Annotated in this window: 201 protein-coding genes and 2 pseudogenes (2 of these 203 running past the window's edge); 68 read left to right on the top strand and 135 right to left on the bottom strand. The window is 69.2% G+C overall.

Translation table 11 applies throughout. The features are described from left to right. Together BCR55_RS28260 and BCR55_RS28255 are read right to left on the bottom strand one after the other, a co-directional pair. A protein-coding gene (locus tag BCR55_RS28260; RefSeq protein ID WP_244104632.1) for a lytic transglycosylase domain-containing protein crosses the window boundary here: on the bottom strand, positions 1-2,307 show its 5' portion. Its footprint begins 747 nt before the window's first position; 2,307 of the gene's 3,054 nt are visible here — the first part of the coding sequence; the start codon lies at positions 2,305-2,307; the stop codon falls past the left edge of the window. A 62-nt stretch (positions 2,308-2,369) separates the two neighbouring features. After that, a complete protein-coding gene (locus BCR55_RS28255; RefSeq protein ID WP_006399031.1) occupies positions 2,370-4,877 on the bottom strand; it encodes a type VI secretion system Vgr family protein in 2,508 nt (835 codons plus the stop codon). 420 nt (positions 4,878-5,297) lie between these two features. Between BCR55_RS28255 and BCR55_RS28250 the strand changes: the two genes are divergently transcribed. Next, on the top strand, positions 5,298-6,557 hold the full coding sequence (locus BCR55_RS28250) for an IS256-like element IS1356 family transposase (protein WP_065495545.1): 1,260 nt from the start codon (positions 5,298-5,300) through the stop codon (positions 6,555-6,557). A gap of 285 nt (positions 6,558-6,842) precedes the next feature. Here BCR55_RS28250 and BCR55_RS28245 read toward each other — a convergent pair whose 3' ends face one another. The 9 genes from BCR55_RS28245 to BCR55_RS33635 form a co-directional block, all read right to left on the bottom strand. Continuing rightward, on the bottom strand, positions 6,843-7,859 hold the full coding sequence (locus BCR55_RS28245) for a hypothetical protein (RefSeq protein WP_065497034.1): 1,017 nt from the start codon (positions 7,857-7,859) through the stop codon (positions 6,843-6,845). Positions 7,860-7,961: 102 nt separating this feature from the next. Continuing rightward, entirely contained in the window at positions 7,962-8,789 is an 828-nt protein-coding gene (locus BCR55_RS28240) for a hypothetical protein (RefSeq protein WP_035947127.1), read from the bottom strand. Between the two features lie 120 nt (positions 8,790-8,909). Then, positions 8,910-9,500, bottom strand: coding sequence for a tetratricopeptide repeat protein (locus tag BCR55_RS28235; protein WP_006399024.1), 591 nt, complete (start codon positions 9,498-9,500; stop codon positions 8,910-8,912). A 354-nt stretch (positions 9,501-9,854) separates the two neighbouring features. Next, entirely contained in the window at positions 9,855-12,878 is a 3,024-nt protein-coding gene (locus tag BCR55_RS28230; RefSeq protein WP_065497032.1) for an ATP-binding protein, read from the bottom strand. 11 nt (positions 12,879-12,889) lie between these two features. Beyond that, entirely contained in the window at positions 12,890-13,552 is a 663-nt protein-coding gene (locus tag BCR55_RS28225; RefSeq protein WP_006399022.1) for a response regulator transcription factor, read from the bottom strand. Between the two features lie 691 nt (positions 13,553-14,243). Beyond that, positions 14,244-14,993: an isochorismatase family protein gene (locus BCR55_RS28220; RefSeq protein ID WP_053299020.1), complete on the bottom strand. Its 750-nt coding sequence runs from the start codon at positions 14,991-14,993 to the stop codon at positions 14,244-14,246. A 55-nt stretch (positions 14,994-15,048) separates the two neighbouring features. Further along, positions 15,049-16,446 carry a GntP family permease gene (locus BCR55_RS28215; RefSeq protein WP_065497030.1) on the bottom strand — a complete coding sequence of 466 codons (1,398 nt, stop codon included), beginning with the start codon at positions 16,444-16,446 and terminating at the stop codon, positions 15,049-15,051. 60 nt (positions 16,447-16,506) lie between these two features. Then, on the bottom strand, positions 16,507-17,397 hold the full coding sequence (locus BCR55_RS28210) for an NAD(P)-dependent oxidoreductase (RefSeq protein WP_065497028.1): 891 nt from the start codon (positions 17,395-17,397) through the stop codon (positions 16,507-16,509). Positions 17,398-17,448: 51 nt separating this feature from the next. Beyond that, a complete protein-coding gene (locus BCR55_RS33635; RefSeq protein WP_244104664.1) occupies positions 17,449-18,174 on the bottom strand; it encodes a carboxymuconolactone decarboxylase family protein in 726 nt (241 codons plus the stop codon). Between BCR55_RS33635 and BCR55_RS33285 the strand changes: the two genes are divergently transcribed. The 3 genes from BCR55_RS33285 (at position 18,165) to BCR55_RS28190 (ending at position 21,188) form a co-directional block, all read left to right on the top strand. Beyond that, positions 18,165-18,404, top strand: a complete 240-nt coding sequence (locus BCR55_RS33285) for a hypothetical protein (protein ID WP_139094099.1) — start codon at positions 18,165-18,167, stop codon at positions 18,402-18,404. The two genes, BCR55_RS33635 and BCR55_RS33285, sit on opposite strands and share 10 nt — an antisense overlap. 65 nt (positions 18,405-18,469) lie before the next feature. Next, complete coding sequence (locus BCR55_RS28195) at positions 18,470-20,353, top strand: MFS transporter (protein ID WP_175403858.1); 1,884 nt, start codon at positions 18,470-18,472, stop codon at positions 20,351-20,353. A gap of 49 nt (positions 20,354-20,402) precedes the next feature. Further along, entirely contained in the window at positions 20,403-21,188 is a 786-nt protein-coding gene (locus tag BCR55_RS28190; RefSeq protein ID WP_065497022.1) for an SDR family oxidoreductase, read from the top strand. 148 nt (positions 21,189-21,336) lie between these two features. On the opposite strand, the gene uvrA is transcribed toward BCR55_RS28190, so the two are convergent. The 3 genes from uvrA to BCR55_RS28175 all read right to left on the bottom strand — a co-directional run bounded on the left by uvrA (position 21,337) and on the right by BCR55_RS28175 (position 28,843). Further along, on the bottom strand, positions 21,337-27,261 hold the full coding sequence (uvrA, locus tag BCR55_RS28185; protein ID WP_065497210.1) for an excinuclease ABC subunit UvrA: 5,925 nt from the start codon (positions 27,259-27,261) through the stop codon (positions 21,337-21,339). 169 nt (positions 27,262-27,430) lie between these two features. After that, positions 27,431-28,432 (bottom strand): SDR family oxidoreductase, encoded by a 1,002-nt coding sequence (locus tag BCR55_RS28180; protein WP_065497018.1) that lies wholly within the window; start codon positions 28,430-28,432, stop codon positions 27,431-27,433. Positions 28,433-28,552: 120 nt separating this feature from the next. Next, a complete protein-coding gene (locus BCR55_RS28175; RefSeq protein WP_006399018.1) occupies positions 28,553-28,843 on the bottom strand; it encodes a hypothetical protein in 291 nt (96 codons plus the stop codon). Between the two features lie 525 nt (positions 28,844-29,368). Between BCR55_RS28175 and BCR55_RS28170 the strand changes: the two genes are divergently transcribed. Next, positions 29,369-31,648 carry an ATP-binding protein gene (locus tag BCR55_RS28170; protein ID WP_006405171.1) on the top strand — a complete coding sequence of 760 codons (2,280 nt, stop codon included), beginning with the start codon at positions 29,369-29,371 and terminating at the stop codon, positions 31,646-31,648. A 112-nt stretch (positions 31,649-31,760) separates the two neighbouring features. Continuing rightward, a complete protein-coding gene (locus BCR55_RS33830) occupies positions 31,761-31,889 on the top strand; it encodes a hypothetical protein (protein ID WP_006405170.1) in 129 nt (42 codons plus the stop codon). A 79-nt stretch (positions 31,890-31,968) separates the two neighbouring features. On the opposite strand, the gene BCR55_RS28165 is transcribed toward BCR55_RS33830, so the two are convergent. From BCR55_RS28165 to BCR55_RS28150, 4 genes are all read right to left on the bottom strand, one after another. After that, positions 31,969-32,133: an alpha helical protein gene (locus tag BCR55_RS28165; protein ID WP_006399013.1), complete on the bottom strand. Its 165-nt coding sequence runs from the start codon at positions 32,131-32,133 to the stop codon at positions 31,969-31,971. Between the two features lie 67 nt (positions 32,134-32,200). Beyond that, positions 32,201-32,536: a DUF2934 domain-containing protein gene (locus BCR55_RS28160; protein ID WP_006405168.1), complete on the bottom strand. Its 336-nt coding sequence runs from the start codon at positions 32,534-32,536 to the stop codon at positions 32,201-32,203. Beyond that, positions 32,536-32,961: a CBS domain-containing protein gene (locus BCR55_RS28155; protein ID WP_006399011.1), complete on the bottom strand. Its 426-nt coding sequence runs from the start codon at positions 32,959-32,961 to the stop codon at positions 32,536-32,538. Before BCR55_RS28155 ends, BCR55_RS28160 begins: the two co-directional genes overlap by 1 nt. 91 nt (positions 32,962-33,052) lie before the next feature. Then, on the bottom strand, positions 33,053-33,763 hold the full coding sequence (locus BCR55_RS28150) for an MgtC/SapB family protein (RefSeq protein WP_006399010.1): 711 nt from the start codon (positions 33,761-33,763) through the stop codon (positions 33,053-33,055). Positions 33,764-34,212: 449 nt separating this feature from the next. Here BCR55_RS28150 and BCR55_RS28140 point away from each other — a divergent pair, with 449 nt between their 5' ends. The 5 genes from BCR55_RS28140 to BCR55_RS28120 all read left to right on the top strand — a co-directional run bounded on the left by BCR55_RS28140 (position 34,213) and on the right by BCR55_RS28120 (position 40,594). Further along, entirely contained in the window at positions 34,213-35,322 is a 1,110-nt protein-coding gene (locus BCR55_RS28140) for a glycosyltransferase family 9 protein (RefSeq protein WP_065497017.1), read from the top strand. Between the two features lie 33 nt (positions 35,323-35,355). Further along, positions 35,356-37,116 carry a DUF4254 domain-containing protein gene (locus tag BCR55_RS28135; RefSeq protein ID WP_065497016.1) on the top strand — a complete coding sequence of 587 codons (1,761 nt, stop codon included), beginning with the start codon at positions 35,356-35,358 and terminating at the stop codon, positions 37,114-37,116. After that, positions 37,103-38,182 carry a glycosyltransferase family 9 protein gene (locus tag BCR55_RS28130; RefSeq protein WP_065497015.1) on the top strand — a complete coding sequence of 360 codons (1,080 nt, stop codon included), beginning with the start codon at positions 37,103-37,105 and terminating at the stop codon, positions 38,180-38,182. Before BCR55_RS28135 ends, BCR55_RS28130 begins: the two co-directional genes overlap by 14 nt. 48 nt (positions 38,183-38,230) lie before the next feature. Then, positions 38,231-39,442 (top strand): NO-inducible flavohemoprotein, encoded by a 1,212-nt coding sequence (gene hmpA, locus BCR55_RS28125; RefSeq protein ID WP_065497014.1) that lies wholly within the window; start codon positions 38,231-38,233, stop codon positions 39,440-39,442. Positions 39,443-39,910: 468 nt separating this feature from the next. After that, positions 39,911-40,594: a type 1 glutamine amidotransferase domain-containing protein gene (locus BCR55_RS28120; RefSeq protein ID WP_065497010.1), complete on the top strand. Its 684-nt coding sequence runs from the start codon at positions 39,911-39,913 to the stop codon at positions 40,592-40,594. A gap of 138 nt (positions 40,595-40,732) precedes the next feature. Here the strand turns inward: BCR55_RS28120 and BCR55_RS28115 are convergent, their stop codons facing one another. From BCR55_RS28115 to BCR55_RS28095, 5 genes and pseudogenes are all read right to left on the bottom strand, one after another. After that, positions 40,733-41,974 carry a trans-acting enoyl reductase family protein gene (locus BCR55_RS28115; RefSeq protein ID WP_065497008.1) on the bottom strand — a complete coding sequence of 414 codons (1,242 nt, stop codon included), beginning with the start codon at positions 41,972-41,974 and terminating at the stop codon, positions 40,733-40,735. A 20-nt stretch (positions 41,975-41,994) separates the two neighbouring features. Then, positions 41,995-42,267: pseudogene (locus BCR55_RS28110) on the bottom strand (hypothetical protein); the annotation flags it as partial. A 265-nt stretch (positions 42,268-42,532) separates the two neighbouring features. Continuing rightward, on the bottom strand, positions 42,533-44,245 hold the full coding sequence (locus tag BCR55_RS28105; protein WP_065497002.1) for an efflux transporter outer membrane subunit: 1,713 nt from the start codon (positions 44,243-44,245) through the stop codon (positions 42,533-42,535). Position 44,246: 1 nt separating this feature from the next. Next, positions 44,247-45,839 carry a DHA2 family efflux MFS transporter permease subunit gene (locus BCR55_RS28100; RefSeq protein ID WP_006410205.1) on the bottom strand — a complete coding sequence of 531 codons (1,593 nt, stop codon included), beginning with the start codon at positions 45,837-45,839 and terminating at the stop codon, positions 44,247-44,249. Positions 45,840-45,926: 87 nt separating this feature from the next. Further along, positions 45,927-47,330 carry an HlyD family secretion protein gene (locus BCR55_RS28095; RefSeq protein WP_065497209.1) on the bottom strand — a complete coding sequence of 468 codons (1,404 nt, stop codon included), beginning with the start codon at positions 47,328-47,330 and terminating at the stop codon, positions 45,927-45,929. 231 nt (positions 47,331-47,561) lie between these two features. Between BCR55_RS28095 and BCR55_RS28090 the strand changes: the two genes are divergently transcribed. The 4 genes from BCR55_RS28090 to BCR55_RS28075 all read left to right on the top strand — a co-directional run bounded on the left by BCR55_RS28090 (position 47,562) and on the right by BCR55_RS28075 (position 50,049). Next, positions 47,562-47,768 carry a hypothetical protein gene (locus tag BCR55_RS28090; protein ID WP_065497000.1) on the top strand — a complete coding sequence of 69 codons (207 nt, stop codon included), beginning with the start codon at positions 47,562-47,564 and terminating at the stop codon, positions 47,766-47,768. Between the two features lie 162 nt (positions 47,769-47,930). Beyond that, entirely contained in the window at positions 47,931-48,848 is a 918-nt protein-coding gene (locus BCR55_RS28085; RefSeq protein ID WP_006405154.1) for a manganese catalase family protein, read from the top strand. 62 nt (positions 48,849-48,910) lie between these two features. Beyond that, positions 48,911-49,432, top strand: a complete 522-nt coding sequence (locus tag BCR55_RS28080) for a ferritin-like domain-containing protein (protein ID WP_006405153.1) — start codon at positions 48,911-48,913, stop codon at positions 49,430-49,432. A 134-nt stretch (positions 49,433-49,566) separates the two neighbouring features. Beyond that, complete coding sequence (locus BCR55_RS28075; RefSeq protein WP_006405152.1) at positions 49,567-50,049, top strand: NUDIX hydrolase; 483 nt, start codon at positions 49,567-49,569, stop codon at positions 50,047-50,049. On the opposite strand, the gene BCR55_RS28070 is transcribed toward BCR55_RS28075, so the two are convergent. The 12 genes and pseudogenes from BCR55_RS28070 to BCR55_RS28015 all read right to left on the bottom strand — a co-directional run bounded on the left by BCR55_RS28070 (position 50,015) and on the right by BCR55_RS28015 (position 60,859). Beyond that, positions 50,015-50,497, bottom strand: coding sequence for a DUF1641 domain-containing protein (locus BCR55_RS28070; RefSeq protein ID WP_006405151.1), 483 nt, complete (start codon positions 50,495-50,497; stop codon positions 50,015-50,017). The genes BCR55_RS28075 and BCR55_RS28070 overlap by 35 nt on opposite strands. 153 nt (positions 50,498-50,650) lie before the next feature. Continuing rightward, the gene (locus tag BCR55_RS28065; protein ID WP_065496998.1) at positions 50,651-51,130 is read right to left on the bottom strand and encodes a BON domain-containing protein; all 480 of its coding nucleotides are present in this window, start codon (positions 51,128-51,130) and stop codon (positions 50,651-50,653) included. A gap of 159 nt (positions 51,131-51,289) precedes the next feature. Further along, positions 51,290-51,841 carry a hypothetical protein gene (locus BCR55_RS28060; protein ID WP_006410068.1) on the bottom strand — a complete coding sequence of 184 codons (552 nt, stop codon included), beginning with the start codon at positions 51,839-51,841 and terminating at the stop codon, positions 51,290-51,292. 100 nt (positions 51,842-51,941) lie between these two features. Then, positions 51,942-52,454 carry a low affinity iron permease family protein gene (locus BCR55_RS28055; RefSeq protein ID WP_006405147.1) on the bottom strand — a complete coding sequence of 171 codons (513 nt, stop codon included), beginning with the start codon at positions 52,452-52,454 and terminating at the stop codon, positions 51,942-51,944. A 350-nt stretch (positions 52,455-52,804) separates the two neighbouring features. Further along, complete coding sequence (locus tag BCR55_RS28050; protein WP_065496996.1) at positions 52,805-53,548, bottom strand: FRG domain-containing protein; 744 nt, start codon at positions 53,546-53,548, stop codon at positions 52,805-52,807. Positions 53,549-53,589: 41 nt separating this feature from the next. Further along, the gene (locus tag BCR55_RS28045; RefSeq protein ID WP_006405145.1) at positions 53,590-54,603 is read right to left on the bottom strand and encodes a cytochrome d ubiquinol oxidase subunit II; all 1,014 of its coding nucleotides are present in this window, start codon (positions 54,601-54,603) and stop codon (positions 53,590-53,592) included. Then, a complete protein-coding gene (locus tag BCR55_RS28040; RefSeq protein WP_065496994.1) occupies positions 54,590-56,017 on the bottom strand; it encodes a cytochrome ubiquinol oxidase subunit I in 1,428 nt (475 codons plus the stop codon). The genes BCR55_RS28045 and BCR55_RS28040 overlap by 14 nt, the downstream gene beginning before the upstream one ends. Positions 56,018-56,059: 42 nt before the next feature. Then, positions 56,060-56,452, bottom strand: a complete 393-nt coding sequence (locus tag BCR55_RS28035) for a DUF305 domain-containing protein (protein WP_035956381.1) — start codon at positions 56,450-56,452, stop codon at positions 56,060-56,062. A gap of 109 nt (positions 56,453-56,561) precedes the next feature. Then, positions 56,562-58,233: pseudogene (locus BCR55_RS28030) on the bottom strand (GMC family oxidoreductase). After that, a complete protein-coding gene (locus tag BCR55_RS28025) occupies positions 58,223-58,873 on the bottom strand; it encodes a gluconate 2-dehydrogenase subunit 3 family protein (protein WP_065496992.1) in 651 nt (216 codons plus the stop codon). Before BCR55_RS28025 ends, BCR55_RS28030 begins: the two are co-directional and overlap by 11 nt. Continuing rightward, positions 58,870-59,724: a hypothetical protein gene (locus BCR55_RS28020; protein ID WP_053298989.1), complete on the bottom strand. Its 855-nt coding sequence runs from the start codon at positions 59,722-59,724 to the stop codon at positions 58,870-58,872. Before BCR55_RS28020 ends, BCR55_RS28025 begins: the two co-directional genes overlap by 4 nt. A 34-nt stretch (positions 59,725-59,758) precedes the next feature. Next, positions 59,759-60,859, bottom strand: coding sequence for an enolase C-terminal domain-like protein (locus BCR55_RS28015; protein ID WP_006405139.1), 1,101 nt, complete (start codon positions 60,857-60,859; stop codon positions 59,759-59,761). Between the two features lie 146 nt (positions 60,860-61,005). Here BCR55_RS28015 and BCR55_RS28010 point away from each other — a divergent pair, with 146 nt between their 5' ends. Then, positions 61,006-62,826 (top strand): thiamine pyrophosphate-requiring protein, encoded by a 1,821-nt coding sequence (locus BCR55_RS28010; protein WP_006409499.1) that lies wholly within the window; start codon positions 61,006-61,008, stop codon positions 62,824-62,826. A gap of 44 nt (positions 62,827-62,870) precedes the next feature. Here BCR55_RS28010 and BCR55_RS28005 read toward each other — a convergent pair whose 3' ends face one another. Together BCR55_RS28005 and BCR55_RS28000 are read right to left on the bottom strand one after the other, a co-directional pair. Beyond that, positions 62,871-64,661 carry a glycoside hydrolase family 15 protein gene (locus BCR55_RS28005; RefSeq protein WP_053298988.1) on the bottom strand — a complete coding sequence of 597 codons (1,791 nt, stop codon included), beginning with the start codon at positions 64,659-64,661 and terminating at the stop codon, positions 62,871-62,873. Continuing rightward, positions 64,658-65,641, bottom strand: a complete 984-nt coding sequence (locus BCR55_RS28000) for an SDR family oxidoreductase (protein WP_053298999.1) — start codon at positions 65,639-65,641, stop codon at positions 64,658-64,660. The genes BCR55_RS28005 and BCR55_RS28000 overlap by 4 nt, the downstream gene beginning before the upstream one ends. Positions 65,642-65,920: 279 nt before the next feature. Here BCR55_RS28000 and coxB point away from each other — a divergent pair, with 279 nt between their 5' ends. The 4 genes from coxB to BCR55_RS27980 are packed head-to-tail and all read left to right on the top strand — an operon-like array spanning position 65,921 to position 71,601. Further along, positions 65,921-66,940, top strand: coding sequence for a cytochrome c oxidase subunit II (gene coxB, locus BCR55_RS27995; RefSeq protein ID WP_065497206.1), 1,020 nt, complete (start codon positions 65,921-65,923; stop codon positions 66,938-66,940). Between the two features lie 13 nt (positions 66,941-66,953). After that, positions 66,954-69,584, top strand: a complete 2,631-nt coding sequence (gene ctaD, locus BCR55_RS27990; protein WP_065497203.1) for a cytochrome c oxidase subunit I — start codon at positions 66,954-66,956, stop codon at positions 69,582-69,584. Further along, positions 69,581-69,982: a hypothetical protein gene (locus BCR55_RS27985; RefSeq protein ID WP_053298985.1), complete on the top strand. Its 402-nt coding sequence runs from the start codon at positions 69,581-69,583 to the stop codon at positions 69,980-69,982. The genes ctaD and BCR55_RS27985 overlap by 4 nt, the downstream gene beginning before the upstream one ends. Further along, positions 69,973-71,601, top strand: coding sequence for a cytochrome c (locus BCR55_RS27980; protein WP_053298984.1), 1,629 nt, complete (start codon positions 69,973-69,975; stop codon positions 71,599-71,601). The genes BCR55_RS27985 and BCR55_RS27980 overlap by 10 nt, the downstream gene beginning before the upstream one ends. Before the next feature lie 434 nt (positions 71,602-72,035). Here the strand turns inward: BCR55_RS27980 and BCR55_RS27975 are convergent, their stop codons facing one another. After that, positions 72,036-72,746: a succinate dehydrogenase/fumarate reductase iron-sulfur subunit gene (locus BCR55_RS27975; RefSeq protein ID WP_053298986.1), complete on the bottom strand. Its 711-nt coding sequence runs from the start codon at positions 72,744-72,746 to the stop codon at positions 72,036-72,038. Positions 72,747-72,812: 66 nt separating this feature from the next. Then, positions 72,813-73,055: a DUF6566 family protein gene (locus tag BCR55_RS27970; protein ID WP_006398965.1), complete on the bottom strand. Its 243-nt coding sequence runs from the start codon at positions 73,053-73,055 to the stop codon at positions 72,813-72,815. Positions 73,056-73,236: 181 nt separating this feature from the next. Between BCR55_RS27970 and BCR55_RS27965 the strand changes: the two genes are divergently transcribed. The 12 genes from BCR55_RS27965 (at position 73,237) to treY (ending at position 95,988) form a co-directional block, all read left to right on the top strand. Further along, entirely contained in the window at positions 73,237-73,932 is a 696-nt protein-coding gene (locus BCR55_RS27965; protein WP_006405126.1) for an MgtC/SapB family protein, read from the top strand. Further along, positions 73,929-74,267, top strand: coding sequence for a hypothetical protein (locus BCR55_RS27960; RefSeq protein WP_006405125.1), 339 nt, complete (start codon positions 73,929-73,931; stop codon positions 74,265-74,267). Before BCR55_RS27965 ends, BCR55_RS27960 begins: the two co-directional genes overlap by 4 nt. Further along, complete coding sequence (locus BCR55_RS27955; RefSeq protein WP_053298983.1) at positions 74,264-76,504, top strand: VTT domain-containing protein; 2,241 nt, start codon at positions 74,264-74,266, stop codon at positions 76,502-76,504. The genes BCR55_RS27960 and BCR55_RS27955 overlap by 4 nt, the downstream gene beginning before the upstream one ends. Beyond that, positions 76,495-77,337: an endonuclease/exonuclease/phosphatase family protein gene (locus tag BCR55_RS27950; RefSeq protein ID WP_006405123.1), complete on the top strand. Its 843-nt coding sequence runs from the start codon at positions 76,495-76,497 to the stop codon at positions 77,335-77,337. Before BCR55_RS27955 ends, BCR55_RS27950 begins: the two co-directional genes overlap by 10 nt. A gap of 14 nt (positions 77,338-77,351) precedes the next feature. Further along, positions 77,352-77,840: a phage protein NinX family protein gene (locus tag BCR55_RS27945; RefSeq protein WP_053298982.1), complete on the top strand. Its 489-nt coding sequence runs from the start codon at positions 77,352-77,354 to the stop codon at positions 77,838-77,840. Between the two features lie 169 nt (positions 77,841-78,009). Further along, positions 78,010-81,405 carry a maltotransferase domain-containing protein gene (locus BCR55_RS27940; protein ID WP_065496989.1) on the top strand — a complete coding sequence of 1,132 codons (3,396 nt, stop codon included), beginning with the start codon at positions 78,010-78,012 and terminating at the stop codon, positions 81,403-81,405. After that, positions 81,402-84,812 (top strand): maltose alpha-D-glucosyltransferase, encoded by a 3,411-nt coding sequence (gene treS / locus BCR55_RS27935; RefSeq protein ID WP_039224214.1) that lies wholly within the window; start codon positions 81,402-81,404, stop codon positions 84,810-84,812. The genes BCR55_RS27940 and treS overlap by 4 nt, the downstream gene beginning before the upstream one ends. Beyond that, a complete protein-coding gene (gene glgB, locus BCR55_RS27930) occupies positions 84,809-87,007 on the top strand; it encodes a 1,4-alpha-glucan branching protein GlgB (RefSeq protein ID WP_065496987.1) in 2,199 nt (732 codons plus the stop codon). Before treS ends, glgB begins: the two co-directional genes overlap by 4 nt. 32 nt (positions 87,008-87,039) lie before the next feature. Next, positions 87,040-89,166, top strand: a complete 2,127-nt coding sequence (gene glgX, locus BCR55_RS27925) for a glycogen debranching protein GlgX (protein ID WP_006398956.1) — start codon at positions 87,040-87,042, stop codon at positions 89,164-89,166. Next, positions 89,163-91,022 (top strand): malto-oligosyltrehalose trehalohydrolase, encoded by a 1,860-nt coding sequence (gene treZ, locus BCR55_RS27920; RefSeq protein ID WP_065496984.1) that lies wholly within the window; start codon positions 89,163-89,165, stop codon positions 91,020-91,022. The genes glgX and treZ overlap by 4 nt, the downstream gene beginning before the upstream one ends. Further along, complete coding sequence (gene malQ / locus BCR55_RS27915) at positions 91,019-93,229, top strand: 4-alpha-glucanotransferase (RefSeq protein WP_065496983.1); 2,211 nt, start codon at positions 91,019-91,021, stop codon at positions 93,227-93,229. The genes treZ and malQ overlap by 4 nt, the downstream gene beginning before the upstream one ends. Continuing rightward, positions 93,226-95,988: a malto-oligosyltrehalose synthase gene (gene treY, locus BCR55_RS27910; protein ID WP_053298976.1), complete on the top strand. Its 2,763-nt coding sequence runs from the start codon at positions 93,226-93,228 to the stop codon at positions 95,986-95,988. The genes malQ and treY overlap by 4 nt, the downstream gene beginning before the upstream one ends. Before the next feature lie 113 nt (positions 95,989-96,101). On the opposite strand, the gene BCR55_RS27905 is transcribed toward treY, so the two are convergent. Further along, entirely contained in the window at positions 96,102-96,335 is a 234-nt protein-coding gene (locus tag BCR55_RS27905; protein ID WP_227747517.1) for a hypothetical protein, read from the bottom strand. 121 nt (positions 96,336-96,456) lie between these two features. Between BCR55_RS27905 and BCR55_RS27900 the strand changes: the two genes are divergently transcribed. Next, complete coding sequence (locus BCR55_RS27900) at positions 96,457-97,701, top strand: phosphatidylserine decarboxylase family protein (protein WP_053298974.1); 1,245 nt, start codon at positions 96,457-96,459, stop codon at positions 97,699-97,701. A 55-nt stretch (positions 97,702-97,756) separates the two neighbouring features. Here the strand turns inward: BCR55_RS27900 and BCR55_RS27895 are convergent, their stop codons facing one another. From BCR55_RS27895 to BCR55_RS27875, 5 genes are all read right to left on the bottom strand, one after another. Beyond that, on the bottom strand, positions 97,757-97,981 hold the full coding sequence (locus BCR55_RS27895; RefSeq protein ID WP_012217893.1) for a hypothetical protein: 225 nt from the start codon (positions 97,979-97,981) through the stop codon (positions 97,757-97,759). A gap of 254 nt (positions 97,982-98,235) precedes the next feature. Further along, positions 98,236-98,568, bottom strand: a complete 333-nt coding sequence (locus tag BCR55_RS27890) for a DUF1488 domain-containing protein (protein ID WP_006405111.1) — start codon at positions 98,566-98,568, stop codon at positions 98,236-98,238. Further along, on the bottom strand, positions 98,565-99,134 hold the full coding sequence (locus BCR55_RS27885; protein ID WP_006398946.1) for a type 1 glutamine amidotransferase domain-containing protein: 570 nt from the start codon (positions 99,132-99,134) through the stop codon (positions 98,565-98,567). Before BCR55_RS27885 ends, BCR55_RS27890 begins: the two co-directional genes overlap by 4 nt. A 320-nt stretch (positions 99,135-99,454) precedes the next feature. Continuing rightward, positions 99,455-99,817: a hypothetical protein gene (locus BCR55_RS27880; protein WP_035488535.1), complete on the bottom strand. Its 363-nt coding sequence runs from the start codon at positions 99,815-99,817 to the stop codon at positions 99,455-99,457. Between the two features lie 83 nt (positions 99,818-99,900). Beyond that, the gene (locus BCR55_RS27875; protein ID WP_006405109.1) at positions 99,901-100,284 is read right to left on the bottom strand and encodes a hypothetical protein; all 384 of its coding nucleotides are present in this window, start codon (positions 100,282-100,284) and stop codon (positions 99,901-99,903) included. 154 nt (positions 100,285-100,438) lie between these two features. On the opposite strand from BCR55_RS27875, the gene BCR55_RS27870 reads away from it, so the two are divergent. Both BCR55_RS27870 and BCR55_RS27865 read left to right on the top strand, forming a co-directional pair. Then, positions 100,439-100,795, top strand: a complete 357-nt coding sequence (locus BCR55_RS27870; protein WP_065497199.1) for a DUF3175 domain-containing protein — start codon at positions 100,439-100,441, stop codon at positions 100,793-100,795. Positions 100,796-100,834: 39 nt separating this feature from the next. Further along, the gene (locus BCR55_RS27865; RefSeq protein ID WP_065496982.1) at positions 100,835-102,154 is read left to right on the top strand and encodes a cation:proton antiporter; all 1,320 of its coding nucleotides are present in this window, start codon (positions 100,835-100,837) and stop codon (positions 102,152-102,154) included. Between the two features lie 6 nt (positions 102,155-102,160). Here the strand turns inward: BCR55_RS27865 and ligD are convergent, their stop codons facing one another. The 11 genes from ligD to BCR55_RS27810 all read right to left on the bottom strand — a co-directional run bounded on the left by ligD (position 102,161) and on the right by BCR55_RS27810 (position 110,751). After that, positions 102,161-104,914 carry a DNA ligase D gene (gene ligD / locus BCR55_RS27860; RefSeq protein ID WP_065496980.1) on the bottom strand — a complete coding sequence of 918 codons (2,754 nt, stop codon included), beginning with the start codon at positions 104,912-104,914 and terminating at the stop codon, positions 102,161-102,163. 24 nt (positions 104,915-104,938) lie between these two features. After that, positions 104,939-105,979 (bottom strand): Ku protein, encoded by a 1,041-nt coding sequence (locus tag BCR55_RS27855; protein ID WP_006408555.1) that lies wholly within the window; start codon positions 105,977-105,979, stop codon positions 104,939-104,941. Positions 105,980-106,163: 184 nt separating this feature from the next. Continuing rightward, positions 106,164-106,550 (bottom strand): DUF3022 domain-containing protein, encoded by a 387-nt coding sequence (locus BCR55_RS27850; RefSeq protein WP_006398938.1) that lies wholly within the window; start codon positions 106,548-106,550, stop codon positions 106,164-106,166. Further along, on the bottom strand, positions 106,547-106,708 hold the full coding sequence (locus BCR55_RS27845) for a DUF1328 domain-containing protein (RefSeq protein WP_006398937.1): 162 nt from the start codon (positions 106,706-106,708) through the stop codon (positions 106,547-106,549). The genes BCR55_RS27850 and BCR55_RS27845 overlap by 4 nt, the downstream gene beginning before the upstream one ends. A gap of 46 nt (positions 106,709-106,754) precedes the next feature. Continuing rightward, entirely contained in the window at positions 106,755-106,943 is a 189-nt protein-coding gene (locus BCR55_RS27840) for a DUF3008 family protein (protein WP_012464947.1), read from the bottom strand. Between the two features lie 64 nt (positions 106,944-107,007). Then, entirely contained in the window at positions 107,008-108,435 is a 1,428-nt protein-coding gene (locus BCR55_RS27835; RefSeq protein ID WP_006407441.1) for an RNA polymerase factor sigma-54, read from the bottom strand. Between the two features lie 188 nt (positions 108,436-108,623). Continuing rightward, positions 108,624-109,133 (bottom strand): DUF892 family protein, encoded by a 510-nt coding sequence (locus tag BCR55_RS27830; RefSeq protein ID WP_006407440.1) that lies wholly within the window; start codon positions 109,131-109,133, stop codon positions 108,624-108,626. A 20-nt stretch (positions 109,134-109,153) separates the two neighbouring features. Beyond that, positions 109,154-109,465 (bottom strand): hypothetical protein, encoded by a 312-nt coding sequence (locus BCR55_RS27825; RefSeq protein WP_006411764.1) that lies wholly within the window; start codon positions 109,463-109,465, stop codon positions 109,154-109,156. Between the two features lie 44 nt (positions 109,466-109,509). Further along, positions 109,510-109,821 carry a hypothetical protein gene (locus tag BCR55_RS27820; protein ID WP_006398931.1) on the bottom strand — a complete coding sequence of 104 codons (312 nt, stop codon included), beginning with the start codon at positions 109,819-109,821 and terminating at the stop codon, positions 109,510-109,512. Next, positions 109,818-110,048 (bottom strand): hypothetical protein, encoded by a 231-nt coding sequence (locus BCR55_RS27815; protein WP_006407438.1) that lies wholly within the window; start codon positions 110,046-110,048, stop codon positions 109,818-109,820. The genes BCR55_RS27820 and BCR55_RS27815 overlap by 4 nt, the downstream gene beginning before the upstream one ends. A gap of 397 nt (positions 110,049-110,445) precedes the next feature. Then, complete coding sequence (locus tag BCR55_RS27810) at positions 110,446-110,751, bottom strand: hypothetical protein (RefSeq protein WP_065496978.1); 306 nt, start codon at positions 110,749-110,751, stop codon at positions 110,446-110,448. A gap of 145 nt (positions 110,752-110,896) precedes the next feature. Here BCR55_RS27810 and BCR55_RS27805 point away from each other — a divergent pair, with 145 nt between their 5' ends. The 3 genes from BCR55_RS27805 (at position 110,897) to BCR55_RS27795 (ending at position 112,216) form a co-directional block, all read left to right on the top strand. Next, positions 110,897-111,157 (top strand): hypothetical protein, encoded by a 261-nt coding sequence (locus BCR55_RS27805; protein ID WP_006398927.1) that lies wholly within the window; start codon positions 110,897-110,899, stop codon positions 111,155-111,157. 53 nt (positions 111,158-111,210) lie between these two features. Continuing rightward, the gene (locus BCR55_RS27800; protein WP_006398926.1) at positions 111,211-111,642 is read left to right on the top strand and encodes a CBS domain-containing protein; all 432 of its coding nucleotides are present in this window, start codon (positions 111,211-111,213) and stop codon (positions 111,640-111,642) included. 88 nt (positions 111,643-111,730) lie between these two features. After that, positions 111,731-112,216: a PRC-barrel domain-containing protein gene (locus BCR55_RS27795; protein WP_006398925.1), complete on the top strand. Its 486-nt coding sequence runs from the start codon at positions 111,731-111,733 to the stop codon at positions 112,214-112,216. 102 nt (positions 112,217-112,318) lie between these two features. On the opposite strand, the gene BCR55_RS27790 is transcribed toward BCR55_RS27795, so the two are convergent. Further along, positions 112,319-112,876: a response regulator gene (locus BCR55_RS27790; protein ID WP_006411763.1), complete on the bottom strand. Its 558-nt coding sequence runs from the start codon at positions 112,874-112,876 to the stop codon at positions 112,319-112,321. Positions 112,877-113,081: 205 nt separating this feature from the next. Here BCR55_RS27790 and BCR55_RS27785 point away from each other — a divergent pair, with 205 nt between their 5' ends. Together BCR55_RS27785 and BCR55_RS27780 are read left to right on the top strand one after the other, a co-directional pair. Beyond that, the gene (locus tag BCR55_RS27785; RefSeq protein ID WP_065497198.1) at positions 113,082-113,741 is read left to right on the top strand and encodes a UdgX family uracil-DNA binding protein; all 660 of its coding nucleotides are present in this window, start codon (positions 113,082-113,084) and stop codon (positions 113,739-113,741) included. Beyond that, positions 113,738-115,042 (top strand): Nramp family divalent metal transporter, encoded by a 1,305-nt coding sequence (locus BCR55_RS27780; protein ID WP_065496974.1) that lies wholly within the window; start codon positions 113,738-113,740, stop codon positions 115,040-115,042. Before BCR55_RS27785 ends, BCR55_RS27780 begins: the two co-directional genes overlap by 4 nt. Positions 115,043-115,096: 54 nt before the next feature. Here the strand turns inward: BCR55_RS27780 and BCR55_RS27775 are convergent, their stop codons facing one another. The 8 genes from BCR55_RS27775 to BCR55_RS27740 all read right to left on the bottom strand — a co-directional run bounded on the left by BCR55_RS27775 (position 115,097) and on the right by BCR55_RS27740 (position 121,033). Continuing rightward, positions 115,097-116,272 carry an alcohol dehydrogenase catalytic domain-containing protein gene (locus tag BCR55_RS27775; RefSeq protein ID WP_006411758.1) on the bottom strand — a complete coding sequence of 392 codons (1,176 nt, stop codon included), beginning with the start codon at positions 116,270-116,272 and terminating at the stop codon, positions 115,097-115,099. A 28-nt stretch (positions 116,273-116,300) separates the two neighbouring features. Then, the gene (locus BCR55_RS27770) at positions 116,301-116,912 is read right to left on the bottom strand and encodes a DUF892 family protein (protein ID WP_006407431.1); all 612 of its coding nucleotides are present in this window, start codon (positions 116,910-116,912) and stop codon (positions 116,301-116,303) included. Between the two features lie 57 nt (positions 116,913-116,969). Then, positions 116,970-117,584, bottom strand: a complete 615-nt coding sequence (locus BCR55_RS27765; RefSeq protein ID WP_006407430.1) for a DUF4142 domain-containing protein — start codon at positions 117,582-117,584, stop codon at positions 116,970-116,972. A gap of 26 nt (positions 117,585-117,610) precedes the next feature. Next, entirely contained in the window at positions 117,611-118,468 is an 858-nt protein-coding gene (locus tag BCR55_RS27760; RefSeq protein ID WP_006411765.1) for an SDR family oxidoreductase, read from the bottom strand. A 131-nt stretch (positions 118,469-118,599) separates the two neighbouring features. Then, a complete protein-coding gene (locus BCR55_RS27755; RefSeq protein WP_006407428.1) occupies positions 118,600-119,166 on the bottom strand; it encodes a hypothetical protein in 567 nt (188 codons plus the stop codon). Between the two features lie 74 nt (positions 119,167-119,240). Next, positions 119,241-119,540, bottom strand: a complete 300-nt coding sequence (locus tag BCR55_RS27750; protein WP_006398916.1) for a DUF2795 domain-containing protein — start codon at positions 119,538-119,540, stop codon at positions 119,241-119,243. A 31-nt stretch (positions 119,541-119,571) separates the two neighbouring features. Then, entirely contained in the window at positions 119,572-120,600 is a 1,029-nt protein-coding gene (locus BCR55_RS27745) for an SDR family oxidoreductase (RefSeq protein ID WP_006407427.1), read from the bottom strand. 28 nt (positions 120,601-120,628) lie between these two features. Further along, positions 120,629-121,033: a BON domain-containing protein gene (locus tag BCR55_RS27740; RefSeq protein ID WP_006407426.1), complete on the bottom strand. Its 405-nt coding sequence runs from the start codon at positions 121,031-121,033 to the stop codon at positions 120,629-120,631. A 266-nt stretch (positions 121,034-121,299) separates the two neighbouring features. On the opposite strand from BCR55_RS27740, the gene BCR55_RS27735 reads away from it, so the two are divergent. Both BCR55_RS27735 and BCR55_RS27730 read left to right on the top strand, forming a co-directional pair. Continuing rightward, the gene (locus BCR55_RS27735) at positions 121,300-122,616 is read left to right on the top strand and encodes a glycosyltransferase family 1 protein (RefSeq protein ID WP_006407424.1); all 1,317 of its coding nucleotides are present in this window, start codon (positions 121,300-121,302) and stop codon (positions 122,614-122,616) included. Continuing rightward, positions 122,616-123,662: a UDP-glucuronic acid decarboxylase family protein gene (locus BCR55_RS27730; RefSeq protein WP_006398911.1), complete on the top strand. Its 1,047-nt coding sequence runs from the start codon at positions 122,616-122,618 to the stop codon at positions 123,660-123,662. Before BCR55_RS27735 ends, BCR55_RS27730 begins: the two co-directional genes overlap by 1 nt. A 19-nt stretch (positions 123,663-123,681) precedes the next feature. Here BCR55_RS27730 and BCR55_RS27725 read toward each other — a convergent pair whose 3' ends face one another. Next, positions 123,682-125,985: an ATP-binding protein gene (locus BCR55_RS27725; protein WP_065497196.1), complete on the bottom strand. Its 2,304-nt coding sequence runs from the start codon at positions 125,983-125,985 to the stop codon at positions 123,682-123,684. A gap of 116 nt (positions 125,986-126,101) precedes the next feature. Between BCR55_RS27725 and BCR55_RS27720 the strand changes: the two genes are divergently transcribed. Next, positions 126,102-126,797, top strand: coding sequence for a PIG-L family deacetylase (locus BCR55_RS27720; RefSeq protein WP_006407421.1), 696 nt, complete (start codon positions 126,102-126,104; stop codon positions 126,795-126,797). Beyond that, positions 126,776-127,702 carry a glycosyltransferase family 2 protein gene (locus BCR55_RS27715; RefSeq protein WP_006407420.1) on the top strand — a complete coding sequence of 309 codons (927 nt, stop codon included), beginning with the start codon at positions 126,776-126,778 and terminating at the stop codon, positions 127,700-127,702. Before BCR55_RS27720 ends, BCR55_RS27715 begins: the two co-directional genes overlap by 22 nt. A gap of 17 nt (positions 127,703-127,719) precedes the next feature. Here the strand turns inward: BCR55_RS27715 and BCR55_RS27710 are convergent, their stop codons facing one another. Beyond that, positions 127,720-129,087, bottom strand: coding sequence for a sigma-54 dependent transcriptional regulator (locus BCR55_RS27710; protein WP_006398906.1), 1,368 nt, complete (start codon positions 129,085-129,087; stop codon positions 127,720-127,722). Between the two features lie 348 nt (positions 129,088-129,435). On the opposite strand from BCR55_RS27710, the gene BCR55_RS27705 reads away from it, so the two are divergent. Beyond that, a complete protein-coding gene (locus tag BCR55_RS27705; protein WP_065496969.1) occupies positions 129,436-130,479 on the top strand; it encodes a sigma-54-dependent Fis family transcriptional regulator in 1,044 nt (347 codons plus the stop codon). Positions 130,480-130,521: 42 nt separating this feature from the next. Here BCR55_RS27705 and BCR55_RS27700 read toward each other — a convergent pair whose 3' ends face one another. The 11 genes from BCR55_RS27700 to BCR55_RS27650 all read right to left on the bottom strand — a co-directional run bounded on the left by BCR55_RS27700 (position 130,522) and on the right by BCR55_RS27650 (position 142,811). Continuing rightward, the gene (locus BCR55_RS27700) at positions 130,522-131,472 is read right to left on the bottom strand and encodes a glycosyltransferase family 4 protein (RefSeq protein ID WP_006408806.1); all 951 of its coding nucleotides are present in this window, start codon (positions 131,470-131,472) and stop codon (positions 130,522-130,524) included. Beyond that, the gene (locus BCR55_RS27695; RefSeq protein ID WP_053298962.1) at positions 131,462-132,538 is read right to left on the bottom strand and encodes a glycosyltransferase family 9 protein; all 1,077 of its coding nucleotides are present in this window, start codon (positions 132,536-132,538) and stop codon (positions 131,462-131,464) included. The genes BCR55_RS27700 and BCR55_RS27695 overlap by 11 nt, the downstream gene beginning before the upstream one ends. Further along, on the bottom strand, positions 132,535-133,536 hold the full coding sequence (locus BCR55_RS27690; RefSeq protein ID WP_053298961.1) for a glycosyltransferase family 2 protein: 1,002 nt from the start codon (positions 133,534-133,536) through the stop codon (positions 132,535-132,537). The genes BCR55_RS27695 and BCR55_RS27690 overlap by 4 nt, the downstream gene beginning before the upstream one ends. Then, positions 133,533-135,278, bottom strand: a complete 1,746-nt coding sequence (locus BCR55_RS27685; protein WP_006407414.1) for a carbamoyltransferase C-terminal domain-containing protein — start codon at positions 135,276-135,278, stop codon at positions 133,533-133,535. Before BCR55_RS27685 ends, BCR55_RS27690 begins: the two co-directional genes overlap by 4 nt. Before the next feature lie 3 nt (positions 135,279-135,281). After that, a complete protein-coding gene (locus BCR55_RS27680) occupies positions 135,282-136,499 on the bottom strand; it encodes a glycosyltransferase family 9 protein (protein ID WP_006407413.1) in 1,218 nt (405 codons plus the stop codon). Further along, entirely contained in the window at positions 136,496-137,107 is a 612-nt protein-coding gene (locus tag BCR55_RS27675) for an HAD-IIIA family hydrolase (protein WP_065496968.1), read from the bottom strand. Before BCR55_RS27675 ends, BCR55_RS27680 begins: the two co-directional genes overlap by 4 nt. Beyond that, positions 137,098-137,847, bottom strand: coding sequence for an SDR family oxidoreductase (locus BCR55_RS27670; RefSeq protein WP_006398898.1), 750 nt, complete (start codon positions 137,845-137,847; stop codon positions 137,098-137,100). Before BCR55_RS27670 ends, BCR55_RS27675 begins: the two co-directional genes overlap by 10 nt. Before the next feature lie 187 nt (positions 137,848-138,034). Beyond that, positions 138,035-138,559 (bottom strand): hypothetical protein, encoded by a 525-nt coding sequence (locus tag BCR55_RS27665; RefSeq protein ID WP_065496966.1) that lies wholly within the window; start codon positions 138,557-138,559, stop codon positions 138,035-138,037. After that, the gene (locus BCR55_RS27660; RefSeq protein ID WP_053298957.1) at positions 138,504-141,248 is read right to left on the bottom strand and encodes an ABC transporter transmembrane domain-containing protein; all 2,745 of its coding nucleotides are present in this window, start codon (positions 141,246-141,248) and stop codon (positions 138,504-138,506) included. The genes BCR55_RS27665 and BCR55_RS27660 overlap by 56 nt, the downstream gene beginning before the upstream one ends. Positions 141,249-141,295: 47 nt before the next feature. Beyond that, positions 141,296-142,264, bottom strand: a complete 969-nt coding sequence (locus BCR55_RS27655; protein WP_065497194.1) for a BON domain-containing protein — start codon at positions 142,262-142,264, stop codon at positions 141,296-141,298. Positions 142,265-142,427: 163 nt separating this feature from the next. Then, positions 142,428-142,811 (bottom strand): hypothetical protein, encoded by a 384-nt coding sequence (locus tag BCR55_RS27650; RefSeq protein ID WP_035488524.1) that lies wholly within the window; start codon positions 142,809-142,811, stop codon positions 142,428-142,430. A 365-nt stretch (positions 142,812-143,176) separates the two neighbouring features. On the opposite strand from BCR55_RS27650, the gene BCR55_RS27645 reads away from it, so the two are divergent. Continuing rightward, positions 143,177-144,763, top strand: a complete 1,587-nt coding sequence (locus BCR55_RS27645; RefSeq protein ID WP_006407407.1) for an ATP-binding protein — start codon at positions 143,177-143,179, stop codon at positions 144,761-144,763. 10 nt (positions 144,764-144,773) lie between these two features. On the opposite strand, the gene BCR55_RS27640 is transcribed toward BCR55_RS27645, so the two are convergent. Next, positions 144,774-145,124 (bottom strand): four-helix bundle copper-binding protein, encoded by a 351-nt coding sequence (locus BCR55_RS27640; RefSeq protein WP_006407406.1) that lies wholly within the window; start codon positions 145,122-145,124, stop codon positions 144,774-144,776. Between the two features lie 2 nt (positions 145,125-145,126). Then, positions 145,127-146,332 carry a zinc-dependent alcohol dehydrogenase gene (locus BCR55_RS27635; protein ID WP_006407405.1) on the bottom strand — a complete coding sequence of 402 codons (1,206 nt, stop codon included), beginning with the start codon at positions 146,330-146,332 and terminating at the stop codon, positions 145,127-145,129. Here BCR55_RS27635 and BCR55_RS27630 point away from each other — a divergent pair. Continuing rightward, positions 146,331-146,669 (top strand): hypothetical protein, encoded by a 339-nt coding sequence (locus tag BCR55_RS27630; protein ID WP_065496964.1) that lies wholly within the window; start codon positions 146,331-146,333, stop codon positions 146,667-146,669. The two genes, BCR55_RS27635 and BCR55_RS27630, sit on opposite strands and share 2 nt — an antisense overlap. Here BCR55_RS27630 and BCR55_RS27625 read toward each other — a convergent pair. The 4 genes from BCR55_RS27625 to BCR55_RS27610 form a co-directional block, all read right to left on the bottom strand. Next, entirely contained in the window at positions 146,645-147,481 is an 837-nt protein-coding gene (locus BCR55_RS27625; RefSeq protein ID WP_065496962.1) for an ABC transporter permease, read from the bottom strand. The two genes, BCR55_RS27630 and BCR55_RS27625, sit on opposite strands and share 25 nt — an antisense overlap. A gap of 30 nt (positions 147,482-147,511) precedes the next feature. Further along, a complete protein-coding gene (locus BCR55_RS27620) occupies positions 147,512-148,777 on the bottom strand; it encodes an ABC transporter permease (RefSeq protein ID WP_065496960.1) in 1,266 nt (421 codons plus the stop codon). Between the two features lie 130 nt (positions 148,778-148,907). After that, positions 148,908-149,954, bottom strand: a complete 1,047-nt coding sequence (locus tag BCR55_RS27615) for an ABC transporter substrate-binding protein (protein ID WP_006398886.1) — start codon at positions 149,952-149,954, stop codon at positions 148,908-148,910. Between the two features lie 91 nt (positions 149,955-150,045). Next, entirely contained in the window at positions 150,046-151,152 is a 1,107-nt protein-coding gene (locus tag BCR55_RS27610) for an ABC transporter ATP-binding protein (protein WP_065496958.1), read from the bottom strand. A gap of 167 nt (positions 151,153-151,319) precedes the next feature. Between BCR55_RS27610 and BCR55_RS27605 the strand changes: the two genes are divergently transcribed. Further along, positions 151,320-152,792 carry a PLP-dependent aminotransferase family protein gene (locus BCR55_RS27605; RefSeq protein ID WP_006407401.1) on the top strand — a complete coding sequence of 491 codons (1,473 nt, stop codon included), beginning with the start codon at positions 151,320-151,322 and terminating at the stop codon, positions 152,790-152,792. 20 nt (positions 152,793-152,812) lie between these two features. Here the strand turns inward: BCR55_RS27605 and BCR55_RS27600 are convergent, their stop codons facing one another. From BCR55_RS27600 to BCR55_RS27590, 3 genes are all read right to left on the bottom strand, one after another. After that, on the bottom strand, positions 152,813-154,141 hold the full coding sequence (locus tag BCR55_RS27600) for an aspartate aminotransferase family protein (RefSeq protein ID WP_065496954.1): 1,329 nt from the start codon (positions 154,139-154,141) through the stop codon (positions 152,813-152,815). After that, positions 154,131-155,219 carry a phosphotransferase gene (locus tag BCR55_RS27595; protein WP_065496950.1) on the bottom strand — a complete coding sequence of 363 codons (1,089 nt, stop codon included), beginning with the start codon at positions 155,217-155,219 and terminating at the stop codon, positions 154,131-154,133. The genes BCR55_RS27600 and BCR55_RS27595 overlap by 11 nt, the downstream gene beginning before the upstream one ends. Before the next feature lie 230 nt (positions 155,220-155,449). Continuing rightward, complete coding sequence (locus tag BCR55_RS27590) at positions 155,450-155,914, bottom strand: DUF1269 domain-containing protein (protein WP_012217858.1); 465 nt, start codon at positions 155,912-155,914, stop codon at positions 155,450-155,452. 196 nt (positions 155,915-156,110) lie between these two features. Here BCR55_RS27590 and BCR55_RS27585 point away from each other — a divergent pair, with 196 nt between their 5' ends. Then, positions 156,111-156,329, top strand: coding sequence for a DUF6566 family protein (locus BCR55_RS27585; protein ID WP_006398879.1), 219 nt, complete (start codon positions 156,111-156,113; stop codon positions 156,327-156,329). A gap of 11 nt (positions 156,330-156,340) precedes the next feature. Here the strand turns inward: BCR55_RS27585 and BCR55_RS27580 are convergent, their stop codons facing one another. Together BCR55_RS27580 and BCR55_RS27575 are read right to left on the bottom strand one after the other, a co-directional pair. Then, positions 156,341-156,535: a hypothetical protein gene (locus BCR55_RS27580; RefSeq protein WP_006398878.1), complete on the bottom strand. Its 195-nt coding sequence runs from the start codon at positions 156,533-156,535 to the stop codon at positions 156,341-156,343. Positions 156,536-156,654: 119 nt separating this feature from the next. Next, positions 156,655-158,181, bottom strand: coding sequence for an FAD-dependent oxidoreductase (locus BCR55_RS27575; protein WP_006407395.1), 1,527 nt, complete (start codon positions 158,179-158,181; stop codon positions 156,655-156,657). 212 nt (positions 158,182-158,393) lie between these two features. Here BCR55_RS27575 and BCR55_RS27570 point away from each other — a divergent pair, with 212 nt between their 5' ends. After that, complete coding sequence (locus tag BCR55_RS27570) at positions 158,394-159,554, top strand: NAD-dependent formate dehydrogenase (RefSeq protein WP_006407393.1); 1,161 nt, start codon at positions 158,394-158,396, stop codon at positions 159,552-159,554. A 12-nt stretch (positions 159,555-159,566) separates the two neighbouring features. Here the strand turns inward: BCR55_RS27570 and BCR55_RS27565 are convergent, their stop codons facing one another. The 6 genes from BCR55_RS27565 to BCR55_RS27540 all read right to left on the bottom strand — a co-directional run bounded on the left by BCR55_RS27565 (position 159,567) and on the right by BCR55_RS27540 (position 163,215). Further along, positions 159,567-160,991 carry a PLP-dependent aminotransferase family protein gene (locus BCR55_RS27565; protein WP_006407392.1) on the bottom strand — a complete coding sequence of 475 codons (1,425 nt, stop codon included), beginning with the start codon at positions 160,989-160,991 and terminating at the stop codon, positions 159,567-159,569. Positions 160,992-161,296: 305 nt separating this feature from the next. Continuing rightward, positions 161,297-161,569, bottom strand: coding sequence for a hypothetical protein (locus tag BCR55_RS27560; RefSeq protein WP_006407390.1), 273 nt, complete (start codon positions 161,567-161,569; stop codon positions 161,297-161,299). Positions 161,570-161,580: 11 nt separating this feature from the next. Continuing rightward, positions 161,581-162,036, bottom strand: coding sequence for a DUF1269 domain-containing protein (locus tag BCR55_RS27555; RefSeq protein WP_045592817.1), 456 nt, complete (start codon positions 162,034-162,036; stop codon positions 161,581-161,583). Between the two features lie 99 nt (positions 162,037-162,135). Next, on the bottom strand, positions 162,136-162,327 hold the full coding sequence (locus BCR55_RS27550; protein WP_053298954.1) for a hypothetical protein: 192 nt from the start codon (positions 162,325-162,327) through the stop codon (positions 162,136-162,138). A gap of 74 nt (positions 162,328-162,401) precedes the next feature. Continuing rightward, positions 162,402-162,854, bottom strand: coding sequence for a phosphate-starvation-inducible protein PsiE (locus BCR55_RS27545; RefSeq protein WP_035957035.1), 453 nt, complete (start codon positions 162,852-162,854; stop codon positions 162,402-162,404). Positions 162,855-162,885: 31 nt separating this feature from the next. Further along, a complete protein-coding gene (locus tag BCR55_RS27540) occupies positions 162,886-163,215 on the bottom strand; it encodes a LysR family transcriptional regulator (RefSeq protein WP_006407386.1) in 330 nt (109 codons plus the stop codon). 408 nt (positions 163,216-163,623) lie between these two features. On the opposite strand from BCR55_RS27540, the gene BCR55_RS27535 reads away from it, so the two are divergent. The 5 genes from BCR55_RS27535 (at position 163,624) to BCR55_RS27515 (ending at position 171,790) form a co-directional block, all read left to right on the top strand. After that, positions 163,624-164,685: a Dyp-type peroxidase gene (locus tag BCR55_RS27535; RefSeq protein WP_065496948.1), complete on the top strand. Its 1,062-nt coding sequence runs from the start codon at positions 163,624-163,626 to the stop codon at positions 164,683-164,685. After that, the gene (locus BCR55_RS27530; protein WP_006407383.1) at positions 164,682-165,497 is read left to right on the top strand and encodes a family 1 encapsulin nanocompartment shell protein; all 816 of its coding nucleotides are present in this window, start codon (positions 164,682-164,684) and stop codon (positions 165,495-165,497) included. The genes BCR55_RS27535 and BCR55_RS27530 overlap by 4 nt, the downstream gene beginning before the upstream one ends. Positions 165,498-165,599: 102 nt before the next feature. Beyond that, complete coding sequence (locus tag BCR55_RS27525; protein WP_065496946.1) at positions 165,600-165,869, top strand: hypothetical protein; 270 nt, start codon at positions 165,600-165,602, stop codon at positions 165,867-165,869. A gap of 626 nt (positions 165,870-166,495) precedes the next feature. Beyond that, positions 166,496-169,336 carry an ATP-dependent Clp protease ATP-binding subunit gene (locus BCR55_RS27520; RefSeq protein ID WP_065496943.1) on the top strand — a complete coding sequence of 947 codons (2,841 nt, stop codon included), beginning with the start codon at positions 166,496-166,498 and terminating at the stop codon, positions 169,334-169,336. Between the two features lie 174 nt (positions 169,337-169,510). Further along, the gene (locus tag BCR55_RS27515; protein WP_065497193.1) at positions 169,511-171,790 is read left to right on the top strand and encodes an FdhF/YdeP family oxidoreductase; all 2,280 of its coding nucleotides are present in this window, start codon (positions 169,511-169,513) and stop codon (positions 171,788-171,790) included. Between the two features lie 70 nt (positions 171,791-171,860). Here BCR55_RS27515 and BCR55_RS27510 read toward each other — a convergent pair whose 3' ends face one another. Next, a complete protein-coding gene (locus BCR55_RS27510) occupies positions 171,861-173,282 on the bottom strand; it encodes a cytosine permease (protein ID WP_065496941.1) in 1,422 nt (473 codons plus the stop codon). A 224-nt stretch (positions 173,283-173,506) separates the two neighbouring features. Between BCR55_RS27510 and BCR55_RS27505 the strand changes: the two genes are divergently transcribed. Next, positions 173,507-174,430: a LysR substrate-binding domain-containing protein gene (locus BCR55_RS27505; RefSeq protein ID WP_006407376.1), complete on the top strand. Its 924-nt coding sequence runs from the start codon at positions 173,507-173,509 to the stop codon at positions 174,428-174,430. Positions 174,431-174,483: 53 nt separating this feature from the next. On the opposite strand, the gene argE is transcribed toward BCR55_RS27505, so the two are convergent. The 4 genes from argE to BCR55_RS27485 form a co-directional block, all read right to left on the bottom strand. Beyond that, positions 174,484-175,647 carry an acetylornithine deacetylase gene (gene argE / locus BCR55_RS27500; protein ID WP_053298950.1) on the bottom strand — a complete coding sequence of 388 codons (1,164 nt, stop codon included), beginning with the start codon at positions 175,645-175,647 and terminating at the stop codon, positions 174,484-174,486. Continuing rightward, positions 175,640-176,317, bottom strand: coding sequence for a DUF1028 domain-containing protein (locus BCR55_RS27495; protein WP_006407374.1), 678 nt, complete (start codon positions 176,315-176,317; stop codon positions 175,640-175,642). The genes argE and BCR55_RS27495 overlap by 8 nt, the downstream gene beginning before the upstream one ends. Further along, positions 176,314-176,763 carry a RidA family protein gene (locus tag BCR55_RS27490; RefSeq protein WP_006407373.1) on the bottom strand — a complete coding sequence of 150 codons (450 nt, stop codon included), beginning with the start codon at positions 176,761-176,763 and terminating at the stop codon, positions 176,314-176,316. The genes BCR55_RS27495 and BCR55_RS27490 overlap by 4 nt, the downstream gene beginning before the upstream one ends. A 103-nt stretch (positions 176,764-176,866) precedes the next feature. Further along, complete coding sequence (locus BCR55_RS27485) at positions 176,867-178,192, bottom strand: NAD(P)/FAD-dependent oxidoreductase (protein ID WP_065496939.1); 1,326 nt, start codon at positions 178,190-178,192, stop codon at positions 176,867-176,869. 413 nt (positions 178,193-178,605) lie between these two features. Between BCR55_RS27485 and BCR55_RS33215 the strand changes: the two genes are divergently transcribed. Then, complete coding sequence (locus tag BCR55_RS33215) at positions 178,606-178,761, top strand: hypothetical protein (RefSeq protein WP_006408543.1); 156 nt, start codon at positions 178,606-178,608, stop codon at positions 178,759-178,761. A gap of 53 nt (positions 178,762-178,814) precedes the next feature. On the opposite strand, the gene BCR55_RS27475 is transcribed toward BCR55_RS33215, so the two are convergent. From BCR55_RS27475 to BCR55_RS27465, 3 genes are all read right to left on the bottom strand, one after another. Further along, positions 178,815-179,735: a bestrophin family protein gene (locus BCR55_RS27475; RefSeq protein WP_006408542.1), complete on the bottom strand. Its 921-nt coding sequence runs from the start codon at positions 179,733-179,735 to the stop codon at positions 178,815-178,817. Between the two features lie 102 nt (positions 179,736-179,837). Beyond that, a complete protein-coding gene (gene cydB, locus BCR55_RS27470; RefSeq protein ID WP_006407368.1) occupies positions 179,838-180,845 on the bottom strand; it encodes a cytochrome d ubiquinol oxidase subunit II in 1,008 nt (335 codons plus the stop codon). Positions 180,846-180,848: 3 nt separating this feature from the next. Beyond that, complete coding sequence (locus BCR55_RS27465; RefSeq protein WP_006407367.1) at positions 180,849-182,249, bottom strand: cytochrome ubiquinol oxidase subunit I; 1,401 nt, start codon at positions 182,247-182,249, stop codon at positions 180,849-180,851. Between the two features lie 421 nt (positions 182,250-182,670). Here BCR55_RS27465 and fdhD point away from each other — a divergent pair, with 421 nt between their 5' ends. The 6 genes from fdhD to BCR55_RS33210 all read left to right on the top strand — a co-directional run bounded on the left by fdhD (position 182,671) and on the right by BCR55_RS33210 (position 187,330). Beyond that, on the top strand, positions 182,671-183,513 hold the full coding sequence (gene fdhD / locus BCR55_RS27460) for a formate dehydrogenase accessory sulfurtransferase FdhD (RefSeq protein ID WP_065496937.1): 843 nt from the start codon (positions 182,671-182,673) through the stop codon (positions 183,511-183,513). After that, positions 183,510-184,724: a gephyrin-like molybdotransferase Glp gene (gene glp, locus BCR55_RS27455; RefSeq protein ID WP_065496933.1), complete on the top strand. Its 1,215-nt coding sequence runs from the start codon at positions 183,510-183,512 to the stop codon at positions 184,722-184,724. The genes fdhD and glp overlap by 4 nt, the downstream gene beginning before the upstream one ends. A 160-nt stretch (positions 184,725-184,884) precedes the next feature. Then, positions 184,885-186,009 carry a GTP 3',8-cyclase MoaA gene (gene moaA / locus BCR55_RS27450; protein WP_065496931.1) on the top strand — a complete coding sequence of 375 codons (1,125 nt, stop codon included), beginning with the start codon at positions 184,885-184,887 and terminating at the stop codon, positions 186,007-186,009. A 45-nt stretch (positions 186,010-186,054) separates the two neighbouring features. Beyond that, a complete protein-coding gene (locus BCR55_RS27445; RefSeq protein ID WP_065496929.1) occupies positions 186,055-186,618 on the top strand; it encodes a molybdenum cofactor biosynthesis protein MoaE in 564 nt (187 codons plus the stop codon). 5 nt (positions 186,619-186,623) lie between these two features. Beyond that, positions 186,624-186,881, top strand: coding sequence for a molybdopterin converting factor subunit 1 (gene moaD / locus BCR55_RS27440; protein ID WP_006398844.1), 258 nt, complete (start codon positions 186,624-186,626; stop codon positions 186,879-186,881). Positions 186,882-187,171: 290 nt separating this feature from the next. Beyond that, positions 187,172-187,330 (top strand): hypothetical protein, encoded by a 159-nt coding sequence (locus BCR55_RS33210; protein ID WP_006407359.1) that lies wholly within the window; start codon positions 187,172-187,174, stop codon positions 187,328-187,330. A gap of 21 nt (positions 187,331-187,351) precedes the next feature. Here BCR55_RS33210 and BCR55_RS27435 read toward each other — a convergent pair whose 3' ends face one another. Then, on the bottom strand, positions 187,352-188,776 hold the full coding sequence (locus BCR55_RS27435) for a PLP-dependent aminotransferase family protein (RefSeq protein WP_065496927.1): 1,425 nt from the start codon (positions 188,774-188,776) through the stop codon (positions 187,352-187,354). A gap of 474 nt (positions 188,777-189,250) precedes the next feature. Here BCR55_RS27435 and BCR55_RS27430 point away from each other — a divergent pair, with 474 nt between their 5' ends. Next, positions 189,251-189,802, top strand: coding sequence for a helix-turn-helix domain-containing protein (locus tag BCR55_RS27430; protein WP_065496925.1), 552 nt, complete (start codon positions 189,251-189,253; stop codon positions 189,800-189,802). After that, positions 189,795-191,117: a HipA domain-containing protein gene (locus tag BCR55_RS27425; RefSeq protein WP_065496924.1), complete on the top strand. Its 1,323-nt coding sequence runs from the start codon at positions 189,795-189,797 to the stop codon at positions 191,115-191,117. Before BCR55_RS27430 ends, BCR55_RS27425 begins: the two co-directional genes overlap by 8 nt. An 89-nt stretch (positions 191,118-191,206) precedes the next feature. On the opposite strand, the gene BCR55_RS27420 is transcribed toward BCR55_RS27425, so the two are convergent. From BCR55_RS27420 to BCR55_RS27375, 10 genes are all read right to left on the bottom strand, one after another. Then, the gene (locus BCR55_RS27420) at positions 191,207-192,118 is read right to left on the bottom strand and encodes a hypothetical protein (RefSeq protein WP_065496921.1); all 912 of its coding nucleotides are present in this window, start codon (positions 192,116-192,118) and stop codon (positions 191,207-191,209) included. A gap of 363 nt (positions 192,119-192,481) precedes the next feature. Further along, positions 192,482-194,209, bottom strand: coding sequence for a site-specific integrase (locus BCR55_RS27415; protein WP_053298942.1), 1,728 nt, complete (start codon positions 194,207-194,209; stop codon positions 192,482-192,484). 118 nt (positions 194,210-194,327) lie between these two features. Further along, on the bottom strand, positions 194,328-195,596 hold the full coding sequence (locus tag BCR55_RS27410; RefSeq protein WP_059940580.1) for a nitrate/nitrite transporter: 1,269 nt from the start codon (positions 195,594-195,596) through the stop codon (positions 194,328-194,330). A 17-nt stretch (positions 195,597-195,613) separates the two neighbouring features. Then, a complete protein-coding gene (locus tag BCR55_RS27405; RefSeq protein WP_065496919.1) occupies positions 195,614-196,402 on the bottom strand; it encodes a peptidylprolyl isomerase in 789 nt (262 codons plus the stop codon). A 9-nt stretch (positions 196,403-196,411) separates the two neighbouring features. Beyond that, positions 196,412-197,095 carry a respiratory nitrate reductase subunit gamma gene (gene narI, locus BCR55_RS27400; RefSeq protein ID WP_006407349.1) on the bottom strand — a complete coding sequence of 228 codons (684 nt, stop codon included), beginning with the start codon at positions 197,093-197,095 and terminating at the stop codon, positions 196,412-196,414. A gap of 25 nt (positions 197,096-197,120) precedes the next feature. After that, positions 197,121-197,813, bottom strand: a complete 693-nt coding sequence (gene narJ / locus BCR55_RS27395; RefSeq protein ID WP_065496917.1) for a nitrate reductase molybdenum cofactor assembly chaperone — start codon at positions 197,811-197,813, stop codon at positions 197,121-197,123. After that, positions 197,810-199,345 carry a nitrate reductase subunit beta gene (gene narH / locus BCR55_RS27390; protein ID WP_065496916.1) on the bottom strand — a complete coding sequence of 512 codons (1,536 nt, stop codon included), beginning with the start codon at positions 199,343-199,345 and terminating at the stop codon, positions 197,810-197,812. Before narH ends, narJ begins: the two co-directional genes overlap by 4 nt. Next, the gene (locus BCR55_RS27385; RefSeq protein WP_065496914.1) at positions 199,342-203,118 is read right to left on the bottom strand and encodes a nitrate reductase subunit alpha; all 3,777 of its coding nucleotides are present in this window, start codon (positions 203,116-203,118) and stop codon (positions 199,342-199,344) included. The genes narH and BCR55_RS27385 overlap by 4 nt, the downstream gene beginning before the upstream one ends. A 257-nt stretch (positions 203,119-203,375) precedes the next feature. Then, complete coding sequence (locus tag BCR55_RS27380) at positions 203,376-203,567, bottom strand: DUF2964 family protein (RefSeq protein WP_065497191.1); 192 nt, start codon at positions 203,565-203,567, stop codon at positions 203,376-203,378. Next, a complete protein-coding gene (locus BCR55_RS27375; protein WP_065496911.1) occupies positions 203,567-204,055 on the bottom strand; it encodes a universal stress protein in 489 nt (162 codons plus the stop codon). The genes BCR55_RS27380 and BCR55_RS27375 overlap by 1 nt, the downstream gene beginning before the upstream one ends. A 234-nt stretch (positions 204,056-204,289) precedes the next feature. Here BCR55_RS27375 and BCR55_RS27370 point away from each other — a divergent pair, with 234 nt between their 5' ends. Together BCR55_RS27370 and BCR55_RS27365 are read left to right on the top strand one after the other, a co-directional pair. Next, positions 204,290-205,054 (top strand): 2-keto-4-pentenoate hydratase, encoded by a 765-nt coding sequence (locus BCR55_RS27370; protein WP_035488418.1) that lies wholly within the window; start codon positions 204,290-204,292, stop codon positions 205,052-205,054. A gap of 77 nt (positions 205,055-205,131) precedes the next feature. Then, a complete protein-coding gene (locus BCR55_RS27365) occupies positions 205,132-206,517 on the top strand; it encodes a 3-deoxy-D-arabino-heptulosonate 7-phosphate synthase (protein ID WP_065496909.1) in 1,386 nt (461 codons plus the stop codon). A 25-nt stretch (positions 206,518-206,542) separates the two neighbouring features. Here BCR55_RS27365 and arsB read toward each other — a convergent pair whose 3' ends face one another. The 19 genes from arsB to BCR55_RS27270 form a co-directional block, all read right to left on the bottom strand. Then, positions 206,543-207,628, bottom strand: a complete 1,086-nt coding sequence (arsB, locus tag BCR55_RS27360; protein ID WP_065496907.1) for an ACR3 family arsenite efflux transporter — start codon at positions 207,626-207,628, stop codon at positions 206,543-206,545. Continuing rightward, a complete protein-coding gene (locus tag BCR55_RS27355; RefSeq protein WP_065496905.1) occupies positions 207,615-208,136 on the bottom strand; it encodes an arsenate reductase ArsC in 522 nt (173 codons plus the stop codon). The genes arsB and BCR55_RS27355 overlap by 14 nt, the downstream gene beginning before the upstream one ends. Positions 208,137-208,154: 18 nt before the next feature. Continuing rightward, a complete protein-coding gene (locus BCR55_RS27350; protein ID WP_065496903.1) occupies positions 208,155-208,496 on the bottom strand; it encodes a helix-turn-helix transcriptional regulator in 342 nt (113 codons plus the stop codon). A gap of 121 nt (positions 208,497-208,617) precedes the next feature. After that, on the bottom strand, positions 208,618-208,830 hold the full coding sequence (rpsU, locus tag BCR55_RS27345) for a 30S ribosomal protein S21 (RefSeq protein WP_006402910.1): 213 nt from the start codon (positions 208,828-208,830) through the stop codon (positions 208,618-208,620). Between the two features lie 37 nt (positions 208,831-208,867). Then, complete coding sequence (locus BCR55_RS27340) at positions 208,868-209,077, bottom strand: hypothetical protein (protein WP_006402909.1); 210 nt, start codon at positions 209,075-209,077, stop codon at positions 208,868-208,870. A 37-nt stretch (positions 209,078-209,114) separates the two neighbouring features. Further along, positions 209,115-209,399, bottom strand: a complete 285-nt coding sequence (locus tag BCR55_RS27335) for a hypothetical protein (RefSeq protein ID WP_006407336.1) — start codon at positions 209,397-209,399, stop codon at positions 209,115-209,117. A gap of 317 nt (positions 209,400-209,716) precedes the next feature. Next, positions 209,717-209,941: a hypothetical protein gene (locus BCR55_RS27330; protein WP_006402907.1), complete on the bottom strand. Its 225-nt coding sequence runs from the start codon at positions 209,939-209,941 to the stop codon at positions 209,717-209,719. Positions 209,942-210,480: 539 nt separating this feature from the next. Beyond that, a complete protein-coding gene (locus tag BCR55_RS27325; RefSeq protein ID WP_065496901.1) occupies positions 210,481-210,966 on the bottom strand; it encodes an SRPBCC family protein in 486 nt (161 codons plus the stop codon). Continuing rightward, complete coding sequence (locus BCR55_RS27320) at positions 210,944-211,306, bottom strand: helix-turn-helix transcriptional regulator (RefSeq protein WP_006413246.1); 363 nt, start codon at positions 211,304-211,306, stop codon at positions 210,944-210,946. Before BCR55_RS27320 ends, BCR55_RS27325 begins: the two co-directional genes overlap by 23 nt. A 94-nt stretch (positions 211,307-211,400) precedes the next feature. Continuing rightward, complete coding sequence (locus BCR55_RS27315; RefSeq protein WP_065496898.1) at positions 211,401-212,564, bottom strand: aldose epimerase family protein; 1,164 nt, start codon at positions 212,562-212,564, stop codon at positions 211,401-211,403. A 541-nt stretch (positions 212,565-213,105) separates the two neighbouring features. Then, entirely contained in the window at positions 213,106-214,404 is a 1,299-nt protein-coding gene (locus tag BCR55_RS27310; protein ID WP_006410639.1) for an MFS transporter, read from the bottom strand. A 120-nt stretch (positions 214,405-214,524) separates the two neighbouring features. Further along, positions 214,525-215,667, bottom strand: a complete 1,143-nt coding sequence (locus BCR55_RS27305; protein WP_065496895.1) for a mandelate racemase/muconate lactonizing enzyme family protein — start codon at positions 215,665-215,667, stop codon at positions 214,525-214,527. A 403-nt stretch (positions 215,668-216,070) separates the two neighbouring features. Then, positions 216,071-216,925 (bottom strand): 3-hydroxybutyryl-CoA dehydrogenase, encoded by an 855-nt coding sequence (locus tag BCR55_RS27300; protein ID WP_006402899.1) that lies wholly within the window; start codon positions 216,923-216,925, stop codon positions 216,071-216,073. A 49-nt stretch (positions 216,926-216,974) separates the two neighbouring features. After that, entirely contained in the window at positions 216,975-218,168 is a 1,194-nt protein-coding gene (bktB, locus tag BCR55_RS27295; protein WP_006407328.1) for a beta-ketothiolase BktB, read from the bottom strand. Between the two features lie 48 nt (positions 218,169-218,216). Further along, the gene (locus BCR55_RS27290; RefSeq protein WP_006413264.1) at positions 218,217-219,890 is read right to left on the bottom strand and encodes an electron transfer flavoprotein-ubiquinone oxidoreductase; all 1,674 of its coding nucleotides are present in this window, start codon (positions 219,888-219,890) and stop codon (positions 218,217-218,219) included. A gap of 39 nt (positions 219,891-219,929) precedes the next feature. Next, positions 219,930-221,720 carry an acyl-CoA dehydrogenase gene (locus BCR55_RS27285; RefSeq protein WP_065496885.1) on the bottom strand — a complete coding sequence of 597 codons (1,791 nt, stop codon included), beginning with the start codon at positions 221,718-221,720 and terminating at the stop codon, positions 219,930-219,932. Between the two features lie 204 nt (positions 221,721-221,924). Further along, complete coding sequence (locus BCR55_RS27280; RefSeq protein ID WP_244104635.1) at positions 221,925-224,306, bottom strand: DUF2167 domain-containing protein; 2,382 nt, start codon at positions 224,304-224,306, stop codon at positions 221,925-221,927. Between the two features lie 243 nt (positions 224,307-224,549). After that, the gene (locus tag BCR55_RS27275) at positions 224,550-225,713 is read right to left on the bottom strand and encodes an AraC family transcriptional regulator (RefSeq protein ID WP_006407324.1); all 1,164 of its coding nucleotides are present in this window, start codon (positions 225,711-225,713) and stop codon (positions 224,550-224,552) included. Continuing rightward, entirely contained in the window at positions 225,713-227,347 is a 1,635-nt protein-coding gene (locus BCR55_RS27270; protein WP_065496880.1) for an AMP-binding protein, read from the bottom strand. The genes BCR55_RS27275 and BCR55_RS27270 overlap by 1 nt, the downstream gene beginning before the upstream one ends. Before the next feature lie 323 nt (positions 227,348-227,670). On the opposite strand from BCR55_RS27270, the gene BCR55_RS27265 reads away from it, so the two are divergent. Beyond that, the gene (locus BCR55_RS27265; RefSeq protein ID WP_053298926.1) at positions 227,671-228,771 is read left to right on the top strand and encodes an AraC family transcriptional regulator; all 1,101 of its coding nucleotides are present in this window, start codon (positions 227,671-227,673) and stop codon (positions 228,769-228,771) included. A gap of 93 nt (positions 228,772-228,864) precedes the next feature. On the opposite strand, the gene BCR55_RS27260 is transcribed toward BCR55_RS27265, so the two are convergent. Continuing rightward, a complete protein-coding gene (locus tag BCR55_RS27260) occupies positions 228,865-230,382 on the bottom strand; it encodes a HAMP domain-containing sensor histidine kinase (protein ID WP_065496879.1) in 1,518 nt (505 codons plus the stop codon). Then, positions 230,379-230,686, bottom strand: partial view of a response regulator transcription factor gene (locus BCR55_RS27255; protein ID WP_006402891.1) — the end only. 412 nt of this gene lie beyond the right edge of the window; the window shows 308 of its 720 coding nt (coding positions 413-720); the start codon falls outside the window, past its right edge; the stop codon is at positions 230,379-230,381. The genes BCR55_RS27260 and BCR55_RS27255 overlap by 4 nt, the downstream gene beginning before the upstream one ends.

Genomic DNA, 230,686 nt, shown 5'->3' with positions numbered 1-230,686 from the left:
TTCGTCAGCACATACCGTCGCAATTTTCCTCATGCTCGAAAACTCAAGCCGCGAACCGGTACACCCGCAACCTCCATTTATCAAAAAATTCCCGATCAACCCAATCGGATGAACATGCCACGGCGACAGGTCCGCTGGAAATCCATCGACTCCCTTGATTTGCTCCCACCATTGAAGCTTCGCGAGTCGATCAAGCTCGGTCTTCCACAGCTCGGTCTGCTTCTTCATCAGCGGGGTAAGCTCTTCCCACTTGCCAAGGCCGCCGCCCCATTCGGTTTCATTGCGCACCACAAGATGCGAAATCGCCTCGGCCATCCATCGCGTTTCCAGCGCGTGCTTCAATTCCTGAGCCGTCACCTTGCCGTCATCGTTCGTATCGATTGCCTTTTCGAGCGTCGTGATGAGTTCACCGGCGTTCACCTTTGCCGCCGTCCCCATGAACTCCGTACCCTCTTCGTCAGCGAGATACTGCTCGGTCGCATGCAGAAACCGTTTATACATATCGGCGGGGCTGACGCTACCGTTGTCGACCAAAACGAACCCCGGCCATTCCCACGGGCTTCGAAATTGCACAAGGGGGTTTCCAGTCTCGCATACCCACCCTTGCCGCGCAGAACCGTCCTTCGAACCAATCGTGATATTCCACCAGTGTCGGCCCTTGTCGTCGATCGCGACGTTCTCAGCGCCGAGCTTGTCAAGGTCGGCACGACGATAGACGTCCCGGAAGTCCGCTCCCGGACCAGTCGCTTTCGCACCGTCCAACGGGAAGTTCTGCCACCCCGAAACGTTCCCGGTACTGACGGTGTTCGCCAGACGGCTTTCCACCCACAGCGGTTTGCCAACGTCCGTGAGCGTTTGAGTGCCCTTCTTATGCCCCTTCGCGGGCTGCGTCGTCACGCTCTTGGGCTGCACTTTCACCCACCGCGAAGCCTTTGCGTCGCCTGTCGGCACGAGCTTCAAACCGGCTTGGGTCAGCTGCTGATCCGGCGCGGGTATTTCGCTCACCAGTTTGGCCCCAGGCATGATCTCCAGGAGCGGTTTGTTTTTGTCGTTCAGTTCCTTCGCCCGATTACGGCTTTGGTCAATGAAGTCTTTCAGGTCCGGCCCCGCGAACACTTCGAGGTGCAGCATCGGATAGTTCGCTTGCGGCGGTAGCGGACCTGCTTTCGTGGCCCATTGATACTGTCCGACGTGGGCGATGACTTCACCTGCTTTGACGGGGTGCGGCTCCTTGAGGATCACGACTGAATCGAGCGGGTTCGGATCGACCACCGCGTCCAGTTCCGCTTTGAACAGGTAGCCCCACGGCGCTTGAGGCGATACGGGCTGACCGACAACAGCCGGCAGAATGGTGCCCGACTTCACGGCCTTGATCTTGATCCAATCCGGATGGGCGGGGTCGCCTTCGCCGGCAATCACCTCGGCTCCTTTTGGCAACACTCCGATTACCTTCCCCTTCGGCAAGTCGCGAATGTTCAAACCTGTCTCGGGTGGTGGTGGGGGAAGGCCCGGTGCAGGATCGACGGATGGCAGGTCGTCCAAATGATAATCGGGCAACGCCGGATTCCCGAATGGATCGTTGGACGTGCCCGCCGGGCGCGCGGGTGCCTTAGGCTTGGGTAACGATTGCTTATCCTTCGCCTTGTCGCCCACGCGATAGTATCGCTCCCCCTCCCAATATGACATCGGCACCGGAAGCAACGGGTCCGGGCGCGAATTGGATTTCGCCTGTTCGATGGCCTTCCGATAGGTCTCCCAATCCATCGTGTGCATGTACAGGCTGAAAAAGACGAGCGGCTTGCCGTCCGCCGGTTTGCTGTCAGCGGGCGGGCTATCGGCTGGCGCAGGCGTAGTACTCGGGGCAGCCGAAGCAGGTTTCGCTGGTTGATCCGGTACCGGTTTCGGCGGCAGCTTCAGTTCGTGCCGTACCAGCACAAACCCGGTCGAATAGTGCGCCAGCGTGTTGTCCGGGTACGTCGTTTCCTCGTATTTCGTGTTCAGCCGGTACGCGACAATCTTGCCGTCTGCGATCGCGCGCACGCCACTGTCCTGATTCAGCATCTCGGCGCTACCGTGGGAGAAGTGCACGCCGCCGTGCCACATGCCGCTGGCGCCGAGCGGATAAAAGCCGTTCTCACTCTTCGCCAGCGCCTTGAAATACGTCATGGGATCCGTCGCGTCGGCCTGCCCGACGGGCGTAAAAGGATAGGCCCAGTTCAATGGTGTATCGGCGGGCTCGATAGGCTTCTGCGCCGGTTTCGGTGCGGCCGGTGGGTGATGTTTCTTCTTAGGATCCGTCTTGCTCATGATTCCCGACTCGGATTCGGTTTTCAGAATTTATTGTGTTGATGCTATATCCGCCGTACGACTCAGCCAGAGAACATCGTAAAGCGGCCGCCGTCGGTCGATACCGGCGACGAATGAAGCGGATTCTGTAGAGAGCTACTTGCTGCACCGGCCTTGTCCCAAGTCGCGCACTTCTCGATAATTTGCCCCGACGTCGCGTTCTCGATCATGTTGCCGGTCAACTTGATATACGAGCCGTTCGCCCCGATCCAGATTTCGTCGGCCGACAGAACCATTTTCTTCCCCGCCGTAATTCTCATATCCTGCGAAGCGGCGAAACTCATCGAGCCGTTCTGTGCCTGAAAATCCACCGGGCCAGTCGCCGCATAGATTTTGACGCCGAGCTTTTCCGCAAACAGGCTGATCTGCTCCAGTACGCTGGCGAGCAACGCGCGACCGGCCGACAGGTTGATGTCTTCACCAGCAACCACGTTGGCCTGCTTGTTTGCCGTGATGTGTGCCGAACCTTGCGTCGAGGCGGCGACGCCTTCCGGACTCGAAAGCAGCAGGATCGGCTTCGCAAAGCCACTCGCATTGCCCGTGCCGCCGCCCGCCGTACGTCCACCGTTGCCAGTGGTACCCGCCACGGTGTGGCGCGTCGCATCGGTGAACGATTTCAGTGCCTCGCGGCCGTCTTGCTGACTTTGTGCGCGGTTGGTCTGGCTCGCTTTCGATGTCGTTTCCAGCGTCGCTTCCGCGCGGGCAAGTTGCTCCGATGCCGCCGTTGCGCTCATCGGCTGCGTGGACGCCGGGTGGGTTGACACATACAGCCCCTGTTCGGCACGCACTGCGCCGTAGCCCAGCGACTTGAGGTCGAAACCGTAGCCGATGAACGCGCCCCGCGTGTTGCCCGAATGCTGAATGAGGTAGCCGAGGTGCAAGTGCGAGCTGTAGCTCGTCGAGTACAAGTGCACGCGGTTTTGCCCGGTGGCGTCGTCCATCATGAGCTGGTTGTAGCCTTCGCCACCGTATTCGCGCGACAGCAACCCCGAAGTCAACCCGTGCGTATGCCATTCGGGCATGCTTTTCCCACCGTGCATTCGGGACAAAATCACCGGGCGATCGCAGTCGCCATTGATGAAGCCGACCAAGACTTCGTCGTCCTTGCGCAGCGGGAACATTCCGCCGCGTTTATAGCCCGCATCCGGCATCGCAGCGCGTATCCATGCCGACACGTTCTGGTCACCCTCATTAAGCCGATCGGACGTTAGCCGGACTTTTGCGCGCAGCATGTCGTCCGTATAGATTTCCTCGTTCTCCGGTCCGCCGACGATACCGGTCTGAAGCTGCATGACGGGTTTCTTGTGTTCAAACGGACTGCGAAACGCGACGCGCCGTCGTTGCGCTTCGATCTCCACGTGGAAAAAGCCGACGCCTCCATCCTGATGGCGCACGGAAGAACCCGCACCGCTCGCACGCGCGTACTCGACTTCCGCGCGCAGACTCCTGCGGAATCGCTGAAGATTCTCGATACCCGGCACGTTGTTCTGAATAAGCCAGTTCACCGAAAGAATCGCCATTTCGCGATCCTCGACCGACTGCGTATCATGTACCGGATGTCCGGTCAGCACGCCGTAGCGCCCCGGCCATGCGCTGCGCAACGCGCCCACACCGTAGAAGCGCTGCGCGCGCGAGCGCCACTCTTCAGTGATGAAGTTCGCCTGGCGTTCGCCCGTGTCCCGGTCCGACCACGTATATGCGCCGGTGTATTCGTATTGCTCGCCCAACCCCGGAACCTCGTCAAGATCGAGCGCGGGCATGGTCACGTGCTTGGGCAGGTCCGGACGCTTGTAATCGAAGGTGCCCGTATCGAGTTCGGCAGACTGGAGTTCCTGGGAATCGACCCACTCGCAGATGCCGTCGAATTCCTCGTCCCGTACCGAGCGGCTGAACGCAATGGTCTTGTTTCTCAATTCCGGAACCGCGAACAGATCGTCCATCACGACGACCTTGTGCGATTTGCCATCCTCGGCCACCTCGAAACGCGGAAACACGCCGAGTTCCTCGAACGTTCGATGGACGTAGTTCCAATCGGATTCCCATTGCATCCGGTAGGAATATGAACGCAGGCCTCGGCTCAGTTGCCACGTAAAGTTACCGGCTGCCTGTGGGTATTTCCCAAGCACATCCGACACTGTTTGCTGTGCAGGCGTCTCGATCCAGTCGCGTCGATCGCTTCCGAGTCGAAGCAGCGCGAGAAACGAGTTGAAGCGGAGCTGATAGTAGGCGTTGCCACCGTCCGCGCCCAAGCGACTGAACGCCGTCACATAGCCGTGAATCGGCATTTCGCTGCCGTCGGTCTGCCGAATCCACAGAGTCACGGATTGCCGAATCAGCCCCTTGGCATGAATTGTTTCAAGCCGGGTAGAAATCGCGTCGATTGTGAATTCGAAATCGCGCCCAAGGCACGCTCGCCCGCGAACATACAGCGGGACCAACCAGTCCTCACCAAGTGGCGTATCAAGACGAACAATCCGTCCATATTGCACAAATTGAGAGCGCAGCGCCTCGTTCAACAGATCGGAAACCATCGAGCGACCCCGTGCCATGTAGAAACACAAACGGCCGCCGGGCAGAGCCGGGCGGCAGATTAGCATTGGTTTTGGGAGAAGGCCCTTGATTTCGGCCACTTCTCGGGCCTTCGGGCGTCGGCGCGGTTCGAACCGCCAAGCCGCGCGACGCCGCTATTCATCTTATCAAAGCGCGATTCTACGTCGCCAGGCACCGATGGTGTCAACGTCCGGTGTCTTGCGGTCGGTTCGCCTCGCCCCCGTACCGGGCGCCCTGCGGCACACCGACCAGCGTGCCGGTTACAGCGGGATCGGGCTGCGAGGCCGGCACTGCCGCTGTTTTGGTCGCGAAGTGGTTGAGCCTGCCCGGCAGGCGACCTACGGCGAGCCTATCCGAACTTTTGTGTGTGAGGCATAAACTGATGGCCAAGGAGCCACGTTATGCCACGCAAACGCAAGGAAGAAGTGCCGGTAGAACCGGGCAAGGGATTGAACCTGGACCCGGAACTGATCAAGCAACTGGTGCCCGGGACGCTGGATCGGGCGACGATCAACGAACAGCTCGCGGCGCTCAAGAAGGCAATCTTCGAGCGTGCACTGGGCGGCGAACTGACCCACCACCTGGGCTACGAGAAGGGCGATGCCAAGCCGGCGGGCCGCACGAACCATCGCAACGGCACCAGCCGCAAGCGCATCGCAACCGACAATGACCTGCTCGACGTCGAGATTCCGCGCGACCGCGAAGGCACGTTCGATCCGGTGCTGATCGCCAAGGGCGAGCGACGCTTCACAGGCTTCGACGACAAGATCATCGCGATGTATGCCCGCGGCATGAGCGTGCGGGAGATTCAGGGCTTCCTGCTGGACATGTATAGCATCGAGGTGTCGCCGGACTTCATCAGCACGGTGACTGATGCCGTGATCGACGAAGTGCGCGAATGGCAGCAGCGACCGCTCGAGCCGATGTACCCGGTCGTGTTCTTCGATGCCTTGCGAGTCAAGATCCGCGACGAAGGCGTGGTGCGCAACAAGGCGATCTACCTGGCGCTGGGCGTGCGCCGCGACGGCACACGCGACGTGCTCGGCCTTTGGATCGAGCAGACCGAGGGCGCCAAGTTCTGGCTGCGGGTGGTGAACGACCTGAAGCTGCGCGGCGTGCAGGACATCCTGATCGCCGTGGTCGACGGCCTGAAGGGCTTCCCCGAAGCGATCAACACGGTGTTCCCGGAAACGACGGTCCAGACCTGCATCGTGCATCTGATCCGGAACTCGCTGGACTTTGCCAGCTGGAAAGACAGGAAATCGGTCGCAGCGGCGCTCAAGGAGGTCTATCGGGCACCGTCGGCCGAAGCGGCCGCCGTGGCGCTGGACGCGTTCGATACGAGCCCGTGGGGTACGAAATACCCTCCGATTGCCGCGCTCTGGCGCCGGGCCTGGGATCAGGTGATTCCGTTCTACGCCTTCGCGCCTGACATCCGGAAAATTGTATATACGACCAACGCGATCGAGTCGCTGCACATGCAGCTTCGAAAGATCATCAAGGCGCGCGGCCACTTCCCGTCGGACGAGGCCGCGCTCAAACTGATCTGGCTGGCGCTGCGCAACGTCGTGGCCAAGTGGACCGGCTCTCGGCACGATTGGAAGAGCGCGATGACCCAGTTCGCGCTGCTTTACCCGGAACGATTCAACATTGGAATCTGAATCTCAACCCGCCTCACACACGGAATTCCGGATACCTCCCCTACGGCCGACGCACCTGACAAAACGAGCCGACAACTGTCGGCTCAATCTCTTTGACTTTGCTTACTCGGCCGCTACACGGCGAACATTGACGAGACGCGTATGCGATCTGCCACACCTCGACGCTCTGTTTCTGTTGCCCGCATTCTTCGCCGGTAGGTACAGTCCTCGTCCAATCATCGATACCGAATTCGGACACTCGCATGTCATGCCGCTCCGCTTCGTGACGCCCCGCAGCTTCCCCGCTCAGTTCTGCGTGAGCGGATTGAGCGTCGTACACAGAAATCCCGTGCAGTTGCTTGCGCTGAAATAGAACGACGCCGGCGTGCCGAACGCCAGATCGCCAAGATACGCGTTGCCCTGCGCGCCCATCGTGTTCGACTGATCGATGAACCCGGCGCCGGTCGACTGGACCGCGGTCGACCGATATGCAAACACCGGCGACTGCGTTCGGTCCTTCACGTACACCCACGCGCTATCGCTGCCGAACATCATCGCGCCCTTCGCACGATAGCCTTTCGCCCCTTCTTGGTTCGCCTGCGCAATGAAATCGGCGACGGTCGACGTCGGTGTCAGCGCATCGTAGGTATAGGTCGCGGCGGACGCGTTGTTCTTCATATACAGGTTCGCCTGCTGCGAGCCGATCATCATCGGCCCGACAAACCAGTAGCCTGACTGACCCTGGTCGTTCGCCTGCGCGATAAACGCGGCGGTGCCGGTCGGCGGATTGGCAGCCGCATACGTGTACGTCGCCGACGAGCCGCCGTCCTTCCGATAAAGTTCGCCGTACGTGAGCGGCCCTTCATAGCGGTAGCCGCTCGCGCCTTGCGCATTCGCCTGTGCGACGAACGCGGCGACATCGGCGGGCGGTGATTGCAGCTGATACGTGTACGTCTGCGCGGCGCCGTCGTTCACGAAAATCGAACGCGTCGCGGCATCGGCCGCGTAGTACGCATCGCTCAGATAGCGATACCCTTTCGCGCCCTCGCCGTTCACGAGTGTCAGGAAACTCGCGGCATCCGATGCCGTCGGCAATGCCTCGTAACGCAGCGTCACCGCGCCGCCGCCAGACCCGCCCGTCCCGCCGCTTCCTCCGCCCGTTCCCCCGCTCGTACCGCCGCCGTTGCCCGTACCACCGCCCGTGCCACCACTGTTCCCGCTGCCCGAACCCGAGCCGGCCGGCGCGGCCGCTGAAGGACCGTCATCGCCGCCGCATGCGGCGAGCACGACACAGGTGAGCGCGATCAATGCGAAAGCTTTCATCGAAATTCCCCCGACTGGGCAAGCGCGCACGGCGCCTGCGCGCGCGTACGCGTGTGACGAACGCAACGTAGACCGGCGAACACGCCGCCGGCCGGCGCGACATCAGTTGACCTGCAGCTGACCGCCGCGGCCGAGGCCGCCCTTGACGTCCTGCGCCTTGTAGCTGCGCAGTGCGACGACCATCTTGTTCCATGCGTCGATGAATGCGACGACGGTCGCCTTGCCTTCCGGCGTCGACGAGAAGCCGGCCAGGCCGCCGCCCACACCGCCGCCGAGGCCGCCGAGCGCCGCGCCGTAATTGGTCGCCGTCGAGCTGCCTTCGGCTGCCGCGATCTGCACCGCAGAGCGGACGTCGAACAGCGTCAGCGTCACGACCGACGCCTTCGTCTGCAGATGGCCGGCCACCGCCGCCACCGCACTGTTGCCGATCAGCCCGCCGATCATGCTGCCGATGCCGCCGATCGGCGAATCGCTGATCACGATCTGCGGCTCCATGTAGTAGTCGGCGGCGACGCGCTGCCCCTTCTGCTGTTTCGAGCCGGCGCGGTATTCGCCCGAGTTGCGCTGCAGCTGCGTGATCCGCGACAGGCGCGCGTCGGTCTTCTGATTGCCGAGCGACGTGATGACGAAGCAGTTCGACTGCTGGACGGCGAGTCGCAGCAGCGGATCGATGCTCGTCACCTTGGTCGCGCTGCCGAACGGACCCCACCAGTCGGCATTGCGGCCGTCGTCGACGGCGATCGTGCCGAGCGGCGTCGTGCAGCGCTGCAGTTGCGTATCGGCGCCGGCACTCGTGCCGCCCGCCGCGGCACCGGTCACGCCGGCGTTCTGCCCGCCGGGCGTCACCATGCCGCCGCAGCCGGCGACGGACGCACAAAGCGCTGCCACGAGCGCACCTTCAGTGAGACGTTGGGAAAGGATGGTCTTCATGTCGTTGTCGATCGATAGAGTCGTTGTTCGGCTTATGTGTCCGTGCGAACTTCGATAAGCCCCCCGGCATCGCGCGCGATGGTGGTCTCCCCGCCGCCGCTCCCGTTGCTCCGGTCCCCGTCAATAGCCGTACCAGTACGTCTGTCGCCAGACGCCGTAGTACGGATAGCCCGAGTACCAGTAGCCGTAATAGACGTCACGCCATTGCGTGCGCCATTTCCAGTCTTCCTCGTCGGCCTTCTTCTCGCTGCGCGCCATGTCGAGCAGCTTCTTCGATTCCTTGTCGCCTCGGGCAACCGCGATCGACAGCCACTTTTCCGCTTCGCGCGGATCGGAGCCCATTTCCTCGAGACCGAACAGATAGAAGCCGCCGAGCGCCTTCTGCGCATTGAGATCGCCGCGCTCGGCAGCGTCGCGCATCCATTTGAGCGCCTGATAGCTGTCCTGGCGCACACCGTCGCCGCGGAAATAACGCAGGCCGAGATCGTAGGCGGCCTTCGGTTGGGTTTTCGCAGCCTGCTTCAGCGAGGCGATGCGCGGATCCTCGCGCTCGTCGGGGTCGTCCTTCTTTTGATAGGAAACCTGATCTTTAGGCCGATCGGAACAGCCGGTGTCGTCGCAAATCCGTACCGTGCCGCTCGTCGCGGCCGGATTCTGCACGCACGCGACCAACAGCAACAGCAGCCCCGGTGCAAGTAAACGGCGATACATGAGTTCTTCCTTCGAGTTTTATTTGCGCCGCACTGCTTTGCGCTATCCCACCCCGTGAGCGCACACCCGGCCGCGTGCGACGACGGTCATCCGCCGGCGCCGACACGCACGTTCAGGGCTCTCTCAGGCTCCATCTTCGATCGTTGCGTCATGTCCGCCGCGGCGCCGGTTCGGTCGCGAACGGCTCAGCGGCAGCGCCGCGCCAAACATGACGCGACGGGACAATAGTGACGTGGTGGGCAATATTAACGAAGAAATATGGCATGTCAAGGTCATTTTCTTTTTATAGTTTGCATATCGCGTCACTTTTTAATGACGCCCCATGACCTTATCCGATTCGATGGCAGGCGCGCGCTACTCGCGCAGCGCGTCCTGCGAGCCGCCGTCGCCTTCGACGGCCGCCACCGCCTGCGCGATCTCGTCGCGCAACGCGCCCCACAGCGGCGAAAACGTCTGCAGTCCTTCGTCGCGCACGGCCTGCTCGAGCGCCGTACACAGCTCGCCGAGCACACGCGGTCCCGATGCCGCGAATCCGCCGCCGAGCGAATGCAGTTCACGCGCGACCGTGTCGACGTCCATCGCGGGCAATGCGCGATCGATCGTCGCGAGCGACGCGAGCGTCACGCGCCGCATCGCCGTCTGCAACGCTTCCGGCATTGCGCATTGCGTGTCGTCGGAAACGAGAGCGTCATCGTGCGCTTTCGCACCGGCACGCCGCGGCGCGGCTCTGCCGAGCGCCTGCGACAACGCGCCGAGCAACACCGGCTTGCGCAGCAACGCGCGCACGCCGGCGGCCGCACACCGCTGCTCATCGTCGGCGCCGACGTGCGCGCTCATCGCGATCAATGCAATATCGGCGTCGCGCGCGCGAATCGCGTCGGCTAGCGCCCAGCCGTCCATGTCGGGCAGGCCGAGATCGGTCAGCACGACGTCGAACCGACGTTGCGCGAGCGCGGCAAGCGCGTCCGCACCGTTTTCGACGAGCTGCGCGTCGACGCCCAGTTCGCGACACTGATCGGCAAGCAGCACGCGTGTCGCCGGATGGTCTTCGACGATCAGCATGCGCAACGAAGGATCGCAGGCGATCACGCGGCCTTCGTCGCGCGCATCGGCATCGTCGCGCGGTGCATCCTGCGCGATCGGCAGCGGAACGACGACGCTGAACGTGCTGCCGATGCCCGGTTCGCTGTCCACCGCGAGATCGCCGTCCATCGCGGCAACGAGCCGCCGGCACAGCGCGAGGCCGAGGCCCGTTCCGCCGTAGCGCCGATGAATCGAATCGTCGGCCTGCCGGTACAGTTCGAAGATCGCCGCCTGTGCGGCGTGCGGGATGCCGATGCCGGTGTCCGTCACGCGCACCGCCACTTCGTCGAGCCGGCCTTCGCGCACCGCATCGGCCGTCACGGCCACCCCGCCGGCGTCGGTGAACTTGATTGCGTTGCTCAACAGGTTCGTCACGATCTGCCGGATCCGGACCGGATCGCCGATGCGGTAGCGCGCCAGCGTCGTCGCGACGTCGCACGTCAGGCTCAGCTGCTTGGCGGCGGCAAGCGGCCGGAACGACTCGGTCACGTCGTGGAGCAGCGCGGCGCAGTCGAACGGCACCGCATCGATGCGCAACTGGCCGGCCTCGACGCGCGACAGATCGAGCACGTCGTTCAACACGTGCAGCAGCGACGACGATGCGGAATGCGCGGTCGCGAGCCGTTTGCGCTGCACGTCGGGCAACGTGTCGCGGCTCATCAGTTCGAGATTGCCGATGACCGCATTCAGCGGCGTACGGATCTCGTGACTCATCGTCGCGAGAAACACCGACTTCGCGCGATTCGCCTGATCGGCCGCGCGTCGCGCCGCGTCGAGCGATTGCTCCGTCAGCTTGCGCGCGGTGATGTCGACGACCGTGCCGAGCAATGCGTCGGCACCCCGATATTTGACGCGCGTTACGTTGACGAGCAGATGCGTATCGCCGGTGGGGCCGGCCGCGCCTTCGAGCGCGATTTCGCGCGACAGCGACGCGCCGTGCGAATCGCGGAACGCGCGCCACAGCCGCACGGACAGCGGCTCGCGCGGCGTCGCCCGCTCGTAACGGTCCATCGTCTCGTTGCACAACAACACCGCGCCGTTCGCCGCGTCGATCAGCGCGAGTCCGACCGGTGCGGTGCGGATCAAGGTCCGGCTCAGTTGCTCGCTGTCTTTCAGACGCATCGCGCGCGCGTGCGACGGCACGAGGATGCGCCGGTTCAGCAGCAGCAATCCGCCCACCAGGAGCGCGAGGCCGAGCGCGGCCGCCAGCGCGATCGATGCGAGGCGCGGCCCGAGATCGGCGAGCACGGCGCGCGCCGCGACGATGTCGACGAGTTCCCAGTCGGTGCCGGGAATACGATCGCGCATGAGCCAGTCGTGTCCGAACCGATGCGCGTCGATGCCGCGTGCGGGCTTCGCGAATGCGGCAAGCGACTCGATCGCCCGCGTCGCGTCGATCCCGCTCGCATGCGCCGACTGCAGCAGCACGTGACGCTGCGCATCGACGATCGCGAGCATGCGCCCGGCGCGACCGTCGCCGAGCGCGCGCTGCAGGTTCGATACACGCGTCGCGTAGACGACGAGCGCAACCGGCGCGTTGCGGCTGTCGAACACCCAGCTTGCGACGCGCACCATCGGCTCGGACGTCACAGGATCGGGACGCGGCGGCAGCCAGATCGCGCCATCCCGCACGCGCTCCGGATGCGCGTCGCCGTCGCGTACCTCGTTCATTGCGTCCGGCCACGTCTGCGACAGCGCCTGGACAACATCGAGCGAATCGCGCGGCGACGACTGCGCATCCGTGCGTGTCCTCATCAGCAGCGCGGCGAATCGGCCGTCGCGGCCGACGATGTAGACGTGATCGGGTCCGGCCGTGGTCTGGTGGCGCCATACGCCGTCGCCGAGCAATCGCTCGCTCAGCGCGAGCAGCGCCAGGTGGCGCGATCCTGCATCGTGCGCGATCTGACCGACGTAGGACAGGCGCGGATCGCGCACGTCGCGAAACGATGCGCGCTCGCGCGATGCAAACAGCGCGGCCAGTTCGGCCGACGGCCGCGCCGCGTCGTCCCATGCGCCGTCGCCGACGCTGGCGAAGCGCTTCACGAGCGTCGCGCTCTCCGACATTTCGAGCAGCAGTCGGCTTCTATCGATGAGGAAGCGCGCACGCATGGCCGCCTGGTAATCGCTGACCTCGATCCACGCGACGGCCGCCGCGCTCGCGACGATGAAGACGCCGAGCACCGCGCCGCCCGCGATCAGCAGCGTGCGCTGATAGACACGCATCCATCCCGGATCGAACTCGCGCCGGCGCCGCGCGCGCCGCCGCTGCATCAGCCATCGCGCGATTGCGCGCATGCCGTACGCGGTCAGACCGCGGGCCCGGAATCGTCCGGCTCGCCGGCCATCGGCAAGCCGTCGGCGCGGATCAGCTCGGCGTCGCTCGTGACACCGAGCTTGCGCATCGCGGCGAGTTTCTGCGCGCTGATCGTCTTTTTGCTGCGATGGAGTTTTTCCGCGATTTCGGTCACCTTGTAGCCCTCGCGAAACAGGCGGACGATCTCGGTCTCGCGCTTCGACAACGTCGCGCCCGCGGCGGATTCGGTCCGCTCGAGCAGCGATGCAATCGTCGGCGACAGATAGCGCCCGCCCGAATGGGCCGCGTGAATCGCGGCGATCAGATGCGACATCGGATCCGACTTGCTGACGATGCTGTTCACGCCGAGTTCCTGCAGCGCGCGGAACACGGCCGGCGAATTGAGCATCGTCACGGTCACGTAACGCAGAGTCGGGAAGCGGCGGCTCAGATACGACAGCAGCGTCTGACCGTCGCCGTATTTGCCGCTCGGCATCACGTAGTCGAGCACCAGCACGTCGCACGCGTGTGCGTCGAGCATGTCGACCAGCGACGTCGTATCGCTCGTGACAGCCACGATCTCGATCGTCGGCATCGCGCTCAGCGCCGCTTTCATGCCGTGCACCGACACCGGATGGTCGTCCGCGATAACGACTCGCACCGAAAATTCGTTCATTGAATACTCGCGTCGGCAGGCGGCATCGCGCGATGCATCGCTCAATCTTTCATTTTCCAAACAGGAGCGAATTGTATCTCAAAATAACACGGGGATTTTAAGCCGGTTGGGCGGCCGGCATTTCGGCGATTTAGCGAAGGTTTGCCTTTAATCGACCTGCTTTTGCCGTCATTGACGCCCCGACTGGCGACGGCATCATTCGACACTGCCCGACGAGCACAGGTCGGCATCACGGAACGCGTATTGTCAGGCGTTTCGCCGCTGCGCTATGATACGTGCCGACCCGTCGGTGAAACGTTTGCGTCGCACTGCGTTCGCGACGGGCTCGACAGCGGAACACGGGCTCGTCCCGCGGTTCCGCAAAAAGTTGCGCCGTTCGAACACGAGGCGAGACGGCGCTTGAAGGCATCCGTTCTTGGCACGAGGAAGATGCACTTCAATACATGGAGCGCGGCGCGATGGTGCGAAGCATCCAGAACAGACAATCCGCCCGATGCGGGACTGCGCGGCTTCATTGATGACCGTGCAGCGCGCATACCGCGCGGACGCCATTGCGCTGTCGGCTCCGTTGAACCCGCATCATGCGGGTTTTTCTTTTTCGTCAATCGTCAACGAAAGCGCCCCCTCTGACGCATGCCTTACGGTTACCCAGGTCGTGCCGATCATGACGGCTCGGCGCCGATCGCGATACTCAACGCTTCGCCTGGCTGCCCTCCGGAAGTTCGAACAGCCCGTCCGGCAACGCGTCGAAGAACGTCAGCACCTGCGCAGTCGAAACGACATCGGCGTATTTGGCGTTCATATCGCACAGATTGATCGCATGGCTCGCCTGCGAGCGATCGAAGCAGGCGTCATGCGGGACGGCGACGCGATAGTTGAGGCTGAACGCGTCCACCACCGTCGCACGAACGCAGCCCGATGTCGTCGTCCCGACCACGATCACGCTGTCGCAGCCGAGCAAGGTCAGGTAGCTGGACATATTCGTCCCGAAAAAGCCTGACGGTTTTTGCTTGTGAATCACGACGTCGCGCGGCCCCGGGGCGATGTCGGCCACGATCTCGTTGCCGTCGACACCCGCTGCGGACGTCACGCGGCCGTCTTCGTTCGCGCGCTTGTTTTTCCAACGCCAGCCGCCGTCGTCCCATCCGTCCTCACGCCGGAAGCCGGTCGTATAGATGACCGGTACGCCCCTGTCGTGCGCCTTGTCGATCAATGCCTTCAGATACGGCATGGCGATCCACGCGTCTTCGCCGCACGAGTTGCGCCATCGTTTAATGGACTCGAGGATCGGCAACGGCCGTTCGTCGGTGAACGCGTAGCTGACATCGATGACGAGCAATGCCGGCCGTTTGCCGAAGCCGGCGGGATCGGCATAGCCGGACTGCGCGAATACCGCTTTGTCGCGTTCGGTGAGAAATGCGTCCCACAGAGCTTCCTTCATGGTGAAGTCCTTTTGAAAAATGGATTCGATTCGACTCGTCAAAACGCGCACCCGATCAAACAAGACCCGTGATCGCGTAGATGCCGATCACCAGAAAAACGGCGAACGTCTTCAGCAGCGTGATGGCGAAGATGTCGCGGTAAGCCTGCCGGTGCGTCAGCCCGCACACAACGAGCACCGTGATGACACCGGCGCTGTGCGGCAGCGTATCGAGGCCGCCGCTCGCCATCGATGCCACGCGGTGCAGTATCTCCATCGGAACGTGCGCTGCAGCCGCGGCGCGGGCCATCGCGTCGCCCATCGACCCCAGCGCGATGCTCAGCCCGGCCGATGCCGAGCCAGTGATACCGGCGAGCGCGCTGATCGAGAGCGCCGACTTCACCAATACGCCGCCCGGGAAATCGTCGATCGCGCCGCGCACCAGCAAGAAGCCGGGCAATGCTGCGATCGCGGCGCCGAAGCCGAATTCGGATGCCGCATTCGCCACGGCGAGCAGCGCCGCCGCCACGGCCTGCCGCAGGCCTTCAACCAGGCGCGCCCGAACCGTGCCCGCACTCGCGAGCAACACGAACGCGATCGACGCCAGCAAACCGGCTTCGACGGACCAAATGGCGGTCGCCTTGCCGACATCGACCGACATCGGCGCAGCGACGCCGGGCAAGGTCGCCTGCAGCGTCGCACCGAAGGAAGCCTGTATCGCGAGCATCGCGCCCCAGTTCACGAACGCGACGACGAAAAGCGGCGTGATCGCGACGATGCGGTTGACGGGGCGCACCGGCGCGACGGGCACCACGGGCACGACCTCCTGAACGGTATCGTCGCCGTAGCCCTCATCGCGCAACGCACGGGCGCGCCAGGTCAGATAGGCAACGCCGGCAGCGAGCTCCAACGCGGCACCGACCACGCCGAGCCAAGGCGCAGCCCACGTCGTGGTCCCCAAAAACGACGTCGGAATGATGTTCTGGATTTGCGGCGAACCGGGCAGCGTATCCATCGTGAACGAGAACGCGCCGAGCACCACGCAGGCGGGAATCAAGCGCTTGGGCACACCCGTCTGTCGGAATAGCGCCGACATGAACGGATAGGCGGTAAAAACCACGACGAACAGCGGTACACCGCCGTAGGTCAACACTGCGCACAGCAGCACGGCGGCGAGTACCGCGTGCTGCGAACCGAGTTTCTGTATCACCAGGTCGGCAATGGACGCGGCGAATCCCGACATCTCCATCAACTTCCCGAACAGCGCGCCGCACAGAAACACGGGGAAATACAGTTCGAAAAACATCGCCGCCTTCGGCATGAAGATCGTCGAAAACGCCGGCAGCGTCGCGGACGGTTTCGTGCACAGCACGGCCAACAGCGCGGCGATCGGTGCGAGCACCACCACGCTGAAGCCTCGATACGCAAAGACGATGACGAATGCCAATGCACCGAACAGAATCAGGTAATCCACGTCGCCTCCAGTCTTCCTATGCGCCTCTTCGAGCCGAGACGCGTGTTGTTATCGTGCGATTCACTCGGCATCGTCGATGTGCGCCCAACGTTCCGTCAGCCGCGCCAGATGCGTGAAGTCGGCCGCGAAGCCGAACGTCGCGCCCGTCATCGTCAGCATCTGCTTGACCAATTGGCCGATCGGCATCGGCACGGCCAACGCATCCGCTTCGGCGAGGCACAAGTCGACGTCCTTCAAGGACTGCCCGACCGGAAAACCGAAATCGAACGTGCGCGTCAACACGGCACGCGGATACTTATCCTCGGTTGCGCTGTTGCGGCCGCTGCTGCGATTGATCACGTCCAGCATCAAGCGCGGGTCGAGTCCGGCCTTGCGGCCGAGCGCGAACGCCTCCGCAGTCACGGCAAGCGAGCACACCGACATGAGGTTGTTGACGACCTTCAGCAATTGGCCGAGGCCCGGTGCGTCGCCGCACCGGACGGGAACCCCGAGATGCGCAAGCAACGGTTCGACCTCTCGATACGGAGCGTCGGCGCCGGCGGCCATCACCGTCAACGTGCCGTCCGCTGCACCACGCCGGCCCCCGCTCACGGGCGCGTCGACCAGCGCGATGTCATGTGCCGACAGCGCCCGTGCGACGGCCGCGGAGACGCGCGGACCCGTCGTCGAGAGGTCGACGACGATGCGAACCGCATCGCCCGCAATCAAGCCGTCAGCCCCTAACGCCACGTCGCGGACCGCCGCGGGATCGGGCAGGCAGATGAACACCGTCGCTGCCTCGCATGCCACCTCGGCCGGCGTAGCCCGCGACGTCACGCCCAACGGCAGCAGCGCTTGCGCGCGCGCCGGATCGCGATCGCAGACGATCAGCCGATGTCCCGCCTCGGCCAAGCGCGTCGCCATCGGCATTCCCATGATGCCCAAACCGACGAAACCGATCGTCCCGTTCATGCTCGACGCTCTCCCTCGTATGCCCGACGCGTTGCGGGCCCGGTCGAATTCCTACGCATCGCGGGCAAGTGCGGCGATTTCGTCGGCCAGCACCTCGTTCGCAATCTTGAACGCGCCGACAGCGGCCGGCGCGCCACAGTAGCCCGCAGCCTGCATCAGCACCTCGCGTATCTCGATCACCGAACAGCCGTTGCGGATCGCGCCGCGAAAGTGCAAACGCAACTCGTCCGCGCGATCGAGCACGATCAGGAACGCCAGCGTGACGAGACTGCGTGTCGAGCGCGGCAGGGCATCGCTCGCCCAGCAGCCGCCCCATACGTGCTCGGTCAGCCACTGCTGCATGGGCCGATTGAATGGATCGTCGCGCCGCAGCGCGTTGTCGACGTAGGTATCGCCAAGCACGGCACGCCGGGTCGGCGTGCCGTCCGAGTGAATCGGGCGGTCTTCCATGATGGGTCGTCTCCTGAGTCGATCGTTGCCGCGCGTCGATCTATGGGTGAAGCGGCTTTTCTGTCGTTCAACGTGGTGGCTGGCTCGGCGCCGCGCTTCGGCTTCGCTATGCGCAAAATTCTTAGACGATTCATCGCAGCCGTCTTTCCAACACATCGGTGACCGAAGGTCGATGCACGTGTCGTGCCATGCGGCAACGCACCACGTCCGGAGCGGCGTGTCGCGGGCATCGGCACGCGCTCGCGCGAGCAACGTGGCGGCTCGATTGTCAGGAAACGTATTTTCGAACGACAGTTTCGCGCCGCGCGATGTTTCCGGTGAAGACACCCTTCGCCCCAACACACATCGCTCCGCACGCCGATGTCAGCACCGCCGCCGCAATCGCCGTCCGGGCTCTTGCGGAGCCGGACAGCGAGGCTCGAATCGAACCGAAGGCGACCGACGATGCCATCGCACGATTCGACGGTAACCGGATGTGCGCTGTCGCCGGCCTGAACGCGTCGCGATGGCAACGCACGGGCGTGTGCGCGCAAGCGGCATGGGCGATGTCATCCTGATGGACAAAGCGCGCCACATCACCCGCGCGCCGTGATGGCCGCGCAGAATGTCAGGCCGCAGCCACATGGATGGCGCGACGTTGTCTATCGCGCAAACATCGTGTCGATTCCATGTTTTTGTCGACGACACAACGACATGCCGCTTTGCCCCGTCGTCCGCTCCCGGAGGCCTCAGAACCCACTGGCACACATGTTGCAAAACACACGGCATCGCCCACGGCGAGCCGCGTTACATGCCCAACTACAAATCGGAGACTCTCGTCATGCGTCAATCGGTCAGCGCCGACTCGTGCGCACCCCCTTCCTCCCCGCCGGTCGCCGTGCCGTTGTCGCAAGCCATATGGGCAGCGTCGATCGGCACGGCATTCGAGTGGTACGACTTCGCGTTGTACGGGTCGCTCGCGGCCGTGCTGGCCGGCAAATTCTTTTCGGGCGTCGACTCGAAAACCGCGTTTCTGTTCGCCCTGCTGACATTCGGCGTCGGCTTTACGATCCGCCAGCTGGGCGCGCTGATCTTCGGGCGCATCGGCGATCGGATCGGCCGCAAGCGAACCTTCGTCGTGACGATCTGCATGATGGGCGGCGCCACGATCGGCGTAGGGCTGCTGCCGACGTACGAAAGCGCGGGCCTGTGGGCGCCGTTCACGCTCATCGCGTTACGGATGCTGCAGGGATTGGCTGCCGGCGGCGAATACACGGGCGCCCTGACGTATGTGGCCGAGCATTCGCCGAATCGCCGCCGCGGCTTCAACGTGTCGTGGACGACCGCCGCCGCGACCGTCGGTTTGCTGCTCTCCTTCGGCGCGATTCTGCTGGCCCGCGAAATCTCGGGTGCCGGCTTCGACACCTGGGGCTGGCGCATGCCGTTCGTCGGCTCGATCGTCATGCTCGCGATCTCGCTGCTGTTGCGGTTGCGCATGGAGGAATCGCCGGTGTTCAAGGCGTTGCTCGCCAACAAACGCATCTCGCGCGCGCCGCTCAAGGAAACCTTCCTCGATCCTGCCAACGTCGGCCGGTTGCTGATCGCTTTCCTGCTGTGCGCGGGCGAAACGGGCATGTACTACGTGGCCGCGCTCTATCCGACCTTCTTTCTGACGCAGACGCTCAAGGTCGGTCCCGCTACCGTGACGACGCTGGTATTGCTCGCGACGATCGCGTGCCTTCCCGTCTTCCCGCTCGCCGGATGGCTGTGCGATCGGCTCGGACGCAAACCCGTATTCACGATCGGTTTCGTCGCGACCGCCGCGTTGATCTTCCCGATCTTTCACGGGCTTGCTCACTTCGCGAATCCCGAGTTGTCGACGGCGCAGGCCAAGGCGCCCATCACCGTCACGACCGATACGTCCACCTGTTCATGGATGTTCGATCCGCTCGGCACGCGACGCTTCGTGAGTGCGTGCGACAACGCGAAGCGGGCATTGGCCGCGGCCGGCGTCAGCTATTCGATCGTGGACCAGAGCAGCGCGCGCGTGGATGCGACGACGACGATTCGTGTGGGTCGCAGAAGCCTGAGCAGCATTGACACCAGTCGACTCGATCCGGCCGCCGCCAAGCAACGATCGGCGCAACTCGCAAGCGCGGTGCGCGATTTGCTCGTCGAGCACGGGTATCCGCAGCAGGCCGGCTCGGCGCGCATCAACGCGCCGATGGTCTGGCTTCTGATGGTGATTTTCCTGTCGGCCGCGATTGTGGCGGTGATGCCCGTCGGCCCCGCACTGGTCGAGATGTTTCCGACGCGGATTCGATACACGTCCATGTCGGTCCCCTACAACCTCGCGGCCGGCTGGGTCGGCGGGCTCTTGCCGACGTTCGTGTTCGCCATCTCGACGCAGACCGGCAATATCTTCTCCGGCCTTTGGTATCCGCTAGGCTGGACCTTGATCGCACTCGTCGTCTTGATCCTGTTTTTCAGGGAAACACGCGATGTCGATATCAGCGCCGCCGATTGACGGGCATCGCATCTCAAACATCGATTCAAAAAGTCGTGGAGAAAATCCGATGAAGGTAGGACTGGAGGGGAAAACGGCGATCGTGACCGGCGCGAGCCGCGGGTTGGGCAAGGCCATCGCCGAGGAATTCGCGCGCGCCGGCGCGGCCGTGATGGTGATCGCTCGCGAATCCGCCGATTTGCAGCACACGCTCGATGCGGTCAACCGCTCAAGCGATGCCGATCACCGCCTGCTGGGCATCGACCTGACGGCCCAGGATGCCGCAGCGATGGCCGTGCGCTTCGCCGCTAGCGAATGGGGTCGGCTCGATATCTTGGTCAATTGCGCGGGGACGACGAAACGCGGCGATTTTCATGCGCTTACCGATGCCGACTGGCACGACGGCTTCGCGCTGAAGTTTCACGCGACGGTGCGACTCTGCCGTGCCGCATGGCCGATGCTGGTCGAACGCAAGGGCGTCGTACTCAATACGATCGGCGTGAGTTCCCGCACGCCCAGTGCAGATTTCACGATCGGCGGATCGGTCAATTCGGCGTTGCTCAATTTCACGAAGGCGCTCGCCGATCTCGGGCGCACCGACGGCGTGCGCGTCAATGCGATCAACCCCGGCTATATCCGCACCGATCGACTGTCGCATCGCATTCAAGCCTTGGTGCGTGAACGCGGGATCAGCGAGGAGACGGCCCAAGCGCAGCTGCTGCACGAATACGGCCTGCAGCGTTTCGGGGAACCGCGCGACGTCGCGCATTTGGCAACGTTTCTGGCATCCGATTGCGGATCCTATATTCACGGCAGCACGATCGATATCGACGGCGGCGCCAGCAAGGGTATCTAGCTGCGCGTGTCTTGATCCTCGCCTCGCCAAAAGCAAGCGTTTGCTCGTCGCCGGCACAACGTCGGTGAGCGGCGTTCGCGCGCCGGCATGTCGCGCGATGCCGATGCCGAAACCGACACCCGCATCGACACACCGCGCCGCAACGCCCTCAGCCCCCGCCCGCCTCGCCCGCGCGCTCGACCTCACGCGATCCGTCGTGCCCGTGCTCCTGCCCGCGCTCGCGCGCGAGCACCGGCGCAAGCGCGCGCCCTGTGTGGCTCGCCGCCACCTCGACGAGCGCCTCCGGCGGCGCAGCCGCGACGATCGTGCCGCCGCCGACGCCGCCTTCCGGGCCGAGATCGATGATCCAGTCCGCCTCGGCGATCACGTCGAGATCGTGCTCGATCACGACGACGCTATGCCCGCCGTCGACGAGCCGATGCAGCACGCGAATCAGCTTCGCGACGTCGGCCATGTGCAGGCCGACCGTCGGCTCGTCCAGGACGTACAGCGTATGCGGCGCCTTCTGGCCGCGCCGCGTGACGTCGTCGCGCACCTTGCTGAGCTCGGTCACGAGCTTGATCCGCTGCGCCTCGCCGCCGGACAGCGTCGGCGACGGCTGACCGAGCGTCAGATAGCCGAGCCCGACGTCCTTCATTAGCTGCAGCGGATGCGCGATCGTCGTGATCGACGCGAAGAACTCGACTGCCTCGTCGATTTCCATCGTCAGCACCTCGCCGATGTTCCGGCCGCGCCACGTGACGGCGAGCGTCTCGGGATTGAAGCGCTGCCCGTGGCACACGTCGCACGGCACTTTCACGTCCGGCAGGAAGCTCATCCCGATCGTGCGCACGCCCTGCCCTTCGCACGCCGGGCAGCGGCCGTCGCCGGTGTTGAACGAGAACCGCGACGCGGTATAGCCGCGCGCGCGCGCTTCGAGCGTGTCGGCGAACAGCCGCCGAATCGCGTCCCACACGCCGATATACGTGGCGGGACAGGACCGCGGCGTCTTGCCGATCGGCGTCTGGTCGACTTCGAGCACGCGGTCGATATGCTGCCAGCCGTCGATCGACTCGCAGCCCTGCCACACGTGCGCGACGTTCAGCGCCGGCCGCGGCGCACTGCGCGCGAGCACGCTCGAGCGACGGTTCGCGGCCGGCGCGTCCTGCGCGGCGCTCTTGCGCGCGCGCCGCACGGCCGGCGAAGACAGCACCGAGCGCCCCACCGCGTCGAGCAGGTTCGTCATCAGCACGTCGCGCGCGAGCGTCGACTTACCCGACCCGCTGACGCCCGTCACGGCGACGAGCCGTGCGAGCGGAATGCCGACCGTCACGTCGCGCAGGTTATGCAGGTTCGCGCGATGCACGGTCAGCCAATGCTCGGGCACCGCCTCGGCGTTCCTGCGGCCCTGGGCGACGACGCTGCGACGCGGCTGCAGCGGATGGACCATCGGCTGCGCGAGCAGGCGCCCCGTCAGCGACGACGACTGCGCGGCCAGATCGGCGACCTTGCCCTGCGCGACGAGCGTGCCGCCGCGCTTGCCGGCGCCGGGCCCGATGTCGATGATGTGATCGGCGCGCCGGATCGTATCCTCGTCGTGCTCGACGACGACGAGCGTATTGCCCTTGTCGCCGAGCTGACGCAGCGCATTCAGCAGGATCTGGTTGTCGCGCGGATGCAGGCCGATCGTCGGCTCGTCGAGCACGTAGCACACACCCTGCAGATTGCTGCCGAGCTGCGCGGCGAGCCGGATGCGCTGCGCTTCGCCGCCCGACAGGCTCGGCGCCGCGCGATCGAGGCTCAGATAGCCGAGCCCGACCTCCTCGAGAAACGCGAGCCGGCTGCCGATCTCGCTGACGATGTCGCGCGCGATCTGCGCGTCGCGGCCGACGAGCCGCAGCCCGTCGATCCAGCGGCGCGTGTCGGACACCGTCCACTGCGCGACTTCGACGATCGGATGCCCGTCGAACGTGACCGCGCGCGCCGTGGGGTTCAGCCGCGTGCCGCCGCAATCGGCGCACGGCTCGTCGCCGACGCCTTCCGGTTCCTGCTCGTCCGACGGCAGCGTCTGTTCGCGGCCGCGGCCGTCTTCGGCGAATACCGTGTCGTCGTACACGGCGCGCTGCTCGCGCGTGAGCGCGAGCCCGGTGCCGACGCACGTCGTGCACCAGCCGTGCTTGCTGTTGTACGAGAACAGCCGCGGGTCGAGCTCCGGGTAGCTCGTGCCGCACACCGGGCACGCCCGCTTGACCGACAGCACCTTGACGTCGCCGACCCGCGCGGTGGAATGGCCGTTTGAGATCGCGTGATGCAGATCGTCGAGCGGCGCGAGCAGATGCATCACGCCCTTGCCGATCTCGAGCGTCTCGTCGAGACGCTGCCGCAGTTCGGCCTCCTTGTCCGGCGACACGACGAGGTCGGCAACCGGCAACTCGATCGTGTGTTCGCGGAAGCGGTCGAGCTTCGGCCACGGATCGACCGGCACGAACTCGCCGTCGACGCGCAGATGCGTGTGACCGCGCGCCTTCGCCCATTTTGCGAGATCGGTATACAGCCCCTTGCGGTTCACGACGAGCGGCGCAAGCAGCCCGACGTGCTGGCCGCGATGTTCGCGCAGCAGCTGCGCGGCGATCGATTCGACCGACTGCGACGCGACCGGCGTGCCGTCGTGCACGCAGTGCTGAAGGCCGAGCTTCACGTACAGCAGCCGCAGGAAGTGCCACACCTCGGACGTGGTCGCGACCGTGCTCTTGCGGCCGCCGCGCGACAGCCGCTGCTCGATCGCGACGGTCGGCGGAATGCCGTACACGGCGTCGACTTCGGGCCGGCCGGCCGGCTGCACGATCGAGCGCGCGTACGCATTCAGCGACTCGAGATAACGGCGCTGCCCTTCGTGGAACAGGATGTCGAACGCGAGCGTCGACTTGCCCGACCCCGACACGCCGGTGATCACGTTGAACTTGCCGTGCGGAATGTCGACGTCGAGCGCCTTCAGGTTGTGCTCGCGCGCGTTCACGATGCGCACGACGTCCTCGCCTTCGATCGCGCGCCGCGCGCGTGCTGCGTTGAGCGCGGCCTGCAGCGGCACGCCTTCGTCGGCCGGCTCGGCGGCCGACGCATCCATCGCGCGCTCGTAATCGCGCAGCGCCGCGCCGGTATGCGAACCGGCACACGCCTTCACATCGTCCGGCGTACCGGCGCACAGCACGAGGCCGCCGCCGTCGCCGCCTTCCGGACCGAGGTCGATCAGCCAGTCGGCCGCACGGATCACGTCGAGGTTGTGCTCGATCACGATCAGCGAATGGCCGGCCGCGAGCAGCTTGCCGAACGCCTGCATCAGCTTCGCGATGTCGTCGAAGTGCAGGCCGGTGGTCGGCTCGTCGAACATGAAGAGCCGCGACCGCGCGATGCGCGCCTCCTGCGTGACCACGCGCCGCCCGTTCCCGGCCGCCGCCGATTCGGCGAGAAAGCCCGCGAGCTTGAGCCGCTGCGCTTCGCCGCCCGACAGTGTCGGCACCGGCTGACCGAGCTTCACGTATTCGAGGCCGACGTCGACGATCGGCTGCAGCACGCGCAGCACGTCCGCGTCGCCCGCGAAGAACGCGGCCGCCTCGCTGACCGTCAGGTCGAGCACGTCGGCGATGTTCAGCGCGCGGCCGTCGCGGGCGATCCGCACTTCGAGCACTTCGGCGCGATAGCGCCGGCCGTCGCAGTCCGGGCAGCGCAGATAGACGTCGCTCAGAAACTGCATCTCGACGTGCTCGAAGCCCGAGCCGCCGCAGGTCGGGCAGCGCCCGTCGCCCGAGTTGAAGCTGAACGTGCCGGCGCCGTAGCCGCGCTGCAGCGCGAGCGGCGCTTTCGCGAACAGCTTGCGGATCTCGTCGAACGCGCCGACGTAGCTCGCCGGGTTCGAGCGTGTCGTCTTGCCGATCGGCGACTGATCGACGAACACGACGTCGCCGATCTGCTCGGCGCCGGACAGCGCACGGTATGCGCCCGGCGATTCGGTCGGGCGCCCGAGCTGACGCGCGAGCGCCGGATACAGCACGTCCTGGATCAGCGTCGACTTGCCGGACCCCGATACGCCCGTCACGCAGACCAGCCGCTGCAGCGGAATCTCGACCGTGACGTCGCGCAGGTTGTGCTCGCGCGCGCCTTCGAGCACGATGCGCGACGTCTGTGCGTCGACCGGCCGGCGCGCCCAATGCGACGCATGCGCGACCTGCCGGCGGCCGCCGAGATACTCGCCCGTCAGCGTGGCTGCGCCGCGCACGTCGGCCGGCGTGCCGTCGTAGACGATCGTGCCGCCGCGCTCGCCGGGGCCGGGGCCCATGTCGATCAGCCGGTCGGCCGCGAGCATCACGGACGGATCGTGTTCGACGACGACCAGCGTGTTGCCGGCATCGCGCAGCCGCTGCATCGCCTCGACGATCCGGTTCAGGTCGCGCGGATGCAGCCCGATGCTCGGCTCGTCGAGCACGAACAGCGTCTTGGTCAGCGACGTGCCGAGCGCGGTCGTCAGGTTGATGCGCTGCACCTCGCCGCCGGACAGCGTGCGGCTTTGCCGGTCGAGCGTCAGATAGCCGAGCCCGACGTCGCACAGATACTTGAGCCGCGTACGCACCTCGGCCAGCAGCAGCTTCAGCGCGTCGTCGAGCAACGCGCTCGGCAGCGTGAGCGTGTCGAAGAAGCGGCGGATCCGATCGATCGGCAGCAGCATCAGGTCGTGCACGGTGAGCCCCGGCAGCGCCTCGAGCTGCGCGCGGCTCCAGTCGACGCCGTGCGGCATGAAGCGATCGGCCGGCGCGAGCACCGCGTCGGCATTCTCCTTCGAGCCGAGCCGCCACAGCAGCGATTCGGTCTTCAGCCGCGCGCCGCCGCAGGTTTCGCACGGCGTGTAGCTGCGGTACTTCGACAGCAGCACGCGGATGTGCATCTTGTACGCCTTCGACTCCAGATAGCCGAAGAAGCGCCGCACGCCGTACCACTGGCTCTGCCAGCTGCCGGTCCAGTCGGGCGAGCCGTCGATCACCCAGTCCTGCTCGGCCGGCGTGAGCTCGGCCCACGGCACGTCGCGCCGGATGCCGGCCTTCGCCGCGTAGCGCATCAGGTCGTCCTGGCATTCCTTCCATGCGGGCGTCTGCATCGGCTTGATGGCGCCGCCGCGCAGCGTCTTGCGCGCATCGGGAATCACGAGGCCGAGATCGACGCCGATCACGCGGCCGAAGCCGCGGCACGTCTCGCATGCGCCGTAGGCGGAGTTGAACGAGAACAGCGCGGCCTGCGGCTCCGCATAGCGCAGATCGCTTTCCGGATCGTGCAGCCCGGTCGAAAAGCGCCAGACCTCCGGTTCCGGCGCGACCGCGCCGTCGGCTTCCGGCGCCTGCGCGAGCACGTAGACGTTCACGCGCCCGCCGCCGCGCTTCAGCGACGCCTCGATCGCCTCGACCGCGCGCGCCTTCTCGACCTGATGCAGCCGGAAGCGGTCGGCCACCACGTCGAGCACCTTGCGCGGGCCCGTCGGCGACGCAACCTCGCGCTGCGCCTGCACGCGCGTATAGCCGCTGGCCGACAGCCACTGCTCGACTTCCTCGTCGGTCACGCTATCGGGCAGTTCGACCGGGAACGTGATCGCGAGCCGCGGATCGTGCTCGGCCGTGCGCGCGAGCAGATCCGCATGGATCGTCTCGGGCGTGTCGTGCCGCACCGGTCGCGCGGTCTTGCGGTCGAACAGCTCGGCCGCGCGCGCATACAGCAGCTTCAGGTGATCGTTGAGCTCGGTCATCGTGCCGACGGTCGAGCGCGAACTGCGGACCGGGTTCGTCTGGTCGATCGCGATCGCGGGCGGCACGCCGTCGACGCGGTCGACCTGCGGCCGGTCCATCCGGTCGAGAAACTGCCGCGCATACGCGCTGAACGTTTCGACATAGCGCCGCTGCCCCTCGGCATACAGCGTGTCGAACACGAGGCTCGACTTGCCCGAGCCCGACGGGCCCGTGACGACCGTCATCTCGCCCGTGCGCAGGTCGAGATCGAGATTCTTCAGGTTGTGCTGGCGTGCGCCGCGAATGCGGATCAGGTGGCTCGATGACAATGGATTACCCGTCGGAAAGAGTTGGCCGGCGTGCGCGGCGCCGGACGGCGGCGCACGCTCGCGGCCGCGCGCGTGACGCTGCGCACGGCTCAATGTCGACGGATACTATACTGTATATTCATACAGTTTTCCAAGACGCCCGCATTCATGGCGGTCTTCACGGCCGCCGTCACGGCTGCCCCGCGCCGCCCGACGCGCCGTAGATCTGGCCGGTCACGTAGCTCGCCTGCGCCGACGCGAGTTCGACGTAGATCGACGCGATCTCGGCCGGCTGTCCCGGCCGGCCCATCGGCACCTGCTCGCCGAACTTCTCGACGTTCTGCTCGGTCTGCCCGCCGCTCACCTGCAGCGGCGTCCAGAACGGCCCGGGCGCGACGCCGTTCACGCGTATCCCGCGCTCGATCATCTGCTTGGCCAGCCCCTTCGTGAAATTCGCGATCGCGGCCTTCGTCATCGCGTAGTCGAGCAGGTTCGCGGACGGATCGTACGCGTTCACCGACGTCGTATTGACGATCGCCGCGCCGGCCGGCATCCGCGGGATCGCCGCGCGCGTGATCCAGAACATCGCGTACAGGTTCGTGCGCAGCGTCCAGTCGAACTGCTCGGTGCTGATGTCGAGGATCGACGGGTGGCTCTGCTGGCGCGCCGCATTGTTCACGAGGATGTCGAGCCCGCCGAGCGCGGTGGCGGCCTGCTCGACGAGCCGGTTGCACGCGGCCTCGCTGCGGATGTCGACCGGCAGCGGCACCGCCGTGCGCCCCGCACTGCGGATCAGCTGCACGACTTCGCGTGCATCGGGCTCCTCGTCCGGCAGATAGACGATCGCGACGTCCGCGCCTTCGCGCGCGAACGCGATCGCGACGGCGCGGCCGATGCCCGAGTCGCCGCCCGTGATCAGCGCCTTGCGGCCCGCCAGCCGGCCGCTGCCGCGATAGCTGCGCTCGCCGTGATCGGGGCGCGGCGTCATGCGGCCTGCGAGCCCCGGCCACGGCTGATGCTGGGCCGGAAACGGCGCGTGCGGATACAGCGGGCGCGGGTCGCGCGGCGCGGTATCGCCGGCGGACGGGGCGCCCGTCTGCGCGACGGCGGGCATCGCGACGCCGGCCACGAGCCCTGCGGTCGTGCCCTGCATCCATTTGCGCCGCGATGCGGAAATTTCATCGGATGACATGATCGAGACTCCATCGACCGCCCGGCGGGAACGGCCGTGTCGACAGCGCCCGCGGCACGCGCGCGACGCCTGGTCAGAATTCGGTTATCGACCGCGGGACGCCGGTCGGGCGCGTGCGCCCTACAGCGGCCGCGGCCGGTCGCCGGCGTCGTCGGGCCCGTCGTGCTCCTCGGGCCACGGCTTGTCGTTCGCCGGGTCGCGCACCTCGGTCTCGCGCGGATCGTCGGGCGCGACCTTGCCGACGTCGGCGTCCGGAATTTCGTCGAGCTCGCCGCCGCCCGGCGCATGGCCGGGCGGGCGGCCCGCCTCCGGACGGTGCGGCGGCTCGGCCGGCTGCAAAGGCTGTTCGTCCTGCGTGCCGGGGCGCGCGCCGCGCGTGTCGCGTTCCTGTTGCTGTTTCGATTGCGTCATGGTTCTTTCCGGTAGATGCCGCTGCAACCGTACGCCGCCGCCGGAGCGGCGGCGGCCTGCAGCGTGGCCGCAAGCAAGCGCCATTCCGACGCGCGTGCGACGGTGGCGTGCGACCATGCGGCGAATTGGCGGGACTCCGCGGCGACCGGCCCGCCGTGCACGCCGCCGCACGCGCCGCGGCTTGTCCGTCCGCTACACACGATGCAGAATTTACAAGCGCCGCACGCACGAGGGCCGACTCGCGCGCGGCGCGGCCGCCCCGTCCCGCGCGGCCAGGCGGTCGTCCGGGCGGACGCCGGGGTGCGGCACGCACATTGCTACGCCCGGCTACCGCATTGCGGCATCGTCAGACTGCCGTGGTTTGGGGCAACGACAGGAAACGACTCGTCCGGTGTCGTGCGCGCATCGCCTGCCGGCGGCGCGCGCAACGACCGCGAGGACGAGCATGGCCATGCGGCAGCGCGCGCGGTACCACGGCGACCACCGTGCGCAACGCTTCACGGCAACCCGTAGCGAGACACAACAATGGTTTCTCCGCTGGAACCGGCGCCGAGCGGCGCCGACCATTTCGTCCAGTTCTACGATTCCGTCGAGCAATTGCTGCCGGAGGTCGTCGCATTCGCGGGCGAAGCGCTGCGCAGCGGCGGCAGCGCGATCGTGATCGTGCGCGCCGACCGCCTCGCCGACGTCGTCGAGCGGCTCGGCGCGCTGGTCGCGGCGATCGGCGAGCCGGCACGCCGGCGCGTGTTCGTGTCGGACGCGGAAGCACTCCTTGCGCGCTTCATGAACGGCGACATGCCCGATCGCGACCGTTTTCAGCGCTCGGTCGGCGCGATCGTCGAAGCCGCGATCGCCGCGGGCCGGCCGGTGCATGCGTTCGGCGAAATGGTCGCCGTGCTCTGCGCGCGCGGCCAGCCGGACGCCGCGCTGCGGCTCGAGGCGCTCTGGAACGAGCTGATCGAGCGGCACCGCTTCTCGCTCTATTGCGGCTATCCGCACGATGCGTTTCCGGGCGCCGAGCAATCGACGCTGTTTCGCCACGTCTGCGCGCTGCATCGGCGCGTGCTGCCGGCCGCGTCGCTGCGCAACGACGAGCGCGAGCTGCATTTGACGCTCGCGCTGTCGCAGCAGCGCTCGCGCGCACTCGGCGCCGAGATCCGCCGCCGCGAGGACGCCGAGCGCCAGCGCAACGGCGTGCTGATGCACGCGCCGCTGCCGATCGCGCTGCTCGCCGGCCCCGAACACCGCATCGTGCTCGCGAACCACCGGTTTTCCGCGATGTGCGGACGCACCGACATCGTCGGCCGGCCGCTCGCCGCCGTGATGCCCGGCGCGGACTCGCCGGCCGTCACGCGCGCGCTCGACGATGCGCGCGCGCACGGCGTGTCGACGACGATCGGCGAACATCGCGACCGCGCGACGCCTGAGGGCGCGCGCGTCTATCGGCTGCACTTCAACCCGCAGCCGCAGGCAGACGGCATCGGCGTGATCGTCAGCGCGGTCGAAGTGACCGAGCATGTCGCCGCGCGCGAGAAGCTGCAGGCGGCCAACGCGGAGCGAGACCGGCTGCTCGCCGAGCTGCGCGACGCCAATCACGCGAAGGACCAGTTCCTCGCCGTGCTCGGCCACGAACTGCGCAATCCGCTGACGCCGATCTCGCTCGCGCTCGAGCTCGTGCGCAGCCGCGAAGGCCACGCGACGCCGAACGAGATCGCGATCATCCAGCGGCAGCTCGATCACATGGTGCGGCTGATCGACGATCTGCTCGACGTGTCGCGCATCACGCGCGGCAAGATCGAGCTGAAGAAGGAAGCCGTGCGGCTCGGCGACATCGTCGACCGCGCGGTCGAAGTCGCAAGCCCGCTGCTCGAACAGCGCCGCCATCGACTGCACGTCGACATCGACGCGGACGTCCGCTGTCACGGCGATCCGGTGCGGCTGTCGCAGGTCGTCGCGAACCTGCTGACTAACGCGGCGAAGTACACGGCGCCGGGCGGCGACATCGGGCTGCACGTCGCGCGTGGCGACGGCGACACGATCGTCATCGAAGTGCGCGACAGCGGCGCGGGCATTCCGCCGGACCGGCTCGACAGCATCTTCGAACCGTTTTTCCGGCTCGGCGGCGAGCCGGGGCGCATGGACGGCGGCCTCGGCATCGGTCTCGCGCTCGTGAAGAGCTTCGTGATGCTGCATGGCGGGACCGTCCGCGCCGACAGCGCGGGCCCCGGTCTCGGCAGCACGTTCACGGTGACGCTGCCCGAATATCGGCCGCCTGCAGTCGAGGCCGACGCGCGCGAACTCGAACATCCGCCCGTCGCGGTGCCGGTCGGCACGCGCCGCCGCGTGCTGCTCGTCGACGACAACGAGGACGCGGCGGCGACGCTCGCGCAGTGGCTGCGCGACGCGGGGCACGACGTCGCGGTCGTGCACGACCCGCTGTCCGCGCTCGGCGCGTTCCGCTCGCACGAGCCCGACGTCGCGATCCTCGATATCGGGCTGCCGGTCATGGACGGCTACGAACTGATCCGGCGGCTGAAAGCGATCGAGACCGACAAGCCCTGCACGTTCCTCGCGCTGACCGGCTACGGCCGGATCGCCGATCGCGAACGCTGCCTCGAAGCGGGGTTTCGCCATCATCTCGTGAAGCCGGTCGATCCGGCCACGCTGCATCGCGCGATGGACGACAGCGACCCCGTGCATGCGCCGCCGCTGGCGCCTGTGGCATCCGTCGCATCCGTGGCGCCCGTGCCGGCCGCGTCGCCCGTTCCGCCGCTGCCGCAGGTCGACGGGCAGCCGGAACTGTGAGCGCGTAGCGGCCGCGTTGCCGGTGCGTATCGTGTGCGGCGCCTGCGGCACGCGCGATGCTCGTCCATCGTAACGGCCGATTCCGCGGCCGCGATCATCACGGAGGACGATCATGACCGGCACCCCGACCCCGCCGCAGGAACACGACGATACCGGCCGCCCGGCCGAACCGCCCGCGCCCGAGCGCAACGACGATCTGCCCGAACTGCCGGATCCGACGGAAGTCGGCGAAGACGGCTAGCGTCGCCGCACGGCGCTCGCGCCACGGCGCCTGTCTGCACGGCGCGCTCGCGCGGCGCCTGTTGCACGGCGCCTCTCCCTCACCCCTTGTTGCCGGGCTCGCGCGTGCGCTCGCCGTACGTGTCGTTGCCGCAATGCGGACACTTCGGAATCCGCTCGCCCTCGCGCACGTGCGTCGAGCGATGGCACTTCTCGCAGCGGAAGTCGCCCGTCTTCTCCGCTTTCTCGCCTGCATGAGCCGTCATCTCGAATCTCCATGACGACGCGCGCACGCGCGCCGGCCGCACGCCGACGCGCTGTGGCCGTCGTCGTTCAGGTGCGCCGCCGGTCGTGCGCGAGCTCGTCGGACAGCGCGCTGTCGTCCTCCTGCAGCGGCTCGCCGGGAATCCGGCGTTGCGCCGACTGCTCGAGCGGCGGCTCGGTCGCGGCCGTCGCGCCGCCCTCCGCGTCGAGCTGCCGCTCCGCCATCAGCCAGTACGCTTCCGCGTTGCCGTCCGGCGAGCCGGCGTCCTGCCAGAGACGGTACGCGCGTTCCCTGATCTGCGCTTCCCTCTCGCCGTTCTTCACGTTCTGCCGATCGTCCATCATCTTCTCCCGATGATCGATGCGTTTGCTGCCCGTGCGCCGGGCCTTGCGCGGGGCCGCCATCAGCGCTCCGGCCGCGACGGCGACGAGACGGCACCGAGCGTCGACGACATGCCGCCGTCGGCCGAGGTCGCGAGATCGCCGAGCGCGACGATGCCGACCAGCCGCTTCTCGCGGTCGACCACCGGCACGCGACGGATCTGCGCGTCCTCCATCTTCTTCTGGACCTCCGCGATGTCGTCGTCCTCGTAGCACCAGTTCGCGGGTCCGCTGACGACGCCCTCGATCGACTCGTCGGGCGGCACGCCCATCGACACCGCGCGCACAACGATGTCGCGATCCGTCAGCATCCCGATCAGCCGCGTTCCGTCGCACACCGGCAGCGCGCCGACGTTCAGGTCGTCCATCAGCTTCGCCGCATCGCGCAGCGTCTGCGTCGGCCCGATCGTCGCGGCGTCGCGCGTCATTACATCGGCTACTTTCGTCATGGTTCACTCCTTCCAAACCGGAAAACCGCAAAGCGCGGTGCGGCGAACGAGCATCGGGCGTTCCGCGCGCAGATTCGCGCACCGGCGCGCATCAGTTCTCCGCCGAACAGCGGATCGACTTCAGGCCGGCGGGGCCCGCCATGCCGGTGAGCCGGTGCACCATCGCGTCGTTGTCGGGCGTTTCGCGCCATTGCACGACGAAGGTTTCCTCGCGCAGCGACTGCGTCGCCGCTTCGTGAAACGCGCGCACGCGGCACTTGAAACCCGCCTCGCGCATCAGCGCGAGCAGGCGGTCGCGGCTCGTCGACGCGATCTCGTATTCGACCGTCACGAGCGCGGTGCGCGTGCGCCGCAGCCGCTGCTCGACGTGCCGCAGCGGCCATATGACGACGAGCCCGACCGCGAGCCCGAGCGCGCCCAGCTGCAATTGCCCGCCGCCGATGCAAAGCCCGATCACCGTGACGAACCACAGCGTCGCGGCCGTCGTCACGCCGGTGACGAGCCCGTCGCGATGCAGGATCGCGCCGCCGCCGATGAAGCCCATGCCGGTCAGGATCCCGAGCGGCAGCCGCATCAGATCGAGCTGCGCGAAGCTTTGCGGCGTCTTGCCGCTCTGCCCGAGCAGCGCGTTCACCTGCAGCATCGCCAGGCACGCGGCGGCGCAGACGAGCATCGCCGTGCGCAGGCCGGCCGTCTTGCCGGCCTCGCTGCGGTCGAAGCCGACCAGCGCGCCGGCGACCAGCGACAGTGCGACGCGGGCGAGGATGTCGCCCCATTGAAGAACGATCGGCATCGTGTCCATGTGCGCGCTCCGCACGCCGACGCGCGATCGGCACGCCGTCGCGCGCACGCGGCAGCGCACAGCGCGCGCGGGATGCCGGCCGACGACGTCGGCGCTTGCCCGCACCGCGGGGATCGCGGTGGATGCGACCGATCAGCAAGTTCCGTCCCCGCTACATCGCCACGCGCGCGCGCCGTCGTCCGACAAATGCGTCGCCGATCGCGATTGCCTCCCCGCGCGCGTCGTGCGGCCGTTCGTGCACGTGTAGAACCTGTCCGCGCGATTGTAGAAAGGTGTCGGCGGTGTGCGACGTCCGCGGGGCGTGTCTGCGCGCCCGCTGCTTGGCCGCTGCAATGCGCGTCGCCTCTGCATGCGGCGCCGTGCGGCGCGCGGCCGGGTGCTGCGGGTACGGCCGATGCGCGATCGCACGCCATCGCGCCCGCCTGCGGCGCTTCCGAACCGCTTCCGCCATGGCCGTGATCACGTTTGCCGCGTCGATGCAGAAGAGCGCCGCCGATACGCCGCCGCTCGCGCGCCCGCTGCGCTCGATCGTCGTGTTCCGCGCACTGCGGCTCGGCGACATGCTGTGCGCCGTCCCCGCCCTGCGCGCGCTGCGCGACGCGCAGCCGGCGGCCGCGATCCGCCTCGTCACGCTGCAGGCGGCCGCGCAGTGGATGGGCCGCTACGATCGCTACGTCGACGACATCGCGGTTTTTCCCGGCGATGCGCGGCTGCCGGAGAGCACGATCGACGAAGCGGCACGCGCGGACTTCGATGCGACGCTTGCGCGCTGGCAGCCCGATCTCGCGATCCAGATGCATGGCGACGGCCGCGTGACGAACGCGATCGTCGGCCGGTTCGGCGCGCGGGCCGTCGCCGGCTTCACGCGCACCGATGCCGTGCCCGCGACGCGCGCGTGGTTGCCGTATCCGGACTGCGGCCCCGAGCCGCTGCGCCTGCTGCGGCTCGTACGCGCACTCGGCGCAGCGACGCCGTCGACCGACGCGCCGCACCTCGAATTTCCGCTGACGCCGGCCGACCACGCGGAGCTGCGCGACAGCGGGCTCCTCGCACGGCTCGGCGACCGGCCGCTGCTCTGCGTGCATCCGGGTGCGAGCGCCGCGCACAAGCGCTGGCCTCCCGACGCGTTCGCGCACGTCGCGCGCCATCTCGCCGCGTGTCACAGGCTGACGATCGTGCTGACCGGGTCCGCGGCCGAGCAGCCGCTCGCGCGTCATGTCGCCGCGCTTACGGGCGGCGACACGATCGACGCGACCTGCGGGCTGTCGATCGGCGCGATGGCCGCGCTGATCGCGCGTGCCCGGCTCCTGCTCTGCAACGACACCGGCGTGTCGCATCTCGCGGCCGCGCTGCGCGTGCCGAGCGTCGTCGTATTCGGCCGCGCGGACCCCGAACGCTGGGCCCCGCTCGACCGCGACCGCCACGTGTGCGTGCGCGACCCCGACGCGACGCGCGTGAACGACGTGCTCGAAGCGGGCTGCATGCTGCTGTCGCGCGATACGCGCGCGCAGGCGGCGGCCGCGCTGTCGCCGCCGCGCGGCGAGGTGTCCGCGCGCTAGCGCCGCGTGTCCGAACCGATCGAGGAGAGGCCGATGCAACCGATCCATGCTGCCGACATCACGTACTTCCACGATGCGGCGCTGCTCGCGCGCGTCGACGACGACTGCGGTGCGACTGTCGACGATGTCGGTCCCGCGTGGCGGCAGATCCATCGCAATCACGACTGCAATGCGTCGCTGTGGCGCCACGAGGACGAAGCGCGGCGCCGCGACGTGGCCGATCGCGCGATCGTCGAGAACAAGCGCGCGATCGATCGGCTGAACCAGCAGCGCAACGACGCGGTCGAGGCGCTCGACGAGGTGCTGCTCGCCGCGCTGCCGCCCGCGCACGCGGATGCGCGGCTCAACAGCGAAACGGCCGGTTCGATGATCGATCGGCTCTCGATCCTCGCGTTGAAGATCCATCACATGGGGTTGCAGCTCGCGCGGGACGACGTCGACGCCGCGCATCGCGCATCGTGCCGCGCGAAACTCGAACGCCTGCGCGAGCAGCGCAGCGATCTCGCCGCGTGCCTCGATGCGCTGCTCGCCGACGCGGCGGCCGGCACGGCACGCTTCAAGGTGTATCGGCAGTACAAGATGTACAACGATCCGGCGTTGAATCCGTATCTGGGCGGCCGCGTCGCGAACGACACGGCGGCCGCGAACGCGGGATCGGTCGCGGCGACTGCAGCATCGGCTGCAGCATCGGCCGAGGCGACACGTGACGATGCGGCCGAACCGGCCGCACCCGACGACCCGCCGCCGACACGGCCGACCGATGTTCCGCCCGACATGCCGCCGACGCCGCCGATGGACGTTCCGCCCGATGCGCCGCCGACGCCGCCGGGCCCGCCGCCAGGTCTGCCGCGCGGCGCGGCCGCCGACGCGAACCTAGCCGCGTCGCGCCACGCAGCGCACACCTCACACGACGCGCACGACGCGCACGACACGATCGACCGCCCATCGCCGACACAGACGGCATCGCACGCAGTCGACGTGCTGATTCCGACCTGCGACCGCCCGCACGCGCTCGCGCTGACGCTGACGACCGTCGCGCTGCAGACGCATCGGCCGTTGCGCGTCGTCGTCTCCGATCAATCGGCCGTCGCGGCTGCCGACGATGCGCTGCTGCGTGCCGCCGTGCGCTTCGCCGGCGCGCAGGGCGTCGACGTGCAGATCGAGCGCCACGTGCCGGCGATGGGGCTCGCCGAACAGCGCGCGTTCCTGCTGGCGCATGCGCGTGCGCCGCGCTGCCTGTACGTCGACGACGACGTGATTCTCGAAGCCGATCTCGTCGCGCGCCTCGTGCACGCGCTCGACACGCAGCGGTGCGGCTTCGTCGGCTCCGCGCTGCACGGGCTCAGCCATATCGACGACGTGCGCGCGCACCATCAGCAGGTCGAATTCTGGGACGGTCGCGTGAGACCCGAGGTGCTCGCGCCCGGCGGTCCCGAATGGGCGCGCCATCACCTGCACAGCGCAGCGAATCTGTATCACGCGCAATGCCGGCTGCGCGTGCCGCGCGACGCGTCGCGCGTGTACCGCGTCGCCTGGGTCGGCGGCTGCGTGCTGTTCGATACCGCGAAGCTGCGCGCGAGCGGCGGCTTCGAATTCTGGCGTGCGCTGCCGACGCGGCATTGCGGCGAAGATGTGCTGGCGCAACTGCGCGTGATGGCGCGCTTCGGCGGCTGCGGCCTGTTTCCGTCCGGCGCGTATCACGCGGAACTGCCGACGACCGTGCGCGAGCGCGACGTCGATGCGCCGTTCGTGCTCGCGCACCTGATCGACGAAGCCGCTCATGCGATCCGTTGACGGACATATCGGCGACGTCCGGTCGATCGCGGTGGTCGGCCCGGACGCGCTCGGCGACACGATGATGACGCTGCCGGCGCTGCGCGCCTTGCGCGTCGCCTACCGCGACGCGTGCATCGTCTACGTCGGGCTCGACTGGCATGCGTCGTTCTTCCGCGATCGGCCGGGCCCGATCGACGTGGTGCGCGTCCGGCCGGCCGCCGTCGATCCCGGCCGCCCGCTGCCGCCCGACGCCCCGCCCGTTGACCGGATGTTTCGCGTGCGTGCCGACGATCCGCCGTTCGATGTCGCGGTGCAGCTGTACGGCGGCGGCGCACAGGCCAATCCGTTCACGCGCGCGCTCGGTGCGCGGATCGCCGTCGGCGCGTGCGCACCGGGCGCGCCCCCGCTCGATCGCTGGACGCCCTACGGCCGCTGGCAGAACCGGCGCCTGCTCGCGCTCGAAATCGTGAGCCTGGCCGGCGCGACGCTGTGGCCGGCCGGCCCCGACCTCGCCGTGATCGAGCGCGACCGCCACGCGATGCGCGCGGCGCTGCCGCCCGACATCGCGAAGCATCTGCACGAGCTCGTCGTCGTGCAGCCGTCCGCACGCGATCCGCGGCGGCGCTGGTCGCCGCGGCATTTCGCGGCGGTCGCCGACCGGCTCGCGGCGCGCGGGCTGCGCATCGCGGTGGTCGGCACCACGCAGGAGCGGCCGCTCGTACGCGCGGTGCTCGACGCGATGCACGCGCCCGCGCTCGATCTGGCCGGCGCGCTCGACATCGGCGGCCTCGCGGCGCTGCTCGAACACGCGGCGCTGATGCTGTCGAACGACACGGGGCCGCTGCATCTCGCGGCCGCGCTCGGCACGCCCTGCGTGGGCATATTCTGGTTCACCAATGCGCTGCAGGCCTTGCCGCTCGCGCAGGGCCGCTGTCGCGCGGCGGTGTCGGCGCGCATCGTCTGCCCGGTCTGCGGCGAGCCGAACTTGACGTCGCGCTGCGCGCACGACGACAGCTTCGTCGACGACGTGACCGTCGACGAAGTCGCGACGCTCGCCGACGAAGTGCTCGCCGAGCGTACCTAGCCGCGCCGCTTCCCGAACCGCTTCCGGCCACTTGAAAGGAGTTCGCTCATGCTGACGCAGCAAACGAAGGACATCGTCAAGGCAACGGCCCCCGTGCTGGCCCAACACGGCTACGACATCATCCAGTGCTTCTATCGGCGCCTGTTCGACGCGCATCCGGAACTGAAGAACGTGTTCAACATGACGCACCAGCAACAGGGCCAGCAGCAGCAGGCACTTGCGCGCGCGGTGTACGCGTATGCGGAAAACATCGAGGATCCCGGCAGCCTCGCGGCCGTGCTAAAGAACATCGCGAACAAGCACGCGAGTCTCGGCGTGCGGCCCGAACACTATCCGATCGTCGGCGAGCATCTGCTCGGCGCGATCAAGGAAACGCTCGGCGATGCGGCCACCGACGCGATCGTCTCCGCGTGGGCGCTGGCGTACGGCAACCTCGCCGATCTGCTCGCCGGGATGGAAAGCGGGCTGTACGAGCAGGCGGCGACGCGCGTCGGCGGCTGGACCGGCTGGCGGACCTTCATCGTCCGCGACAAGCGGCCGGAAAGCAGCGTGATCACGTCGTTCGTGCTGGAGCCGGCCGACGGCCGGCCGGTCGCCAATTTCGAGCCCGGTCAATACGTGAGCGTCGCGGTCGACGTGCCGACGCTCGGCCTGCAGCAGATCCGCCAGTACAGCCTGTCCGACATGCCGAACGGCCGCACGTACCGGATCTCGGTGAAACGCGAAGGCGGCGGCCCCTATCCGCCCGGCTATGTGTCGTGCCTGCTGCACGATCACGTGAACGTCGGCGACGAGGTCCGCCTCGCCGCGCCTTACGGCTGCTTCCATATCGACGTCGATGCGAGCACGCCGATCGTGCTGATCAGCGGCGGCGTGGGCCTCACGCCGATGATCAGCATGCTCAAGCGCGCGATCGAGGATCCGAAGCGGCAGGTCGTGTTCGTCCACGGCGCGCGCAACAGCGGCGTGCACGCGATGCGCGACCGGCTGCGCGAAACCGCGCGCACGCATACGAATTTCAGTCTGATCGTGTTCTACGACGATCCGCTTCCGCAAGACCTCCCCGGCCGCGACTACGACCATGCGGGCCTTGTCGACGTGAATGCGATCAAGGATGCGATCCTGCTGCCGGACGCCGACTACTACATCTGCGGGCCCGTGCCGTTCATGCGGCTGCAGCACGATGCGTTGAAGCAGCTCGGCATTCCGGAAGCGCGGATCCATTACGAGGTGTTCGGGCCGGATCTGTTCGCGGAATGATGCGCGGCGCGCGGGAATTGCGATCGCGACCGGCGCGTGACGTCCCTGCGTATGCGCCGGTGCGGCACTGCAGTCGATGAGCCGCCGCGCCGACGCGCAATCGTCCCGAGCATGGCAAGCCAATCACGTCGGCATTTGCGTTCATCGGGATAAGTTTTCTTATCATAACGACATCATCCCTATACGTAACTTCGGCTTTCAAAAACGCACGTCGCGTCGGCACCGGTGAAACGCACAGCATGCAACGCCTCACCGGGCAGGCCGAGACCCGACGCGATCGCTCGGCCTTACATCGTCGACGACCGGTTCGACCGCAGCCGCGCAAACCGCTTGACCTTGAACTTCGCTTGAAGGTTATGGTTAACGTCCGCGCGCGTACCGAGGCCACCGGTACGCGCCCTGCCCTGCGGCAAACCACGTCGCGCGATCCGCGGCGGCCCGTGGCCGATCGCGACAGGACTACCGAACATGACTCGACGCATCCTCCACGTCGTCACCAACATCGCGCATTACGCCGACCCGTCGCAGCCGACCGGCCTGTGGCTCGCCGAACTGACGCACGCGTACGACATCTTCGCCGCGCGCGGCCACACGCAGCAGCTCGTCAGCCCGAAAGGCGGCGTGTCGCCGCTCGAGCCGCGCTCGCTCAAATGGCCGCACGCGGACGCCGCCGCGAAAGCGTGGCGCGCCGATCCGGCCCATCAGACGCTGCTCGCCAACACCGCACGCCCGGACGACATCGACGCGGCCGCGTTCGATGCGATCTACTTCACCGGCGGTCACGGCGTGATGTGGGACTTCCCCGACGATGCAGGGCTGCAGCGGCTCACGCGCGAGATCTACGAACGCGGCGGCATCGTCGCGGCGGTCTGCCACGGCTATTGCGGGCTGTTGAACACACGCTTGTCCGACGGGTCGCTGCTCGTGACCGGACGCCGGCTCACGGGCTACGCGTGGATCGAGGAGGTGCTGGCCGGCGTCGCGAACAAGGTGCCGTACAACGTCGAAGCGGAAATGAAACGGCGCGGCGCGCGCTATGAGAAGGCGCTGCTGCCGTTTACGTCGAACGTCGTCGTCGACGGGCGGCTCGTGACGGGACAGAATCCGCAGTCGGCGAAGGCGACGGCCGAGCAGGTCGCGGCGCTGCTGTAGCCGCCCGCGCGCGCAACGCAACGAAACGCAACGCATGCGCCGGCCCATCGGTGCCGCATCGGCCGGCGATTTCGCGACGCGTCGCAGCGGTGCGCGGTGGTGCCGCATCGGCACCGCACACGTCGTTGCGGAATCGGCTCAGATCGCGTCGAAACGCAAGCCCGCATGCCGCACGAGCCGGTCGACGAGCCGCTCGCCGAACATCGTCGCGGGCGTCCAGAACCCGCCGCCGGGCGTGCCGTCGTTACCTGCGCGGCAGTCGAGCGCGAGACAGATCGCCGCCTGCCCGAGCATCTTGCCCGTCGACCCGTAACCGGGATCGCGATCGCCGGTCACCTTCAGGCGCACGATCCGCCCGCCCGATGCGTGACCGAAGAAGCGCAGATCGAAGCAGCCTGCGCGCTGGGCAGCGAGGCTCGGCCCTTCGCCTGGCTTCGGCAGCAGGAAACGCTCCATCGCGCTGCGCACGGGCTTCACGAGCACGCCGGCCATGAATGCGCCCAGCGCGACGACGGTCGCCCGCGCAACGACGCTCCCGCGGATACCGTGCCCCGTCACGATCGCTTCGTCATAGCGGAAGCCGTTGCCGTATGCGTCGCCGGCCAGCGCGTTCGAACGGTGCACGACGCGCTCGTTGACGGCCGCCATCACGAACGGCGCGATCCACGCGTCGCAATCGCGATCGAACTCGGCCGACCGGACCGCATGCTGACGCACCGTGAAGCGATGATCGCGCGGGCACAACGCATACGGATCGAGCAGCATGCGGCGCAGCGCCGGATCGGCCGCGGCCTCGCGAACGACATTGATCATGCTCGCGACCGTTCCGCCCGACGCGCCGCCCTTCAAGGTCTTGACGCGCATCGTCACGTGCTCGGCCGGCGCGCCCCATTCGTGCAGCGCGCGTTGTTGAAGAACGTACACGCCGAGATCCGACGGAATCGAATCGAAGCCGCAGCAGTGCACGATGCGCGCGCCCGACTGCGTGGCGGCTGCTTCGTATCGGTCGATCATGCGCTTGATCCACTGCGTCTCGCCGGTCAGATCGCAATAGTCGGTGCCGCTTTGCGCGCAGGCGCGCACGAGCGGCTCGCCGTACAGCGCATAGGGGCCGACGGTCGACACGACGACGCGCGTCTGCGCGCAGAGCGTCTGGAGCTGCGCGTCGTCGGACGCGTCGGCGACGAGGATCGGCAGCGTGCGCGCCGCGTCGCCGAGCGAATCGCGCAACTGCGCAAGCTTCGCTTCGGAGCGGCCGGCAATCGCCCAGCGCAGCGTGTCGGCGCCGCTCGAGAGATGTTCGGCCAGATGGCGCGTGAGGATCTGGCCGACGAAGCTCGTCGCGCCGAACACTACGAGGTCGTAGGAGGGGTGGGTCATCGATGATTCCTTGGCGACACGATGGGATAACGCGCGCTCAGCGCTACGAGCGGCGCGACGAACAGCAGTTGCACGCTGCCGGAACGGTAGTAGAAATTCGGCGCCCGGATGGCGCCGAGCGACGACTCCACGATGCGCTTTGGAATGCGCCGGAAGAAGTCGACATTGCCCGCGGCCGGGTCGCGTGCGAAGTCGTCGAGATCAGGATTCGTCCGGAACCGGTCGTAGTAGCCGCCTGCGGGCACGTCGACCGCGTGCGGCCCGAATTCGACTGACGTGGTGCCGGTGCGCATGTCCATGTCCTGCCTCTCCTCGCTGATTCGTCGCGGCAAGGCGCTAGACCGCAAGCCCGCCGCCTTAAAGACCCTCAGCCGGCACTCTAGGCTTGAACTTCACTTCAAGGTCAAGGACCTGCATTAGAGGAACGCCTCGGCGCGCCTCGAGCACGCGCGCCGTCGCGCGACGCGCGCTGGGCGCAATCGACGTCAGTGGGCCGGCTGCCGTAGAGAAAATGGCTTTGTCATTGCTCGCGGATAGCGCGGCGAGCGGCGCGCACGGCTACGGTTGCGCGGGCGCCTGCGCGTCGCGCGCCGCCGCATCGGCAGGCGGAGCATCAGCGCTCGAAGCATCAGCACGCGCCACACCATCACGCCCACCCTCCCGCTCCCCCTCCCGCCAACCCCCGCCGAGCGCCTTGTACAGCGCGACGAGATCGGTCGTCGTCTGCAGCGCGCCCTGCACGGCCTGCTGACGCCCTTCCGACCATTGCCGCTCCGCGTCCAGCACGTCGAGAAACGGCGACAGCCCCTTGCGGTAACGATCGCGCGCGAGTTCCAGCGCGCCCTGCTCCGCGCGCACGGCATCGTCGAGCGCGGCCGCGCGCGTCTGGTCGGTGCGGTACACGGCGAGGGCATTGTCGACGTCGCGCAGCGCGACGAGCACGGTCTGCCGATACGCGAGCGCCGCCTCCGCCTGACGCGCCTGCGTGAGCCGCAGATTCGACACCAGCGCGCCGCCCGAAAAAATCGGCAGCGACACCGCAGGCCCGAACGCATAGAACAGATGCGACCAGTGCGCGAGTTCGCGCACATGTGTCGCGCGCAGCCCGACTTGCCCGGTCAGCGACACGTCCGGATAGAACTGCGCGACCGCGACGCCGACGTCGGCCGTCGCCGCGTGCAGGTCGGCTTCCGCGCGCCGGATGTCGGGCCGGCGGCGCGCGAGCGTCGACGGCAGGCCGACCGGAACGGCGGGCGGCACGCCCGGCAGCGCACGCGGCGTGTCGAGCCAGTCGTCGAGCGCGCCCGGCGCACCGCCGACCAGATAGGCAAGCCCGTTCTTCAGCAGCACGATCTGCTGATCGAACTGCGGTAGTTGCGCACGCAACTGGGCGAGCCGCGCGTCGGCGCTGCGCACGTCGAGGTCGCTCGCCAGGCCGTGTGCGGCCTGCTCGCGCGTCAGATCGCGCAGTTCGCGCTGCGCGCCCACGAGTTCGTCGGCGAGCGCGCGCTGCGTCTGCGCACCGCGCAGCTGCAGATAGGTCTGGGCGACTTCCGCTTCGAGCGACAGCAATGCGTCGTCGCGGCTCGCGACGGCCGCACCCGCCTGCGCATCGGCGGCCTCCACCGCGCGCCGCACGCGCCCGAACAGATCGAGCTCCCACGACGCGTCGAAGCCGGCCTGCCACAGGTTGACCGGCGATTCCAATGCATCGAGCGCGCCGCGCGCACGCTGCTGCACGGCCGCGCCGGTGCCCGCCCCGAGCCGGTCGAGCGGCGAACCGGGCGCGCCGAGCCGGTCGATCTGCCGGTCCAACCCTTGATCTTCGACGAACCCCTTCAGGCCGAGCTGCTCGCGCTGATAGCTCGCGCTTGCGCGCACGTCGGGCAAGCCCTGCGCGGCGGCGGCACGCACCTGCGCACGCGCCTGCGCAATGCGCAGCACCGCGGCCTGCACGTCGAGGTTGTCGCGCGCCGCGCGTTCGACGAGCCGGTCCAGCAGCGGATCGCCGAACGCGCGCCACCAGCGCGGATCGGGATCGGCGTCCGTCGTCGGCGTGGAAGCCGGCGCGCGCGCGCCCGACGCGGGCGCGGCCGCGTCGGCGCGCTGCAGCGCATGCCAGCCCGCGGGCACGTCGGCGCGCGGCGGTGTGAAATCCGGGCCGACCGTACATGCGCCCAGCAGCGTGCCGGCGACCGCGGCAGCCGCGGCGGTCGCACGGCGCAGCGCGCGCGGCCGGCGGCTGCGGCGGGCGGCGTCGCACGTCGTCATGTCAATGCCCTCCCCCGGCGCGTGCGGCCTTCACCGGCGAAAACAGGAATGTCAGCGGAATGCACGCGGCACAAAACACCGCGAGCAGCGCAAATACGTCGATATACGCGAGGATCGTCGCCTGCGACACGAAGGTCTCGTAGAGCCGGCCGTTCGCGGTCTGCAGCGCGGCCGCCGGCGTGCCGCCCGACAGCTCCGCGATCGCTCGCGCGTTCGCATGCAGCGCGTCCTGGAAGTTCTGCGACAGCGGCGACGTATGCGCGGACAGATGCGCCATGCGTGCCTGCGTGCGTTCGCGAATCAGCGCAGTCGACACCGAGATGCCGATCGACCCGGCGACGTTGCGGAACATCGTAAACAGCGCCGACGCATCGTCGTTCAGCCGCTGCGGCACGGTCAGATACGCGAGCGTCGTGATCGGCACGAACATGAAGCCGATCGCGAGCGACTGCGCGCAGCGAATCATCACCAGATGCCGATAGTCGATGTCGGGCACGAGCATGCGCGAATAGGCCAGTGCGAAGGCGAGCAGCACGAAGCCGAAGCCGACGAGATAGCGCGTCTGCACGTGCGGCATCAGCCGGCTCACGAGCGGAATCTCGAGCGTGATCAGCAGCGCGCCCGGCGACAGCACGAGACCGGCGAGCGTCGCCGTGTAGCCGAGATGCTGCTGCGCGAGCTGCGGCACGATCACCGCGCTGCCGTACAGCACGGCCGCGAACGTCGCAATCGTCACGCAGCCGAGCGCGAAGTTGCGATCGCGCAGGCACGACAGATCGACGACGGGCTTCCTCGTGCGCAGCAGCCAGAGCGTCGCGCCGACGAGCCCGAGCGCGGACAGTACCGCGAAGGTCCGGATGAACGTCGAGCCGAACCAGTCCTCGTCCTCGCCGCGATCGAGCATCACCTGCAGACAGCCGAGCCCGATCGCGATCAGGCCGATCCCGACGTAGTCGACCGACAGCCCGCGCACCGCGCCGCGTCGCCACGGCGGATCCTCGACGAGCTGCATCACGGCGAGCACGGTCAGCACGCCGATCGGCACGTTGAGCAGGAACACCCAGCGCCACGAGAAGTGATCGGTGATCCAGCCGCCGAGCGTGGGCCCGAGTACCGGCGCGACGACGATCGCGATCGCCGACACCGAGAACGCGCGGTTGCGCTGCTCGGGCGGAAACGTGTCGAGGATGATCGACTGCTGGTTCGGCTGCAGCCCGCCGCCGAACAAGCCCTGCAGCACGCGGAACACGATCAGCTCCCCGAGGTTCGTCGCGATGCCGCACAGGAACGAGCACGCGGTGAACGCGGCGATGCAGAGCACGAAGTAGCGCTTGCGTCCGAGCAGCCGGCCGAGAAACCCGGAGATCGGCAGCACGATCCCGTTCGCGACCAGATACGACGTGAGCGTCCAGGTAGCCTCGTCGTAGCTCGCGGACATCGTCCCCGCGATGTGCGGCAGGGCGACGTTGACGATCGTCGTGTCGAGCACTTCCATGAAGGCGGCGAGCGTGACCACGACGGCGACGAGCCACGGATTCGCGGCCGGCCGCCAGTCGCCGCCGGGTGCCGCCGCCTGATCGGCGGGCCGGTTCATCGGCCGAGGGCCGCTCGGATGAACGGCAGTCGAAGGTCGGACATCGTTGCGCTCCGTGCGCGGCGCGCCGCATGCAGCGGCGGCCGGTCATTTCAGATGGACGGTCGGCTCGACCGACAGGCCGAGGCCGAGCGGCGGATTGCGCGGCAGCGGATCGTCGAGCACGATCTTCACCGGCACACGCTGGACGATCTTGACGAAGTTGCCGGTCGCGTTCTCGGCCGGGAACGCGGAAAACCGCGAGCCGCTGCCGAGCTGGATGCTGTCGACGTGACCGTGCAGATCGAGATCGGGATAGGCGTCGACCGACACGTCGACGCGATCGCCGACGCGCATCCGCTTCAGTTGCGACTCCTTGAAGTTCGCGGTGATCCACACGCGCGGCGTCACGATCGAGAAGATCGACGTACCGGGCTGCAGGAACGAACCGAGCTGCACGTTGCGGCGCGTGACCCAGCCGTCCGACGGCGCGCGCATCGTGCAGTACGCGAGATTCAACTCCGCCTGCTCGAGCTGCGCGCGCGCCTGCAAGACCTGCTGACGGCGCTCCTCGACGACCGTTTCGGCTTGCCGGATCTGCTGCGGCACGAGGCTCGCGGTGCGCGCCTGCGCCTGCGCCATCGCGACGTTCGCGTCGGCGCTCGCGCGCTGCGCGTCGGCCGCGTCGATCGCCTGCTGCGAGGTCGCGCGCACATCGACCGCACGCTGCCGCGCCTGCGCGGCCAGCGCCTGCCGGTACGCGGCTTCCGCCGATTCGATCTGCGCGCGCGCCTGCCGGTACTGCGCCGGATACTGGACGCGCGCGATGTCGAGCTGCACGCGGGCCGCGTCGAGCTGCGCCTCGGCGAGACCGAGCTGCGCGCGCGCCGCGTCGACCTGTGCGCGGTAGTCGCGCGGATCGATCTCGACGAGCACGTCGCCGCGATGCACGTAGACGTTGTCGTCGACCGCGAGGCGCGTCACGTAGCCCGACACGTGCGGCGCGACGGCGATGGCATTGCCGTCCGTGTACGCATCGTCGGTGCTCTCCTGATTGCGCGTCGCGAACCACCAGACGAGCCCGCCGACGACGAGCAGCAACGCGATCGCGCCGAGGATGATCAGCGGCTTGCGGCCCGGCCGCTTGCGTTCGCCGCCGTCTCCCGCGCCATCGCCGTCGCCGCCGGTGCGGCCGCCGCGATCGTCGTGCGGATGCCTGTCTCCACCGCCGCCGCCCGGTGCGTCGGCGTCGCGCTCGCCGCGCGGCTCGCCGTGTCCGCTGCCGGTTCCGCTGCCGCGGCCGGCATCGTCGTCGCCGGCACGCGCGACGCGCACGGGCGCGCCGCCCGGCTCGCGGTCGAGCGGCGCATCGGCCGTGCGCGCGCTTGCGCGACGCCGGACGCCGCGCGCGGTGCGCGTCCGCGCCTGCCGTCGCGCGAGCGGCGAAGCGCGCGTCGGTGCGACGCGGTCTCGCAGGCGATCGGGCAACGGGGACACGGTGACCTCGGACATCGAACAGCGCTCCTGTGTGCAACCCGTGCGCACCGACGTGCGCGCGGGCCTCATGGCGCGCGATCGAAGCAAGTGCCGCGCCTGCCCGGCTCCTATCCATGTCGCACCGACGACGCGGCAGCCGCTCCGACGCGCATTTTTTACAACGACGGTTGCACCGGCCGCGCGGCGTCGCGCGAGCCGGCACGCGCGATGCGCGCGAATCCGTCCCGTTCCGACAGGAGGCGTTCGATGACCCGTCCCACCCCGCTCGACACCGATACGCGCGGCGAAGATCGCGGCGACAGCACGCCGGGCCCCGAAGGCAAGCGCGGCGGCACCGCGACGCCGCCGCCGCGCAGCGCGCGCGATCCGGCAGAAGGCAAGCCGCAGCCGGCCGATGCGCTGCCCGGCGCGCAACCGGCCGATCACGGCGACCGCGCCGCTGGCAAGCCCTGACGGACGGCCGCGCGCCCGGCGACACGTCAGCAGAAATGACAACGCGTTGAAAAACCGCGGACGCACGCGGCCACGGCCGCCCGCGCGGCGCGCGCCGCACTACGGGCCCGCGACGTGCTCGGCATCCGGCGCAACCGTCGTCCACTTTCACACGGAGGCTTCATGTTCATTCACAACACCCGATTGCAGTACACGGTGCGCGTCGACGCGCCGAACCCCGGTCTCGCCAACCTGCTGCTCGAACAGTTCGGCGGACCGCAGGGCGAACTCGCCGCCGCGATGCGCTACTTCACGCAGGCGATCACCGAGGAAGATCCGGGCCGCAAGGACATGCTGTTCGACATCGCGACCGAGGAGCTGAGCCACCTGGAAGTGATCGGATCGCTCGTCGCGATGCTGAACCGCGGCGCGAAGGGCGAGCTCGCGGAAGCGGTCGACGAACAGGCCGAGCTGTACCGCAAGCTGAACGGCGCGGGCAACGACAGCCACGTGACGCAGCTGCTGTACGGCGCCGGTTCGCCGCTGACGAATTCGGGCGCGGTGCCGTGGAGCGCCGCGTACATCGACACGATCGGCGAGCCGACCGCCGATCTGCGCTCGAACATCGCGGCCGAGGCGCGCGCGAAGATCATCTACGAACGGCTGATCAACGTGTCGGACGATCCGAGCGTGCGCGAAGCGCTCGGCTTCCTGATGACGCGCGAAGTGTCGCACCAGAAGTCGTTCGAGAAGGCGCTCTACGCGATCACCGCGAACTTCCCGCCCGGCAAGCTGCCGCCGATGGAGCCGTACGACCGCGTGTACTTCCGGATGCAGGAAGGCGCGGAGCCGATGCCGGGCCCGTGGAATCGCGGCGATGCGCTGTCGGTGCGGCGTGGCGAGCCGGCCGTCGACGGCGGCGACGGCCTCGCGACGGGCGCAGTCGATCCGACGCAGTCGCAGGCGCTCGAAGCGATGGCGCGCCGGCTCGCGTCCGACCCGAACTGCGATCCGACGACCGGTGCCGAGCTCGGCGCCGGTGCACCGCACGACAGCACGACATCGCCGGTGCCGCCGGTGTCCGGCACGCCGGGCGTGTAACGCACAAGGGGCGCGTACGCGCGCCTCGGCCCGCATTCACCGAAACGACAGGAGAACGAGGCATGGCAAGCGAAGCGAACGTAGTAGACGAGCGGTTGATGGAATGGCTGCGCGACGCGCATGCGATGGAGGAACAGGCCGAGACGATGCTGTCGTCGATGGCCGGCCGGATCGAACATTATCCGGACCTCAAGCGGCGCATCGAGCAGCACATCGAGGAAACGCGCGAACAGGCGCGGCTGATCCGCAGCTGCATCGAGCGGCGCGGCGGCTCGGTGTCGACCGTGAAGGATCTCGGCGCGAAGACGATGGCCTGGGTGCAGGGCATGTCGGGGATGTTCGTGTCGGACGAGATCGTCAAGGGCGGCATGGCGAGCTACATGTTCGAGCACTTCGAGATCGCCGCGTACCGCAACCTGATCGAGGCCGCGCGCGTGGCCGGCGACGTCGAGACGCAGACGATCTGCGAGCGGATCCTGCCCGAAGAGCAGGCGATGGCGGCCTGGCTCGAGCACAACATGGCGGGCGTCGTGCGCACGTATCTCGCGCGCGAGATGCGTCCGAACACGACGGCGAAACGCTGAGCGGTCGCGGCCGGCCGCGCCGCCGCGGCGCGTGCGACCGGCCGCTCGCCCCCGCTCGGCGGGCCGCCGCGGCAGGCACGCGGCTTGCGCGATGCTCCGCCATGAATGCCCCCGCCGCCTGTCCGCTACCCGACATGAAACTGCCCGATCCCGCCGACTTTCCCGTTCGCGCGGTCCCGCTCGCGCCGCTGGCGAAGGAACGCGCGACGGTACTCTGTCATCGCAACGGCCGCGTGCTGCTGGTCGCGCGCCGGCCGTCGTCGCGCTGGACGCTGCCGGGCGGCGTGATTCGCCGCGGCGAGTCCGCGCTCGACGCCGCGCATCGCGAGCTGCACGAGGAAACGGGACTGACGGGGCTCGACCTCGCGTATTTCTTCTACGTCGACGGCAATGTGAAACGCCATCACGTGTTCGTCGTCGATCTGCCGGCCGGCATGCATGCGTGCCCCGGCCGCGAGATCGCGCTGTGCCGCTGGGTGCCGATCGACGCGGTGGCGCGCTGGCCGGCCAGCACGCCGACACAGCGCATCGTGCGTCAGCTCGCGCAGCTGCGCGACGTCGCGAGCGCGGACGCACCCGCGCTTACGCGCCGTCCGCCTTCCCGGTCAGCGCCGTGACCGATTGCTCGGGCTCGCGCGCAAGCCCCTGCGCGAACACCTTCAGCCCTTCGAGCAGCGGCGTGATCGCTTCCCACAGCGCGTCGTCGTTGAGCAGCCGGTAGACGCCGCGCACGCCCGGCGCGACATGTTCGTGCTCGGCCGGCTGCCACGCGCCGATGTGGCGCAGTGCGTCGGCGGCCGCGAACATCGTCTTGCCGAACTGTTCGGGCGGCACGCGCGAGAGCGCCATCACGAGCATCGCGAGATTCTGCACGCCGGTCTGCGTGCCGGGCTTGTCGAGCGCGCCGACCAGCACCTCGGCGATCTTCGCGTTCGCGCTGACCACGTCGTTCGCGAAACGCAGGAAGCCGTGACGGTGCAGGCTGCCGAGCAGGCGTTCGAGTGCGTCGTGCGCATTCGGTTCGGAAGGAGGGGGTGTCGTATCGTCAGGCAGGCGTTCGGCCATCGGCTGTTCTCCGGAACGGGCGCCGCCGCGTGCGGCGCGACAGGAACACCCGCGGCAGGTACGCCGCGGGGCGAATGACGGCGCGCCCGGCGCGGGCGCACGCGGGCGGGCGGCGGCGCGCGAGTGTCGCGCACGCCGCCGCGCCGGGGCGCATCAGCTCGCGCCGTCGCCCGCGTCGGCGCGGTACTCGCTGCGCGTGCCGAGCCCGTCGTCGACGGTCCGCACGCCGTCGACGGCCGACACGCCGTCGACGATCGCCTGCCGCTCGGCTTCGTCGATCGCGCCGCTGAGCCGCACATGGCCGTCCTCGACGCTCACGTCGATGTCGTGCGGACGACCGGTGAGCCGCGCGAGTTCGGCGCGCACGCGCGCCGCGAGCAGCGCGTCGTCCGCATGCTCGGGCTGCCAGTGTTCGCGCAGACCCGCGATCGCACTGCGCGCGCGATCGGTCGCCTGTTTCGCGCAATTGCTCGCATAGTCGACGACGCCGTGTCCGCCGGCCGCGGCCTTGTCGCAGACGTACGCACGTCGGCGGCGGCCCGACGCCGGATCGAGAAAGTACATCGCGACCGCGCCGCATGCGACGGCCGCAGCAAGATTCATCAGCGGTTTCAGACGAGTCTGGGATTCCATGGCAACACCGTACGCAATACCCGGGGACGGCCGGGCTTCGCCGCCTACGCAGCACGCGCCGTTCCTCCATCGTGCGCGAGCCGCACAAGCTGCCGCGGCTGCACGCGCTGCGTCGGCGGCGCAATCCGCGTCGCGCGCTCGGTACACGGTACACGGCACTCAGCGCGATGCCGCGTGCCGCCGCGCATACCGCCAGCCGCGCACGCACTCCTCCGCATACGGAATCACCGCGAACACGAGCACGGCCGCGAGCAGTACGACGATGTAAAGCGGCTCGGTCGGCCGCCAGCGCAGTGCGAAGTCGGCCGCGTGCACGCCGTCGCGCAACCGTGCGGGCAGCACGATCCACGCGATCAGCGAGAGCGCGACGAGCGGCATCATTTCGAGAAAGCTGTGCACGTGCTGCTCGAACGGCGACACGTCGCGCCGCGACACGGCGAAGCGGACGTCGGCCAGCGCGGTGAACTCGTGCAGCACGAAACCGGCCGCCATCAGCGCGAGCACGGTCAGATCGATTTCGAACAGCAGCGCGACGAGCAGCGGAATGCCGACCTCGACGAGCTGCGCGACATGCAGCAGCGACTCGCGCACGCCCGACGTCGAGGCGATCTGCGAGCGTCGATGGCAGAGCCAGTCGACGAAGCCGGCCGCGATCCAGAGCGGCAGCACGAAGAAGCGCAGATAGCCGTCCGCGAGTTCGGTCGCGCTCATCGGTACGCGCTCGCAGCGCGGCGAACGAAATGACAAACGCTTGAAAAATGCGGATGTCGGGCGCGCACGCGCGATGCGGCGGTGCCGAAAAGCGCGTTCGTCACGACGCGTCCCGCGGCGCGTCGGCCATGTCGCGCACGCGTGCGCAATCCTCTTCGAGGCCTTCGCGCGTGCCCGCCCGCTTCGCGAGCTTCATGTACGCCTGCGCGAGCTGATTCAGCTCCTCCTCCGACGCGTCCTCGATCCCGATCAGCCGGTCGCTCGCGGAACGCGTCGCCGCGACGAGTTCGTCGAGCTTCAGATGCAGCGCGACGCTGTCGCGGTTCTGGTTCCGCTGCAGCAGGAACACCATCAGGAACGTGATGATCGTCGTACCCGTGTTGATCACGAGCTGCCACGCGTCGGAATAGTGAAACAGCGGCCCGCTGACGAGCCACAGCAGTGTCACGGCGACGGCCGAGCCGAACGCGATCGGCGAGCCGGCCCACGCCGTGACGCCGGACGCGAAGCGCTCGAACGCGCGCGTGACGGGATGCGGGGCCGACGCGCGGTCGGTCCCGTGACGGTCGGCCGCGTCCGGCCGGACGCGGGATGAATCGTTCGCTTCGCGCATGACACCTCCCGGATGGAACAAGTAAGTGCACCCGCACGCGGACCGCGCGCCGCGGCGACATGGCGGCGCGGGGTACGGTCCCCGATGGGGGCGTCGACGCTGTGTGAAGCAACGCGCATGCCCGGGGGCGGTGCGCCGATGCGCCACGCACTTCGCACTTCGCACTTCGCACTTCGCACTTCGCACTTCGCACTTCGCGCTTCGTGCTGCGTGCTGCGTGCTGCGTGCTGCGTGCTGTGCGGGCGTTCGGAGCGTATGCGATGTGGCGGTTTGCATGGTTTGCGCGATGCGCGCGCCGTGCCGTGCCGCGCCGCGCCGCGCCGTATGCGCCGCATGCATCCTCTGCACCCTCACCGCGGCGCGTGCGTATCCTCGTCGTCCGGGAAGTACCGCGTGTCGGTCCACTGCGCGATGCCGTCGAGATCCGGAAAGATCGTCGCGACGCTAATTCCGACGCGCGCAAGCTCATGCCGGATCGCGGCGAACCGCTCGCCCGGCACGACGATGCGCGTGAGGCGCCCCGCGAAGTCCGGCTGTTCGTCGAGCGGCGCGAAGCACTGCGCATCGGCGTCGTAGCTATGGATCGTGAACCACCCGTCCTGCGCGGTGATGCGCGGCATCACATGGCGCGGCCGGAACACTTTCGTGCGCGTGACACCGAGCGGCGCGCGCCGCTCGGCGATCGTCGCGATGTCGTCCGCGTCGTGACGCAGGCACCAGACGACACCGTCGACGCCCGCCTCCGACGCGCTCCTGACCGCGAACCACAGCGCGGCGAGCGCGCTGCCGGACCAGTCGAGCAAGCGCGTGCGCATCCCGTGCTGCTGCGCGATCGCGAGCCAGTCGCACGCGTCGAGATTCGGCGCCGGTTCGAGATGCGGCAGCGCACTCCGCATGAATTCGTCGAGCATCCGCGCTTCGATATCGGGCGTCGAGCGCCTACGCGCGATGCTTGGCGCGAGCGCCCAGCCCGCGTTGCACTGCCCGCGAAAAAGCCGCGCGGCGCGGCCGTCGTCCTGCGCGCCGATGCGCGTCATATAGTCGGCGACGCTGTCGATCGCTTCGCCCGCGTCGCATGCGCGTTCACCTGCCATCCGTCGTCTCCCCTTTTCGTCGGCCGCGACAGCCGCGGCCGTCACATATGCTCGTACCCGACGTCGCCGCGCACCTTGCCGCGGAACACCCAGTACGACCAGCCCACATACATCAGCAGCACCGGCAGCATGAACGCGGTGCCGATCATCAGGAATTCCTGCGACATCTGCGCCGACGCGGCCGACCACAGCGTCACGGACGGCGGCGCGACGTGCGGCCACAGGCTGATCGTGAGTCCCGAGAAGCCGAGAAAGAACAGCCCGATCGACGCGACGAACGGCAGCACCTCGCCGCGGCCGTGCAGCGCGCGCCAGGCGAGCCACGCGAGCAGCGCCGTCAGCACCGGCACCGGCGAGAAGAATAGCAGGTTCGGCCAGGCAAACCAGCGCGCGGCGATCGCCGGATCGGCGAGCGGCGTCCAGATGCTGACCGCGACGATGAACACGATCACGCCGATCAGTGCGTGGCGCGCGGCTCGCCGCGCGGCGAGCTGCAGCGGCCCTTCAGTCTTCATCACGAGCCAGGTCGCGCCGAGCAGCAGATAGCCGACGACGAGCCCCGCCGCGGTCAGCAGCGGAAACGGCGCGACCCAGTCCCAGCTCGTGCCGGCGAAACGCCCGTCGACGACGCGAAAGCCCTGCACGAACATGCCGAGCACCGCGCCCTGCGCGGCGGTCGCCACAAGCGAGCCGCACGCGAACGCCCCGCTCCAGAGCCGCTTGCGCGCGCCGACCACGCCGCGAAACTCGAACGCGACGCCGCGAAACAGCAGCCCGAGCAGCATCAGCAGCACCGGAAAGTAGACGCCCGGCACGACGACCGAGAACGCGCCCGGAAACGCGGCAAGCAGCAGCGTGCTACCGAGCACGAGCCAGGTTTCGTTGAAGTCCCACACCGGCGATACCGACGCGATCATGCGGTCGCGCTCCGCTTCGTCGCGGCGCCAGAAGAACAGCATCCCGACGCCGAGATCGAAGCCGTCGAGCAGCACGTACATCAGCACCGACAGCGCGAGCACACCGGCCCACAGCGGTACGAGATCAAGCCCTGTCATCATTTGCTCCCGGTGGTTGCGCGCCGCTGTCCGACACGGCCGACAGCGGCCGCGCGGGCCGCTCCGAGACGGCCGCGCCCGGCGTTCCCGCATGCGCGGGCGCCGTGTCGGGCCCGAGCCGCACGAGCCGGCGCAGCAGCACGAAGCCCGCGCCGAAGATCGCCAGATAGCCGATCGCATAGAGCGCGAACGACAGCGCGACGTCGCCCGTCGTCAGCGACGGCGTGACCGAGTCGGCCGTGCGCATCAGCCCGTACACGGTCCACGGCTGCCGGCCGGCTTCGGTCGTCGTCCAGCCCGCGAGCACCGCGACGAAACCGATGGGCATCGCCAGACGGCACGCGTGCAGCCAGCCGCGTGCCGCGTACAGCCTGCGTCTGCGCCACAGCGTGAGCCCGCGCACGACGATCGCGAGCATCAGGATGCCGAGCCCGACCATCAGATGGAACGCGAAGAACACGACCGGCACCGACGGCCGCTGGTCGCGCGGCCAGTCCTTCAGCCCGTGCACGAGCCCGTTCCAGTCGTGCGTCAGATACAGGCTACCGAGGCGCGGAATCGACACCTCGAAGCGATTCGTCTCGCGCGCCTGATCGGGCCACGCGAACAGCGTCGCGCGCACGCCGCGGCCGGTGTCCCACAGCCCTTCCATCGCCGCGAGCTTCACCGGCTGATGTGCCAGCGTGTTGAGGCCGTGCGCGTCGCCGAGCGCGATCTGCACGGGCACGGCGATCGTCAGGAACCATAGCCCCATGCGGACCATCACGCGACTTTCGTCGGGCGCGCGCCGCTGCAGCAGATAGTGCGCGCCGACCGCGAGCACGACGAACGCGGTCGTGACGAGAAACGCGGTGACCGTATGCGCGAGCCGGAACGGGAACGACGGGCTCAGCAGTACCGACAGCATGCTGTCCGGATAGAAGCGTCCGTCGACGATCCGGTAGCCGGTCGGCGTCTGCATCCAGCTGTTGACCGCGAGAATCCAGAACGACGACAGCAGCGTGCCGAGCGCGACCAGCACGGCCGACATTGCATGCGCCCACGGCGGCACGCGCCGGCGGCCGAACAGCAGCACGCCGAGAAACGCCGACTCGAGAAAGAACGCGGTCAGCACTTCGTACGCCATGAAGCCGCCCACGACGTTCGACGTCGCCGCGACGAACCGGCTCCAGTTCGTACCGAACTGGAACGGCATCACGATGCCCGATACGACGCCCATGCCGAACGACACCGCGAAAATTCGCAGCCAGAACGTCGACAGCCGCAGATACACCGTACGCCGCGTCGCCCAGTGCAGCACCTCGAGCGTCGCGATGAAGCACGACAGCCCGACGGTGAACGCGGGCAGCAGGATATGAAACGCGATCACCCAGGCGAACTGGAATCGCGACAGCAGCAATGCATCGATGTCCATGGGACCTCCGGTCAGGCGCGACGGCGCGGTCGCCATGCGCGCTCACGGCGTCGCGCCGTGCGCCTTCTGCCAGCGCTCCATCAGCGCGATCTCGTCGCGCTGCGCGGCGACGATGCGGCTCGCGAGCTGCCGCAGCGTCGGATCCTTGCCGTATTTCAGCTCGACCTGCGCCATGTCGATCGCACCCTGGTGATGCGGCGCCATATGCGAGACGAAATCGCGATCGGCGTCGCCCGTATAGCGCGCGGCGTCCATCGCTTCCATCATCCGGTGGTCCGCGCGCTGGAAGGCCTGCGTCGACGAGTCGGGCACGACGGTCGGGTCGGTCGGCCGCAGTTGCGCGGCGGCCGGCATCGCGGCCGCGCCCGCCGCGAGCGCCGCGCAGGCGGCCGCACAGCGCAGCGGGCGGACGAATCGGTGGGAATGAATCGGCATGACGAACCTCCTTGTCGAATGAAAGGCGGCGCAGTGCGCGGCCCGGCGCAAGGCGCGCAGGCACCGTGCCCGCGTGCTGGCGGCACGCCGATCGCGATCGCGCGGCCGTTCAGCGACGCCGCGCACGCGCGTGTCCTTCGCCGCGCGCGACGAGCGTGCGGATGCGATCGGCGGTACGGCACGCGATCGCCTGAATCGTCAGCGACGGATTCACGCCGCCGACGGTCGGAAACACGGAGCCGTCGCAGACCCACAGGTTCGGGATGTCCCAGCTCCGGCAATCGGCATCGACGACGCTCGTCGCCGGATCGTCGCCCATGCGCACGGTACCGGCGAGATGGCAGGTGTCGTCCTCTTCGTGCCAGATGTCGCGCGCGCCGGCCGCGTCGAGCGCGCGCGACATCTGCGCGAGCGCGTGGCGGATCATGCGCCGGTCGTTGTCGTCGTACGCGTAGGTCACGCGTGCGACCGGCAGCCCGTACGCGTCGCGCTCGTCGGCGAGCGTCACGCGGTTGTCCGCGCGCGGCAGCGTCTCGCCGACGATCTTCAGCCCCGCCTGGAAGTTGTAGCGCGCCATCTCGCGCTTGAGCGCATCGCCCCACAGCCCGCGCGACGCGAGCTTGCGCGCCCATTCGATCGGCAGCGGCCCCTGGCTCATCCAGCAGTAGCCGCCGAAGAAGTCCTTGCCTTCGTCGACGTAGTTCCAGTGCTCGGTCAGCGACAACGACGGCGGCCCCTTGTACCAGCGCACCTCGTCGTCCATCGTCCCCCCACGACGCCTGGTTCAGTTGCGCCATCAGATAGCGGCCGACGAGGCCCGAGCTGTTCGCGAGCCCTTGCGGATGGCGGCCGTTCGCGGACAGCAGCCGCAGCCGCGGGCTCTCGATCGCATAGCCCGCCACCACGACGTTGCGCGCGCGCTGAAATCGCGTGCGGCCGTCGCGGCGATAGTGCACGCCCGTCACGCGATCGCCTTCGGCCTCGATGCGCAACGCCATCGCGAGGTCGCGCACTTCGGCGCCCGCGGACACCGCACGCGGAATCCACGTGACGAGCGCGCTCTGCTTCGCGTTCGTCGCGCAGCCGGCGATGCAGAAGCCGCGATGCACGCACGGATGCGCGCGGCCGCGCGGCGCGGACAGCGTGGCGAGCGGCGTCGGCGCCCAGTCCATGCCGAGCGCCTCGGCGCCGCGCGCGAGCACCAGCGCGGCGGCGTTCAGCTCGTGCGCGCGATACGGATAGCGCGGGCGCGGCGGCCCCCACGGATAGCGGACCGGGCCGCTGATCTTCAGCGCCTGCTCGACCTCGCGGTAGTAATGCCACATCTCGCGCCAGTCGAGCGGCCAGTCGACGCCGTAGCCGAGTGCGCTGCGCGAGCGGAACCATTCGGGCCGAAACCGCAGCGACACCATCGCGAAGTGCACGGTGCTGCCGCCGATCGCGCGGCCGCTGTTGTTGGTGCCGAGCGTCAGCGGATCGGCGCCGTCGCAGATGCGTTCGTCGGTCCAGAACAGCTTGCGCTGATGCGACTCGTCCGATGCGAACTCCTCGAGCGGCCGCCACCACGCGCCCGCGTCGAGTGCGACGACCGAATAGCCGTATTCCGCGAGCTTGCACGCGAGCGTGCCGCCGCCGGCGCCGGTGCCGACGATCACGAAGTCGACCGGATCGTCGTCGCGAAACATGCGCATCGGCATCCAGCCGCCAATGCGCAGCGGGTCCGGTGCACGGCCGTCGCAGCCGCGCGGCGTCGTCGCGGACAGCGGCGCGTCAGCGGCCATCGTCGTCGCCTCCGACGCGCGCTTCCCACGGGTCGCGCCGATTGAAGTCCATCCGCACGTAGCCGCGCGGGCTCGCGGGGCCGCCGAAGCCGATCTCGTTCCATGCGTACGGATGGCTGTAGTACGCACCGCAGACGTCCATCAGCACGCGTTTCGTGAAGAACGTGCGCGCGTCCATGCCGGCCCAGGCGGCGCGATCCGCGGCATCGATCTCGCCGCGCTGCACTGTGCGCAACAGCGCGTCGGCCGTGTCGTCGTCGAGCGATGCGAACGACGCGCGATGCGCGCGATACGCCATCGCGTCGAGCGCCGCGAGGCCGATCTGCCACGCGTCGCGCAGCGGCGGCAGCCGCGCGTCGCGAAAGCCGTCGCCTTCGTCGTTCGCGAGCCGCGCATCGATCAGCACGGCGGTCGGTATCGCATCGCTGCCGGCCGGCTGCGGCACAATCCGCGCGCAGAGTGCGCGCAGCGTCGCAAACCGCTCGGCGTCGAGCGCGCGCGGCGCGGTGGCCGCGACTTTGAGCCGCGCGTCGATCGCGCGACGCGTCGCGTCGTTCCACGACGGCGTGTCGCGTTTCGCGAGCACGTCGTAATCGGGATAGCGCGGCAGCACGGCCGCGCGCTCGTTCTCGCGCTTCATCGTCCCTCCCGTTCGGCCAGCGCCGTCGCCGCCAGGCCCGCGATCGCGAGTGCCGTAAACGCCGGCGGCGCAGGCAGCGGCGGACCGGACAGCACGTTCTGCGACCAGTTGCGCCAGCCGCCCATCTGCCGCGCGACGCCGCGTGCATGGAACGCGACGCCGACGAGCCCGAGCAGCGCGGTCGTGCGCATCCAGAACCGGCAGAACGGCCGTGCGGCGCGCGGGCGCGACAGCGCGACGTGCGCGGCCGCGAGCGCGGCGACCGGCGGCGCGATCAGCGGCGCGAACATCGCGCGATGCTGGAACGCGCCGCGAAAATGCAGCAGGCCGACCTCGCCGAGCGTGCCGACGAGCCCCGCGGCGACGAGCCCTGCGAGCACACGGCCCGCAGGGCGGCCGCCGATGCACGGCGCGGCGGCCGGCGAGTCGCGCATCCGTTCGCCGGCCGCGCCGAGCGCGCCGGACAGCAGCAGCGCGACCGGTGCGCCGAGCGGCGCGCCGTAGAACAGGTTGTGCCAGCTGAAGCGGCCCACGCGCTTCGTCACGTTGTACAGATGGAATGCGGAACCGGCGAGGCCGGTCGCCGCGGACGCGACATGCACGGCATCGCGCAGCCGGTGTCGCGCGGGTGTGTCGTCCGCGTGACCGTGCACGCTCGCGATCACCGACAGCGTCGACATCACGAGCGGCGCGACCATCGCGCGGTTGTGAAACGTGCCGCGATAGTGCTCGACGCCGCTGTCGGCCAATACCGAGCCGGCCAGCAGCAGCGCGCTGCGGTTCAGCAGCCGCGCGGCATCGCGCAGCAGCTGCTCGTCGCGCGCGGTCGCGGGCGGGCGGAAAACGCGCATCGTGCCTCCTGGTCCTTCCGCTCGTTCAGGTCGTTCAGATCGCATAACGTTGCGCATCGGCCGTCCTCAGTTCGAGACCGACGCCCGGCCGTCCCGCGTCGATCTCGAGCGCACCGTCGATCAGCGGCGGCGCGCCGTCGAACAGCATGCGTTCGATGCGCACGTGATCGTGAAACCATTCGACGTGCCGCATGCGCGGCGCGACGCAGCCGACGTGCCGATGCAATGCGGGTGCGCAATGCGCGGACAGGTCGACGTGATACGCGTCGGCGAGCGCGCCTGCCGCGAGAAACCCGCTGACGCCGCCGCAGCGCGTCGCGTCGGCCTGCAGCACGTCGACCGCGCCGGCTTCGAGCAGGCGCCGGAAGTCGTCGGGCGTATACGCGTATTCGCCGGCCGCGACGTCGACGCGCGCGCCGACGTGCTCGCGCACGAACCGCAGCCCCGCGATATCGTCGCTGCTGACCGGCTCCTCGAACCAGCGGACGTCGTAGCGCGCGGCGCGCTCCGCGAACGCGAGCGCGGTGCGCGCCGAGTACGCGCCGTTCGCATCGACGAACAACTCGACGTCCGCGCCGAGCGCGTCGCGTGCGGTCTGCAGCCGCGCGGCGTCGCACGCGTCCTGCACGCCGATCTTGATCTTGCACGCGCGAATGCCTTCGTCGCGCCAGCCGCGGAGCTGCGCGGCGAGCGTCGCCGCGTCGTAGGTCGTAAAGCCGCCGCTGCCGTAGACCGGCACGCGTTCGCGGCGCCGGCCGAGCAGCGTCGCGAGCGGCACGCCGGCGAGCTTCGCCTTTGCGTCCCACAGCGCGACGTCGAGCGCCGAGATCGCGGTCGCTGCCACGCCTGCGCGGCCGATGTTGCGCACCGCGCGCCACAGCGCGTCGACGGCAGCCGGCACATCGGCGAGCGGACGGCCGCGCAGCGCGTCGGCGAGCAGCGAGGTCGCGAGCGACGCGGCACTCGCATCGGTGTACGTGTAGCCGAGCCCCGTCACGGGCCCCGCATCGATCTCGACGACCACGATCGTCGTGGCGGTCCACGCATAGGTGCCGTCGGCCTCCGGCCGGTCGGTCGGCACGCGATACGCGCGCGCCCGCACGTCGCCGAGGGTCGGCGCATCGGAAAGACTCATCGTCGCGCTCCGTGGCTGCGTGCCGTCGCGCATGCAACCTGCATACCTGTCAGCTTCGCGCGGCACGCCGCTTGCGCCGCGGCACGTTCATCGCCGCGCGCACCGGCAGGTTGCGTGCGGGTCACCGCGAACCAAGGAGAAACGGCATGGCGACAGTGGCGGATTTCATCGTCGAACGGCTGTACGACTGGGGCGTGCGCCGCGTGTACGGCTACCCGGGCGACGGCATCAACGGGTTCTTCGGTGCGCTGAACCGCGCAGAGGGCAAGATCGAATTCGTGCAGGCGCGACACGAGGAGATGGCGGCCTTCATGGCGTCCGCGCATGCAAAATTTACAGGCGAACTCGGCGTCTGCGTCGCGACGTCGGGGCCGGGCGCCGCCCACCTCGTGACGGGCCTGTACGACGCGCGGCTCGATCATATGCCGGTGCTCGCGATCGTCGGCCAGCAGGCGCGCGCGGCGCTCGGCGGCCATTATCAGCAGGAGGTCGATCTGCCGGCGCTGTTCAAGGACGTCGCGGGCGCGTTCGTGCAACTCGCGACGGTGCCGGGCCAGGTGCGCCACCTCGTCGATCGCGCGGTGCGCACCGCACTCGGCGCGCGCGCGGTCACCGCGCTCGTGCTGCCGAACGATCTGCAGGAGCTCGACTATGCGGCGCCGAAGCGCGCGCATGGCACCGTGCATTCGGGCGTCGGCTATACGCGGCCGAAGGTCGTGCCCTATGCGGACGATCTGCAGCGCGCGGCCGACGTGCTGAACGCCGGTTCGAAGGTCGCGATGCTGGTCGGCGCGGGCGCGCTGCACGCGACCGACGAGGTGATCGCGGTCGCGGACCGGCTCGGTGCGGGCGCCGCGAAGGCGCTGCTCGGCAAGGCCGCGCTGCCCGACGATCTGCCGTGGGTCACGGGCTCGATCGGGCTGCTCGGCACGAAGCCGAGCTATTCGCTGATGACCGAATGCGACACGCTGCTGATGGTCGGCTCCGGCTTCCCCTATTCGGAATTCCTGCCGAAGGAAGGTCAGGCGCGCGGCGTGCAGATCGATCTGAAGGCCGACATGCTGAGCCTGCGCTTTCCGATGGAGGTCAATCTGGTCGGCGACAGCGCCGAGACGCTGCGCGCGCTGCTGCCGCTGCTGAACGCGCGGCACGACACCGCGTGGCGCGAGCGCATCGCGCAGTGGAACGACGAATGGCGCGACACGCTCGCCGCGCGCGCCGCCGCGAGCGCGAGCCCCGGCCGCGGCGTGAACCCGCAGCGCGCGTTCACCGAACTGTCGCCGCGGCTGCCCGACGACGTGATCCTGACCAGCGATTCGGGCTCGTGCGCGAACTGGTACGCGCGCGACCTGACGATGCGGCGCGGGATGATGGGTTCGCTGTCCGGCGGCCTCGCGTCGATGGGCGCGGCCGTCCCGTACGCGATCGCCGCGAAGTTCGCGTATCCGCTGCGGCCCGTGATCGCGTTGGTCGGCGACGGCGCGATGCAGATGAACAACATGGCCGAGCTGATCACGGTGTCCAAATACTGGCGCACATGGGCGGATCCGCGCTGGATCTGCATGGTGCTCAACAACGAGGATCTGAATCAGGTCACGTGGGAGCAGCGCGTGATGGAAGGCGATCCGAAGTTCGACGCGTCGCAGCAGATTCCGAACGTGCCCTACTCGCGCTTTGCGACGCTGCTCGGGCTGAAGGGCATCTACGTCGACGATCCGGCGCAGCTCGGCGCCGCCTGGGACGAAGCGCTCGCGTCGGACCGGCCGGTCGTGCTCGAAGTCAAGAGCGACCCCGAGGTGCCGCCGCTGCCGCCGCACGTCACGCTGCAGCAGGCGAAGCATTTCGCGGAGACGCTGCTCAAGGGCGACTCGCGCGAGCACAACGTGATCGTCGAAACCGCGCGGCAGGTGCTGTCGGCCGTATTGCCGGGCAACGGCGAGCGCGGCGGCGGCAAGAAAGAATCGTAAGCGCACGTGGCGCCGGCGTGCCGCGTTCGGCGGCGCCGGCGGCCCTACGCGACGCCGACGTCGTCCTGCTGTGCGTCGCACTGCAGCGCGAGTGCCGCGTTGACGAGCGCGACGTGGGCGAGCGTAAACGGAAAATTGCCGCACATCCGGTGCGTGTGCACGTCGTACTCCTCGGACAGCAGCCCGACGTCGTTGCGCAGCGCGAGCAGCCGTTCGAACAGCGCGTGCGCATCGTCGTCGCGGCGCTGCAGGCGGTACACCTGCGCGAGCCAGAAGCCGGCCGCGACGAACGCGCCCTCGTCCCCTTCGCAACCGTCGACAAAACGCTCGGGCCGATAGCGGAACGGCAGCCCGTCCTCGAGCAGTTCGCGCTCGATCGCGGCGACCGTCGCCGCAACAGGCGGGTCGCTCGCATCGAGCATCCCGCTCAGCGGAATCAGCAGCAGGCTCACGTCGAGGCCGTCGCCGTCGAAGCGATCGACGAAGCGCCCGAGCTTCGCGTGATAGCCGCGCGCGAGCACCTCGTCGCGCACGGTGTCGGCCCAGCGCCGCCAGTCGTCGAGCGGCGCGTGATGTCCGAACGCGCGCGCCGAACGGTACGCGCTTTCGACCGCGGCCCACACCATCGCCTTCGACGACGTGAACTGATGACGGCCGCTGCGCACTTCCCAGATCCCTTCGTCGGGCTCGCGCCAGATCGTCGCGAGATGGTCGATCAGCCGCCGCTCGAGCAGCCAGGCGTCGTCGTCCGGCGGCAGCCCGTGACGGCGCGCCTGATACAGCGCGCCGAGCACTTCGCCGTAGACGTCGAGCTGCTGTTGCTGCGCGGCCGCGTTGCCGAAGCGCACCGGCCGCGCGCCGCCGTAGCCGGCCAGGTGCTCGGCCTGCCATTCGTCCGCGCGGCGGCTGCCGTCGGCCGCATAGAGCACTTGCAGCTGCGACGGATGATCGGCGATCGCGCGCACGAGCCAGTCGCGCCAGCCGGCCGCCTCGTCGCGATAGCCGCAGCGCGCGAGCGCGCGCAGCGTGAAGCTCGCGTCGCGCAGCCAGCAGAACCGGTAGTCCCAGTTGCGCACGCCGCCGAAGCGCTCCGGCAGCGAACTGGTCGGCGCGGCGACGATGCCGCCGGTGCGTCGGCTCGTCAGCAGCTTGATGGTGATCAGCGCGCGTTCGATCGCGTCGCCGTACGGCCCCTGCGCGGCGTGGCTGCGCGACCACGCGCGCCAGAACGCGTGCGTGTCGCGCAGCGACGCATACGCATCGGGCACCGCCGGCGCGCGGTCGTACGAGCGCGCATAGCTGATGCAGATATCGATGCGCTCGCCGGCCGCGATCGTCGGCGTGCCGACCAGTCGGTCGTCCTGCACGTCGAGCCGGGCATCGGTGTCGACCCACATCGCGTCGCCGCCCGTCATCATCCGCCAGCGGCGGCCGAAGCGCCGGCACCACGGCAGCGCATAGCCGTAGTCGAAGCGCACGCCGAGCTCGACGTCGAGCGCGACGCACCCGTGCTCGCCGCGCACGCTGCGGATCAGGCACGGATCGTCCGCGGCCCAGCTCATCCAGTCGATCACGACGATGCGGCCCGACGACGTGTCGAACGTCGTTTCGAGAATCGCCGTGCCGGGCAGATAGCGACGCGTGGCGCGCGCGTCGGGCTCGCGCGGCGCGAGCCGGAACCGGCCGTTCTCGGGCGTGCCGATCAGCGCGGCGAAGCACGGCGGCGAATCGAAATCCGGCCAGCAGAGCCAGTCGATGCTGCCGTCGCGCGCGACGAGCGCCGCGCTTCGGCCGTCGCCGATCGGCGCGTAGTCCTCGATCGGCGTCGCACTCATCGGTTCAGCTTCCGCGCGGCCACGACGCCGGCCGCGACCAGCACGAACGCCGCGCCGAATGCGAGCGCGCGCGCGGAGCCGAGCGCGCCGTCCGCGCCCGTGCGGTGCGCCTCGTCGGTGAACGCGCCGCGCGTCGCGTGCCCGTCCGGCACCGTCTCCCACAGGTTCGAGGCGCGCACGCCGGCCGGTTCCGCGCGCTGCTGGCCGCGCACGGCCGTGTACGCGAGATAGCGGTCGAAGCAGCCCGGCGCGACGCCGTTCGCGAGGATCGCCGCGAGCGACGACCAGCCGACCCAGCGCTCGCGACACGGCCGACGCGCGGCGCGCACGATCGCATCGGCCGCGACTTCCGGCGCGTATACCGGCGCGACGGGCCGCGGCTTGTTCGGCAGTTCCGATTCGGCCCAGTCGAACTGCGGCGTATCGATCGCGGGCAGTTGCACCATCGTCACGCGTATGCGGCTGCCGTCGTGCAGCAGCTCGCAGCGCAGCGCGTCGGTGAAGCCGCGGATCGCATGCTTCGCGCCGCAATACGGCGCCTGCAGCGGAATCGACCGATACGCGAGCGCCGAGCCGACCTGCACGATCGTGCCGCGATCGCGCGTGCGCATCCGCGCCAGCGCCGCGCGCGTGCCGTTCACGCAGCCGAGATAGGTGACGTCGGTCACGCGCGCGAAATCCTCCGGCGCGATCGCGTCGAACGGCGCGAACACGGTGACCATCGCGTTGTTGACCCACACGTCGACGGGCCCCAGCTCGCGCTCGATGCGCGCGGCGGCCGCATCGAGCGCGGCGGCGTCGCTGACGTCGACCGCGATCGGCAGCGCCTGCACGCCGTACGCCCGCACTTCCGCGGCGGCGTCCTCGAGCGCGCGCGGATCGCGCGCCAGCAGCGCGACGTTCGCGCCGAGCCGGGCAAAGGCATGAGCGGTCGCGCGGCCGACGCCGGCACTCGCGCCCGTGATCGCGACGGTTTTCACGTTCGTTTCCTCCGATCTGCTCCGTGGCCCGCGCGTCGCGGCCGTGCACACGCCGCGCGCCAGGGACGCGGGCGACGGAGCAACCGGCATGCCGCGCGACGGCCGGCGCATGCGATCCGGCCGCACGGCGCGCGCGCACGCCCGATTTACAACGCCGCTGTAACGCGGCCGCCGATGCACGCGCGCACGCGTCGCGCGCCGCACTCGCCGCGCGCACGCACGGAAATTGCTGCACCGCCTGTCGCCGTCGTCGTCCGCCGCATTCGGCAAGGAGTCGCGTTGCTGGTCCCGCTTTCCCCGAACGTGCGCCGCGTCGCGTGCGCCCTCGCGTGTATCGTTGCGTCCGCAGCGATTGCATGCGCGCAGGCCGCCGCCGAACCGCTGCCGCTCGCGTATGTCGCGCACGCGGCGGGCCCCGCCGCGCGGCCGGTGTTCGTGCTCGGGTGGGCGCTGCTCGCGCTCTGCACGTTCGTCTGCATCGCGATCGCGACGCTGCTCGCGCTGGCGCTGTTTCGCCGCCGCAGGCGCGAGGCCCGCGGCGGCGACGGCGTGCGCTTCGTCGCGATCGGCAGCGCGGTGTCGGCCGTGCTGCTGTTCGGCGCGCTCGTCTACATGCTGCGCGTGCTGGGCGCGGTCGCCTATCCGCCGCGCCCGCCCGTGCTGACGATCACCGTGATCGCGCACGACTGGTGGTGGGCCGTGCGCTATCCGGGCGAACCGGCGCTCGTCACCGCGAACGAAATCCATATTCCGGTGGGCGAGCCGATCGCGATCGAACTGAAGAGCGCGGACGTCATCCACGCATTCTGGGTGCCGCAGCTCGCGGGAAAGACCGAGACGATTCCCGGACAGACGAACCGGCAGTGGCTGCAGGCCGACCGGCCCGGCGTCTATCGCGGCCAGTGCTCGCAGTACTGCGGCGCGCAGCACGCGCACATGGCGTTCGACGTGGTCGCGCAGCCGCCCGACGCGTTTCGCGCGTGGCTCGACGCGCAGCGCCGGCCGGCCGCCGCACCGCCCGCGGGCGCGGCCGCGCACGGCGCGCGCGTGTTCGCCGCGCGCTGCGCGGGCTGCCACGCGGTGCGCGGCACCGACGCGGCCGGCGATGCAGGCCCCGACCTCACGCACCTCGCGTCGCGCCGGTCGCTCGCGGCCGGCACGCTCGACAACACGCCGGACAACCTGCGCCGCTGGATCGCGCACGCGCAGCAGATCAAGCCGCAGACGCTGATGCCGTCGTTCGCGCTCGCGCCGCGCGACGCCGACGATCTCGCCGCCTATCTCGCGACGCTGCACTGAACGGAGGATGCCGATGGCCGTCACCCACGACTCCCGCCCCGTGCTCGAGCGCGTGCCGGATCTCGGCGACGCGCCGCCCGGCTCGCCGGACGAGCGCGCGCTCGCCGCGCTGTGGGAGTCCGAGCCGGGCTGGCGCGGCTGGCTCGGCACCGTCGACCACAAGCGGATCGGCCTGCGCTACATCGTCACCGCCTTCGCGTTTCTGCTGCTCGGCGGCGTCGAGGCGCTCGTGATGCGCATCCAGCTCGCGCGGCCGAACGCGACGCTGCTCACGCCCGCGCAGTACGACGCGCTGTTCACGATGCACGGCGTGACGATGATCTTCCTGTACGCGCTGCCCGTGCTGTCCGGTTTCGCGAACTATCTGTGGCCGCTGATGCTCGGCTCGCGCGACATGGCGTTTCCGCGGCTGAACGCGTTCTCGTACTGGGTGTTCCTGTTCGCGGGGCTGTTCCTCTACGCGAGCTTTCCGCTCGGCGCGGTGCCCGACGGCGGCTGGTTCAACTACGTGCCGCTCACGTCGCTCGACTACAGCGCGGGCGCGAACATCGACATCTATGCGCTCGGGATGATCCTGCTCGGCATCTCGACGACGGGCGGCGCCGCGAACTTCGTCGTCACGCTGCTGCGCATGCGCGCGCACGGCATGTCGATCGACCGGCTGCCGATCATCGTGTGGGGCACGCTGACCGCGTCCGTCGCGAATCTGGTCGCGGTGCCGTCGGTGAGCCTGGCGTTCTTCCTGCTGTGGCTCGACCGCAATGCGGGCACGCACTTCTTCGACGTCGCGCACGACGGCCGCCCGCTGCTCTGGCAGCACCTGTTCTGGATGTTCGCGCACCCGTGGGTGTACGTCGTCGTGCTGCCCGCGATGGGGATCGTGTCCGATGCACTGCCGACGTTCTGCCGGCGGCCGCTCGTCGCGTACGAAGCCGTTGCGGTGTCGACCGTCGCGACGATGCTGATCGGCTTCGAGGTCTGGGTGCATCACATGTTCGCGACCGGCATTGCGCCGCTCGCGCTCGCGTTCTTCGGCGCGGCCAGCATGCTGATCTCGATTCTGAGCGCGGTCGCCGTGTTCGCGTGGATCGCGACGATCTGGACCGGGCGGCCCGTGTTCCGCACGCCGTTCCTGTATTTCGCGGGCTTCGTGCTGATGTTCGTAATCGGCGGCGTATCGGGCGTGATGACGGCGGCCGTGCCGCTCGACTGGCAGCTGACCGACACGTACTTCGTCGTCGCGCATCTGCACTACGTGCTGCTCGGGATCAACGTGTTTCCGGTGCTCGGCGGCATCACCTACTGGTTTCCGAAGTTCACGGGCCGGATGATGAACGAACGCGTCGGCCGCTGGACGTTCTGGGTCGTGCTGACCGGCTTCAACGTCGGCTTTTTTCCGATGCACGTGTCGGGGCTGCTCGGGATGCCGCGCCGCATCTACACCTACCCGTCCGGCATGGGCTGGGATACGTCGAACCTGCTGACGACGATCGGCTCGTTCGTGTTCGGCATCGGCATCGTGATGTTCGTGATCAACGCGCTCGTCAGCGCGCGGCGCGGCGCGCGCGCCGGCGACAATCCGTGGGGCGCGCCGGGCCTCGAATGGTCGGTCGCGTCGCCGACACCCGCCTACAACTTCGCGGTGCTGCCGCTGATCGCGTCGCGCCATCCACTGTGGGAAACGCGCGGCGAGCCGCGCCGCTCGAGCCTGCGCGTCGGCTACCGGCTCGCCGACGGGCGCGAGGCGCTCGCGGTGTCGCCGCTCGCCGCGACGCCGAGCGCGATCCTCAAGATGCCGGAGGACACCTGCGTGCCGTTCGTGCTGTCGCTGCTCGCGACGGCCGTGTTCGCCGCGATGCTGGTGCGCTCGCCGACGCTCGTCGGCGTTGCCGCGCTCGGCTGCGCGATCGCGCTCGGCGCGTGGCTGTGGCCGCGCCGCTCGCTCGGCCAGCGCGCCCCCGCCCCCGAGCGCGACGGCGTGCCGCCGCCCGCGCCGTTCACGATGCAGGAGCCGGCCGCCGTCGCTGCACCGCCGGCCGCGCCCGCGCCGTATGGCGCGCCGCTGCCGGTCGGCAGCTGCGGCAAACGCGCGGGCGGCTGGTGGGGTGTGCTGACGCTCGTCGTGACCGAGGCCGGCCTGTTCGGCTATCTGCTGTTCAGCTATTTCTACCTGCAGTCGCAGTCGGCCGCGCCGTGGCCGCCCGAAGGGATGCCGAAGCTCGGGCTCGCCGGCGTCGACACGGCCGTGCTGCTGTCGAGCAGCGTGTTCGTCTGGCTCGCCGAACGGGCGGTGCGCGCCGGCCGCCGGCCGCGTGCCGTCGCCGCGCTCGCCGTCGCGCTCGTGCTCGGCGTCGCGTTCGCGCTCGTCCAGCTGCACGAATGGCGCGAGCATCCGTACGGGCCGACCGCCCATCTGTACGGCAGCCTGTATTTCACGATCACGGGCTTTCACCTTGCGCACGTCGTCGCGGGGCTCGCGATTCTCGCGCTGCTCGCCGGCTGGACCGCGGCCGGCTTCTTCGACCGCGAGCGGCGCGTCGCGCTGAGTGTCGGCGCGCTGTACTGGCACTTCGTCGATTTCGTCTGGCTGTTCATCTTCACCGCGCTGTACGTGACGCCGTACTGGCTCAGGAGGCCCGGATGACACGCGCCCGCCGTTCGCTGATGCCGCTATTCGCGATCGCGGCCGGGCTCGTCGGCGCGCCCGCGCTGTGGTTCGCGCAGATGGCTGCGTCCGAGACGCTCGCGTCGACCGCGTGCTATCCGCTCGGCGTCGCGCAGCTCGCGCCGCGCTGGGCGCATGTCGGCGTCTGGCTCGCGCTCATCGCGGGCGGCGCGTTCGCGCTCGCGGCTGCGTGTGCGGCGTGGATCGCCCGTGTCTGGCGCCGGCCCGACGAGCCCGACATCCGCGCGGCGACGCGCGACGACAGCACGCGGTTTCTGGTCCGCTGCGCGGTGCTCGCCGCGCTCGGGTTCGTCGTCGGTCTCGTGTTTACCGGGATCGTCACAGGTTTCGTGGGGCCGTGCAGTCCATGGCGCTAATCTCGTCCGCTCGCTTTCGGTTTCGCTTCCGGTTTCGGTTTCGCTTGCGCTGCGCGCGTCGGCCGGCGATCGTGGCGCTCGCGCTCTCCGCCGTGCTCGGCGGCTGCGATCCGCTCGACGACGGCAGCGCGCAACGCGATACGGCCGATGCGGCATCGGCGGCGTCCGCGCCGGAGCCGGCATCCGGATGGCGCTTCACGCGGATTCGCGCGCCGGCCGATGCGGCGATGGCCGCGCGCGCGGAGCGCGATGCGCGGCTATCCTCGCGGCACGGCGGTGCGGCGGCGGGCGGCGGTGCGTCGGACGCGCAAGCGTCGGCATCCGCTGCCTCGGGAACCGGCGCTGCGGTGCCGGATGCGTCGGCGCACGACGACGTGCGCCGGCCGCTCGTCGCGGCGACCGCCGCGGATGCCGATGCCGCGCTGATCGAGCGCGGCCGCTATCTCGCCCATGCCGGCGACTGCTCCGCATGTCACGATGCGGCCGACCACACGCCCTACGCGGGCGGACAGCCGGTGAACTCGCCGTTCGGTCCGATCTATGCGCCCAACATCACGCCCGATCCCGTACACGGGATCGGCCGCTACACGCTGCAGCAGTTCGACGATGCATTGCGGCGCGGCGTGCGCGCGGACGGCAGCAACCTCTATCCGGCGATGCCGTATGCCTCGTTCGCGCGGCTCCATCCGGACGACGTGCGTGCGCTCTACGCGTACTTCATGCACGGCGTCGCGCCGTCGCCGCAGGCCGGCAAGCGCACGGCGCTGCCGTTTCCGTTCAATCAGCGCTGGGCGCTCGGGCTGTGGCGCCTGGTGTTCGCCAACGACGAACGCTTCGTGCCGTCGCCGTCGCACTCCGCGTCATGGAACCGCGGCGCGTACCTGGTGCAGGGGCTCGGCCACTGCGGCGCCTGCCATACGCCGCGCGGCCCCGCATATAACGAGCGCGGCTACGACGAGCGCAGCGCGAAGTTTCTGACGGGCGGCGTGACCGATCACTGGTTCGCGCCGAACCTGACCGGTGCGGACAACGACGGACTCGGCCGCTGGTCCGTCGACGACATCGCGGCATTCCTGCGCGACGGCCACACGCGGCACGGTTCGGTGTTCGGTGCGATGGCGCCGGTCGTCGGCGAAAGCACCGCGCTGCTGACCGACGGCGATCGCCATGCGATCGCCGTCTATCTAAAGTCGTTGCCCGCGCAACCGACTGCCGCGACGAATCCGCTCGGCGTCGGCATGCCGCGGCTGACCGCGGCCGGCCCGCGCCCCGAAGGCGGCCAGCAGGCGCCCGGCGCGGGAGTGTATGCGAGCTTTTGCGCGCGCTGTCACGGTGTGGACGGAACGGGCATACCGCATCACGGCCCGCCGCTTGCCGGCAATCCGGTCGTCGTCGCGGCCGATCCGACGAGCGCGATCCGCATCGTCGTCGAAGGCGCGCGTCCGGCACCGGGCGAACGCGACCGCAGCGGCGTGCAGCGGATGCCGGCGATGCGCGGCGCGCTGACGAGCAGCGAAATCGCGGCGGTCGTCAGCTACGTGCGCGGCGCATGGGGCAATCGCGCGGCGCCGGTGTCGACGCAGGATGTGCGCAGACTGCGTGCGGCGATTCATCGATGACGTGGGAGACGGGCGGTGCGCCGCGGAACGCAGGCACGCAGGCACGCAGGCACGCAGGCACGCAGGCACGCAGGCACGCAGGCACGCAGGCAGACTACGACAAATTCACGGTGTGCCGACAGCAACGCGCATACGGGCCGCGCGTTCAATCTCGACTAGTTGCTTTCGCAACGACATCCGTAACGCTTCTTGTCACCGCTAACGAAAAATATTGCAAGGCAGGACGGCCACGACTGACCGCCCGCCGCGTTCGTCCACTCACTGGCACAGTACTGCGCGCCAACGGCAGGCTGACACATACCGACAATCGCGGCAAACACGCATTCGATCACGACGCGCGCGCCACCGAGACACCGCCTCGCGCGCACCATCGCCGCCACCGCATCACACACCTGCTCGCAAGCGCTCCACGATCGCCACCCTCGCCTCGCCCGTTACACCGCGCGCCGCACCAGCATCGCCCGAATGTTCGAGATCGCGCGCGCCGGATTCAACCCCTTCGGGCACACGCTCGTGCAGTTCATGATGGTCCGGCAGCGGAACAGCCGATACGGATCCTCGAGGTTATCGAGCCGCTCGCCCGTCGCGAGATCGCGCGAATCGGCGATGAACCGGTACGCCTGGAGCAACGCGGCCGGCCCGACGAACTTGTCCGGATTCCACCAGAACGTCGGACACTGCGTCGAACAGCACGCGCAGAGGATGCATTCGTACAGCCCGTCGAGCTGGTCGCGCTCGGCCGGCGACTGCAGCCGCTCGCGCTCGGGCGGCGGCGTATCGTTGATCAGATACGGCTTGATCGAGTGGTATTGATTGAAAAAGTCGGTCATGTCGACGATCAGGTCGCGCACGACCGGCAGGCCCGGCAGCGGGCGCAGCGTGATCTCGCGCGGCAGCGTCTTCATGTTGGTCAGGCACGCGAGCCCGTTCGACCCGTTGATGTTCATCGCATCGGAGCCGCAGATCCCTTCGCGGCACGAGCGTCGATACGAGAGCGTCTCGTCTTCGCGCTTCAGGCGCCCGAGCACGTCGAGCAGCATCCGGTCGTCGGGCTGCACGGCGATCTCGTAGCGCTGCATGTAAGGCGCCGCGTCCCGATCGGGGTCGTAGCGATAGATATGGAGGATGCGCGTGTCGTCGTCCATCGTGTCTCCCGGCAAGCGGCCGCCGCGCGGCCGCACAGTGGCAGAGGCGGCGCAAGCGCCGTGCCGTCAATCGTCGTCGACGCGCTTGTCGACCAGATAGCGGCCGCGCTCGACGCCCGCACGCAGCGCTTCGTCCTCGGTCAGCCATTCGGGGCCGGCCGGCTCCGGCACGATCAGCTCGATGCGTGCGCCGTCGACGTAGAGCTGCACTTCGTCGCGCCATGCGCCGCGCTCGTTGCGCCGCGCCCACACGCGGATCTCGTGGCCGCGATACGGATCGCGTACCTGTGCGTCCTGTTGATGCTGCACGATGGCCTCCTGTGCTTATCTGCGATCACCTGAAAAAAATGCGCGCCGCACGACGGCCACGCGCGCCCGATGCTGCGCGCGCACGCGGCGTACCCGCGCGCGGCGAACCGGCACGCCGCTTGCATCCCCGTGGCATCGAACCGTCCCGGCACCGGGTCGGCACCACCTCGGGAGACACGCGATGATCGGCCACGTCGAACTCCTCGGACGCCTGCTGCTCGCTGCGCTGCTCGGCAGCGTGATCGGCCTCGAGCGCGAGCGGCTGAACTGGGCCGCGGGCCTGCGCACGCACATGCTCGTGTGCGTCGGCTCCGCGCTGACGATGCTCGTGTCGACCTACGGCTTCGAAGACGTCGCCGGCCGCAACGGCGTCGTACTCGATCCGTCGCGCGTCGCCGCGCAGGTGGTGTCCGGCATCGGCTTTCTCGGTGCCGGTTCGATTCTGCTGCGCGGCGAAGTAGTGCGCGGGCTGACGACCGCGGCGAGCCTCTGGGCCGTCGCCGGTGTCGGTCTCGCGGTCGGCGGCGGCATGATCGTCGCGTCGGTCGGCGCGACGGTCATCGTGCTCGTGATCCTCGCGGGCGTGAAGCCGCTCGAACGCCGCTTCATCGCGCAGCGTCAACAGCGCACGCTGCGGCTCGTCGTCGAGCGCGGCGGGCTCACGCTACGCACGCTGCACGACGCGCTCGGCACGCGGCACGTGCGCGTGAAGCGGTTCATCGTCCAGCAGTCGGACGACGATCCGGACACCGACGACATCTCGGTCTCGTTCTCGCGAACGAGCCCGGTGGAATTCGCGGCGATCTGCCGGACGCTGCAAAACCTCGCCGGCGTACGGATCTGCCGTCCCGACACTTCGTCAAGGAGTCTCGTGTGACCCAGACCGATCTGCTTTCGTATCTCGTCACCAGCCAACTGGCCGCGCGCATGCGTTCCGGCGCGTGGCTCACGATCGGCCAGGTCGTCGGCGCGCTGCGCGCATGGCTCGCGTACCACCACGCCGAATGCGACTGGCTCGACCGGATCCGCATCGTCGAAGCCGCCTCGGCGATCGCGGAAGGCATCTACGAGGTCGCGACGGCGCACGGCCAGCCGGCCGACGGCGAGCGCGTACGCCTCGACGCGCATTCGCCGGAAATGCAGGCGCTGCGCGCACGCTGCGACGTGCTGCTGCAGCGCATCGACGGCGACCGGGACGTCGACGCACGATGATCGTGCCGGCCCGCGGCTCGCGCACCGGCTTCGCGACGGCCGGCCCGGCGCGCGCCGACGACGCGCAGCGCGGCGCCGCACCGGGCGACGCGATCGTCCGGCACGGCCTGCTCGAGGTCGGCCGCAACTGCGACACGATTCGTCATGCGGACCGCTTCGCGACGTTGATCGACGGCGACGCGTATTTCTCGACACTGCGGGCCGCGCTCCTGCGTGCGCGCCATACGGTGTTCATCCTCGGCTGGGACGTCGACAGCCGGATGCGGCTCATGCCGGGCGGCGCCGACGACGGCTTCCCCGATACGCTCGCGGCGTTCCTGCACGCGCTCGCGTCGCGCCGGCACAACCTGCGGATCTACGTGCTCGCGTGGGACTTCGCGATGATCTACGCGCTCGAGCGCGACTGGCCGCCCGTCTATCGTGCGAGCTGGCGCGCGCATCGCGGGATCGTGTTCCGGCTCGACGATGCGCATCCGCGCGGCGCGTCGCATCATCAGAAGCTCGTCGTGATCGACGACCGGCTCGCGTTCGTCGGCGGCCTCGATCTGACGCGTGCGCGCTGGGACACGCCCGCGCATGCGGCGGACGACCCGCGCCGGCGCGACGAACAGGGCATGCCGTACGGACCGTTCCACGACGTGCACACGATGTTCGACGGCGACGCGGCCGCAGCGATCGGCGAGCAGGCACGCGCGCGCTGGCTGCGCGCATGCGGACGGCCGATCGCGATCCGCGCGCACAAGCATCTCGAACGCGACGACGATCCCGACCCGTGGCCGCCCGGCGCGCAGGTCGACGTGCGCGACGTGCAGCTCGGCATCGCCTATACGGCGCCGCGCCATCGCGACTCGGCGCCGGTGAGCCAGGTGCGCGAACTGGTCGCCGACACGATCCGCACCGCGCGCCGCCATCTGTATATCGAGAACCAGTACTTCACCGCGGCCGTCGTGCGCGAGACGCTGTCCGCGCGCCTCGCCGACGAGGACGGGCCCGACGTGACGGTCGTCGCGCCGCGCGTGCAGAGCGGCTGGCTGCAGGAAGCGACGATGGGCGTGCTGCGCGCGCGGCTGCACGCCACGCTCGTCGCGGCGGACCGCTTCGGGCGCTACCGGCTGCTGTATCCGCACGTCGACGGGCTCGGCGACGGCTGCGTGAACGTGCACAGCAAAGTCGCGATCGTCGACGACGAATGCCTGATGATCGGCAGCGCGAACCTGAACAACCGCTCGATGCTGTTCGACACCGAATGCTGCGTCGCGCTGGTCGCGGCCGGCGACCCGCGCGTGCGCGCCGCGATCGCCGGCACGCGCGACCGCCTGCTGGCCGAGCATCTCGGCACGACGCCCGCGGCCGTCGCCGACGCGTTCGCGGACGCGCTCGCGCGCGGCGCACGGCCGAACGACGCGCTCGACCGGCTGCGCAAGGACCGCGGACGTTCGCTGCGCACGCTCGATCCGTCGGTCGCGCCGCAGCTCGACGCGCTCGTGCCGGTCAGCGCGTGGCTCGATCCCGAGCAGCCGATCGAGCCCGATCGGCTGATCCGCGAGTTCGTGCCGCGCGAACAGCACCGCACGCTCAGCGCGCGCTTCCTCGTGCTCGGCGCGATCGTGCTGCTGATCGCCGCGCTCGCGCTCACGTGGCGCTTCTCGCCGCTCGGCGAGCGCCTGAACGTCGCATCGCTCGCACATGCGGCCGCCGGCATGTCGCGACTGCCGGCCGCGCCCGTGCTGCTGCTGCTCGGCTACGTGATTGCGGCGACGCTCGCGGTGCCGATCACGCTGCTGATCGCGGCGACCGGCCTCGTGTTCGGCGCGTGGCCCGGTTTCGCCTATGCGGGCGCGGGCACGCTGATGGCCGCGGTCGCGACCTACGGACTCGGCCGCTGGCTCGGCCGCGACGCGGTGCGCCGGCTCGCCGGCGCGCGCGCGAACCGGCTCAGCGAGCATCTCGGCAAACGCGGCGTGGTCGCGATGACGGTGCTGCGGCTGCTGCCGATCGCGCCGTTTACGGTCGTCAACCTCGTCGCGGGCGCGTCGCATATCGGGCTGCGCGACTTCGTGATCGGCACGGCGATCGGCATGCTGCCCGGCATCGTGCTCACGGTGATCTTCGCGAACCAGCTGCTCGCCGCGTTCAGCCATCCGGGGCCGACCGCGTTCGCGTGGCTCGCGGCGATCGGCATCGCGCTCGTCGGCGTGTCGGCGCTGCTCGTCAGGATGCTGCGGCGATGGCGCTGATCCGGCACACGGCAGCGCCGCCCGAAGTCGTCACGGCCCCCGCGCCGCCCGCGGCCGCGCCGGGCGGCCGCGACCTGCGCATCGCGACGTACAACATCCACGGCGGCTACGGCCCGTGGCACGCGCGCGCAGCGGACCGGATCGCCGCGGTCATCGACGAACTGGACGCGGACGTGATCGCGCTGCAGGAAGTGCCGCTCGGCGGCACGCGCGGGCCCGACGTGCTCGCGCATCTGCGCGACGCGACCGGCATGCACGCGGCGGCCGGCCCGACGATCGATACGGCCGAGCGCCGCTACGGCAACGCAGTGCTGTCGCGCTATCCGATCCGCGCGGCGCGCACGCTCGATCTGTCGTTCCATCAGCGCGAGCCGCGCGGCGCGCTCGATGCGGACATCGACTGCCGCACCGGCCCGCTGCGCGTCGTCGCGACGCACCTCGGGCTGTCCGCGCGCGAACGCAGCGCGCAGGTGCAGCGGCTGCTCGCCGCGTTCGACACCGGGGCGATGCCGGTGATCCTGCTCGGCGACATCAACGAATGGTTCGTGCGCGGCCGCGCGCTGCAGGCGCTCGTCACGCGGTTCCGGCGCGCGCCCGCGCCGCGCACGTTCCCGACCGTCTGCCCGCTGTTCTCGCTCGACCGAATCTGGGTGCATCCGGGCGAGCTGCTGGTCGACGTCGCGGTCCATCGCAGCGCCCGCGCGCGGCACGCGTCCGACCACTATCCGCTCGTCGCGCGGATGCGCGCGCCGCAGCCGGAGCCGAAGCCGGAGCCGGCCGCCGCACCGTTCGACCGGCCGGGCACGCCGCTTGCGCGCAAAGACGCCCCCTGACGACGGAGAGCTCCATGCAGATCGACGAACTCGACGGAACCACGCTCGACTACTGGTCCGTGCGCGGCCTCTGCGCCGACCACGAAGATACGCTGCGCTTCACGGCCGTCACGCCGACCGTGGTCGTGACGGCCGCGTGCGACGCGCTGCGCCGGCTCGACGCGCACTTCGCGCCGACGCGTTCGTGGGCCGACGCGGGCGCCGTGCTCGATCGCGTCACGGACCTGCGCATCGTGCGGCGCGGCGGCGAGGTCGAGTGCGACGCGTCGTTCGCCGACGGCCCGTCGACCTGCGCCGCGCGCGGCCCGAATGCGCGCGTCGCGTTGCTGCGCGCGTACGTGCGCGCCTGCTTCGGCGACACGGTCGACGCGCCGCCCGATTTCCCGCACCGCATCGAGCGCGGCGCGATCGTGCGCTACGACCCCGGCGCGCCGCTGCCCGAAGCGGACGACGCCTCGGCGCTCGGCGACAGCACGGACATCCGCTCGGTGCCGCGCATGTGAGCGTGCGCCGCGCCGCCGCGCGTTCCCGGTACGCACCTCATGTAAAAACGACAGGGCCGCATCGGCGCGGCACCGCGCCGGCGTTGTCGCGCGGCGCTGCGCGGAGCGGGCACGCGCGTTGCGTTCGGCTTGCGCCCTGATCGCCCTCGCTGCCTGCCCGAACGCTCACATGGAACCTGTGCCGACCTTCGCTCCGCATCTCTACTTCTGCGACGCCCGCCTCGTCGGGCCGCTCGACGCATGGTCGGCGACCTTCGCGCATGTCGCGGGGATGGGCTTCGATCATGTGCTCGTCGGCGCGTTCTGGGCGTCGAGCCCCGCCGGCTTTGCGCGCCACGTCGCGGATTTCGACCGGCCCGCCGACGTGTTCGGCACGCGCGACAGCGCGCTCGACACCTTCGCGCGGCTCGCGCAGCTCGCGCAAGGGCACGGGCTGCGCGTGCTGCTCGAAGTCGTGCCGGAGCGCGTCGCGCGCGACAACCCGCTGCGCGCCGCACATCCGCACTGGTACGTCGAGCGTGCGCACGACGACGCGCTGATCGACCCGCGCAGCGCCGCACACGCGCAGGACATCGCGCACGCGAACCTGACCGACGACGCGGCGCGCGATGCGCTGTCGGCGTGGTGGCGCGCGCATCTGACGGCCTATGCGCAGGCCGGCGCCGCCGGCTTTCTGGTCGACGCGCCGCAGCACCTGCCGGCCGCATGGTGGGCGCAGTGGCGCGCCGCGCTGCAGCGCGTGCGGCCGTCGCTCGCGCTGATCGCCGGCGTGCCGGGCCATGCGCGCGACGCGCTCGCGCCGCTCGAATCGGCCGGCTTCGACGCCGTGTTCTCGTCCGCGCGCTGGTGGGATCTGCGCGCGCCGTGGTTCGTCGACGAGCACCGCTTCCTGCGCCGCATCGGCGCACCGATCGCGTTTCCCGACGCGTTCGACGGCCCGCGTCTCGCGGACGACTGGCGCGATGCGCCCGACGAGCGCGTCGCACGGGCCTATCGCCGCGCGTTGTGGACGGCCGCCGCGGTCGGCACGGGCTGGCTCGTGCCGATGGGCTTCGAGCGCGGCGTCGCACTGCCGCTGATGGCACGCGATGCGAGCGCCGCGCGCTACCGCGCCGCGTTCGACGCCGCGCGCTTCGATCTGTCGAGTACGCTCGCCGACGCGAACGCCTGGCGCCGCGCGACGCCGGTCGCGGCCGCACGCGGCGAACTGCTGCAGCTGAGCGCGCCCGACGCACCGGCGACCGTATTGCTGCGCGGCACGAGCGCGTCGCTCGAATACGACGACGACGCGCTGCTGATCGCGCTGAACCCCGATCTCGACGCCGAAGCGCGCGTCGATCCGGCGACGATCCTGCCCGGCGTGCCGGGCGGCTTCACGCACGTGGCGACGCCGAACGACGCGCCGTCGCGCACGCCGGCCGCGCTCGACGCGTTCACGCTCGCGCCCGGCGCCTGCGCGCTGCGCGACGCGCGCCGCGCGCCGCCCGCGACGCTGCCGGCGGACCCCGAACGCGACCAGGACGCGCTGTCGGCCGCGCTCGGCGCCGACCGGATCGCGATCGAGCGCGTCGAGCCGGCCGTCGACGGCGGACGCTTTGCGGTCAAGCGCGTGGTCGGCGAGACGCTCGTCGTGCGCGCGTCGATCTTCTCGGACGGCCATGCGCATCTCGCGGCCGTGCTCGCGTGGCGCGCGGCCGGCGAAAGCGACTGGCGCGAGGTGCCGTTCGTCGCCGAGCCGAACGATCGCTGGCGCGCGCAGGTGACGCTCGACCGGCTCGGCCGTCACGAATTCCGCGTGATCGCGTGGCGCGACGACTGGGCGTCGCTCGTCGACGACGTCGCGAAAAAGCGTGCGGCCGGCCAGGACGTGTCGCTCGAACTGCGCGAGGCGCAGCTGCTGCTCACGACCGCCGCGAAGCTCGCCGATCCGGTCGATCCGCAGGCGCGCGCGCGCATCGAGCAGCTGACGAAGGAATTCAAGCGCGCGTCGCCGGAGGACCGGCTCGCGCTGCTCGGCGCGCCCGCGCTCGCCGATGCGGTCGCCGCGCTGCGCTACCGGCCCTTCGTCACGCACGACGATACCGTCTATCCGGTCGACGTCGACCGCCGCGCCGCGTGCTTCTCGAGTTGGTACGAGATGTTCCCGCGTTCGGCGAGCAACGATCCGGATCGGCACGGCACCTTCGACGACGTGATCGCGCACCTGCCGCGCATTCGCGACATGGGCTTCGACGTGCTGTATTTCCCGCCGATCCATCCGATCGGCACAACCGCGCGCAAGGGGCGCAACAACAGCCTGCAGGCCGCACCCGACGACGTCGGCAGCCCGTACGCGATCGGCTCGCCCGACGGCGGCCACACGGCCGTGCACCCGCAGCTCGGCACGCTCGATTCGTTCCGCCGGCTGATCGACGCGGCGCGCGACCACGGGCTCGAGATCGCGCTCGACTTCGCGATCCAGTGCTCGCCCGATCATCCGTGGCTCAAGGCGCACCCCGGCTGGTTCGCATGGCGTCCGGACGGCTCGCTGCGCTATGCGGAGAATCCGCCGAAGCGCTATCAGGACATCGTGAACCCCGACTTCTACGCGCCCGACGCGCTGCCCGGCCTGTGGCTCGCGCTGCGCGACGTCGTGCAGTTCTGGATCGACGCGGGCGTGCGGATCTTCCGCGTCGACAATCCGCATACGAAGCCGCTGCCGTTCTGGGCGTGGATGATCGCCGACATTCGCGGCCGCCATCCGGACGTCGTGTTCCTGTCCGAGGCGTTCACGCGGCCCGGGATGATGGGCCGCCTCGCGAAGCTCGGCTTCTCGCAGTCGTACACCTACTTCACGTGGCGCGAATCGAAGCGCGAGTTCATCGAGTATCTGACCGAACTGACGCAAGGCCCCGCACGCGAGTACTTCCGGCCGAACTTCTTCGTGAACACGCCGGACATCAATCCGCGCCACCTGCAGAACGCGCCGCGCACGCAGTTCGTGATCCGCGCGGCGCTCGCGGCGACGCTGTCCGGCGCATGGGGCATGTATTCGGGATTCGAGCTCGGCGAATCGGCGCCGTTGCCGAACAGCGAGGAATACGCGGACGCGGAGAAGTACGAACTGCGCGCGCGCGACTGGAGCAAGGCCGCGCACATCGGCGCCGAGATCGCGCGGCTGAACCGCGCGCGGCGCGACAACCGCGCGCTGCAGACGCATCTCGGCATCACGTTCGTCGACGCCGACAACGACGCGGTGCTCGTGTTCATGAAGGCGACGCCCGCGTTCGACAGCGTGGTGGTCGTCGCGATCAGCCTCGATCCGTGGCATCCGCAGGCCGCGAACTTCACGCTCGACGGCGCGCTGTGGCGCGGCCTCGGGCTCGTCGAAGGCGAACCGCTCGACGCGCACGAGCACGATGCCGCGCATCCGACGACGTGGCGCGGCCATCGGCAATACGTGTCGCTCGATCCGCACGTGCGGCCTTACACGATCTGGCGACTGGCGCCCGCCGCCGGCGCGGCGCGGGCACCCAGACCCGCCACGGACGACGACCGTCGCTCGTCGGGAGGACATGGAAGATGAAACGCGAAGATTCCCTCGACGACGTGCGGCGCGCGCAGTTCGCGTCGCATCCGCGCGCCGGCTCGCCGCGCCAGCGCCGCGTGCGCCGGCCCGCGCCCGCGCTCTGCGCGGACGATCCGCTGTGGTACAAGGACGCGATCATCTACCAGGTGCACGTGAAGTCGTTCTTCGACTCGAACAACGACGGCATCGGCGACTTCCCGGGGCTGATCGCGAAGCTCGACTACATCGCGGAACTCGGCGTCGACGCGATCTGGCTGCTGCCGTTCTATCCGTCGCCGCGCCGCGACGACGGCTACGACATCTCCGACTATCGCGACGTGCATCCCGACTACGGCACGCTCGCCGACGTGCGCCGCTTCATCCGCGAAGCGCATGCGCGCGGCATTCGCGTCATCACCGAGCTCGTGATCAACCATACGTCGGACCAGCATCCGTGGTTCCAGCGCGCGCGGCGCGCGAAGCCGGGCTCGATGTACCGCAACTACTACGTGTGGTCCGACACCGACACGAAATACGCCGGCACGCGCATCATCTTTCTCGACACCGAGACGTCCAACTGGACGCACGATCCGGTCGCGGGCCAGTACTACTGGCACCGCTTCTACTCGCATCAGCCGGATCTGAATTTCGACAATCCGGCCGTCGTGCGCGAAGTGCTGCAGGTCATGCGCTTCTGGCTCGACCTCGGCATCGACGGGCTGCGCCTCGACGCGGTGCCGTATCTCGTCGAGCGCGAAGGCACGAACAACGAGAACCTGCCGGAGACGCACGCGATCCTGAAGCGGATCCGCGCGACGATCGACGCCGAGTATCCGAACCGGATGCTGCTCGCCGAAGCGAACCAGTGGCCGGAGGACGTGCAGGAATACTTCGGCAACGAGGACGAATGCCACATGGCGTTCCACTTTCCGCTGATGCCGCGCATCTACATGTCGATCGCGAGCGAGGACCGCTTTCCGATCATCGACATCATGCGGCAGACGCCGGCGCTCGCGCCGAGCAACCAGTGGGCGGTGTTCCTGCGCAATCACGACGAACTCACGCTCGAGATGGTCACCGATTCCGAGCGCGACCTGCTCTGGCAGACCTACGCGAGCGACCGCCGCGCGCGGCTGAACCTCGGGATCCGGCGCCGGCTCGCGCCGCTGATGGAGCGCGACCGGCGCCGCATCGAGCTGATCAATTCGCTGCTGCTGTCGATGCCCGGCACGCCCGTCATCTACTACGGCGACGAGATCGGCATGGGCGACAACATCCATCTCGGCGACCGCGACGGCGTGCGCACGCCGATGCAGTGGTCGTCGGACCGCAACGGCGGCTTCTCGCGCGCCGACCCGGAACTGCTCGTGCTGCCGCCCGTCATGGGTTCGCTGTACGGCTACGACGCGATCAACGTCGAAGCGCAGACGCGCGACCCGCACTCGCTGCTGAACTGGACGCGGCGCATCCTCGCGACACGGCGTGCGACGCAGGTGTTCGGCCGTGGATCGATCCGCTTCCTGCGCCCGGAGAACCGCAAGGTGCTCGCCTATCTGCGCGAACTCGAGGGGCACGACCCGGTGCTCTGCGTCGCGAACCTGTCGCGCGCGTCGCAGGCGGTCGAACTCGACCTGTCCGAATTTGCGGGGCGCGTGCCGATCGAGATGACCTCGGACTCGCCGTTCCCGCCCGTCGGCCAGCTCCCGTATCTGCTCACCTTTCCGCCGTACGGCTTCCTCTGGTTCGTGCTGTCCGCGCACGGCCGCGAGCCCGCGTGGCGGCAGCCGCATGCGGAACCGCTGCCCGAATACGTGACGCTCGTGATGCGGCGCGGCGACACGCGGCCCGACGTCGCGCAGCTGCACACGCTCGCGCACGACGCGCTCGCGTCGTGGCTCACGCGGCGGCGCTGGTTCGCGTCGAAGGACCGCACGATCGCCGACGCGCGCCTGAACGTCGTCACGCCGATTCCGGGCGAATCGTTCCAGTACGCGGAAGCCTGCGTGACGGTGCGCGGCGACAGCCACGCGGAGCGCTACGTCGTGCCGCTCGCGGTCGCGTGGGGCGGCGAGACCTCCGGCCCGCTGTTCGCGCAGCTCGCGCTCGCGCGCGTGCGGCGCGGCCATACGGTGGGCTATCTGACCGACGCGTTCGCGCTGCCCGCGTTCGCGCACGGGATGCTGCGCAAGCTGCGCGCGGGCGCGACGGTGCCGACGTCCGACGGCGGCCATCTCGCGTTCCTGCCCGAGGCCGCGCTGGCGTCGCTCGACCCCGGCGACGAAGCCGAAGTGCGCTGGCTCGCGGCCGAGCAGAGCAACAGCTCGCTCGTGATCGGCGAGGCGATCGTGCTGAAGCTCGTGCGCAAGGTCGCGCACGGCGTGCATCCCGAAGCCGAGATGAGCCGGCATCTGACGCGCATCGGCTACCAGAACACCGCCGCGCTCGCCGGCGAAGTCGTGCACGTCGATCCGGACGGGCGCCCGCATACGGTCGCGATCCTGCAGCGCTTCGTCGACAACCAGGGCGATGCGTGGACGCGTTCGTTCGACTTTCTGAAACGCGCGGTCGACGAGCTCGCGCTGCCGGCCGCCGACGACGCCGACACGACCGAGCCCGACGCCGAGACGGACGCGCTGCTCGGCTATGCGGCGTTCGCCGGTGTCGTCGGCAAGCGGCTCGGCGAGCTGCACGTCGCGCTCGCGCAGCCGTCCGACGATCCGGCGTTCGCGCCCGAGCGCGCGACGCCCGAGCATGTCGACGGCTGGTGCGCCGACGCGATCGCGTCGTTCGAGCAGGCGCTCGACTGTCTCGGCACGCGGCTCGACGGCCTCGACGCCGACACGCGCGCGGCCGCCGAACGGCTGCTCGCGTCGCGCGACGCGGCCGTGCGCGCGCTCGGCGAACTCGTGCCGCGCACGCTCGACGCGCACTGCACGCGCATCCACGGCGACTTCCATCTCGGGCAGGTGCTCGACGTGCAGGGCGACGCGCTGCTGATCGACTTCGAAGGCGAGCCCGCGCGCGCGCTCGAGCGACGCCGTGCAAAGTCACACCCGCTGCGCGACGTGGCCGGCTTCCTGCGCTCGCTGTCGTACGTGAGCGCGACCGGACAGTTCGCGATCGAGAAAGCGCCGCCGCAGGCCGCCGACCGCAAGCGCGCGCTGTTCGAGCGCTTCGGCCGCGCCGCCGCCGACGCGTTCGTCGACTGCTATCGCGCAGCCGCCGAGCATGCGCCGGTGCGCTTCGTCGATCCGCGCTACACCGACCGGCTGCTCGCGCTGTTCCTCATCGACAAGGCGTCGTACGAGCTCTGCTACGAGGCCGCGAACCGTCCCGACTGGCTCTGCGTGCCGGTCGGCGGCCTCGCGGCCCTCGTCGAGCGGCTGCTCGAACATCGCGGCGCCGAAGACGGAGACGAGTCATGACCGACGCGCTGTTCGACCGCGCCGACATCGACGCGCTGCTCGGCGCCCGCCATCCCGATCCGTTCGCCTGCCTCGGGCCGCATGCGCACGACGGCGGCACGATCGTGCGCGCGCTGCTGCCCGGCGCGCAGCACGTGCGCGTGCTCGCGCCGGACGGCGCCGAGCTCGGCACGCTCGCGCGCGTCGACGACGCGGGCTGCTTCGCCGGCACGCTGGCGCACGACGGCCGCTACCGGCTCGCGGTCGAGTGGCCGGGCGCGCGGCACGTGATCGACGACCCTTACGCGTTCGGGCTGCTGCTCGACGACGCGACGCTCGCGCGCTTCGCGGCCGGCAACCCGTCGGCGGTGCTCGACTGCCTCGGCGCGGTGCCGACCTGCATCGACGGCGTCGACGGCGTGCGCTTCGCGGTCTGGGCGCCGAATGCGCAACGCGTATCGGTCGTCGGCGACTTCAACGCGTGGGACGGCCGCCGTCATCCGATGCGGCTGCGGCTGCCATGGGGCGTGTGGGAGCTGTTCGTGCCGGGGATCGGCGCGGGCGAGCGCTACAAGTACGAGCTGCGCGCGGCCGACGGGCGCGTGCTGCCGCACAAGGCCGACCCGTGCGCCCGCGCGACCGAGGCGCCGCCGCGTACCGCCTCGATCGTCGCCGATACCGGCGCGGTCGACGATTTCGCCTGGCACGACCACGCGTGGCTGCAGGCGCGCGCGCACGGCGACCGCTATCGGCGGCCGTGGTCGATCTACGAGGTGCATCCGGAATCGTGGCAGCGCTATCCCGAGCAGATGGACCGCAACGCGACCTGGGACGAGCTCGCCGAGCGGCTGATTCCGTACGTGCGCGGCATGGGCTTCACGCACGTCGAATTCATGCCGATCGCCGAGTATCCGTTCGGCGGCTCGTGGGGCTATCAGCCGCTCGCGCAGTTCGCGCCGTCCGCGCGCTTCGGGCCGCCCGACGGCTTCGCGCGCTTCGTCGATCGCGCGCATGCGGCCGGCATCGGCGTGCTCGTCGACTGGGTGCCCGCGCACTTCCCCGACGATCCGCACGGGCTCGCGCAGTTCGACGGCAGCGCGCTGTACGAGCATGCCGACCCGCGCGAAGGCATGCATCCCGACTGGCACACCTGCGTGTTCAACGTCGGCCGCAACGAGGTCGGCGCGTTCCTGATCGCGTCGGCGCTCGCATGGGCGCGCCGCTATCACGTCGACGGCATCCGCGTCGACGCCGTCGCGTCGATGCTGTATCGCGACTACTCCCGCGCGGCCGGCGAGTGGGTGCCGAACATCTACGGCGGCCGCGAGAACCTCGAATCGGTCGCATTCCTGCGCGCACTGAACGACACGCTGCACGGCGACGATGCGCCGCCGGGCGTCGTCACGGTCGCCGAGGAGTCGACCGCGTGGCCGGGCGTCACCGCGTCGACGCACGACGGCGGGCTCGGCTTCGACTTCAAGTGGAACATGGGCTGGATGCACGACACGCTCGCGTATCTGCACGAGGATCCGGTGCATCGCCGCTATCACCACGACCGCATGACGTTCGGGCTCGTCTATGCGTTCTCCGAGCGCTTCGTGCTGCCACTCTCGCACGACGAGGTCGTGCACGGCAAAGGCTCGCTCGCGTCGAAAATGCCCGGCGACGCCTGGCAGCGGCTCGCGACGCTGCGTGCGTACTTCGGCTTCATGTGGGCGCATCCGGGCAAGAAGCTGCTGTTCATGGGCAGCGAACTCGCGCAGTGGGCCGAGTTCGCGCACGACGGCACGCCGCACTGGGATCTGCTCGACGCGCCCGCACATCGCGGCGTGCAGCGGCTCGTGCGCGACCTGAACCGCACCTACGCGGCGCAGCCCGCGCTGCATGCGCTCGACTGCGATGCGGCCGGCTTCGCCTGGCTGATCGGCGACGACCGCGACAACAGCGTGTTCGCGTTCGCGCGCCGCGACGATGCGGGGCACACCGTCGTCGCCGTCTGCAACTTCACGCCCGTGCCGCGCACCGGCTATCGCGTCGGGCTACCGGCGCCCGGCGCGTGGCGCGAACTGATGAATACCGACGCCGCCGTCTACGGCGGCACCAACGCCGGCAACGACGGCGCCGTGTGGGCGGAGGATGTGCCCGCGCACGGCGAAGCGTGGTCGGCAACGCTACGGCTGCCGCCGCTCGCCACGCTATGGCTCACTCCGGCATGACCGACGGCGCCCTCGACACGGAGACTCCCCCCATGCCGACCGCCCTGCCCCCTCGCCTGGAACCCGGCCGCAGCTATCCGCTCGGCGCGACCTGGGACGGCCTCGGGACGAACTTCGCGGTGTTTTCCGCGCACGCACACCGGATCCAGCTGTGCATCTTCGATTCGACCGGCCGCAAGGAGCTCGCGCGCCTCGACCTGCCCGAATGCACGGACGAGGTGTGGCACGGCTACCTGCCCGGCGCGCATCCGGGCACCGTGTACGGTTTTCGCGCGGACGGTCCGTATCAGCCGCAGGCCGGCCATCGCTTCAATCCGACCAAGCTGCTGATCGATCCGTACGCGCGCAAGCTGCTCGGCCATTTCCGCTGGTCCGACGCGCTGTTCGGCTATCGCGTGCATTCGAATCGCGGCGACCTGTCGATGGACCGGCGCGACTCGGCGCCCGCGATGCCGAAGTGCATCGTCGTCGACGAGGCGTTCGACTGGAGCAACGACCGGCGCCCGTGCGTGCCGTGGCGCAGCACCGTCATCTACGAGACGCACGTGCGCGGCGCGTCGATGCGCCGGCCGGGGCTGCGCGCGCCGGAGCGCGGCACGTTCGCGGCGCTCGCGCATCCGGCCTTCGTCGATCACCTGCTCGCGCTCGGCGTGACGACGGTCGAGCTGCTGCCCGTGCATGCGTTCCTGCAGCAGCGCGAACTGCTGAACCGCGGACTGCGCAACTACTGGGGCTACGACACGGCGGCGTTCTTCGCGCCCGAGCCGTCGTATCTGTCGACGCGGCGGCTCGACGAGATGCGCATCGCGATCCGTCAGCTGCACGCGGCCGGCATCGAGGTCGTGCTCGACGTCGTGTACAACCACACCTGCGAAGGCAACCAGCTCGGGCCGACGCTGTCCTGGCGCGGCCTCGACAACGCGAGCTACTACCGGCTCGTGCCCGACGACCGGCGCTATCACGTCGACGAGACCGGCTGCGGCAATACGCTGAACCTGTCGCATCCGCGCGTACTGCAGATGGTGATGGACTCGCTGCGCTACTGGGCGACCGCGTTCAACATCGACGGCTTTCGCTTCGATCTCGGCGTGACGCTCGGCCGCGAGGATCACGGCTTCGATCCCGGCGCGGGCTTCTTCGATGCGCTGCGGCAGGACCCCGTGCTCGCGCAGCGCAAGCTGATCACCGAGCCGTGGGACGTCGGCCCGGGCGGCTATCAGCTCGGCCGCCATCCGCCCGGCTTCGCCGAATGGAACGACCGCTTTCGCGACACCGTGCGCCGCTACTGGCGCGGCGACGCGGGCCAGCGCCCCGAGCTGGCCGCGCGGCTCGCGGGCTCGGCCGACCTGTTCAACCATCAGCGGCGCCGCACGTGGGCGTCGATCAACTTCGTCACCGCGCACGACGGCTTCACGCTCGCCGACGTCGTCTCGTATGCGGGCAAGCACAACGAAGCGAACGGCGAAGGCAACCGCGACGGCCGCGACGACAACTGCAGCGCGAACTGGGGCGTCGAGGGGCCGACCGACGATCCGGCGATCCGCGACGTGCGCGGCCGCGTCGCGCGCTCGATGCTCGCGACGCTGTTTACCGCGCTCGGCACGCCGATGCTCGTGGCCGGCGACGAATTCGGCCGCACGCAGCACGGCAACAACAACGCGTACTGCCAGGACAACGAGCTGTCGTGGCTCGACTGGGAAGCCGCGCAGCAGCCGGAGGCCGTGCAGATGACGCGCTTCGTGTCGCGGCTCGCCGCGCTGCGGCGCATGTATCCGGTGATGTCGACGCCGCGCTTTCCGTCCGGCGACCGCGACGGCGCGCCCGGCATGCGCGAGATCGCGTGGTTCGACGAGCACGGCGACGAGGTCAGCGTGCCCGCGTGGCAGGATCGCGAGCGCCGCGCGCTGACGATGCGGCGCGTCGGCACCGGGCGCACGGGCCGCACCGAGGCGCTGCTCGTGATGCTGAACGCGTCGGCCGAGACGATCACGTTCAAGCCGCCGCCGCCCGCGCTTGCGTATCGCGTGCTGGTCGACACCGCGACGCCGGACGGCGGCCCGCGCGACTGGCCCGCCGACGGCCTCGAGGTCGCCGCGCACGCGGCCGTGATCGCGGTCGCCCCCGTGCCGACCGACCTGTCTTCGAAGGAAACGCCATGACGTCCCATTCCGCCGCTTCGTCGTCCACGCATGCGTTCGAGTTGTCGTTCGGCGCGACCTGCCTCGACGCCGGCCATACGCGCTTTCGTCTGTGGGCGCCTGCCAGCCGCCGCGCGCAGGTCGAGCTGCACGGCGCGCAAACGCTCGAGATGACGGCCGCCGGCGACGGTTGGTTCGAACTCGTCGCGCCGGTCGGCGCGGGCGCGCTCTATCGCTATCGGCTCGACGACGAGCTCGTCGTCCCCGATCCCGCATCGCGCTTCCAGCCGTCCGACGTGCACGGCCCGAGCCAGGTCGTCGATCCCGCCGCGTATCGCTGGCGGCACGGTGCCTGGCGCGGCCGGCCGTGGCACGAGACCGTGCTGTACGAGCTGCACGTCGGCGCATGTGGCGGCTATGCGAACGTCGAGCGGCGCCTGCCCGACATCGCATCGGTCGGCGTGACCGCGATCGAGCTGATGCCGATCAACGCGTTTCCCGGCACGCGCAACTGGGGCTACGACGGCGTGCTGCCGTTCGCGCCCGATGCGTCGTACGGCCGCCCCGAGGAACTGAAATCGCTGATCGACGCGGCGCACGGGCTCGGGCTGCAGGTGTTCCTCGACGTCGTGTACAACCACTTCGGCCCGGACGGCAACCTGCTGCCGCGCTATGCGCCCGCGTTCTTCCGCGACGACCGGCACACCGCGTGGGGGCCTGCGATCGACTTCTCGCGCGCGCAGACGAGCGCGTTCTTCATCGAGAACGCGCTGTACTGGATCGACGAGTACCGGTTCGACGGGCTACGCATCGACGCGGCGCACGCGATCGACGACGACGCGTGGCTGCGCGAGCTGGCGCGGCGCGTGCGCGCGGCCGCAGGCGAGCGCCACGTGCATCTGGTGCTCGAGAACGAACGCAATACCGCGAGCCTGCTCGGGCCGGACCGCTTCGACGCGCAGTGGAACGACGACTTCCACAACAGCGCGCACGTGCTGTTGACCGGCGAGCGCGACGGCTACTACCGCGCGTATGCGGACGCGCCGCTGCGCCATTTCGCGCGCACGCTCGGCGAAGGGTTCGCGTACCAGGGCGAACCGTCGCCGCTGCACGACGGCGCGCCGCGCGGCGAGCCGAGCGCGCAGCTGCCGCCGACCGCGTTCGTGTCGTTCCTGCAGAACCACGACCAGATCGGCAATCGCGCGTTCGGCGAGCGGCTGCGCGCGCTCGCGAACGACGACGCGCTGCGCGCGGTCACGGCGCTGTTGCTGCTCTCGCCGCAGATCCCGCTGCTGTTCATGGGCGAGGAAGACGGCAGCACGCAGCCGTTCCAGTTCTTCACCGACTATCGCGGCGCGCTCGCCGACGCCGTACGCGAGGGCCGCCGCCGCGAATTCGCCGCGTTTCCGGCGTTCGCCGATCCCGCGCATCGCGACGCGATTCCGGATCCGAACGACCCGGCGACCTTCGCGCGCTCGGCGCTGCACGAACGGCCCGACACCTGGCCCGATGCCGATGCGTGGCGCCGTTTCTACCGCAGCGCGCTGACCGTGCGCGCCGCGCTCGTCACGCCGCATCTGCCGGGTGCGCGCGCGCTCGGCGTCGACGTGCTGGCCGACGACGAGACGGCGCGCGCGCTTGTTGCACGCTGGCGGCTCGGCGACGGCAGCACGCTGACGCTCGCGCTGAACCTCGGGCCGCGCGCGACGGCGCTGCCCGAACTGCCGGTCGGCAAGATCGTGTTCGAGACGCCGCCGCGTGCGCGCGACGCGCTCGTCGACGCACGCCTGCCTGCACGCGCATGCATTGCGTGGCGCGACGGCGCGGTCAACCACGATGCGCTGAACCATCGCGCGAACGGACACGCGCGGCCATGACGACCGACATCCCGATCGCATCCCTCGCGCGGGCGGCGGGGCTGCAGACCGGCTGGACCGACGCGGCCGGCGTGCCGCGCCGCGTCGACGACGACGCGCTGTTCGCGCTCGTCGACGCGCTCGGCTGGCCGTGCGGCACGCCGGTCGAACGCGTGGACAGCCTCGCCGCGCTCGTCGATGCCGATGCGGCGCCGCCGCGCATGATCACCGCCGACGCCGGCATGCCGATCGCGCTGCCGGCCACCGTGGCCGGGCCGGGCGCGCGTTATCGCGTGACGTTCGAGACGGGCGGGCACGTCGACGGCCGCGTGGGCGGCACGAGCGGCGACCCGCTGCTGCCGCCGATCGTGCGGCCCGGCTATCACGCACTCGACGTCGGCGAGCAGCGGATCGCCATCGCGATCGCACCGCGCCGCGTGCGCGCGGCCGAGCGCCTGCGCGGCACGCCGGACGCCGGCAACCGCTGGGGCATCGCCGCGCAGCTGTACGGGCTGCGCCGCGCCGGCGACGACGGCGCGGGCGACTACACCGCGCTCGCGCAGCTCGCGACGCACGCGGCGCGACACGGCGCGCATGCGGTCGCGATCAGTCCGACGCATGCCGGCTATCCGGCGCTGCCTGCGCACGACAGCCCCTATTCGCCGTCGTCGCGGCGCTGGCACAACGTCGCGTATCTCGACTGCCACGCGGTGCCGGGCGTCGGCCGCGTCGCCGGCGACGAAGCGGACGGCGCGGCCGACGCGCGACTCGTCGACTGGCCGCAGGTGCTGCCGCGGAAGCTGCGCCGGCTGCGCGCGCGGTTCGACGCGCTGCGCGCCGGCGGCGGCACCGCGCTCGACGGGTTCGAACGGTTCCGCGCGGCGGGCGGCGCGGCGCTCGACGCGCATGCGCGCTTCGACGCGCTGCAGGCGTTCTGCGTCGCGCGCGGGCTCGGCTCGGACTGGCGGCAATGGCCGGCGCCGTGGCGGATGCCGACCTCGGTCGAAGTCGACGCATTCGCGCAGGCGCACGCCGATACGGTCGCGTTCCATGCGTTCCTGCAATGGTGCGCGGCGCACGCGCTGACGGACGCGCAGCAGGCCGCGCGCCGCGCGGGCATGGCGATCGGGCTGATCGCCGATCTCGCCGTCGGCTCCGATCGCGCGGGCAGCGATGCGTGGGCGCACGGCACGACGCTGCTGCGCGGGCTGTCGCTCGGCGCGCCGCCCGACGCGTTCAATGCGGCCGGCCAGGCGTGGGGCGTGACGACCTGGACGCCGGCCGCGCTGCGCGCGAACGGCTTCGCGCCGTTCATCGAGCTGCTGCGCGCCGCGTTCGCGCACGCGGGCGGCATCCGGATCGATCACGTGCTCGGTTTCGCGCGCATGTGGGTCGTGCCGGACGGCGCGAGCGCACGCGACGGCGCGTATCTGCACTACCCGTGCGACGACCTGCTGCGGCTCGTCGCGCTGGAGGCCGCGCGGCACCGCGCGATCGCGGTCGGCGAGGATCTCGGCACCGTGCCCGACGGGTTTCGCGATCGGCTCGGCGCGCGGGGCGTCGCCGGAATGCGCGTGCTGTGGTTCGAACGCGAGCCGGACGGCGCATTCCGGCCGCCGTCGAGCTGGGACCGCGACGCACTCGCGATGACCTCGACGCACGACCTGCCGACCGTCGCCGGCTGGTGGCGCGGCATCGATCTCGGCTGGCGGCGCATCGCGGCCGAGCACGAGCAGGCGCGAGGCCGGCCCGCGGATGCCGGGCCGGAGGATCGTCACGTCGTGAGCGATACGCGCGACGTGAACGATACAAGCGACGCGAACGACGCCGACACCGTCGAGCGCACGTATGCCGACCCCGACGCGGCCGCCGCACGCGCCGCGACACCGGACGATCTCGCCGAGCGCGATGCCGCGCGCGCCGCGCTGTGGCGCGCACTGCAGCAGGCCGGCTGCGCGCCGAACGACGCACCGCCGCCGCCGGCCGATGCGCCGCCCGTCGGCGCCGTGCTCGCGTTCGTCGCGCGCGGTGCGTCGCCGCTCGCGATCGTGCCGCTCGAGGATTTGCTCGCGCTCGACGCGCAGCCGAACCTGCCCGGGCCGCCGTGCGGCCATCCGAACTGGCGGCGGCGCCTGCCGCGCACCGTCGACGCGCTGTTCGACGCCGACACGCGCGCGCGCATCGCGGCGCTCGCCGACGCGCGCGGCACGCCGGAGCGACGCGCATGACGCCGCGCGCGACCCTGCGGCTGCAGCTGCATGCCGGCTTCACGTTCGACGACGCGGCCGCACACGCGGACTATTTCGCGCGGCTCGGCATCAGCCATCTGTATCTGTCGCCGATCACGACCGCGGAGCCCGGCTCGCGGCACGGCTACGACACCGTCGACTACGGCGCGATCAGCGCGGAACTCGGCGGCGAAGCGGGCTTCGTGCGGCTCGTCGAGGCGCTGCGCGCGCGCGGGCTGCGCGTGATCGTCGACATCGTGCCGAACCACATGGGCGTGGGCGGCTCGTCGAACGGCTGGTGGAATGACGTGCTCGAGTGGGGCCCCGCGAGCCCGTATGCGCGCTATTTCGACATCGACTGGCATCCGCCCGACCCGACGCTCGACGGCAAGGTGCTGCTGCCCTGCCTCGGCTCGCCGTACGGCGACGCGCTCGCCGCCGGCGACATCACGCTCGGCATCGACGCGGCGGCCGGGCGCTTCACGATCGCCTGCGCGGGACGGCAACTGCCGGTCGCGGTCGCGACGTATGCGGAAATCCTGCGTGTCGCGAACCGCGCGGACCTGAACGCGCTCGCCGAACGCTTCGATACCGCGGCCACGCGCGGCAGTGCGCGCGTCGCCGCCGCGCATGCGGCGCTGCGTGCGCACGCGGCCGCGCACGGCCGGCATGCGTTCGACGCGGTGCTGCACGGCACCGATCCGCGCCGTGCGCGCTCGCGCGCGTGCCTGCACCACGTGCTCGAACGGCAGCACTACCGGCTCGCGTGGTGGCGCACGGCCGCCGACGAGCTCAACTGGCGGCGCTTCTTCGACATCGCGACGCTGGCCGGCGTACGCGTCGAGGACGACGCGGTGTTCGACGCGGTCCATGCGCTGCCGTTGCGGCTCCATGCGGCGGGACTCGTCGACGGCGTACGCGTCGATCACGTCGACGGGCTCGCCGATCCGCGCGCGTACTGCCGGCGGCTGCATGCGCGCCTCGCCGCGCAGCGCGACACGCCGCCGACGATCTACGTCGAGAAGATCCTCGCGCCCGGCGAAACGCTGCGCGCCGACTGGCCGATCGACGGCACGACCGGCTACGACTTCATGAACGACGTCGCCGCGCTGCTGCACGATCCGGCCGGCGCGGAACCGCTCGGCGCGCACTGGGCGGCCGTGTCGCGCTCGCCGCGCACGTTCGCGCAGGAAGCGGTCGACGGCAAGCGCCGCGTGCTGCTGCGCCAGCTCGCCGGCGAACATGCGCGCGTCGCGCGCAAGCTGCACGACATCGCGCGCGCGTCGCCCGCGACACGCGACATCAGCCGGATCGCGATCCATCGCGTGCTCGGCGAACTCGCGGTGCACCTGAGCGTGTACCGCATGTATCCGGCCGACGACGAACTCGCGCCCGACGATCGCCGCGTGCTCGCGCAGGCGTATGCGTGCGCCCGCGCGGCCGTCGATCCGACCGATCGCATCGCGCTCGAACGCGTCGCGCAGTGGCTCGGCCTGCCGGGCACGCGCGCGCCGCGCGCCGATGCGGCGCGCCGGCATGCGGCGCGCGTCGCGTTCGCGCAGCTCACGGCGCCGCTCGCCGCGAAGGGCGTCGAGGATACGGCGAACTACCGCTATGGACGGCTGCTGTCGCGCAACGAAGTCGGCTCCGATGCCGGCGATTTCAGTCTGTCGCGCGGCGCGTTCCATGCGCGCAACCGGCGGCGCGCGCACCGTTCGCCGCACGCGCTCGTCGCGACCGCGACGCACGACCACAAGCGCGGCGAAGACGCGCGCGTGCGGCTCGCCGTGCTGAGCGAGATCCCCGACGCATGGCGCGCGGTCTCGCTCGACTGGTCCGCGCTGAACCAGCCGCATCGCGGCCGCGCGCATCGCGACCTCGACTGGTCGCCGGGGCCCGCTGCCGAGGCGATGCTGTATCAAACGCTCGTCGGCTGCTGGCCGCCGTCACTCGCCCCCGACGACGCGGCCGGCCTCGCGGCGCTCGCCGATCGCGTCGTGCAATGGCAGACGAAGGCGCTGCGCGAAGCGAAGCAGCAGACCGACTGGCTCGCGCCCGAACCGGACTACGAGCACGACAGCGAGGCGTTCGTGCGCGCGATCCTGACGCCGCACGGCGTCGGCGACTTCGTGCATCGGCTGCATGCGTTCGTCATGCGTATCGCGCCGGCGGGCGTCGTCAACAGCCTCACGCAGACGACGCTGCGCCTCACGTCGCCCGGCGTGCCCGATCTTTATCAGGGCACCGAACGGTGGGACCATTCGCTCGTCGATCCGGACAACCGGCGCGACGTGCCGTTCGCGGCGCTCGCGGCCGAGCGCGTCGACGGCCCCGTCAGCGCGTATCTGCCGACCTGGCCCGATGCGCGCGTGAAGCGTGCGCTCATAGAGCGGCTGCTCGCGCTGCGTGCGCAGCATACGTCGACGTTCGCGAACGGCCGCTACGTGCCGCTGCGCGTGCGCGGTCCGCTCGCGCGTCACGTGGTCGCGTTCGCGCGCTGCGACGACGCGGCGACGATCGTCGTCGTGACGACGCGGCTCGCGTGCCGGCTGCTCGGCGACGCGCCCTCACTGCCGCGCGTCGAACCGGCGCAGTGGGACGACACGGCCGTCGTGCTGCCGGCCGGCGCGACGGGGCCGTGGGCCGACTGGCTCGATGCGAGCGAGGCCGGCGACACGCCGGACGGCTTGCTGCGCGTCGCGCACTGCCTGCGCGCGCTGCCGGTCGCGGTGTGGGTCGGGCCGCCGCCGCGCGCATGACGAGGCGCACCGCGGCGGTCGTTTTTTACAGAAGCGCCGGCATGATGGCGGCAGCGCGACCGCGCGGCTGCGTCACGCGCGGCTGCGTCACGCGCGGCGTCGCCGATCGGCGCTCACGACCATTCTTCGGGCGGCAACGGCGCACCGTCCTCCTCCCAATGCGCATCGCCGGCGCCGCGCGCGTCGTGGCCGGCCGTCAGCGTGCCGTGCGCGGCGCCGTCCTGCGGCCGCCGCTTGGCGCGCGACGCATGCGCGCGCAGCCGCGGGCGCGTCGGCGCGACCGTGCGCGGGCCGTCGCGGCGCGTCTCGCCCGCTGCCTGCTCGTTCGTCTGCTGCGTATTCGACATCGCCTTCATCATTGCCTCCCGGTTCGTGGGTGTCGATCGCAGCGATGCCGCAATTTCGGTGCCGTGCACAGGCAGGCCGATTGCTACACGAGCACGATCGAGACTCGCTCCCGGAGGTGACATGCCGAACAACGACAACGACACGCAAGCGGGCCGCCGCCGACTCGGCGGATGGTTGGCCGGCGAGGAAAAGCACATGGCCGCGTTCCGCACACGCATTGCCGCGGACGCGCGCGCACGGGCCGGCGAACGGCTGCGCACGCCGGCCGTGCAGGAGCTCGCGCGACTGTTCGACGATCACGCGGTGCTGCACATGGGGCTGTCGCGCGCGATCGACGAGGCGCTCGCGACGGGCCGCGACCTCGGCTACCGGTCGATCGGCGAGCTGATGACGGTGATCGACTATCTGATGACGTACACGCCGCCCTTCAGCGAATCGAGCCTGATCGTGTGTCCGCTGAACGCGTTCCTCGACTGGCCGATGTGCATGCCGTCGGGCCGCGCGGTATTCCGCGACGCGACCGTCAACGCGCATCTGAAGCGTGTGCTGAACGTCTGGTGCGATTTTCTCGGCGGTCCGCACTCGCGCGACCACCTCGTGACGACGGCGCCCGACGGCTGGCTCTGCGAAGAAGCGCGCAAACGGATCGGCATGTCGCAGTTCCAGTACCGCGAGGATCAGCCGCACTGGGGCTTCGACTCGTGGAACGACTTCTTCACGCGGCGCTTTCGCGCGGGCGCACGGCCGGTGGCCTCACCCGACGATTCGCACGTGATCGTCAGCGCGTGCGAAGCCGCGCCCTATCACACGGCCACGAACCTGCAGCTGCGCGACCGGTTCTGGATCAAGGGGCAACCCTATTCGCTGCGCGACATCTTCACGCCCGCACGGCTGCCGCTCGCCGAGCACTTCGTCGGCGGCGATCTCTACCAGGCCTATCTGGCCGCGTACAACTACCACCGCTGGCATGCGCCGATCCGCGGCACCGTCACGCACGCGTACCGCATCGACGGCACCTATTACTCGATCGCCGACGTCGAAGGCGAAGACCCGTCCGGGCTCAACGATTCGCAGGGCTACATGACGGCCGTCGCCACGCGCGCGATCGTCGCGATCGCCAGCGACGATCCGGGCCTGGGCACGGTGGCCGCGGTCTTCGTCGGGATGGGCGACGTATCGTCGTGCGTGATCGAGGTCGTGCCGGGGCAGCGCGTCGAAAAAGGCGACGAGATCGGTTATTTCCAGTTCGGCGGCTCGACGTACTGCCTGCTGTTCGAGCCCGGCGTGATCGATCGCTTCCTGCATGCGCCGAGCGACGATGCGCCGCCCGTGCAGGTCAATGCCGCGGTCGCGCTCGCGCGCTGAACATGCATGCGGCGCGCTCCCCAGGGCAGCGCGCCGCATGCGATCGAGCCGGTCGTCACAAACTGTTGTCGTTCGTATAGCCTCCGCTGCCGCGCTGCACAGAGCGCAGGATCGACAGTCCGTCGGGCGTCAGCTCGGGCCGGCGCGCGCCGGACGCGTCGCTCTGCATGACGACCAGTTGGCGTTCGACGAGCGCGACGATGTCGTCGCGATCGAGCTGGATTTGTTCTGGTGCGCGCTGGACCAGAAACAGCGCGGCAAATTCGTGAGCAGTCAACATGCTCGTCTCCCCAATGACGGCGTATTTTCCGATGCGGCGACGCCGCAGTCGCGGCCGGCAGTGCACCTGCCGGATTCGGTGACGACATGCATGAAGCATGCCAATGCGAGCCGCGCGCACTGCATCGGCCCGGCCGAGCGCGGGGCGGGGTCGAATCCGCGTCCCGCGCGCTGCCGGTGAAAAGTTTTCAATGACGTGTAACGGCCGGACGACCGCGATGCACGGCACACGCTCAACGCGCGCCGTGCACGGGGTCAGGACCGTGGTGCGTGCGACGTCGCCTGACGCGCGAGCGCCGCGGCCGCGCGCCGCTGCACGCGGAAATAACCGCTATGCAGCACCGCGCCGCCGTGGCCGTCGGCGACCACGTCCGCGCAGGCCTCGGCGATGCGCTGGCGGCCCCGTTCGAACGCCTCGCGCAAGTCGGCCTCGAGCGCCGAGCGCGCACCGAAGTGATCCTCGAGCGCTTCGGCCGTGATCGCGCACTCCGCCGGTACGCCGTCGATCTCGACGACGAACTGCAGCTGCAGCGTCGCGCCGTCGAACACGGGTGGCGGATCGCCCGCAATCGTCGCGCGTGTGCTCATGGGCGCTCCCGCGGCGCATGCGCGCGGTCGGCCGCGAGGCATTCGATCAGCGCGCCGTTGAACGCGTCGAGATCGTCGGGCTTGCGGCTCGTGATGAGATTGCCGTCGCGCACGACGCGCTCGTCGACCCACTTGCCGCCGGCGTTGCGGATGTCGTCCTGCAGGCTCGGCCAGCTGGTCATCGTGCGGCCGTCGACGAGCCCGGCCGACACGAGCAGCCAGCCGCCGTGACAGATCACGGCGACCGGCTTGTCGGCGCCGATCGCGGCCGTCACGAACTCGCGCGCGGCGGGAATCATCCGCATCGCGTCGCCGTTCACGACACCGCCCGGCAGAACGATCGCATCGTAGTCGCCCTGCTTCGCATCGTCGAACGTATGGTCCACCTTGACGCGTGCACCCTTGTCGACGTGCCGGAAACCCTGGATCTCGCCCGGTTGCTGCGAAATCACGTCGACCTGCGCACCCTCGGCGCTGAGCGCACGCTGCGGTTCGACGAGCTCGGCCTCCTCGAAGCCGTCCACGGCGAGGATCGCGACCTTGCAATTGGCGAGTTTGCCGCTCATGAAAAACCTCCATGCTGGTTGCGGCACCGATCGTGCCGTCACCCGACAGCAGCAATCGACGTGCCACGCCCGGTGCGCTATCCCGCACAACGCGCGCATCGGCCTGGGCTCGGGCTTCGCGAGCGACGCGCAAACCGCTCTCCGACCCTGCCGGCGCGGCGCGCGCGGCGGCTTCCATCGTTCACTGCAAAGATTTCAACGGCATGTAACAGGCAGGTTGCGCCCGTGTGCGGGCTCTCGCGTGCGACACGCGCCGTCGCAATGTGTCGCAGCATCGAGACAGTTTCGCGGCCGCGGACACCCGGCGGACACCCTGCCGGTCACTGCAGACGCGTCGCGACGTCGAGCATCGCGTCGGTCAGCTCGACCGTCAGCGTCTGGTCCTCGTCGAGGTCGGGCAGCCGTTCGAGCATGGCCTGCACCGAGTCGTGCAGCATCGCGTGCACGCGCATGCGGGCGCCGTCGTCGAGGTCCGCATAGCGCTCCATCGTGTCGCAGTCGAGCGCGAGCACGACCGAGTGGCGCACGGCGTCGGGCGGCGCATCGGGCGCGATCGCCCACGCCGCATGAAACGTGATCCTGCCGGTCGCCACGTCGAGGTGCACGGTCGTGTTGAGGTCGTCCGCGTCCGGGTCTTCGTCGATGTCGTACGGCTCGATTCCGATTCGGGGGTTCGATTGCATGATGTCCTCCTGCGTGGTCGCCGCGCCCGCCGCGGCGGGCGTCGGCCATCGCGCCGCGCCGGCCGCGAGCCGGCGCGACATCGTCAGTAGCCGCTGGAATCGGCGCTGCCCTGCCCGCCGGCACCGCCGCCGCCGGAGCCGGTCGCGCCCGGCGAGCGGCCGTTGCCGGCGCCCGCGCCCTTCGCGCCGGGCTTCGCGTGGCCGCTCGCGCCGCTGTGCGAGGACATCGCGCCGCGTCCGCCGTCCGACTGCTGCATGTTCGGCGGCGGCGGCGCGGCCGTATCGCCATTGCCGGTGTAACTGCTCGAGGTGCCGGCCGACAGCGGCGCGCCGGAGCCGTGATCGGACTGTTGCGAGTTCTGTGCCAGCGCCGGGCTCCCGGCGGCCGCGGCCGCGAGCATGGCAGCGGCCGCGCAGCCGAGCACGCGGCGCGCCGGGGATTTCGTTGTGGATAAGGCTGACGTCATGACGGATTCTCCGTAACGGAAATGAAGTATCTGCCCCGTTTCTTCAGCAAGGCCCATGCCGTCAGTGGCTCGAATGCGCGCGTCGTGCGCCGACCGCGGCCGGCACGCGAATTGCGGGCCGTCGTCGCATACGCCAACGACGGAGCGTCATGCAATGCCTTCTTCCTCTCCGCCGCACGCGCGCGGCAAACGCCTGACGCGGCGTGCGGGCCGCGCGCGCAGCACCGATCGCGGCCACGCGACACGCTGGTCGGCCGACGTCACGCGCGACAGCGACGCGCTCGACCTCGAACCCGACATCTTCAAGTCCGACGATCCGGGCGAGATCGCCGCGTCGCTGAAACGCTCGGCCGAGCGCAGCCGCCGCCGCAACGCGACGCCGTTCCAGTCGGCGATGTCGATGCTGAACTTCTACGTGAACCGCGCGGGCCGCAACCTGCCGAAAACGCGCCGCACGACGCTCGAGCGCGCGAAGCGCAAGCTGCGCGAAGCGTTCGGCCGCAAGCCGTGACGCACGCGTGCGCCTGCCTCCCGTTTCCGGACTGCACGCATGCATGAAACGCTGTGGTATCTGATCACCGGCGCGGTGCTGATGGGCATGGGCATCGCGACGTCGGCGCTGCGTCATCTGCCGTGCAGCACCGCGATGATCTATCTCGTGCTCGGCATCGCACTGGGCCCGGCGGGCGCCGGACTGCTGCACGTCGACATCGAACACGACGCGGCGCTGCTGCGGATGATCGTCGAGATCGGGCTGCTCGTGTCGCTGTTCGCGATCGGGCTGCGGCTGCGCGTGCCGCTGTCCGATCCGTTGTGGCTCGTGCCGTGCCGGCTCGGACTGCTCGCGATGATCGTCACCGTGCCGCTGCTCGCCGCCTGCGCGGTGTTCGCGCTCGGCATCGCCTGGGCGCCCGCGCTGCTGCTCGCGGCGATTCTCGCGCCGACCGATCCCGTGCTCGCGCACGACGTGCAGGTGCACGACCCCGGCGATCGCGACCTCGTGCGCTTCGCGCTCTCCGGCGAAGGCGGGATGAACGACGGGATCGCGCTGCCGTTCGCGCTCGCCGCGCTCGCGCTCTGCGGTGCGCCGGAGGCGACGCACGGCAGGGCGCCGCTGTCGCTGTCGTTCGCGCTCGCGACCGCCTGGGGCATCGTCGGCGCAGCGGCGATCGGCGGCGGGCTCGGCTGGATCACGACGAAGACGATCGGCTGGCTGCGCATGCGCTACGCGCAGGCGCTCGGCTTCGAAGGCTTCTTCGCGCTCGCGCTGATCGTGCTGTCGTACGGCGCCGCCGAAGTCGCGCATGCGTTCGGCTTCATCGCGACGTTCGCGGCCGGCGTCGCGATGCGCCGCGTCGAGCATCGCGCGAGCGGCGACCGCGATCCGCGCGAAGTGATCGGCCAGGTCGACTCGGCCGACGTCGTTGCAACCGAAAAGGATCCGGACAAGGCCCATGCGTTCATGGCCGAATCGGTGCTCGGCTTCACGATCGAACTCGAACGCATCGCCGAAGCGGTCGTGATGACGATGGTCGGCAGCGTGCTCGCGACGCTGCCGGGCCCGCTGATCACGTGGCGCGCGCTCGCGCTGGCCGCGCTGCTGTTCGTCGTCGTGCGGCCGCTCGCGGTGCGGCTCACGCTGGCCGGCTCGCGCGCGACGATCGCGCAGCGGCGGCTGATGGCCTGGTTCGGCATCCGCGGCATCGGCTCGTTCTACTACCTGCTGTTCGCGCTCGAGCACGGGCCGACCGATACCGTGCGCCCGCTTTCGGCGCCGGTGCTCGCGGTCGTCTCTGCATCGGTGGTCGCGCACGGCATCTCGGCGACGCCGTTGATGAACTGGTATCACCGCCGGCAGCGCCGGCATTGACGGCGCTCAGCGCGCGGCGAGGCGCGTGCGCATCGCGGCCGTGATCCGCTGGCGCGTGCCTGCGTACGCTTCCCACGGATCGTGCTCGAGCGCGTCGAGCCGTTCGTGCACGGTGTCGATCGTCCACTGCGCGCCGCCCGTCGTGGCCGGCACTTCGTCCCAGTCGATCGGCACCGACACGCCCATGCCCGGCCGCGCACGCACCGAGTAGGCCGCGATCGTGCTCGCGCCACGCCCGTTGCGCAGATAGTCGATGAAGATCTTGCCGCGCCGGTGACGCGGCCCCATCGTCGCCGTGAAGCGGTCGGGCAGCGCGCCCGCGATGTGCTGCGCGACCGCGCGCGAGAAGTCCTTCATCTCGTCCCAGCCCGAATGCCGCGTGATCGGCACGACGACGTGCAGCCCCTTGCCGCCGCTCGTCTTGCAGAACGACACGAGGCCCAGCTCGTCGAGCAGCCCGCGCACGAGCTGCGCGGCCTCGATCATCGTGCGCCACGGCAGCGCGGGATCGGGATCGAGGTCGAACACGATCCGGTCCGGCCGCTCGATGTTCGACGCGTGCGCGTTCCACGTATGCAGTTCGATCGTCCCCATCTGCGCGGCGCCGATCAGCGCATCGACGCTGTCGATCGACAGCAGCGGACCGTGTCCGGGATCGAGTCCCGGATGCTGCGTGACGAACGGAATCTCGCGGCGCTCCGCATGCTTCTGGAAAAACAGCTCGCCGCCGATGTCCTGCGGCGCGCGCACGAGCGACACCGGGCGGCCCGCGAGATCGGGCAGCGCCCACGGCGCGACGCGCTCCCAGTAGTGCGCGAGATCGATCTTGCGCGTGCCGCTCTCGCGATCGAGCACGCGTTCCGGATGCGTGATGCGGACCTGGCCGACCTGATCGGGCGCCGACTTGCCGCGTGCGGCGGGCGTGCGATGCTGCGCGCGTTCTTGCCCGCCATCGTGCGTGTCGGCGGCGGCGCGGCCGCGCCGCGCGGATGAGGTCGTGCGCTCGTCCATCGTGTTCTCCGTGGTGGGGTGGCGTGCGACTTCCCTGACGATCTGCGACGCCGGCTTGTCCTCGCGCAGCGCCACGAACGCGGCTTGTCGCACGATGCCGTCGCCGGTCCATTCCGCGAATTCGCATTCGGCGACGAGCGTCGGCTCGACCCAGTGGACGCGCGTGCGCGACCACCCTTGCGGCGGCGGATCGAACGGCGGCGACGCGCGTTCGCGCTCGCGCAGCAGCGGCGCGAGCTTGTCGAGCATCCGCGTGTCGAAGCCGGTACCGACACGGCCGACGTAGCGCAGCGGCGCCGCGCCGCGCGTGCGCTTGCCGTTCGGCGCCGGTTCGTGCACGCCGAGCAGCAGCGCGCCGAAGCCGTGGCGGCTGCCGGTCGGCTCCGTATAGCCGCCGATCACGAACTCCTGCCGGCGCCGGCATTTGAGCTTGATCCAGGCCGGCGAGCGTCCCGCGCGGTAGCGTGCGTCCGCGCGCTTGCCGATCAGCCCTTCGAGGCCCGTGTCGCACGCGTTCGCGATCAGTCCGACCGCATCGCTGCCGAGATCCGGCGAAAACCGCAGGCGCGCCGGATCGGCGTCGTCGAACAGCGGTTCGAGTTGCGCGCGGCGTGCGGTCAGCGGCGCATCGCGCAGGTCATAGCCGTTCAGGTAGGGCAGATCGAACACGAACAGCGTGACCGCATCCGACTGCCCGGAACCGAGCGCGTTCTGCAGCCGCTGAAAATCGGGCAGCCCGTTCTCGCCGAGCACGACCGCTTCGCCGTCGAGCCATGCATCGTCGACGTCGAGCCCCGCGAGCGCATCGCGCAGCGCGCGCAGCTTCGGCGTCCAGTCGCGGCCCTCGCGCGTCATCAGCGTCACGCGCCGCCGCGCGCCCTTGCCCGCGATGCGCGCGAGCATCCGGTAGCCGTCGAACTTCAGTTCGTAGCGCCAGTCGCCGTGCGTGGGCGGCGCATCGACGAGCGTCGCGAGCTGCGGCGCGACGCGCTCCGGCAACGGCGCGCGCACCGCACCTTCGACGCGCGACAGCGCGGGCGGCCGTTTCGCTTTCGTCGCGCGGGCGCGCGGCGCGTCGGTGTCGGTGTCGGCCTCCTTGCCGGCTGCCTTCTCACCGCGCCGGCGCGCCCGCGCATGCCCGTTCGCCGCGCGCCCGCGCGCCGCGCCGTCGTGCACGCTGCCGGGCTGCTGCGCGACGACGTCGTACGCCTCGGCGCTGCGCGCGTCGTCGTCGCGCTCCTTGATCAGCAGCCACTGCTCCTGCCGCCCTTCCTGGCGGCCGCTGCGCACGAGCGCCCAGCCGCCGTGCAGCTTCTCGCCGTCGAGCCGGAATTTCAGCTTGCCTGCGCGATAGCCTTCGCGCGCCTTCGCGAGCCCGCCCTCGGGCGTCCACGTGCCCTCGTCCCAGACGATCACCGAGCCCGCGCCGTAATGGCCGGCCGGAATCTCGCCTTCGAACGACGCGTATTCGAGCGGATGATCCTCGACGTGCACTGCGAGCCGCTTGACCGACGGATCGAAACTCGGCCCTTTCGGCACGGCCCACGACTTCAGCGTGCCGTCGAGTTCGAGCCGGAAATCGTAATGCAGGCGCCGCGCGTGATGCTCCTGGATCACGTAGCGCAGCGGATGCCGGCCGCGCTCGGCCGGCTGCGCGTCGGCCGGCGCGCGGCGGCGGCGCGTGCCTTCGGGTTCGGGCGTCGCGTCGAAATGACGCTTGCGGCGATACGGATCGAGCTTGCCGGCCATCGTGTCACCTTGCGTGTCGCGGCGTCATGCCGCGCGCTTCTTGCTGCGCGCGGCGGTCTTTTTCGCGGCGGCGCTGCCGTCGCCGCGCTTGTCGCCGGCCTTGGCCGCCGACGTGCGCTTCGCGGCCGTTTTCGTCGCCGTCTTGGCGCTCGTCTTCGCGGCGGTCTTCGCGCCGCGCTTCGCGGCCGGCTGACGACGGCTACGCGTGCGCGCGTCGGCGTCCTCGTCGTGTTCGTCCTCGTTCGCGGCCGCGCGGTCCGAACCGCGGCCGCCGCCGCGCAGGCTGCGCTTGAGCAGCTCGGTCAGATCCACGACGTTCGACGGCACGTGGCCGCGATCGGCCGGACGTTCCTCGATTTCCTCGATCCGCCCTTGGCGCACCTTGCGCTCGACGAGTTCGAGAATGTCGTCGCGGAACGTGTCGTGATACTGCTCGGGCGTCCATTCGCCGGACATGTCGTCGATCAGCTTCTTCGCCATCGCGAGCTCGCGCGCGCTCACGCCCGCGCGCTTCGCGTCCTCGACCGGCGTCGAGAGCTCGTCGAGCCCGCGCAGTTCGTCCTGCCAGCGCAGCGTGTCGAGCGCGAGCAGCGGGCCGACCGGAATCAGCGCGCCGAGATGCTGCTTGTCGCGCATCACAACCAGCGCGATGCCGATCTTGCCGCTGTCCTTCAGCGCGTCGCGCAGCAGCGCATAGACCTTTTCGCCCTTGCGGTCGGGCACCAGGTAGTACGGCGTGTCGAGATAGAGGAACGACACGGCCTCCTGATCGACGAACGTCAGGATGTCGACCGTCTGCGTCGATTCGGGGTTGGCCGCGCGGATCTCCTCGTCGGTCAGCACGACGTAGCGCTCCTTCTCGTACTCGTAGCCGCGCACGATGTCGTCGCGCGACACCTCCTTGCCGGTACGCTTGTTGATCTGCCGATAGCCGACCGGGTCCATCGAGCGCTTGTCGAGCAGCCGGAACGACGGTTTCACGGTGCGCGTGGCCGGAAACAGCTGCACGGGCACGTGCACGAGCCCGAAGCTGATCGCGCCTTTCCAGATCATCCGTGCTGCCATGCCTTTCCTCCTTGCGGGCAGCCGCGCACGCGCACGGTGTGCGGGGGCGCGCGCGGCGTGCGCGGCCTGCGGGTGCAGCCGTGGCCGCACACCGCGCCGCGCGGGCATGCGGCACGCCGTGCGGCGGCCACACGCGACACGCGTCGCTGCGCGCGAGCGCGCATGGCGCGGGCCGTGACGAGCGTCACGGCCCGCGCGACGCGTCGCCGATGTCGGCGGCGCTCACGTCGAGCGCCGCACTGCATTCGATCGCCGCATCTTCGACGCGCGGCTTGTTCTCGTCGATCGCGCGCCGCGCGAGATCGCACAGATAGGTGCGCACGCGCAGCCGCTCGGCGGTGTCGAGCGCGGCGTAGCGGGCGATCACGTCGGGTTCGAACCGCAGATCGACCGCACACCGCCACTCGCGCGCGCTGGCCTCGACCGGCGCGCGCACCCACGACACCTGGATCGTCAACCGTCCCGACGCGTCGTCCGCGTGGACGACCACGGTCGACTGCGACGGAAAGCCGTTCGCCAGCGCATGCTCGATTTCGGCGATGCGCTGCGAACGGTCGGACGCTGCCGTCATCGGCGTACGACGCCCAGCAGCAGCGTGACCAGGAAGATCACGACGAAGATGTAGAACAGGATCTTCGCGATCTCGGCCGCGCCGGCAGCGATGCCGCCAAAGCCGAAGACGGCTGCAATGATCGCGATGACGAAGAAGATGAGTGCGTATCGAAGCATGGATTCCTCCTGGGGAACAGCGACCGTCGACGCCCATCGTCGTCGATCAAGAATCGTGCTTGTGCCTGGGTTTGCCGTGGGTCGGCGTCGAGGCCATTTTCTCGAGCTCTTTCTCGCTCATCGATTTGGCCATCGACTTCGACGGCGGTTTCAGGTCCTGCATTTTGGTGCGGCCGCGCTTGGCCGACAGGGCCGCCCCTGCCGCGCGCTGCTGGGCCTGGGATTTCGCTGGCATGGTTCGCTCCCTCGGTTTGCGCGCGCCGCGCTGCGGCGCGCGATCGGTTCGGCCGCACGCGTCGTCATGCGGCGTCGCGGCGGCGCAGCTCGGCCGGCGGAATCTTCATCGCCTGCCGATACTTGGTCACCGTACGGCGCGCAAGAAGGATGCCGCGGCCCGCGAGGTTCTGCGTCAGCGCGACGTCCGACAGCGGATCGGTGTGCCGTTCCGCGGCGATCATGTCGCGGATCAGCACCTTCGCGGCCGATGCCGAGCAGACGCCGCGCCCCGCCGCCTCCAGCTTGCGCGGGAAGAAATGCTTGAACTCGAACGTGCCGTGCGGCGTCGCCATGTACTTGTTGCCGGTCGCGCGCGACACGGTCGATTCGTGCAGGTCGAGCTCCTCCGCGATGTCGCGCAGCACGAGCGGCTTCATCGCGATCTCGCCGTAGCGGAAGAAGTCGCGCTGCCGCGCGACGATGCATTCGCCGACGCGCTGGATCGTGTCGAAGCGCTTCTGCACGTTGCGGATCAGCCAGCGCGCTTCCTGCAGCTGCTGGCCGAGCGGCGAGTCGCGCTCGCCGCTCGACTGCGCGAACAGCGTCGCATAGCGCTCGTGCAGCCGCGCACGCGGCAGCACGGCCGGATTGATCGTCACGACCCACTCGTCGCGCACCTGGCGCACGATCACGTCGGGCACCACGTAATCGCCGCGCGTGCTGCCGTAGTGGTTGCCGGGACGCGGGTCGAGCCCGCGCACGAGCGCGCACGCGGCCTGCAGCGTCTGCTGGTTGCAGCCGATGCGCCGCTGGATCTCGGCGGTCTCGCGGCGTGCGAGGCGTTCGAGATGTTCGCGCGCGATCGCCTTCGCTTCGGGCAGCGCCGGCGTGCCGGCCGGAATCGCGTCGAGCTGCAGCAGCAGGCACTCCGACAGCGAACGCGCGGCGATGCCGGGCCGGTCGAGCATCTGCACGAGCCGCAGCGCGACGGACAGATCGCGCTCCGATAGCAAGAGCGCGGGATCGGCCGCGCCGAGCAGGTCGCCGAGCTCCTGACGCAGGTAGCCGTCGTCGTCGAGCGCGTCGATCACGAGGCGCGCCGCTTCGCGATCGCGCCGGTTCAGCGGATAGAGCCGCAGCGCCTCGTGCAGATGCTGATGCAGCGACGGCTCGGCGGCCATCCATTCGCCGGGCGACAGATCGCCGCCGTCTTCACCCTGACGGCTGCCGCCGCGCGGCGCCGGCGCGGCCGTATACGACAGCTCGCCGTCGACCGGGCGCACGTCGTCGCGCTCGGGTGCGGCCTCCGGTGCCGCGGCTTCGGCCGCCGGATCCGGCGCGGCGGCCTCGTCGTCGCCCTGGCCGTCTTCGAGGAAAGGGTTCGTGTCGAGCGCCTGCCGCAATTCCTGCTGGAATTCGAGCGAAGACAACTGCAGCAGGCGCAGCGACTGCTGGAGCCTTGGCGTAAGTGCCAGATGCTGTCGCATCTGGAGCGCAAGCGTGACGGACATCTGCGGTCCTCCTGAATGGGTTCGCGAAAATTCGTATGCCGGACTTATGCAGCTTCCATGCCAGCCCCGCAGACGCCCACCGGACGGGGCTTTGGCGCCTACGCGCCCTATTTTTCGCCCCTTCCGCACCCGCTTTTTTACAAGCGGGCGGCAAGTTTGGAGGCGCAATTCGCGTGCGCGCCGCCGCGCTAGCGTTTCGCGTCGATCCGGTCGACGGCCGAGCGGTCGAGAAACGCGGTCGTCACGTCGGGCAGCTCACGCAGCAGCCACGCGGCCATGTCGCGCTCCTGCTGCAGCAGGCGCTCGCAGCACGCGTGGATCTCGGCCTCGCCGGCCGCCCGCGCGGCCGCGATCAACGCCGTATAGGCGGCGATCTCGACCTGCGCGAACGCGTACGCGGCCATCGTCGCCTTCACCACTTCGTCGCCCGACAGCATCGCGGTCGCCACCTGCCCGTACGCGCCGATGCGCGCGCCGAGATCCTTGATCGCGGACGGCGTCGTGCCGAGCCGCTGCAGGCACGCTTCGACGAGCGCCTGCTGGCCGAGCGTGTCGTCCCGATGCCGTCGCAGCCGGTCCTGCAGCAGCGGGTAGTGGCCGACACGACGCGCCTGCGCGTCGAGCAACGCTTGCGCGTGATGCTCCATCGCATACGCGTCGCGCAGCCAGTCCTCGAGGTGGGCGTGCGGCGTCGCCATCCGTTGCTCCGTCGCGCCGATCAGTACTGCATCGGCGGCGGCGTGCCGGGCGCCGGGCGCGTGTTGGTCGGCGCGCCGCCGACGTTCGGATCGGGCACGCCGGTCGGCGTGCCGGTCGAGCGCTGCGGCATCGTGTTGCCCGGCGACGGACGCGTGTCGTAGCGCGTGTTCGCGTCCGGCATCGTCTCGGTCGGCGGCGACGCGTTGCCGCCCTGATGGGGCGGCGGCGGCGCGCCCGTCGTGCGGACCGTGTCGGGTTGCGTGCAGGCGCTCATCGCGCATGCGGCGGCGGCCGCGCAGACGGCGAGCGAAAGCGAATGGATCGATTTCATCGAGACCTCCATGCAAGGGGGGCCGGCGTGCGTCGCGCGCACGCTCAGAGCCGGTTGAAATGAAAGTCGGCCGCGTACGCGGTCGGCCCGCGCCGCGCCATCATCGCGTCGAACTCGGCGGCCATCCGCGCGAGCGCACCGCGCTGCCGCGCGACGTCGGCCTGCTCGAGCGCCGCGAACGCGTCCGCGTCGAAGGTGACGGTCAGCGACGCCGGATGCCCGTCGACGCGAAAGCCGATATGAAGCGCGCCGGCCGGCTGCTCCTCGACGTGGAACGGCATCGCGCGCGCTTCGAAATGACGGCCGAGCGTCTCGGCGATGTCGCGCAACATGCCCTGCTTCACCAGGATGCTCATCGCGTGCGCTCCTGCCGCGCGGGCGGCGTGGCGGCGTGCGCAGGCGGCACGGGCGCCGGCGGCTCGCGTTCCGGCGGCCGGTGTTCGGGGGGATCGCCTTCGGGGTCGTGGTACGGCTGCGGCACGTCGGGCGGCAGTTCCGGCGCGGGCGGCGGCACCGGCTCGGGCTCGGTATCGGGCATCGGCGGATCGGGCCGATGCAGCGAATGTGCAAGGTCCTCGTTCATGGGCGCTCCGTGACGGTCGTGTCGCGAACGATGTCGCTCGCGGTAGCGTCGCCGTGCGGGGCCGCAAGCCGCGTTCCGTCCGGTGTGCGGCCTGCGCCGCGCGAGCGGCCCGCGTCCGTGCGAGGCGCTGCGCGCCACCGTGACTTCGCTACACCGCGCGCTGCAAATCTTTCACGCGGGCGATGCACGCGGCGATTGCGGGCGGACGCGACGAGACGCACGTGCAAGCGCGCGCGACGCGACGGCGCGGCAAGCGCGCACGGCATGCGCGTACCACGCCGCACATCGCATCCCGTGCATGCGCGCCGCGACGCGCATGACGCGCATGACGCGCAATACGCGAGTCGCGCGACACGCGCAGCCGATCTGTACCGCGTGCGACGAGCGAAGGCCATCGCTACGTGTCGTACGCGGCCATCACGAGCCACAGATGGCGGCCCTCGTCTTCCACGCGCGCGGCAAGCGCGTACGAATCGCCCGGCTCGCACGCGCGCTGCAGCGCGAAGCGCGCGGGCTCGGTCGCGCCGAACGTCTCGTCGCCGAGCGGCCGCACGTCGGCCTTGCCTTCGAACATGCGGCGCTCGGGCCGGTAGATCAGCGGCTCCTGCTTCCACGCGGTGAAGTGGTGCTTCACCGAATCGAATCCGCCGCCGCATACGTTGACCTCGTAGCGCACGCGCGGCTGTCGTTTGATCGGAATCATCGTCGTGCCTCCCGCTCGACTGTCGCGCCGGCGCGCTCGTGCGGCGCCGGCGCAGTTACGTCCTGCGCGGCAAGCCGCGTGCCGCGCGACCACTACGGGAACGCGCATTGCGCGAATTCGTACGTCATCGACACGGAGACTTGCCATGAACGATACGACCCGATCCGAAGAGCGCACGCCGTCGTCCGGGCAGCAGACGGACCCGACGCCGCCGCTGAAGGATCGCGACAGCGCGCGCACGCGCCATTCGGAGCGCCACATCGACAAGTCGCTCGAAGACACGTTTCCCGCGAGCGACGCGCCGTCGACGGGCGGCGTCACGCGGATCGAGCCCGACACGCCGCCCGGCACGCACGACGACGGGCCGTGGCAGGAAAAGCGCGAGCAGGACGAAGGCGGACGCTGAGCGGCACGCCCGTTGCGAGAACGACGGGCCGAACCCGAAGGAGGAAGGACTACATGCATCGCGTCAACGAAATCATGTCGCAGGACGTCGTGCGCATCGCGCCGACCGACTCGATTCGCCACGCCGCGGAACTGATGGCGCGCTACGACATCGGCGCGCTGCCCGTGTGCGACAACAACCGGCTGGTCGGGATGGTCACCGACCGCGATCTCGCGGTGCGCGCGGTATCGGCCGGCAAGCCGCCCGACACGCGCGTCCACGAAGTGGCGTCCGGGCCGATCGAATGGTGTTTCGACGACGATTCGCTCGACGAGATCCAGCACTACATGGCGGATGCGCAGTTGCGCCGTCTGCCGGTCGTCGATCACGACAAGCGGCTCGTCGGGATGCTCTCGCTCGCCGACATCGCGACGCGCACGGCCGGCCCGTCGCGCGACGCGCTCGCGAACACGCTGGAAGGCGTGTCGCAGCCGAAGCAGGCGTGACGGACACGGTGTCCGTTCGCGTCATTACCCCGAACGCGCGGCCCGCGCCCGATGCGGCCGGCCGCGCCCCCGCAGCAGGAGGACAATCATGCAGACTCCCGATCAAGGACAGACCCGCATCGTCGGCAAGGGGGCCGCGACGGCAGACGGCCCCGGTCCCGACGTGATGGCAGCCGATACGCTCGAAGGCAACAAGGTCTACACGACCGACGGGGACGATGTCGGCAAGATCAAGGACATCATGCTGGACGTGCGCTCGGGCCGCGTCGCGTACGCGGTGCTGTCGAGCGGCGGCCTGCTCGGCATCGGCGACAAGCTGCTCGCGATTCCGTGGAGCGCGCTGACGCTCGACACGGAACGCAAGTGCTTCCTGTTGTCGGTATCGTCCGAGCGGATCCGCAATGCGCCGGGCTTCGACAAGGATCACTGGCCGGCGATGGCCGACCCGCAATGGGCGGGGCCGCTGCACGAGTATTACGGCAGCACGCCGTACTGGAGCGCGGGCGACGAGCTCGGCCTCACCGATCCGACCGAAGACCTGAACGATCCGCGCGCGCGCGACGGCCGCCTGTAATCGCGACGTGTCGCCGGCGACGGCGACGCGGTCCGCACCCCGCCTCCGGCGGGGTTTTTTTATGCGCGGGCCTTTATATGCACCGCGCGCCGTCACGCGTTTTTACAACCCGCGTGTAACGGCGCCGTCCGCGCCGTCGAGCCCGTCCGCGCGTTCGGCGCCGTCCAGGCGCCCCGCACCGTCCACGCGTTCGGCGCCGTCCAGGCGTTGCGCGGCGCGCGCACCGCATGCGGCTTCCAGGTAACGCAGCAGCGGATGCGGCGTCAGCGGCTTCGCGCAATGCGCGTCGAAGCCCGCTTCGCGCGCGCGCTCGCGATCGACCGGCGACGCGAACGCGCTGCACGCGACGAGCAGCATGTCGGCCGTGCGCGGGTCGCCGCGCAGCCGCCGCGCGAGCTGCAGCCCGTCGAGCCTCGGCATCGCGACGTCGAGCACGATCGCGAACGGCTGCCAGTCGCGCGCGACGTCGCACACCGCGAACGGATCGTCGACGACGCGGCATTCGAAGCCGCGTGCGTCGAGCAGCAGTTGCAGCGCATCGGCCGCGTCGCGATAGTCGTCGACGACCAGCACGCGGCGCGGGCGGCGCGGCACGCTGTCGGGCGAGCGCCACAGCAGCACGTCGTCGGCGGCCGGATCGTCGCCGGGGGCAATAGGCATGGCTTTTCTCCTGTGATCGAATGCCGGATGCCGGCGGCCACGCAAGGCGCGCGCCCATATTGACCGGCGGTGGCATGCGGGTTGCTGTGTACTGTCGTATTCATCGAAAACGGGAGCCGTCGATGCCAGCGATCGAGTCTTTGTCGTCGGCCGGCACGCGATGCGCGCACGCGCGCCGCGCGCCGGCATGCGGAGCGCGGGCGCGATGACGCGCGCAGCGTCCGCATCCGGCGCCGACGACACGCCGGACGATCAGCGCCCCGCGACGCTCCACGCATGCCGGCGCTGCGGGCTGTGGGAACACGCGACGCAGCCGGTGCCGGGCACCGGCCCGCGGCACGCGTCGATCGTGCTGGTCGGCGAGCAGCCGGGCGATCAGGAGGACCGCACGGGCGTGCCGTTCGTCGGCGCCGCCGGCCACGTGCTCGACCGCGCGCTCGACGCGGCCGGCATCGATCGCCGCTCGGTCTATCTGACCAACGCCGTCAAGCACTTCAAATGGGAACCGCGCGGCAAGCGGCGTCTGCACAAGACGCCCGCGCAGCGCGAGATCACCGCGTGCCGCTACTGGCTCGATCGCGAACTCGAGAGCGTGCACCCGCGCGTGATCGTCGCGCTCGGCGGCACCGCGCTGCGCGCCGTGCTGCAGGACAACGACGCGACGCTGCAGCGCACGCCGACGCCCACGCGCACCGCGCAGGGCTACCTCGTCGTCGCGACCTACCATCCGTCGTACGTGCTGCGCACGCGCGGCGCCGATTCGCGCGAGCACGCGTACCAGACGCTCGTCGATGCGCTGCGCACCGCGTCGAAGCTCGCGCGCGACGACGGCACGCCGAAGGCGGGCCGCGGAGACGCGGAATGAGCGGCGCGCGACGCGACGCGCCGCCCGCCGACGACACCGCCAAGCCCGCCCCGCTGCCGTGGTACCGCCGGCTCGGACCGGGGCTGCTGGCCGGCGCGTCCGACGCCGACCCGAGCAACGTCGCGGTCTACGCGCAGGCCGGCAGCCAGGTCGGCTTCAACATGCTGTGGATGATCGTCGTCACGCTGCCGATGATGGTCGCCGTGCAGATCGCCTCCGCGTGCATCGGCCGCAGCAATCGCGAAGGGCTGATCGCCGGCATCCGTCAGCACTATTCGGCGCGCGCCGCCAAGGCGCTGATCGCGCTCGTCGTGATCGTCAACGTCGTGAACGTCGGCGCCGACCTCGCGGCGATGGGCGACGCGACCGCGCTCGTCGTCGGCGGCCGCAGCTACTGGTTCGCGCCCGTCTACGGCATCGTCTCGCTCGCGCTGCAGGTGACGATGTCGTACGAGCGCTACGCGCGCTGGCTGAAGTGGCTCACGTTCGCGCTGCTCGCGTACGTGGTCGAGCTCGCGTTCGTGCACGTCGACTGGCCGCACGCGCTGCATGCGCTCGTGCTGCCGCAGATCGCGTTCTCGCACGCCTACGCGACGACCGCCGTCGCGGTGCTCGGCACGACGCTGAGCCCGTATCTGTTCGTCTGGCAGGCCGCCCTGGAAGTCGAGGAAGCGCAGGCCGCACAGCGCAACGGCGCGAGCGCGAGCGACACCGCACTCTGCGACCGGCAGGCGCAGCGGATCCGCGTCGATACGTGGGCCGGGATGGTCGTGACCAACGCGGTGTCGTTCTGCATCATGGTCGTGGGCGCAGCCGTGTTCTATGCGCGCGGCGAGCACGACATCGCGAGCACCGCACAGGCCGCCGAGGCGCTGCGGCCGATCGCGGGCGAAGCCGCGTTTCTCGTGTTCGCGTTCGGCATCGTCGGCTGCGGCCTGCTCGCGATTCCCGCGTTCGCCGGCAGCGCGGCATACGGCTGCGCGGAAGCCTGGCGCTTCCGCGAAGGGCTGAACGAGCCGGTGCGGCGCGCGCCCGCGTTCTATACGGTGCTCACGCTCTGCGTCGTCGTCGGCATCGCGATCTGCTTCAGCCCGATCGATCCGATCCGCGCGCTGTACTGGAGCGCGGTGCTCAACGGCGTCGCCGCGGTGCCGATGCTCGTGATGGTGATGCTGCTGTCCGCGCGGCGCGGCGTCGACGGGCGGCCGGGCACCGGCATCGTGTCGAAATGCTTCGGCTGGCTCGCGGTCGCGCTGATGGCGGTCGCGGTCGTCACGATGGTCGTCGACATGGTGGCGTAGTCGCGAACGGCGGGAAAGGCGGGATAAGCGGGACCGCCGCCGCGCGCGATGCGGTCAGCCGCCCGGCTGCATCACCGCCTTGATGCAGCCGTCGCTGCGCGTGCGGCTCAGTTCGTAGAGCGCGGGCCCGTCCTCGAGCCGCGCACGGTGCGTGACGACGAACGACGGATCGATCCGACCGTCCGCGAGGCGTCCGAGCAGCTCGTCGCTCCAGCGCGGCACGTGCGTCTGCGCCGCGCGCAGCGTCAGTCCCTTGTTCACGATCGCGCCGACCGGCACGTCGTCGACGAGGCCGCCGTACAGCCCCGCGATCGACACGATGCCGCCGGGCCGGCACGCATAGATCGCTTCGCGCAGCACGTGCGGCGGGTCGACGCCGGGTGCCGACGTTTCCTTGAAGCGGTCGAGCGGCGCATCGACGGCGTCGATCGCGTGCGCGTGGAGCCCGACCGCGTCGATGCACTTGTCGGGGCCTTTGCCGCGCGTGTGTTTCGCCAGCGTGTCGGCTACGCTGAGCTTCGTGAAATCGAGCGGCGTCGCGCCGAGCGTGCGCGCGCATTCGAGCCGCGCGGGCACGCAGTCGATCGCGATCACCTCGCGCGCGCCGAGCAGCCGCGCGGCCAGTGCGGCGAACAGGCCCACCGCGCCCGCGCCCCACACCGCGACGACGTCGTTCGGCTGGATCGCGCACTGCGCGGCCGCCTGCCAGCCGGCCGGCAGCGTGTCGCCGAGCGGCAGCGCGCGTTCGTCGTCCAGCTCGTCGGGCAGCCGGATCGGCGCGACGTCGGCGAACGGCACGCGCACGTATTCGGCGTGGCCGCCCGCATAGCTGCCGGCGAGATGGCCGCCGCCGAGCAGGCCGCCGGTGCCCTGCCCGTACACGCGCTCGACGAACGCGCGATTCGGGTTCGAGGCCTCGCACACCGAGTAGTTGCCGCGCCGGCACTGCTCGCATTCGCCACAGGCGACGACGAACGGCACGACGACGCGATCGCCGACGTGCAGACGACGGTTCTCGCGTCCGACCTCGACCACTTCGCCGACGAATTCGCGCCCGAGAATCGCGCCGTCCTTCAGCCCCGGCATCGCCGCGTCGTACAGATGCAGATCGGCGCCGCCGATCGCGCAGCGCCGCACCTTGACGATCGCGTCGCGCGGGTGCTCGATCGCCGGATCGGGCACCCGCTCGTAGCGCACGGTGCGCTTGCCGTGCCAGCACAAGGCCATCATCGGCGTTCTCCCCGCGGCCGGCGACGCGTTACATCATCTTGCCGCGCGAGCGCTCGGCGCGCGCCGCGTCGGCGGCCGACTCGACCTTTTTCACTTCTTCCGGCGGCGGCAGCACGGCCTTGAAGCCCATCGACTGGATCCACATCTCGCGGGCCCAGCCGCGCGTGTGGTACAGGTGATGGTCTTCGTCGGCCTCGACCTCGTCATGCGCGGCCTTCAGCACCTTCGCCGCTTCGCTGTCGGGCAACTGGTCCGCCGCATAGCCGATCAGCTCCCAGTTCAGGTGGTCCTTCGTTTCGGCGAGCACCACGCACTCGGCCGCGACGACCTGCGCGACGGCCGGGTCCGCCTGCTGCCGCGCCTGCTCGATGACCTGGACCAGCGATTCGCCGGTGGCCGCCACCGCCGCGCGGCCGGGCGACTGCGCGTCGGGATCGAGGCCGAGGGTCTTGAACACGTCGCGCAGCACCTCCTGATGATGCAGCGTTTCGCGATGGTACTTCTCCCACTCCTTGTGCAGGTCCTCGTCGGTCGCGCACTGCAGCGCGGCCTCGTAGATCTTCGCGCCGCCAAGCTCGGTCTCGTACGCCTGGCAGAGCAGTTCGAGGATGCCTTCGTGCTTCGATTGCCGTTGGGCCATGACTGCCTCCGAAAAATCGGGCCGCACGCGCGGCCCACAGGTTGAACCGGGCGCGCGTTACTGCGCGCCCACCTTGCGCTGCAGCGCCTCCGCCATGCTCAGGTGATGCTTGAGCGTCGGCAGCGTCGATTTGGCGAATGCGCGCAGATCGGCATCCTTGCCGTCGCGCGCCTCGCTCTCGAACAGCGCGATCGTCTTGCGGTGTGCATCGGGGCCCGCGGCCGCGACGTACGCGACGTCGAAGTCGTGGCCCTGCTTGCCGCGCAGCGCCTCGACGTCCGGGTCGGCGATCTGCTCGGCCTGCGGCTTGATGCCCTTGCGCGCGGCGAGCTTGGTCAGCTGCGCGTTCGCCTTGCCGTGGTCGGCGACCATCCGCTTCGCGAACGTGCGCACGTCGGCCGACTTCGCCTGCTTCAGCGCGAGCTGGCTCGCCTGCACTTCGGTCTTGCCGCCGAGCGCCGCCTTGTCGACGAACTCGGCGTCGGTGCCCTGCGGCGACTTCGCGATGCCGCTGTCGGCAGCGGCCGCGCCCGACGACGGGTTCACGACGCCGCCCGGCACGTGCGAATTCGATGCCGGCGGCTCGCTCGGCATCTGTGCGTGCGCGGCCGTCGACAGACCGAGCACGCCCGCGGCGGCGAGTGCCGCGATCGTCCAGTTGTGGGTTCTCATTCGGTTCCTCCTTGCGTGAGGCGGCGTCAGCCGCCGACGATCGAGCCGCCGTTCGGGTGCAGCGTCTGCCCCGTCATGTAGCTCGCGCCTTCGGATGCGAGCAGCACGTAACAGCCGATCAGTTCGTCCGGCTGCCCCGGCCGCTTCAGCGGCACGTTCGAGCCGAATTTCGCGACCTGCTCGGCCGTGAATGTGGACGGAATCAGCGGCGTCCAGATCGGCCCCGGCGCGACCGCGTTCACGCGGATGTCGCGCTCGGCGAGCTCGATCGACAGCGAGCGCGTAAACGCGACGATCGCGCCCTTCGTCGCCGAATAGTCGGGCAGCTTCGGGCTGCCGTGATAGGCCGTCACCGATGCGGTGTTGACGATGCGCGCGCCGGGCTGCATGTGCTTGAGCGCGGCCTGCGTGCAGAAGAACATGCCGTACACGTTGGTGCGGAACGTGCGTTCGAGCTGTTCTTCGCTGACTTCCTCGAGGCTCGGCTGCGGATGCTGTTCGCCCGCGTTGTTGACGAGCACATCGAGCCGGCCGAGCCGCTCGACCGTGCGCGCCACCGCGTCGAATGCCTGCCGCCGGTCGCCGACGTCGCAGGCGATCGCTTCGCAGCGCCGCCCGGCCTGCTCGATCAGCCGCTTCGTATGCGCGGCATCGTCGGACTCCTTCAGGTAGACGATCGCGACGTCCGCCCCTTCCTTCGCGAAACCGATTGCCACCGCGCGCCCGATCCCGCTGTCGCCGCCGGTGACGAGCGCGACCTTGCCCGCGAGCTTGCCGCTGCCGACGTAATCGGCGGCTTCGTCCCGCGGCTTCGGATTCATCTCGCGCTCGGTGCCCGGTTGCTGCGTCTGCTTCTGCGGCGGCGGCGTCTGTGCCGTGGTCATGGGGTTCCTCCTTCAACGACGGTGTGCGCAGCGCGACGCAAGCGCCGTGCCGTGCGCCGCGCGCCCGCGCGGCGCCGACGGCGCGGCCTCGCGCGCGCGGCATTGCAAAATGCGTGCAGAAAATACGCGGCTCAACGCGGTCCCGCGGCGCCGGCCTCGTCGGGACGGCGCACCGGATCGAAATCGCGCCACTCGCCGTTCTGCCAGTCGCCTTCGACGCGCTCGATCGACGTCGCGCCGGTCGCGCGCAGCACGTCTTCGGCGGTCGTCGCGCTGCCCGGCGTCACGCGCGCGGCGAGGATCACGCCCGATTCGGTCTTCGCGAGCGTGCCGCGCCCTTCGGCCTGCTGCCCGCGCATCCGGCCGAGCGCGCCGCCGAACGCGCCGAGATACGCGCCCGCGAGCGCGCCCGCGACCGGCACGAACCAGTAGCGCAAGCCGATCGCATAGACGATCAACCCGACGACGAGCCCGATCGCGAGCCCGCGCATCACGCCGACGACCGCGCCGCGGCCGCCGGGCTTCGCGGCCGTATCGGCGTATACGTCGCCGCCGACCGGAAAGCGCGCATGCTGCCCGTCCGGATTCAGGAAGAAGATCGACACGTCGTCCGGGCCGAATGCGCGCTCGTAAAGGCGGCGCGCGCCGCCTTCCGCTTCCTCGAAGGTCGTGAACCGACCTGCGACGATCATCGCCATTGCTCTGCTCCTCGTGACGGTGCACCGCGCGCGCGGCCGGCGCGCGGCGGCGCGGCGGCGCGGCGGCGCGGCGCTTACATCAGCCGGCCCAGTTCCTTCGAGACCGACGCCGGCGTTTCGTACTCGCGATCGGGGATTTGCTTGAGCATCTCCAGCACGTCCGGATCCGCGTGCGAGCGCTCCGCGCACTCGACGACGTCCGACTTGCTCGCCGGATAGTCGAGCCCCTTCAGCGCCTTCTGCACGTCGATCGGGCTCGGCGGCTTGCCGTGCCCGGTCTGGTGCCCGCCCTTGTCGTGATCCTGCTGCGTGCGCTCGCCTTCGTGCGCGCGCGAGTGGCTGTGCTCGTGACCCGTATGTTGTCGGGATGTCATTGCGATGCCTCCTTCGAAAAGTGAAACGAAATCACGCCGCGGCGCGGCGCGACCGCGCGACGGCCGCGAACAGCAGCGCGGCCGCGGTCAGCGCAACGGCGCTCGCGACCTTCGGACGCTGCACGACCGTGTTGTACGCGCACGAGCGCAGCACCGGCCCTTCCATGCCTTCGCGCTCGTGCAGCGCATGACGCGACTCGTAGAGCGCGTTGTCGTCGCGCGGCCGCGCCGGCCGCACCGTGCGCTGGCCGCGCGAGAACAGCGTCGCCGCGAGCCGGTCGAACAGCCGCGGCGCGTGATACGCGCTCGCCGACGTCAGCTTTGCGGCACCGCCGACGAACAGCGTGCGGCGCGGATGCGCGGCCGCGAACAGGATCGCGTCGGCGACGAGTTCGGGGTCGTAGATCGGCGGCGGCAGCTTCGGCTCGACGTTCATGTAGTTCTTCGCGTGCATCACGAACATCGTGTCCATCGCGGCCGGCTTGATCAGCGTCACGGACACCGGCAGCCGGTCCGACTCCAGTTCGAGCCGCAGCGAATCGGTAAACCCCTTCACCGCGTGCTTCGACGCGACGTACGCGCTCTGCAGCGGCAGCGGCGCGTCGGACGCCTCGCTGCCCATGTTGATGATCGCGCCGCCGCGCAGGTCGTTCTGGCGACGGAAATGGTCGGCCGCCACCAGAGAGCCATGCACGACACCCCAGTAGTTCGTGTCGAACAGGCGCCGCTGATCCTCGAGCGGCACCGTCGCCGCGGTGCCGAAAATCGACACGCCCGCGTTGTTGACCCAGGTATCGAAGCCGCCGTACGTCTCGACCGCCTGCGCGGCCGCGCGCTGCAGATCCTCGATGTTCGCGACGTCGCCGGCGACCGGCACCGCGAGGCCGCCGTGCTGGCGGATTTCTTCGCAGAGCGTGTCGAGCGCGTCCGCGTTGCGCGCGAACAGCACGAGCTTCGCGCCGCGCCGTGCCGCCTTGCGCGCCGTTACGAGGCCGATGCCGCTCGTCGCGCCGGTGATCACGATCGTCTGCTCGCCGACCGGTTTGAGCATGCAGTTCATCACTGGACTCCTTCGGCGGTGCCGTCAGTTATTTCGGCCGGATCGTCAGCTGGTCGCGCACGCTCTGCACGCCGTCGACCTTCTTGACCGCGTCGACGGCCATCGTGCGCTGCTGTTCGTCCGGCACGCTGCCGGTCAGCATCACGACGCCATGCCGCGTCTTCACGTGGATGTCGCCGCTCGTCAGGCCGCTCGTGCCGACCAGTTCGGCCTTCGCCTTCGTCGTGATCGTCGCGTCGCGGATTTTCGTGCCGGTCGACGAATGCGACGACGACGAAGACGAGGACGAAGACGCGCTGTCGTCGCCGGCGGCGTACACGTTCGGCGCGGCGAGCGCGCAGGTGGCGGCGGCGACCGCGATCGCGAGACCGATGCGGCGCGTGCGACGACCGCGAAGTCGCGGAGAACGGGCTTGCAGCGAGTTGAGCTTCATCGTGACCTCCTTTTTGTCACGCCGGGCGAGCCGGCAGGTACGCCACGCCGGCGCAAGCGGCGTGCCGCACCGCCCACGCGCGCGTCACGTCCGGTCGAACCGCGTTCGGCGCCTGCACGCCGATGATCAGACGCCCTTTCATCCAACGCGTTGTAATTTTTGCGGCGCTCTCCCGTACGCGCGCACGCGCGTAGCAGCGGGCATGACGATTGCCGGAGAAGCTTCGAGGGACGCACCGGCGCGGCCCCGATATCGGGAGCGACACCATGCAAAGAATCGCGTTGATCAGTGAACATGCGTCGCCGCTGGGGGTCATCGGCGGCGTCGATGCAGGCGGGCAGAACATCTATGTCGCAAACGTCGCGAAGCAGCTCGCCGAGCGCGGGCTCGACGTCGACGTGTATACGCGTTGCGACAATGCGCACCTGCCGGAAGTCGTACGGATCGGCACGCGGATGCGCGTGATCCACGTGCCGGCCGGCCCGCCGGTCGACGTGCCGAAGGAAAAGCTCCTGCCGTACATGGGCGCGTTCGCGGAGTACATGATCGCGCGCATGCGCCGCGAGCCCGATCCGGTCGACGTGATGCACGCAAACTTCTTCATGTCCGGCGAAGCGGCGCTGCGCGTGAAGAAGCGCCTTGGCATTCCGCTCGTGACGACGTTCCATGCGCTCGGCCGCGTGCGGCGTCTGCATCAGGGCGCGGCCGACGGCTTCCCCGATGCGCGCTTCGCGATCGAGGACACGCTCGCGCGCCGCTCGGACCGGCTGATCGCCGAATGCCCGCAGGACGCGCTCGATCTGACCACGCACTATCGCGCCGATGCATCGCGCATCGAGATCGTGCCGTGCGGATTCGACGCGCGCGAATTCCGGCCGGTGCCGCGCGCGGCCGCGCGTGCGCAGCTCGGCTGGCCCGAGGACGCGTTCGTCGTGCTGCAGCTCGGCCGCCTCGTGCCGCGCAAGGGAATCGACAACGTGATCGACGCGCTCGCGCGCATGCCGCGCGATCCGCAGCGGCCAACGCGGCTGTACGTGGTCGGCGGCAGCCAGGCGACGCCCGACCCGGCGAACGATCCGGAACTCGCGCGGCTCGTCGCGCTCGCGCACGACGTGGGCATCGCCGATCGCGTGACGTTCGTCGGCCGGCGCGACCGCGACGCGCTGCACCTCTACTACAGCGCCGCCGACGTGTTCGTGACGACGCCGTGGTACGAGCCGTTCGGCATCACGCCCGTCGAGGCGATGGCGTGCGCGACGCCGGTGATCGGCAGCGACGTCGGCGGCATCCGCACGACGGTCGAGGACGGCAAGACCGGTTATCTCGTGCCGCCACGCGATCCGGCCGCGCTCGCCGAGCGGCTCGTGCAGTTGCGCGCGCAACCGGATCGCTGCGCGGCGCTCGGCCGCGCGGGCTACGAACGCGCGCACCGCTTCTATACGTGGCGCGGCGTCGTCGACCGGCTCGTCGACGTCTATCGCGACGTCGCGCGCGAGCGTGCGGGCACGACGGCAGCCACGTCGCGCCGCACGCCGGTCGCGACGACACCGGCCGTGCTGGCCACCCGCAAGGAGAATGCGTGATGAAGGGCTACGATCGAAAACGCGTGCTCGTGACGGGCGGCGCCGGCTTTCTCGGTTCGCATCTCTGCGAGCGTCTGGTGACGGCCGGCCACGACGTGCTGTGCGTCGACAATTTCTACACCGGTGCGAAGGACAACATCGCACACCTGCTCGACGCGCCGAATTTCGAGCTGATGCGTCACGACGTGACGTTCCCGCTCTACGTCGAAGTCGACGAAATCTACAACCTCGCGTGCCCCGCGTCGCCCGTGCACTACCAGCGCGACCCCGTGCAGACGACGAAGACGAGCGTGCACGGCGCGATCAACCTGCTCGGTCTCGCCAAGCGCGTGAAGGCGCGCATCCTGCAGGCGTCGACGAGCGAGGTGTACGGCGACCCCGACGTGCATCCGCAGGACGAACGCTATTGCGGCCGCGTGAATCCGATCGGCATCCGCGCGTGCTACGACGAAGGCAAGCGCTGCGCGGAAACGCTGTTCATGGACTATCACCGGCAGTACGGCGTCGACGTGCGGATCGCGCGGATCTTCAACACCTACGGGCCGCGCATGCATCCGGCCGACGGCCGCGTCGTGTCGAACTTCATCACGCAGGCGCTCGCGGGCGAACCGCTGACCGTCTATGGCGACGGCACGCAGACGCGCTCGTTCTGCTACGTCGACGACATGATCGACGCGCTCGTGCGGCTGATGGACGAGCCGGGCGACGCGTGCGAGCCCGTCAATCTCGGCAGCGACGACGAGATCGCGATGATCGACGTCGCGCGCGAAGTCGTGCGCGTGGTGGGCGCGACGGTGCCGATCGAGTTTCGTCCGCTGCCGGCCGACGATCCGCGCCAGCGCCGGCCGAACCTCGACGCGGCGCGCAAGCGGCTCGGCTGGCGCGCGACGACGCCGTTCGCGAGCGGGCTCGCGCATACCGCGCGCTATTTCATCCATCGGCAAGCGGCGCACCATGCGCCCGGCGATCTCGTGCGCAGCACGCAGATCGCGTCGCACATGCTCGCGCAGATCGGCACGCGCAACCGCGCGGCGCCGACGTCTTGAGCGCGGCGCACGCGTCGGCTCAGTCGTCGCGGCTCGTCACGCGCGCGATCTCGCGCGCGAGATCGCCGACGTCGACCGGCTTGCAGAGATAGCCGTCGAAGCCGGCCGCGCGCGCGCGCCGCTCGTCGGCGAGCCCCGCGTGCGCGGTCACCGCGACGACGCGCGGGTTGCACGCGTCGTCGCCTTCGGCCGCGCGCCGGCGGATCGCGTCGAGCAGCCAGAAGCCGTCGCCGTCCGACATCGCGAGATCCGACAGCACGACGGTCGGCCGCATCTGCGCGGCGATCGTCACGGCCTGATGGCCCGACGATGCGACCGCGACTTCGGCGCCGAGCGTGCGCAGCGCGGCGGTCAGGCTCGCGCGCGTGGTCGCGTCGTCGTCGACGATCAGGATCCGCTGCGTGTCGAGGCCGAGCCGTTCGCGCGCGACGACCGTCTGCGCGATTCCCCATGCCATCGCGCCGATCGGCTGCCAGCCGGCCGGCAGCTTCACGGTGAAGGTCGTACCGCGATTGCGCCCCGCGCTGTCGACGACGACCGTGCCGCCGTGCAGCTGCACGATATGCCGGACGATCGACAGGCCGAGCCCGAGGCCGCGCCGCGACGAGGCAGGCGAATCGTCCGCGCGCCGGAACATGTCGAACACGTGCGGCACGAACTCCGGCGCGATGCCCTGCCCGGTGTCGGTCACGGTCAGCACGGCATGCGTGTCGTCGTGCGCGACGCTGACCGTGACGTCGCCGCCGGCCGGCGTGAATTTCAGCGCGTTCGATACGAGGTTCGACAGCATCTGCCGCAGCCGCTCGGCGTCGCCCGAGACGATGCAGGTCGCGACACGCGACTCGAATTCGAGCGCGATGCCGGTGCTCGATGCGGCCGTGTGGAACGCGGCGACGACATCGGCGAACAGCCGCACGACGTCGACCGGCATCGTGTCGAGCCGCAGCTTGCCTGTGGACAGCGACGACGCATCGAGGATGTCGCCGACCATGCGCGTGAGCGAGCGCGCGCTGCGGTCGATCGCGTCGATCGCCTGCACGCGCAGCGTGTCGTCGCCCGAATTGCGCAGCACCTCGATCCAGCCGTAGATCACGTTCAGCGGCGTGCGCAATTCGTGCGATACGGTCGCGAGCAATTCATCCTTCAGACGATTCGACGTCGCGGCCTGCTCGCCCGCGTCGCGCGCGCTGCGCAGCGAGCGTTGCGTGCGCCGGTCCTGACGGCGCTGTGCGCCGGTCTCGCGCAGCGTGATCGACAGCGCGACGCCGTCGCGTGCCTCGCCGCGCACGGGCCGCGCGGCGACCGTCGCGCGGAAGCGTCCGCCGTCGCGTCGCACGCAGAGCAGGTCGACCGGCCCGACGATTTCGCGCAGATGGTCGAAGGTCTGCACGAGCGGATGACGCTTGAGCCAGCGCATCGCGATCAGCGAGTCGAAACGGCGGCCGTACGCCGCCTCTTCGTCGTAGCCGAAGATGCGCTGCGCGGCCGGATTCCAGCTGACGATACGCGCGTCGCGGTCGATCCCGATGAGCGCGTCGGGCGACGCGTCGACGACCGCGCGCCGGACCTGCGCGGCGTCCGCCCGCGCGCGGTCCGCGCTCGCGTCGCGCAGCAGCAGCACTGCGCCGTCGACGTTGCCGTCCGCATCGGCGATCGGCGCGGCCGTCTCCGCGACCGGCACGGGCTCGCCGCCGGCCGCGCGCAGCCAGTGACGCTCGCAGGTCGTGCGCGTGCCGCCGAGCGCATGTTCGAGCGCCGAGGTCTGCACGCGCCGTCCGTCGCGATCGGTCAGCTGCAGCACGTCGCGCAGCGCGCGGCCGGCCGCGTCGTCCGGCCGGCAGCCGAGCAGCGCGGCCGCCGCCGCGTTCACGTAGGTCAGCCGCGCGTTCGTATCGGCGGCGATCACGCCGTCCGGCAACGCATTCAGCAGCGCCTCGAACTGCGCGCGCGCCGCGGCTTCGCGGCGTCGCGCACGCTCGTTCGTCACGCGCGCATGGCGCACCGCCGCGACGACTGCGCACGCGAGCACGCCGATCAGCGCAAATTCGCCGAGCCGCACGAGACGCTCCGACAGCGACATCGCGTACGCGGCCGGATCGGACAGGAACAGCGTCCACACGAGCACGCTGCTCGCGAGCGTCGCGATCAAGCCAAACAGGAACGACGTCGCCCAGGCGATCGCCGCGAGCAACGGGTAGTACACCGCGAGCGGCATGTTGGCGCCGCCGAAGCGAATCGCGAGCGCCTGCAGCACCGTCGCGATCGCGACGAACATGACGGCCGTCGCGCAATTTCCGGCATGCGTGCGCATCTTTTCACTCATCGGCTGCGCTCCCGGCGTGTCGCCCGGCCGTCGTGGCGCGGCGCCGGCGCGGGCATGCCGCGTGCTTGCCGATGCGCACCGCGGACGCTGCCGCATACGATGGAGTCCCCTCTGCCATGACTGCTCCCACTCGCTGGCTCGTTGTTTCGCCGCATCTCGACGACGCGGTGTTCAGTTGCGGGCAACTGCTCGCGCAGGCACCCGGGTCGGTCGTCGTCACGGTGTTCGCCGGCATTCCGCCGGCCGGGACCGTCGCGCCGCCCTGGGATCGGCGCGCCGGCTTTCGCAGCGCGGACGAAGCGATGCGCGCGCGCCGCGACGAAGATCGCCGCGCGCTGTCGATCCTCGATGCGCGGCCGGTATGGCTCGACTTCCTCGACGACCAGTACGGCACGCCGGCCGCGCCGTCGGCCATTGCCGCGCGCGTGGCGGCCGCGATCGCCGAGCATCCCGGCTACGGCGTGCTCGCGCCGGCCGGCCTGTTCCATCGCGACCATCTGCAGGTGCAGCAGGCAATGCTGATGCTGCTGCGCGACGATGATACGGCGCGCGTGTGGCGTTTCTACGAAGACGTGCCGTATCGGCGCATCGAGGGGCTGATGGCGAAACGCGTGGTGGGCTGGCGCGAGCACGGCTGGATCGCGCGGCCGGTCGGCTCGCCGGCCGGCGAGCGCACGGGGGCCCGCGACGCCAAGGCGCGCGCGGTCGAAGCGTACGCGAGTCAGATCGCGCTGTTCGAGCCGCATATGCTCGCGGACCTCCGCAAACCGGAAACGTACTGGCAGCTCGAATGCGACGTCACGTACGCGTAACGCCCGCACGCGTCGCGCTGACGGCGCACGAGCCGCGCGTGACCGCGGTCGTGCTCACGTACCGGCGCCCCGACGAGCTCGCGCGCACGCTCGCGCGGCTCACCGCGCTGCCGGACCGGCCCGCGATCGTCGTCGTCGACAACGCGGCCGACGCGGCGACGGCCGCACTCGTGCATGCGCGCTTTCCGCACGCGGCGCTCGTCGCGGCGCCCGGCAATCCGGGCGCGGCCGGCCGCAATCTCGGCGTCGCGGTCGCGCGCACGCCCTACGTCGCGTTCTGCGACGACGACACGTGGTGGGCGGCCGGCTCGCTGCGCGACGCGGCCGATCTGCTCGACGCGTATCCGCACGTGGCCGCGCTCACGGCGCGCGTGCTGGTCGGCCCGGACGAGCGCGAGGACCCGACCTGCGGCGTGATGGCCGCGAGCCCGCTCGAAGCGCCGGTGCCGCTGCCCGGCCGCCCGATCCTCGGCCTGCTGGCCGGCGCGACGATGTTCCGGCGCGAGGCGTTCGTGCGCGCGGGCGGATACCATCCGCGCTATTTTCTCGGCGGCGAGGAAGCGCTGCTCGCGCTGGACCTCTGCGCGGCCGGCGACTGGCTCGTGTACGCGCCGACGCTGACCGTCCATCACTATCCGTCGACGGCGCGCGACACGCGCACGCGCGCGAGCGTCGCCGCGCGCAACGACGCGTGGACCGCGTGGCTGCGCTGGCCGGCCGGCGCGGCGCTCGTGCATACGGTGCGGATGCTGCCGCGGCTGCGGCGCGAGCGCGGACTCGTGCGGGCGTTCGCGGGCTTGCCGTGGATCCTGCGCGAGCGGCGCGCGATCGCGCCGCACGTCGAACGGATGCGTCGCCTGATCGCCGCCGACGACGCGCGGCGCAACGCGCGCGCGCGTGCGTAGACGGGCTCGCGGCGGCATCAGGAATCCGACTTGTCCGATTCGTTTTCGAGCTGCGCGAGCCGGTTGTAGATCGTCTTCAGACTCACGTCGAGCACTTCGGCGGCCTGCGCCTTCACGCCGCCGCACTGCGCGATCGTGCCGAGGATCAGCTTGCGGTCGACTTCCTCGAGCGGCGTGCCGAACGGCACCGTCACGCGATCTTCATGAGAATCGACCATGCTCGAGAGCTCGTCCATGATCGGCGGCGGCAAGGTCTCGATCACGTCGACGTCGCTGAAGATGCTCGCGCGCTGCACGAAGTTGCGCAGCTCGCGCACGTTGCCGGGCCACGCGTACGTCTTCAGCGCCTCGCGGGCGGCCGGCGCGAAGCGCAGGTTGCGGCCGCTTTCCTCGTTGTAGCGCTGCAGGAACGCGTCGGCGAGCATCGGGATGTCGTCGCCGCGCTCGCGCAGCGAGGGCAGCGGAATCGGGAACACGTTGATGCGGTGATAGAGGTCGGGCCGCAGCTTGCCGTCGGCCATCGCGGCTTCCGGGTCGCGGTTCGTCGCGGCGACGATGCGCACGTCGACGTCGATCTCGCGCGTCGAGCCGAGCCGCGTGAGGCGCCCCGTCTCGAGCACGCGCAGCAGCTTGACCTGCGATTCGAGCGGCATCTCGGTGATTTCGTCGAGGAACAGCGTGCCGCCGTCCGCCCGCTCGAAAAAGCCCTTGTGCTGCCGCTCGGCGCCGGTGAAGCTGCCACGGTCGTGGCCGAACATCTCGCTCTCGACGAGATTCGCGGCGATCGCGCCGCAGTTGATCGCGAGGAACGGGCCGCGCCGGCGCAGGCTCAGATCGTGGATCGTCTGTGCGGCCAGCTCCTTGCCGGTGCCGGATTCGCCAGTCAGCAGCACCGACGCCTCGGTGCGCGCGACGCGGCCGATCGCGTCGTAGACGGCCTGCATCGCCGGCGAGCTGCCGAGCATGCGACCGAAGCGGCCGAGCCGCTGCAGTTCCGAACGCAGCTCCGCGATTTCTTCATGCAGCGCGGTCGTGCGCGGCACGCGCGCGAAGATGCTGTTCAGCCGCTGCATGTTCAGCGGCTTCACGAGATAGTCGGTCGCACCGCGCCGCAAGGCGTCGATCGCGGTTTCGAGGCTCGCATGACCGGTGGTCAGCACCATCTCGCAGTGCGCGCGTTTCGGTAATGCATCGAACAGATCCATACCGTTGCCGTCCGGCAGCACGAGATCGCACAGCACGAGATCGGGGGTATGCGTCGCGACGAGCGTACGCGCTTCTTCGAGCGTCGCGGCCGTGTCGCACGTGAGCTGCTGCGAGCGCGCGAGCGTCGCGAGCATCGTGCGCGTATCGGCATCGTCTTCGACGATCAGAACGTAAGGCATCTGGGCTCCTTGTGGTGCGGCCCGGCACGCGAGCGGCCGGAACCGCGGCGAGTAGGCAGCGCGTCGACCGCCGGGGCACTCGGCGGCGCATCACGCGATGCGCGTCATCGGGGCAGACAAGCAGTCCTGCCATCAGTAACAGTGCTTAGCAGTATAGAAGAAGCATGTCTTGCGTGCTCGCTTCATCGATTAAATCTATCCGTTTCGGCCGCGCGGATTGCGATATTCAATGCCTCGCAAACGATATCGACGATATGCTCTGTGCACGAACAGGCGACGCACACCGCGTCGTTTTTTCCTTTCTGCCGTGACGTATTCGGTCAAAACTTCCCACTCCGATATCAGACCATGTCGAAATCCGACGATGACGGCACGCGGCTGTTCGGCCGCTCGCGCTCGATCCAGACCCTGATGCTGAAGGTGTCGCGCGTCGCCACGACGCGCGCAAGCGTATTGATCGTGGGTGAGAGCGGCGCGGGCAAGGACATTGTCGCGCGACTGCTGCACGACATGAGCCCGCGTCGGCGCGGGCCGTTCGTGCCGGTCAATTGCGGCGCGATTCCCGGCGATATCGCCGAGTCGCAATTGTTCGGCCACGAGAAAGGCAGCTTCACCGGCGCGGTGGCGCAGCACGTCGGCATGTTCGAGGCCGCGCGCGGCGGCACGCTGTTTCTCGACGAGATCGCCGAGATGCCGCTCGAGCTGCAGGTCAAGCTGCTGCGTACGCTCGAGTCGAACACGATCATGCGCGTCGGCGGCCACGAAGCGATTCCGATCGACGTGCGCATCGTCGCGGCCACCCATCACGATCCGGTCGAAGCGGTGCGCAGCGGGCGCCTGCGCGAAGACCTGTTCTACCGCATCGCGACGGTCGCGCTGCACGTGCCCGCGCTGCGCCAGCGCGAGGACGACGTCGGCGAGATCGCGATGCAGATCGTCGAGCGGCTGAACACGCGCCATCGCACGCGCAAGCGGCTGTCGACGCAGGCGATGAAGGCGCTGCGCGCCTACACGTGGCCCGGCAACGTGCGCGAACTGCGCAACGCGGTCGAGCGCGCGTTCATCCTCGCGGACGAGCAGATCGACCTGCAGCTGCCGCGCCGCCAGCCGCCGCGCGAGGAAGTGCGGCACAACGCGATGACGCTCCATATCGGCACGACGCTCGCGCATACGCAGCAGCGCTTCATCGTCGCGTCGCTGCGGCATTTCAACGGCGACAAGCCGCGCACCGCGAAGGCGCTCGGCATCAGCCTGAAAACGCTGTACAACCGCCTCGCGCTGCTGCCCGAGCACGAGCGCAATCTCGTCGCGAACCTGTCGGGCGGCACCGGCACCGCAGGCGGCGGATCGGGAAGCGGCACGAACCCGGCGACGAACGCGTCGAGCCAGTGAGCGAGCAGGCGGGCCGCCGTCGCGCGGCCCGCATCGATGGCGCTACGCCGCGACTTCGGTCAGCGCCGCGTCCCAGTCGCGCACGAAGCGCTCGATGCCGAAGCGCTCGCGCGCGTCGCGGCGCGCGGCCTCGCCCCACGCGCGCGCGAGGTCCGCATCGCGGATCAGCATCCGCATCGCCTCGATCAGCACCGCCGGGCGCGTGTCGGCCGCGCCGTTTACGCCGGTCTTCACGAGCTGCGCCATCTCGGTCGTCGCGAGCGCGACGATCGGCAGGCCGATCATCATCGCCTCGATCACCGCGAGCCCGAGGCTCGTATAGCGGATCGGATTGAAAAAGAACCGGTAGTGCGACAGGAAGTGCGGCAGCGCCGGATTCGGCACTTCGCCGATGCCGCCGAGCTCGCTCGAGCCCATCCCGACCAGATCGAGCGGCACGCTGCGGCGCACGTGCTCGAACACGTCCACGCCGAGACGGCGGCCGCGGCGCGCGAGGTTGTTCACGACCGACACGCCTTTCGGCAGCGTGCCGTGATAGGCGACGTTGTCGGGCACGAGCACGCCGTGCTCGATCACGCGCGTCGGCGTGATGCCGTTGTCCCACATCAGCGCGTTGAACGGCGTCACGTGCACGAGCATCACGTTCGGGTCCTGCACGGGGTGCAGCGTGTCGGTCGGATGCTCGCGCGGCGGATCGTGCTCGACGAACAGCGTCGGCAATGCGCGCTGCGCATCGCTCAGCAGATGCAGCCGGTCGTGCTGGTAGTGGCTGTGATGCTGATACAGCACGCAGTCGAACGCGGTATCGCGCACGCATTCGACCGGCACCTCGTGCACGTTGTCGCCCCACGGCAGATGGCCGACGCGGCCCGCGTAACCGGGCGGATGCTGCGGTTTCGTCACGATGAAGAAATCGTGCGGCGCCTGCGACAGGTAGTACAGGTAGTTGCCGTGCACGTGCCAGGTCAGCACGCGCAAACGCTTACGTGACATGACGTCTCTCCTCCGCGAGCAGCGCGCTCGCCTGATCGATCACGTCGTCGACGCCGATCGCCACTGCACACTCGTGCTCGTACGGGCACGCGTCGTACATGCAGGGCCGGCATGACGGATAGTTCGCGAGCACGCGGTGGCGCTCGCCGTCGAGCGGCGCCCAGCGTGCGGTGTCGCTGCCGCACGCGACGACGACGCTCGGCGTGCCGAGCGCGGCCGCGACGTGCGACACGCCGGTGTCGTTGCAGAGCAGCAGGCGCGCGCGGCCGATCAGCGCGGCCAGCGCGCCGAGCGGCGTGCGGCCGCACAGATTCACGCACGGCCGCCCGAGCTGTTCGGCGAATGCGCCGGCGAGCGCGATCTCCGCGCGCGTGCCGGTCAGCACGATCTGCCAGCCATCGTCCGCGAGCCGCCGCGCGGCGTTTGCGAAACGCTCGACCGGCCAGCGGCGCGACGCCATCCGCGCGCCGGGGTGCACGATCACGTAGCGGCCGGCTTCGAGCGCGTATTCGTCGCAGAGCACGTGCCAGAGCGCGTAGTCGAGTCCGCCGAGCGGGAATTCGAGGTAGTCGCCCCAGTCGGGATAGCCGAGCGCGTGCATCAGCCGCAGATAGCGCGTGACTTCCGGCTCCTCGTCGCGCCAGACGATCGAACAGTCGAGCGCGGCCGCGTCGCCGTCGGCCGGCATGAAGCCCGCGGTGCGCACGGCGCCGAGCGACGCGACGATCGCGTTGGTCCGCGCGCCGCTGCCGTGCAGCTGGATCGCGAGATCGAACTCGCGCGCGCGGCACTTCGCGATGAACGCGTCGCGCGCGGCAGCTTCCGGTTCCGCCTGCTCGCCGAGTCCCGGCGCGCCGGGAAACGCGATGAAGTCGTCGATGTAGTCGCCGAAGCGCGACGCGAATTCGCGCGCCCACGGCAATCCGATCAGCGTGATGTGCGCATCGGGCGCGCCGCGACGCAGCGCGCGCAGCGCCGGCACCGCGCACAGCATGTCGCCGAGCTGCAGCGCGCGGAACACGGCGATCGTGCGCGGGGCCGGCGGGGAGGACGTGTCGAGCGTCATAGGAAGAACACCCGGAAGTGAAGTGCGCCGCGGATGCGCCAGTACAGCGACACCGGCGGAATCGCGATCGACGTGACGATCATCTCGGCGACGTGCGACGGCGTGAGCGCCGTGCCGCGCAGCCGCTTGCAGCAGAACCACGCGGTGATCGCGGCCCAGATGCCTGCGAACACCGCGCCGGCCGCGTTCCAGCGCGCGACGAAGCAGACGAGCGCCGCGAGCGCCGCGAACACCGCGCCGTAGTAGTGCCAGGGCGGCACCGGCCGGATATGGCGCCGGTACGTCGTGCGATGCTTCTTGTACAGCAGCGCGTCGAAATAGACCTTCGACTGCTGGCCGATGCTCGCGCCCCAGCGCGCGGGCCGCACCGGATGCACGATGCGCGCGTCCTCGACCTCGACGATCGGGCCCGCGTGCTCGCGCAGCGCGAACATCAGGTCCGCATCCTCGCGCCACGCGCGCGTGAAGCGCTCGTCGAAGCCGCCGACGCGTTCGAGCGCGGCGCGCCGCACGAAGCAGTTCGCGGTCGCGAATTCGGCATGCGCGAGCCCCGCCGCGTCGCGTTCGTAGTCGGTCGGCCGCGGCCGCAGCGGCACCTCGATGCGCCCTGCCGCCGCGGCCGCGGACGGCTCCGCGAGCAGCGCGGCCGCGCCGTGGCGCAGCCAGGTCGGATCGGGAATCGTGTCGTCGTCGGTAAACGCGATCAGCGCGCCGCGCGCGCTGCGCCAGCCGACGTTGCGTGCACCGGCCGGCCCCTGCGTGTCGGGCGCGCTCAGGTAGCGGATCGCCGGCACGTCGGTCATGCGCGCGCGGCATGCGTCGACCACCGGCCGCGCGCTGCCGGCCGGATCGTCGTCGACGACGATGATCTCGTACGTCGTCGGATCGAACACCTGCACGCACAGCGCGTCGAGACAGCGTTCGAGCAGATCGGGCCGCCGGTAGGTCGGCACGACGACGGACACGACCGGCGGCAGCTGCGTGTCGCGCATGTTCATCGCGGCTTCTCCATGAGGAACGAGCCGATCACGAGCGCATCGAGCGGCGAGGTCCAGAAGCATTCGATCGCATCGCGCGGCGTGCAGACGATCGGCTCGCCGCGCGTGTTGAACGACGTGTTGACGAGCACCGGCACGCCGGTCAGCGCGTCGAACTCGGTCAGCAGCGCGTGCAGCAGCGGGTTCTGCTGCGGCGCGACCGTCTGCACGCGCGCGGTGCCGTCGATATGGCGCACGGCCGGAATCCGCTCCGCGCGCTCGGGCCGCACGTCGTAGACGAACAGCATGAACGGCGCATGCAGCGGCTCGCGCCGCCCGCCCGAGAACCACTCGTGCGCCTTGCTTTCGAGCGCGACCGGCGCGACCGGCCGGAAATCCTCGCGATCCTTGATCCGGTTCAGCTTGCGCTGCATGTCGGGATCGATCGGCGACGCGAGAATCGAACGCGCGCCGAGCGCGCGCGGGCCGAACTCCATGCGTCCCTGGAACCAGCCGATCACGCGGTTCTGCGCGAGCAGTGCGGCCGTCTGCGCGGCGACGTCGTTCAGCCGCCGATACGGCAGCTGCGCTTCGCGGATGAAGGCCTCGATCGCGTCGTCCTCGAACGACGGGCCGAGATACGCGTGATCCATGCGCCAGTCGCCGCGCGCGCCGCGCTCGCGGAAGTCGGTCCACAGCGCGGCGCCGAGCGCGGTGCCGGCGTCGCCGGCCGCCGGCTGCACCCACACGTCGTCGAACGGGCCGCGATCGCGAATGCGCGCATTCATCACGCAGTTCAGCGCGACGCCGCCCGCCATCGCGAGCTGCTTCTCGCCGGTTTCGGCCGCGAGCCATTCGACCGCGCGCAGCGTCGTTTCCTCGAGCACCAGCTGCAGCGCGTGCGCGATGTCGCAATGGTTCGGCGTGATCGGCCCGCCGCGCTCGCGCGCGGGGCCGAACAGCGCGACCAGATCCGCCTCGTCGACGTCGTACCGGCCGTCGCCGCGATAGCGCACGAGCTGGCGCATCTGATCGGCGTAGATCGGCTTGCCGTACGACGCGAGCGCCATCACCTTGTACTCGTCGGACGAATGCAGGAAGCCGAGGTAACGCGTGACGCGCTCGTACAGCAGCCCGAGCGAATGCGGCAGGTCGACCTGCGCGATGCGCCGGTACGTGCGTCCGTCGAACACGCCGTAGCTCGTCGTCGCGCGCTCGCCGCGTCCGTCCATCGTCATCACCGCGCAGCGCTCGTACGGCGCCGCGAGAAACGCGCTCGCCTCGTGCGCGAGGTGGTGTTCGACGAAATGCCAGCGGAACGGCCCGTCGTGCGTGACGCCGCGAAAGCGCCGCTGCAGGTGGTGCGGCGCGCCGCCCGCGAGCTGACGCGGCGCGTTGACGATCGACGACAGGAACAGCGGATGCCACGGCGACTCGCCGCCCGGCGGCCGCGCGTGCGCGGACGGTTCGAGCGGCAGCGTGAGCGACGGCTGTCCGGCGCGGCGATCGAGTTCGAGCCACGGATCGTACGAATACGCGACATGCTGCACGTCCGCGAGCGCGATGCCCGCTTCCGCGAGACAGTAGTCGATCGCGTGATACGGCAATTCCCAGGTCGAAAACGGCACTGGCCGTTTCGCATGCTTCACGTGCGTGAAGCGTTCTTCCTCGGCCGCGGCCACGACCACGCCGTCGCGCACGAGGCACGCGGCGCTGTCGTGAAAGGCGGCGTTGATGCCGAGCGTATAGATCGGTTCGGGCATGCGTCAGCTCCTGGTGATGACGTGCGCGAAAGGAATCACGTTCGACGCGCCGGCTGCGCTGCCGGCGAGCGACGTGTCGGACGCGGCGGCTGCGCGGGCACCCGCGTGCCGCGCACCGCGCGCGTTGCCGCGCAGCAGCGCGTGCGCGGCATCGACGACATCGTCGACGCGCACGCCGCGCAGGCACGGATGTCCCGGCTGTTCGCACACGCTGCGATAGCAGTTGCGGCACGGCACGTCGACGTTCAGCACGCGATGCGGAACGCGCCACGGCGTGTGCTGCGGATTGGTCAGCGCGTAGAGATCGACGACGGGCGTGCCGAGCGCGGCCGCGAGATGCGCGGGGCCGCTGTTGTTCGACAGCAGCAGGTCGGCCGTCTCGATCAGCGCGCCGAGCTCGCCGAGCGGCAGCGTGCCGGCGAGCGGCAGCGCGCGCGGGCCGATCCGCTCGCACACCGCGTCGACGAGCGCGCGTTCGCCGCTGCCGCCCGTCACTGCGACGCCGTCGAACTGCGACACGAGGCGCGCGGCCGCGTCGCCGAAGCGCTCGGCCGGCCAGCGCCGCGACGCGGCGCTCGCGCCCGGATGCACGACGAGCCAGCGCCCGCAGCCATGCGCGTCGCCGCGCCGCGGGCCGCCGAAGCGCTGCAGCGCGGCGCGCAGCCGCGCCTGCACCGCCCGGCGCGCCGCGTCGCCCGGTTCGAACGCCATCCGCCAGTCGGCGGTCTTCGCACCGATCGTGCGCACCAGCGCGAGCTGGCGCGCCACTTCGTGCCGCACCTGCTGATCGGGCTCGGTCTCCGCGACGCGGTCGGTCAGCAGCCGGTACGGGTTCTCGCGGCAATGCGCGAGCCGCAGCGGAATGCCGGCGAGCCAGCACATCATCGCGGCCGGCAACGGGCTCTGGCTATACACGGTGAAGATCACCGCCGCGTCGAAACGCGCGGACAGCAGCCGGTCGATCATGTCGAGATCGGCGACCGGGTCGGCCGGCGCGTCCGGATGCTTGACCCACGGCGCGTCGTACGTCCACACGTCGTCGACCATCGGCAGATGCGCGCCGAGCGCCGCGGCCGTGCTCGACGTGAGCAGCGTCAGATGCCGGCCGTTGCCGCTTTCCTTCAGCGCGCGCAGTGCCGGCGTCGTCATCAGCACGTCGCCGAGATTGTCGAGCCGCACGCACAGAATGCGGCGCGCGCGGTCCCACGCGGGCGCGCTCATTGCCGCACCCGCGAGCCGTGACGGCGCGTGGTTTCGCGCACGACGATGTCGGCCGCGAGATCGAGCCGGTCGACGACGAAGTGCGGCGTGCGTGTCGCGTCGATCCGCCATTCCGTCTCGTAGCCGCGATCGACGAGGATCGTGCGGCACTGCGCGGCGCGGCCCGCTTCGATGTCGTCGAGAATGTCGCCGATCATCCAGCTCGCGCCGGCCTCGACGCCGAGCGCGGCGACCGCGCGGCGCAGCATGCCGGGCCTCGGCTTGCGGCACAGACAGTCGCATGCATAGCGCGGCACGCTGCCCTGCGGGTGATGCGGGCAGTAAAAAAAATCCGCCAGCGCCGCGCCGTTCTCTTCGAACAGTTCGGCAAGACGCTGGCGGACCGCGCCAAGCTGAGATTCGGTGAAGCGGCCGAGCGCGACGCCCGGCTGGTTCGAGACGACCGCGATCGGCATGCCGGTCGACGCGAGCGAGCGCAGCGCACGCGCGGCGCCCGGCGCGAGCCGCATGCGGGCCGGATCGACGTTGTACGGCACGTCGTCGAGCAGCGTGCCGTCCTTGTCGAGCAGCACGGCGCCGCGCGGACGCGGATCGTGCTTCAGGGCCATGATGTCTCCTTCATCGGCAGCACCATCACTTCCGGTACGACCGTGCCCGGCGGCTGCGTCAGCACGAAGCGCACCGCGGCCGCGACGTTCTCGGGCGGCTGCAGCGTGTCCTCGTCGATGTCCGGGAAACGATCGAGCAGGAACGGCGTGCGCATCCCGCCGGCGACGATCGCCGAGACGCGCACGCCGGCCGGGCGCAGCTCCGCATGAAGCGCATGCGACAGACCGAGCAGCCCCCACTTCGTCGCGTGATACGCCGATGCGTTCGGCCACGCGCGTTTCGATGCGGTCGACGCGATGTTGACGATATGCCCGCCGCCGCGCGCCTTCATCATCGGCACGACCGCATGGCACATGAGGTATGGACCGAACAGGTTCGTCATCAGCACCTGCTGCCATGCGTCGACGCTCACGTCGTCGATCGGCGCGGTCACGTCGATCGCCGCGTTGTTCACGATCACGTCGAGATCGCCGACCACTTCGCGCGCATCGTGCACGGCCTGCAGCACCGACGCCTCGTCGCGCACGTCGAGCGGACGGCCGACCGCCTTCACGCCGTGCCGCGTAAGCCGCTGCGCGACGGCCGCCGCGCGGTCGCCGTCGAGATCCGCGACGACGACGTGCGCACCGTTGCGCGCGAGTTCCTCGCAGATCGCTTCGCCGAGCCCGCGGCCGCCGCCCGTGACGAGTGCGGTGCGGCCGGCGAGCGGCAGTTGAGCTGGATCGTGGGTCCCGTTCACATGTACCTCCCTGTCGGCGTCAGAAGAACTTCGTCGGAACGCTTGTCGTGACAAGCGTCATCGCAGGGAAGACAGCGAGATTCGTGCCCGTCCGTTTCGAACCGCGTTGCGTCGCGCGTCGCGGCGCGTTCGCTGGCTTTTTTATAACCGGCTGTAAAAACGTGCCCGCACCGCGCTGCGCTCGCGATCAGATCGCGAGCGCGTCGGGCGTCGCCTGCGCGCGATGCTTCGCGAGCGCGCGCAGGCAATGCGCGATGCAGCCCGCGAACGCCTCGTCGAACCACGGCTGCGCGCCCGATACGCCGACCACGATCCCGTGCTGTGCGACGGCGCCCCACAGGTTCGTGTCGCCCGCGCGCAGCCGGTACGGCTCGAGCGCCTGCACGACGTGGCCGTCGCGGCCGGTTTCCCACGACAAACGCGCTTTCGCGCGCGCATACGCGCGATAGTCGGCGTCCCAGTCCTTCGGGTCGGGCAGAGAGAACTCGTAGAGGATCGCGTCTTCGAACGACGCGTCGTGCGGGCCGAGCGCCGGATCCATGATCACGATGTGCAGGCAGCCGCTGTCGCCGACGAAGTCGCTCTGCAACGCGGCCGACAGCGTCGGCAGCAGCAGTTCGACGGCCGCGATCGCGGCCTGGCGATCCGCGAGCGCGCTACCGCCGCGACGTGCGGTCAGCCCTTCGGGGGACGGATTCAGATGAGTCGGCATGTGAGTCTCCGGAGGAAAATGCGAGCGCGCGCAGCGCCGCGATCAGGTCGGCCGGCGCCGCCGGCTTGGTCAGATACGCATGGAAACCCGCTTCGACGGCGCGCGCGCGGTCGCGCTCGCGCGCGTGGCCGGACAGCGCGAGCGCTTCGATGGACGATGCGCCGTCCTCGTTCGCGCGCGCCGCTTCGAGCTGACGCACGCGCGTCATGACCGTATAGCCGTCTTCCTCGTCGTCGCCGAGGTCGATGTCGCAGACGAGCAGCGCCGGCCAGTCGTCACGGCGCGCGCGCCATAGCGTGTCGAGCAGCGCCTGGCCCGACGCGAACGCGTCGACCTGCGCGCCGGCCACCGTCAGCAGCGCGGTCAGCGCATCGCGCGCTTCGTCGTGATCGTCGACGCAGGCGATGCGCAGGCCGTCGAGCGGCCTGTCGGCGATCGGCACGGGCACGGCGTCGGCCGGCTGCATCGACGCCGGCGCGATCGCGCAGAGCGGCAGCGCGACGTGCAGCGTGACACCGGTGTCGTCGCGTTCGCGCACGACGTAGCCGCCCGCCTCCTCGATCGCGTTCTGCAGCGGCTCGAGAGCGAGCAGCGACAGCTCCGGCGCATCGACGCCCGCGCAGGCGACCGTGATCCGTGCATCCGGATCGTGCCGCTCCGTATAGACCTGGACGCGCCCGCCGCTGCCGCTCACGTCGATCCCGTTGCGGCACAGCTCCCACACGAAGCGCCGCAGCGCGGCCGGATCGGCCTTCACGATCAGGTCCTCGTCGGACAAATGGCGGAACACCGGCACGCCGCGCCGCTCGGCCGCGTCAGCGAGCCCGTCGAGCACCTGCGACACGAGCGGATTGATGCGCACCGGCTGTCGCGCGAACTTCGCCTCGGTGCGTTCGAGCTCGCGCTGCTTCGCCTGCAGCGCCCACATCTGCGCATAGACGCCGCCGCTCGCGAGCAGCTCGTCGTGCGTGCCCTGTTCGACGAGCCGGCCGTACTCCATCACGAGGATGCGGTCCGCATCGACGATCGTCGACAGCCGGTGCGCGATGATCAGGCTCGTCCGATGTTGCGCGACACGCATCAGCTCCTGCTGGATCGCGCGCTCCGAGCGCGTGTCGAGCGCGGACGTCGCCTCGTCGAACACGACGATCGGCGGCGCCTTCAGCAACGCGCGCGCAATCGCGACGCGCTGCCGCTCGCCGCCCGACAGCCGCACGCCGCGTTCACCGACGCGCGTGTCGTAGGCATCGGGCAGCCGCTCGATGAACGTGTCGAGCTGCGCGCTGCGCGCGGCCGCGACCACTTCCGCGCGCGTCGCGTCGCGCTTGCCGTACGCGATGTTGTACGCGATCGTGTCGTTGAACAGGATCGTGTCCTGCGGCACGATGCCGAGCGCGTCGCGCAGGCTGCGCTCGGTGACGAGGCGCAGATCCTGGCCGTCGATGCGGATCGTGCCGGCGTCCGGCTGGTAAAGCCGGAACAGCAGCCGCGCGAGCGTCGACTTGCCCGAGCCGCTGCCGCCGACCACCGCGACCGACTGGCCGGGCTCGATCCGGAACGACACGTCCCACAGGATCTGCCGGCTCGGCTCGTAGCCGAAGTCCACGTGCTCGAACTCGATCGCGCCGCCGCGCACGACGAGCGGCTGCGCACCGGGCACGTCGCCGTCCTCGCCCGGCTTGCCGCGCGCGTCGAGCAGCCCGAACAGCCGCTCGATGTTCGTCATCGCGTCGTTCGCCTCGCGGAACACGAAGCCGAGCGCGTTCAGCGGCAGGCTGATCTGGATGATGTACGCGTTGATCAGCACGAGGTCGCCGACCGTCATCGCGCCGGTCGCGACGCGCTCGCCGGCGAGCAGCATCACGGCCGCGATGCCGGCGCCGATGCAGGCGCTCTGCCCGATGTGCAGCGTCGACAGCGCGTACTGGTTGTCGACGCCCGCGTCCGACCACGCGTTCAGCACGCGGTCGAGCCGGTCGCGTTCGACGTCCTCGCGCGCGAAGTACTTGACGGTGTCGACGTTCAGCAGGCTGTCGACGATGCGCGAATTCGATTCGGCCTCGAGCGCGTTCACGCGGCGCTGGTAGCGCATGCGCCGCCGCGTGAACACGATCGTGTACGCGGCGTAGACGGCGAACGTGACGAAGATGATCGCGGTGAAGCCGCCGCCATACTTGCTGACGACGATCACGAGCACCGAGCCGATCTCGATCGCGGTCGGCACGATCGTAAACACGGCGACGCCAAGCAGATAGCCGATGCCGGCCGTGCCCTTCTCGAGGTCGCGCACGACCGCGCCCGTCTCGCGCTGCGAATGGAAGCGCGCGCCGAGCCGGTGCAGATGGCCGAACGTGCGTACCGTGAACGCGGCGACCGTGCTCTGCGTGACCTGCACGAACGTCATGTCGCGCACTTCATTCAGCGCGTTCGACGCGAACCGCACGACCGCGTACGCGAACAGCAGCAGCACCGGCAGCGACGCGGGCCGCTGCGCGAGCTGGCCGAAGTCGTCGACGATCTCCTTCAGCAGCAGCGGTACCGACACGGCCGCGGCCTTCGCGAGCACCAGCAGCGCAATCGCCGCGAGCACGCGCGCGCGATAACGCCAGATCGCACGCCACAGCTCGCCGGCGATCCGCAGCCGCAGGCTGCGCGTATCGCGTCGCGTGTCCCCGGTCGCCGGCGTCATGCGCGCACTGCGTTCCGTTGTGGCGGGTTCATGACGGCCGTCCTCCGTCAGTGATGGCGCTCGCGGCCCGGCGTGCTGCCCGCCGCGGTGCCGCCGGTGCCCGCTGCGGCGCCGCTGCCTGCAGTGCCGCCGCCGCCCGCGTCGCTGCTGCCCGCGCCCTGAGCCGACGTGCCGGGCTCAGGCTCGCGCACGGCCGGCTGGGTCGGCGTAACGGTTCGCTGCGCGGGGTGCAGCACCATGCCGCTGTCGTGCTCGCCTTCGCGCTTCACGCGCACGCGGTTCTCGACGTCGCGCACGCACATGCAGTCGTCCGCGATGTCCTCGATCGCATGCTTCATCCAGCGCGCGGGCACCGTGCCGTCGAGTTCGACGCGGCCGTCGCTGACCTGCACGCTCACGTCGCTGACGTCGATGTCGAGCGCATGCGCGAGCCGTTCGCAGACGTCCTCGCGAATCCGTTCGTCCGAGCGCGTATAGCCTTTCGGGCCGCGCCGGCCGCGCATGGCGTCGCGCGCCGCGCCGCTGCCGAAGCGCGACAGGTCCGGCGCGTCGGCCGTACGCGGATCGTCGTAGCCGCGCTCGCCGCCGCCGTACCAGCCGAGCCGGAAGTGTCCGCGCAGGCCCGGCGCCTCGTCGCGGCCGCCGCCGTATCGGTGCGGGTCCGGCCCGCCGCCCGGCTGCCCGCGACCGCGCTCGGCCTCGTACGCCGCGCCGCGCGCGCCGCGCGGTTCACCCGGTCCGCCGGGGCCGCCGTGCCATTCGGTGCGTGTGCCGCGCCCGCCGAGTTCCGCCGCGGGCCGTGCCGCGCGCTCGGTCCATTCGCTGCCCCATTCCTCGGGGCCGACGTCCTCGCTCGCGAAGCGCCGGTACGCGGACTCGTAGTCCTCCTCGGGCCGCAGCGCCGGATCGTCCGGAAAACCGCGCTCGCCTGCCTCCCGGTACGCGCGTTCGCTGCGTTCCTGCCAATCGGGCGGGCCGCGCCGTTCGACCGGCCGCCCGGGATATCGTCGTTGCATCGTGTCCTCCTTGGCCGCGTGCGCGGCGAGCGGCCCCATGCCGCCCGGCGCGCGCGCCGCGTCGCCGGCGCAATCGGCATGCCGCGCGTGCGGCGCCCGAACGCGTACGCCGCACGCGCCGGTCGTGCCGATCTGCAACCGAATTGCAGTTTTTGCGTGTGCGTCAGCCGGGCTCGCCGCCACGCTCGCCGTCGCGCTCGTCCAATTCGTGGGATTCATCGGCTTCGCCCGCGTCGGGCGGCTCGGCGAGCTGTTCGAGCCGGTCCGGCTCGATGTCCGCGCTCTCCTCGAACGTCGCGTCGCCGTCCGCCGCCGCGCGCTCGCCCGTGCCCGCGCGGTCCGTGTCGCTGTCGAGCGTCGCGTCGCCACGCTCGAGCGCATGCGCGTCGAGCGGCGAGTCGACGTCGAACGAATGGCGCCGCGCGCCGGCCGTGTCGCTGCCGCTGTCCGACGAGTCGCTCGGGCCGAGCGCGCGCCCGTCGCGGCCGCGGCTCGCGTTCTCGTCGTCCGGGCCGGCCGGCTCGTTGTCGGGATTCAGTGTGCTCATCGCTATGTCCTCGCGGTTGCCATGCGCGGCGCGGCCGCAGCGGGCCGCGCCGGTCGTCGGGCGTGCGAGGGACGCAAGTGCCGTGCCGGCCGCGAGCGCGCGACGCCAGGCGGCCGGCGCGGACGGTCCGGGCGACCGACGTGCGTAAGCGGCGCGGTCGTCGGTCTGGTCGGCCGGCGCCGGCGAGCGACGCGAGCGATCGGATCCGTTCATTGCGTGCGGCCCGGCACAGTCCGTGCATGCGGATTGGCGAATCACGCGGCGATCCCGTATGCTCTCGGGGTGCCGCCCCCAGCCACTGCGCCGCCGTCCCGCTGTCCTGCGGGCGGCCCATGGCGTTCCATTTGCAGCTGAGCTCGCCTCTGATGACGAAAGACGACATTCGACCCCATTCGAATCCCCCGCCGTCCCCCGCTCCGGACGGTGGCGACCTGCTGCACCGTTTCGCGGAATTCCGTTTCCAGACCGTCGTCGCCTCGATCACCGACTATGCGGTGTTCATGCTCGACACGCAGGGCCACGTCGTCACGTGGAACGCCGGCGCCGAGCGCATCAAGGGCTACCGCGCGAGCGAAATCGTCGGCAACCATTTCTCGCGCTTCTACCCGCCCGAAGCAGTCGCGGCCGGCCGCCCGTCGTACGGGCTGCGCGAAGCCGCGACACATGGCCGCTTCGAGGACGAAGGCTGGCGCGTGCGCAAGGACGGCTCGCTGTTCTGGGCCAGCGTGACGATCACCGCGGTGCGCGACGAGTCGGATCAGCTGTGCGGCTTCATCAAGATCACGCGCGACATGACCGAGCGCAGGCGGCTCGAGGAACTCGAAACGTCCACGCATCGGCTCAGCGTATTCATCGCGATGCTCGCGCACGAACTGCGCAACCATCTCGCGCCGCTGCGCCATTCGGTCGGCGTGCTGCAGAGCCTGCCCGATCCGGCGCCCGCGCTCGCGCAGTGCCGCGACGCGGTGCATCGTCAGGTCGCGCAACTGACGCGGCTCGTCGACGATCTGCTCGACGTCGGCCGTATCACGTCGGGCAAGGTCGAGCTCGAGGATCGGCCGGTGACGGTACGCGATCTCGTGGCGCGCGGCGTCGAAAGCGTGCAGCCGAAGCTGGCGACCCGCGAGCAGCAGATCCACGTCGATCTGCCGCCCGAGCCGATCGTGCTGCGCGGCGACGATGCGCGGCTCGTGCAGGTGCTGCACAACCTGCTCGACAACGCATCGAAATTTTCGCCGCGCGGCGGGCGTATCGACATCAGCGCGCGCGTCGAAGGCCCGGTCGTCGCGATTCGCGTGATCGATCGCGGCGTCGGGATCGCGCCCGGCGCGCTCGAGTCGATCTTCGATCTGTTCGAGCAGGAAGGCGCGGCCCATCGGCCGACCGATGGCTTCGGCCTCGGCCTCGCGATCTGCCGGTCGTTCGTCGAACTGCACGGCGGGATGATCTCGGCGGAGAGCGACGGCCCCGGCCACGGCGCGACGTTCATCATCCGTCTGCCCGTCGAACGCGCGGCGCGCGCGGAGCCCGAGCTTCCTGCCGCGTGCGCGGCCGCCGACACGCCGGTCGCGCCGCTGCGCATCGTTGTCGTCGACGACAACCGCGACTCCGCGGACACGCTCGCGGTGCTGCTGCAGGTCAAAGGCCACGCGCCGCGCGTCGCATACAGCGCCGACGAAGCGCTCGCGCTCGCACGCGACTACACGCCGCATCTGATGCTGATCGATCTGACGATGCCGGACGTCGACGGGTATGCGCTGCTGCAGGCGTTGCGCCGGATCGACGCGCTCGCCGACACCGCGTGCGTCGCGTTGTCGGGGCACGCGCAACCGTCGGACCGTGCGCGCAGTACCAGCGCAGGCTTCGACGACCACCTCGTGAAGCCCGTCGAAATGCCGGTGCTCGACGCGCTGCTTCAGCGCGTCGCACGCAAATTCCACGCTCGCCCGTAAGCGGCCGCGCTCACGCCATCGCGCGGCACATCGCCGCGCAGGCATCGCAGGCGAGCGCGCAGCGCCGGCAGTGCTCGTGCGTATGGCGTCGGCATTCCGCCGCACAGCGCTCGCACACCTGGGCGCACAGTGCGCAGATCTGCGGTGCGAGCACGCTGCGGCGGGCCATCGCGCCGGACGCGAAGCGGCACAGCAGCGCGCAGTCGATGTCGAGCGCGATGCATGCGGTCAGCGCGCGCGGGTCGGGCTCCGCGAGACACGCGCCGGCGCAGGCGTCGCACGCATGGGCACATGCGTCGCATGCCGCCATGCACGTGTCGTAGCGCGCGTTCAGTTCGGTGCGGTTCGTTGCGGGTTCCATGATCACGGCTCCAGTTTCACTTTGATCCAGCCCGGCTCGCGCACGTCGAAGGCGCGATACGCGTCGATCGCATTGGTCAGCGGCTCGCGCTGCGTCAGCACCGACAACGGATCGAACGCACCGCTGCGCACCAGCTCGATCAGTTGCGGCGTGATCGTCCGGTGATTGCAGTTGCCCATCTTGATCGTCAGGTTGCGGTTCATCGCCTCGCCGATCGGAAACACGCGCGCCTGCGGCGGATAGACGCCGATCACCGCGACCGTGCCCGCCTTCGCGACCGCGCGCACCGCCCATTGCAGCACCTGCGACGGCCCGTCGCCCGGCATCCAGTAGCGGCCGTCCGGCTTGCGGCGCGGCGCGACCGCGTCGACCTCCGCATCGAACGCACGCGCGGCGTCATGGTCCGCCGCAGCCGGCCCGTGCGTCGCGCGCATCGCGTCGACACCGACCGCGTCGATCACGCGATCGACGCCGATTCCACCCGTCAGACGCAGCACGGTGTCGACCGGATCTTCCTCGGAGAAGTCGACCGCTTCCGCGCCCTGCGCACAGGCCATGTCGAGACGCGATGCGATCCGGTCGATCGCGATCACGCGGCCCGCACCCATCAGCTTCGCGCTCGCGATCGCGAACTGCCCGACCGGGCCCGCGCCGAACACGGCGACCGTATCGCCCGGCTTCACTTCGGCGAGCTGCGCGCCGAAATAGCCGGTCGGAAAAATGTCGGACATCAGGATCGCGCGATCGTCGTCGATTTCGTCGGGCAGGCGGATCAGGCTCGCGTTCGCGAGCGGCGTGCGCGCGTATTCGGCCTGCAGTCCGTCGAACGCGCCCGTGTCGGCCGGGCCGCCGAAGAACGCGGTGCCCGCGCGCGGGCCGCCCGGATTCGCGACGTCGCACTGCGCGGTATAGCCGGCACGGCAGTACACGCAGTGGCCGCATGCGATCGTCGACGGAATCAGCACGCGGTCGTCGCGCCGCAGATTACGCACGTCGCGGCCGACCGCCTCGACGATGCCGACGCCTTCGTGCCCAAGAATCGTGCCCGGCTTCATGCCGCCTAGCGTGCCGCGCACCATGTGCAGATCGGTGCCGCAGATCGCGCTGGCCGTCAGGCGCACGACCGCGTCGGTGGTGTCGGCGACTTCCGGATCGGGTACGGTATCGATGCGGATGTCGCCGATACCGTGAAATACGACTGCTTTCATGTCGGACCTCCTTGTCGAATGCGGCAACGGCATCGTCGCCGCCACGCGGTCGAGCAAGGTGCGCGCCCGCATCGCGCGCGTGACCGATGCGCGGCGCGGATCGACAAGGAAGCAGGCAGGGATGGGGGCTGCGGCGGGCGAGTTGGCGATGCACGGCCTTGCGATCTTCGCGATGCCGCTCGCGCGGCCGTTCACGCCGGTTGCAATTCGCTATACGCGATGGGTGAACTTGCAGCGTGCGGCGCACGCGCGCGTGCGCGCTCGTCTCCGGCGTTTCTCGCGTCCCTCGCGTCTTTGGCGGCGTCTTCCGCGTTACGCCACCGCGCGCCGCGCCTGACGGCCGCGCAGCCATTCGAGCGCGAGCAGCAGGCTCGTCGAGAACACGATCAGGATCGTCGCGAGCGCCGCGATCGTCGGGCTGATGTTTTCGCGGATGCCGGTAAACATCTGCCGCGGCAGCGTCGTCTGGTCCGCACCGGCCAGAAACAGCGTGACGACCACTTCGTCGAACGACGTCGCGAACGCGAACAGCGCACCCGACATCACGCCCGGCGCAATCACCGGCAGCGTCACGCGGAAGAATGTCGTCACCGGATTCGCGCCCAGCGACAGGCTCGCGCGCACGAGGTTCTGGTTGAACCCCTGCAGCGTCGCGGCCACCGTCGTCACGACGAACGGCACGCCGAGCGCCGCGTGCGCCGCGATCAGCCCCGTGTACGTGTTCGCGAGCCCCAGCGGCGCGAAGAACAGATACATGCCGACACCGACCACCACCACCGGCACGATCATCGGCGAGAGCAGCACCGCCATCAGCAGCCCCTTGCCGCGGAACTCGGCCTTCGTCAGCCCGATCGCGGCCAGCGTGCCGAGCACGATCGCCACCAGCGTCGCCGACGGCGCCACGATGAAGCTGTTCTTCGCGGCCATGCGCCACTCGTCCGACGCGATCAGGTTCTCGTACCAGCGCGTCGAGAACCCCGGAATCGGATACACGAGGAACGTGCTCGACGAGAACGACAGCGGCACGATCGCAAGCACCGGCAGGATCAGATACAGCAGCGTGAGCACGACGAGCACGCGCAATGCGACGTACCACGCGCGCTCGACGAGCGACATGTGCGGCGCAAACAGCGGCCTGGCCAGTTTCATGGTTCCTTCTCCTTCCCTGTCGGCCCGCGCTCAGCCGAGGCTCACGTTGGTGCGCGTGAAGCGCCCGTACACCGCATACAGCACGAGCGTCGCCGCGAGCAGCAGCCCGCCGAGCGCGCACGCCATCCCCCAATTGATCGTCACGTTCGTGAAGTACGCGACGTAGTAGCTCACCATCTGATCGTTCGGGCCGCCGAGCAGCGCCGGCGTGATGTAGTAGCCGATCGCGAGGATGAACACAAGCAGCGCGCCCGCGCCGACGCCCGGATACGTCTGCGGCACGTACACGCGCCAGAACGCCGCGAACGGATGGCTGCCGAGCGAGACGGCCGCGCGCTGGTAGGTCGGCGGAATCGACTTCATCACGCTGTACAGCGGCAGGATCATGAACGGCAGCAGGATGTGCGTCATCGAGATATAGACGCCCACGCGATTGAACAGCAGCGCGAGCGGATGCGCGATCAGGCCGCTGCCGATCAGCGCCTTGTTGATCAGCCCTTCGTTCTGCAGCAGCACGATCCACGCGGCCACGCGCACGAGCACCGAGGTCCAGAACGGAATCAGCACGAGGATCATCGCCAGGTTCGCGCGCCGCTCCGACAGCGTCGAGATCCAGTAGGCGAGCGGATAGCCGAGCAGCAGCGCGAACAGCGTCACGGCAATGCCGATCACGAACGTGCGGCCGAAGATCGCCAGATAGATCGACTGATCCGGATCGGCGTGCACGATGTTACCGAAGCCGTCCTGCTTGTGATCGAGCGCGGCCAGCAAATAGAACGGCGAATAGGCGCTGCCGTTTTTGGCGATGGCCTGCCAGTAGGCGATCTCGCCCCAGCGCGCATCGAGTTCGATCAGTTTGCTGCGCGTGCCGGCCGGCGTCAGCGCCGCGCCATCGTCGCTTTTCAGCGGCATCGCGCGCGCCGTTTTCGCGACGAGCGAGCGATAGCCGGGAATCTCGGTGTTCAGCCGCCGTGCGAGCGCACCCATCGCGTCGCTGTCGGCGACCTTCGTCATGTCGGTGGCGAGCGCCGCGTAAGCGGCGTCGGCGGGCGGCGTCTTGCGATCCCACTTCGACAGCGCGGCGACCGTGTTCGGCAGCGCGGCGGCGATCTCGGGGTTCTGCACCGCGCGCGTGAGCAGCGTGCCGATCGGCACGACGAACACCAGCAGCAGGAAGATCGCGAGCGGCGCGATCAGCAGCAGCGCCATCGTGCGCTTGCGCGCTTCGGCGGCTTTCAGTTCACGCTTGAGCGCGGCCGTCGACGTCGGGGAAGAAGCGATCGTCATCGTGTTCAACGGAGGTGTCTCCGGACCGGACCGCGAACCGCGACTCGCGGTCCGGCGGAAAGCCGCGCGATGCGTACCGCTGCATCGCACGGCGGACAACGTCAGTGCCTGGACGCGCACGCGCCCGCGCACTGCGGACTCACTTCGACGCCCACGCGGCGAAGCGCTGCTCGAGCTCGTCGCCGTGGTCGGTCCAGAAGCCGATGTCCTGCAGCACGGCGTTCTTGCCGTTGGCCGGCGAATTCGGCAGATTCGCGAGCGTCTTCGCGTCGAGCGACTTGATCGCGGCGAGGTTCACCGGGCCGTACGCGATGTGCTGTGCATATGCCTGCTGCGGCTTCGGCGTCAGCGTGTAGGCGATGAACTGCTCGGCGAGCGCCTTGTTCGGCGAACCCTTCGGAATCGCCCAGTAGTCGAGATCGTAGATGCTGCCGTTCCACACGATCTTCAGGTTCTTGCCTTCCTTGCGCGCCGCGTCGATGCGGCCGCTGAACGCGGTCGACATCACGACGTCGCCGGCAACGAGGAACTGCGGCGGCTGTGCGCCCGCCTCCCACCACTGGATGTTCGGCTTCAGCTCGTCGAGCTTCTTGAACGCACGATCCTGTCCGGCCTTCGTGTTCAGCACCTTGTACACGTCCTTCGGCGCGACGCCGTCGGCCATCAGCGCGAACTCGAGGTTGTAGCGTGCACCCTTGCGCATCGCACGCTTGCCGGGGAATTTCTTCACGTCCCAGAAATCGGCCCAGCTCGCCGGTGCGGTCTTCAGCTTGTCGGCGTTGTACGACAGCACCGTCGACCAGACGAAAATGCCCGCGCCGCAGGTCTGGTACGCCTCGGGAATCAGATCGGTCTTCTTCGCGATCTTCGACCAGTCGAGCTTCTCGTAAAGGCCTTCGTCGCAGCCGCGGCCGACGTCGCCGGACTCGACGTCGACGACGTCCCAACTCACGTGCTTCGCCTCGACCATCGCCTTCACCTTCGCCTGCTCGCCGTTGTATTCGACGGCGGTGACCTTGTTGCCGGTCGCCTTCTCGAACGGCTGGTTGAAAGCGGCCTTCTGCGCATCGCCGTTCGCGCCGCCGAAGTTGACGACCGTCAGTTCGGCAGCGGACGCCGACGCGCCGAATGCGGCCAACGTCAGCGCAACGGCAATGCGGCGTGCGGTAAAGCGGGTTCGATTCATGGTGGTTCCTCTCCGGTCGCGGTGAAAATGCGTAGTGGTGGTGATCGACGACAACTGACAGACTGCGGGGAAACCGGCGGCCGCGCCGGCGTTACGCGAACACGCGCAGATGCGCGGGCGCGAACGACAGCGAAACCGGCGCGCCGGGGAAAAAGTTGTCGAGCGCTTCGGTGCCGAGCGGCACCTTGACGAAGCACTCGCCTTGTCCGGGCACGGCGCAACGCATGCGCACATGATCGCCGAAATAAATCAGCCCGAGCGCTTCGCCCGCGACGCGATTCGCGGCGACGTCGTGCGGGGCCGGCGGTTCCGGCGCGCGGGAAAGACGCATGCGTTCCGGACGGATGCACGCGATCGCGGCTGCGCCGGGCGCGGCATTCGCGACGTTGCGCCCGACGAGGCGCGTGCCGTCGCCGAGCCGCAGCTCGCAGAACTCGCCGTCGACGCGCTCGATCGTGCCGCGCAGCCGGTTGCTGTCGCCGATGAAGTTCGCGACGAATTCGTTGCACGGCGATTCGTAGAGCCGGTCCACCGTGTCGAGCTGCTGCACGATGCCCTTGTCGAATACCGCCACGCGGTCCGACATCGTCAGCGCCTCGCCCTGGTCGTGCGTCACGTAGACGAACGTCACGCCGAGCTTCTCGTGCAGCGCCTTCAGTTCGTACTGCATGTGCTCGCGCAGCTGCTTGTCGAGCGCGCCGAGCGGTTCGTCCATCAGCACGAGCTTCGGCTCGAACACCAGCGCACGCGCGAGCGCAATGCGCTGCTGCTGGCCGCCGGACAGCTGCGCCGGATAGCGCTTCGCGAAGCGCTCCATCTGCACCATCTTCAGCGCATGCGCGACACGCTCGGCGCGCTCGCCCGCCGGCAGCTTGCGCACCGTCAGCGGATAGGCGACGTTCTGCTCGACCGTCAGATGCGGAAACAGCGCGTAGTTCTGGAACACCATGCCGATGTTGCGCTTGTGCGGCGGCACGTGATTGAGCAGCTCGCCGTCGAGGCGGATTTCGCCGCCGGTCGGGAATTCGAAGCCCGCCAGCATCATCAGGCACGTGGTCTTGCCCGAGCCGGACGGCCCGAGCAGCGTCAGGAATTCGCCGCGGCGAATGTCGAGATCCAGCGATTTGACGACGAGCGTCTCGCCGTCGTAGGTCTTTCGCACGCCGCGAAAACTGACGATCACATCATCGGCCTTCATTCTGTTGGTCTCCTGCGAAGCCGCATCCGATGCATCGCGCGCATGCCGGCGCCGTTCTCGTTCTACGTATTCGGCGGCCGCCGGTTACCCCGCGCGCGTGAATTGACTATAGCAATCAATGGCTATAGCCTGTATAGCCAAATCGCACTCGATGATAATGCCATTTCATGCGAGCCGTCCTGTTGACCGACCTGTTGGCGCGCGCATTGTCCGATGGCGGCAGCGATACGCTGCAGCACCGGATCTACGACGTCGTGCGGCGCGGTGTGCTGGATCATACGCTCGCCGCGGGGCAGAAACTGCCGTCGTCGCGCACGCTCGCGCAGGAACTCGGCATTTCCCGGATCACCGTCTCGCTCGCCTACGATCGACTGATCGCCGAGAACTATCTCGTCGCGCGCACCGGCAGCGGCACGTTCGTCGCGCCGACGAGCCCGCGGCCGCTGAGCGGCCCCGGCGAAATCGTGCATACGCGCCATTCGATGACGCTGTCGCAGCGCGGCGCGATGCTCGACCGGCTGCCGGGCGGCGTCACGCAAAGCTACGGCCCGTTCGTGCCCGGCGTCGCCGACACGCCGATGTTCCCGTTCCACGTATGGCGCCGGCTGATCGCGCGGCATATCGGCAAGGGCGACCTGTCGCTGTCCGGCTACGCGCTCGACGGCGGCTACGCGCCGCTGCGCGCCGCGGTCGCGCGCTACCTGAAGATCTCGCGCTCGGTCGTCTGCGAGCCCGAGCAGGTCATCATCACGTCCGGCACGCATCAGTCGATCGATCTCTGCGCGCGGCTGCTCGCCGATCCCGGCGACGTCGCGATCGTCGAGAACCCGTGTCACTGGGCGTTCCCGACCGTGCTGTCGGCCGCCGGCCTCGAGCTCGTCGCGAGCGCGATCGATGCGGCCGGCCTGTCGCTGAACGACATCGATACGCCGGCGCGCGCGCGGCTGGTCGTGACGAGCCCGTCGCACCAGTATCCGACCGGCGCCGTGATGCCGCTGTCGCGCCGGCTCGAACTGCTGCAGAGCGCACGCACGCGGAACCTGTGGGTGATGGAAGACGACTACGACAGCGAATTCCGCTACGACGGCATGCCGCTGCCGTCGCTTCAAGGACTCGACAGCGACGCGCGCGTGATTTACGGCGGCACGTTCAGCAAGGCGATGTATCCGGGCGTGCGCATCGCCTATCTGGTCGTGCCCGCGCATCTGGCCGACACGTTCGCGAAGGCCTGCGCGAAGCTGTACCGCCCCGGCCAGCTGCACATCCAGGCCGCGCTCGCCGACTTCATCGACGACGGCCACTTCGCGCAGCACGTGCGGCGGATGCGGATCGAATACGCGCAGCGTCAGCAGTTGCTGCGCGACGCGCTGCATGCGGAATTCGGCAGCACGATCCGGCTGTCGGACGCGCGCGCGGGACTGCATCTGTTCGCGAGCTTCGATGCGGACGTGTCGACGCGTGCGCTGACCGACGTCGCGCGCGCGGACGGTCTGATTCTCGGCCGGCCGCATTTCGTCGCGCCGCACGCGCTCGCCGATCGCAGCATCGTGCTCGGCTACGGCGGCGTCGCGCAAAGCGCGATCGGCGATGGCGTGAAGCGGCTCGGGCGCGCGTATGCGCGCACGCTCGAGGCGACGTAGCCGCGGCTGCGCGCGAACCGTCACAGGGCGGCGAGCGCGCCGTCGGCGGCCGCGAGCAGCAGATCCGCGTGTTCCTGCGTAAACGGCAGCAGCGGACGGATCTTCAGCACGTTGCCGCGCACGCCGGTCGCGCTGATCAGCACGCCGCGCTCGCGCATCAGATTGACGACGCGCTGCGTCTCGTCTTCGGCCGGCGTCTTCGCGTGGCGGTCGCGCACGAGCTCGACGCCGAGGAACAACCCGTCGCCGCGCACGTCGCCGATCAGGTCGTGCTTGCGCGCGAGCGTGCGGAACCCTTCGCGCAGATACGCGCCGATCCGGCTCGCGTTCGCCTGCAGACCGTCGTTGACGATCACGTCGAGCGTCGCGGCCGCCGCCGCGCACGACACCGGATTGCCGCCGAACGTATTGAAATAGCGCGTGTCCTTGCCGAACCGCTCGAGCACCTCGGCGCGTGCGGCAAGACCGGCGATCGGATGACCGTTGCCCATCGGCTTGCCCATCGTCACCAGATCCGGAACCACATCGTGCCGCTCGAAGCCCCACATCTTCGAGCCGGTACGCGCGAAGCCGGCCTGCACTTCGTCCGCGATGAAGACGCCGCCGGCCTGCCGGATCGCCGCGACCGCACCCTGCAGAAAACCGCGCGGATCGGCGAACACGCCGTCGCTCGTGAACAGCGTGTCGACGATCAGCGCGGCGGGCCGCACGCCGTGCCGCACGAGGTCGTCGATCGCGCGCTGCACGTCGCGTGCGAACCGCGCACCGACGTCGGCGTCGTCGCCGCGATACGTGTCGGGCGGCGCGACCGCGCGCACGTGCAGGCCGAGCGGCACGTGCCGGCCTAGCGACGGCGAGATCTCGGCGATCGCGGCCGTCACGCCGTGATAGGCGAGCTGCGTGACGATCACGCCGGTGCCGCCCGTGTACTGCTTCGCGATGCGCAGCGCGAGATCGTTCGCCTCGCTGCCCGTGCAGGTGAACATCGCCTGCGACAGCGCGTCGGGCATCGTGCGCAGCAGCCGTTCCGCGTAATCGAGTATGCCGTCGTGCAGATAGCGCGTGTGCGTGTTCAGCGTGCTCGCCTGCTTCGCGATTGCCTCGACGACTTCAGGCCGGCAATGGCCGATCGACGCCACGTTGTTGTACGCGTCGAGATACGCGCGGCCGGCGCTGTCGTAGAGCCACACGCCTTCGCCGCGCACGATGTGCAGCGGCGTTTCGTAGAACAGCCGGTACGCGGGCCCGAGCACGCGCGCACGCCGCTCGACGAGCTCACGCGCCAGCGCGTCGAGCGCCGATGCGCGCTGCGGGTCGAACGCATTCAGCATCGCCGGATCACTGCGCATGACGATTCTCCTGTTCGTGGCGGATCGCGTCGCCGATGATGCGCGCCGCGTCGCCGTCGGGCAGCGCGGCGAGCCGGTGCAGGCCCGTCCACGACAGCGCGTTGTTGCGCAGGATGTAGGCGCTGTTCTCGGGATGCTCGCGCGCGCGCCAGCCGGTGATCAGCACCGTCATCAGCAGCCGCGCGACGATCAGCTCCGGCAACACCGCCAGTTCGTCGCCGCTCAGCGGGTTCTCGCGGTGGTACGCGCAGATGCAGTCGACGGCCGTCTCGAGCGGATTCGGCGTGTCGGCAAGCTGATACGACGATGCGACCGCCAGCTCGTTGACGAGCGGCGCGTGCACCATGTCGCCGAAATCGAGAATCGCGGTGATGCGGTCGGTGTCGGTCTCGTCGACGAGCACGTTGTACGGGTTCAGATCGTTGTGAATCACCTGACGCCGCAGCGTCGTCATGCGGCGCGCGGTGTGCACATCGTGGCGGTCGAGCAGATGGCGCGCGAGCGCGCGCCGCTCGCCGCCGTCGACATAGTCGAGCAGCGGCCGCAGCTGCGACAGATGCTGGATGTCCCACAGCAGCCGGTGCCCCGCATGCGCGTGCGTGAAGCCGCGCAGCGCGCGATCGAAGCGGCCGAGCGCGGTGCCGAGCGCGCGGCGCTGCCGGCGCGAACGCTCGACGCGATGCAGCGGAATGCCGGGCGCGAACGTGATCATCCGCACCGCCTGGCGCGCGTGCTCGCCCGCGACGGCGCGCCAGTGAATGTAACGGCCCGACCGGTCGCGCATCAGCCGCGGCACCGGCAGCGTCGCGTCGGCCTCGATCACCTGCAGCTGCGCAAACGTCTGGAACTCCGTCACACCCGCCTGCTCGGCCGGATGCGTGAGCTTCAGCACGTACGATGCGCCATCGACCGCGTCGATGCGGAAGTTCTGGTCGCGTTCGCTCGCCAGCGCGCTTGCCGTGCCGACGATGCCGAACGCGTCGGCCGCCAGCGCCTCCGCTTCGTCGATTCCGATGCGCGGCGATGCGACGGAAAACAGCGTGTCGTGCCTGAACGGGCCGGCGGCAGCATCATGCATCGTCGCCTCCTGCCGGCCGGCATGCGCTGCCGCCGCTCGATGAATCGACCTTCACGCGCGTCATGTTCGTCCTCGCTCGTCGTATGGATGTCGAGCGAACTCTAGAGCACACTGGCTTTATGGCGAATAGCCACTTGTCGTCAGGTTATAAGGCCACTTTGGTAGCGACGGTGGGCGCGGTCGCTGGCTGGGACGTTCGGCCGTCCCGCTGCGGCGGCGGACGCCGGCCGTCAATCGGGCTCGGCGTCGGCCGCGCCGTCGCGCGCCTTCGAGATCGCCTCGACGAGCTTCAGCTCGTCGTCGAGCGACAGCGTCGTGTCGAGCACGTCACCGCCGAAGGGCGCGAGTGCGGCGCCGAGCCGGACGACGTCCAGTTGCGTGACCGCGAAGGCGAGCGTCACGGTGCCCGCGCGCACCTTGCGCGCGACGCGCCCGATCAGCGCATCGTCGACCGGCCGATCGCGCAGCGCATCGAGCGATGCGTCGATGCGCGCGAACGCGTCGGCGAGCAGCGAACCGTGCGACACGCGTGCAGGATCGGCCGCGTGCGCGGTCCGGCTACCGTCGCGCGCACATTCGACGAGCACGACGCCCGAGAGCGCCACCGTCTGCGCGTCGCGCAGCGCGGCGAGCGCCGCGAGCGCGCGATGCGCCGTGTCGAGATCGGGGTAGGACAATGCAATCAGCGTATTCATCGGCAACTCCGGCTGGAGGTGCGTCGCGCCGCAGGCGGCAGGCCGGCGGGGCACGCCTGCATCGCGACCGCCGCAACGGCGGTCCGCCTCGCCCATCGGAGGATGGTCGTCATCGGCTTCGGATGCAACGTGCGCGCGGCGCTGGTACGATCGTCGCACCGAAGCGACGATCACGATCGATGGAGGGTTTCGAACGATGCACGCCAGCGAAATGTTCATGGGTCACGAGATTCGCGTCGAGGCGACGCGCAACGAACGCGGCGCGTGGGTCGCGCACGTGCGGATCTTCCGCGACGGCGCACCGGTCGACCTGCCGGCGCCCGAGCTCGTCACGCCCGAATGGCTCACCTGCGACGAGGCGCTGCGCGGCGGCCTCGACCAGGGGCGCATCATGCTGAAGACGCACGACCGCTGAGCGCGACGCGCTCATCGTTCGCCGCCGGGCCGCGCGGGCGCACGCACGCAGCGGCCCGCATCGAACGCGTCGCGCATCAGCCGCGATACGTCGTCCAGCGTCAGCTCGACCGACGTCGAGCCCGCAGTGTCGCGATCGACGATCCGATGACCGATGTTGCGCTCGGCGATCGCGTTGAGCAGTGCGTCGACCAGATACTTGTCCATTCCGTTTCCCGTCAGGCTCGCGCATTCGTTGCGTACGCAACGTTGCCGAAGCCGTTTGCGTCAAGACCGATGCCGTGCCGGACGCGCGCGATGGCGCCGCCTGCGCACGGCCTTCGCCGTCATCCGCCGGCGATCTGCGTTTCGAGCGCCGCCTCCGCACGCAGACAATCGAGATCGCGGCCGATCGTCGCGACCGCGAGCCGCACATCGCCGCGCCAGTAGCTGACCGAGCCGTCGTGCGCGCGCAGGTCGCCTTCGATTTCGACGCGATCCCAGTGCTCCGCATGGCCGACATAGCGAATCGTCATGTCGTAGTGCTGCGTCCAGAAGAACGGCACCGCATCGAACGGCCGTTGCCGGCCGAGCATGTTGTGCGCGGCCGTGCTGCCCTGCCGTTGCGCGACGACCCAGTGCTCGACGCGAATGCGCTCGCCCGTCAGCGGATCGGGCCAGCGCGCGATATCGCCGGCCGCATAGATGCCGGGCGCGCTCGTCTGCAGATAGCGGTCGACGCTGACGCCGCGGTCGACCTCGAGGCCCGCGTCCTGCGCAAGCGCGACGTCCGGCTGAACGCCGATGCCGACCACGACGAGATCGGAAGGCAGCACGTCGCCGGTCGACAGCGTCACGCGATCGTGCTCGATCCGCGCGAGCGTCGCGCCGAGATGAAACACGACGCCGTGCGACTCGTGCAGCGCGCGCACCGCATCGCCGAGCGCGTCGCCGAGCACGTGCGCCATCGGATGCGAACCGGGCGCGACGACGTGCACGTCGAGCTTGCGCGTGCGCAGCGCGGCGGCCGCCTCGAGCCCGATGAAGCTTGCGCCGACGACCACGCAGCGGCGCGCGGTCGCAAGCCGCGCGATCAGCGCATCGCAGTCCGCGCGCGAACGCAGCACGCACACGTGCGGCAAATCGGCGCCCGGCACCGTCAGCCGGTTCGGTACGGCGCCCGTCGCGAGCAGCAGCGCACCGTAGCCGAGCCGGCTGCCGTCCGCGAGCTCGACCGCACGCTGCGCGGCATCGATGCGTGCGACGCGCGTGCCGCAGCGCAGGTCGATCTTCCTGTCCGTGTAGAACGACGGCGCGCGCAGCGGCAGCCAGTCGGCCTCGGCCGTGCCGGCCAGATAGTCCTTCGACAGGTTCGGGCGATCGTACGGCGGTTCGTCGTCGGCGCTGAGCAGCGTGATCGCGCGCGTGTAGCCTTCGTCGCGCAGCGTGACCGCGGCCGAGATCGCGGCCGCCCCGCCGCCGACGATGACGATCGACTCGGGCGCCTCGATCGGCGCGGGCGACGGTGCCGACGCGCGCGCATCGACGACGACCGCGCGGCCGTCGCGACGTTCGACGCGCCAGCATTTGAGTCCGTCGAGCGCGGGCGCGCGCAAGCGTGCGCCGCTACGCAAACAGAAGGCCGCGTGATGCCACGGGCAGCGCAGCGTGTCGCCGACCAGCAGCCCTTGCGCAAGCGGTGCGCCGTAATGCGGGCACTGCGCGCCGACCGCGAACAGCGCATCGCCGCGCCGCACGAGCAGCACGGCTTCGTCGCCGACGCGGCCTTCGATCATGGCGCCGTCCGCGATGTCGTCGAGCGCGATGCCTTGCGCGAGATCGGAACGCGGCGCCGAGGAGGCGTTTCCAGACATGGGATCGCTCCCGCACGGTTCGTCAACGCTCCCATTATCGGCGTCCTTCACGAAAAGAACAGGTACAGCGCGCGCCGCAGCGCACGCAAACGCGACTGTAGCTTGTGCGCGATGCGCGGCCGGCGTAGAACGTCAGCACCGTTGCGGCGCAGCACGCCGCATCGGCGGCGCGCCTGCCGCGCCGCTGTCCCGACCCGCGTCCGGAGTGCATGATGGCGACCGTCCTCTGCGTGCTGTACCCCGACCCCGTCGACGGCTATCCGCCGCGCTACGTGCGCGACACGATTCCCGTCATCACGCACTACGCGGACGGCCAGCTCGCGCCGACGCCGTCCGGGCCGCCCGGTTTTCGGCCGGGCGAACTCGTCGGCTCGGTATCGGGCGCGCTCGGCTTGCGCGACTATCTGGCGGCGCACGGTCATACGCTGATCGTGACGAGCGACAAGGACGGCCCCGACTCCGAATTCGAGCGCCGGCTGCCGGAAGCGGACGTCGTGATTTCGCAGCCGTTCTGGCCCGCGTATCTGACCGCCGAGCGGATCGCGCGCGCGCCGAAGCTGCGGCTCGCGCTGACTGCGGGCATCGGCTCCGATCACGTCGATCTCGCGGCGGCCGCCCGCGCGGGCATCACCGTCGCGGAAGTCACCGGATCGAACAGCGTCAGCGTCGCCGAGCATGTCGTGATGACGACGCTTGCGCTCGTGCGCAACTATCTGCCGTCGCACGCGATCGCGCAGCAAGGCGGCTGGAACATCGCCGACTGCGTATCGCGCAGCTACGACATCGAAGGCATGCATTTCGGCACGGTCGGCGCCGGCCGCATCGGGCTCGCGGTGCTGCGGCGGCTGAAGCCGTTCGGGCTGGCGCTGCACTATACGCAGCGGCATCGGCTCGATCCGGCGATCGAACACGAACTCGCGCTGACCTATCACGCGGACGTCGCGTCGCTCGCGAGCGCGGTCGACATCGTGAATCTGCAGATTCCGCTCTATCCGTCGACCGAGCATCTGTTCGATGCCGCAATGATCGCGCGCATGAAGCGCGGCGCGTATCTGATCAACACCGCGCGCGCGAAACTCGTCGATCGCGACGCGATCGTGCGTGCGGTCGCCTCGGGCCATCTTGCCGGCTACGGCGGCGACGTGTGGTTTCCCGAGCCCGCACCGGCCGATCATCCGTGGCGCGCGATGCCGTTCAACGGGATGACGCCGCATATCTCGGGCACGTCGCTATCCGCGCAGGCGCGCTACGCGGCCGGTACGCTCGAAATTCTGCAGTGCTGGTTCGAGCGCCGGCCGATTCGCGAGGCCTACCTAATCGTCGACGGCGGCACGCTCGCGGGCACCGGCGAGCAGTCGTACCGGCTCACGTGACGCGCGGCGCGCTCAGCCGACGCGCGCGGCCGCGAGCTTGCCGACCGTAATCACGGCTTGCTCGATTTCCGGCGACCACGGGCTGCTGTAGTTCAGCCGGATGAAGTTTCGATAGTTGTCGGTGATCGAGAACATGTAGCCGGGCCCGATCGTGATGCCTTCGTCGAGCGCGAGCTGATACAGCCGCATCGCGTCGACTTGCGCGGGCAACTCGATCCACAACACGTAGCCGCCCGCCGGGCTCGAGATGCGCGTGCCTTCCGGAAAGAAACGCGACACCATCGCGCGCATCAGGTTCGCCTGCTGCGCATAGGCCTTGCGCAAGCGCCGCAGGTGATGCTCGTAGCCGTCGCGTTCGAGAAACTCGGCAATCGCGAGTTGCGGCAGCGACGGTGTTGCGAGCGTGTTCAGGAATTTGAGTTTCTCGACCTGTTCACGATAGCGCCCCGGCAGCGCCCATCCGATCCGGTACGCGGCCGTCAGGCTCTTCGAGAACGACGAGCAATGCAAGACGATGCCTTCCCGGTCGAACGATTTGAGCGCGCTCGGATGCGCATTGCCGAAATACAGTTCGTTGTACACGCCGTTTTCGATCAGCGGCATGTTCACGCGCGTCGCGAATTCGACCAGCTCGCGCTTGCGCTCGTCCGGCATCTGAAAGCCCAACGGGTTCTGGAAGTTCGGCATCACCATGCACGCGGCGATCGGCTGCGATTTCGCGATCGCCGCCAGCGCCGCGATGTCGATGCCGTATTCCGGATGCGTCGCAACCTCGATCGCCTTCATCCCCAGTCGCTCGATCGCATGCAGCATCGCGTAGAACGTCGGCGACTCCACGGCAATCGTGTCGCCCGGTTTCGCGACCGCCTGCAGACAGAGATTGATCGCCTCCGTCGCGCCCACCGTCACGATGATCTCGTTCGGATCGACCGACATGCCGTTTTCGAGGTAGCGCCGTGCGATCTGCCGGATCAGCCGCGGATGGCCGGGCGGCAGCCCGTCGGTCACGCCCCACAGCGACTTGTCGCGCCCGGCCGCATACGCGTAGCGGTTCAGCTTCTCGAACGGAAACAGGCTCGGGTCCGGATACGGCGAGCCGAGCGGCACCGCGTCGTCCGTGCCGATCGAGCGCAGCGTCGACAGCACGAGCCGGCTCACGTCGACCGACGACGAAATCGCGATCGGCTTCGACGGACGTAGTTCGCGTACCGGCGCATGCGCGTCGTCGCGGCGCAGGTTCACGAAGTAGCCCGACTGCGGCCGACTTTCGAGCAACCCGCGGCTTTCGAGCAGCAGGTACGCATGCAGCACGGTCGTGATGCTGATCCGATGCTGCTGGCTTGCCTGCCGCACCGACGGCACACGATCGCCGTGCCGGTACACGCCTTGCCGAATGAGTCTCTCGATGTCGTTCGCAAACTTCTCGTAGAGCTTCATCCGCCTCGCCTCGTCGGCGATGATCGGACGGGCCCCGCGTCGGCGCGCGGCGCGCGCCTGCATCGTCGCACGAGGCCGGAAAGCCGCGCACGGCCCGCGGCATGCGGGCTCGGGCATCGTCCAGTACCGTAAGTGAAGGCGGGTAGCAATGCGGATTCCATCGTGACAAGGATCGGCATCCTACTGCGTCAATTCGGCGAATGTAAGTGACAGTTTCGCGGGCCGACGCGAATTTCATCGGGTGTAATGAACAGATCGGCGCACCGCGCGACGCCTTCGTTGCCGCGCGATGCGCACGCGTGCGCTCACGCGTCGTCGACGTCGTGCGCGTCGTGGTCGATCGCGACCTTGCATGCGCCGACGACGACCGTCAGCTGCGCCGCGTCGAGCGCTTCGACCCATCGGCGAATCTGCAGGCACCGGCCGGTGCCGGGATCGGCGACGCGTTCGGCATCGTCGGTGCTCACGTCGACGGCCGCGATCGCGCGGTTGTCCGGCAGCGGCGACAGCGGCGCCGAGATGTCCAAGCGCCGGTATGTCTGTTCGATCTGCATCGCTTCCTCGCGATCGGCATGCATCGACGCCGTGCTCAGCCGAGCGCGTGGCGCATCACCTTGCCGCCGAATCCCGTCACGACGTTGTCGACCGAGAACGGCGTCGCCTCCTTCGCCTCGAGAATCACGGCGGCGCTGGCGGGTGCGAGCGTCGCCGCGACCGATTCGACGAAGCGGCCGTCGAGCAGCGCGCTGCCCGCCGCATCGGCGAGCACGCCCGCGCCCGCACCGGCGGCGAAGCCTGTCACGACGCCCAGCGGGCCCGCGAGCAGGCCGAGCAGCGCGCCGGCGATCGCGCCGATCGCGCCGCCGCGAAACGGCCGCGCCTGGGCGTCGAGCACCGCGAGCTTGCCGGCCGCATCGCGTTCGACGACGACACCGTTGTCGATCGTGAATCCTTCGTTCTTCTCCGACAACGCGTCGAAATCGTTCGCCGCGCGTCGGGCCAGGTCCGCGCTGCCGAATACGGCAACGATCAGTTGCTTGCTCATCCGATCCCCCTCGTTTGCAAGGCGCGCCCCGCCGCGGCGCGACGGTTCGGCGCGGGCGCTTGCCGGCCGGCGCGAAGCAGCCGCGCGGCCGGCGTGCGTTCAGATGCCGGTTGCGCGTTCGCGGGCGCGCGCGGCGTCGACATACGCGCGTGCGGCCGCAGCCTGCATCGCCGCAGCCGGTTCACGCTGCGCGCCGGCCGCGTCGCGCGCAGCGCTCGCCTGCCGATACGCCTGCTCGGCCGCGTGCTGCAAGTCGATCGCGCGTGCGATGTCGTTCGGGTTTGTCGTCATGCGGGAGCCTCCGTCGTGCGCGTCGCGCCGCGACGCCGTGCCGTTTGCCAACCGAAAGCTTGCGCGTGCGTCGATCACCGGCTCGCACGCACATCGTCCTCGACGTCGCCGACTTCGGCCGGATACCGGTGCTGGCCGAAACTGAGGATCAGCACGCCGAGCGCGAGCAGCACGATGCCGAACGTCGTCATCAGCATCCGCTCGGGGCTGTCGGTCGCGCCGCGCAGGATCAGGTCGCGCGCGAGCGACGTCATCGCGATGAACAGCGGAAAGCGCACCGGTAGGCGGCCGAGCCGCAGATAGCGCACGTCCATCGCGAGCACTTCGAGATACAGGAACATCAGCAGCAGGTCGGTCAGCGACACCTCGCCCGCGAGCACGACCTTCCACGCCTCCTGCGCCATCGCGAACGCCGTCGCGAGGCCGATCACGATCAGCCCCGCGAGTTCGGCCGCATGGAGAAAATGGCCGAAGCGGCGGCGAATGCGCTCGGCGGGCGAACAGGCGACGGTGGACGTATTCAGCATGTTTCGTGATTCGATGGAAAACGCGCGCAGCTCAGCGACGCGCGGCATGCAGCGCGTGCGGCGCAGCGCGGCGCGCCTCGGCGACGTGTGCGTCGGGCGGCCGGATGCCGGCATCGGCCGTCGCATCGTCGACGGCCGACAGCGTGCGAACGCAACACTGATGAAACGCGATGCCGGCATCGGTGCATGCGATGCCGTCATCGGCGCAGCGCAACAGCAGACGGCAGCCGAGATAGCGTTCGAGGCCGTCGATCCGGTCGCTCACGTGCGCGGCGCCGAGCTTCAGTTCGGACGCCGCACCGGGCAGTCCGCCGTGCTCGACCACCGCAACATAGATGCGCATCGCTTCAAGCAGATTCATCGTCGTGCTCCTCGTCGGCGGCCGAGCGAACCCAATCTACTGCACACCACCTGCACAAACAAGAGCACAGCCGCGCGTGCGGCAGGAGTACAGCCGCGCATCGGCACGATGGATTCGGTGCATGGTTTGTGCATTCGCAGGACAGATCGGCGATACGTGTTCCAAAGACTCGCCGAAGCTGCTAGATTGCAGGCTCGACCGCGCGATGCGAAGCGAACGTCGCGCACCGGGCGCATGCGCCGCGCCCGCGTGCATCGCTTTTCCGCATGCGCGGCGATTGCACCGCATTGCGCGTTGCGACCGTACGCAGCGCGTTTCATCCGCATGTCATACAAGAGAACAGTCGCATGACCGAGTTCATCCGTTTCCGTCCGCGCGCCGCGGCAGCCGCGCGCCGTCCGTCCCGACATGACTGACCGGCAGGCCGCGATGGAAACACGTCCCCCGCTCTCCCAGGCCGTCCACAGTCCGATCACGCGCAGCGCGATCTTTCTCGTCGCGACGATCAATCCCGGCGACGCCCATGCCGACACGATCCGCTCATGGTGCGGCGACATCGCCGCGCTCGTGCGCTCGGTCGGCAAGCGCGTGCCGGGCGGCAACCTGTCGTGCGTCTGCGGCTTCGGCTCCGACGCATGGGACGCGCTGTTCGGCGAACCGCGTCCCGCTGCACTGCATCCGTTCCGCGAATTCGGCGCCGGCCAGCGCGTCGCGATCGCGACGCCCGGCGACATCCTGCTGCACATTCGCGCCGATGCGATGGACCTCTGCTTCGAGCTCGCGACGCAGCTGCTCGCCGCGCTCGGCGATGCGGTGACCGTCGTCGACGAAGTGCACGGCTTTCGCAACTTCGACCAGCGCGCGATGATCGGCTTCGTCGACGGCACCGAGAATCCGGAAGGCCGCGATGCGGTCGACTTCACGGTGATCGGCGACGAGGATGCGCCGTTCGCCGGCGGCAGCTACGTCATCGTGCAGAAGTACCTGCACGACATGGCCGGCTGGAACGCGCTGCCGGTCGAGACGCAGGAGCGCATCATCGGCCGCACGAAGCTGTCCGACATCGAGCTGGCGCCGGACGTGAAGCCGTCGTCGTCGCACAGCTCGCTGACGACGCTCGACGAGAACGGCAAGGAAGTGAAGATCCTGCGCGACAACATGCCGTTCGGCCGGCCGGGCGCCGGCGAATTCGGCACTTATTTCATCGGCTATGCGCGCTCGCCGGCACCGATCGAGCAGATGCTCGAGAATATGTTCGTCGGCCGCCCGCCGGGCAACTACGACCGGCTGCTCGATTTCAGCCGCGCGGTTACCGGCTCGCTGTTCTTCGTCCCGTCGGCCGACCTGCTCGACGCGCTGCCCGACCGCGCCGCACCCGCCGAGGCCGCCGAGGCCGCCCCGTCATCGAACGAGCCGCACCGCGACGGCTCGCTGAAAATCGGATCGCTCAAAGGAGTCAAAAGCGTATGAACAATCTGCACCGCGAACTCGCGCCGATCTCCAGCGCCGCCTGGGAGCAAATCGAGGAAGAAGTCGCGCGCACCTTCAAGCGTTCGGTGGCCGGCCGCCGCGTGGTCGACGTCGAAGGTCCCAAGGGCCCCGAACTCTCGGCCGTCGGCACCGGGCACCTGCGCGACGTCGCGGCGCCGCGCGAGCACGTCGATGCGCGGCTGCGCGAGGTGCGCACGATCGTCGAGCTGACGGTGCCGTTCGAACTCGACCGCGCCGCGATCGACAGCGTCGAGCGCGGTGCACGCGACGCCGACTGGCAGGCGGCCAAGGAAGCCGCGCAGCGACTCGCGTTCGCGGAAGACAGCGCGATCTTCGACGGCTATCCGGCCGCCGGCATCGTCGGGATCCGCGAAGGCACGTCGAACCGCAAGCTCACGCTGCCGAGCGATGTCGGCGCCTATCCGGACGCCATCAGCGATGCGCTCGAGGCGCTGCGCCTCGCGGGCGTCGACGGCCCGTACTCGGTGCTGCTCGGCGCCGATGCCTATACCGCGCTCAGCGAGGCGCGCGATCAGGGCTATCCGGTCATCGAGCACATCAAGCGGATCGTCAGCGGCGAGATCGTCTGGGCGCCGGCGATCAGCGGCGGCTGCGTGCTGTCGACGCGCGGCGGCGATTACGAGCTTCATCTCGGCGAAGACGTGTCGATCGGCTATGCGAGCCACACCGACAAGGTCGTTCGCCTGTATCTGCGCGAAACCTTGACGTTCCTGATGCTGACGAGCGAAGCGTCGGTCGCGGTCGCGCCGGCTGCCGGCACGGCCGCCTGATGCGCCGCCCGCGCGCGATGCCGGCCCGGCGTCGCGCGCTTTGCGGCCGCACCGCGGCCGCCCGTTCGTCGCCGATCGAACCCATCCCGCATGGAGGGAATCATGAGCGATACGAATGATGCAATGCAGAAGCTGCAAGCCGCGGTCGACGGGCTGAAGCAAACCGTCGACGCCAACGCCGGCAGCCGGGCCGCCGAGGTCGCCGTGCTGTTCACCGTCGTGTCGCTGATGCTGGCCGAACTGCCGCCCGACACGCGCAATCTGATCGAGGATTCCTTTTCCGTATGGGCTGACGGTCTGCCGGACGCCGCGTTGTCCGCGAGCGTCAAGCAGATCGCGCGACAGCGGCTCGCGATGACGTTCGACGCGTGACGCCGCCGCGTCGCGCGCGAGCGCCGGCCGGCTCGCGCCATGCAAGCCGCCCTCTTCGTCGCCGCTTGCGCGGCGCACAGCGGTTGCGCCGCGCGCGCGCCCGCCCCTGACACACCGGCCACCGCAGCCGCCGCGCGCCGTCGCGCGCTCGCGCTCGCGCTGCGCTTTCCCGCGCGCATCGTCCGCCCCGCACCGCCGCCCGGCGCGTTGCGCGCCGAGGTCGCGGCACGCGCCGCGCGCGCCACCTGCCGCCGCCTTTGCCCTCGTCCTGCGCCGCGCCCGCCCGTGCGGAGCTGCGCACGCGCGTCTGTACTCCTCGCGGCCCGCGTTCGCGCGCATGCGAGGGTGCAATTTGCCGACGGACCGGCACGGAACTGTGTCTTGGATGGCTTGCGGCGATTCGCTATTTTGAACGCAGTCGAAGTCGTGCCGCGGGCTCCACGAAGCACGCGCGTACGCGGTGCCGAACGCCGTCGCCGGCTGCCGCGTCGCGCGCTGCGCGACGGTACGGGCGCCGAGCGCGCGCCGCCGCGCCGCGCCGCGTGTCGCGGTCGGCACGTTCCGTTGCCGCCACGCATCGGGACGTCGCCCTTCGATCCACTTTCATTGACAGGAGCCAGACCACCATGCCCGCACTTTGCGACATCTGTCACGCCCGGCCCGCCGTTGCGCGCGCCACCGTGATGCAGGACGGCGAACGCAAGACGATCTCGATCTGCGACTATCACTTCCGGCAGCTGATGCGCCATCAGAGCATGCTGAATCCGTTCGACTCGCTGCTCGGCGGCGGTCCGTCGTCGCTGTTCGGCGGCCTCGGCGAAGCATCGCCGCTCGCCGCGGAAATCCCGCGCGAATCGGTCGATCCGACCGACGCGTTCAGCGAGCAGACGCTCGAGCTGCTGCAGCGCGCGGCCGAGAAGGCACACGAGCTGCGGCGCAACGAACTCGACACCGAACACCTGCTGTACGCGCTCGCCGACACCGACGTATGCGCGGCACTGCTGAAGGAACTGAAGCTGTCGCCGCAGGACATCAAGGCCTACATCGACGAACATGCGCACACCGGCAACGCCGATCCGGACCAGTCGCTCGAGAAGCTGTCGATCTCGCCGCGCGTGAAAAAGGCCGTGCAGTACGCGTTCCAGGCGTCGCGCGATCTCGGCCATTCGTACATCGGGCCCGAGCATCTGCTGATCGGGCTCGCATCGGTGCCGGACAGCATCGCCGGCACGCTGCTGAAGAAATACGGCGTGACGCCCGAGGCGCTGCGCCAGAAGGTCGTGAAGGTCGTCGGCAAGGGCGCCGAAGACGGCCGCGTCGACACGCCGACCGGCACGCCGAATCTCGACAAGTTCGGCCGCGACCTGACCGCGCTTGCACGCCAGGGCAAGCTCGACCCCGTGCTCGGCCGCGCGCAGGAAATCGAAAGCGCGATCGAGGTGCTCGCGCGCCGCAAGAAGAACAACCCCGTGCTGATCGGCGAGCCGGGCGTCGGCAAGACGGCGATCGTCGAAGGGCTCGCGCAGCGGATCGTCAATGGCGACGTGCCGGAAGTGCTGCGCGGCAAGCGCCTCGTCGAGGTCAACATCAATTCGATGGTCGCCGGCGCGAAATATCGCGGCGAGTTCGAGGAGCGCGCGAAGCAGCTGATCGACGAGGTTACCGCGAAGCAGGACGAACTGATCCTGTTCATCGACGAGCTGCATACGATCGTCGGCGCGGGGCAAGGCGGCGGCGAAGGCGGGCTCGACATCGCCAACGTGCTGAAGCCGGCGCTCGCGCGCGGCGAGCTGAGCCTGATCGGCGCGACGACGCTGAACGAATACCAGAAGTACATCGAGAAGGATGCGGCGCTCGAGCGGCGCTTCCAGCCCGTGTTCGTGCCGGAGCCGAGCGTCGAGCAGACGATCGTGATCCTGCGCGGGCTGCGCGACAGCCTCGAAGCGCACCACCAGGTCACGTTCTCCGACGACGCGTTCGTCGCCGCCGCCGAATTCGCGGACCGCTACATCACGTCGCGCTTTCTGCCCGACAAGGCGATCGACCTGATCGATCAGGCGGCCGCGCGCGTGCGGATCGGCGCGACCTCGCGCCCGGTCGACATCCAGGAAGACGAAGCGCAGATCGCGCAGCTCAAGCGCGAGCAGGACTACGCGACCTCGCGCAAGCGCTTCGACGAGGCGAAGCAGTTCGAAGAACAGATCAACGCGAAACAGAAGGCGCTCGACGAGAAGATGGAAGCGTGGCAGCGCAAGACCGGCTCCGAGACGCTCGAGGTCACGGTCGAATCGGTCGCCGAGGTCGTCTCGCGCCTGACCGGCATTCCGGTGTCCGAACTCACGCAGGAAGAGCGTCAGAAGCTGCTGAAGATGGAAGAGCAGCTGCGCGAGCGCGTGGTCGGACAGAACGACGCGGTGGTCGCGGTCAGCGATGCGGTGCGCCTGTCGCGCGCGGGGCTCGGTCAGACGCATCGGCCGATCGCGACGTTTCTGTTCCTCGGGCCGACCGGCGTCGGCAAGACCGAGCTCGCGAAGGCGCTCGCCGAAAGCGTGTTCGGCGACGAGCAGGCGATCATCCGGATCGACATGTCCGAATACATGGAGCGGCACGCGGTCGCACGGCTGATCGGCGCGCCGCCCGGCTACGTCGGCTACGACGAAGGCGGTCAGCTGACCGAGCGCGTGCGGCGCCGTCCGTACAGCGTGATCCTGCTCGACGAGATCGAGAAGGCGCATCCGGACGTCTACAACGTGCTGCTGCAGGTGTTCGACGACGGCCGGCTGACCGACGGCAAGGGACGCGTCGTCGACTTCAGCAACACGATCATCATCGCGACGAGCAACCTCGGCGCGGCGATCATCATGGACAACCTCACGCAGCCGGAAGCCGCGCGCAAGACCGACAAGGCGATCCGCGAAGAACTGATGCAGGTGCTGAAGGGCCACTTCCGCCCCGAGTTCCTGAACCGGATCGACGAAGTGATCGTGTTCCATGCGCTGTCGAAGGAGAACATCCGCTCGATCGTGCAGATCCAGCTCGATCGCGTCGTACGCACCGCGGCCGCGCAGGACATCCAGCTCGTGATGGGCGAATCGCTGATCGAGCATCTGACCGAAGCGGGCTATCAGCCGGAATTCGGCGCGCGCGAACTGAAGCGTCAGGTGCGGCAGACGATCGAGACGCGGCTCGCGAAGGAAATCCTCGCGGACGCGCTGAAATCCGGCGATCGCGTCGAGGTCGACTACGACAAGGGCCGCGGCGAAGTGACGTTCAACAAGCTGGCGCCGGACGAGGCGAAGGATGCGAAGGCCGGCAACGGCCGCGCGAAGGGCAACGGCAGTGCCGCTGCGGCCGACGGCCGGCCCGACGGCGAGGCCGGCGCGAGCGACGGCGCGCCGGCCGAGGTGCCGCCGCCCGCGAAGAAGTCCGGCAAGAAATCGTCCGGTGCGAAGAAGGAAGCGCCGTGAGGCCCCGGCCGGTTGCGCGGCGGCACGTCGCCGCGCGCGCCGGCCGCCGATGAACCCGCGCGGCCCGACATCGGGGCGCGCATGAGCGTCTGCGTCCGCCGGGCGCAGACGTCCCCGCCGTCGCACGGCGCAACCCGGGCTGCCCGCACCGCGGCGCAGCTGATGGAGAATCACATGACAAATCGACGCGAAGTGCCAGGCATCAGGAAGTACGACGGGCCCGCCGGCGGTTGGGGCGCGCTTCGCGCGACAGCCGAGGCCGTCCGCACGCAGATGGAGACCATCGAGGCACCGATCACGCTGATGCGCACCAACCAGCCGGACGGCTTCGACTGTCCCGGCTGCGCGTGGCCGGACAAGGAGCACAAGTCGACATTCCAGTTCTGCGAGAACGGCGCGAAAGCCGTCACGTGGGAAGCGACGACCAAGCGCGTGACGCCCGAGTTCTTCGCGGCGAATACGGTTTCCTCGCTGCTGCGCATGTCAGACTACGAGCTCGAGAACATGGGTCGGCTCACGCATCCGCTCGTCTACGATCGCGCGACCGACACGTTCCGCGCGGTCGAATGGGACGACGCGTTCGCGCGCATCGGCGAAGTGCTGCGCGCGCTGCCGCCCGAGCAGATCGAGTTCTATACGTCGGGCCGTGCCTCGAACGAGGCCGCGTACCTGTATCAGCTGTTCGCGCGCGAACTCGGCACGAACAACTTCCCCGACTGCTCGAACATGTGCCACGAGCCGACGAGCGTCGGGCTGCCGCAGTCGATCGGCATCGGCAAGGGCACCGTGTCGCTCGAGGATTTCGACCGGTGCGAGCTGATCATCTCGATCGGCCACAACCCCGGCACGAACCATCCGCGGATGATGGGCACGCTGCACGAATGCGCGCGCCGCCACGTGCCGATCATCGTGTTCAATCCGCTGCGCGAGCGCGCGCTCGAACGCTTCGCCGATCCGCAGGACATGATCGAGATGGCGTCGTTCGGTTCGACGCGGATCGCATCGACGTACTATCAGGTCGATGCGGGCGGCGACGCGGCCGCGCTGAAGGGCATCATGAAGGCGCTGCTGCAGCTCGAGGCCGAGCGCGGCGACGTGCTCGATCGCGCGTTCATCGCGCAGCACACCGAAGGCTTCGACGCGTTCGCGGCCGATCTCGAAGCGACGTCGTGGGACGACATCGAGCATGCGAGCGGGCTCAGCCAGGCACAGCTCGAACAGGTCGCGCTCGCCTATGCGAAGTCGAACGCGACGATCGTCACGTACGGGATGGGCGTCACGCAGCACAACAAGGGCACCGCGAACGTGCGGCTGATCGCCGATCTGCTGCTGCTGCGCGGCAACATCGGCAAGCCGGGCGCCGGCATCTGTCCGCTGCGCGGCCATTCGAACGTGCAGGGCAACCGCACGGTCGGCATCACGGAAAAGCCGTCCGCCGAGTTCCTGAAGAAGCTCGAGGACGTGTTCGGCTTCACGCCGCCGTCGCATCACGGGCACGACGCCGTGCAGGCCATGCAGGCGATGATCGACGGCACCGCGAAGGCGCTGCTCTGTCTCGGCGGCAATTTCGCGGTCGCGCTGCCCGATCCCGAGCAGTCGTTCCCCGCGATGTCGAAGCTCGACCTGAGCGTGCATCTCGGCACGAAGCTGAACCGCTCGCATCTGCTCGTCGCGAAGGAGACCTATATCCTGCCGGTGCTCGGGCGCACCGAGCTCGATGTGCAGGCCGGCGGCCCGCAGTCGGTAACGGTCGAGGATTCGATGTCGATGGTCCATGCGTCGGCGGGCAAGCTGAAGCCCGCCTCCGAGCATCTGCGCTCGGAGCCCGCGATCGTCGCCGGCATCGCGCATGCGACGCTGCCGAACAGCAAGGTCGCGTGGCTCGACCTGATCGCCGACTACGACCGGATCCGCGATCTGATCGACCGCACGATTCCCGGCTTCGAAGCGTTCAACGAACGGATCCGCACGCCGGGCGGCTTCCGGCTGCCGCTGCCGCCGACCGAACGCGTGTGGCCGACGCCGACCGGCAAGGCGATGTTCTCGGTGTACAAGGGCGTCGCGGAAGACGCGGAAGTGCTCGGCGGCGAGCAGGTGCTGCGACTCATCACGCTGCGCAGTCACGACCAGTACAACACGACGATCTACGGGCTCGACGATCGCTATCGCGGCGTGTTCGGGCGGCGCGACGTGCTGTTCATGAATCCCGCCGATCTCGAGAAGTACGGTCTCGAGCACGGCGACCTCGTCGACATCGAGACGATCGGCGCGTCCGGCCGCACGCTGCGTCTCGAGAAGATCACCGCGATCGAGTACGACATCGCGCCCGGTTCGGTCGGTGCGTACTATCCGGAAGCGAACGTGCTCGTGCCGCTCGACTATATCGACAAGGAAAGCGGCACGCCGTCGTACAAGTCGGTGCCGGTGCGCGTCGTGCGCTCGGCGGCCGTCTGAGCGGCGGGCCGGCGCGCGGCATGCCGTGCGCCGGCCGCGCAGCGCTTGTCGCCCGCGTCGCGCGCCCGGCTCAGCGCGCGGCGCTCGACGGCAGCGACGCGGCCGTCTGCTTGCGGCGATACGCGCTGTCGCGCGTCGCGAGCCAGTAGTACAGCGGCGAGGTCAGCACGAGGCCGACCAGCCACGACAGATCCGCGCCGCCGAGATGCGCGGGAATCGGGCCTGCATACATCGGCGTATTCATGAACGGAATCTGCACGACGATCCCGACCGCATAGGCGAGCAGCGCCTGCGGATTGAAGCGTCCGTAGATGCCGCCGTCGACGAGGAAGATCGACTTGATGTCGTACTTCCCCTTGTGGATCACGTAGAAGTCGATCAGGTTGATCGCGGTCCACGGCACCAGTACGACGAGCAGCGCGAGCACGAGATCGACGAGGTGGCCGATGAAGTTCGTCGACGCGCCGATCGCCGCGTAGCAGCACGCCACGAAAATCACGACCGACAGCACCGCGCGCGCCTTCGCGGTCGGAATCCACCGGTACGCGAACGTCTGCACCGACGTGATGACCGCGAGCACCGCGCCGTACAGGTTCAGCGCGTTGTGGCTGATCACGCTGAGCAGGAACAGCACGAGCATCAGCGGGCCGAGCGCGCCCGTCGCCTGCTTGACCGCGTCCATCGTGTCGGCGCCGGCCGGCACCGCGAGCACCGCGACCGCGCCGAAGATGAACGCGAGCGTCGAGCCGATCGCGCAGCCGAGATAGGTGGCCCAGAACGTCGACGCGACGCCGACGTTCTCCGGCAGATAGCGCGAATAGTCCGACACGTACGGCGCGAACGCGATCTGCCAGAGCGCGGACAACGATACCGTCGCGAGCCAGCCCGCGAAGTTGAAGCCGCCGCGCGTGAAGAAATCGTCGGTGCTCACGTGCGACAGGATCGTCCAGAAGCCGACGGCGATGCCGATTCCGAGCACCCACGTGCCGATCCGGTTCAGGATATGGATGAACCGGTAGCCGACAATGCCGATCAGCCCGGAGCCGACCGCGCCGATCACGATGCCGACCGGCACCGGCACGGCCGGCGCAATTCCGTGCACCGACTTGCCGGCGAGCACGATGTTCGACGCGAAGAAGCCGACGTACATGACGGCCGCGATCACCGTCACGAGCAGCGCGCCCCACGAGCCGAACTGCGCGCGGCTCTGGATCATCTGCGGGATGCCCATCTGCGGCCCCTGCGCCGAATGCAGCGCCATCAGCACGCCGCCGACCGCCTGGCCGACGACGATCGCGACGATCGCCCACATCAGGTTCAGATGAAAAATCTGCACGCCGAGCGCGCCCGTCACGATCGGCAGCGGCGCGATATTGCCGCCGAACCAGAGCGTAAACAGATCGCGCACCTTGCCGTGCCGGTCTGCGGGCGGCACGTAGCCGATCGTATGCTTCTCTATCATTGGGGACGCGTTGCGGTCCGCGGTCGTCATGATGATGTCTCCTGTGCAGCGCGGCGGGTGCCGGCGCGGTCGATGTCGGAGACGATGGTGCGCCACGCGCGGGGCGACCGGAAAATACTAAAAATATTTCCGAGCCATATGAAAAAGCTCTGCAGCGACGATCGCGGCCGCCGATTTGTTCGGGTATGGTGCTACCCCGACATCCTGGAACCGCCGCCCCCGCGCGGCGCCAGGCCGAGCGATAGAGGTGCTTCGTGGCTCACTACACTTTGCGGCAGTTGAAATACTTCGTGACGACGGTCGAGGCCGGCAGCGTCGCCGAGGCGTCGCGCCAGCTGTTCATCGCGCAGCCGTCGATTTCCAGCGCGATCAAGGGTCTGGAGGAAAGCTTCGGCGTGATGCTGTTCATCCGCCATCACGCGCAGGGCGTGTCGCTGACGCCGAGCGGCACGCGCTTCTACCGGAAGGCGCAGGAACTGCTGCGCATCGCGCGCGAATTCGAACAGAACGCGCTCGCGGACAACGACGTCGTGTCCGGCCAGATCGACATCGGCTGTTTCGAGACGGTCGCGCCGCTGTATCTGCCGCAGTTGATCGCCGGTTTTCGCGAGCGCTATCCGGGCGTCGACATCCGGCTGCGCGACGGCGATCAGCAGGAACTCGTGCAGGGGCTCACGGCCGGCAGCTTCGATCTCGCGTTTCTCTACGATCACGATCTCGACGCGACGATCGAGACCGAGCCGCTGATGCCGCCGCAGCAGCCGTACGTGCTGCTGCCGGAACACCACCGCTTCGCGAGCCAGGCGCAGGTGTCGCTGCACGACCTGAGCGTCGAGCCGATGATCCTGCTCGACGTGCAGCCGAGCCGCACCTACTTCGTCAGCCTGTTTCACGAACTGGGGCTCACGCCGAACATCGTGTTCGCGTCGCCGTCGATCGAGATGGTGCGCGGAATGGTCGGCCAGGGCTTCGGGTTCTCGCTGCTCGTCACGCGCCCGCATTCGGAATACACGTACGACGGCCGCCGCGTCGTGACGATCGGCATCAGCGAAACGGTCAGCCCGTCAGGGCTCGTCAGCGCGCGGCTCAAGCGCGGGCAGCTGACCAAGCAGGCGCAGGCGTTCGTCGAGTTCAGCCGCGAACGGCTCGCACAGATCCACGCGGCGCCGCCTCGCTAGCGCACGGCGCCGCGTTCGAGCGCCGGCATGTCGGCGCGTCGAACGTCGGTGCATCAAGCGCGTTGCGCGAGATGCGCGGCCAGCCGCGCGAGCATCGCATCGCAGCCGTGCAGCTGCGCGAGCGTCACGAATTCGTCGGGCTTGTGCCCCTGATCCATGCTGCCCGGCCCGCAGACGACGGCCGGAATGCCGGCCGCGCCGAACAGCCCACCCTCGGTGCCGAACGCGACGGTGCCGAACGCGTCCGAGCCGGTCAGCATCGCGAGCAGCCGCGCCGCATCGGTGTCACGCGCGGTCGCGAGGCCCGGATAGGCGCCGAGCGGCTGCAGCCGGATGTCGGTATCGGGCTGCACCGCGCGCATGGCGGGCAGCAGTTCCGTTTCCGCATAATCCTGCAGCGCGCGCGGCACGTTCTCTGCGTCGAAGCCCGGCAGCGCACGCACTTCGAAGTCGAACGTGCATTCGGCCGGCACGATGTTCAAGGCGCGGCCGCCGTCGATCAGCCCGGCCTGCACGGTCGAGAACGGCGGATCGAAGCGGCCGTCGCGGTGCTCGGGACGCGCAAGCGCGTCGCCGATCTCGCCGAGCCGGCCGATCAGCTTCGCCGCATAGTGGATCGCGTTCACGCCAGACGGCGCGTACGCCGAATGACAGGCGGCGCCCTTCACGTGACAGCGCATCGCAAGCTTGCCCTTGTGGCCGAGCACCGGCTTCAGCTCGGTCGGCTCGCCGATCACGCAGAGGCGCGGACGATCCGCGCGCTGCGCGAGCGCCTCGAGCATCGGCCGCACGCCGACGCAGCCGATCTCCTCGTCGTACGAAAACGCGAGATGCACGGGCTCGCGCAGCGGCTGCGCGACGAATGCAGGCACCGCGGCCAGCACCGACGCGATGAAGCCCTTCATGTCTGCGGTCCCGCGTCCGTACAGGCGACCGTCGCGTTCCGTGAGCCGGAACGGATCGACGGTCCAGGTCTGTCCGTCGACCGGCACGACGTCGGTATGGCCGGACAGTGCGATCCCCCCGCCGCCGCGCGGGCCGATCGTCGCGTAGAGGCTCGCCTTCGTGCGTTCCGCGTTGTAGAACAGTTCGCTCTCGATCCCGAAGCCGCGCAGATAGTCGCGGATGAAATCGATCATCGCCAGATTCGAATCGCGGCTGACCGTCGCGAAGCCGATCAGCCGTTCGAGCAGCGCGCGGCTCGCTCCGTCACTCATCGCCGGGCACTCCGTAGCTCGGCGCGGCGGTCGGATCCAGCGCGCGTGTCTGGTAGTCGTGCATCTGCGGACGGTACGCGCGCCACAGCGCATCGAGCTGCGCGATCGGCGCCGTGTCGGCCCAGTCGACACGCAGATCGACGATCGGCCAGGTCAGATCGCCCGCGACCTGCAGCGCGGCCGAATGCACGGGCCCCGCCTCGCCGCCGGCCGCGACCGCCGCGTGCATCGCGGCAAGCAGCCGATCGGCGAGCAGCCCGTGTGCGCGCTCGAAGGCCTCGACCATCGCATCGATCACGCCGGTCGACGCGAGCAGATTGCCGGCCGCGACGCATTGCTCGCCGGTCGCCGCGTGATGCGTGCCGAGCGCCTCGCTGCCCGTGAAGCACGCGGTGCGCCCCTGCCCGTCGATCACCGTGACCTGCCGATACTGGCTCCAGCCGTTCGCGCTCAACGCGCGGTCGAGCGCCGTGCGCGGCGCGCACTGCTCGCGCTCGATCCGGTCGAGGATCTGCGGGCCGAGCGCCGGCAGCGTGACGTTCTGCGTCGCGACCGCGCCGACGCCCGCACGCACCCACGGACAGCGCGCGCCGACCGCGATGCTCGACGAGCTGATCGCGATCCCGAGCTGCCCCGTCTCCGGGCAGCGCCCGACGATCGAGAACGTCATGCCGCCTCCTGCGTGCGGTTCGGCTGCCAGTTGTCGGGAATCACCGCGATTACGTCGATTTCCATCAGCCATTGCGGCTGGCCGAGCGCCGATACGACGAGGCCCGTCGAGATCGGATAGACGCCCTTCAGCCACTTGCCGACTTCGCGATACACCGGCTCGCGGTAGCGCGGGTCGATCAGGTACGTCGTCGTCTTCACGATATGCGTGAGGTCGCTGCCCGCTTCCTCGAGCAGCTGCTTGACGTTCTTCATCGCCTGCTCGGCCTGCGCGCGCGGATCGCCGAGACCGATCAGATTGCCGTCGAAATCGGTGCCGACCTGGCCGCGTACGTAGACGGTATTGCCGGCACGCACGGCCTGGCACAGATCGTTGTCGAGCGACTGGTTCGGATAGGTGTCGCGCGTGTTGAACATGCGGATGCGGGTATGGGTCGGTTCGCTCATCGGTGTCCTTCGTTCGGGTCTCGTGTCGGATGAAACGCCCACCGTGCGCGGTGCGCATTCGTGCGGCGGGCGCGTGAAATCGGGCGGCGACGCTGAGTCGAGTTCAGCTCAGCGCGTCCGCGAGCGGGCACGCGGCCGGCGCGCTGCCGGCGTCCTGCGCCGCACGACGCTGCGCGCCCGTGTGGTAGTCGAGATATTTGCGCTGCGTCGCGATGTGATCGGCGATGTGCCTGGCGTCGTGCCACACGCCCCAGATGAAGCTCGATCCGCGTCGCGACAGCCACGGCAATCCGACGAAATAAATGCCGGGCTCCTTCGACACGCCGCGCTGATGCTGCGGCTTGCCGTTCTCCGCGAACGCGTCGACCTTCAGCCAGCCGTAGTCGACCGCATAGCCGGTCGCCCAGACGATCGACGTGACGCCGGCCGCCGCGAGATCGAGCGTCGCAAGCGGATGCGTCACGCAGTCCGGATCGGGCAGAATGCGGCGCGCTTCGGGCTCGTCGGGCAGATCGAGGCCGTTGCGTGCCGCGTACGCGTCGGCCGCGTCGAGCAGCGCGAGATAGTTGGCGTCGCCGCGCGCGAGATTCGCCGCGAGATCCGCTTCGAACGTGACGACGCCGCTGTCGAACGCGCGCGTCATCCCGACCAGCGTCACGCCCTGGTTCGCGAGCGCGCGGAAATCGACCGTGTGGCCGCCGCGCGCGCCGCTAACCGCGATCGTCACGTGTTCGCGGCCGGGCGTCGCGACTTCCTTGTCCCATTCGCCGAGCACGCCGAGCCACCAGCAGAAGTCGCGGCCGCGATACGCGCGAGGCGGGCGATCGTGCGGGCCGACCGACAGATAGACGCGGCGGCCCGCGCGCTGCAGTTCATCGGCGATCTGCACGCCGGACGAGCCGGCGCCGACCACGAGCACGCCGCCGTCCGGCAGTTGCGCGGGATTGCGGTAGTCGGCGGAGTGGATCTGCGTGAGGCGCGCGTCGCGCGGCGCGATCGGCGGAATCACCGGACGCTGGAACGGGCCGGTCGCGACCACCACGCGCATCGCGTCGATACGGCCGGCCGAGGTCTCGACGACGAAGCCCGGCTTGCCCGCCTGGCGCACGACGCTCGTCACTTCGACGCCGGTCCGGATCGGTGCGCCGATCTTGCGCGCATAGGCTTCGAAGTAGTCCGCGACCTGATCCTTCGATGCGAACGCGTCGGGATCGAGGCCCTCGAATTCGAGCCCCGGAAAGCGGTCGTGCCACGCGGGTCCGTTCGCGACCAGCGAATCCCAGCGCGCGGTGCGCCAGCGCTCGGCGATGCGGTCGCGCTCGAGCACGAGATGCGGCACGCCGAGCTTGCCGAGGTGCTCGCTCATGGCCACGCCGGCCTGGCCGGCGCCCACCACCAGCGTATCGATTGCGGTTGTTTCGACTGTCACGTCTGTCTCCTTCTGAAGTGCGGCCCGCGCGGCACCGGCGGTCGCGCGAGTTCGAATGAAGACATTCTGCTGACGCGCCGCGCGGCGCGAAATGAGGTTTTTTGTCGTCGTTGGCGAGAAAAAAGCTGGCCCTGCCGCGGCGCCTTGTCAGGCGGCCGCGCGCACCGGGCCGTGCGCGCGTCCGTCTCGGGCGATCGCGTTCGTCGGCCTCGCACAATGCTCAGACGAAACGTCGTGCAGCCCGTTGCCCGCGCAACGGTCCCCGATTAACGGCATGCGGACCGACAATCGTTGACGGTCTTCGCCGCGCGGAACTGGTACGATGCGCGTCGTTTTCCCTGATCGTCACACCGCCGCGCGCCGGTCCGGCCCCTTTGCAGCAACCGCCGGAACCGCGCGCCCGCGCAAGCAACATGAAGAAATTGATGCAGTACCTCCGCACCCTGCACCGACTCGACCGCACACTCGTCGCGCGCGCATGCGCGCTGCTGTCGATGGCGGCGCTGCTTTATCTGATGTGGCCGTCCGCCGAGATCGCGCGGCTCGCGATGGAGTCGACGCTGCGTTGAATCTCGGAATCGCACCGCGGCGCGACGCACGACGCGCGCGCGGGAGCACGCCGTTACGTGATCTGATACGTCGACGCCGGCACATACTCTTCCGGCAAGTCGCGTTCGCCCAGCTCGAGCACCGAGCGCTCGATCGTGCGCGTCATCGCGTCGAGCGCGAGCGCATTCGGCGCGAGCCCGAACGGCTCGGCCACCTCGTTCGCGATCGCCTCGAGCGCGATCAGCGTGTACGAGATGAACACGCAGATCAGCGGCGTGAAGAATTCGGTCGAGTCGACGAGGCCGAACGGCAGCAGCACGCAATATGCATACACCGTGCGATGCAGCAGCACGCTGTACGAGAACGGAATCGGCGTCGAGAGGATTCGTTCGCAGCCGCCGACCGTCTTGCCGAGCGCATCGAGCTGCGCGTCGAACATCCAGCAGATCGTCTCGCTGCCCGGCGTGCGGCCGAGCGCGTGCACGAGCTCGCCGCGCAACAGGTCGAGGATCGCGACGGGCCGGTACGCCTTGCGCGCGAGCAGGCCCGCACGCTCGGCGCCGAGGATGCGCTCGAGGTCCGGCAGCGGATCGGTGTGCCGCAGCTCGTGCTTCAGCGCATAGGCAAACGCGATCAGCCAGTCGGCGAGCCGGTTGCGCTGCGCGTCGTCGACGCTGTCGGGCAGGTAGCGCCGCATCTGCGACGTCAGCGCGCGTGCGGCGATCAGCAGATTACCCCACAGCAGCCGCGCCTCCTTGAAGCGCTCGAAGCTCGCGTTGTTGCGAAACGCGAGGAAGATCGCGAGCGCGAGCCCGAACAGCGTGAACGGCGCGGTGTTCAGCGGAATCTTCTCGCCGAAGATGCGCCCGTTCGTGAAGACCGCCAGCGTGCTGACGATCGCCATGAAACCGAGTTGCGGAATGATCGATTGGAGCACGGAGCCGTTCCATACGAACAGCATCCTGAGCCAGTTTTGTCTTGGTCTGACGATCATGGTGAGTATTCCCACTGACCGCGCGTGCGCGCGGACATCCTGCGATGCGCGACGGCCCGCGCTGGGCGGGCCGCTGTTCCGTTCCGTGCCGGCTTGCGCCGGTCAGTGATAGCCGATGTCGCCCTCGCGCACCTTGCCGCGGAACACGCGATACTGCATCGCGTTGTAGACGAGGATCACCGGCAGCACGATCACCGTGCCGACGAGCGCGAACAGCTGGCTCGAACGGCTCGACGACGCATCCCAGATCGACAGCGACGGCGGCACGATGTTCGGCCAGATGCTGATCACGAGCCCCGTATAGCCGAGGAACACGATGGCGAGCGTCAGGAGGAACGGCGTGGCCTCGTGCCGGTGCTTCACCGTGTGGAAGATGCCCCAGACGCACGTGACGACGAGCACCGGCACCGGCAGGAACCAGCCGAGATTGCCGCTGCCGAACCAGCGATGCGCGACGGCCGGCAGGCCGATCACCGTCCACAGGCTGACGACGGCCATCACGCCGAGCAGCACAGCCGTCAGCGGCTTCATCAGCTCGCGCATCTTGCGCTGCAGCTCGCCGTCGACCTTGAGGATCAGCCAGCCGCAACCGAGCGTGGCATACGTGACGAGCACGCCGATCCCGCAGAACAGGCTGAACGGCGAGAGCCAGTCGAACGGCCCGCCCGCGAAATGGTTGTTCTCGATGCGGATGCCCTGCAGCAGCGAACCGAGCACGATGCCCTGGCAGAACGCGGCAAGCGCGGAGCCGCCCATGAACGCGAGATCCCACATGTGCTGCGTGCGGTTCGCCTTCGCGCGCAGCTCGAATGCCGCCCCGCGGAAGATCAGCCCGACCACCATCAGGATCAGCGGCAGGTAGTTGGCCGGCAGCAGCGTCGAATACACGACGGGAAACGCGCCGTACAACCCTGCGCCGCCGAGCACGAGGAACGTCTCGTTGCCGTCCCACACGGGCGCGACCGTATCGAGCATCACCTGCCGCTCGGCTTTCGCGTCGAAGAACGGAAACAGCAGACCGATGCCGAGATCGAAGCCGTCGAGCATCACGTACAGGAACACGCCGAGGCCGATGATCGCGGCCCACACGACAGGAAGATCGATTTGCATGGCTTACTCCGCTTCGGCCGTATCCAGCGACGTCGACAAGGCGCGATTGCGCAAGCCCGGATGCCGGTGGAGCTCGATATACCCGGCCTGCGCGGCCGGCCCGTGCTTCATCAGTTTCATCATGTAATAGATGCCCGTTCCGAATACGAGGAAATACACGACGACGAACACCAGCAGCGATACGCCGACCTGCTGCGCGGTAAGCGGCGACACCGAATCGACCGTGCGCAGCACGCCGTAGACGGTCCACGGCTGCCGGCCGACTTCGGTCGTGATCCAGCCCGCGAGCAGCGCGACGATGCCCGACGGCCCCATGCCGAGCACGAACCACTGGAACCAGCGCGTTTCGTAGAGGCGCCCGCCCTTGCGCAGCAGCAGCCCGAGCAGCGCGGTCAGCAGCATCAGCATCCCGAGGCCCGCCATGATCCGGAAGGTCCAGAACACGACAGGCGAGTACGGGCGATCCTGCGGCGCGAATTCCTTCAGTCCGCGAATTTCGCCATCCCAACTGTGCGTGAGGATCAGGCTGCCGAGGTGCGGCACCTGGATCGCATAGCGCGTCGTCTCGGCCTGCATGTCGGGCAGGCCGACGAGGTTCAGCGCGGTACCGCCCTTCTCGGTCTCCCACAGCCCTTCGATCGCCGCGATCTTCGCCGGCTGATACTCGCGCGTGTTGAGGCCGTGCGCGTCGCCGACGACGATCTGGATCGGCGCGAGCAGCAGCAGCATCCAGAGCGCCATCGAGAAGCTGCGCTTGACCGGTTCGTCGCGGCGCCCCTTCAGCAGATGCCATGCACCGCATGCGGCGACGATGAAGCCCGCGACGATGAACGCGGCGATCGTCATGTGCACGAGACGATACGGGAACGACGGATTGAACACGACCTTGAACCAGTCGACCGGCACGACGAGGCCGTTCTCGATCCGGTAGCCCTGCGGCGTCTGCATGAAGCTGTTCGACGCGAGAATCCAGAACGTCGAGATCAGCGTGCCGACCGCGACCATCAGCGTCGCGAAGAAATGCGCGCGCGGGCTCACGCGCTGCCAGCCGAACAGCATCACGCCGAGAAAGCCCGCTTCGAGGAAGAACGCCGTCAGCACCTCGTAGGTAAGCAGCGGCCCCGTGATGTTGCCCGCGATGCGCGAGAAGCCCGACCAGTTCGTGCCGAACTCGTAGGCCATCACGACGCCGGAGACGACGCCCATCCCGAAGCCGATCGCGAAAATCTTCGACCAGAACTGGAACATGGATTTGTAGGCCGCGTCGCCGGTGACGAGATAACGCCATTCCAGCACGGCGAGGAAGCTCGCCATGCCGATGCTGATCGCGGGGAACACGATGTGGAACGACACCGTGAACGCGAATTGCAAGCGTGCGAGATGGAACGCATCGAAGATTTCCATGATCGTAATGTGCTCGTGGTTGTGAGGACGTGCGCCCGAAACAGGAAATCGCGCGACGGCTCGATTGCATGTACGAGCGCAGCTGGACCACGTCGCACGGCATCGAAGCGTGAATGACGATAGCGCGTTTCGAACGATACGCGCAATCGCTCTCGCGCGCATCGAAACTGTGCTCGCCGCGTCGCCGAAGATGTGTACACGGAAAACCGGTTGCGCGTGCAAACGGGCGCCAGCTGTACTGCTTTCCGTGCCGCGGCGCTGTGCACACGCGGCCGCGCCGAACGCCCTTAAGATCGTTTCCCAAGCCCGCCCGGCACGGCTGCGCGACGCGGCGCGGCGCCGCGGCAGGCCCGTCGCCGTCGTCCGGCGCAGCGCGCGGGACGCCGCCGGCAGGCCGGCCGATTCGACTGGAGAAACCCGTATGGAATCCTGCGTTCGCGACGAAGCGCCGGCCGGCAGCATCGGCTGTCATGTGACGCGTCACCGTGCCGGCGCGTCGCAGCGCGTCGTCGATCGCGTCGTCGACGAATGCCCCGTTGCACTCGTGTTCAACGGCATCTCGCATACCGTGATGATGGCGACGCCGATCGATCTCGACGCGTTCGGCGTCGGCTTCGCGCTCAGCGAAGGCATCGTCGAGCGCGCGTCGGACGTATTCGACATCGACACCGTGTACCGGACCGGCAGCGCCGAAGTGCAGCTGACCGTGTCGCAGCAGGCATTCATGGCGCTGAAGGCACACCGCCGCGCCCTCGCCGGCCGCACCGGCTGCGGCGTGTGCGGCATCGAAAGCATCGCGCAGCTCGATCTGCGTCCGCCGCGCATCGCGGCCGCCGGCAGCGCGACCGACATCGCAGCGGACGCCGTCGCGCGCGCCGCGCGCACGCTGCCGGCGCGGCAGACGTTGATGCATGAGACGGGCGGCATCCACGCGGCCGCGTGGTGCGACCGCGACGGCAACGTGCTCGACGTGTTCGAGGACGTCGGCCGTCACAACGCGCTCGACAAGCTGATCGGCTGTCTCGCACGCCGCCGCGCGGACTTCGGCGCAGGTTTCGTGTTCCTGTCGAGCCGTGCGAGCTACGAGCTCGTGCGCAAGGCCGCGCGCGTCGGGATACCGATGCTCGCGACGATCTCCGCGCCGACCTCGCTCGCGATCGACGTCGCGCGCGAAGCCGGCATCCGGCTCCTCGGCTTCTGCCGCAACGACGGCTTCGTCGAATACGTGTCGCCGGCCGCCACCCTTTCCACCCTGTCGCGTTGAAACCCTTGCTCGATTTCCATACCGCCCAGCAGTATTTCGCGACCGCGTTCGCGCCGCTCGATGCGGCCGTGACCGTGCCGCTCGCCGATGCGGTCGGCCGCATCCTGGCCGCGCCGCTGTTCGCCTCGCTCGATCAGCCGCCCGTCGACCAGAGCGCGATGGACGGCTACGCCGTGCGCGCCGCCGATCTGGCCGGCGCCGAGCCGCTGCGCGTCGCGCAGCGCTGCTATGCGGGCGATGCGCCTGCGCCGCTCGCACCGCGTACGGCCGCGCGGATCTTCACGGGCGCGCCGATTCCGGCCGGCGCCGACACGGTCGTGATGCAGGAGCACGCGCACGAGCGCGACGGCCGCGTGACGTTCGACGCCCCGCCGCGCGCCGGCACGCATATCCGGCGGCGCGCCGAGGAACTGCGCGCGGGCGATCTGCTGATTCCGGCCGGCGTCCGGCTCGGCGCGATGCACGTCGGCGTCGCGGCCGCGCAAGGCGTGTCGACGCTCGGCGTGCGGCCGCCGCTGCGGGTCGGCATTCTGACGACGGGCGACGAACTCGTCGCGTGCGGCGCGCCGCGTGCGCCGCAACAGATCTACAACAGCAATGCGCCGATGCTCGCTGCGCTGGTCGCGGGCACCGGCGCGGCCGTCGTCGCGAACCTGCATGCGCAGGACACCGCGGACGCCGTCGAGCGCGCGTTGCGCGACCTGCATGCACGCTGCGAGCTCGTCGTGTGCGTCGGCGGTGCATCGGTCGGCGACAAGGATCTGCTGCGCGGCACGCTGAACGCGCTCGGCGCGTCGTTCGTCGTGTCGGGCGTGCGGATGAAGCCCGGCAAGCCGGTCGCGCTCGCGCGACTCGATGCGCGGCCGGTCGTGCTGCTGCCCGGCAATCCGGGCGCCGCGACGACCGCGTTCGCGCTGTTCGTCGCGCCGCTGATCCGTCGGCTGCAGGGGCGTGCCGAGCGGCTGCCGGTCGTGCCGTCGCTGCCGCTCGACATCGACGTCGAACCCGATCCGCAACGCGAGCGCTTCATCCGCGTGCGCTGCGACGTCGCGCCGAACGGGCTGCCGCTGCTCGATGCGCTGCGGCAGCAGGGCGCGGGCACGCTGAACTCGCTCGCGCATGCGAGCGGTCTCGCGCGCGTGCCGGCCGGCGAACGGATCGCGCGCGGCGACGCCGTACCGTATTACGACTTCGCGCGCTGGCTCGCATGACCAGGCTGCGCGCAGCGTCCGCCGACGCGAACTGTATCCCTGCATTTCGCGTGCGATTGTGCCTCTGCCGGCCCACGCGCACGCACTATCCTCACGAGGAGGCTCGCCGCGGCCCGTGCATCCGCACGCGACCGCACCGCGACGCCGCCCCGCTTACCCGATGCAGGCCGACGAACCGATCGTGAACGCCATCGCTTCCGCCGCGCCGGCCGGCGCCGCCGTGTCCGGCGACGCAGCGTCCGACGCCCTCCTCCGCACGGTCGACGCGCTCGACCGCCCGTTGCGCGATCTGCGGCTGTCCGTCATCGATCGATGCAACTTCCGTTGCGGCTACTGCATGCCGCGCGAGATCTTCGGCTCGGACTATGCGTTCATGCCGCCGGCCGACCGGCTGTCGTTCGCGCAGCTCGAACGGATTGCGCGCGCGTTCGTGTCGCTCGGCGTCGAAAAGATTCGGATCACCGGCGGCGAGCCGCTGCTGCGCCGCCACCTCGAAACGCTGATCGAACGGCTCGCCGCATTGACGACCGTCCACGGCCGTCCGGTCGAGCTCGCGCTGACGACGAACGGTGCGCTGCTCGCCGCGAAAGCGCGCACGCTGCGCGACGCCGGGCTCGCGCGCGTGACCGTCAGCCTCGACGCGCTCGACGACGCGGTGTTTCGCCGGATGAGCGATGCCGACGTACCCGTGTCGCGCGTGCTGGCCGGCATCGAAGCCGCGCAGGCCGCGGGCCTCGCGCCCGTGAAGGTCAATGCGGTGATCGAGCGCGGCGCGAACGACGATCAGATGCTGCCGCTCGTGCGCCACTTCCGTCATACGGGCGTGAGCGTGCGCTTCATCGAATACATGGACGTCGGCGGCGCCTATGGGTGGTCGCACGACAAGGTCGTGACGGCAGCGCGGATGCGCGAGCTGATCGACGCCGAGTATCCGCTCGTCACCGTCGGCGGGCCCGCGCACGACGCGACCGCGATCCGCTGCCGTCATGTCGACGGCGGCGGCGAAGTCGGCTTCATCGCGAGCGTGTCGCATCCGTTTTGCGGCACGTGTTCGCGTGCGCGCGTATCGGCCGACGGGACGCTCTACACGTGCCTGTTCGCGACGCAAGGCACCGATCTGCGGCCGTGGCTCGACGATGCGACGCCGCTCGACGGCCTCGTCGCCGCCGTTCGCGCGCGCTGGACCCAGCGCGGCGACCGCGCATCCGAGCAACGCGCCGCGCGCGCCGCCCGCACGCCGCGCCATCCCTATCCGACCGTGCGCATGTCGCTCGTCGGCGGCTGACACGCCGCCGCGCGATGCCGGCCGATCGCCTCCTGGAGAACCGTCATGACGATCTTCACCGAACCCCACGCCGAGCCGCCCGACGATCCGCTGCGCGGCGAACATCCGCAAGAAACGGCCGTGCCGCACGGCGCGCCGCTGCCGGCGATCGCCGCCGGTTTCGAAGTGCGCGTGCAGTATCAGCCGATCGATGCGGGTGTCGAGCTTGCGCCGATCGTGCGTAATCCGCACGTCGGTGCGGTCGTGAATTTTCTCGGCGTCGTGCGCAACGAAGGCGACATCGACGACGTCGTCGCGCTCGAAGTCGAACACTATCCGACGATGACCGAGCAGGCGCTCTGGAGCATCGTCGAGGAAGCGACCGCTCGCTGGCAGCTCGAGACGGTCAGGATCGTGCATCGCGTCGGACGCATTCCGCTCGGCCATCCGGTCGTGCTCGTCGTCGTCGCCGCCGCCCATCGCGCGGCCGCGTTCGACGCATGCGAATTCCTGATGGACTTCCTGAAGACGCACGCGCCGTTCTGGAAGAAGGAGATCCGTCAGGACGGCGCGTCGGGCTGGGTCGAAGCGAAGGCGCTCGACGATCAGGCGATGCGTCGCTGGGGCTGAACGACATGAAACTGACGATCAAGTACTTCGCGAGCATTCGCGAACAGCTGCAGGTCGACGAGGAAACCGTCGACATCGATGCAAGCGAACTCACGGTCGACGCGCTGCGCGGCACGCTCGCCGCGCGCGATGCACGCAGCGCCGACGCACTGCGGATGGACCGGCCCGTGCGGGCCGCCGTGAATCTCGAGATGGTGACGGGCGACTTCGTCGTCCGCGACGACAGCGAGGTCGCGTTCTTTCCGCCCGTGACGGGCGGCTGACGTCACGCCGATCGCGACGATCAGCGGCGCCGCACGCGCGCTCGCCGCGGACCTCGCGATCTCGGCCGCCGCGAGCCTGCCTGCGATCGCCGGCATGTGGGCCGTGCGGCCGCTGCGCGACCGCATGTCGCCGACGCGGTTTCGCCGCACCGTGCTGCTGGTCGTGCTCGTCGCTGCCTTGCAGACGATCTGAGAATCCGGCGTGCGACCGCACACGCCGACACCGACCGCGCCGGGGACGGCAGCCGACGGCGCTGCCGCACGCGAGCGCGATTCGGCGGCGCGTGCGCATGGGTTCTGAAAGCTCGCAAGCGTACGATGCGCAGGTCGGCCGCATCGCCGGCATCGTGCCACTTCAGAGATTCGACATGGAAACCTACCTGCTGCTCGGCTGCGGCCTCGGCGTCGGCCTGCTGATCGCGATCTGGGGCGTGTGGTCGCTGCGCTGAGCGGCTCGCGCCGCGCGTCGGTCAGCGCACGCAACCGGCGGCCAGCTTGCCGACCGTAATCACGGCCTGCTCGATTTCCGGCGACCACGGGCTGCTGTAGTTCAGCCGGATGAAGTTTCGATAGTTGTCGGTGATCGAGAACATGTAGCCGGGCCCGATCGTGATCCCTTGGTCGAGCGCGAGCTGATACAGCCGCATCGCGTCGACCTGCGCGGGCAGCTCGATCCACAGCACGTAGCCGCCGGCCGGGCTCGAGATGCGCGTGCCTTCCGGAAAGAAGCGCGACACCATCGCGCGCATCAGGTTCGCCTGCTGCGCATAGGCCTTGCGCAAGCGCCGCAGGTGATGCTCGTAGCCGTCGCGTTCGAGAAACTCCGCAATCGCGAGCTGCGGCAGCGACGGTGTCGCGAGCGTGTTCAGAAACTTCAGCTTCTCGACCTGATCGCGATAGCGGCCCGGCAGCGCCCAGCCGATCCGGTACGCGGCCGTCAGGCTCTTCGAGAACGACGAACAGTGCAGCACGATGCCGCTGCGATCGTAGGACTTCAGCGTGCTCGGATGCGAGTCGCCGAAATACAGTTCGTTGTACACGCCGTTCTCGATCAGCGGCATGTTCGCGCGCGTGGCGAACTCGGCCAGCTCGCGCTTGCGCTCGTCCGGCATCTGGAAGCCCAACGGATTCTGGAAGTTCGGCATCACCATGCACGCAGCGATCGGCTGCGACTTCGCGATCGCCGCCAGCGCCGCGATGTCGATCCCGTATTCCGGATGCGTCGCGACCTCGATCGCCTTCATCCCCATTCGCTCGATCGCGTGCAGCATCGCATAGAACGTCGGCGACTCCACCGCGATCGTGTCGCCCGGTTTGGCGACCGCCTGCAGACAGAGGTTGATCGCCTCCGTCGCGCCCACCGTCACGATGATCTCGTTCGGATCGACCGACATGCCGTTTTCGAGGTAGCGCCGCGCGATCTGCCGGATCAGCCGCGGATGGCCGGGCGGCAGCCCGTCGGTCACGCCCCACAGCGACTTGTCGCGCCCGGCCGCATACGCGTAGCGGTTCAGCTTCTCGAACGGAAACAGGCTCGGGTCCGGATACGGCGAGCCGAGCGGCACCGCGTCGTCCGTGCCGATCGAGCGCAGCGTCGACAGCACGAGCCGGCTCACGTCGACCGACGACGAGATCGCGATCGGCTTCGACGCACGCAGTTCGCGCACCGGCGCATGCGCGTCGTCGCGGCGCAGGTTCACGAAGTAGCCCGACTGCGGCCGACTTTCGAGCAAGCCGCGGCTTTCGAGCAGCAGGTACGCATGCAGCACGGTCGTGATGCTGATCCGATGCTGCTGGCTTGCCTGACGCACCGACGGTATGCGGTCGCCGTGCCGGTACACGCCCTGGCGGATCAAGCGCTCGATGTCGTCCGCGAGCTTTTCGTAGAGCTTCATCGCGCGCTCCGTGCCGCGCGCATGCCCGCCACGCCGCCGCGCGCGTGGCGGCGGTGCGCGGCGCCGCCGCGAAGCGCGGCGTACCACTCCGGTTTTGCCTTTTCCATCACCCTGACCTCCGTCTATCGATGCCGGTGGATCCGGGACGGCAGGATCGGCGGCACTGTGTACTTGATGATGGAAGCTTAAAAGCAGAACAGCCGGCCGCGCGTACACACATCGGGCACACAGACAAGAGTACAGTTTCGCGCGACATGCATCGGCGCCGAACTGTACATCTTAGGATTCGGCGCGTGCAAGGCGATAAAACTGTTCGATTGCACGGTTTTTCATCCGAAGCCCTCGATGAGTGTCGAAAACTTGCCGATCGCACGGTTTTCACTTGAATTTCGGCGTCGACGTGCAATACTGCTCGTTCGTACAGTTTTTTGTCCGCCACGGCTGCGCGTGTCGCGGCCGTCACCGGAGTGCTCCATGCGTTACACGATCGAACAGGCGTCCGACATCGGCGGCGTGATCCGCGCCGCACGCAAGGCGCAGCAGTTGCGCCAGGACGACGCGGCCGGCAGCGTCGGCGTCAGCGAGTCGTTCATGGTGAAGGCCGAGCGCGGCGCGGACACCGTCCAGTGGGGCAAGGTCTTCCAGATCCTGCAAGGGCTCGGCGTGCAGGTCGTGGTCGACCTGCCGGACGTCAGCGGTGAGCTGCTCGAACGCCAGTCCGCGCGCGCCGCGCAGCGCGCCGAGATCCGCGCGCGGCGCGCGGCCGAGCGTCTGCTGCTGCGCGCCGACGCGGCCGCGCCGGCGTCCGACCGGCGTGCGGGCGAACGCACGACGGATGCGCGCGTGCTCGCGGCCGCGCGGCTCGTGCTCGCGGCCGGCACCGCGCCGCGCAGCGCACGCTCGGGCAAGCGCGCCGACGCCGGCGCGTCGCGCGCGCTCGACATCGCGCACCGCGTGCTCGCCGAGGCCGGCGAAGCGCCGCCGCCCGCCACGCGCACGAACGACGGCGAGGCCTCGCATGACTGAACGCGCGCTGATCGCAGCGATCGGCGCCGAGCCGATCGGCACGCTGCACGAAAACCGCAACCTGTGGGCGTTCGAATACGCGCCGTCGTGGCTCGCGCATCCGGCGCGCTTCGCACTGAGTCCGCACCTGCCGCTGCAGGCCGACATGCTGCGCGACGGCGCGACGACGCGTCCCGTCCAGTGGTACTTCGACAATCTGCTGCCCGAGGAGGCCGTGCGTGCGCTGCTTGCGCGCGACGCGGGGCTGCCCGACATCGGCGATGCGTTCGCACTGCTCGAGCATTACGGGCGCGAATCGGCCGGCTCGGTCACGCTGCGCCTGCCCGACGACGCGGCGGACGACGACACGACGCTGCGCCCGCTCGACGCGGCCGCGCTCGACGCGCGCATCCGCGCGCTACCTGCCGTGCCGCTCACGCACGACGCGCCGAAGAAGATGTCGCTCGCCGGCGCGCAGCACAAGCTGCCGGTCGTGCTGCGCGACGGCCGTCTGTTCGAGCCGAGCGGGCAGGCCGTCTCGACGCATATCCTGAAGCCCAATCATCCGCACGCGCACGACTATCCGCATTCGGTCGTCAACGAATGGTTCGTGATGACGCTCGCGCGCCGCGTCGGCCTCGACGTGCCCGACGTCGAGCGCCGCTACGTGCCTGCGCCGGTCTACGTGATCCGTCGTTTCGATCGCGTCGACACCGACGCGGGCGTCGAACGGCGCCACGCGATCGACGGCTGCCAGGTGCTGAACCTGCCCGCGACGATGAAGTACACGGGCTGGTCGCTCGACGCGCTGGCCGCACTCGCGAACGCGTGCCGCGCGCCGGCGCCGGTGCGGCTGCGGATCTTTCGCTGGCTCGTGTTCTGCGTGATCGTCGGCAACGGCGATTCGCATCTGAAGAATCTCAGCTTCATCGTCGGCGACAGCGGGCTCACACTCGCACCGCACTACGATCTGCTGTGCGACAGCGTCTACGAAACCGCCGCATACAGCGCGCGCGGCCGCTGGCCCGATCTGACGGAATTCACACGGCCGGTCGCGGGCGTGCAGCGCTATGCGGATTTCACGCGCGACGTGCTCGAACGGGCCGGCGCAGCGCTGGGCCTCACGCGTGCGACCGCGCAGCGCCATCTCGACACGCTCGTCGCGCAGATTCCGGCGCACGCGGACGCGCTGCTCGCCGAAGTCGCGCGCGAGAACGATGCGATGCGCGATGCGCGCCCTGAGTTGACCGCGACGCTCGGCGGCGAGATGCATCTGCTGCGCGCGATCCGGCACATCGTGATTGAGGAGATGGTCGAGCGGCTGCGGCCGCGCTGACGGTCGCGCGCCGTTCGCGGCGCCGCGCGCTGCGTGTCGTGCGTCGAACCCGCGTGCAGGGCATGCGCGGCGCGGCGCGCGGTTGCCCGCTACCGCGCCGTCTGCTGCCGCTGCACTTCCTGCGCCTTCATCTGCAGATAGTCGCTGCGATCGACCTCGTGCAGTTGCCGCGGATACTGCTCGGTCGCGTCGAACCAGCGCACGAGACGCTGGTCGAGCGGCTTGTCCAGCGTCGCGAGATACGCGTCGATCGCGAGGTAGTAGCGCATCGTGTTGCGCTCGAGCAGCCCGCGCACGCCGCCGACATAGTGCGGCTTGCCGCCCGACGCATCGGCGACGGTCGTGAAGCCGACCTTGTCGCTGCCGATCGTCGACAGGTACGTCTTCATCGCGAGCCGGCCGACCGTGCCGAAGCCGTACGAATACGTCAGATGCAAAAACGTGCGCGACTCGCCGAGCGGCACCGCTTCCAGCGCGATCCGGTAATCCTTCGTGCTCATCGGCCCGCTGTCGGCAGTCAGGTCGACCTGGAAATAATCGGGTGTCGCGGCCGCGACGCGATAGCGAAACTGCAGCCGGTACGTGTCCGACAGTTTCTGCTCGGTCTTGCGTCCGATATTCACGTCGAGCACCGCGCCGCTGCCGCCGGACGACGCATGGCAATACTTCGTGTTCAGATGCAGGATCAGCACCGCACACCAGTTCGCCGGGCCCTGCGCAGGATCGTTGAGCTTGCCGTTGACGACCTGGAACGGATAGTCGACCACCGCGTAGATGTCGCCCTTCAGCGTCGATGCCGCTTCCGAGGATTCAAGGTACAGCGGGCGGTGGAACGGGTTGTTCTTCAGTTGATCGCCGAGGCTGCGATAGCGCTCGAGCAGCGCGGCGGCGCCGTCGGCGCCGAACGACAGGGCGCTCGAGGCGATACAGCAGAGCGCGACGAGCGCGCGCGCGGCAAGCCCGGCGAACCGCACCGGGCGCAGGCGTTCGGATAGCTCCATTCATGTGCTCCAGCAGGTTGCGCGACAGGGCTGCGCATCAAACGGACAGCATACGCCCGGATCGACAGCGATGCGCCCGCGCGAGTTTCATCGCACGCAAGGATCGGCGATCGGGCGGGCGCCGCACGCCGTCGTGCTATCCACAGTTTCACTGGACAACCATGTGGAAAACCGGCGCTCTCCCTTGTCCCGCCTGGGTTTGCACGGCGCGCCCATAAAATGGGCAAGGTACCGGGTCCGGATCGTCGAGACGGCGTTTCACCGCGGCATCGGCCGAGCGCCGACGAGCCGCCGCGTCGCCCGCCCCCATCGAGCGTCCCCCGCGCTGCACGCCGCCGCCCGAAAAACGGGCGCGCCCGACGCTCACTTGTCCGCCGCGAACGCACTGGCCATCTGCCGCGCACGCTTTACGTCGTCGCCGTGCAGATAGATCGACGTCGTCGAGATCGACGCGTGGCGCAGGTTGTCGCGCACGGTCGTCAGTTCCGCGCCGCGCGCGAGCGCATGCGTCGCATGCGTGTGGCGCATCCAGTGCGGGCTCGCCTGCCGCAGCTTCTGTGCGAGCGCCGGATTGTCCGCTTCGATGAGATCGGCCGTCTGCACGAAGAAGCGCTGCATCACCTTCCACAGCCGCACGCTCGTGATCGGCGCCGCGCCGTCCTCGGTGAGCCGCGGAATCAGCGGCGTGTCGGGCCGCCAGCGAACCGGCGTGACCGGTAATCGGCGTGCGACCAGATAGCGATCGAGCGCCGTCCGCGCGAGCGGCGGCAACGCGACGCGCGCCGCCTTGCTGCCTTTACCGACGACTTTCAGCCACGCGTCGCCGTGCGCGTCGGTGTCGATGTCGCCGAGCGTCGCGCCGACCAGTTCGCTCGCGCGCAGCCCGGTCGCATAGCCGAAATCAAGGATGAAGCGCAGCCGCTGCGCGGCCGCCGGCGTCCATGCGGCGGCCGGCACGTCGGTCTTGCGGAACTCGAGTCCGTCGGCGATCGTCCGCACCAGCAGCCATTCGCCTTCGGTAAACGCGTGCGACGTATCGAGCGCGCTCGCGCCGCGCGTGTCGCGCACCTTCACGCCGGCGAACGGATTCGCGAGCACGTAGCGCTGCTCGATCAGCCAGCGGAACATCGCGCCGAGCACCGAGAGCGCATACGCGGCCGAGCGCGCCGACAGCGCGCCGGAAAACGGCCGCCAGTCCGGCGCGCCGCGTGGCCGCACGGGCCCGATCCAGCGCTCGTGCGGCGTCGGCCGCCGCAGGAACGTGCGATACGCGAGCGCGTCTTCGGTCGTCAGCGACGACAGCGCACGGCCGCGCTCGACGATTGCCCACAGGATCAGCCGCTCCGCTTCCTTCCGGTATGCGCGCCGCGTCGCGGCCGACTCGTGCAGCGACAGCCACGCATGCACGGCCGCGTAATCGTTGTCGGCGTCGAGCGTGCAGGTCGCGCGCGGTGCGCGGAACGTGCCGGCCGATCCGTCGACTTCGTGCGGCAGCTTCAACTGCTCCCACGGGACGATCGTGCCGCGCGGCGTCGCGGCAATCAGCGCGCGCGCACGCTCGGTCAGCGCCGGATGCGCGGCGAAGAACGCCTCGATGCGCCGCGCACCGGCAAGGCCGAGGCCCGCGATCGCCTTCCACCACTGACGCCGGCGCGGAATCCGCACGGTCAGATCGGCAAGCGTCGCGATCCCGTGCGCGCGCAGCGCGGCGACCGCGCGCGCGGGCAGCCACGCATCGATCGCGTCGCCGATCTGCGGCACCGGCGCGCGCGCATGCCGCAGCACGCCGATCGCGTCGGTTGCGGCCTTCGCTTCCCGTAAACGCTCACCGTCGGGATGCGCAAGACACGTCGCGAGATCGGGGCGGCCGACCTCGCGCGCGATGCGCACGAGCCGTCGGCGAATGCCGCCGATCACGCCGCGCGCCGAGCGGCCGTTGCCGAGGCGGTCGGGCAGATAGCGCTCGACCGCATCGCGCACGGGCATCCCCGCATACCACGCGCGCAGCGCGGCGAGTTCATCGGCATCGGGAAACCCTGCGGGCACAGGGACAGGATCGGAGGAAGACAGGAGCGTGACGCGCGGTTTCATGGGCGCCAGTTTGACAGAACTGCGCGCGGCAGAAAACGCTTGCCGCACGGCGCCGCCCGCGATCCGGCGCGCGCTGCCGTGCGCTGCCGGCAGCGCGTCGTCGTAGGCGGCGACCGCCTCAGCCCGTGACCGGCGTGCGCCGCACTTCGGACAGATAGATCAGGATCAGCGACACCCACACGACGCCGTACAGCAGCATGAAGCAGGTCGTGCGCACGCGCAGCAGATCGAGCAGCAGCCCGAACAGGATCGGCAGCAGAAACCCGCCGAGCCCGCCCGCCAGCCCGACGATGCCGGTCACGACGCCCATGTTGTCCGGGAAGTCGTCGGCGACGTACTTGAAGGTCGACGCCATCCCGAGCGCGAACACCGCGCCGAGCACGAACGTCAGCGCGACGAAGCCGGCGACCGGCATCGACACGTTGATCGCCGCCGTGCCGTCGATCGTATGAATCACGAAGTCGGTAGCCGGATACGACAGCAGGAAGAGGCAGATCCACGCGACCCACAGCCCCCACCAGGTGACGGCATGCGCGCCGAAGCGGTCGGCGAGCGCGCCGCCGAGCGCGCGCAGCACCGAGCCCGGCAGCGAGAAGCCGGCCGCGAACGCGGACGCCATCACGAGCGACATCCCGTATTCGGCCTTCAAGTACTGCGGAATCCACAGCGACAGCGCGGTAAAGCCGCCGAACGTGATCGAGTAGTACTGGCAGAGCCGCCACACGCGCGGATCGCGCAGCACCTTGAACGAATCGACCCACGATCCGGCCGCCTTGCCCGCGCCCGGATCGCGCGCGGACATCAGCCAGAAGATCACGGCCGTGACGAGCAGCGCGACCGCGTAGACGCGCGGCACCGTGCGCCAGCCGTATGCGGACAGCAGCAGCGGCGTGACGAACAGGTTCACGGCCGCGCCGCAGGTGCCTGCGCCGAACACGCCCATCGCGAGCCCGCGCCGCTCGGGCGGAAAGAAACGCGCGACATACGGCGTGCCGACCGCGAACGATGCGCCCACGCAGCCGAGAAACAAGCCGATCACGAGAAACTGCCACAGCGCATTCGCGTAGCTCACGAGATAGACCGGCAGCGCACACACGACGAGCAGCGCCGTCATCACGATCCGGCCGCCGAAGCGGTCGGTCCACGTGCCGAGCGGCAGCCGCATCAGCGCGCCGGTCAGCACCGGCGTCGACGTCAGCAGGCCGAATTCCGTGCTGTTCAGCCCGAGCTCCGTGCGCAGCTGCACGCCGAGCACGCCGAACATCATCCACACGACGAAACACACGATGAACGCCAGCGTGCTGCCGGCCAGCACCGACCATGCGCGCAGCGGAATCGCCGGCGCGCCCGCGGGCGGCACCGGACGCTGTTGTTGTCGAATTGCCATATCAGAAAAATCCCGTGTCATTGGACGAGCGGCCCGTTTGCGCCGTCGAAGCGCACGCCTTCGATGTGCGCGCCGCCCGCGAGAATCGCCACGTATTGCCGCATTGCGCGCTGGCGCACGCGCGCGGTCAAATGCGCGGCAATCTGCGCGGCGACTGCGTCGAACGGCACCGTGTCGCCCGGTACGCGGCGGTCGATCCGCACGATATGAAAGCCGAAGCGCGTGTTGACGAGTTTCGGCAGCACGCCGAGGCCGTCGGTATCGAACAGCGCGGCTTCGAACTCGGGCACGGTATCGCCGCGCAGCAATTGACCGAGGCTGCCGCCGAGCTGCGCCGACGGACAGTTCGACGACGCACGCGCCACCGCATCGAACGTATCGGGCGCGGCCACCACGTCGGCGAGCGCACGCTCGGCGCGCTGCCGCAGCGGCGCGAGCGGCACGCGGCCGGTCACCGCGAACAGCACGTGACTCGCATAGACGATGTCGTTGCGCCGGAAGCGCGCCGGATGCTGCGCGTAATAGCGCTCGCAATCGGCGCGGTCGGGTTCCGGCACGTGCGTCAGCTCGCGCGCGAGCAGCGCGTCGAGCGCCGCGTCGTCGAGCGGCGCGCCTTCGTCGAGCAATGCGAGCGACACCGCACGCTGGCGCAGCAATTCGCGCACGGCGAGCGCATGCCGCGCCGCATCGAGCGCGTCGCGCGCATCGCCGTGATGCTCGGCTTCGGCCGCGATCGCGTCGTCGCCGATCGCGATGCCGTTGACGACGAGCGGCGCCGTCGCGGCTTCGGAGAGAACGTCGTTCATGCGATCTCCTCAGCGCTTGCGCACGAGCTGATACGGGCGGACCAGATAAGCGACCGACGCGATGCCGCTCCAGATATGGACCATCCGCGTGAACGGCGAGACGAGGAAGATCGTGAAGCCGAGCAGGATATGCAGCCGGTACGTGAGCGGCACGCCGACGAGGAGGCTCGCGACGTCCGGCCGAAACGTCACGACGCCTTTCACGTAGTCGGTCAGTTGCTCGAACATCGCGCCGTCCATGTGGCGCGTCGACAGCACGACGGTGCCGAGCCCAAGCGCGAGCTGCAGCCACAGCATCAGCACGATCGCGACGTCGGACTGCCGGCTGCTGCGACGGATCCGCACGTCGCCGAGCCGCCGCCAGATCAGGATCGTCAGCCCGACGATCGACACGAGGCCGGCCGCGCCTCCCGCCACCATCGCGACGAGCTGGTGGCCCGACGCCGACAGAAACGGCGACACAAGCCAGTGCGGCGCGAGAAACCCCGCGAAGTGCCCGATCACGACGACGAGCACGCCCCAGTGAAACAGGTTGCTGCCGAGCCGCAGCGCGCCGTGCCGCAGCAGCTGCGACGAGTCGCTTTTCCACGTGTACTGCTCGCGGTCGAAACGGATCAGGCTGCCGAGCAGCAGCACCGCGAGACAGAGATACGGGTAGATCCCGAACAGGAACGTATGCAGGTAATCGTTCATCGCTTTCCCCAGTAAGACGCGGCACTCACGCGCGACGCGCGGGCCGCCGGTCGTGGAATTGCACGGTTTGCTCCGCCGGCGTCGCCGCGCCGACGAAACGCACGGCTTCGTCTGCATACGCGGCATCGAGCGCGCGATAGTCGGGATGCTCGGCCGCCGCGTCGTCGTCCGCCGACGTCGGCGCATCGGCCGGTGCGAGCCCGGCCATCGGCAGCAGCGCGCCGACGACGAAGCTGTAATGACTGCGGCGCTGCGCGAGCTGCGCCGCGAGCGCGCGCAGGATGTCACCGGTCTCGCCGAGCAGATCGCGCGCGTCGAGCGCCGGCAGCCGCGACAGATATTCGAGGAACACCGGCAGATAGTCCGGCAGTTCGCCGGGCTTCAGATACAGGCCGTGCCGCTCGTACATCTGCAGCAGATCGACCATCGCCTGGCCGCGATCGCGCGATTCGCCGTGCACGTGCTCGAACAGATGCAGCGAGGTCGCGCGGCCGCGGTCGAACAGCGCGACGTAGTTCTCCTGCAGCGTCAGCAGATCGCGTTCGCGCAGATACGCGAAGAACCGCTCGAGGCCCATGCGCACCGCTTTGGGCCAGCGCGTGCGCGGGCCGTCGCGCAGATGTGCCTCGATGGAATCGAGCACGTCGACGAGCGCGTCGTCCGGATAGTCGAGCAGCGCCGCGAATGCCGCGTAGGTCGGATCGGGTGCGCGGCTCATCGCGACACCTCGCGAATCGGAATCGTCTTCGTGCCCTTCTCCTTCTTCGCGCTGAACAGGCTCGCGGACGAACGGCCGTCCGAACAACCGTTGCCGAACGAGAAGCCGCACGACGCGCGCAGGTCGTACGCGTTCTCCGCATATTCGCGATGCGTGGTCGGGATCACGAAGCGATCCTCGTAGTTCGCGATGGCGAGATAGCGGTACATCTCGTCGACCTGCGCGACCGACAGCCCGACCTGGTCGAGCACGCCGCGCGCCTCGATGCCGTCCACGTGCCGCGCGCGCATGAACGCGCGCATCGCGAGCAGCCGTTCGAGCGCGAGCTTCACCGGCGCTTCGTCGCCGGCGGTCAGCAGGTTCGCGAGATAACGCAGCGGAATGCGCAGCGATTCGACGTCGGGCAGATAGCCGTTCATCCCGAGCGTGCCGCTGTTCGCGGCCGCGTTGATCGGCGACAGCGGCGGCACATACCAGATCATCGGCAGCGTCCGGTATTCGGGATGCAGCGGGAACGCGATCTTCCAGTCGATCGCCATCTTGTAGGTCGGCGAGCGGCGTGCGGCCTCGAGCCAGGCGGCCAGCACGCCGTCGCGCTCGGCCTGCGCGATCACGGCCGGATCGTCGGGATCGAGGAACAGCGACAGCTGCGCTTCGTACAGATCCTTGTCGTTCTCGACGCTCGCCGCTTCGCCGATGCGGTCGGCGTCGTACAGCAGCACGCCGAGATAGCGGATGCGGCCGACACAGGTTTCCGAGCAGACGGTCGGCTGCCCGGCCTCGATACGCGGATAGCAGAAGATGCACTTCTCGGCCTTGCCGCTTTGCCAGTTGTAGTAGATCTTCTTGTACGGGCATCCCGACACGCACATGCGCCAGCCGCGGCACTTGTCCTGGTCGATCAGCACGATGCCGTCCTCCTCGCGCTTGTAGATCGAGCCCGACGGGCACGACGCGACGCACGCCGGATTCAGGCAGTGCTCGCACAAGCGCGGCAGGTACATCATGAACGTGTTCTCGAACTGCCCGTAGATCTCCTTTTGCACGTCCTCGAAGTTGTAATCCTGCGCGCGCTTCTCGAACTCGCCGCCGAGGATTTCTTCCCAGTTCGGCCCCCACTCGATCTTCTCGAGCCGCTGGCCGCTCACGAGCGAACGCGGCCGTGCAACGGGCATCGCCTTCGTGTCGCCGGCTTCCTGCAGATGCGCATAGTCGAACGTGAACGGTTCGTAGTAGTCGTCGATTTCGGGCAGATGCGGGTTCGCAAAAATCTGCGCGAGCAGCCGCCACTTGCTGCCCAGACGCGGCTCGATCTTGCCGTCCGCCCGGCGCTGCCAGCCGCCGCGCCAGCGGTCCTGGTTCTCCCAGTCCTTCGGATAGCCGATGCCCGGCTTCGTCTCGACATTGTTGAACCACGCGTATTCCATGCCTTCGCGGCTCGTCCAGACGTTCTTGCAGGTCACCGAGCACGTGTGGCAGCCGATGCATTTGTCGAGATTCAGCACCATCGCGATCTGTGCGCGTACCTTCATGATGCTTCTCCTTCGCGTACGGCCTGCGTTGTCGGGTGGCCCGCGTGTTCTTCTCCGTCGAGCCAGTCGATCCTGTTCATCTTGCGCACGATCAGGAACTCGTCGCGGTTCGAGCCGACCGTTCCGTAGTAGTTGAAGCCGTACGACAACTGCGCATAGCCGCCGATCATGTGCGTCGGCTTCAGCGCGATGCGCGTGACCGAGTTATGGATGCCGCCGCGCGTGCCGGTGATTTCGGAGCCCGGCGTGTTCACGATCTTTTCCTGCGCGTGATACATCATCACCATCCCGGCCGGAATCCGCTGGCTCACCACCGCGCGCGCACACAGCGCGCCGTTCGCGTTGTAGCACTCGATCCAGTCGTTGTCGGCCACGCCGATCGCCTTCGCGTCGTCCTCCGACATCCAGACGATCGGCCCGCCGCGCGACAGCGTCAGCATCAGCAGGTTGTCCGTGTAGGTGCTGTGGATGCCCCACTTCTGGTGCGGCGTCAGAAAGTTGAGCACGCGTTCCGGGTTGCCGTTCGAGCGCTTGCCCAGCATGTGCGCGTAGCTGCCCGTGTCGATCGGCGGCTTGTACACGCAGAGCGACTCGCCGAACGCGCGCATCCACGGATGATCCTGATAGAGCTGCTGGCGGCCCGTCAGCGTGCGCCACGGCACGAGCTCGTGCACGTTGACGTAGCCCGCGTTGTACGACACGTGTTCCGACTCGATCCCGCTCCACGTCGGCGACGAGATGATCTTGCGCGGCTGCGCCTGGATGTCGCGGAAGCGGATCTTCTCGTCCGCACGCGCGGCGGCCAGATGCGTATGATCGATGCCCGTCGTGCGCGACAGCGCACGCCAGGCCTTCACCGCGACTTCGCCGTTCGTCTCGGGCGCGAGCGCGAGAATCACCTCGGCCGCGTCGAGCGCGGTGTCGATGCGCGGGCGGCCCTGCGCCGCGCCCGCCTCGACGCGATAGTTCAGCTCGCCGAGCAGTTTGACTTCGTCCTTCGTGTCCCAGCCGATTCCCTTGCCCGCGTTGCCGAGCGTGTCCATCAGCGGGCCGAGCGACGTGAAGCGCGCGTACGTGTTCGGATAGTCGCGCTCGACGACGGCCACCGACGGCATCGTGCGGCCCGGCACCGGCTCGCATTCGCCGCGCTTCCAGTCGCGCACGTCGAACGGCTGCGCGAGCTCGGCCGGCGTGTCGTGCGCGATCGGTGCCAGCACGACGTCGCGCTCGACGCCGAGATGGCCGTCGCAGAGTTCGGAGAAGCGCTTCGCGATGCCCTTGAAGATCTCCCAGTCGCTCTTCGCTTCCCACGCGGGATCGACGGCCGCCGACAGCGGATGGATGAACGGATGCATGTCGGACGTGTTCATGTCGTCCTTCTCGTACCACGTCGCGGTCGGCAGCACGACGTCCGAATACATGCAGGTCGTCGACATCCGGAAGTCGAGCGTCACGAGCAGATCGAGCTTGCCGCGCGGCGCGTCGTCGCGCCACGTCACTTCGTCGGGACGCCGGCCGCCCGTCGCGCCGAGATCTTCGCCCTGCACGCCGTGCGTCGTGCCGAGCAGATGCTTGAGGAAATACTCGTGCCCCTTGCCCGACGAGCCGAGCAGGTTCGAGCGCCAGACGAACAGGTTGCGCGGATGGTTTTCCGGCGCATCGGGGTCTTCGCAAGCCATGCGCAGCGTGCCCGACTTCAGCTGCTGCGCGACTTCCGCACCCGCCTGCGCCGGATCGGCAAGCTGCGCGCCGACCTGCAGCGGATTGCGCGCGAGCTGCGGCGCCGACGGCAGCCAGCCCATCCGCTCCGCGCGCACGTTGTAGTCGATCGGCGCGCCCTGGAACTGCGACGGATCCGCGAGCGGCGACAGCAGCGCGGCAGGGTCCATCGGGTCGTAGCGCCACTGGTCCGTGTGTGCGTAGAAGAACGAGGTCGAGTTCATGTGGCGCGGCGGCCGGTGCCAGTCGAGCGCGAACGCGAGCGCGGTCCAGCCGGTCTGCGGGCGCAGCTTCTCCTGGCCCACGTAATGCGACCAGCCGCCGCCCGGCTTGCCGATGCAGCCGCACATGATCAGCATGTTGATGATCGCGCGGTACGACATGTCCATATGGAACCAGTGGTTGATTCCCGCGCCGATGATCACCATCGACTTGCCCTGCGTCTTGTGCGCGTTTTCCGCGAACTGCCGCGCGACCGCGATCACGTCGGCGCGCTTTACGCCCGTGATCGCTTCCTGCCACGCGGGCGTGTACGGCAGATCGTCGTCGTAGCTCGCGGCCACGTCGCGGCCGCCGAGCCCCTGATCGAGCCCGTAGTTCGCGACGAACAGGTCGTACACGGTCGCGACGAGCATCTCGCCGTTGCGCGTCGCGATGCGGCGCACGCCGATCCGGCGCGACAGTTCCGCGCGATGCTGCGTCGAGTTGAAGTGCGCATGCGGCTGATTGCCGAAGTACGGAAACCGTACGTCCACCACGTCGTCGTGCTCGGTCGTGCACGACAGCCGCGGCGACAGCGCCGCGCCGCCCGACGTCTCGCTGCGCAGGTTCCACTTGCCGGCGTCCGCGGCGTCCCGCTGCGCCCAGCGGAAGCCGACCGAGCCGACCGGTACGACGAACTCGCCCGTCGCATCGTCGATCGTCACGGTCTTCCACTCCGGATGCGCGGCCTCGTCGAGCGCATCGTCGAAGTCCGACGCACGCACGAGCCGCTCGGGCACGTAGCCGTCGCCGTGCGGCACGAGCCGCACGAGGCACGGCATGTCGGTGTAGCGCTTGCAGTAGTCGACGAAGTAGTCGCTGCGCGCCGGGCCCGCGAGATGAAACTCCTTCAGGATCACATGGCCCATCGCAAGCGCGAGTGCCGCGTCGGTGCCCTGCTTCGGATGCAGCCACAGGTCGCCGAATTTCGCGCCCTCCGAATAGTCGGGGAACACCGACACGACCTTGGTGCCGCGATAGCGCGCCTCGACAAGGAAGTGCGCGTCGGGCGTGCGCGTCTGCGGGACGTTGGAACCCCACATCATGATGAACGTCGAGTTGTACCAGTCCGCCGATTCGGGCACGTCGGTTTGCTCGCCCCAGGTTTGCGGCGATGCGGGCGGAAGGTCGCAGTACCAGTCGTAGAAGCTCAGGCACACGCCGCCGATCAGCGACAGATAGCGCGAGCCGGCCGCATACGACACCATCGACATCGCCGGGATCGGCGAGAAGCCGACGACGCGATCGGGGCCGTGACGTCCCACAGTGTGGACATTGGCCGCCGCGACGATCTCGTTGACCTCGTCCCAGCTCGCGCGCACGAAACCGCCGAGCCCGCGCCGGCTCTGATACGCGCGGCGCGCTTCGTCGTCGTCGACGATCGAGCGCCAAGCCTCGACCGGCGCCATCGTGCGGCGCCGCTCGCGCCACAGCTTCACGAGCGCGCTGCGCACGAGCGGATGCTTGAGACGGTTCGCGCTGTACAGGTACCACGAGTACGACGCGCCGCGCGAGCAGCCGCGCGGCTCGTGATTCGGCATGTCGGGGCGCGTGCGCGGATAGTCGGTCTGCTGCGTTTCCCACGTGACGATCCCGCCTTTCACATAGACCTTCCACGAGCACGAGCCGGTGCAGTTGACGCCGTGTGTCGAGCGGACGACCTTGTCGTGCTGCCAGCGCAGCCGATAGCCGTCCTCCCACTGCCGATCCTCGTCGGTGACGGCACCGTGGCCGTCGGAGAAGCGCGGCCGCGCCGTCGTGAAGTAACGCAATCTATCCAGGAAATGGCTCATGGGGATCTCGTTCTTTTACGGTCTTTCGGCAGACCTTGATCATTTAAGGAGGCCGCAACGGCGAAGTAAAGGACGCCGTTTCGGCCGCATGCTGCGCGTAACGGTTCATCGTCGTGGCGGCGACGTCGGGCGTATCGCTTCTCGATACGAATCGCGACATTGTTGACTCGAGCGATTCGCCGGAAGCCGAACCATGTCGATGTCCTGATCGATTCGTACGCCGTTGGCAGCATGTCGGCGACAGTGCTGCCGTCGCATCATGTGTCGCGCTTGTCGGCGACGTTCAGCATCACGACGAATCCGCACACGCCGACGATCAGCGCGATCGCGCCGCCGTGCAGCGCGGTCGGCTCGTCGAACAGCAGTCCGACGACAACGGCCATCATCCCGAGCAGCGTCACGAACACCGCGAGCGTCGCGATGACGATCTTCGACGGGCGGCCGCTCATCATGCGTCCGCGCCGCTGCCCGCATCGGACGACGCAGGTGCACGCTCGCCGCGAATCAGCAGCACCGGACAGCATGCGCGGCGCACGAAGCGCTCGGCGACGCTGCCGAGCAGCATCCGCTGAATCCCGCGCCGCCCGTGCGTGCCGACCACCGCGAGATCGACGTCGTGCTCGTTCGCATAGCGTTGCAGCCGCGCGGCGACATCCTCGCCGAGGCCGTCGGTTTCGACGAGTTCGGTGTCGCCGCTCACCGATGCTTGCCTGATCGCGTGCTCGGCCTCGCGCAGTGCGTCGATCCCGTCGCGGCGCAGTTCGTCGACGAGCGCCTGCGGATCGAAGCGGCCCGCGTACGCGAACAGCGCGGATCTGTCGACGACATAAACGACCGCCACTTGCGCACCATTCGTTTTCGCAATCTTCAGCGCTTCGTCGAGCGCGTGTTTCGACGACGCACTGCCGTCGAACGCGACCATGATCGTGTTGTACATGCGGATCTCTCCGGTTGCCGCCGCACGGAGGTTCGTGAGGCCATGCGACCATCATCCGCGGATCGGCGGCACCCGACGTTGCGCGCGGTCAATCGAGCTCGCGCCGCTGCGTGCGTCAAAGCGACGCGCCGGTCGCGTCCGCGCCCTGCAGCCCGCGCATCGAAAACGTTATCATCGGCATGATTCGTTTCGTCCGGCTCGTTTGCCGGCTTCCTTTCACTACGCTCAACCGACATGACAACGACTATCGAACGCGTGGACGGCGCCGCCCAGCATCTCGTCGCCGCCCGCCATGCCGGCGCGCCCGGCCCGCTGCTGCCCGATGCTTTCCGTCCCGAAGACGTCGACACCGCGCTCGCGATCCAGCACCGCGTCGCGGACCTGCTCGGCGAGGCGATCGGCGGATGGAAGTGCGCGCTGCCGCCACCCGAGCGCGTCGTCGTCGCGCCGATTTTCGCGTCGACGATCCGCGAAGCCGGCGCGCCGTACCGCGTCGTCACCAGCACGCCGAGCGTGCGGATCGAGCCGGAGATCGCCTTCGTGCTCGATCGCGACCTGCCGGCGCGCGCGCAGCCGTACGGCGACGCCGACGTGCGCGACGCGATCCGCGAAGTGCGGCTCGTGCTCGAAGTGCTCGGCTGCCGCTATGCGGAACCGGCACGCGCGACGAAGCTCGAATTGCTCGCCGATGCGCAGTTCAATCAAGGCTTGTGCGTCGGGCCCGTCGTGCGCGACGGGCTGCATGCATCGCTCGAAGCGTTCGAGATTGCGTTCGAAGGCGAGCTGCACCGCACGATCGACGGCCGCCATCCGGACGGCGATCCGCTGAAGCCGCTCGTCTGGCTCGCCAACTTCGCCGCGTCGCGCGGCGAGCCGCTGCGCGCCGGGCAGATCGTGACGACCGGTTCGTATGCGGGCGCGATCGAGGTGCCGCTCGGCGACGCGCTGACGGTCCGCTTCGGCGAACTCGGCAGCCTCGCGGTCACGCTGACCGCATAACGCACCGCCGTCCACGCACGCCGGCAACGCAATCCGGCATCATGGACGGCGTGCCCCTTCCGCTCCGCGTCCTCGCCATGCCGCCGATTCCGCTACCCGCGCTGCTCGATCGCATCCTGCGCACCGTCGTGCGCCGCTATCGGCTGCCGCCGCTCGCGCGCTCGTCGTCGCTGGACGCGTCGACGAACGCGGCCACCGTGATCGCGACCGTGATCGAGGAGGCGCGCCTCGCGCTCGCCGCGCACACGGCGCCCGAAGCCGCGCTGCAGGACCGCTTCGTCGCCGCGCTCGCGCGCATGATCCGCGATGCGGTCGATCCGCACATGGGCGACCCGGCGTTTCAGGCGGCGGTGCTGCGTCACGACGCGCCCAGCGTGCGCGACTACGCGGCGTTGTCCGCGCATGCCGACCAGGACCGGCGCGCGCTGCGCTCGACCGTCAACACGCTCGCGCATCCGGCGAAGCGTGAACGTTGTGCCCATGCATGGCAACGCGACGCGCTCGCGGAGCTCCATACCGCGGCGTTTTCCGCATCGTGGAGCGCGTTCGATGCGACGGTGCGACGGTGGCGTGCGCACCCGGACACCGCAAGCGATCCCGTGTTTAGCCGCGAACTCGCGAAACTGACGGACAGCCCGGCGCTCGCGCGCTTGCAACGCATCGATGCGCTCGCATCCGACCCGTCCGTGCGCCGCTACCGCGCGCTACTCGCGCGGCACGGCCCGCAGTCGGGCAGCGCGCTGGCGGTGGCACAAGGCGTCACGTCGCGGCAACGCGGTGCGGCCGTCGAAGCGGCGGCCGCGCAGGCGCTCGACGCACTTGCGCAGCGGCTCGATGCGCACGACGGCACGCCGCGCTATCGCGTCGTGACCTCGATGCGCGTGCCGTCGGCGATACCCGGTCCGCACGATCGCGCCAAGACGGAATGGGATGCCGTATTGCTCGAACGTGCGAACGACGACGCGCAGGCGCCGGTCTGGAACGTGTGCTTTCTCGTCGAAGCGAAGGCGTCCGCGGATGCGGCGACCACCGATCTGCCGAGACTGCAGCGCGGGTTGCGGCTGCTCGCCCAGGCCGATGCGTACACCGTGTATTCGTTCGACACGCGACAGGGCGCGGTACGTGTAACGGGCGCGTCGCTCGGTGCGCTGACGACCGACGAAGCGACGCTGCCGCGCGAAGTGATGTACTGCTGCGACGAGCGCGCGGAGGTGACGCCGCGCCTGCTCGGCGCGGCCAGCCGCATGCAGCTGCTGTGCGCGCAGGCGAGCCTCGACTATGCGAGTACGCTGCTGCGGACCGGCGACGCCGATCCGCGCATGCTCGGCGTGATCTGGGAAGCGCTGATCGGCGTGCCGCAATGGCGCTCCGTGCTGCACCAGTATTCGACGCTGCGTCAGGTGCGCGAGCTGATGGTGCGGATCGACGATCTGCTGGTGGCGATCGACGACGCGGCGGCGTGACGCGCGACCGCCGCGTCGCGTCCGTTCATCGTGCGCCGTCGTGCGTGCGCGGCGCCGCGTCGTACCAGCGTCGCGATCGATTCACGACACTGACGACGAACAACATCACCGGCACCTCGATCAGCACACCGACAACCGTCGCGAGCGCCGCGCCCGAGTGAAAACCGAACAGGCTGATGGCGGTCGCGACGGCGAGTTCGAAGAAATTGCTCGCGCCGATCAGGCTCGACGGACCGGCGACGCAGTGCGCGACGCCGAGCCGCCGATTCAGCAGATACGCGAGACCGGAATTGAACAGGACCTGGATCAGGATCGGCACCGCGAGCAGCGCGATCACGCGCGGCGCGTCGACGATCGCGTCGCCCTGGAACGCGAACAGCAGCACGAGCGTGGCGAGCAGCGCGCCGATCGAATACGGGCCAAGACGCGCGACGGCGTGACGGAAATAGGCCTCGCCGCGCGCGAGCCAGCGCCGGCGCAGCCATTGCGCGACGAACGCCGGAATCACGATGTACAGCGCGACCGACATGATCAGCGTGTCCCACGGCACCGTGATCGCCGATAGCCCGAGCAGCAGCGCGACGAGCGGCGCGAACGCGACGACCATGATCGCGTCGTTGAGCGCGACCTGCGACAGCGTGAAATACGGATCGCCGTCGCACAGCTGCGACCAGACGAACACCATCGCGGTACACGGCGCGGCCGCGAGGAGAATCAGACCCGCGACGTAGCTGTCGAGCTGCGCGGCGGGCAGCCACGGTGCGAACACGTGACGCACGAACACCCAGCCGAGCAGCGCCATCGAGAACGGCTTGATCAGCCAGTTGACGAAGAGCGTGACGCCGATGCCGCGCCATTGGCTGCGCACGCGCACCATCGCCGCCAGGTCGATCTTGACCAGCATCGGCACGATCATCACCCAGACGAGCACGCCGACCGGCAGGTTCACCTGCGCGACCTGCATCCGGCCGAGCGCGCGAAACACATCCGGCAACAGCTGGCCGAGCACGATACCCGCGACGATGCAGAGCGCGACCCACGCGCTCAGGTAGCGCTCGAAAAACCCGATGGCCGGACGCGCGGCGCCGAGCGTCATATCAGTGCCGCTCATCGCACGCCTCCGCCGGCTCTTCGCCGATCGCGCGCATCGCGCGCCGAATCGCGTCGCGATCGAGCGCGTCCAGCGGCAGCGCAAGGAATCGGCTCACGCGGTGCGCGATCTGGCGGCGCACCTTGTCGAATACGCTGCGTTTCTCGTCGTCGCTGCCCGCGCACGCGGCCGGATCTTCGAACCCCCAGTGCGCCGCGATCGGCCGACCCGGCCACACCGGGCACGCTTCGCCGGCCGCCGCATCGCACACCGTCAGCACGAAATCCATCTGCGGCGCACCGGGCCGCCCGAACTCGTCCCAGCTCTTGCTGCGCAGCTGCGACGTATCGTAGCCGAGCGCCGCGCACTGCTCGATCGCGAACGGATTGACGACACCCGCCGGGCGGCTGCCCGCGCTATACGCGCGAAACCGGCCGTTTCCCAAGACGTTGAACAGCGCTTCGGCCATCACGCTACGCGACGTGTTGCCGGTGCAGAGAATCAGAATCGAATAAGGTCGGTCGGTCACACGCGGCTCCACGGAAGATCACGACGGATTCGCCGCGGGCGGGCAGCAGCCGCGCGCCTCGCTCGCCGCGCAGCTGGCGCCCGCGCAGCAGTTCTCCGTCAGGAAACCGATCAGGCCGTTCATGGCGTCGAAGTGCGCCGTATAGAACACGAAGCGCCCTTCCTGCCGCGACTGCACGAGGCCGGCATGCGACAGATCCTTCAGATGAAACGACAGGCCCGACGGCGACAGCCCGAGCCGTTGCGCGATCTCACCGGCGGCGAGGCCGTTCGGGCCGGCCACCACGAGCGCACGGAAAATCGCGAGCCGTGATTCGTGCGCGAGCGCGCTCAGCGCGCGGACGACGTGATTGGAATCCATGCGCGGCACGATAGCGCATTCATTTCTATATTTCAAGTAGTGTTGAAATAAAGCCGCCCTGCGTGCCGCATTCGAGTGCGCGGCGCCGCGGCCGCGCACGATAGGCGGCCGGACGCCGAGCTCAGTACAGCTTTCGCGGCGGCAGCGCGCGCCGCACGCGCGCACGCTGGCGCACGACGGCGCTCGCCTTCTTGCGCTTGCGCATCGCCGTCGGCTTCTCGTAGCTCGTGCGGCTGCGCAGTTCGCGAATGAGCCCGGTTTTCTCGATGTCGCGGCGGAACCGGCGGAGCGCGACGTCGATCGGCTCGTTGGCTTTCAGCGTGATGCTGGTCATGAATGATCCTGTGTTGAAGCGTTGATGGGAAAAAACGTCAGCCGAGCCGCGTCATCACGGCGCTCGCAATTTCGTCGGATTCGAACTCCGTATAGCCGGAGCCGATCGTTAGCGCACGTACCGCCGCGAACATCCGGAACTCCTGCTGATGCGCGAGCGCCGAGTCGCCGACGCCGGACGGCAGCGCCGTATCGGTTCCGCTTACTTCGCCGCGCCGGATCAGGTCGAGAAGATCGTCGATGATCATGGATGCCTCCGAAGGCCAGGATGTGTTGCCGGTCGCGTCAAAGCGTGTCGGCAAAGAAGCCCGGCTTGTCGCGGTTATCGTCGATGATCGTTTCCGCATAGCGCAGAGACGCGCGGCGCGCATCGCCGGCCGTATCGAACGGCGACAGCTCGGCAAGGCGGAACGTCTGGCTGCGCGTCAGCATGTCGCCTGCGCCGCGCTGGCAGATCTTCACGGCGGCGTCGAAGCCCGCGTCGTAGTTGTGCGCGCTGCCGAGCTGCGCCGGCACGTGCGGATAGATCAGCGGATAGATTTCGAATCCGCGATAGAGATGCATGCTCATGGTGAACTCCTGAGGCTCGTGGCGACGAATCGCGCGGACGAGCGCGTGCTGCCGGTAGCGCCGATGCAGGCGCGGCGGACGGGATAACGGGACGACGATGCGCGTGGCAGAGGCGCGACGCGGTAAAGACAGCCGATGGAGGGGGGAGCGGTCGAACAGCAGCGGCGGCTCGGAGAAGTTCATCATACGCGCATCGGCCGCTGCGCGCGCGGGTTATTTCCGGCGTCGCGCGGCGCGTGCAAGACGTCGCAGCGAGGCTGCCGTCGCCGCATGCGACGCGCTCGCAGCGCGGACGGTTCGCGGACCGACTGCGGCGCTCAGCCGCGCGTATCGATCCAGTTGCGTGCCCAGCGCGCCGAGTGGCGCAACGCGGCTTCCTCGCTGCTGAAGTAGTCGAGCGAGTAGAACTCGTAGCACGTCGGCTCGGCGCGGCAGCCGGTGCGGCGCAGCGTCAGGTTCGACGAGAAGCTTCCGTCCGGAAGCCGATGAGCGGAAGGGGCGACGGCATAGCCGCCGTAATGTTGGGTATTCGTTGCTTGCATGGTGATTCAAATATCTCGGTGTTGGCGACAAGAACGCGCCGGCAACCCGGATGAATTCGGGAACCGGGCGATTCGAGCGAGTGCAATCCGCAACACGTGGACGAACGTGTACCAGGCTCGCGTGAGCCTGTTCCGTTGTTGCCGTTGAACCGTTCGACGATGCCGATATCCGTCACGTGGCGCCGCAATGCATTGCAGATGCATGCAGTTACGCTACGCCGCCGACGGGGCATCGGAAAAGGGTCAAGGAGGGAGAGGACAACAGATGCCGCGGCAAGGCGGCAATGACGAGCAGCAATCGCGCTTCTTGAAGATTTCAACGGCGGACAATACGTGGTACCGACGATACTGTCAAGCGATTTCGCGCTGTGACGTCGTTTTCTGCGATTTTCGGGTTCCGTCGCACTGTACGAACGCGTGCGGCGATGCGGCCCTTCATGCCATCGTCCGGATCCCGAAGCAAATGCGAACGCGCCCCGCGTGCGGCGATGCGCGCTCGTCGAACGTCGAACGTCGAACGTTGAGCGCGAAAGCGCGCATCAGCGCAGCGTGCAGGCCAATTCGTCGAGCTGCGTGATCACCGTGTTCCAGCCGTCGAAGAAGCCGAGCTTCTCGTGCTGCTCGCGCGATGCGTCGTCCGGATGCATCACGTGCGCGACGTAGCGCGTGCCCTCGCCCTCGTCGGTCATCGTGATGATCGCGGTGAAACCCATCCACGGCGTATTCGGGCGCCAGCCCGCGGTCAGCATCGAGGTGAACGCGAGACGCGACTGCGGCACGATCTCGAGAAAGCAGCCGGGGTTGTCGCTGATGCCTCCGTCCGGCCCTTTCATCAACGTATGAAACGCGCCGCCCGGTTTCAGATCGAACGCGAGCACGTCGGTGGTCCACGGCTTCGGACACCACCACAGCTTCAGCAGATCGGGTTCCGACCATGCGCGCCACAACGCGGCGCGCGGTGCGCGCAGCACGCGCATGATCATGAGGTCGCGCGAGTCGGCGCTATCGGCGGCGTTTCGGGTCATCGGCTTGCTCCTGTTGATGAAGTCGTTCGACGAATTCGACCATGCGATCGGATCGCGCTTCCCACATCGCGCGCTGCTCGGCGAGCCAGCGCTCGGCTTGCTGCAGCCGCTGGGGCTGCAGTTCGCAGGTGCGCGTGCGGCCGGACTTCGACGTGAGGATCAAGCCGCTGCGTTCGAGCACCGTCAGATGCTTCATGAACGAAGGCAGCGCCATGTCGAACGGCGCGGCCAGCGTCGAGACCGTCTGCGCACCGCTCGCCAGCGCGCAGACGATCGCAACGCGCGTCGGATCGGCCAACGCGTGGAAGACGTCGCCGATCGACGACTGATACTTATCCATGCGGCTAAGTATAGGCGTCGGGGCGCGCGTGTTCAACCGGAACTTGATGCGGGTGCTGCAGCGGCTGTCGTGAGAGTCAGAGGACGCTCACGCGTCATCGTGCGCCCACCTTCCACAACGTCACTTCGTGCAACGTCTGGCCGGGCTTCAACACGGTCGTCGGGAACGCCGGATGATTCGGTGAATCGGGGAAATGCTCGGCTTCGAGCGCGAACGCATCCGTTTGCCGATAAACGGTACCGCCCTTGCCGACGACGCTGCCGTTCAGGCCGTTCGACGTGTAGAACTGGAGCCCCGGCTGCGTCGTGTATAGCGCGAGAAAACGGCCCGACGCCGGATCGTAGGCGCGCGCCGCAAACGCGCGCGCCGCTTCGCCGCCGTGATCGAGCACCCAGTTGTGATCGTAGCCGTGCGCCATTGCCAGTTGCGGATGCGCGCTGCGCAAGCGTGCACCGATCGGCGTAGGCGCGCGCAGATCCATCGGCGTGCCGGCGACGCTCGCGAGTTCGCCGGTCGGAATCGACGTCGCGTCGGTCGGCGTGAAGCGCGACGCGTCGATCTCGATCAATTGCCGCTCGACGCTGCCGCTGTCGTGCCCGGCGAGATTGAAATAGCTGTGGTTCGTCAGGTTGACGACGGTGTCCTTGTCCGTCGTCGCGCGATAGTCGATGCGGATCACGTCGTCGTTCGTCAGCGTGTAGGTCACGTCCGTCGTCAGTGTGCCGGGAAAGCCGTTCTCGCCGTCGGGGCTCACGTAGCGCAGCGTGACGCTCGCACGCTGGCCGTCGCTGCGTGCGGCGGTGACCGTCCACACCTTCGCGTCGAAACTGTCGGGCCCGCCGTGCAGCGTGTTGCGTCCGTCGTTGAGCGGCAACTGCCACGTGTTGCCGTCGAGCGAGAAACGTCCGTGCGCGATGCGATTTGCGTAGCGGCCGATCAGCGCGCCGAAATGAATGTTGCCGTTGTGCGCTTCGTAGTCGGACAGCGAATCGAAGCCCAGCACGATGTCGGCGACCTTGCCGGTTCGGTCCGGCACTTCGAGCGCCGTCACGATGCCGCCGTACGTGATGACTTTCAGCGTCACGCCGTGCGCGTTGCTCAGCGTGTACTGGCTCACCGCGCGACCGGTGCGCGTGATGCCGTAGTCGCTGCGGTGGATCGCTACGTCCGCCGACGGCGATGCCGCGTTCGCCGCGGTGCCGACTGTTGCGTACAGGAAGATCGTAGCGATTGCGCGCTGCAGCCAGAGTCGTTTCATCACAAGCCTCCGAAGCGGTTTCGTTCGTATCGCGGTGCGCGTCCGTGCGTTGCGGAAAGCGTGTGCTGTGCGCAAGTTGTATGCCTGCTGGCGTCTTTGCGATGCGTGAGCGCGTGCGTCGACGCGGGGCGGCATGTGAGCGAATAGAACGGATAGAGACGCGGAAGTTCAGCGGTACGCTGCGGCGGGTGGGCGGGAGGTCGTCGCGCGGCGTGGAAGGCGGGAACGGGCGACGTCATGCCGACGGTTGTTCCGCGGGGATTGCAAGTGTGCGCGTGCTGTGTGCGGGCGAGAGCGAGAAGAATCACGTTTCGATATTGCGCACGCGTTGCGCGTATGCCACGAGAGAGGCCTCGTCCCGCCTCGCGCAAGGGCATAGCCGTTGCAGCGCGTCTTCGGGCGCTCAGGCATCCGGCCAAGCCGTTCGACGATCACGCGCCGTCGCGCCGTCAGCGCTCGAAGATGAACGCACATCCGCTCCGCCCTTCAGTGGGCACGGAGCAATCGCGACGCGCCGACCCGCGCGAGCACATACGCGCGACTAAACCGCGCCGCGCATCTGCGCGACCGTGCGCGGCCGCACCGCGACCGTCAGAATCGCCGCGCCCGCCAGCGCTGACGCGCCCGCGAGCACGAACGCGCCCGCATATCCGCCACCGTATTGCACGAGCCAGCCGGTCAGGCTCGGCGACAGAATGCCGGCCAGATTCGCGAGCAGGTGCACGAAGCCACCGGCCGCACCGACGCGCTCGCGCGGCACGATTTCCTGCAGCAACGACCAGCACGCTTGCGGCGCCATGAACGCGAACAGGCTCGCGATCGCGATCAGCGTGACGGCCGCACCGAGGGAATTCACGCGCGACGCGAGCAGCACGCACGCCGCCGCGACGCCGAGCCCGACGACGATCACGATCTTGCGTGCGAACAGCACGTCGCCGCTGTGGCGGTAGATGCGGTCCGATACAGTGCCGCCGGCGACGAAGCCGACCGTCGCGCCGAGCCACGGCAGGATGCCGACCACGCTCATCTGCTTGATGTTCAGATGCTGATAGTCGGTCAGATAGCTGGGTAGCCACGACAGGAAGAAATACAGCACGTAGTTGAAGCTGAAGAACGCGAGCGCGACGCCGAGCACCGGACGCGACAGCAGATAGTGCAGCAGCGGACGTGCCGCGTGCGCGTCTGCTGCGTGCACGTCGCGCGTGCCGTGTACTGCGTCAACGCCGCGATCCGCTGCGATCTCGCGCGCCTCTTCCGGCGACACGCGCGGATGCGCGGCAGGTTCGTCGCGGAACAGCCGCCACCATGCGACAAGCCACAGGAAGCCGAGCGCGGCGATCACGACAAACGACACGCGCCAGCCGAACTGCAACGCGACGAGGCCGACGATCGGCGCAGCAATCGCCGCGCCGAGCGGCTGCCCGGCGTTCGTCCAGCCGACCGCTCGCCCCGCTTCGCGACGCGGAAACCAGTTCGAGATCGCCTTGTTCGTCGTCGTTCCCATCGGCCCTTCACCGATCCCGAACGCGACGCGCACGACCAGCAGATGCACGAACGACCCGGCCAGCGCCGTTGCACCGCAGAACAGCGACCACACGCCGGCCGCCCACGCGAACACGCGGCGCGGCCCGAAACGATCGGCAGCCCAACCGCCGACGAAACAAAACACGCAATAGCCGACGAAGAAGCTGCTGAACAATACGCCCATCTGCGCATCGCCAATGCCGAGATCGCGCTTGATGATCGGTGCGACGACCGACAATGCAGCGCGGTCCAGATAGTTCAGCATGCCGGCGCCGAACAGCAGTGCGCCGACCCACCAGCGGTATCGTGTTTTCATGTCGTCTCCTGTTGACCGGGCGGGCGGCGCTGCCGGGTGCCCCGGTTCGATGTTTTGCGACCGCGCGGCCGATGCCGGCAACCGCTTCGCGATCTTCGCTCCAACGCGCGGCTGCGCTGTTCAGCAGATCGTTGCGTGCGCAATCGTATTGCGCGCCAGTACCGCGTCGTCCGGCACGAAGCCGAGCCCCGGCATGTCGGGTAGCCGCAGTCGCGCACCGGGGCGCTGCGCGTCATGCAGCCGTTCGGGCCAGTCGAGATACGGAATCTCGAGCGCGACGTCGACCGGCAGCGTCGCGACCAGATGTGCGGTCGCCAGCAGGCCCGCGCCATAGTAGAAGCAATGCGGAACAACGCGCACGCGGTGCTGCGCAGCCAGCGCGATGACCGCACGCATCGCGGTCGGTCCCCCGATCTTCGCGACGCTCGGCTGCGCGACATCGAGGGCGTCGTGTTCGAACAGATTGCGAAAGCCGGCGACGCCCGATGCGTTCTCGCCGGCCGCGACGCGCACGCCGGTGCCGCGCACACGCGCGATCGCGCGCGCGTCGTCGCACGGCCATACCGGCTCTTCTATCCAGCCGAGCCCGAGATCGGCCAGTTCGCCGACGCGACGCACGGCTTCGTTCGCGGTCCAAGGACAGTTCACGTCGACCATCAGCTCGCCGCCAACCGGCAATGCATCGCGGGCGGCCGCGATCGCCGCGCGTTCAGTCTCGTGCAGCTTGATCCGCCGAAACCCTTCGTCCCATGCGCGCCGCACGTGGCGGGCGACTTCGCCGGGCTCGTTCTCGTAGCTGACGAGGCTCGCGTACACGTCGATCTCGTCGCGCCGTGCGCCGAGCCAGCGATACAGCGGCTGCCCCGCGTGCTGCGCGGACAGGTCGTGCAGCGCAGTATCGATCGCGGACAGCGCGTACAGCACCGGCCCGGTTCGTCCGAACGCATGCAGCGCGCGGTCGGCCGCGTCGCGCAATGCGCCGATCCCGCCGGGCGTCGGTTCGAATTCGGCGCCGCGGAACCAGCGCCCGACGGGGCCTTCGACCGCGGCGAACGTGACGGGATTGATCAGATGGCCAAACGCTTCACCCCAGCCGACGCGGCCCGCTTCGTCGGTGACCTTGACGAGCAGCGATTCCATCCGACGCAGCGATCGGTCGGCGGCATTGTAGGTGTCCGCGGCGGGTGCCGACGTCGGGGCGGGGCGGCGGCCCGCGTCGAATGCGAGCGACAGGCGAATGACTTCGATGGCGGCAATTCTCACGAGCGGATTCTCGAGGGGGTGACGCTGCGACGGCAGCCCATATGATCTGTCATCATATGACTAACGTCGCTAAAATACAAGGCAAAGCCGAAACAAAGCCGAGATTTTGCGCCGGAACGCGAATTGTCCAAGCGGTTTTGTTATATGACGTCTTATGTGCACACTCTCCCTCGTATAGCAAGCGCGTCCCGGCGACACGGTACTCACGGCCGCGATAGACATGGCTACAGCGGTCGGGACCGCGTTCTTCGCAATCTTCAAGCGGCACTCCGGCATGTCGCCGTCGGCGTTCTACATGTAGCGCGCTTCGGCGCTGCGCCCTTTCGGATGCGTGGACGCCGCGCCGCCCATACGCATACGGCCGCCCGAAGGCGGCCGCATGAAAACGGAAAACGCGTGCCGTCTACTTGCTGTAGTCGTACACCCCCCGCCCCGTCTTCCGCCCCAACCGCCCCGCCGCGACCATCTCGCGCAGCAACGGACACGCGCGATACTTCGGATCCCCGAAGTCCTTGAGGAACACGTCCATCACGGCAAGACAGACGTCGAGTCCGACGAGGTCCGCGAGTGCGAGCGGCCCGATCGGATGGTTCGCGCCGAGCTTCATTCCCGCGTCGATCTCCTCGGCCGACGCGATCCCTTCCGCGAGCACGAAGAACGCTTCGTTGATCATCGGCACGAGAATCCGGTTCACGACGAAGCCGGGCGCGTTCCGCACGCCGATCGGCGACTTGTCGAAACGCTCGGTCAGCGCACGCACGGCCGCCGCGGTCGCATCGCTCGTCTGCAGCCCGCGGATGATCTCGACGAGCGGCATCAGCGGCACCGGGTTGAAGAAATGCATGCCGACGAAACGCGACGGATCGGCGAGCAACGCCGCGAGCGCGGTAATCGAGATCGACGACGTGTTCGTCGCAATGATCGCGTCGGGCCGTGCGACCGATTCGATCTGCTTCAGAATGCGGCTCTTCAGCTCGACGTTTTCGGTTGCGGCCTCGATCACGATGTCGACCGACGCGAGCTTCGCGTAATCGGTCGAGGTCGAGATGCGTGCGAGCGCGGCATCGCGCGCGGCGGCGGCGAGCTTGTCTTTCGACACCAGCCGCTCGAGGCTGCCCTTCAGCGTCGCGAGTCCCTTCTCGAGCGCGGCGTCCGTGACGTCGATCATCACGACGTTGAGTCCTGCAACGGCGGCGGTCTGCGCAATGCCGTTGCCCATGGTTCCGGCGCCTACGACGCCGACGGTTTCGATGGCCATGACGATTCCTCTTATTCGATGCGTGTGTGCGGTGTGGAGCGGTCGATTATCAGATGTTCTCGAAGATCGCCGCAATGCCCTGCCCGCCGCCGATACACATCGTCACGAGCGCGTACCGCCCGCCGATGCGCTTCAGCTCGTACAGCGCCTTCACGGTGATCAGCGCACCCGTCGCGCCGATCGGATGACCGAGCGAAATACCGGAGCCGTTCGGGTTGACCTTCGCCGGATCGAGGCCGAGCTCCTGCGTGACGGCGCAGGCCTGCGCGGCAAACGCTTCGTTCGCCTCGATCACGTCGAGATCGTCGATCTTCAGTCCCGCACGTTCGAGCACCTTCTGCGTGGCCGGCACCGGGCCGATCCCCATGTACGCGGGATCGACGCCTGCATGCGCATAGGCGACGAGACGCGCGAGCGGCTTCACGCCCTGTGCGCGCGCCGCATCGCCGCTCATCATCAGCACGGCTGCGGCCGCATCGTTGATGCCGGAGGCGTTGCCGGCCGTCACCGTGCCGTTCTCCTTCGCGAACACCGGACGCAGTTTCGAGAAATCCTCCGCGCTCGCCTCGTGGCGCACGTGTTCGTCGGTGTCGAATGCGACCTCGCCCTTCTTCGTGCGAATCGAGATCGGCAGGATCTGATCCTTGAAGCGCCCTTCGGCAATCGCGCGCGCCGCGCGACGGTGCGATTCGAGCGCCAGCGCATCCTGCGCGTCGCGCGAGATACCGTATTTCGCCGCGACGTTCTCGGCCGTCACGCCCATGTGGATCGACTGGAACGGGTCGTGCAGCGCGCCGAGCATCATGTCGACGAGCTTCGCGTCGCCCATGCGCTGACCGAAACGCGCGGCCGGCACGCTGTACGGCGCGCGCGTCATGCTCTCCGAGCCGCCGCCGATCGCGACGTCGGCATCGCCGAGCAGGATCGTCTGCGCCGCGGACACGATCGCCTGCAGGCCCGAACCGCAGAGCCGGTTCACCGTCAGCGCGGGCGTGTGCTGCGCGACGCCGCCGTCGATCGCCGCGACGCGCGCCAGATACATGTCCTTCGGCTCGGTGTTCACGACATGGCCGAACACGACATGGCCGACGGCGTCGCCCGGCACGTTCGCGCGCGACAGCACTTCACGCACGACCTTCGCGCCGAGCTCGGTCGGCGAGAAATCCTTCAGGCTTCCGCCGAAATCGCCGATTGCGGTACGGACACCGCTTACGACCACGACTTCCTTCGCTGCATTGCTCATCGTCTTGCTCCGGTTCGTTCGCGCACGCCCATGCATGCGCGTGATGCGTCACATGTTCGGATAATTCGGCCCGCCGCCGCCTTCGGGCGTGACCCACACGATGTTCTGCGTCGGGTCCTTGATGTCGCAGGTCTTGCAGTGCACGCAGTTCTGCGCGTTGATCACCAGACGATCGCTGCCGTCGTCGTTCTTCACGAACTCGTACACGGCCGCCGGACAGAACCGGCCCTCCGGCCCCGCATACGTGCGCAGGTTCACGTTCACCGGCACGCTCGGATCCTTCAGCGTCAGATGCGCCGGCTGGTTCTCTTCGTGGTTCGTGTTCGAAATGAACACCGACGAGAGGCGATCGAACGTCAGCTTGCCGTCCGGCTTCGGATAGACGATCGGCTCGCACTGCGACGCCGGCTTCAGCATCTCGTGATCCGCGTGCTTATGATGCAGCGTCCACGGCACGTTGCCACCCATCAGCTTCTGCTCGATGCCGACCATCAGCGTGCCGAGATACAGCCCCTTGGCCATCCACTGCTTGAAGTTGCGCGCGCGGTACAGCTCCGTGTACAGCCACGACTGCCGGAACGCATCGGGATACGCATTGAGTTCGTCGCTCTGACGGCCCGCCTGCACGGCGTCGAACGCCGCGTCGGCCGCGAGCATGCCGGTCTTGATCGCCGCATGGCTGCCCTTGATCCGCGACGCGTTGAGGAAGCCCGCATCGTCGCCGATCAGCGCACCGCCCGGAAACACCGTCTTCGGCAGCGACATCAGGCCGCCCGCGGTGATCGCGCGCGCACCGTACGACACGCGCTTGCCGCCTTCGAGGAATGCGCGGATCGACGGATGCGTCTTGTAGCGCTGGAACTCCTCGAACGGCGACAGATAGGGATTCGTATAGCCGAGGCCGACCACGAAGCCGACCACGACCTGGTTGTTGTCCATGTGATACAGGAACGAGCCGCCGTAGGTGTCCGGCTTCAGCGGCCAGCCGGCCGTGTGGATCACGAGGCCCGGCTTGTGTTTGGCCGGATCGATTTCCCACAGCTCCTTGATGCCGATGCCGTACGCCTGCGGATCGGCGTTCGCGTCGAGCTTGAACTTCGCGATCAGCTGGCGGCCGAGATGGCCGCGGCAGCCTTCGGCGAACAGCGTGTACTTCGCGTGCAGTTCCATGCCGAGCTGGAAGTTCTCGGTCGGCTCGCCGTCCTTGCCCACGCCCATGTTGCCGGTCGCGACGCCCTTCACCGAGCCGTCGTCGTTGTAGAGAATCTCCGCGGCCGGAAAGCCCGGAAAGATCTCGACGCCGAGCGCCTCGGCCTGCTGGCCGAGCCAGCGCGTGACGTTGCCGAGCGAAATCACGTAGTTGCCGTGATTCTTGAAGTTGTCGGGCAGCGCCCAGTTCGGCGTTTGCACCGCGCTCTTCTCGGACAGGAACAGGAAGCGGTCTTCCGTCACCTCGACGTTCAAGGGCGCGCCGCGTTCCTTCCAGTCCGGGAACAGCTCGGTGAGCGCGCGCGGGTCCATCACCGCGCCCGACAGAATGTGCGCGCCGATCTCGGAACCCTTCTCGAGCACGCACACGCCGATCTCGGTGCCTTTCTCGGCAGCCAGCTGCTTGAGCCGGATCGCGGCCGACAGCCCGGCCGGGCCGCCGCCGACGATCACGACGTCGTATTCCATCGATTCGCGCGGGCCGTACTGCGCGATCAGATCCTGTGTGGTCAAAATCCTGTCTCCTCCGGTGTGCGTCCGCGTGCGCTCGGCTCAGAACTGGTCTTCCGTCATCGCGAGCACGCCCTGGCCGTTCTTCGCGCCGACGATCGACGCCGCGAGCCCGTTCGCCTGCACGAGCACGTTCTCCGCATAGCACTGCGCGATCGCGATCTTCGCGTCGAAGAACGCCGGGTCGTTCGCGCGCTGCGCATCGGCCGCGACGAGCGCACGCGCCATCTGCCAGCCGCACAGCACGATGCCGGCGAGCTTCAGATACGGCACGCTGCCGAGAAATACCGCATTCGGATCCTGCTTCGCATTCGCGAGCACGTAGTCGACCACCGACGACAGCGCCTGCGCGCCCTGCTCGAGCTGCGCCTTCATCGACGCAGCCGCCGCGCCGTCGAGCTTGCCGAGCGCCGCGACCGTCTCGCCGATTTCCGCGATCAGCGCGCGCGCGACCGCGCCGCCGTCGCGCAGCGTCTTGCGGCCGACGAGGTCGTTCGCCTGGATCGCCGTGGTGCCTTCGTAGATCGCGAGAATCCGCGCATCGCGGTAGTACTGCGCGGCGCCCGTTTCCTCGATGAAGCCCATCCCGCCGTGCACCTGCACGCCGAGGCTCGCGACGTCGTTCACCATCTCCGTGCTCCAGCCCTTCACGACCGGCACCAGATATTCGTAGACGGCCTGATGACGCGCGCGCGTCGCCTCGTCCGGATGACGATGCGCGATGTCGCTGTGCGCGGCGGCCACGTACGCCAGTGCACGTGCGCCTTCGGTCAGCGCGCGCATCGTGCCGAGCATGCGCCGCACGTCCGGGTGATGGATGATCGTGACCGACTGCTTCGCCGAGCCGTCGACCGGACGGCTTTGCACGCGCTCCTTCGCAAACGCCGCCGCTTTCTGGTACGCGCGATCGGCGACGCCGATGCCCTGCATCCCGACGCCGAAGCGCGCCGCGTTCATCATGATGAACATGTATTCGAGCCCGCGATTCTCTTCGCCGACCAGATAGCCGATTGCGCCGCCGTGATCGCCGTATTGCAGCACCGCGGTCGGGCTCGCCTTGATGCCGAGCTTGTGTTCGATCGACACGCAATGCACGTCGTTGCGCGCGCCGAGCGTGCCGTCTTCGTTGACGAGGAATTTCGGCACGATGAACAGCGAAATGCCCTTCACGCCTTCCGGTGCGTTCGGCGTGCGCGCGAGCACCAGATGGACGATGTTGTCGGCCATGTCGTGCTCGCCCCACGTGATGAAGATCTTCGTGCCGAACACCTTGTAGGTGCCGTCGCCCTGCGGCTCCGCGCGCGAGCGTACGAGCGCGAGGTCGGAGCCGGCCTGCGGCTCGGTCAGGTTCATCGTGCCCGTCCATTCGCCGGAGATCAGCTTCGGCACGTAGCGCTGCTTCTGCTCGTCGCTGCCGGCCGTCAGCAGCGCCTCGATCGCGCCGTCGGTCAGCAGCGGACACAGCGCGAACGACAGGTTCGACGCGTTCAGCATCTCGATGCACGGCGTCGCGATCAGCTTCGGCAGCCCCTGGCCGTCGTAGTCGGTCGGATGCTGCAGCCCCTGCCAGCCGCCTTCGACGAACTGGCGGAACGCTTCGCGAAAGCCGGGCGTCGCGCTCACCACGCCGTCCTTCCAGCTGCTCGGATTGCGGTCGCCCTCGACGTTCAGCGGCGCCAGCACCTCGCCGCAGAATTTCGCGGACTCTTCGAGCACCGCCTGGGCGGTGTCGTACCCGGCATCCTCGAAACCCGGCAGCTGCGCGACGGCGTCGATGCCGGCCAGTTCCTTCAGCACGAACAGCATGTCCTTGACGGGGGCGGTATAGCTCATGGTCGTATTCCAATCAGGCGGTGAATGAGATGCGCCACGGGGCTCGATACGGCAAAACCGGCCAGATCCGGGCGACGTTGCGAGCCATCCTAACGCCGAAGCCCCGAATCCTTATTGTCATATCCGGCCCACCTAGTGACAAAACGGGCCACGCGACGCGCGGCGGAGGGGTGGAAAAGTGGTCTGGACGCGCCCCGGCGAGCGTCACGAATCCCGGGATCGATCCCCGTCCGATCGCTTGTCGCGCTTGCGCGTCGCGGCCAGCGCGATCGCCGCCAGACCGAGCAGCGGCAGGATGCGCGCCCATAGCGTGTGCCAGAACTCGCGCTCCCGCGCCTGCGCGAACTTCGCCGGCGCAGCGATTTCCTCGGGTGTCGGCGGACCGGTCACATACTCGTCCAGTGAAATCTTCGAGATTTCGTCGCCCGACGTCGTGTCGGCATACGTTTCGCCGGCATCGAACGACACGCCCTTGATCAGTGCGTCGAAGTCGTCTCGCACGGCGCGTTCGATACTTTGCGCGCCCGCGCCGCCGAGCACGACCTGCATGCCGACCGTCGCGCGACGCCCCAGCGTGACGGAGGTCAGGTAGTACGTGTTGCCGGTCGAACCGCCCAGCGCGAAGTCGTTGTAAATCCAGTCCAGCCGATGTGCGGCCGGATCCCATCTCGGCGTGCGTATCCACTCGACGTGGTGCAGGGTCGGCCGCGATTCGTGAAGCTGACTCAGAATGTTTGTGCTGCGCGCCTCCATCGTTTTCCGCAGCACTTCGGGGTCCAGTCGCGCCTGATCGACCGGCACGTGTCCCTGGCGCGCAAGCACCACGCTCATCGCCCAGACCGCGTTGTCCGGCACCAGCAGCGCACGAGGCATGGCATCGAGATCGACGTTCGCCGCCAGCCAGCCCGCCTTGATCAGCGGGCCGCGCAGGCTGCGCACGGCGTCCGGGGACAGATACCGGAAACCGGCCGGCACCGACACGGACGCCAGATCGCCGACGCGCACGCGGCTCGGGCCGTGCTGCCAGCGCGCGTCGCGCCACAGGTCCGCTGGCGGGCCGCCCAGCATCGCGGCCAGCGGGCCGTCGTCGGTCCGGCCCGCCTCGCGCTGCATCACGTCCTGCCGCGAGTCGACTGCGTCTCGCGCCTGCGCTCGCCTGACTGCGGCGATCCGGTCGGGCGACACCGGCGCCGCGGCCGCGCCCGACGTGCCGTGGTCCTGCCGATAAACCGCGCAGGCCGCCTCGACGTCGCGCGGCCAGATCGTGTCGCCCTTGCCGTCGCGCACCGCCTGAATGCCGCAATCCAGCGTCTCGACACGGGCGAGCAGACGGCCTTGCGTGTCGATCCACACGCTATTGCGCAGATCATGCACGGATTCGTTGTCGGTGATGCGCCAGATATCGCCAATCCGCGGCGTCTGAGCGCTCGATTCCCATGCCGGCTCTACGATGCCTTCGTAGCGCGGCGGCATCACGGTGCGGCCCTGCCGGTCGATCAATTGCCACGCTTTCCCCGGATACTTGACGAGCGCCGCACCGTTCACGAACGGCCACACCTGTTCATAGAGAGCCGGAGGCAACACGGTCCGGCCATCTCGGTCCACCAGCGCAAGCCGGCGCCGGTCCGTGCAATCCGCGGTGCAAATCCACGCGAGGCCGTCGGAGAAGGTCGACGCACCGTAGACGCTGCGCCAATCCGGCCGTGGCTGCACGATCGGCTTGCCGGACGCGATGTCGAGCAGCCCCATGCCCGAGCCGTCCTGCGAATAGAACATGCGGCCCTCCGACGGCTCGCCGCTGCTCCTCTCGGCCGTGAACAGCACCTTGCCGGCAGCGTCGCGCAGGACCAGCCCATTGGGTGCGGGTCCCGATTCGATAATGCGATCGCGCATCACCGGTCTGAAATCGTAGCGGTGCCCCCACGGGACGATCAGCCGGCCGGTTCTATCGATCAGCGCCGTCTCATAGCTGTCGTTGAGCCCGCGATCGACCTGTGCAACCCCGAAATGAAACGCGCCAGCTCGTGCGTACGTGCCCGACACGGCCTGCCGCCCGTGCGGATCGATGTACGTCGCTTGCGAATTCCCGCCGGCCGGCACGCTCGTCGCCGCCACACCTTCGCTGAATGCGCCCGCGGTTTCGAAACGCGGCGGGATGACCCAGCTGCCTTTCGGATCGATATAGCCGTAACGACCATCCGCAAACTGCGACGCGGGAGCGAGGCCGTCGCGGAAGCGGCCGATGTCCCGAAAGGACGGCTCGATCAGCCAGCGGCCGGCCGTGTCGAGCAGGCCCGCGCGGCCGGCCGGTGTCGTGACGACCCAATAGCCGTCGCTCGCGAAGAACTGACCGTACCTGGGTTCGATCGCCCATTTGCCGCGGCGATCGAGCAGTCCGCAGCGCGTGTCGAATACGGTCGCGCAGACCGGGAACAGCCGCGGTGACGTCGTATCGGCCGTGCCATCCTCCGCGCATGCGCAGACGGCGTGAAGCGACAACAACAGGACGCAGCAAAGTCTCGGCAGGAAGTTGGGCATGGCGGGTCCGGGGTGGCGTTTGCATCGCCGAAGATCGAGATAATGCACCGCTGCGCGTCCGCATGCAGCCGCGGCCCGGTTCGAAAACGGCAGGGTTCGTCACGCAGCAGCACGCATCCCCGCACCGCACGCGACATCCGCGATCGCCCCCATCATCGCGCCTTTCCGCCCCCATCCCCAAAGGAAGCCGCCTATGGGATCCGTCGATGGATGCCGTCCATGGGAAGCGAAGCCCGAACGGAGCCGGTTATGGGACGCGCGCCGCGCAAACCACCACCGCGTCCCCACACGCTAAGCACGCCGCCGATACGTCCCCGGCGTACTGCCCGTCCAGTGCCGGAACGCGCGATGAAACGCGCTCGGATCGTCGAAGCCGATATCGGCGCCGATCGCCGCGATCGTGTCCTGCGTGTCGGTGAGCCGCTGGATCGCGATGTCGCGCCGCAATTCGTCCTTGAGCGCCTGGAACGTCGTGCCTTCCGCGGCCAGATGGCGGCTCAGCGTGCGCACCGAGCAATGCAGATGCTCGGCCGCCTGTTCGATCACCGGCAGATCGGGCAATGCCTCGGACAAATACTGCCGCACGCGGTGACAGACGCGCTGCTCGCTGAACGTCTCGAAGATCCAGTCGCCGGGCGCGCGTGCGAGGAACTTGCGCAGGTTGCGCTTGCTCTGCCGGATCGGCGCGTCCAGATAGTCGGCGCTGAAGCGCATCAGCGTGCGCTCGCAGTCGAACTGCACGGGCCCCGAGAAGAAATAGAGATGATCGACCGCGTGGCGCGGCCGCGGACACGCGAACTCGATCTGCAGCAGCGGAATCCTTTGTCCGATCAGCCAGGAGCACACGCCGTGCACGAGCTTGAGCATCAGTTCCTGGCCGAGCGCGCCGATCGGCCCGACTGCCGGATTCGGCCGCAGCAGCACCTGCGCGACGAGGCCGTCGCGCTTCGACTCGACGAAGAAATCGTCGAGCAGAATATGGAAGAACTGGCCGAAGCGATGCTGCGCGGTTTCGAGATTGCGCGCATCGAGCAGGCTCAGGCACAGATATTTGAGCGTGCCGCCGCGCAACGGGCGCGAGAAGATGCCGGGCATCTCGTCGTCGAGCTCGATCGCGAGCGTGCGGTATAGCGTCGAGAACTGCTCCTCGGTCACGCGCGCGTGCGGCTCGCTGCGCAGCTCGGCCGGGATGCCGGCCTCCCGCAGGTAGCGCTCGACGATATCGTGCTGTACGCCGGCGCTCGCGAGAAAGCCGTTGACGAGCGAAATCGGCACCGTCGCGCTGGGCGGCGGCAGCGCGCGCCCGGGCCGGGCAGTAGGTGAATCTGAGCCGGTCATCGCGTCCCCGTCGATCGAACGGCTCGCATTGTACTGCAGCGGCTGCCGGCGCCGCGCGCGCACGACGGGCCGCGTCGCGCGCCGCACGGCGCCGTCCGCACGGCCTCGCGAGCCCATCAGTCGGCGCGCGACAGTTCCCGGCGCAGGATCTTGCCGACCGTCGACTTCGGCAGCCGCTCGACGATGCGCACGCACTTCGGCACCTTGTAGCCGGCGAGGTTCGCGCGGCAGTGCGCGACGATGTCGGCCTCGGTCAGCGTGGCACCAGGCGCGAGCACCGCGAACAGCTTCACGGCCTCGCCGGTGCGCTCGTCCGGCATGCCGATGCACGCGCATTCGGCGACACCGGGCAACGCGGTCGCGACGGCCTCGACCTCGTTCGGATACACGTTGAAGCCCGATACGAGGATCATGTCCTTCTTCCGGTCGACGATGCGCAGGAAGCCCGCCGCGTCGAACACGCCGATATCGCCGGTGCGGAAATAGCCGTCGGCCGTGAACGCCGCCGCGTTCGCGTCCGGCTGCTGCCAGTAGCCCGTCATCACCTGCGGCCCCTTCACGCAGATCTCGCCCGGCTCGCCGATCGCCGCCTCGCGATCGCGCTCGTCGAGCAGCTTCACGTCGGTCGACGGCAACGGCAGGCCCGTCGTGCCGGTGAAGCGATCGACGAACAGCGGATTGAACGACACGACCGGCGACGTCTCGGACAGCCCGTAGCCCTCGCGGATGAAGTTGCCGGTGATCGCCTGCCAGCGCGCCGACACGACGTCGATCGTCGCCGCGCCGCCGCCGATCGAGAGCCGCAGCCGCGACCAGTCGACATCGCCGAGCCGCGGATACGCGTTCAGCGCCGCATACAGCGTGTTCACGCCGACGAACACCGTCGGCCGCGCGGCCGCGAGCACGTCGACCAGCGCATCGACGTCGCGCGGATTCGCGACGAGCCAGTTCTGCGCACCGGCCGTGAAGTACGACAGGAAGTTCACCGTCAGCGCGAAGATGTGATACAGCGGAATCGCGGTGACGATCACCTCGTCGCCCGCGCGCAGCGCGTCGGACATGAACGCGGCGAACTGCGCGACGTTCGCGACGAGGTTGCGATGCGACAGCGCCGCGCCCTTCGACAGCCCGGTCGTGCCGCCCGTGTACTGCAGCAGCAGCAGATCGTCGCCGCTCGGCGCGACGGCGTCGAACGTGCGGCGCGCGCCGTCTTCGAGCGCGTCGGCGAGTGCGATCGTCGCCGTCGGCAATGCGCCGCGCGCCGCGTCGGCGACCGGCACGATGCCGAGATCCTCGGGCCCGACGGTCAGCACCGTACGGATCCGCGTGCGTGCGATCACGTCGGCCAGCGTGCCGGTCGATCCACCGCATACGACGATCGTCTCGACGCCCGCGTCGTTGAGCTGATGTTCGAGTTCGCGCGCGGTATAGAGCGGATTGACGTTCACCTGCACCGCGCGGAGCTTGGCGACGGCGACGAACGCGATCGGAAACGCGGGCACGTTCGGCAGCATCACCGCGACGCGATCGCCGCGGCGAACGCCGACGACCTGCTGAAGATACGCGGCGAGCGCGGACGACAGCCGATCGACGTCCGCATAGGTCAGCGTGCGTGCGCCCGCGCGAAACGCGGGGCGGTCGGCGAAGCGGCGCATCGCGTCGCCGAGCATCGCCGTGACCGATGCATCGCGATCGGCGTCGATCTCCGCGGGAATCGGGCCGTACGACCCGATCCAGGGTCTGTTTGTCATGATCGATCTCCTCCGTGGACGGCGCGCGCGGACTGTCGGCCGTCCCGATCCGGCATGGCGCCGTGCACGCGGCTGCCTGCGCGTCCGGGTGACGCGGGCCGCCGCCTGAACGGCGACTATCGCTTGCGCGGCAGCCCTTGAAAATGATCGGCGCGGCCGAAAAGGTGATTGAAACGGACACGCGCACGCCCGGATGTGTGTCGGCGCACACACGCGTGCCGCGCGCAGCCGCCCGCATCAGGGTGAACCCGGTGGCGCGGCCGGACGTTCGCGGGCAGAATCGCTGGCCCGGACAGGTACTAAAACGGACGGACACTCCCGCCATGACGCGCAGCACGCTTCCGAACCCGCCGGCCGCCCCCGCGGCGGCCGTGCCGGACGCGCCGTCGATGCACGCGCTGCACGACCGGCGCTATTCGCCGACGAAGCTCGCGGTACTCGTCGACGTCGCGTCGGCGCTCGGCGTCGACGCTGCGGTCGTGCTCGACGGCACGGGGCTCGATGCGGCCGCCGTCGCCGATCCCTTTACGCTCACGTCGTCGCTGCAGTTCCTGACGGCCGCGCGCAACGCGATTCGCGCATACGACGGCACCGATCTCGGCCTGCGCGTCGGCAGCCGGCTGCACGCGTCGAGCTACGGGATGTACGGCTACGCGCTGCTCTGCTCGACCTCGCTCGCGCACACGTTCGATTCGGCCGTCAAATACCACCAGCTCGCGAACCGCGTGCTCGCGATCCGCTGGGTCGAGCACGACGGCATCGCGTCGTGGCTGTTTCCGGACCCGCACGAAGTGGCACTGCCCGATCTCGACACCGCGCTGTACCGATTCCTCATCGACCTGCAGTTCGCCGTGCACGTGACGATCATCAAGGACGTGATGGGCGCGTGGTGCGTGCCGGCGCGCGCGCACTTCGCGCAGCCGCGGCCGCCGCATGCGGCGCTGCTGGCCGACGTGCTCGAATGCCCGATCGCGTTCGACCAGCCGCGTCATGCGCTCGGCTATCCGTCGGCGTGGCTCGCACGCGCGCCGCAGCTCGCCAATCCGATCACGGCCGCGCAGGTGTCGTCGCAGTGTGCGCGGCTGCTCGACGAATTGCGCAGCCAGGCCGACGTCACGCGGCGTGTCTATCAGGAACTCACGCGCACGCCCGGCCAGTTTCCCGACATCGACGCGATCGCGGACAGCCTCTGCATCACGTCGCGCACGCTGCGGCGCAAGCTCGAAGCCGAAGGCACGTCGTACAGCGCGCTGCTGACGAGCGTGCGCAAGGCGCTCGCGATCGACTATCTGAGCACGACCACGCTCAGCATCGACGATATCGCGTCGACGCTCGGCTTCAGCGACGCGGTCGGATTCCGCCATGCGTTCAAGCGCTGGACCGGCACGACGCCGAGCGACGTGCGGCGCAAGCGCGGCCGATGACGCGCGATGCGCGTCGGCGCGAGCGGAAAGCGAAGAGCCGAGAGCCGAGGACGTCGCGCGACGCATCGTGCGCCGTACCGCGATCGACGCGGCTCAGCGCATGTCGCCGCCCGTCGACGCGCCGTCGCCGCTCGCGGCCGATGCAACGGGCAGCGCGAATTCGAACACCGCGCCGAACCCCGCACGATCGACAAGCCGGATGCGGCTGTCGTTGAGCAGCAGCATCCGATGCACGATCAGCAGGCCGAGCCCGCCGCTGCGCGCCGCCGCGCCGCTCGCGGGCCGCTGCGGCCGCTGAAACAGCCCTTCGCGGCGCGCCGGCGGAATCCCTTCCCCCGTATCCGACACGGTCACGAGCACGCGGTCGCCGCGCGGCTCGACGGCGACTTCGACGTCGCCGTGCGCGGGCGTGTGCCGCAGCGCGTTGTCGATCAGGTTCGTCAGCACGCGCTCGATCATCGCGACGTCGGCCGACACCGCCGGCACGCGCGACGGAATCCGCGCATGCAGCGCAATGCCGCGCGCCTGCGCGGTCAGCTCGAACTTCTGGAACACGTCCTGCACGAGATCGACGATCGAGAACGCCTCGCGCTCCGGCTGCACGCCGCCCGACTCGAGCCGCGCGAGTTCGAACAGCGCCTGCGCGAGCCGGCCGACCTTCGCGCTCTGCGCGAGCGCGATCGACAGATAGCGGCGCCGGTCGGGCTCGCCGAGCGTGTCGGCCTTCAGCGACAGCGTCTCCAGATAGCCGTGCAGCGACGTCAGCGGCGTGCGCAGGTCGTGCGAGATGTTTGCGATCAGTTCGCGCCGCTGCTGGTCCTGCCGCGTCAGCGCGCGCCATTGCTCGCCGATCCGGTCGGCCATCTGCGCGAACGCCGATTCGAGCACCGCGATGTCGTCGCCGCGCCGGCCGGGCGCGCTGCGCGGTACGGGCGGCTGCGTGTCCGGCGCGCCGTCGGCGTCGAAGCGGCGCATCGCGTCGGTCAGACGGCGCAGCGGACGCGTGATCAGGCTGAACGCGACCAGCCCCGCGAGCAGGCCGAGCAGCGCGACGAGCGCCATCGACCAGAGCGTCGTGCGCAGCACGTTGCCCGCCTCGACGCGCGCGGCAAGCTGGTCGTGCGCCTCGCCGAGCAACACGACGTAGATGTAGCCGGCCGGCGGCTCGCCCGCGCGCTGCAGCGGCGCCGCGCTGAACACCTTGCGTGCGTCGGCGCTGCGCGGATCGTCGCCGAGGATGGGCAGCGGGTCGCCCGCGATGAAGCGCTTCACGGGCGCGAGATCGACGCGGCCGCGCTTCACGTGGCCGGGCGGCGCATCGTCGCCGACGATGCGGCCCGCGTTGTCGAGCAGGTACACCTCGACGCTCGGGTTTACGCCCATCAGCTGGCCGAACAGCGTGCGTACCGCATCGGGGCGCAGCCCGTTCGCGCCCATCAGCGGCGTACTGTTCGCGATGTGCGCGGCGAGATCGCGCGACAGCGCCTGCACGACCTCCTTCTCGCGCATGTCGTTCGCGCGGATCTGCAGCCACGCGGACGCGCCCGAGCAGGCGAGCAGCAGCACCGAGAAGACGAGCGACAGGCGGCGGGTGAGCGTGAGTCTCATCATGCGTCCCGCTGCTCGGGGGCCGCGAGCTTGTAGCCGCGTCCCCATACGGTCAGGATCCGCACGGGTTCGGCCGGATCGGCCTCGATCTTCGCGCGCAGCCGGTTGATGTGCGTGTTCACCGTGTGCTCGTAGCCTTCGTGCTGATAGCCCCATACCGCATTGAGCAGATCCATGCGCGAGAACACCTTGCCCGGATGGCGCGCGAAGAAGTACAGCAGATCGAACTCGCGCGGCGTCAGGTCGATGCGCGTGCCGTCGACGCTGGCCTCGCGCGCGATGGGGTCGATGGACAGTCCCGCGACGT

It is taken from the genome of Burkholderia sp. CCA53 (assembly GCF_001685525.1).
GTDB classification, from domain to species: Bacteria; Pseudomonadota; Gammaproteobacteria; order Burkholderiales; family Burkholderiaceae; genus Burkholderia; species Burkholderia multivorans.
Note: the sequence above shows the minus strand (reverse complement) of the source record. Positions and strands in the feature narration are given on the sequence as shown.

Bases quoted from the DNA above. Each gene is read 5' to 3' on its own strand.
- BCR55_RS28095 (WP_065497209.1), bottom strand. From the start codon at position 47,330: ATGTCCGAGGTCACCGTGTCCCCGTTGCCCGATCGCCTGCGAGACCGC.
- BCR55_RS27330 (WP_006402907.1), bottom strand. From the start codon at position 209,941: ATGCAAGCAACGAATACCCAACATTACGGCGGCTATGCCGTCGCCCCT.
- BCR55_RS28175 (WP_006399018.1), bottom strand. From the start codon at position 28,843: ATGACGCAATCGAAACAGCAACAGGAACGCGACACGCGCGGCGCGCGC.
- BCR55_RS27720 (WP_006407421.1), top strand. From the start codon at position 126,102: ATGACTGCTCCCACTCGCTGGCTCGTTGTTTCGCCGCATCTCGACGAC.
- fdhD (WP_065496937.1), top strand. From the start codon at position 182,671: ATGGAATCCTGCGTTCGCGACGAAGCGCCGGCCGGCAGCATCGGCTGT.
- glgX (WP_006398956.1), top strand. From the start codon at position 87,040: ATGCCGACCGCCCTGCCCCCTCGCCTGGAACCCGGCCGCAGCTATCCG.
- BCR55_RS27870 (WP_065497199.1), top strand. From the start codon at position 100,439: ATGCCTTCTTCCTCTCCGCCGCACGCGCGCGGCAAACGCCTGACGCGG.
- BCR55_RS28135 (WP_065497016.1), top strand. From the start codon at position 35,356: ATGCAACCGATCCATGCTGCCGACATCACGTACTTCCACGATGCGGCG.
- BCR55_RS27320 (WP_006413246.1), bottom strand. From the start codon at position 211,306: ATGGATAAGTATCAGTCGTCGATCGGCGACGTCTTCCACGCGTTGGCC.
- glgB (WP_065496987.1), top strand. From the start codon at position 84,809: ATGACCGACGCGCTGTTCGACCGCGCCGACATCGACGCGCTGCTCGGC.
- BCR55_RS27265 (WP_053298926.1), top strand. From the start codon at position 227,671: ATGACGCGCAGCACGCTTCCGAACCCGCCGGCCGCCCCCGCGGCGGCC.
- BCR55_RS27700 (WP_006408806.1), bottom strand. From the start codon at position 131,472: ATGTCACGTAAGCGTTTGCGCGTGCTGACCTGGCACGTGCACGGCAAC.
- BCR55_RS27380 (WP_065497191.1), bottom strand. From the start codon at position 203,567: ATGAGCGGCCGCCCGTCGAAGATCGTCATCGCGACGCTCGCGGTGTTC.
- BCR55_RS27755 (WP_006407428.1), bottom strand. From the start codon at position 119,166: ATGGCGATGATCGTCGCAGGTCGGTTCACGACCTTCGAGGAAGCGGAA.
- BCR55_RS27340 (WP_006402909.1), bottom strand. From the start codon at position 209,077: ATGATCATCGACGATCTTCTCGACCTGATCCGGCGCGGCGAAGTAAGC.
- BCR55_RS27715 (WP_006407420.1), top strand. From the start codon at position 126,776: ATGCGACGTCACGTACGCGTAACGCCCGCACGCGTCGCGCTGACGGCG.
- BCR55_RS27770 (WP_006407431.1), bottom strand. From the start codon at position 116,912: ATGGCCCAACGGCAATCGAAGCACGAAGGCATCCTCGAACTGCTCTGC.
- BCR55_RS27370 (WP_035488418.1), top strand. From the start codon at position 204,290: ATGACAACGACTATCGAACGCGTGGACGGCGCCGCCCAGCATCTCGTC.
- narJ (WP_065496917.1), bottom strand. From the start codon at position 197,813: ATGAGCCGCGCACCCGATCCGACCTACGCGGCATTCGCGGCGCTGCTC.
- BCR55_RS28025 (WP_065496992.1), bottom strand. From the start codon at position 58,873: ATGAAGCGCGAGAACGAGCGCGCGGCCGTGCTGCCGCGCTATCCCGAT.
- BCR55_RS27475 (WP_006408542.1), bottom strand. From the start codon at position 179,735: ATGATCGTCAGACCAAGACAAAACTGGCTCAGGATGCTGTTCGTATGG.
- BCR55_RS27415 (WP_053298942.1), bottom strand. From the start codon at position 194,209: ATGAAACCGCGCGTCACGCTCCTGTCTTCCTCCGATCCTGTCCCTGTG.
- BCR55_RS27595 (WP_065496950.1), bottom strand. From the start codon at position 155,219: ATGCATGATGCTGCCGCCGGCCCGTTCAGGCACGACACGCTGTTTTCC.
- BCR55_RS27885 (WP_006398946.1), bottom strand. From the start codon at position 99,134: ATGAGCGGCAAACTCGCCAATTGCAAGGTCGCGATCCTCGCCGTGGAC.
- BCR55_RS27895 (WP_012217893.1), bottom strand. From the start codon at position 97,981: ATGTTGACTGCTCACGAATTTGCCGCGCTGTTTCTGGTCCAGCGCGCA.
- BCR55_RS27740 (WP_006407426.1), bottom strand. From the start codon at position 121,033: ATGAAGCTCAACTCGCTGCAAGCCCGTTCTCCGCGACTTCGCGGTCGT.
- ctaD (WP_065497203.1), top strand. From the start codon at position 66,954: ATGGCCGTCACCCACGACTCCCGCCCCGTGCTCGAGCGCGTGCCGGAT.
- BCR55_RS27865 (WP_065496982.1), top strand. From the start codon at position 100,835: ATGCATGAAACGCTGTGGTATCTGATCACCGGCGCGGTGCTGATGGGC.
- BCR55_RS28115 (WP_065497008.1), bottom strand. From the start codon at position 41,974: ATGACCCACCCCTCCTACGACCTCGTAGTGTTCGGCGCGACGAGCTTC.
- BCR55_RS27745 (WP_006407427.1), bottom strand. From the start codon at position 120,600: ATGAACTGCATGCTCAAACCGGTCGGCGAGCAGACGATCGTGATCACC.
- BCR55_RS27600 (WP_065496954.1), bottom strand. From the start codon at position 154,141: ATGCGCAGTGATCCGGCGATGCTGAATGCGTTCGACCCGCAGCGCGCA.
- BCR55_RS27695 (WP_053298962.1), bottom strand. From the start codon at position 132,538: ATGACGCTCGACACGTCCTCCCCGCCGGCCCCGCGCACGATCGCCGTG.
- BCR55_RS27520 (WP_065496943.1), top strand. From the start codon at position 166,496: ATGCCCGCACTTTGCGACATCTGTCACGCCCGGCCCGCCGTTGCGCGC.
- BCR55_RS28020 (WP_053298989.1), bottom strand. From the start codon at position 59,724: ATGCGCGTTTTCCGCCCGCCCGCGACCGCGCGCGACGAGCAGCTGCTG.
- BCR55_RS28070 (WP_006405151.1), bottom strand. From the start codon at position 50,497: ATGGCCGAACGCCTGCCTGACGATACGACACCCCCTCCTTCCGAACCG.
- BCR55_RS28045 (WP_006405145.1), bottom strand. From the start codon at position 54,603: ATGACAGGGCTTGATCTCGTACCGCTGTGGGCCGGTGTGCTCGCGCTG.
- BCR55_RS27585 (WP_006398879.1), top strand. From the start codon at position 156,111: ATGCACGCCAGCGAAATGTTCATGGGTCACGAGATTCGCGTCGAGGCG.
- BCR55_RS28150 (WP_006399010.1), bottom strand. From the start codon at position 33,763: ATGGACACGATGCCGATCGTTCTTCAATGGGGCGACATCCTCGCCCGC.
- BCR55_RS27840 (WP_012464947.1), bottom strand. From the start codon at position 106,943: ATGCCAGCGAAATCCCAGGCCCAGCAGCGCGCGGCAGGGGCGGCCCTG.
- rpsU (WP_006402910.1), bottom strand. From the start codon at position 208,830: ATGACCAGCATCACGCTGAAAGCCAACGAGCCGATCGACGTCGCGCTC.
- BCR55_RS27365 (WP_065496909.1), top strand. From the start codon at position 205,132: ATGCCGCCGATTCCGCTACCCGCGCTGCTCGATCGCATCCTGCGCACC.
- BCR55_RS27820 (WP_006398931.1), bottom strand. From the start codon at position 109,821: ATGAGCATCCTGGTGAAGCAGGGCATGTTGCGCGACATCGCCGAGACG.
- BCR55_RS28245 (WP_065497034.1), bottom strand. From the start codon at position 7,859: ATGAAAGCTTTCGCATTGATCGCGCTCACCTGTGTCGTGCTCGCCGCA.
- BCR55_RS27650 (WP_035488524.1), bottom strand. From the start codon at position 142,811: ATGAGCACACTGAATCCCGACAACGAGCCGGCCGGCCCGGACGACGAG.
- BCR55_RS27665 (WP_065496966.1), bottom strand. From the start codon at position 138,559: ATGCCGACTCATCTGAATCCGTCCCCCGAAGGGCTGACCGCACGTCGC.
- treY (WP_053298976.1), top strand. From the start codon at position 93,226: ATGACGCCGCGCGCGACCCTGCGGCTGCAGCTGCATGCCGGCTTCACG.
- BCR55_RS27530 (WP_006407383.1), top strand. From the start codon at position 164,682: ATGAACAATCTGCACCGCGAACTCGCGCCGATCTCCAGCGCCGCCTGG.
- BCR55_RS27780 (WP_065496974.1), top strand. From the start codon at position 113,738: ATGAGCGGCGCGCGACGCGACGCGCCGCCCGCCGACGACACCGCCAAG.
- BCR55_RS27610 (WP_065496958.1), bottom strand. From the start codon at position 151,152: ATGAAGGCCGATGATGTGATCGTCAGTTTTCGCGGCGTGCGAAAGACC.
- BCR55_RS27810 (WP_065496978.1), bottom strand. From the start codon at position 110,751: ATGATTCCGATCAAACGACAGCCGCGCGTGCGCTACGAGGTCAACGTA.
- BCR55_RS27725 (WP_065497196.1), bottom strand. From the start codon at position 125,985: ATGAGTGAAAAGATGCGCACGCATGCCGGAAATTGCGCGACGGCCGTC.
- BCR55_RS27705 (WP_065496969.1), top strand. From the start codon at position 129,436: ATGTCGAAATCCGACGATGACGGCACGCGGCTGTTCGGCCGCTCGCGC.
- BCR55_RS27955 (WP_053298983.1), top strand. From the start codon at position 74,264: ATGATCGTGCCGGCCCGCGGCTCGCGCACCGGCTTCGCGACGGCCGGC.
- BCR55_RS27375 (WP_065496911.1), bottom strand. From the start codon at position 204,055: ATGTACAACACGATCATGGTCGCGTTCGACGGCAGTGCGTCGTCGAAA.
- BCR55_RS27630 (WP_065496964.1), top strand. From the start codon at position 146,331: ATGTCGGACCTCCTTGTCGAATGCGGCAACGGCATCGTCGCCGCCACG.
- BCR55_RS27845 (WP_006398937.1), bottom strand. From the start codon at position 106,708: ATGCTTCGATACGCACTCATCTTCTTCGTCATCGCGATCATTGCAGCC.
- BCR55_RS27790 (WP_006411763.1), bottom strand. From the start codon at position 112,876: ATGCCTATTGCCCCCGGCGACGATCCGGCCGCCGACGACGTGCTGCTG.
- moaA (WP_065496931.1), top strand. From the start codon at position 184,885: ATGCAGGCCGACGAACCGATCGTGAACGCCATCGCTTCCGCCGCGCCG.
- BCR55_RS33215 (WP_006408543.1), top strand. From the start codon at position 178,606: ATGAAGAAATTGATGCAGTACCTCCGCACCCTGCACCGACTCGACCGC.
- BCR55_RS27735 (WP_006407424.1), top strand. From the start codon at position 121,300: ATGCAAAGAATCGCGTTGATCAGTGAACATGCGTCGCCGCTGGGGGTC.
- BCR55_RS27890 (WP_006405111.1), bottom strand. From the start codon at position 98,568: ATGAGCACACGCGCGACGATTGCGGGCGATCCGCCACCCGTGTTCGAC.
- BCR55_RS27445 (WP_065496929.1), top strand. From the start codon at position 186,055: ATGACGATCTTCACCGAACCCCACGCCGAGCCGCCCGACGATCCGCTG.
- BCR55_RS27850 (WP_006398938.1), bottom strand. From the start codon at position 106,550: ATGACGGCAGCGTCCGACCGTTCGCAGCGCATCGCCGAAATCGAGCAT.
- BCR55_RS27350 (WP_065496903.1), bottom strand. From the start codon at position 208,496: ATGGATTCCAATCACGTCGTCCGCGCGCTGAGCGCGCTCGCGCACGAA.
- BCR55_RS27260 (WP_065496879.1), bottom strand. From the start codon at position 230,382: ATGATGAGACTCACGCTCACCCGCCGCCTGTCGCTCGTCTTCTCGGTG.
- BCR55_RS27775 (WP_006411758.1), bottom strand. From the start codon at position 116,272: ATGATGGCCTTGTGCTGGCACGGCAAGCGCACCGTGCGCTACGAGCGG.
- BCR55_RS33210 (WP_006407359.1), top strand. From the start codon at position 187,172: ATGGGTTCTGAAAGCTCGCAAGCGTACGATGCGCAGGTCGGCCGCATC.
- BCR55_RS28195 (WP_175403858.1), top strand. From the start codon at position 18,470: ATGGATGGCGCGACGTTGTCTATCGCGCAAACATCGTGTCGATTCCAT.
- BCR55_RS27605 (WP_006407401.1), top strand. From the start codon at position 151,320: ATGCGAGCCGTCCTGTTGACCGACCTGTTGGCGCGCGCATTGTCCGAT.
- BCR55_RS27795 (WP_006398925.1), top strand. From the start codon at position 111,731: ATGCAGACTCCCGATCAAGGACAGACCCGCATCGTCGGCAAGGGGGCC.
- BCR55_RS27800 (WP_006398926.1), top strand. From the start codon at position 111,211: ATGCATCGCGTCAACGAAATCATGTCGCAGGACGTCGTGCGCATCGCG.
- BCR55_RS27830 (WP_006407440.1), bottom strand. From the start codon at position 109,133: ATGGCGACGCCGCACGCCCACCTCGAGGACTGGCTGCGCGACGCGTAT.
- BCR55_RS28155 (WP_006399011.1), bottom strand. From the start codon at position 32,961: ATGACGAAAGTAGCCGATGTAATGACGCGCGACGCCGCGACGATCGGG.
- BCR55_RS27385 (WP_065496914.1), bottom strand. From the start codon at position 203,118: ATGAGCCATTTCCTGGATAGATTGCGTTACTTCACGACGGCGCGGCCG.
- BCR55_RS28100 (WP_006410205.1), bottom strand. From the start codon at position 45,839: ATGAACCGGCCCGCCGATCAGGCGGCGGCACCCGGCGGCGACTGGCGG.
- BCR55_RS27555 (WP_045592817.1), bottom strand. From the start codon at position 162,036: ATGAGCAAGCAACTGATCGTTGCCGTATTCGGCAGCGCGGACCTGGCC.
- BCR55_RS28240 (WP_035947127.1), bottom strand. From the start codon at position 8,789: ATGAAGACCATCCTTTCCCAACGTCTCACTGAAGGTGCGCTCGTGGCA.
- BCR55_RS27275 (WP_006407324.1), bottom strand. From the start codon at position 225,713: ATGGGCTCGCGAGGCCGTGCGGACGGCGCCGTGCGGCGCGCGACGCGG.
- BCR55_RS27550 (WP_053298954.1), bottom strand. From the start codon at position 162,327: ATGACGACAAACCCGAACGACATCGCACGCGCGATCGACTTGCAGCAC.
- BCR55_RS27985 (WP_053298985.1), top strand. From the start codon at position 69,581: ATGACACGCGCCCGCCGTTCGCTGATGCCGCTATTCGCGATCGCGGCC.
- BCR55_RS27880 (WP_035488535.1), bottom strand. From the start codon at position 99,817: ATGCAATCGAACCCCCGAATCGGAATCGAGCCGTACGACATCGACGAA.
- BCR55_RS27875 (WP_006405109.1), bottom strand. From the start codon at position 100,284: ATGACGTCAGCCTTATCCACAACGAAATCCCCGGCGCGCCGCGTGCTC.
- BCR55_RS27495 (WP_006407374.1), bottom strand. From the start codon at position 176,317: ATGACGTTCTCGATCGTCGGGCGCTGCCCGGAGACGGGGCAGCTCGGG.
- BCR55_RS27950 (WP_006405123.1), top strand. From the start codon at position 76,495: ATGGCGCTGATCCGGCACACGGCAGCGCCGCCCGAAGTCGTCACGGCC.
- BCR55_RS28160 (WP_006405168.1), bottom strand. From the start codon at position 32,536: ATGGCGGCCCCGCGCAAGGCCCGGCGCACGGGCAGCAAACGCATCGAT.
- BCR55_RS27675 (WP_065496968.1), bottom strand. From the start codon at position 137,107: ATGGCCCTGAAGCACGATCCGCGTCCGCGCGGCGCCGTGCTGCTCGAC.
- BCR55_RS27300 (WP_006402899.1), bottom strand. From the start codon at position 216,925: ATGGCCATCGAAACCGTCGGCGTCGTAGGCGCCGGAACCATGGGCAAC.
- BCR55_RS28085 (WP_006405154.1), top strand. From the start codon at position 47,931: ATGTTCATTCACAACACCCGATTGCAGTACACGGTGCGCGTCGACGCG.
- narI (WP_006407349.1), bottom strand. From the start codon at position 197,095: ATGAACGATTACCTGCATACGTTCCTGTTCGGGATCTACCCGTATCTC.
- BCR55_RS28010 (WP_006409499.1), top strand. From the start codon at position 61,006: ATGGCGACAGTGGCGGATTTCATCGTCGAACGGCTGTACGACTGGGGC.
- BCR55_RS28130 (WP_065497015.1), top strand. From the start codon at position 37,103: ATGCGATCCGTTGACGGACATATCGGCGACGTCCGGTCGATCGCGGTG.
- BCR55_RS28120 (WP_065497010.1), top strand. From the start codon at position 39,911: ATGACTCGACGCATCCTCCACGTCGTCACCAACATCGCGCATTACGCC.
- BCR55_RS27535 (WP_065496948.1), top strand. From the start codon at position 163,624: ATGACTGACCGGCAGGCCGCGATGGAAACACGTCCCCCGCTCTCCCAG.
- hmpA (WP_065497014.1), top strand. From the start codon at position 38,231: ATGCTGACGCAGCAAACGAAGGACATCGTCAAGGCAACGGCCCCCGTG.
- BCR55_RS27835 (WP_006407441.1), bottom strand. From the start codon at position 108,435: ATGTCCGTCACGCTTGCGCTCCAGATGCGACAGCATCTGGCACTTACG.
- BCR55_RS28015 (WP_006405139.1), bottom strand. From the start codon at position 60,859: ATGAGTCTTTCCGATGCGCCGACCCTCGGCGACGTGCGGGCGCGCGCG.
- BCR55_RS28140 (WP_065497017.1), top strand. From the start codon at position 34,213: ATGGCCGTGATCACGTTTGCCGCGTCGATGCAGAAGAGCGCCGCCGAT.
- BCR55_RS27540 (WP_006407386.1), bottom strand. From the start codon at position 163,215: ATGAATCTGCTTGAAGCGATGCGCATCTATGTTGCGGTGGTCGAGCAC.
- BCR55_RS28250 (WP_065495545.1), top strand. From the start codon at position 5,298: ATGCCACGCAAACGCAAGGAAGAAGTGCCGGTAGAACCGGGCAAGGGA.
- BCR55_RS27425 (WP_065496924.1), top strand. From the start codon at position 189,795: ATGACTGAACGCGCGCTGATCGCAGCGATCGGCGCCGAGCCGATCGGC.
- BCR55_RS27270 (WP_065496880.1), bottom strand. From the start codon at position 227,347: ATGACAAACAGACCCTGGATCGGGTCGTACGGCCCGATTCCCGCGGAG.
- BCR55_RS27560 (WP_006407390.1), bottom strand. From the start codon at position 161,569: ATGCATGCCGATCGCGAGGAAGCGATGCAGATCGAACAGACATACCGG.
- BCR55_RS28255 (WP_006399031.1), bottom strand. From the start codon at position 4,877: ATGGTTTCCGATCTGTTGAACGAGGCGCTGCGCTCTCAATTTGTGCAA.
- BCR55_RS27430 (WP_065496925.1), top strand. From the start codon at position 189,251: ATGCGTTACACGATCGAACAGGCGTCCGACATCGGCGGCGTGATCCGC.
- BCR55_RS27690 (WP_053298961.1), bottom strand. From the start codon at position 133,536: ATGAACATGCGCGACACGCAGCTGCCGCCGGTCGTGTCCGTCGTCGTG.
- BCR55_RS28190 (WP_065497022.1), top strand. From the start codon at position 20,403: ATGAAGGTAGGACTGGAGGGGAAAACGGCGATCGTGACCGGCGCGAGC.
- BCR55_RS27655 (WP_065497194.1), bottom strand. From the start codon at position 142,264: ATGCAACGACGATATCCCGGGCGGCCGGTCGAACGGCGCGGCCCGCCC.
- BCR55_RS28075 (WP_006405152.1), top strand. From the start codon at position 49,567: ATGAAACTGCCCGATCCCGCCGACTTTCCCGTTCGCGCGGTCCCGCTC.
- BCR55_RS33830 (WP_006405170.1), top strand. From the start codon at position 31,761: ATGACCGGCACCCCGACCCCGCCGCAGGAACACGACGATACCGGCCGC.
- argE (WP_053298950.1), bottom strand. From the start codon at position 175,647: ATGAGTGACGGAGCGAGCCGCGCGCTGCTCGAACGGCTGATCGGCTTC.
- ligD (WP_065496980.1), bottom strand. From the start codon at position 104,914: ATGGCCGGCAAGCTCGATCCGTATCGCCGCAAGCGTCATTTCGACGCG.
- BCR55_RS28210 (WP_065497028.1), bottom strand. From the start codon at position 17,397: ATGAACGGGACGATCGGTTTCGTCGGTTTGGGCATCATGGGAATGCCG.
- BCR55_RS27805 (WP_006398927.1), top strand. From the start codon at position 110,897: ATGAACGATACGACCCGATCCGAAGAGCGCACGCCGTCGTCCGGGCAG.
- BCR55_RS27325 (WP_065496901.1), bottom strand. From the start codon at position 210,966: ATGACCCGAAACGCCGCCGATAGCGCCGACTCGCGCGACCTCATGATC.
- BCR55_RS27525 (WP_065496946.1), top strand. From the start codon at position 165,600: ATGAGCGATACGAATGATGCAATGCAGAAGCTGCAAGCCGCGGTCGAC.
- BCR55_RS28080 (WP_006405153.1), top strand. From the start codon at position 48,911: ATGGCAAGCGAAGCGAACGTAGTAGACGAGCGGTTGATGGAATGGCTG.
- BCR55_RS28180 (WP_065497018.1), bottom strand. From the start codon at position 28,432: ATGTCATCCGATGAAATTTCCGCATCGCGGCGCAAATGGATGCAGGGC.
- BCR55_RS27855 (WP_006408555.1), bottom strand. From the start codon at position 105,979: ATGGCAGCACGGATGATCTGGAAAGGCGCGATCAGCTTCGGGCTCGTG.
- BCR55_RS28050 (WP_065496996.1), bottom strand. From the start codon at position 53,548: ATGGCAGGTGAACGCGCATGCGACGCGGGCGAAGCGATCGACAGCGTC.
- BCR55_RS28165 (WP_006399013.1), bottom strand. From the start codon at position 32,133: ATGACGGCTCATGCAGGCGAGAAAGCGGAGAAGACGGGCGACTTCCGC.
- BCR55_RS28235 (WP_006399024.1), bottom strand. From the start codon at position 9,500: ATGTATCGCCGTTTACTTGCACCGGGGCTGCTGTTGCTGTTGGTCGCG.
- BCR55_RS27420 (WP_065496921.1), bottom strand. From the start codon at position 192,118: ATGGAGCTATCCGAACGCCTGCGCCCGGTGCGGTTCGCCGGGCTTGCC.
- BCR55_RS27765 (WP_006407430.1), bottom strand. From the start codon at position 117,584: ATGAGAACCCACAACTGGACGATCGCGGCACTCGCCGCCGCGGGCGTG.
- BCR55_RS27405 (WP_065496919.1), bottom strand. From the start codon at position 196,402: ATGAACGACGTTCTCTCCGAAGCCGCGACGGCGCCGCTCGTCGTCAAC.
- BCR55_RS27710 (WP_006398906.1), bottom strand. From the start codon at position 129,087: ATGCCTTACGTTCTGATCGTCGAAGACGATGCCGATACGCGCACGATG.
- BCR55_RS27900 (WP_053298974.1), top strand. From the start codon at position 96,457: ATGCCGAACAACGACAACGACACGCAAGCGGGCCGCCGCCGACTCGGC.
- BCR55_RS27570 (WP_006407393.1), top strand. From the start codon at position 158,394: ATGGCGACCGTCCTCTGCGTGCTGTACCCCGACCCCGTCGACGGCTAT.
- BCR55_RS27645 (WP_006407407.1), top strand. From the start codon at position 143,177: ATGACGAAAGACGACATTCGACCCCATTCGAATCCCCCGCCGTCCCCC.
- BCR55_RS28040 (WP_065496994.1), bottom strand. From the start codon at position 56,017: ATGGACATCGATGCATTGCTGCTGTCGCGATTCCAGTTCGCCTGGGTG.
- BCR55_RS27565 (WP_006407392.1), bottom strand. From the start codon at position 160,991: ATGAAGCTCTACGAGAAGTTTGCGAACGACATCGAGAGACTCATTCGG.
- BCR55_RS28035 (WP_035956381.1), bottom strand. From the start codon at position 56,452: ATGCCGATTCATTCCCACCGATTCGTCCGCCCGCTGCGCTGTGCGGCC.
- BCR55_RS27975 (WP_053298986.1), bottom strand. From the start codon at position 72,746: ATGGACGACGACACGCGCATCCTCCATATCTATCGCTACGACCCCGAT.
- BCR55_RS27760 (WP_006411765.1), bottom strand. From the start codon at position 118,468: ATGACCACGGCACAGACGCCGCCGCCGCAGAAGCAGACGCAGCAACCG.
- BCR55_RS28060 (WP_006410068.1), bottom strand. From the start codon at position 51,841: ATGAGCGCGACCGAACTCGCGGACGGCTATCTGCGCTTCTTCGTGCTG.
- BCR55_RS27465 (WP_006407367.1), bottom strand. From the start codon at position 182,249: ATGGAAATCTTCGATGCGTTCCATCTCGCACGCTTGCAATTCGCGTTC.
- BCR55_RS27825 (WP_006411764.1), bottom strand. From the start codon at position 109,465: ATGAAATCGATCCATTCGCTTTCGCTCGCCGTCTGCGCGGCCGCCGCC.
- BCR55_RS27515 (WP_065497193.1), top strand. From the start codon at position 169,511: ATGACAAATCGACGCGAAGTGCCAGGCATCAGGAAGTACGACGGGCCC.
- BCR55_RS27905 (WP_227747517.1), bottom strand. From the start codon at position 96,335: ATGTCGAATACGCAGCAGACGAACGAGCAGGCAGCGGGCGAGACGCGC.
- BCR55_RS28005 (WP_053298988.1), bottom strand. From the start codon at position 64,661: ATGAGTGCGACGCCGATCGAGGACTACGCGCCGATCGGCGACGGCCGA.
- BCR55_RS28065 (WP_065496998.1), bottom strand. From the start codon at position 51,130: ATGGAATCCCAGACTCGTCTGAAACCGCTGATGAATCTTGCTGCGGCC.
- BCR55_RS27510 (WP_065496941.1), bottom strand. From the start codon at position 173,282: ATGACGACCGCGGACCGCAACGCGTCCCCAATGATAGAGAAGCATACG.
- BCR55_RS27680 (WP_006407413.1), bottom strand. From the start codon at position 136,499: ATGAGCGCGCCCGCGTGGGACCGCGCGCGCCGCATTCTGTGCGTGCGG.
- BCR55_RS27815 (WP_006407438.1), bottom strand. From the start codon at position 110,048: ATGAACGAGGACCTTGCACATTCGCTGCATCGGCCCGATCCGCCGATG.
- BCR55_RS27640 (WP_006407406.1), bottom strand. From the start codon at position 145,124: ATGGAACCCGCAACGAACCGCACCGAACTGAACGCGCGCTACGACACG.
- BCR55_RS27310 (WP_006410639.1), bottom strand. From the start codon at position 214,404: ATGAAAACACGATACCGCTGGTGGGTCGGCGCACTGCTGTTCGGCGCC.
- BCR55_RS27435 (WP_065496927.1), bottom strand. From the start codon at position 188,776: ATGAAGCTCTACGAAAAGCTCGCGGACGACATCGAGCGCTTGATCCGC.
- BCR55_RS27315 (WP_065496898.1), bottom strand. From the start codon at position 212,564: ATGAAACGACTCTGGCTGCAGCGCGCAATCGCTACGATCTTCCTGTAC.
- treS (WP_039224214.1), top strand. From the start codon at position 81,402: ATGAAACGCGAAGATTCCCTCGACGACGTGCGGCGCGCGCAGTTCGCG.
- BCR55_RS27945 (WP_053298982.1), top strand. From the start codon at position 77,352: ATGCAGATCGACGAACTCGACGGAACCACGCTCGACTACTGGTCCGTG.
- BCR55_RS28225 (WP_006399022.1), bottom strand. From the start codon at position 13,552: ATGAACGAATTTTCGGTGCGAGTCGTTATCGCGGACGACCATCCGGTG.
- BCR55_RS28090 (WP_065497000.1), top strand. From the start codon at position 47,562: ATGACCCGTCCCACCCCGCTCGACACCGATACGCGCGGCGAAGATCGC.
- BCR55_RS27580 (WP_006398878.1), bottom strand. From the start codon at position 156,535: ATGGACAAGTATCTGGTCGACGCACTGCTCAACGCGATCGCCGAGCGC.
- BCR55_RS27965 (WP_006405126.1), top strand. From the start codon at position 73,237: ATGATCGGCCACGTCGAACTCCTCGGACGCCTGCTGCTCGCTGCGCTG.
- narH (WP_065496916.1), bottom strand. From the start codon at position 199,345: ATGAAGGTACGCGCACAGATCGCGATGGTGCTGAATCTCGACAAATGC.
- BCR55_RS27750 (WP_006398916.1), bottom strand. From the start codon at position 119,540: ATGACATCCCGACAACATACGGGTCACGAGCACAGCCACTCGCGCGCG.
- bktB (WP_006407328.1), bottom strand. From the start codon at position 218,168: ATGAGCAATGCAGCGAAGGAAGTCGTGGTCGTAAGCGGTGTCCGTACC.
- arsB (WP_065496907.1), bottom strand. From the start codon at position 207,628: ATGAGCGGCACTGATATGACGCTCGGCGCCGCGCGTCCGGCCATCGGG.
- BCR55_RS27785 (WP_065497198.1), top strand. From the start codon at position 113,082: ATGACGCGCGCAGCGTCCGCATCCGGCGCCGACGACACGCCGGACGAT.
- BCR55_RS27635 (WP_006407405.1), bottom strand. From the start codon at position 146,332: ATGAAAGCAGTCGTATTTCACGGTATCGGCGACATCCGCATCGATACC.
- BCR55_RS28105 (WP_065497002.1), bottom strand. From the start codon at position 44,245: ATGACGACGTGCGACGCCGCCCGCCGCAGCCGCCGGCCGCGCGCGCTG.
- cydB (WP_006407368.1), bottom strand. From the start codon at position 180,845: ATGCAAATCGATCTTCCTGTCGTGTGGGCCGCGATCATCGGCCTCGGC.
- BCR55_RS27940 (WP_065496989.1), top strand. From the start codon at position 78,010: ATGGAACCTGTGCCGACCTTCGCTCCGCATCTCTACTTCTGCGACGCC.
- BCR55_RS27335 (WP_006407336.1), bottom strand. From the start codon at position 209,399: ATGAGCATGCATCTCTATCGCGGATTCGAAATCTATCCGCTGATCTAT.
- BCR55_RS28230 (WP_065497032.1), bottom strand. From the start codon at position 12,878: ATGCGCGCAATCGCGCGATGGCTGATGCAGCGGCGGCGCGCGCGGCGC.
- BCR55_RS27410 (WP_059940580.1), bottom strand. From the start codon at position 195,596: ATGGCAATTCGACAACAACAGCGTCCGGTGCCGCCCGCGGGCGCGCCG.
- moaD (WP_006398844.1), top strand. From the start codon at position 186,624: ATGAAACTGACGATCAAGTACTTCGCGAGCATTCGCGAACAGCTGCAG.
- BCR55_RS27285 (WP_065496885.1), bottom strand. From the start codon at position 221,720: ATGAGCTATACCGCCCCCGTCAAGGACATGCTGTTCGTGCTGAAGGAA.
- BCR55_RS28220 (WP_053299020.1), bottom strand. From the start codon at position 14,993: ATGAAGGAAGCTCTGTGGGACGCATTTCTCACCGAACGCGACAAAGCG.
- BCR55_RS27490 (WP_006407373.1), bottom strand. From the start codon at position 176,763: ATGAGCGAACCGACCCATACCCGCATCCGCATGTTCAACACGCGCGAC.
- BCR55_RS28170 (WP_006405171.1), top strand. From the start codon at position 29,369: ATGGTTTCTCCGCTGGAACCGGCGCCGAGCGGCGCCGACCATTTCGTC.
- BCR55_RS28055 (WP_006405147.1), bottom strand. From the start codon at position 52,454: ATGCGCGAAGCGAACGATTCATCCCGCGTCCGGCCGGACGCGGCCGAC.
- BCR55_RS27685 (WP_006407414.1), bottom strand. From the start codon at position 135,278: ATGCCCGAACCGATCTATACGCTCGGCATCAACGCCGCCTTTCACGAC.
- malQ (WP_065496983.1), top strand. From the start codon at position 91,019: ATGACGACCGACATCCCGATCGCATCCCTCGCGCGGGCGGCGGGGCTG.
- BCR55_RS27590 (WP_012217858.1), bottom strand. From the start codon at position 155,914: ATGAATACGCTGATTGCATTGTCCTACCCCGATCTCGACACGGCGCAT.
- BCR55_RS27615 (WP_006398886.1), bottom strand. From the start codon at position 149,954: ATGAATCGAACCCGCTTTACCGCACGCCGCATTGCCGTTGCGCTGACG.
- BCR55_RS27730 (WP_006398911.1), top strand. From the start codon at position 122,616: ATGAAGGGCTACGATCGAAAACGCGTGCTCGTGACGGGCGGCGCCGGC.
- BCR55_RS27660 (WP_053298957.1), bottom strand. From the start codon at position 141,248: ATGACGCCGGCGACCGGGGACACGCGACGCGATACGCGCAGCCTGCGG.
- treZ (WP_065496984.1), top strand. From the start codon at position 89,163: ATGACGTCCCATTCCGCCGCTTCGTCGTCCACGCATGCGTTCGAGTTG.
- BCR55_RS27575 (WP_006407395.1), bottom strand. From the start codon at position 158,181: ATGTCTGGAAACGCCTCCTCGGCGCCGCGTTCCGATCTCGCGCAAGGC.
- BCR55_RS27625 (WP_065496962.1), bottom strand. From the start codon at position 147,481: ATGAAACTGGCCAGGCCGCTGTTTGCGCCGCACATGTCGCTCGTCGAG.
- BCR55_RS27545 (WP_035957035.1), bottom strand. From the start codon at position 162,854: ATGCTGAATACGTCCACCGTCGCCTGTTCGCCCGCCGAGCGCATTCGC.
- BCR55_RS27980 (WP_053298984.1), top strand. From the start codon at position 69,973: ATGGCGCTAATCTCGTCCGCTCGCTTTCGGTTTCGCTTCCGGTTTCGG.